General features: G+C 26.5%; 249 protein-coding genes, 3 tRNA genes, 1 other RNA gene, 3 pseudogenes, 1 riboswitch and 2 other annotated features (1 of these 259 cut by a window edge). Of the genes and pseudogenes, 44 read left to right on the forward strand and 212 right to left on the reverse strand.

Going from position 1 to position 230,686, the window contains the following annotated elements:
- The 17 genes and pseudogenes from D3Z33_RS02200 to gpr form a co-directional block, all read right to left on the reverse strand.
- Positions 1-384 (reverse strand): annotated as a pseudogene (locus D3Z33_RS02200) (6-phospho-beta-glucosidase); the annotation flags it as partial.
- Between the two features lie 129 nt (positions 385-513).
- Positions 514-960 (reverse strand): GatB/YqeY domain-containing protein, encoded by a 447-nt coding sequence (locus D3Z33_RS02205; protein ID WP_130806619.1) that lies wholly within the window; start codon positions 958-960, stop codon positions 514-516.
- 20 nt (positions 961-980) lie between these two features.
- On the reverse strand, positions 981-1,166 hold the full coding sequence (gene rpsU / locus D3Z33_RS02210) for a 30S ribosomal protein S21 (protein ID WP_130806618.1): 186 nt from the start codon (positions 1,164-1,166) through the stop codon (positions 981-983).
- Positions 1,167-1,296: 130 nt separating this feature from the next.
- Entirely contained in the window at positions 1,297-1,641 is a 345-nt protein-coding gene (locus D3Z33_RS02215) for a histidine triad nucleotide-binding protein (RefSeq protein WP_160196157.1), read from the reverse strand.
- Positions 1,642-1,666: 25 nt separating this feature from the next.
- Positions 1,667-2,965, reverse strand: a complete 1,299-nt coding sequence (gene mtaB / locus D3Z33_RS02220; RefSeq protein ID WP_160196158.1) for a tRNA (N(6)-L-threonylcarbamoyladenosine(37)-C(2))-methylthiotransferase MtaB — start codon at positions 2,963-2,965, stop codon at positions 1,667-1,669.
- Positions 2,966-3,718 (reverse strand): 16S rRNA (uracil(1498)-N(3))-methyltransferase, encoded by a 753-nt coding sequence (locus D3Z33_RS02225; RefSeq protein WP_160196159.1) that lies wholly within the window; start codon positions 3,716-3,718, stop codon positions 2,966-2,968.
- On the reverse strand, positions 3,711-4,661 hold the full coding sequence (gene prmA, locus D3Z33_RS02230; protein ID WP_160196160.1) for a 50S ribosomal protein L11 methyltransferase: 951 nt from the start codon (positions 4,659-4,661) through the stop codon (positions 3,711-3,713). Before prmA ends, D3Z33_RS02225 begins: the two co-directional genes overlap by 8 nt.
- 146 nt (positions 4,662-4,807) lie before the next feature.
- Positions 4,808-5,950, reverse strand: coding sequence for a molecular chaperone DnaJ (dnaJ, locus tag D3Z33_RS02235; protein WP_160196161.1), 1,143 nt, complete (start codon positions 5,948-5,950; stop codon positions 4,808-4,810).
- A 78-nt stretch (positions 5,951-6,028) separates the two neighbouring features.
- Positions 6,029-7,873: a molecular chaperone DnaK gene (gene dnaK / locus D3Z33_RS02240; protein WP_160196162.1), complete on the reverse strand. Its 1,845-nt coding sequence runs from the start codon at positions 7,871-7,873 to the stop codon at positions 6,029-6,031.
- A gap of 33 nt (positions 7,874-7,906) precedes the next feature.
- Complete coding sequence (grpE, locus tag D3Z33_RS02245) at positions 7,907-8,455, reverse strand: nucleotide exchange factor GrpE (RefSeq protein WP_160196163.1); 549 nt, start codon at positions 8,453-8,455, stop codon at positions 7,907-7,909.
- Between the two features lie 24 nt (positions 8,456-8,479).
- Positions 8,480-9,520 carry a heat-inducible transcriptional repressor HrcA gene (gene hrcA / locus D3Z33_RS02250; RefSeq protein WP_160196164.1) on the reverse strand — a complete coding sequence of 347 codons (1,041 nt, stop codon included), beginning with the start codon at positions 9,518-9,520 and terminating at the stop codon, positions 8,480-8,482.
- Between the two features lie 99 nt (positions 9,521-9,619).
- Positions 9,620-10,750, reverse strand: coding sequence for a radical SAM family heme chaperone HemW (hemW, locus tag D3Z33_RS02255; protein ID WP_160196165.1), 1,131 nt, complete (start codon positions 10,748-10,750; stop codon positions 9,620-9,622).
- Between the two features lie 68 nt (positions 10,751-10,818).
- Entirely contained in the window at positions 10,819-12,633 is a 1,815-nt protein-coding gene (gene lepA, locus D3Z33_RS02260) for a translation elongation factor 4 (protein ID WP_160196166.1), read from the reverse strand.
- A gap of 102 nt (positions 12,634-12,735) precedes the next feature.
- Complete coding sequence (locus D3Z33_RS02265; protein ID WP_160196167.1) at positions 12,736-13,014, reverse strand: hypothetical protein; 279 nt, start codon at positions 13,012-13,014, stop codon at positions 12,736-12,738.
- 49 nt (positions 13,015-13,063) lie between these two features.
- Positions 13,064-13,606 carry a signal peptidase I gene (gene lepB, locus D3Z33_RS02270; RefSeq protein WP_160196168.1) on the reverse strand — a complete coding sequence of 181 codons (543 nt, stop codon included), beginning with the start codon at positions 13,604-13,606 and terminating at the stop codon, positions 13,064-13,066.
- A 61-nt stretch (positions 13,607-13,667) separates the two neighbouring features.
- On the reverse strand, positions 13,668-14,834 hold the full coding sequence (spoIIP, locus tag D3Z33_RS02275; protein ID WP_160196169.1) for a stage II sporulation protein P: 1,167 nt from the start codon (positions 14,832-14,834) through the stop codon (positions 13,668-13,670).
- A 72-nt stretch (positions 14,835-14,906) separates the two neighbouring features.
- Positions 14,907-15,881 (reverse strand): GPR endopeptidase, encoded by a 975-nt coding sequence (gene gpr, locus D3Z33_RS02280; protein WP_160196170.1) that lies wholly within the window; start codon positions 15,879-15,881, stop codon positions 14,907-14,909.
- A 168-nt stretch (positions 15,882-16,049) separates the two neighbouring features.
- Between gpr and rpsT the strand changes: the two genes are divergently transcribed.
- Positions 16,050-16,313 carry a 30S ribosomal protein S20 gene (gene rpsT / locus D3Z33_RS02285; RefSeq protein WP_160196171.1) on the forward strand — a complete coding sequence of 88 codons (264 nt, stop codon included), beginning with the start codon at positions 16,050-16,052 and terminating at the stop codon, positions 16,311-16,313.
- Positions 16,314-16,351: 38 nt separating this feature from the next.
- Here the strand turns inward: rpsT and holA are convergent, their stop codons facing one another.
- From holA to D3Z33_RS02325, 8 genes are all read right to left on the reverse strand, one after another.
- Entirely contained in the window at positions 16,352-17,383 is a 1,032-nt protein-coding gene (gene holA, locus D3Z33_RS02290) for a DNA polymerase III subunit delta (protein ID WP_160196172.1), read from the reverse strand.
- Positions 17,373-19,781 carry a DNA internalization-related competence protein ComEC/Rec2 gene (locus tag D3Z33_RS02295; RefSeq protein ID WP_160196173.1) on the reverse strand — a complete coding sequence of 803 codons (2,409 nt, stop codon included), beginning with the start codon at positions 19,779-19,781 and terminating at the stop codon, positions 17,373-17,375. The genes holA and D3Z33_RS02295 overlap by 11 nt, the downstream gene beginning before the upstream one ends.
- 92 nt (positions 19,782-19,873) lie before the next feature.
- Positions 19,874-20,869 (reverse strand): ornithine carbamoyltransferase, encoded by a 996-nt coding sequence (gene argF / locus D3Z33_RS02300; RefSeq protein WP_160196174.1) that lies wholly within the window; start codon positions 20,867-20,869, stop codon positions 19,874-19,876.
- Between the two features lie 64 nt (positions 20,870-20,933).
- Positions 20,934-22,163: an arginine deiminase gene (gene arcA, locus D3Z33_RS02305; protein WP_160196175.1), complete on the reverse strand. Its 1,230-nt coding sequence runs from the start codon at positions 22,161-22,163 to the stop codon at positions 20,934-20,936.
- A gap of 377 nt (positions 22,164-22,540) precedes the next feature.
- Positions 22,541-23,809, reverse strand: a complete 1,269-nt coding sequence (locus tag D3Z33_RS02310) for a hypothetical protein (protein ID WP_160196176.1) — start codon at positions 23,807-23,809, stop codon at positions 22,541-22,543.
- Positions 23,799-24,947, reverse strand: coding sequence for a DUF58 domain-containing protein (locus D3Z33_RS02315; protein WP_160196177.1), 1,149 nt, complete (start codon positions 24,945-24,947; stop codon positions 23,799-23,801). Before D3Z33_RS02315 ends, D3Z33_RS02310 begins: the two co-directional genes overlap by 11 nt.
- Before the next feature lie 9 nt (positions 24,948-24,956).
- Positions 24,957-25,913: an AAA family ATPase gene (locus tag D3Z33_RS02320; RefSeq protein ID WP_160196178.1), complete on the reverse strand. Its 957-nt coding sequence runs from the start codon at positions 25,911-25,913 to the stop codon at positions 24,957-24,959.
- Between the two features lie 29 nt (positions 25,914-25,942).
- A complete protein-coding gene (locus tag D3Z33_RS02325) occupies positions 25,943-26,122 on the reverse strand; it encodes a DUF4177 domain-containing protein (protein ID WP_160196179.1) in 180 nt (59 codons plus the stop codon).
- A 180-nt stretch (positions 26,123-26,302) separates the two neighbouring features.
- Between D3Z33_RS02325 and D3Z33_RS02330 the strand changes: the two genes are divergently transcribed.
- The gene (locus tag D3Z33_RS02330) at positions 26,303-26,728 is read left to right on the forward strand and encodes a hypothetical protein (protein WP_160196180.1); all 426 of its coding nucleotides are present in this window, start codon (positions 26,303-26,305) and stop codon (positions 26,726-26,728) included.
- An 11-nt stretch (positions 26,729-26,739) separates the two neighbouring features.
- Here the strand turns inward: D3Z33_RS02330 and D3Z33_RS02335 are convergent, their stop codons facing one another.
- Together D3Z33_RS02335 and eam are read right to left on the reverse strand one after the other, a co-directional pair.
- A complete protein-coding gene (locus D3Z33_RS02335) occupies positions 26,740-27,321 on the reverse strand; it encodes a hypothetical protein (protein WP_160196181.1) in 582 nt (193 codons plus the stop codon).
- 54 nt (positions 27,322-27,375) lie between these two features.
- Positions 27,376-28,635 carry a glutamate 2,3-aminomutase gene (gene eam, locus D3Z33_RS02340; RefSeq protein WP_160196182.1) on the reverse strand — a complete coding sequence of 420 codons (1,260 nt, stop codon included), beginning with the start codon at positions 28,633-28,635 and terminating at the stop codon, positions 27,376-27,378.
- 252 nt (positions 28,636-28,887) lie between these two features.
- On the opposite strand from eam, the gene D3Z33_RS02345 reads away from it, so the two are divergent.
- Positions 28,888-29,862 (forward strand): hypothetical protein, encoded by a 975-nt coding sequence (locus tag D3Z33_RS02345; protein ID WP_160196183.1) that lies wholly within the window; start codon positions 28,888-28,890, stop codon positions 29,860-29,862.
- A gap of 35 nt (positions 29,863-29,897) precedes the next feature.
- On the forward strand, positions 29,898-31,103 hold the full coding sequence (locus tag D3Z33_RS02350; protein ID WP_160196184.1) for an alanyl-tRNA editing protein: 1,206 nt from the start codon (positions 29,898-29,900) through the stop codon (positions 31,101-31,103).
- Positions 31,104-31,113: 10 nt separating this feature from the next.
- Here D3Z33_RS02350 and D3Z33_RS02355 read toward each other — a convergent pair whose 3' ends face one another.
- Both D3Z33_RS02355 and D3Z33_RS02360 read right to left on the reverse strand, forming a co-directional pair.
- On the reverse strand, positions 31,114-32,358 hold the full coding sequence (locus D3Z33_RS02355; protein ID WP_160196185.1) for an aminopeptidase P family protein: 1,245 nt from the start codon (positions 32,356-32,358) through the stop codon (positions 31,114-31,116).
- A 10-nt stretch (positions 32,359-32,368) separates the two neighbouring features.
- Positions 32,369-32,797 carry a hypothetical protein gene (locus D3Z33_RS02360; protein WP_160196186.1) on the reverse strand — a complete coding sequence of 143 codons (429 nt, stop codon included), beginning with the start codon at positions 32,795-32,797 and terminating at the stop codon, positions 32,369-32,371.
- Between the two features lie 128 nt (positions 32,798-32,925).
- On the opposite strand from D3Z33_RS02360, the gene D3Z33_RS02365 reads away from it, so the two are divergent.
- A complete protein-coding gene (locus tag D3Z33_RS02365; RefSeq protein ID WP_160196187.1) occupies positions 32,926-33,426 on the forward strand; it encodes an SEC-C metal-binding domain-containing protein in 501 nt (166 codons plus the stop codon).
- Between the two features lie 33 nt (positions 33,427-33,459).
- Here D3Z33_RS02365 and D3Z33_RS02370 read toward each other — a convergent pair whose 3' ends face one another.
- The 4 genes from D3Z33_RS02370 to D3Z33_RS02385 form a co-directional block, all read right to left on the reverse strand.
- Complete coding sequence (locus tag D3Z33_RS02370) at positions 33,460-34,017, reverse strand: HD domain-containing protein (RefSeq protein WP_201750410.1); 558 nt, start codon at positions 34,015-34,017, stop codon at positions 33,460-33,462.
- 74 nt (positions 34,018-34,091) lie between these two features.
- Positions 34,092-35,363, reverse strand: coding sequence for an MFS transporter (locus D3Z33_RS02375; protein ID WP_160196189.1), 1,272 nt, complete (start codon positions 35,361-35,363; stop codon positions 34,092-34,094).
- A gap of 13 nt (positions 35,364-35,376) precedes the next feature.
- Positions 35,377-36,678 carry an ectonucleotide pyrophosphatase/phosphodiesterase gene (locus D3Z33_RS02380; protein WP_160196190.1) on the reverse strand — a complete coding sequence of 434 codons (1,302 nt, stop codon included), beginning with the start codon at positions 36,676-36,678 and terminating at the stop codon, positions 35,377-35,379.
- Positions 36,671-37,147, reverse strand: a complete 477-nt coding sequence (locus D3Z33_RS02385) for a methylated-DNA--[protein]-cysteine S-methyltransferase (protein ID WP_347561208.1) — start codon at positions 37,145-37,147, stop codon at positions 36,671-36,673. Before D3Z33_RS02385 ends, D3Z33_RS02380 begins: the two co-directional genes overlap by 8 nt.
- 137 nt (positions 37,148-37,284) lie before the next feature.
- Between D3Z33_RS02385 and D3Z33_RS02390 the strand changes: the two genes are divergently transcribed.
- Positions 37,285-37,839, forward strand: coding sequence for a biotin transporter BioY (locus D3Z33_RS02390; protein WP_160196191.1), 555 nt, complete (start codon positions 37,285-37,287; stop codon positions 37,837-37,839).
- Positions 37,840-37,874: 35 nt separating this feature from the next.
- Here the strand turns inward: D3Z33_RS02390 and D3Z33_RS02395 are convergent, their stop codons facing one another.
- From D3Z33_RS02395 to D3Z33_RS02405, 3 genes are read right to left on the reverse strand one after another with little or no spacing between them, the layout of a single operon-like run.
- Positions 37,875-38,948, reverse strand: a complete 1,074-nt coding sequence (locus tag D3Z33_RS02395; protein ID WP_160196192.1) for a PRK06851 family protein — start codon at positions 38,946-38,948, stop codon at positions 37,875-37,877.
- 4 nt (positions 38,949-38,952) lie between these two features.
- Positions 38,953-39,222, reverse strand: coding sequence for a GIY-YIG nuclease family protein (locus D3Z33_RS02400; protein WP_160196193.1), 270 nt, complete (start codon positions 39,220-39,222; stop codon positions 38,953-38,955).
- Positions 39,223-39,233: 11 nt separating this feature from the next.
- Complete coding sequence (locus tag D3Z33_RS02405) at positions 39,234-39,941, reverse strand: class I SAM-dependent methyltransferase (RefSeq protein WP_160196194.1); 708 nt, start codon at positions 39,939-39,941, stop codon at positions 39,234-39,236.
- 118 nt (positions 39,942-40,059) lie between these two features.
- On the opposite strand from D3Z33_RS02405, the gene D3Z33_RS02410 reads away from it, so the two are divergent.
- Positions 40,060-40,887: a thymidylate synthase gene (locus tag D3Z33_RS02410; RefSeq protein ID WP_160196195.1), complete on the forward strand. Its 828-nt coding sequence runs from the start codon at positions 40,060-40,062 to the stop codon at positions 40,885-40,887.
- Positions 40,888-40,897: 10 nt separating this feature from the next.
- Positions 40,898-41,407 carry a dihydrofolate reductase gene (locus D3Z33_RS02415; protein ID WP_160196196.1) on the forward strand — a complete coding sequence of 170 codons (510 nt, stop codon included), beginning with the start codon at positions 40,898-40,900 and terminating at the stop codon, positions 41,405-41,407.
- 17 nt (positions 41,408-41,424) lie between these two features.
- Here the strand turns inward: D3Z33_RS02415 and D3Z33_RS02420 are convergent, their stop codons facing one another.
- From D3Z33_RS02420 to D3Z33_RS02465, 10 genes are all read right to left on the reverse strand, one after another.
- A complete protein-coding gene (locus D3Z33_RS02420; RefSeq protein WP_201750413.1) occupies positions 41,425-41,697 on the reverse strand; it encodes a YkvA family protein in 273 nt (90 codons plus the stop codon).
- A gap of 93 nt (positions 41,698-41,790) precedes the next feature.
- On the reverse strand, positions 41,791-42,168 hold the full coding sequence (locus D3Z33_RS02425) for a universal stress protein UspA (protein WP_160196198.1): 378 nt from the start codon (positions 42,166-42,168) through the stop codon (positions 41,791-41,793).
- Positions 42,169-42,275: 107 nt separating this feature from the next.
- Positions 42,276-42,372, reverse strand: a tRNA-Sec gene (locus tag D3Z33_RS02430).
- Between the two features lie 75 nt (positions 42,373-42,447).
- The gene (locus tag D3Z33_RS02435; RefSeq protein ID WP_160196199.1) at positions 42,448-43,317 is read right to left on the reverse strand and encodes a GerMN domain-containing protein; all 870 of its coding nucleotides are present in this window, start codon (positions 43,315-43,317) and stop codon (positions 42,448-42,450) included.
- Positions 43,318-43,330: 13 nt separating this feature from the next.
- Positions 43,331-44,713, reverse strand: coding sequence for a sensor histidine kinase (locus tag D3Z33_RS02440; RefSeq protein WP_243153398.1), 1,383 nt, complete (start codon positions 44,711-44,713; stop codon positions 43,331-43,333).
- Between the two features lie 46 nt (positions 44,714-44,759).
- Positions 44,760-45,455: a response regulator transcription factor gene (locus D3Z33_RS02445; protein ID WP_160196200.1), complete on the reverse strand. Its 696-nt coding sequence runs from the start codon at positions 45,453-45,455 to the stop codon at positions 44,760-44,762.
- 63 nt (positions 45,456-45,518) lie between these two features.
- A complete protein-coding gene (gene selB / locus D3Z33_RS02450; protein ID WP_160196201.1) occupies positions 45,519-47,426 on the reverse strand; it encodes a selenocysteine-specific translation elongation factor in 1,908 nt (635 codons plus the stop codon).
- A 13-nt stretch (positions 47,427-47,439) separates the two neighbouring features.
- Positions 47,440-48,843, reverse strand: a complete 1,404-nt coding sequence (gene selA / locus D3Z33_RS02455) for an L-seryl-tRNA(Sec) selenium transferase (RefSeq protein WP_160196202.1) — start codon at positions 48,841-48,843, stop codon at positions 47,440-47,442.
- Positions 48,844-48,855: 12 nt separating this feature from the next.
- Positions 48,856-49,893 carry a selenide, water dikinase SelD gene (gene selD / locus D3Z33_RS02460; RefSeq protein ID WP_160196203.1) on the reverse strand — a complete coding sequence of 346 codons (1,038 nt, stop codon included), beginning with the start codon at positions 49,891-49,893 and terminating at the stop codon, positions 48,856-48,858.
- A gap of 15 nt (positions 49,894-49,908) precedes the next feature.
- Positions 49,909-50,544, reverse strand: coding sequence for a DUF655 domain-containing protein (locus tag D3Z33_RS02465; protein ID WP_160196204.1), 636 nt, complete (start codon positions 50,542-50,544; stop codon positions 49,909-49,911).
- 162 nt (positions 50,545-50,706) lie between these two features.
- Here D3Z33_RS02465 and D3Z33_RS02470 point away from each other — a divergent pair, with 162 nt between their 5' ends.
- A complete protein-coding gene (locus D3Z33_RS02470) occupies positions 50,707-52,002 on the forward strand; it encodes a D-alanyl-D-alanine carboxypeptidase family protein (RefSeq protein ID WP_160196205.1) in 1,296 nt (431 codons plus the stop codon).
- 29 nt (positions 52,003-52,031) lie between these two features.
- Here D3Z33_RS02470 and D3Z33_RS02475 read toward each other — a convergent pair whose 3' ends face one another.
- The 39 genes from D3Z33_RS02475 to polA all read right to left on the reverse strand — a co-directional run bounded on the left by D3Z33_RS02475 (position 52,032) and on the right by polA (position 88,540).
- Positions 52,032-52,691, reverse strand: coding sequence for a helix-turn-helix transcriptional regulator (locus D3Z33_RS02475; protein WP_160196206.1), 660 nt, complete (start codon positions 52,689-52,691; stop codon positions 52,032-52,034).
- A gap of 12 nt (positions 52,692-52,703) precedes the next feature.
- Complete coding sequence (leuS, locus tag D3Z33_RS02480; RefSeq protein WP_160196207.1) at positions 52,704-55,169, reverse strand: leucine--tRNA ligase; 2,466 nt, start codon at positions 55,167-55,169, stop codon at positions 52,704-52,706.
- A gap of 61 nt (positions 55,170-55,230) precedes the next feature.
- Positions 55,231-55,413 (reverse strand) — a binding site (T-box leader).
- A 25-nt stretch (positions 55,414-55,438) separates the two neighbouring features.
- Positions 55,439-55,795 carry a ribosome silencing factor gene (gene rsfS, locus D3Z33_RS02485; RefSeq protein WP_160196208.1) on the reverse strand — a complete coding sequence of 119 codons (357 nt, stop codon included), beginning with the start codon at positions 55,793-55,795 and terminating at the stop codon, positions 55,439-55,441.
- 11 nt (positions 55,796-55,806) lie between these two features.
- Complete coding sequence (gene yqeK, locus D3Z33_RS02490) at positions 55,807-56,382, reverse strand: bis(5'-nucleosyl)-tetraphosphatase (symmetrical) YqeK (protein WP_160196209.1); 576 nt, start codon at positions 56,380-56,382, stop codon at positions 55,807-55,809.
- Between the two features lie 11 nt (positions 56,383-56,393).
- A complete protein-coding gene (gene nadD / locus D3Z33_RS02495; RefSeq protein ID WP_243153399.1) occupies positions 56,394-57,002 on the reverse strand; it encodes a nicotinate-nucleotide adenylyltransferase in 609 nt (202 codons plus the stop codon).
- A gap of 75 nt (positions 57,003-57,077) precedes the next feature.
- Positions 57,078-57,263: a hypothetical protein gene (locus D3Z33_RS02500; protein WP_160196211.1), complete on the reverse strand. Its 186-nt coding sequence runs from the start codon at positions 57,261-57,263 to the stop codon at positions 57,078-57,080.
- A 66-nt stretch (positions 57,264-57,329) separates the two neighbouring features.
- Entirely contained in the window at positions 57,330-57,623 is a 294-nt protein-coding gene (gene yhbY, locus D3Z33_RS02505) for a ribosome assembly RNA-binding protein YhbY (RefSeq protein WP_160196212.1), read from the reverse strand.
- Between the two features lie 27 nt (positions 57,624-57,650).
- The gene (obgE, locus tag D3Z33_RS02510) at positions 57,651-58,931 is read right to left on the reverse strand and encodes a GTPase ObgE (protein WP_160196497.1); all 1,281 of its coding nucleotides are present in this window, start codon (positions 58,929-58,931) and stop codon (positions 57,651-57,653) included.
- 126 nt (positions 58,932-59,057) lie between these two features.
- Positions 59,058-59,336, reverse strand: a complete 279-nt coding sequence (rpmA, locus tag D3Z33_RS02515) for a 50S ribosomal protein L27 (protein ID WP_130806561.1) — start codon at positions 59,334-59,336, stop codon at positions 59,058-59,060.
- A gap of 2 nt (positions 59,337-59,338) precedes the next feature.
- The gene (locus D3Z33_RS02520) at positions 59,339-59,674 is read right to left on the reverse strand and encodes a ribosomal-processing cysteine protease Prp (protein WP_160196213.1); all 336 of its coding nucleotides are present in this window, start codon (positions 59,672-59,674) and stop codon (positions 59,339-59,341) included.
- A gap of 8 nt (positions 59,675-59,682) precedes the next feature.
- Entirely contained in the window at positions 59,683-59,994 is a 312-nt protein-coding gene (gene rplU, locus D3Z33_RS02525) for a 50S ribosomal protein L21 (RefSeq protein WP_160196214.1), read from the reverse strand.
- Between the two features lie 91 nt (positions 59,995-60,085).
- Positions 60,086-61,582 (reverse strand): Rne/Rng family ribonuclease, encoded by a 1,497-nt coding sequence (locus tag D3Z33_RS02530; RefSeq protein ID WP_160196215.1) that lies wholly within the window; start codon positions 61,580-61,582, stop codon positions 60,086-60,088.
- 4 nt (positions 61,583-61,586) lie between these two features.
- Positions 61,587-62,273 carry a TIGR03936 family radical SAM-associated protein gene (locus tag D3Z33_RS02535; RefSeq protein ID WP_160196216.1) on the reverse strand — a complete coding sequence of 229 codons (687 nt, stop codon included), beginning with the start codon at positions 62,271-62,273 and terminating at the stop codon, positions 61,587-61,589.
- Complete coding sequence (locus tag D3Z33_RS02540; protein ID WP_160196217.1) at positions 62,273-64,114, reverse strand: TIGR03960 family B12-binding radical SAM protein; 1,842 nt, start codon at positions 64,112-64,114, stop codon at positions 62,273-62,275. Before D3Z33_RS02540 ends, D3Z33_RS02535 begins: the two co-directional genes overlap by 1 nt.
- Positions 64,115-64,184: 70 nt before the next feature.
- Positions 64,185-65,066, reverse strand: coding sequence for a site-2 protease family protein (locus tag D3Z33_RS02545; RefSeq protein ID WP_160196218.1), 882 nt, complete (start codon positions 65,064-65,066; stop codon positions 64,185-64,187).
- Positions 65,067-65,080: 14 nt separating this feature from the next.
- Positions 65,081-65,755, reverse strand: a complete 675-nt coding sequence (locus tag D3Z33_RS02550) for a murein hydrolase activator EnvC family protein (RefSeq protein WP_160196219.1) — start codon at positions 65,753-65,755, stop codon at positions 65,081-65,083.
- A 103-nt stretch (positions 65,756-65,858) separates the two neighbouring features.
- On the reverse strand, positions 65,859-66,260 hold the full coding sequence (mgsA, locus tag D3Z33_RS02555) for a methylglyoxal synthase (protein ID WP_160196220.1): 402 nt from the start codon (positions 66,258-66,260) through the stop codon (positions 65,859-65,861).
- Positions 66,261-66,290: 30 nt separating this feature from the next.
- Positions 66,291-66,581 (reverse strand): cell division topological specificity factor MinE, encoded by a 291-nt coding sequence (minE, locus tag D3Z33_RS02560; RefSeq protein ID WP_130806552.1) that lies wholly within the window; start codon positions 66,579-66,581, stop codon positions 66,291-66,293.
- Between the two features lie 8 nt (positions 66,582-66,589).
- A complete protein-coding gene (minD, locus tag D3Z33_RS02565; RefSeq protein WP_160196221.1) occupies positions 66,590-67,387 on the reverse strand; it encodes a septum site-determining protein MinD in 798 nt (265 codons plus the stop codon).
- A 14-nt stretch (positions 67,388-67,401) separates the two neighbouring features.
- Positions 67,402-68,022 carry a septum site-determining protein MinC gene (locus tag D3Z33_RS02570; protein WP_160196222.1) on the reverse strand — a complete coding sequence of 207 codons (621 nt, stop codon included), beginning with the start codon at positions 68,020-68,022 and terminating at the stop codon, positions 67,402-67,404.
- Positions 68,023-68,127: 105 nt separating this feature from the next.
- On the reverse strand, positions 68,128-71,556 hold the full coding sequence (locus D3Z33_RS02575; RefSeq protein WP_160196223.1) for a penicillin-binding transpeptidase domain-containing protein: 3,429 nt from the start codon (positions 71,554-71,556) through the stop codon (positions 68,128-68,130).
- A 5-nt stretch (positions 71,557-71,561) separates the two neighbouring features.
- On the reverse strand, positions 71,562-72,065 hold the full coding sequence (gene mreD / locus D3Z33_RS02580; RefSeq protein ID WP_160196224.1) for a rod shape-determining protein MreD: 504 nt from the start codon (positions 72,063-72,065) through the stop codon (positions 71,562-71,564).
- A 16-nt stretch (positions 72,066-72,081) separates the two neighbouring features.
- Positions 72,082-72,930, reverse strand: a complete 849-nt coding sequence (gene mreC / locus D3Z33_RS02585) for a rod shape-determining protein MreC (RefSeq protein ID WP_160196225.1) — start codon at positions 72,928-72,930, stop codon at positions 72,082-72,084.
- A 12-nt stretch (positions 72,931-72,942) separates the two neighbouring features.
- Positions 72,943-73,995, reverse strand: a complete 1,053-nt coding sequence (locus tag D3Z33_RS02590) for a rod shape-determining protein (protein ID WP_279279053.1) — start codon at positions 73,993-73,995, stop codon at positions 72,943-72,945.
- A gap of 27 nt (positions 73,996-74,022) precedes the next feature.
- Entirely contained in the window at positions 74,023-74,718 is a 696-nt protein-coding gene (gene radC, locus D3Z33_RS02595; protein WP_160196226.1) for a RadC family protein, read from the reverse strand.
- An 11-nt stretch (positions 74,719-74,729) separates the two neighbouring features.
- Entirely contained in the window at positions 74,730-75,311 is a 582-nt protein-coding gene (locus D3Z33_RS02600) for a nucleoside triphosphate pyrophosphatase (RefSeq protein ID WP_160196227.1), read from the reverse strand.
- A 265-nt stretch (positions 75,312-75,576) separates the two neighbouring features.
- Positions 75,577-76,554, reverse strand: coding sequence for an RnfABCDGE type electron transport complex subunit B (rnfB, locus tag D3Z33_RS02605; protein ID WP_201750414.1), 978 nt, complete (start codon positions 76,552-76,554; stop codon positions 75,577-75,579).
- Positions 76,555-76,568: 14 nt separating this feature from the next.
- Positions 76,569-77,141, reverse strand: coding sequence for an electron transport complex subunit RsxA (rsxA, locus tag D3Z33_RS02610; RefSeq protein ID WP_160196228.1), 573 nt, complete (start codon positions 77,139-77,141; stop codon positions 76,569-76,571).
- Positions 77,142-77,774: an electron transport complex subunit RsxE gene (rsxE, locus tag D3Z33_RS02615; protein WP_160196229.1), complete on the reverse strand. Its 633-nt coding sequence runs from the start codon at positions 77,772-77,774 to the stop codon at positions 77,142-77,144.
- Between the two features lie 18 nt (positions 77,775-77,792).
- Positions 77,793-78,371: an RnfABCDGE type electron transport complex subunit G gene (locus D3Z33_RS02620; RefSeq protein ID WP_160196230.1), complete on the reverse strand. Its 579-nt coding sequence runs from the start codon at positions 78,369-78,371 to the stop codon at positions 77,793-77,795.
- Positions 78,364-79,305 carry an RnfABCDGE type electron transport complex subunit D gene (locus D3Z33_RS02625; RefSeq protein WP_160196231.1) on the reverse strand — a complete coding sequence of 314 codons (942 nt, stop codon included), beginning with the start codon at positions 79,303-79,305 and terminating at the stop codon, positions 78,364-78,366. Before D3Z33_RS02625 ends, D3Z33_RS02620 begins: the two co-directional genes overlap by 8 nt.
- Before the next feature lie 18 nt (positions 79,306-79,323).
- Positions 79,324-80,649 (reverse strand): electron transport complex subunit RsxC, encoded by a 1,326-nt coding sequence (gene rsxC, locus D3Z33_RS02630; protein ID WP_160196232.1) that lies wholly within the window; start codon positions 80,647-80,649, stop codon positions 79,324-79,326.
- 212 nt (positions 80,650-80,861) lie between these two features.
- Positions 80,862-81,647, reverse strand: a complete 786-nt coding sequence (locus D3Z33_RS02635; RefSeq protein ID WP_160196233.1) for an SPOR domain-containing protein — start codon at positions 81,645-81,647, stop codon at positions 80,862-80,864.
- Between the two features lie 13 nt (positions 81,648-81,660).
- Positions 81,661-82,728, reverse strand: coding sequence for a DNA polymerase IV (gene dinB / locus D3Z33_RS02640; RefSeq protein WP_160196234.1), 1,068 nt, complete (start codon positions 82,726-82,728; stop codon positions 81,661-81,663).
- Positions 82,729-82,794: 66 nt separating this feature from the next.
- Positions 82,795-82,881: transfer RNA gene (locus tag D3Z33_RS02645), tRNA-Leu, on the reverse strand.
- A 55-nt stretch (positions 82,882-82,936) separates the two neighbouring features.
- Positions 82,937-84,625 (reverse strand): ABC transporter substrate-binding protein, encoded by a 1,689-nt coding sequence (locus D3Z33_RS02650; RefSeq protein ID WP_160196235.1) that lies wholly within the window; start codon positions 84,623-84,625, stop codon positions 82,937-82,939.
- Positions 84,626-84,690: 65 nt separating this feature from the next.
- The gene (locus D3Z33_RS02655) at positions 84,691-85,239 is read right to left on the reverse strand and encodes a lytic transglycosylase domain-containing protein (protein WP_160196500.1); all 549 of its coding nucleotides are present in this window, start codon (positions 85,237-85,239) and stop codon (positions 84,691-84,693) included.
- A gap of 12 nt (positions 85,240-85,251) precedes the next feature.
- Positions 85,252-85,878 carry a dephospho-CoA kinase gene (gene coaE, locus D3Z33_RS02660; protein ID WP_160196236.1) on the reverse strand — a complete coding sequence of 209 codons (627 nt, stop codon included), beginning with the start codon at positions 85,876-85,878 and terminating at the stop codon, positions 85,252-85,254.
- Positions 85,865-88,540 carry a DNA polymerase I gene (polA, locus tag D3Z33_RS02665; protein ID WP_160196237.1) on the reverse strand — a complete coding sequence of 892 codons (2,676 nt, stop codon included), beginning with the start codon at positions 88,538-88,540 and terminating at the stop codon, positions 85,865-85,867. Before polA ends, coaE begins: the two co-directional genes overlap by 14 nt.
- 188 nt (positions 88,541-88,728) lie before the next feature.
- On the opposite strand from polA, the gene D3Z33_RS02670 reads away from it, so the two are divergent.
- Positions 88,729-88,815, forward strand: a tRNA-Leu gene (locus D3Z33_RS02670).
- Between the two features lie 140 nt (positions 88,816-88,955).
- Here D3Z33_RS02670 and D3Z33_RS02675 read toward each other — a convergent pair.
- From D3Z33_RS02675 to D3Z33_RS02700, 6 genes are all read right to left on the reverse strand, one after another.
- Complete coding sequence (locus D3Z33_RS02675; protein WP_160196238.1) at positions 88,956-89,852, reverse strand: hypothetical protein; 897 nt, start codon at positions 89,850-89,852, stop codon at positions 88,956-88,958.
- A 131-nt stretch (positions 89,853-89,983) separates the two neighbouring features.
- The gene (locus D3Z33_RS02680; RefSeq protein ID WP_160196239.1) at positions 89,984-90,538 is read right to left on the reverse strand and encodes a hypothetical protein; all 555 of its coding nucleotides are present in this window, start codon (positions 90,536-90,538) and stop codon (positions 89,984-89,986) included.
- Positions 90,528-91,742: an FtsK/SpoIIIE domain-containing protein gene (locus D3Z33_RS02685; RefSeq protein ID WP_160196240.1), complete on the reverse strand. Its 1,215-nt coding sequence runs from the start codon at positions 91,740-91,742 to the stop codon at positions 90,528-90,530. Before D3Z33_RS02685 ends, D3Z33_RS02680 begins: the two co-directional genes overlap by 11 nt.
- A gap of 176 nt (positions 91,743-91,918) precedes the next feature.
- Positions 91,919-92,119 carry a helix-turn-helix transcriptional regulator gene (locus tag D3Z33_RS02690; protein ID WP_160196241.1) on the reverse strand — a complete coding sequence of 67 codons (201 nt, stop codon included), beginning with the start codon at positions 92,117-92,119 and terminating at the stop codon, positions 91,919-91,921.
- A gap of 117 nt (positions 92,120-92,236) precedes the next feature.
- A complete protein-coding gene (locus D3Z33_RS02695) occupies positions 92,237-93,070 on the reverse strand; it encodes a hypothetical protein (protein WP_160196242.1) in 834 nt (277 codons plus the stop codon).
- Positions 93,071-93,302: 232 nt separating this feature from the next.
- Positions 93,303-93,470, reverse strand: coding sequence for a hypothetical protein (locus D3Z33_RS02700; protein WP_160196243.1), 168 nt, complete (start codon positions 93,468-93,470; stop codon positions 93,303-93,305).
- Positions 93,471-93,668: 198 nt separating this feature from the next.
- On the opposite strand from D3Z33_RS02700, the gene D3Z33_RS02705 reads away from it, so the two are divergent.
- Positions 93,669-93,836 (forward strand): Spo0E family sporulation regulatory protein-aspartic acid phosphatase, encoded by a 168-nt coding sequence (locus D3Z33_RS02705; RefSeq protein ID WP_130806530.1) that lies wholly within the window; start codon positions 93,669-93,671, stop codon positions 93,834-93,836.
- A gap of 46 nt (positions 93,837-93,882) precedes the next feature.
- On the opposite strand, the gene D3Z33_RS02710 is transcribed toward D3Z33_RS02705, so the two are convergent.
- From D3Z33_RS02710 to D3Z33_RS02930, 49 genes are all read right to left on the reverse strand, one after another.
- Entirely contained in the window at positions 93,883-94,788 is a 906-nt protein-coding gene (locus tag D3Z33_RS02710; protein WP_160196244.1) for a peptidoglycan recognition protein family protein, read from the reverse strand.
- Complete coding sequence (locus D3Z33_RS16870; RefSeq protein WP_279279054.1) at positions 94,778-94,903, reverse strand: hypothetical protein; 126 nt, start codon at positions 94,901-94,903, stop codon at positions 94,778-94,780. Before D3Z33_RS16870 ends, D3Z33_RS02710 begins: the two co-directional genes overlap by 11 nt.
- Positions 94,903-95,160: a phage holin family protein gene (locus D3Z33_RS02715; protein WP_160196245.1), complete on the reverse strand. Its 258-nt coding sequence runs from the start codon at positions 95,158-95,160 to the stop codon at positions 94,903-94,905. The genes D3Z33_RS16870 and D3Z33_RS02715 overlap by 1 nt, the downstream gene beginning before the upstream one ends.
- 91 nt (positions 95,161-95,251) lie before the next feature.
- Positions 95,252-95,476 carry a hypothetical protein gene (locus D3Z33_RS02720; RefSeq protein ID WP_130806527.1) on the reverse strand — a complete coding sequence of 75 codons (225 nt, stop codon included), beginning with the start codon at positions 95,474-95,476 and terminating at the stop codon, positions 95,252-95,254.
- A gap of 46 nt (positions 95,477-95,522) precedes the next feature.
- On the reverse strand, positions 95,523-95,651 hold the full coding sequence (locus tag D3Z33_RS16875; RefSeq protein ID WP_279279056.1) for a hypothetical protein: 129 nt from the start codon (positions 95,649-95,651) through the stop codon (positions 95,523-95,525).
- A 1-nt stretch (position 95,652) separates the two neighbouring features.
- Positions 95,653-95,787, reverse strand: a complete 135-nt coding sequence (locus D3Z33_RS16880) for a hypothetical protein (protein WP_279279057.1) — start codon at positions 95,785-95,787, stop codon at positions 95,653-95,655.
- Positions 95,780-96,070, reverse strand: coding sequence for a hypothetical protein (locus tag D3Z33_RS02725; protein ID WP_160196246.1), 291 nt, complete (start codon positions 96,068-96,070; stop codon positions 95,780-95,782). The genes D3Z33_RS16880 and D3Z33_RS02725 overlap by 8 nt, the downstream gene beginning before the upstream one ends.
- Positions 96,071-96,083: 13 nt before the next feature.
- Positions 96,084-98,351: a BppU family phage baseplate upper protein gene (locus tag D3Z33_RS02730; protein WP_160196247.1), complete on the reverse strand. Its 2,268-nt coding sequence runs from the start codon at positions 98,349-98,351 to the stop codon at positions 96,084-96,086.
- A 12-nt stretch (positions 98,352-98,363) separates the two neighbouring features.
- The gene (locus D3Z33_RS02735; RefSeq protein WP_160196248.1) at positions 98,364-98,594 is read right to left on the reverse strand and encodes a hypothetical protein; all 231 of its coding nucleotides are present in this window, start codon (positions 98,592-98,594) and stop codon (positions 98,364-98,366) included.
- Between the two features lie 9 nt (positions 98,595-98,603).
- Positions 98,604-100,664, reverse strand: coding sequence for a phage tail spike protein (locus D3Z33_RS02740; protein ID WP_160196249.1), 2,061 nt, complete (start codon positions 100,662-100,664; stop codon positions 98,604-98,606).
- Entirely contained in the window at positions 100,661-101,347 is a 687-nt protein-coding gene (locus D3Z33_RS02745; protein WP_160196250.1) for a distal tail protein Dit, read from the reverse strand. The genes D3Z33_RS02740 and D3Z33_RS02745 overlap by 4 nt, the downstream gene beginning before the upstream one ends.
- The gene (locus tag D3Z33_RS02750; RefSeq protein ID WP_160196251.1) at positions 101,347-104,679 is read right to left on the reverse strand and encodes a phage tail tape measure protein; all 3,333 of its coding nucleotides are present in this window, start codon (positions 104,677-104,679) and stop codon (positions 101,347-101,349) included. Before D3Z33_RS02750 ends, D3Z33_RS02745 begins: the two co-directional genes overlap by 1 nt.
- Positions 104,680-104,690: 11 nt before the next feature.
- The gene (locus tag D3Z33_RS02755) at positions 104,691-104,837 is read right to left on the reverse strand and encodes a hypothetical protein (protein ID WP_160196252.1); all 147 of its coding nucleotides are present in this window, start codon (positions 104,835-104,837) and stop codon (positions 104,691-104,693) included.
- Between the two features lie 92 nt (positions 104,838-104,929).
- A complete protein-coding gene (locus D3Z33_RS02760) occupies positions 104,930-105,307 on the reverse strand; it encodes a hypothetical protein (RefSeq protein ID WP_160196253.1) in 378 nt (125 codons plus the stop codon).
- 40 nt (positions 105,308-105,347) lie between these two features.
- Positions 105,348-106,067 (reverse strand): major tail protein, encoded by a 720-nt coding sequence (locus D3Z33_RS02765; RefSeq protein ID WP_160196254.1) that lies wholly within the window; start codon positions 106,065-106,067, stop codon positions 105,348-105,350.
- Entirely contained in the window at positions 106,064-106,411 is a 348-nt protein-coding gene (locus D3Z33_RS02770; protein ID WP_160196255.1) for a hypothetical protein, read from the reverse strand. The genes D3Z33_RS02765 and D3Z33_RS02770 overlap by 4 nt, the downstream gene beginning before the upstream one ends.
- Positions 106,412-106,759: an HK97 gp10 family phage protein gene (locus D3Z33_RS02775; protein WP_160196256.1), complete on the reverse strand. Its 348-nt coding sequence runs from the start codon at positions 106,757-106,759 to the stop codon at positions 106,412-106,414. It lies immediately after the preceding gene.
- A complete protein-coding gene (locus D3Z33_RS02780; RefSeq protein WP_160196257.1) occupies positions 106,760-107,077 on the reverse strand; it encodes a phage head closure protein in 318 nt (105 codons plus the stop codon).
- Positions 107,078-107,404, reverse strand: a complete 327-nt coding sequence (locus D3Z33_RS02785; RefSeq protein ID WP_160196258.1) for a head-tail connector protein — start codon at positions 107,402-107,404, stop codon at positions 107,078-107,080. It abuts the gene before it with no gap.
- A 39-nt stretch (positions 107,405-107,443) separates the two neighbouring features.
- Positions 107,444-108,538 carry a phage major capsid protein gene (locus D3Z33_RS02790; RefSeq protein ID WP_160196259.1) on the reverse strand — a complete coding sequence of 365 codons (1,095 nt, stop codon included), beginning with the start codon at positions 108,536-108,538 and terminating at the stop codon, positions 107,444-107,446.
- 39 nt (positions 108,539-108,577) lie between these two features.
- On the reverse strand, positions 108,578-109,285 hold the full coding sequence (locus D3Z33_RS02795) for a head maturation protease, ClpP-related (RefSeq protein WP_160196260.1): 708 nt from the start codon (positions 109,283-109,285) through the stop codon (positions 108,578-108,580).
- A gap of 2 nt (positions 109,286-109,287) precedes the next feature.
- Positions 109,288-110,529, reverse strand: coding sequence for a phage portal protein (locus tag D3Z33_RS02800; protein ID WP_243153400.1), 1,242 nt, complete (start codon positions 110,527-110,529; stop codon positions 109,288-109,290).
- Positions 110,530-112,200, reverse strand: coding sequence for a terminase TerL endonuclease subunit (locus D3Z33_RS02805; protein WP_160196261.1), 1,671 nt, complete (start codon positions 112,198-112,200; stop codon positions 110,530-110,532).
- A gap of 8 nt (positions 112,201-112,208) precedes the next feature.
- Positions 112,209-112,592 (reverse strand): phage terminase small subunit P27 family, encoded by a 384-nt coding sequence (locus D3Z33_RS02810; RefSeq protein ID WP_160196262.1) that lies wholly within the window; start codon positions 112,590-112,592, stop codon positions 112,209-112,211.
- A 95-nt stretch (positions 112,593-112,687) separates the two neighbouring features.
- On the reverse strand, positions 112,688-113,101 hold the full coding sequence (locus tag D3Z33_RS02815; protein ID WP_160196263.1) for an HNH endonuclease: 414 nt from the start codon (positions 113,099-113,101) through the stop codon (positions 112,688-112,690).
- Between the two features lie 40 nt (positions 113,102-113,141).
- Positions 113,142-113,639, reverse strand: coding sequence for a hypothetical protein (locus D3Z33_RS02820; RefSeq protein WP_160196264.1), 498 nt, complete (start codon positions 113,637-113,639; stop codon positions 113,142-113,144).
- A 189-nt stretch (positions 113,640-113,828) separates the two neighbouring features.
- Positions 113,829-114,236, reverse strand: coding sequence for a hypothetical protein (locus tag D3Z33_RS02825; protein ID WP_160196265.1), 408 nt, complete (start codon positions 114,234-114,236; stop codon positions 113,829-113,831).
- Between the two features lie 258 nt (positions 114,237-114,494).
- Positions 114,495-114,959, reverse strand: coding sequence for a hypothetical protein (locus D3Z33_RS02830; RefSeq protein ID WP_160196266.1), 465 nt, complete (start codon positions 114,957-114,959; stop codon positions 114,495-114,497).
- A gap of 15 nt (positions 114,960-114,974) precedes the next feature.
- Positions 114,975-115,187 (reverse strand): hypothetical protein, encoded by a 213-nt coding sequence (locus D3Z33_RS02835; RefSeq protein ID WP_160196267.1) that lies wholly within the window; start codon positions 115,185-115,187, stop codon positions 114,975-114,977.
- Positions 115,188-115,197: 10 nt separating this feature from the next.
- Entirely contained in the window at positions 115,198-115,593 is a 396-nt protein-coding gene (locus D3Z33_RS02840; RefSeq protein WP_160196268.1) for a hypothetical protein, read from the reverse strand.
- Positions 115,590-115,712 (reverse strand): hypothetical protein, encoded by a 123-nt coding sequence (locus D3Z33_RS16885; RefSeq protein ID WP_279279058.1) that lies wholly within the window; start codon positions 115,710-115,712, stop codon positions 115,590-115,592. Before D3Z33_RS16885 ends, D3Z33_RS02840 begins: the two co-directional genes overlap by 4 nt.
- Complete coding sequence (locus D3Z33_RS02845; RefSeq protein ID WP_160196269.1) at positions 115,709-115,915, reverse strand: hypothetical protein; 207 nt, start codon at positions 115,913-115,915, stop codon at positions 115,709-115,711. The genes D3Z33_RS16885 and D3Z33_RS02845 overlap by 4 nt, the downstream gene beginning before the upstream one ends.
- Complete coding sequence (locus tag D3Z33_RS02850; protein WP_201750415.1) at positions 115,896-116,123, reverse strand: hypothetical protein; 228 nt, start codon at positions 116,121-116,123, stop codon at positions 115,896-115,898. The genes D3Z33_RS02845 and D3Z33_RS02850 overlap by 20 nt, the downstream gene beginning before the upstream one ends.
- Positions 116,068-116,397, reverse strand: coding sequence for a VRR-NUC domain-containing protein (locus D3Z33_RS02855; RefSeq protein ID WP_201750416.1), 330 nt, complete (start codon positions 116,395-116,397; stop codon positions 116,068-116,070). Before D3Z33_RS02855 ends, D3Z33_RS02850 begins: the two co-directional genes overlap by 56 nt.
- 228 nt (positions 116,398-116,625) lie before the next feature.
- Positions 116,626-116,973 carry a DUF3797 domain-containing protein gene (locus D3Z33_RS02860; RefSeq protein ID WP_160196271.1) on the reverse strand — a complete coding sequence of 116 codons (348 nt, stop codon included), beginning with the start codon at positions 116,971-116,973 and terminating at the stop codon, positions 116,626-116,628.
- Positions 116,974-116,985: 12 nt separating this feature from the next.
- A complete protein-coding gene (locus tag D3Z33_RS02865; RefSeq protein WP_160196272.1) occupies positions 116,986-119,250 on the reverse strand; it encodes a phage/plasmid primase, P4 family in 2,265 nt (754 codons plus the stop codon).
- Between the two features lie 11 nt (positions 119,251-119,261).
- Positions 119,262-119,753 (reverse strand): DUF669 domain-containing protein, encoded by a 492-nt coding sequence (locus D3Z33_RS02870; RefSeq protein WP_160196273.1) that lies wholly within the window; start codon positions 119,751-119,753, stop codon positions 119,262-119,264.
- Positions 119,754-119,775: 22 nt separating this feature from the next.
- A complete protein-coding gene (locus tag D3Z33_RS02875) occupies positions 119,776-120,159 on the reverse strand; it encodes a hypothetical protein (protein ID WP_160196274.1) in 384 nt (127 codons plus the stop codon).
- 21 nt (positions 120,160-120,180) lie between these two features.
- Complete coding sequence (locus D3Z33_RS02880; protein ID WP_160196275.1) at positions 120,181-120,408, reverse strand: hypothetical protein; 228 nt, start codon at positions 120,406-120,408, stop codon at positions 120,181-120,183.
- Positions 120,409-120,425: 17 nt separating this feature from the next.
- On the reverse strand, positions 120,426-121,751 hold the full coding sequence (locus D3Z33_RS02885; protein ID WP_160196276.1) for a DEAD/DEAH box helicase family protein: 1,326 nt from the start codon (positions 121,749-121,751) through the stop codon (positions 120,426-120,428).
- Positions 121,714-122,418 carry an AAA family ATPase gene (locus D3Z33_RS02890; protein ID WP_160196277.1) on the reverse strand — a complete coding sequence of 235 codons (705 nt, stop codon included), beginning with the start codon at positions 122,416-122,418 and terminating at the stop codon, positions 121,714-121,716. The genes D3Z33_RS02885 and D3Z33_RS02890 overlap by 38 nt, the downstream gene beginning before the upstream one ends.
- Positions 122,419-122,420: 2 nt before the next feature.
- Positions 122,421-123,080: a host-nuclease inhibitor Gam family protein gene (locus tag D3Z33_RS02895; RefSeq protein WP_160196278.1), complete on the reverse strand. Its 660-nt coding sequence runs from the start codon at positions 123,078-123,080 to the stop codon at positions 122,421-122,423.
- 49 nt (positions 123,081-123,129) lie between these two features.
- On the reverse strand, positions 123,130-123,273 hold the full coding sequence (locus D3Z33_RS02900) for a hypothetical protein (protein ID WP_160196279.1): 144 nt from the start codon (positions 123,271-123,273) through the stop codon (positions 123,130-123,132).
- Positions 123,274-123,414 (reverse strand): hypothetical protein, encoded by a 141-nt coding sequence (locus D3Z33_RS02905; protein ID WP_160196280.1) that lies wholly within the window; start codon positions 123,412-123,414, stop codon positions 123,274-123,276.
- Positions 123,415-123,427: 13 nt separating this feature from the next.
- Complete coding sequence (locus tag D3Z33_RS02910; protein ID WP_160196281.1) at positions 123,428-123,616, reverse strand: hypothetical protein; 189 nt, start codon at positions 123,614-123,616, stop codon at positions 123,428-123,430.
- Positions 123,613-123,789 (reverse strand): hypothetical protein, encoded by a 177-nt coding sequence (locus D3Z33_RS02915; protein WP_160196282.1) that lies wholly within the window; start codon positions 123,787-123,789, stop codon positions 123,613-123,615. The genes D3Z33_RS02910 and D3Z33_RS02915 overlap by 4 nt, the downstream gene beginning before the upstream one ends.
- Positions 123,786-124,043 (reverse strand): helix-turn-helix domain-containing protein, encoded by a 258-nt coding sequence (locus tag D3Z33_RS02920; protein WP_160196283.1) that lies wholly within the window; start codon positions 124,041-124,043, stop codon positions 123,786-123,788. The genes D3Z33_RS02915 and D3Z33_RS02920 overlap by 4 nt, the downstream gene beginning before the upstream one ends.
- 15 nt (positions 124,044-124,058) lie before the next feature.
- The gene (locus D3Z33_RS02925) at positions 124,059-124,712 is read right to left on the reverse strand and encodes an antA/AntB antirepressor family protein (protein WP_160196284.1); all 654 of its coding nucleotides are present in this window, start codon (positions 124,710-124,712) and stop codon (positions 124,059-124,061) included.
- A complete protein-coding gene (locus D3Z33_RS02930; protein ID WP_160196285.1) occupies positions 124,713-124,982 on the reverse strand; it encodes a helix-turn-helix transcriptional regulator in 270 nt (89 codons plus the stop codon).
- Positions 124,983-125,143: 161 nt separating this feature from the next.
- On the opposite strand from D3Z33_RS02930, the gene D3Z33_RS02935 reads away from it, so the two are divergent.
- The 3 genes from D3Z33_RS02935 to D3Z33_RS02945 all read left to right on the forward strand — a co-directional run bounded on the left by D3Z33_RS02935 (position 125,144) and on the right by D3Z33_RS02945 (position 127,706).
- Positions 125,144-125,509 (forward strand): helix-turn-helix domain-containing protein, encoded by a 366-nt coding sequence (locus D3Z33_RS02935; protein ID WP_160196286.1) that lies wholly within the window; start codon positions 125,144-125,146, stop codon positions 125,507-125,509.
- A 109-nt stretch (positions 125,510-125,618) separates the two neighbouring features.
- Positions 125,619-126,461, forward strand: a complete 843-nt coding sequence (locus D3Z33_RS02940; RefSeq protein WP_160196287.1) for an ImmA/IrrE family metallo-endopeptidase — start codon at positions 125,619-125,621, stop codon at positions 126,459-126,461.
- A 60-nt stretch (positions 126,462-126,521) separates the two neighbouring features.
- Positions 126,522-127,706, forward strand: a complete 1,185-nt coding sequence (locus D3Z33_RS02945) for a tyrosine-type recombinase/integrase (RefSeq protein WP_160196288.1) — start codon at positions 126,522-126,524, stop codon at positions 127,704-127,706.
- Positions 127,707-127,914: 208 nt separating this feature from the next.
- Here the strand turns inward: D3Z33_RS02945 and D3Z33_RS02950 are convergent, their stop codons facing one another.
- Positions 127,915-129,330 carry a hypothetical protein gene (locus D3Z33_RS02950; protein WP_160196289.1) on the reverse strand — a complete coding sequence of 472 codons (1,416 nt, stop codon included), beginning with the start codon at positions 129,328-129,330 and terminating at the stop codon, positions 127,915-127,917.
- A 134-nt stretch (positions 129,331-129,464) separates the two neighbouring features.
- Between D3Z33_RS02950 and D3Z33_RS02955 the strand changes: the two genes are divergently transcribed.
- The gene (locus tag D3Z33_RS02955) at positions 129,465-130,376 is read left to right on the forward strand and encodes a selenium metabolism-associated LysR family transcriptional regulator (protein WP_160196290.1); all 912 of its coding nucleotides are present in this window, start codon (positions 129,465-129,467) and stop codon (positions 130,374-130,376) included.
- A gap of 20 nt (positions 130,377-130,396) precedes the next feature.
- Here the strand turns inward: D3Z33_RS02955 and D3Z33_RS02960 are convergent, their stop codons facing one another.
- The 10 genes from D3Z33_RS02960 to D3Z33_RS03005 form a co-directional block, all read right to left on the reverse strand.
- Entirely contained in the window at positions 130,397-131,824 is a 1,428-nt protein-coding gene (locus D3Z33_RS02960) for an aminopeptidase (RefSeq protein WP_160196291.1), read from the reverse strand.
- 74 nt (positions 131,825-131,898) lie between these two features.
- Complete coding sequence (locus D3Z33_RS02965) at positions 131,899-132,549, reverse strand: response regulator (protein ID WP_160196292.1); 651 nt, start codon at positions 132,547-132,549, stop codon at positions 131,899-131,901.
- On the reverse strand, positions 132,542-133,720 hold the full coding sequence (locus D3Z33_RS02970; RefSeq protein WP_160196293.1) for a histidine kinase: 1,179 nt from the start codon (positions 133,718-133,720) through the stop codon (positions 132,542-132,544). Before D3Z33_RS02970 ends, D3Z33_RS02965 begins: the two co-directional genes overlap by 8 nt.
- A 32-nt stretch (positions 133,721-133,752) precedes the next feature.
- The gene (locus D3Z33_RS02975; protein WP_201750417.1) at positions 133,753-134,214 is read right to left on the reverse strand and encodes a chemotaxis protein CheW; all 462 of its coding nucleotides are present in this window, start codon (positions 134,212-134,214) and stop codon (positions 133,753-133,755) included.
- A 69-nt stretch (positions 134,215-134,283) separates the two neighbouring features.
- Complete coding sequence (locus tag D3Z33_RS02980; protein WP_160196294.1) at positions 134,284-134,454, reverse strand: DUF896 domain-containing protein; 171 nt, start codon at positions 134,452-134,454, stop codon at positions 134,284-134,286.
- Positions 134,455-134,515: 61 nt separating this feature from the next.
- A complete protein-coding gene (locus D3Z33_RS02985; protein WP_160196295.1) occupies positions 134,516-135,514 on the reverse strand; it encodes a LacI family DNA-binding transcriptional regulator in 999 nt (332 codons plus the stop codon).
- Positions 135,515-135,536: 22 nt separating this feature from the next.
- Positions 135,537-140,852 carry a diguanylate cyclase gene (locus D3Z33_RS02990; RefSeq protein ID WP_160196296.1) on the reverse strand — a complete coding sequence of 1,772 codons (5,316 nt, stop codon included), beginning with the start codon at positions 140,850-140,852 and terminating at the stop codon, positions 135,537-135,539.
- A 44-nt stretch (positions 140,853-140,896) separates the two neighbouring features.
- Entirely contained in the window at positions 140,897-141,316 is a 420-nt protein-coding gene (locus D3Z33_RS02995; protein ID WP_160196297.1) for a MarR family winged helix-turn-helix transcriptional regulator, read from the reverse strand.
- 38 nt (positions 141,317-141,354) lie between these two features.
- The gene (locus tag D3Z33_RS03000; RefSeq protein ID WP_160196298.1) at positions 141,355-142,251 is read right to left on the reverse strand and encodes a diacylglycerol/lipid kinase family protein; all 897 of its coding nucleotides are present in this window, start codon (positions 142,249-142,251) and stop codon (positions 141,355-141,357) included.
- Positions 142,252-142,408: 157 nt separating this feature from the next.
- Positions 142,409-142,600, reverse strand: a complete 192-nt coding sequence (locus D3Z33_RS03005) for a hypothetical protein (RefSeq protein ID WP_160196299.1) — start codon at positions 142,598-142,600, stop codon at positions 142,409-142,411.
- 160 nt (positions 142,601-142,760) lie between these two features.
- On the opposite strand from D3Z33_RS03005, the gene D3Z33_RS03010 reads away from it, so the two are divergent.
- Together D3Z33_RS03010 and D3Z33_RS03015 are read left to right on the forward strand one after the other, a co-directional pair.
- A complete protein-coding gene (locus D3Z33_RS03010; protein WP_160196300.1) occupies positions 142,761-144,515 on the forward strand; it encodes an ABC transporter ATP-binding protein in 1,755 nt (584 codons plus the stop codon).
- 12 nt (positions 144,516-144,527) lie between these two features.
- The gene (locus D3Z33_RS03015) at positions 144,528-146,621 is read left to right on the forward strand and encodes an ABC transporter ATP-binding protein (protein WP_160196301.1); all 2,094 of its coding nucleotides are present in this window, start codon (positions 144,528-144,530) and stop codon (positions 146,619-146,621) included.
- Positions 146,622-146,633: 12 nt separating this feature from the next.
- On the opposite strand, the gene D3Z33_RS03020 is transcribed toward D3Z33_RS03015, so the two are convergent.
- The gene (locus tag D3Z33_RS03020; RefSeq protein WP_160196302.1) at positions 146,634-146,876 is read right to left on the reverse strand and encodes a hypothetical protein; all 243 of its coding nucleotides are present in this window, start codon (positions 146,874-146,876) and stop codon (positions 146,634-146,636) included.
- 111 nt (positions 146,877-146,987) lie between these two features.
- Between D3Z33_RS03020 and D3Z33_RS03025 the strand changes: the two genes are divergently transcribed.
- Positions 146,988-148,538, forward strand: a complete 1,551-nt coding sequence (locus tag D3Z33_RS03025) for a putative polysaccharide biosynthesis protein (protein ID WP_160196303.1) — start codon at positions 146,988-146,990, stop codon at positions 148,536-148,538.
- 20 nt (positions 148,539-148,558) lie between these two features.
- Here D3Z33_RS03025 and ssrS read toward each other — a convergent pair.
- Both ssrS and D3Z33_RS03035 read right to left on the reverse strand, forming a co-directional pair.
- Positions 148,559-148,736, reverse strand: a non-coding RNA gene (gene ssrS / locus D3Z33_RS03030) — 6S RNA.
- Positions 148,737-148,813: 77 nt separating this feature from the next.
- Entirely contained in the window at positions 148,814-149,116 is a 303-nt protein-coding gene (locus tag D3Z33_RS03035; RefSeq protein ID WP_130806463.1) for a hypothetical protein, read from the reverse strand.
- A gap of 153 nt (positions 149,117-149,269) precedes the next feature.
- On the opposite strand from D3Z33_RS03035, the gene D3Z33_RS03040 reads away from it, so the two are divergent.
- A complete protein-coding gene (locus D3Z33_RS03040; protein WP_160196304.1) occupies positions 149,270-149,977 on the forward strand; it encodes a hypothetical protein in 708 nt (235 codons plus the stop codon).
- Positions 149,978-150,225: 248 nt separating this feature from the next.
- Here D3Z33_RS03040 and D3Z33_RS03045 read toward each other — a convergent pair whose 3' ends face one another.
- Positions 150,226-151,119 (reverse strand): RluA family pseudouridine synthase, encoded by an 894-nt coding sequence (locus tag D3Z33_RS03045; RefSeq protein WP_160196305.1) that lies wholly within the window; start codon positions 151,117-151,119, stop codon positions 150,226-150,228.
- A gap of 88 nt (positions 151,120-151,207) precedes the next feature.
- On the opposite strand from D3Z33_RS03045, the gene D3Z33_RS03050 reads away from it, so the two are divergent.
- Positions 151,208-152,026 carry an NAD(+)/NADH kinase gene (locus D3Z33_RS03050; RefSeq protein ID WP_160196306.1) on the forward strand — a complete coding sequence of 273 codons (819 nt, stop codon included), beginning with the start codon at positions 151,208-151,210 and terminating at the stop codon, positions 152,024-152,026.
- A 38-nt stretch (positions 152,027-152,064) separates the two neighbouring features.
- Here D3Z33_RS03050 and pepF read toward each other — a convergent pair whose 3' ends face one another.
- From pepF to D3Z33_RS03085, 7 genes are all read right to left on the reverse strand, one after another.
- Positions 152,065-153,858 carry an oligoendopeptidase F gene (pepF, locus tag D3Z33_RS03055; RefSeq protein ID WP_160196307.1) on the reverse strand — a complete coding sequence of 598 codons (1,794 nt, stop codon included), beginning with the start codon at positions 153,856-153,858 and terminating at the stop codon, positions 152,065-152,067.
- Positions 153,859-153,870: 12 nt separating this feature from the next.
- Positions 153,871-154,593, reverse strand: a complete 723-nt coding sequence (locus tag D3Z33_RS03060; RefSeq protein WP_160196308.1) for a zinc dependent phospholipase C family protein — start codon at positions 154,591-154,593, stop codon at positions 153,871-153,873.
- A 93-nt stretch (positions 154,594-154,686) separates the two neighbouring features.
- Complete coding sequence (locus D3Z33_RS03065; protein ID WP_160196309.1) at positions 154,687-155,040, reverse strand: hypothetical protein; 354 nt, start codon at positions 155,038-155,040, stop codon at positions 154,687-154,689.
- Positions 155,041-155,062: 22 nt separating this feature from the next.
- Positions 155,063-155,506 carry a cell wall hydrolase gene (locus tag D3Z33_RS03070; RefSeq protein ID WP_160196310.1) on the reverse strand — a complete coding sequence of 148 codons (444 nt, stop codon included), beginning with the start codon at positions 155,504-155,506 and terminating at the stop codon, positions 155,063-155,065.
- Between the two features lie 109 nt (positions 155,507-155,615).
- Entirely contained in the window at positions 155,616-156,611 is a 996-nt protein-coding gene (gene trpS / locus D3Z33_RS03075) for a tryptophan--tRNA ligase (RefSeq protein ID WP_160196311.1), read from the reverse strand.
- Positions 156,612-156,656: 45 nt separating this feature from the next.
- Positions 156,657-156,861: a binding site (T-box leader), on the reverse strand.
- Between the two features lie 49 nt (positions 156,862-156,910).
- Positions 156,911-157,423, reverse strand: a complete 513-nt coding sequence (gene tpx, locus D3Z33_RS03080) for a thiol peroxidase (protein WP_160196312.1) — start codon at positions 157,421-157,423, stop codon at positions 156,911-156,913.
- A gap of 78 nt (positions 157,424-157,501) precedes the next feature.
- A complete protein-coding gene (locus D3Z33_RS03085) occupies positions 157,502-158,338 on the reverse strand; it encodes a DegV family protein (RefSeq protein ID WP_160196313.1) in 837 nt (278 codons plus the stop codon).
- 144 nt (positions 158,339-158,482) lie between these two features.
- On the opposite strand from D3Z33_RS03085, the gene D3Z33_RS03090 reads away from it, so the two are divergent.
- The gene (locus D3Z33_RS03090) at positions 158,483-159,331 is read left to right on the forward strand and encodes a DegV family protein (protein ID WP_160196314.1); all 849 of its coding nucleotides are present in this window, start codon (positions 158,483-158,485) and stop codon (positions 159,329-159,331) included.
- A 26-nt stretch (positions 159,332-159,357) separates the two neighbouring features.
- Here D3Z33_RS03090 and D3Z33_RS03095 read toward each other — a convergent pair whose 3' ends face one another.
- Together D3Z33_RS03095 and D3Z33_RS03100 are read right to left on the reverse strand one after the other, a co-directional pair.
- Positions 159,358-160,314: an NAD-dependent epimerase/dehydratase family protein gene (locus tag D3Z33_RS03095; RefSeq protein WP_160196315.1), complete on the reverse strand. Its 957-nt coding sequence runs from the start codon at positions 160,312-160,314 to the stop codon at positions 159,358-159,360.
- A 177-nt stretch (positions 160,315-160,491) separates the two neighbouring features.
- Positions 160,492-161,133: a hypothetical protein gene (locus D3Z33_RS03100; protein ID WP_160196316.1), complete on the reverse strand. Its 642-nt coding sequence runs from the start codon at positions 161,131-161,133 to the stop codon at positions 160,492-160,494.
- A 136-nt stretch (positions 161,134-161,269) separates the two neighbouring features.
- On the opposite strand from D3Z33_RS03100, the gene D3Z33_RS03105 reads away from it, so the two are divergent.
- Positions 161,270-161,578: a hypothetical protein gene (locus tag D3Z33_RS03105; protein ID WP_160196317.1), complete on the forward strand. Its 309-nt coding sequence runs from the start codon at positions 161,270-161,272 to the stop codon at positions 161,576-161,578.
- 21 nt (positions 161,579-161,599) lie between these two features.
- On the opposite strand, the gene D3Z33_RS03110 is transcribed toward D3Z33_RS03105, so the two are convergent.
- Positions 161,600-162,229, reverse strand: coding sequence for a DUF4397 domain-containing protein (locus tag D3Z33_RS03110; RefSeq protein WP_160196318.1), 630 nt, complete (start codon positions 162,227-162,229; stop codon positions 161,600-161,602).
- Between the two features lie 161 nt (positions 162,230-162,390).
- On the opposite strand from D3Z33_RS03110, the gene D3Z33_RS03115 reads away from it, so the two are divergent.
- Entirely contained in the window at positions 162,391-162,591 is a 201-nt protein-coding gene (locus tag D3Z33_RS03115) for a DUF378 domain-containing protein (protein WP_160196319.1), read from the forward strand.
- A gap of 27 nt (positions 162,592-162,618) precedes the next feature.
- On the opposite strand, the gene D3Z33_RS03120 is transcribed toward D3Z33_RS03115, so the two are convergent.
- From D3Z33_RS03120 to D3Z33_RS03150, 7 genes are all read right to left on the reverse strand, one after another.
- A complete protein-coding gene (locus D3Z33_RS03120) occupies positions 162,619-163,437 on the reverse strand; it encodes a carbon-nitrogen hydrolase family protein (protein ID WP_279279059.1) in 819 nt (272 codons plus the stop codon).
- Positions 163,438-163,441: 4 nt separating this feature from the next.
- Complete coding sequence (locus D3Z33_RS03125) at positions 163,442-163,900, reverse strand: hypothetical protein (protein WP_160196320.1); 459 nt, start codon at positions 163,898-163,900, stop codon at positions 163,442-163,444.
- Between the two features lie 72 nt (positions 163,901-163,972).
- A complete protein-coding gene (locus D3Z33_RS03130; RefSeq protein WP_160196321.1) occupies positions 163,973-164,518 on the reverse strand; it encodes a class IV adenylate cyclase in 546 nt (181 codons plus the stop codon).
- 10 nt (positions 164,519-164,528) lie between these two features.
- Positions 164,529-165,215 carry a metallophosphoesterase gene (locus tag D3Z33_RS03135; RefSeq protein WP_160196322.1) on the reverse strand — a complete coding sequence of 229 codons (687 nt, stop codon included), beginning with the start codon at positions 165,213-165,215 and terminating at the stop codon, positions 164,529-164,531.
- Positions 165,216-165,228: 13 nt separating this feature from the next.
- Complete coding sequence (locus D3Z33_RS03140; RefSeq protein ID WP_160196323.1) at positions 165,229-167,469, reverse strand: ATP-binding protein; 2,241 nt, start codon at positions 167,467-167,469, stop codon at positions 165,229-165,231.
- A complete protein-coding gene (locus D3Z33_RS03145) occupies positions 167,469-168,566 on the reverse strand; it encodes a metallophosphoesterase family protein (protein WP_160196324.1) in 1,098 nt (365 codons plus the stop codon). The genes D3Z33_RS03140 and D3Z33_RS03145 overlap by 1 nt, the downstream gene beginning before the upstream one ends.
- Positions 168,567-168,923: 357 nt before the next feature.
- On the reverse strand, positions 168,924-169,619 hold the full coding sequence (locus tag D3Z33_RS03150; protein WP_160196325.1) for a YjjG family noncanonical pyrimidine nucleotidase: 696 nt from the start codon (positions 169,617-169,619) through the stop codon (positions 168,924-168,926).
- 145 nt (positions 169,620-169,764) lie between these two features.
- On the opposite strand from D3Z33_RS03150, the gene D3Z33_RS03155 reads away from it, so the two are divergent.
- Complete coding sequence (locus tag D3Z33_RS03155; RefSeq protein ID WP_160196326.1) at positions 169,765-170,415, forward strand: hypothetical protein; 651 nt, start codon at positions 169,765-169,767, stop codon at positions 170,413-170,415.
- A gap of 48 nt (positions 170,416-170,463) precedes the next feature.
- Here the strand turns inward: D3Z33_RS03155 and hcp are convergent, their stop codons facing one another.
- The 6 genes from hcp to trhA form a co-directional block, all read right to left on the reverse strand.
- Positions 170,464-172,107: a hydroxylamine reductase gene (gene hcp / locus D3Z33_RS03160; RefSeq protein ID WP_160196327.1), complete on the reverse strand. Its 1,644-nt coding sequence runs from the start codon at positions 172,105-172,107 to the stop codon at positions 170,464-170,466.
- An 86-nt stretch (positions 172,108-172,193) separates the two neighbouring features.
- Positions 172,194-173,231, reverse strand: coding sequence for an HD-GYP domain-containing protein (locus D3Z33_RS03165; RefSeq protein ID WP_160196328.1), 1,038 nt, complete (start codon positions 173,229-173,231; stop codon positions 172,194-172,196).
- Positions 173,232-173,284: 53 nt separating this feature from the next.
- A complete protein-coding gene (locus tag D3Z33_RS03170; protein WP_160196329.1) occupies positions 173,285-173,881 on the reverse strand; it encodes a metal-dependent hydrolase in 597 nt (198 codons plus the stop codon).
- 94 nt (positions 173,882-173,975) lie between these two features.
- A complete protein-coding gene (locus D3Z33_RS03175) occupies positions 173,976-174,722 on the reverse strand; it encodes an APH(3') family aminoglycoside O-phosphotransferase (protein ID WP_160196330.1) in 747 nt (248 codons plus the stop codon).
- Between the two features lie 51 nt (positions 174,723-174,773).
- Positions 174,774-175,736, reverse strand: coding sequence for a tocopherol cyclase family protein (locus D3Z33_RS03180; protein ID WP_201750418.1), 963 nt, complete (start codon positions 175,734-175,736; stop codon positions 174,774-174,776).
- A 19-nt stretch (positions 175,737-175,755) separates the two neighbouring features.
- Positions 175,756-176,406, reverse strand: coding sequence for a PAQR family membrane homeostasis protein TrhA (gene trhA, locus D3Z33_RS03185; protein ID WP_160196331.1), 651 nt, complete (start codon positions 176,404-176,406; stop codon positions 175,756-175,758).
- A gap of 116 nt (positions 176,407-176,522) precedes the next feature.
- Here trhA and D3Z33_RS03190 point away from each other — a divergent pair, with 116 nt between their 5' ends.
- The gene (locus tag D3Z33_RS03190) at positions 176,523-177,350 is read left to right on the forward strand and encodes a hypothetical protein (protein WP_160196332.1); all 828 of its coding nucleotides are present in this window, start codon (positions 176,523-176,525) and stop codon (positions 177,348-177,350) included.
- Positions 177,351-177,369: 19 nt separating this feature from the next.
- On the opposite strand, the gene D3Z33_RS03195 is transcribed toward D3Z33_RS03190, so the two are convergent.
- Genes D3Z33_RS03195 through D3Z33_RS03225 form a run of 7 tightly spaced genes read right to left on the reverse strand, consistent with a single transcriptional unit; the run spans position 177,370 to position 181,504 of the window.
- Positions 177,370-177,747, reverse strand: coding sequence for a PH domain-containing protein (locus tag D3Z33_RS03195; protein WP_160196333.1), 378 nt, complete (start codon positions 177,745-177,747; stop codon positions 177,370-177,372).
- A gap of 47 nt (positions 177,748-177,794) precedes the next feature.
- A complete protein-coding gene (locus D3Z33_RS03200) occupies positions 177,795-178,049 on the reverse strand; it encodes a YkoF family thiamine/hydroxymethylpyrimidine-binding protein (protein ID WP_160196334.1) in 255 nt (84 codons plus the stop codon).
- Entirely contained in the window at positions 178,037-178,708 is a 672-nt protein-coding gene (locus D3Z33_RS03205; protein WP_160196335.1) for a class I SAM-dependent methyltransferase, read from the reverse strand. The genes D3Z33_RS03200 and D3Z33_RS03205 overlap by 13 nt, the downstream gene beginning before the upstream one ends.
- A 12-nt stretch (positions 178,709-178,720) precedes the next feature.
- A complete protein-coding gene (locus D3Z33_RS03210; protein WP_160196336.1) occupies positions 178,721-179,470 on the reverse strand; it encodes an ABC transporter ATP-binding protein in 750 nt (249 codons plus the stop codon).
- Positions 179,448-180,455: an ABC transporter substrate-binding protein gene (locus D3Z33_RS03215; protein WP_160196337.1), complete on the reverse strand. Its 1,008-nt coding sequence runs from the start codon at positions 180,453-180,455 to the stop codon at positions 179,448-179,450. The genes D3Z33_RS03210 and D3Z33_RS03215 overlap by 23 nt, the downstream gene beginning before the upstream one ends.
- Positions 180,456-180,471: 16 nt before the next feature.
- The gene (locus tag D3Z33_RS03220; protein WP_160196338.1) at positions 180,472-181,242 is read right to left on the reverse strand and encodes an ABC transporter permease; all 771 of its coding nucleotides are present in this window, start codon (positions 181,240-181,242) and stop codon (positions 180,472-180,474) included.
- On the reverse strand, positions 181,214-181,504 hold the full coding sequence (locus D3Z33_RS03225; protein ID WP_160196339.1) for a thiamine-binding protein: 291 nt from the start codon (positions 181,502-181,504) through the stop codon (positions 181,214-181,216). Before D3Z33_RS03225 ends, D3Z33_RS03220 begins: the two co-directional genes overlap by 29 nt.
- Before the next feature lie 66 nt (positions 181,505-181,570).
- Positions 181,571-181,673: riboswitch (TPP riboswitch) on the reverse strand.
- A gap of 105 nt (positions 181,674-181,778) precedes the next feature.
- Between D3Z33_RS03225 and grxC the strand changes: the two genes are divergently transcribed.
- Complete coding sequence (gene grxC / locus D3Z33_RS03230) at positions 181,779-182,039, forward strand: glutaredoxin 3 (protein ID WP_160196340.1); 261 nt, start codon at positions 181,779-181,781, stop codon at positions 182,037-182,039.
- Between the two features lie 17 nt (positions 182,040-182,056).
- Here the strand turns inward: grxC and murI are convergent, their stop codons facing one another.
- Positions 182,057-182,815: a glutamate racemase gene (murI, locus tag D3Z33_RS03235; protein ID WP_160196341.1), complete on the reverse strand. Its 759-nt coding sequence runs from the start codon at positions 182,813-182,815 to the stop codon at positions 182,057-182,059.
- A gap of 402 nt (positions 182,816-183,217) precedes the next feature.
- Between murI and D3Z33_RS03240 the strand changes: the two genes are divergently transcribed.
- The gene (locus D3Z33_RS03240) at positions 183,218-184,114 is read left to right on the forward strand and encodes a cobalamin-dependent protein (RefSeq protein ID WP_160196342.1); all 897 of its coding nucleotides are present in this window, start codon (positions 183,218-183,220) and stop codon (positions 184,112-184,114) included.
- Here the strand turns inward: D3Z33_RS03240 and D3Z33_RS03245 are convergent.
- A complete protein-coding gene (locus tag D3Z33_RS03245; RefSeq protein ID WP_160196343.1) occupies positions 184,111-184,455 on the reverse strand; it encodes a hypothetical protein in 345 nt (114 codons plus the stop codon). The two genes, D3Z33_RS03240 and D3Z33_RS03245, sit on opposite strands and share 4 nt — an antisense overlap.
- A gap of 154 nt (positions 184,456-184,609) precedes the next feature.
- Here D3Z33_RS03245 and D3Z33_RS03250 point away from each other — a divergent pair, with 154 nt between their 5' ends.
- The 7 genes from D3Z33_RS03250 (at position 184,610) to D3Z33_RS03280 (ending at position 192,669) form a co-directional block, all read left to right on the forward strand.
- On the forward strand, positions 184,610-185,053 hold the full coding sequence (locus D3Z33_RS03250; RefSeq protein WP_160196344.1) for an FHA domain-containing protein: 444 nt from the start codon (positions 184,610-184,612) through the stop codon (positions 185,051-185,053).
- Positions 185,054-185,078: 25 nt separating this feature from the next.
- Positions 185,079-186,308: an FtsW/RodA/SpoVE family cell cycle protein gene (locus D3Z33_RS03255; protein WP_160196345.1), complete on the forward strand. Its 1,230-nt coding sequence runs from the start codon at positions 185,079-185,081 to the stop codon at positions 186,306-186,308.
- Entirely contained in the window at positions 186,301-187,734 is a 1,434-nt protein-coding gene (locus tag D3Z33_RS03260) for a peptidoglycan D,D-transpeptidase FtsI family protein (RefSeq protein ID WP_160196346.1), read from the forward strand. Before D3Z33_RS03255 ends, D3Z33_RS03260 begins: the two co-directional genes overlap by 8 nt.
- Positions 187,735-187,816: 82 nt before the next feature.
- Entirely contained in the window at positions 187,817-188,647 is an 831-nt protein-coding gene (locus D3Z33_RS03265; RefSeq protein WP_160196347.1) for a BglG family transcription antiterminator, read from the forward strand.
- A gap of 139 nt (positions 188,648-188,786) precedes the next feature.
- Positions 188,787-189,470 (forward strand): glucose PTS transporter subunit IIA, encoded by a 684-nt coding sequence (locus D3Z33_RS03270; protein WP_160196348.1) that lies wholly within the window; start codon positions 188,787-188,789, stop codon positions 189,468-189,470.
- Positions 189,471-189,491: 21 nt separating this feature from the next.
- Positions 189,492-191,198, forward strand: a complete 1,707-nt coding sequence (gene ptsP, locus D3Z33_RS03275; RefSeq protein WP_160196349.1) for a phosphoenolpyruvate--protein phosphotransferase — start codon at positions 189,492-189,494, stop codon at positions 191,196-191,198.
- Between the two features lie 94 nt (positions 191,199-191,292).
- Entirely contained in the window at positions 191,293-192,669 is a 1,377-nt protein-coding gene (locus D3Z33_RS03280; RefSeq protein ID WP_160196350.1) for a UDP-N-acetylmuramoyl-tripeptide--D-alanyl-D-alanine ligase, read from the forward strand.
- A 21-nt stretch (positions 192,670-192,690) separates the two neighbouring features.
- On the opposite strand, the gene ddlA is transcribed toward D3Z33_RS03280, so the two are convergent.
- Entirely contained in the window at positions 192,691-193,779 is a 1,089-nt protein-coding gene (ddlA, locus tag D3Z33_RS03285; protein WP_160196351.1) for a D-alanine--D-alanine ligase, read from the reverse strand.
- A 154-nt stretch (positions 193,780-193,933) separates the two neighbouring features.
- On the reverse strand, positions 193,934-195,157 hold the full coding sequence (locus tag D3Z33_RS03290) for a DEAD/DEAH box helicase (protein WP_160196352.1): 1,224 nt from the start codon (positions 195,155-195,157) through the stop codon (positions 193,934-193,936).
- A gap of 193 nt (positions 195,158-195,350) precedes the next feature.
- Between D3Z33_RS03290 and D3Z33_RS03295 the strand changes: the two are divergent.
- Positions 195,351-195,950: pseudogene (locus tag D3Z33_RS03295) on the forward strand (ABC transporter ATP-binding protein); the annotation flags it as partial.
- A gap of 203 nt (positions 195,951-196,153) precedes the next feature.
- On the opposite strand, the gene D3Z33_RS03300 reads toward D3Z33_RS03295, so the two are convergent.
- On the reverse strand, positions 196,154-196,708 hold the full coding sequence (locus D3Z33_RS03300) for a hypothetical protein (protein WP_160196354.1): 555 nt from the start codon (positions 196,706-196,708) through the stop codon (positions 196,154-196,156).
- Between the two features lie 248 nt (positions 196,709-196,956).
- Positions 196,957-197,127 carry a hypothetical protein gene (locus tag D3Z33_RS03305; protein WP_160196355.1) on the reverse strand — a complete coding sequence of 57 codons (171 nt, stop codon included), beginning with the start codon at positions 197,125-197,127 and terminating at the stop codon, positions 196,957-196,959.
- Between the two features lie 135 nt (positions 197,128-197,262).
- Between D3Z33_RS03305 and D3Z33_RS17085 the strand changes: the two genes are divergently transcribed.
- Positions 197,263-198,873 (forward strand): recombinase family protein, encoded by a 1,611-nt coding sequence (locus tag D3Z33_RS17085; RefSeq protein ID WP_160196356.1) that lies wholly within the window; start codon positions 197,263-197,265, stop codon positions 198,871-198,873.
- Between the two features lie 71 nt (positions 198,874-198,944).
- Here the strand turns inward: D3Z33_RS17085 and D3Z33_RS03315 are convergent, their stop codons facing one another.
- Complete coding sequence (locus tag D3Z33_RS03315; RefSeq protein WP_160196357.1) at positions 198,945-199,886, reverse strand: hypothetical protein; 942 nt, start codon at positions 199,884-199,886, stop codon at positions 198,945-198,947.
- A gap of 194 nt (positions 199,887-200,080) precedes the next feature.
- On the opposite strand from D3Z33_RS03315, the gene D3Z33_RS03320 reads away from it, so the two are divergent.
- Positions 200,081-200,461 (forward strand): hypothetical protein, encoded by a 381-nt coding sequence (locus D3Z33_RS03320; protein ID WP_160196358.1) that lies wholly within the window; start codon positions 200,081-200,083, stop codon positions 200,459-200,461.
- Positions 200,462-200,607: 146 nt separating this feature from the next.
- Here D3Z33_RS03320 and D3Z33_RS03325 read toward each other — a convergent pair whose 3' ends face one another.
- The gene (locus D3Z33_RS03325) at positions 200,608-201,147 is read right to left on the reverse strand and encodes a dihydrofolate reductase family protein (RefSeq protein WP_160196359.1); all 540 of its coding nucleotides are present in this window, start codon (positions 201,145-201,147) and stop codon (positions 200,608-200,610) included.
- Between the two features lie 67 nt (positions 201,148-201,214).
- Positions 201,215-201,616, reverse strand: a complete 402-nt coding sequence (locus tag D3Z33_RS03330) for an AAA family ATPase (RefSeq protein ID WP_160196360.1) — start codon at positions 201,614-201,616, stop codon at positions 201,215-201,217.
- Positions 201,617-201,775: 159 nt separating this feature from the next.
- Here D3Z33_RS03330 and D3Z33_RS03335 point away from each other — a divergent pair.
- The 3 genes and pseudogenes from D3Z33_RS03335 to D3Z33_RS03345 form a co-directional block, all read left to right on the forward strand.
- Positions 201,776-201,970 (forward strand): annotated as a pseudogene (locus tag D3Z33_RS03335) (spermidine/putrescine ABC transporter ATP-binding protein); the annotation flags it as partial.
- Positions 201,960-202,769 carry an ABC transporter permease gene (locus tag D3Z33_RS03340; RefSeq protein ID WP_160196362.1) on the forward strand — a complete coding sequence of 270 codons (810 nt, stop codon included), beginning with the start codon at positions 201,960-201,962 and terminating at the stop codon, positions 202,767-202,769. The pseudogene D3Z33_RS03335 and the gene D3Z33_RS03340, both read left to right, overlap by 11 nt.
- Positions 202,770-202,991: 222 nt before the next feature.
- The gene (locus tag D3Z33_RS03345) at positions 202,992-203,423 is read left to right on the forward strand and encodes a DUF3997 domain-containing protein (RefSeq protein ID WP_160196363.1); all 432 of its coding nucleotides are present in this window, start codon (positions 202,992-202,994) and stop codon (positions 203,421-203,423) included.
- Between the two features lie 20 nt (positions 203,424-203,443).
- Here the strand turns inward: D3Z33_RS03345 and D3Z33_RS03350 are convergent, their stop codons facing one another.
- Entirely contained in the window at positions 203,444-204,436 is a 993-nt protein-coding gene (locus tag D3Z33_RS03350; RefSeq protein WP_160196364.1) for an NADH:flavin oxidoreductase, read from the reverse strand.
- Positions 204,437-204,607: 171 nt separating this feature from the next.
- On the opposite strand from D3Z33_RS03350, the gene D3Z33_RS03355 reads away from it, so the two are divergent.
- Genes D3Z33_RS03355 through D3Z33_RS03365 form a run of 3 tightly spaced genes read left to right on the forward strand, consistent with a single transcriptional unit; the run spans position 204,608 to position 207,879 of the window.
- A complete protein-coding gene (locus D3Z33_RS03355; protein ID WP_160196365.1) occupies positions 204,608-205,489 on the forward strand; it encodes a putative selenate ABC transporter substrate-binding protein in 882 nt (293 codons plus the stop codon).
- Between the two features lie 13 nt (positions 205,490-205,502).
- Positions 205,503-206,264 (forward strand): phosphonate ABC transporter ATP-binding protein, encoded by a 762-nt coding sequence (locus D3Z33_RS03360; RefSeq protein WP_160196366.1) that lies wholly within the window; start codon positions 205,503-205,505, stop codon positions 206,262-206,264.
- Positions 206,257-207,879 carry a PhnE/PtxC family ABC transporter permease gene (locus D3Z33_RS03365; RefSeq protein WP_160196367.1) on the forward strand — a complete coding sequence of 541 codons (1,623 nt, stop codon included), beginning with the start codon at positions 206,257-206,259 and terminating at the stop codon, positions 207,877-207,879. The genes D3Z33_RS03360 and D3Z33_RS03365 overlap by 8 nt, the downstream gene beginning before the upstream one ends.
- Before the next feature lie 202 nt (positions 207,880-208,081).
- Here D3Z33_RS03365 and dusA read toward each other — a convergent pair whose 3' ends face one another.
- The 17 genes from dusA to D3Z33_RS03450 all read right to left on the reverse strand — a co-directional run bounded on the left by dusA (position 208,082) and on the right by D3Z33_RS03450 (position 229,788).
- Positions 208,082-209,122: a tRNA dihydrouridine(20/20a) synthase DusA gene (gene dusA / locus D3Z33_RS03370; RefSeq protein ID WP_160196368.1), complete on the reverse strand. Its 1,041-nt coding sequence runs from the start codon at positions 209,120-209,122 to the stop codon at positions 208,082-208,084.
- A 121-nt stretch (positions 209,123-209,243) separates the two neighbouring features.
- Positions 209,244-211,220, reverse strand: coding sequence for an FtsX-like permease family protein (locus tag D3Z33_RS03375; RefSeq protein WP_160196369.1), 1,977 nt, complete (start codon positions 211,218-211,220; stop codon positions 209,244-209,246).
- Complete coding sequence (locus D3Z33_RS03380) at positions 211,213-211,980, reverse strand: ABC transporter ATP-binding protein (protein ID WP_160196370.1); 768 nt, start codon at positions 211,978-211,980, stop codon at positions 211,213-211,215. Before D3Z33_RS03380 ends, D3Z33_RS03375 begins: the two co-directional genes overlap by 8 nt.
- Positions 211,981-212,090: 110 nt before the next feature.
- Positions 212,091-213,089 carry a sensor histidine kinase gene (locus D3Z33_RS03385; protein WP_160196371.1) on the reverse strand — a complete coding sequence of 333 codons (999 nt, stop codon included), beginning with the start codon at positions 213,087-213,089 and terminating at the stop codon, positions 212,091-212,093.
- 3 nt (positions 213,090-213,092) lie between these two features.
- Complete coding sequence (locus tag D3Z33_RS03390; RefSeq protein ID WP_160196372.1) at positions 213,093-213,764, reverse strand: response regulator transcription factor; 672 nt, start codon at positions 213,762-213,764, stop codon at positions 213,093-213,095.
- Positions 213,765-213,883: 119 nt separating this feature from the next.
- Entirely contained in the window at positions 213,884-215,962 is a 2,079-nt protein-coding gene (locus D3Z33_RS03395) for a HAMP domain-containing sensor histidine kinase (protein WP_347561197.1), read from the reverse strand.
- Complete coding sequence (locus D3Z33_RS03400) at positions 215,934-216,620, reverse strand: response regulator transcription factor (RefSeq protein WP_160196373.1); 687 nt, start codon at positions 216,618-216,620, stop codon at positions 215,934-215,936. Before D3Z33_RS03400 ends, D3Z33_RS03395 begins: the two co-directional genes overlap by 29 nt.
- A gap of 181 nt (positions 216,621-216,801) precedes the next feature.
- Positions 216,802-217,812, reverse strand: coding sequence for a nucleoid-associated protein (locus tag D3Z33_RS03405; protein WP_160196374.1), 1,011 nt, complete (start codon positions 217,810-217,812; stop codon positions 216,802-216,804).
- Between the two features lie 105 nt (positions 217,813-217,917).
- Positions 217,918-218,946: an aldose epimerase family protein gene (locus D3Z33_RS03410; protein ID WP_160196375.1), complete on the reverse strand. Its 1,029-nt coding sequence runs from the start codon at positions 218,944-218,946 to the stop codon at positions 217,918-217,920.
- A gap of 62 nt (positions 218,947-219,008) precedes the next feature.
- Complete coding sequence (locus D3Z33_RS03415; protein ID WP_160196376.1) at positions 219,009-220,172, reverse strand: galactokinase; 1,164 nt, start codon at positions 220,170-220,172, stop codon at positions 219,009-219,011.
- A 76-nt stretch (positions 220,173-220,248) separates the two neighbouring features.
- A complete protein-coding gene (locus tag D3Z33_RS03420; protein WP_160196377.1) occupies positions 220,249-221,259 on the reverse strand; it encodes a LacI family DNA-binding transcriptional regulator in 1,011 nt (336 codons plus the stop codon).
- A gap of 127 nt (positions 221,260-221,386) precedes the next feature.
- Positions 221,387-222,661, reverse strand: a complete 1,275-nt coding sequence (locus tag D3Z33_RS03425; protein WP_160196378.1) for an ABC transporter substrate-binding protein — start codon at positions 222,659-222,661, stop codon at positions 221,387-221,389.
- 21 nt (positions 222,662-222,682) lie between these two features.
- Positions 222,683-223,531, reverse strand: a complete 849-nt coding sequence (locus tag D3Z33_RS03430) for a carbohydrate ABC transporter permease (RefSeq protein WP_160196379.1) — start codon at positions 223,529-223,531, stop codon at positions 222,683-222,685.
- Positions 223,528-224,409 carry a carbohydrate ABC transporter permease gene (locus tag D3Z33_RS03435; RefSeq protein ID WP_160196380.1) on the reverse strand — a complete coding sequence of 294 codons (882 nt, stop codon included), beginning with the start codon at positions 224,407-224,409 and terminating at the stop codon, positions 223,528-223,530. The genes D3Z33_RS03430 and D3Z33_RS03435 overlap by 4 nt, the downstream gene beginning before the upstream one ends.
- 234 nt (positions 224,410-224,643) lie before the next feature.
- Complete coding sequence (gene ebgA, locus D3Z33_RS03440) at positions 224,644-227,688, reverse strand: beta-galactosidase subunit alpha (protein WP_160196381.1); 3,045 nt, start codon at positions 227,686-227,688, stop codon at positions 224,644-224,646.
- Complete coding sequence (locus tag D3Z33_RS03445; RefSeq protein WP_160196382.1) at positions 227,681-228,682, reverse strand: LacI family DNA-binding transcriptional regulator; 1,002 nt, start codon at positions 228,680-228,682, stop codon at positions 227,681-227,683. Before D3Z33_RS03445 ends, ebgA begins: the two co-directional genes overlap by 8 nt.
- 194 nt (positions 228,683-228,876) lie before the next feature.
- Positions 228,877-229,788 carry a DMT family transporter gene (locus D3Z33_RS03450; protein ID WP_160196383.1) on the reverse strand — a complete coding sequence of 304 codons (912 nt, stop codon included), beginning with the start codon at positions 229,786-229,788 and terminating at the stop codon, positions 228,877-228,879.
- Between the two features lie 423 nt (positions 229,789-230,211).
- Here D3Z33_RS03450 and D3Z33_RS03455 point away from each other — a divergent pair, with 423 nt between their 5' ends.
- On the forward strand, positions 230,212-230,686 hold the 5' end (the start) of the coding sequence (locus tag D3Z33_RS03455; protein ID WP_160196384.1) for an NAD(P)H-dependent flavin oxidoreductase. Its footprint extends 608 nt past the window's final position; only the first 475 of its 1,083 coding nucleotides appear in the window; it begins with the start codon at positions 230,212-230,214; its stop codon lies off the right edge, out of view.

Below are 230,686 nucleotides of genomic sequence, written 5' to 3' on the forward strand. Positions count from 1 at the left end.
TACTGGTATTGTTCTTAGTGCCTTAAACATTCCTCCTGCACCATTTGTTTCTTGTCCTATTATTCCATGAGAAAGTGGTATTCTTTCATCTAATACTCTTGCATCTAATCCTCCAACTCTTATTTGAGTCATTATAAAGTCAGCATCTTTTATTGCACTTTTTCTGTCTAATGTTTGAAATATTTTTATAGGTAATTTTGCTTTTTCTATCATTCTTTTTGATAGATTATATATTATATCTAATTTTTCTTTTCCTTCTTCTATATCTACAAGGTGTAATTCTGTTATTTTTAGTTCATCATATCTTTTTATAAATCCTTCTATAAGCTCCGGAGTATAAGATGAACCTCCTCCTATTACTACTACTTTTAAATTTTTATTCATCATTTCATCTCCTTTAAAAATATTTTTTAGTACTCATAAATATATTATACACCAAACTTGTATATTTGTATATACAAGTTTATAAACCATAAAAAGATTCTACGATAGAAATATCGTAGAATCTTTTTATTATTTCTTCAAATATTTAATTGCTATTTTATTTACAAGGCTACCGTCTGCTCTTCCTTTTATTTGAGGCATTACTTTGCCCATTATTTTTCCCATATCTTTCATAGAATTCGCTTCAGTTTCTTCAATAGCTTGTTTTACTATTAATTCCAATTCTTCTTCAGATAATTGCGGTGGTAAATATCCCATTAGAATATTTATTTCTTGCTCTGTTTGAGAAACTAAATCATCACGGTTACCTTTTTTAAATTCATTAATAGAATCTTTTTTCTGTTTAACTTGTTTAGATATTATATCTAATATAGCTTCATCATTAAGTTCTATTCTTTCGTCTACTTCTTTTTGTTTAATAGCAGATCTAATAAGTGTAATGGTATTTTTTCTAAGTTTCTCCTTATTTCTCATAGAAGTCTTTAGATCATCCATTAATTTAACCTTAAGTGACATTAATTCACCTTCTTAAAATATTATCTTCTTTTTCTTTTATTTTTTCTTCTAGCTGCTTCTGCTTTTTTCTTGCGAGCTACACTTGGTTTTTCATAATGTTCTCTTTTTCTAGCTTCTGATAAAACTCCACTTCTAGAACATTGTCTCTTAAACCTTCTTAAAGCATTTTCTAATGACTCGCTATCTCCAACTTTGATTTCTGCCATTTTTCTCCCTCCCCTCATTTCTGCAATATTACATAAATCCCTTGCAGTAAGTGGATTTTGGCACGTTATAATTATAACTTAAATATAATATTTCTGCAACTATTTTTCACTTATTAATTATGATAAAATTTTAACCCGGAGGCCATTGTAAGCTTCTACCCCCTAAAATATGAAAATGTATATGTCCTACTGTTTGTCCTCCATCATTTCCACAATTATTCACAACTCTATATCCAGATTCTTTAATCCCTTTTTCTTCTGCCAATTTAGGTATTATACCAAAAATATGAGCTATCACTTCTAAATCTTCCTTTTTTACAGTATTAATTGAAGATATATGCTTTTTAGGTATTATTAGAATATGAGTAGGGGCTTGAGGTTCCAAATCATTAAATGCAATTACTTTTTCATCTTCATAAACAACATCAGATGGTATTTCTTTTTCTACTATTTTACAAAAAATACAATTACTCATTTTTTCACCTCCAAGTATATTATTTTTAAATAATTTCACCTAAAACTTTGTTACCATCTATTTCAATAAGTTTGGTATTAATTATTTCATTCTCTAATTTTTCATTTCCCTTTATAGCTACTCTTATATAATTATCAGTATATCCTTCCATATAACCTAACTTTTTAGAGGTTGTTTCTATTAATATTTCTCTTTTAGTATCTAAGAATTTTTTCATAAAATCTAAATGTTGTTTGTCTGTTAAATCTATTAACTTCTTGCTTCTATTATTTTTTATAGTCCCATGAACTTGATTTTTATGACTTGCTGCTGGTGTTCCTTCTCTTTTTGAATATTTAAATACATGGACACTTGCAAATCCTATTTTTTCTACAAAATTATATGTTTCTTGAAATTCTTCTTCACTTTCTCCTGGAAATCCTACTATTATATCTGTTGTAATTGCAGCATCAGGCATAAAACTTCTTATAATGTCTACTCTTTCTTTATATTCTTTTGTATTATATTTTCTATTCATTCTAAACAGTACAGTGTCAGATCCACTTTGAAGTGATAGATGAAAATGAGGACATACTTTTTTCAATTCTTTAAGCCTGCTCATAAAACTTTCTGTAATAAGCATTGGTTCTATTGAACTTAATCTTATTCTTTCTAACCCTTCTATTTTATGAACTGCCTCTATTACATCTATAAGTGAATTTCCTCCTAAATCTTTACCATATGAAGCTACATGAATTCCTGTAAGAACTAATTCTTTGAAACCTTTATCTACTAATGTCTTAGCTTCTTGTATTATATTGTCAAATTCCCTACTTCTAATAGGACCTCTAGCATATGGTATTATACAATATGAACAAAATTGATTACAACCTTCTTGAATTTTAATATATGCTCTTGTATTTTCTTGAATAGAATTCGATTCTAATTCTTCAAACTTGGTTATATTCATTACATTTTCCACTATGTTTATTTTAGTATTTTCTTTTTTTACTTTTTCACATAACTCTACTATTTTACTTTTTTCTTTTGTTCCAATTATTAAGTCTACTCCTTCAATATTTGAAACTTCTTCAGGAGAAATTTGAGCATAACATCCTACTACACAAATTATAGATTCTGGATTTTCTTTTTTAGCTCTTCTAATAAATTGTCTTGATTTTCTTTCCCCAAGATTTGTTACTGAACAAGTGTTTATTACATATATATCTGATATTTCATTATGATTTTTTATTTCATATCCATTATTTCTAAATGATTCAGCCATTGCATCAGTTTCATATTGATTAACTTTACAGCCTAATGTATAAAATGATACACTTTCCATTTAAATCACTCCTACATCTCCTAATTCATACATAATTATAGATATTAGTGCAATACCTGCTGTTTCTGTTCTAAGAATTCTAGGTCCTAAAGAAACTATATTTGCACCTATATTCTGTAACTTATCTATTTCTTCCTTAGAAAACCCACCTTCTGGCCCTATAATTATGCTGATATCTTTTTCTTTTGTTTTGCTTAAAATATCTTTTATTCCAATTTCATTTTCACTTTCATAAGGAACTATCAAGAAATCATTAGCTAATTTTATATTTTCAATAGCTTGATTTAAGTTGATAACTTGTGATACTTCAGGTATAATTCCTCTTTTAGATTGTTTTGATGCTTCAACTACTATTTTTTTAAATCTTTCCAGTTTTTTTTCTTCTTTTTTCTTATTATTTATTTTAACTACAGTTCTATCAGTTATAATAGGTACTATTTTTTTTACACCTAATTCTGTTACTTTCTGAATTATCATATCCATTTTAGAAGATTTAGGAAAACCTTGATATAGAGTAATATTAATATCACTTTCTCTTTTTATGTTCATTTTTTCTATAACAGTAGTTTTAATATATTCATTTGTAATATTATCAATCTTAACTATATATTCATTATCATTACCATTTGAAATTTCTATTTTATCATTTTCTTTAAGTCTTAAAACATTTTTTATATGTTTTATGTCATCTTTATCTTGTATTATTATAGAATTACCATCTATAATATCATTAGAAACAAAAAATCTATTCATTTATTTCACCTATTTTAGAAACAAGGCAAGCCCACTCACCTATTTTAATTTCATCTACTACTGTAAGTCCATTTTCTTCTAGTGACTTTTTTACATCTGGTATTTTATCAAGTATTATACCTGAAGATATGAAAACTCCATCATTTTCCAAGAATTTCTTTATATCTTTTGCTAATATACTTATTATATCTGCTATTATATTCGCAACTATGACATTAGCTTTTCCATCTATTATCTCTAATAAATCTCCATGCTTTACTTGCACAGTATTTGCAACACCATTCTTCACTACATTTTGCTTTGCTACTCTAACTGCATCTTCATCTAAATCAATTGCAATAGTATTAACAGCGCCAAGCTTCGCACTTGCTATAGCAAGTACTCCTGTACCTGCTCCTATATCAAATACAGTATCAAATTTATGTATATATTTTTCTAACTGTCTAATACACATCATGGTAGTCTCATGTGTTCCTGTGCCAAATGCCATACCAGGATCTAATTCTATTATTATATCTTCTTCTTGTTTTTCATATTCTTCCCAAGTAGGTTTTATAACTACTTTTTCGCCTATTCTCTTAGGCTTATAATATTTTCTCCATGTTTCTGACCAATCTTGCTCTTCAATTTCAGATGTGGTTACTTCTCCAAGTCCTTTATCCAATTGATAAGTTGGAATCATCTCTATATTATCTTTTATTAGTTCAATTTTATCTATTAAATCTTCACTTTCTTCAAAATATCCTTTTACTATAACACCTTCAAAATCACTTTCTAATAGTTTCGGGTCAATATAATCCCACTTTTCATCATTTGTTTCAAAATGAGTTATATCATTTGGATCCTCAATAACTAATCCACAAGCTCCTGCTTCATATAGAATATTAGTTACAGTCTCTACAGCTTCAGTAGTTGTTTTAACTTGGACTTCGATCCATTTCATATATTCACACATCCTTAAGTTTATTTAGCTTTGATAATTTATCTCACAAATAGTATATCAAAGATTGTATATTTCGTCATCTAACTTTATTATACCAATGTATAAAGGTAAATAATCATCTATATAGATGATTATTTACCTTTACTTTATCCAAAAATATCTTTAACTTTATCAAAAAATCCCTTTTTTTGTTCATGAACAGTTTCTCCTGTTTGTTCAGCAAATTTCCTTAATATATCTTTTTGACTTTCATTTAAATTTTTAGGAACTTCTATAACTACTTTTACATACTGGTCGCCTCTACCATAACCTCTAACACTCGGTATACCTTTGTTTTTAAGTCTAAATACAGTCCCTGTTTGTGTACCTTCATTTATTTTGTATTTTACTTTTCCATCTAATGTAGGTACTTCTACTTCATCACCTAGTGCTGCTTGAACAAATGTTATCGGAAGTTCAAGTACTACATCATTACCATCTCTATGGAATATTTCATGAGGTAATACATTTATATAAATATATAAATCTCCTCTAGGTCCACCTTTTTCTCCAGGTTCTCCTTCACCACGAAGAGGTATTACTGAGCCAGTATCAACACCCGCTGGAACATTTATTGTAATTCTCTTTGTTTTCTTCTCTGTTCCTGTTCCATTACACTTTGTACAAGGGTCTGTTATAATTTCACCTGTTCCATTACATGTTGGACAAGTTCTTACGTTTACAAATTGGCCGAATGGAGTATTTTGTGCTTGTTTAACTTCACCTGCTCCATTACATTGAGAACAAGTTTTTTTATCACTTGAAGACTTTGCTCCTGTCCCATTACATTTTGTGCAATTTTCTGTTCTTTTTATATCAATTTTCTTTTCTGTACCAAAAGCAGCTTCTTTAAATGTTATATCTAATGCAACTTTTATATCTGCACCTTTTCTAGGTCCATTTCTTCTTCTTCCATTAGAAAAACCTCCACCACCAAATATATCTCCAAATACATCTCCAAATATATCTCCAAAATCAAAACCTTGGCCGCTAAATCCGCCACCAAAGCCACCTGCTCCTTGACCATTTACACCTTGGTGACCAAACTGATCATATCTTTGTCTTTTTTCTGAATTGCTTAATACTTCATATGCTTCACTAGCTTCCTTAAATTTAACTTCTGATTCTTTATCATCTGGATTTAAATCAGGGTGATATTTTTTAGCTAGCTTTCTATATGCTCTTTTTATTTCTTTGTCATCTGCATTTTTATCTACACCTAATATTTCATAATAATCTCTTTTACTCAATTTTTCACCGCCTAAGCTACCAATTTCTTTAAAATACTAAAGCTAAATCAAACGATTTAGCTCTAGTATATAATTTAATTATTTATCTTCTTCATCATCTACTACTTCATAATCTGCATCAACTACATTATCGTCTTCTTGAGATTGTTGATTTGCTTGGCCTTCTTGATTTTGTTGTGCTTGACCAGCTGCTTGCTCATACATTTTTTGTGATATAGCATGGAATTCATTATTTAATTCTTCTGTTTTTGTCTTTATTTCTTCTGTATTATCACTTTCTAATGCTTTTTTAAGTTCATCTAATTTTGCTTCTACTTTAGATTTTTCATCAGCACTTACCTTATCTCCTAAATCTTTAAGAGTTTTTTCTGTTTGATAAACAGTAGATTCAGCAGTATTTCTTGCTTCTATTTCTTCTTTTTTCTTTTTATCTTCTTCTTCATGCATTTCTGCATCTTTAATTTTTTGTTCTATCTCTTCATCAGATAAATTAGTTGAAGCAGTTATAGTGATTTTTTGCTCTTTTCCTGTTCCTAAATCTTTTGCAGATACATTAACTATACCATTTGCATCTATATCAAATGTTACTTCTATTTGAGGTACTCCTCTTGGTGCTTGTGGTATTCCTGTAAGCTGGAATCTACCTAAAGTCACATTGTGAGTAGCCATTTCTCTTTCACCTTGTAATACGTGAATGTCTACAGCTGTTTGATTATCTGCTGCTGTTGAGAATGTTTGGCTTTTCTTTGTAGGTATTGTAGTATTTCTCTCTATAAGTTTTGTAAATACTCCACCTAATGTTTCAATACCAAGTGATAGAGGTGTAACATCTAATAATAATACATCTTTAACATCTCCACTTAATACTCCACCTTGTATCGCTGCTCCAAGTGCCACAACTTCATCAGGATTAACCCCTTTATGTGCATCTTTTCCAGTTAACTTTTTAACTTCTTCTTGAACTGCTGGTATTCTTGTAGAACCACCAACTAAAATAACTTTATCTAACTCTCCTGCACTAATTCCTGCATCTTTAAGAGCTTCTCTGATAGGTCCTAAAGTTTTTTCAACTAAATGAGAAGATAACTCTTCAAATTTTGATCTTGTAATATCTATATTTAAATGTTTTGGTCCTTCTTGTGTAGCTGTAATAAATGGTAAATTTATATTTGTTTTCATTGTTGATGATAATTCTTTTTTAGCTTTTTCTGCTCCTTCTTTTAGTCTTTGTAGAGCCATTTTATCGTTTCTTAAATCTATACCATTTTCTTTTTTGAATTCTTCTGCTAGATAATCAATTAATACTTTATCAAAATCATCTCCACCTAAATGGTTATCACCTTTAGTAGATATAACTTCAAATACTCCATCTCCAAGTTCGAGTATGGATACATCAAATGTTCCTCCTCCTAAGTCATATACCATTATAGTTTGATGTTCATCTTCTTTATCTAAACCATAAGCAAGTGATGCTGCTGTTGGTTCATTTATGATTCTCTTTACAGTAAGTCCTGCAATTTTCCCTGCATCTTTTGTTGCTTGTCTTTGGCTATCTGTAAAATATGCTGGTACAGTTATTACTGCTTCACTTACAGTTTCACCTAAATAACTCTCTGCATCTGATTTTAATTTTTGAAGAATCATAGCAGATATGTCTTGTGGTGTGAGGTTTTTATCATCAATATTTTCTGTATGATTTGAACCCATATGTGTTTTTATTGACATAATAGTTCTTTCTGGGTTAGTAACCGCTTGTCTTTTTGCAGTTTCACCTACTAACCTTTCACCTTCTTTTGTAAAAGCTACTACTGATGGAGTAGTTCTATTACCTTCAGAGTTTGGTATAACAGTAGATTCTCCACCTTCCATTACTGCAACACATGAGTTTGTTGTTCCTAAGTCAATTCCTATAATTTTACTCAAAATCATTACCTCCTAAATTATTCTTAAAATATTTTATTTTGCTACTTTAACCATACTAGGTCTGATTACTTTGTCTTTTAATTTATATCCTTTTTGAAATACATCTATAATAGTTTCTTCATCTACATCTTCACTTTCTTCTTGCATTACTGCATGATGTAAATTAGGATCAAATTTTTCGTCTTTAGCTTCAATTTCTTCTAAGCCATTCTTTTCTAGTATATCTAGAAGTTGTTTATATACCATTACAACTCCTTCATAAAAACCTTCTTTTTCTTCATCTTTATTTGCAGATGCAAATGCCCTTTCAAAGTTATCTATTACATCTAACAGTTCTAATACTAATTTTTCATTAGCAAATTGATAAATAGATTGTTTGTCTTTTTCAACTCTTCTCTTATAATTTGTAAAATCAGCTTGAAGTCTTAAAAAGCTATCATTTAGTTTGTTAAAATCTTCATTTTTAACTTCTACTTCTTCATTAGATTCTTCTTCACTAACTTGTTCCGAGTTTTCATTTTGTGTTTCTTGTTCTTTTTCCTCTAAATCTTCTTTTTCTAAATCTTTTTCTTCATTATTCAACTACTTCACCTCTTTATATAATAACTACTCAAAATACCATTTTAATATATTAGATAAATCTAAAGATAATCTTTGAACAACCGGAATAACTTTTGAATATTCCATTCTTGTAGGACCTATTACTCCAATCTTACCAATTATTCTACCATTTACTCGATAAGTTGCAGTAATTAAACTACAGTTCTTGATTTCATCATACATATTTTCTTCTCCGATATAAATCCCTAAGTTATTTATATCTTCTATATCTTTGTTTAAAAGCATATCTATAATATTTTCTTTATTTTGAATAAATGATATAAATGATTTTGCCTTTTCTATATCATTATATTCAGGAAAATTGAATATTTTAGTGATTCCATTAGAGTAAGATTCTATCTCATCAATATTACTAAAAGAGTTATTTATTGTAGATATAAGAGATTCCAATATATCTTTATATTCATACATATTATTTGTAATATCTTTTTCTAGAACTTTACCTATTCCACCAATCATCTTCCCTTTTAATTTTGCTGTAAGTAAATTTGATATTATATTTAGCTGATCATTAGATACAATATTATCTAGTCTTAATATAGTGTTTTTAACTATACCTGAATCAGTTACAATTACTAGTAATACTCTGAATTCATCTATTGGAACTAATTGTATATGTTTTATATTACTAAGTTTTAATTGTGGTGCTATAGCCAATGAGGTATAATTTGTTAGTTTTGATAATATAGAAGCACTATTTTCTATCAACTCTTCAACTCTACCTATTTCCTTCAGCATTTTTTTATCTAAATTATTCAATTTTTCTTTTGTTAAGTTTTGTTCCTCTGTTAGCTTATTTACATATAATCGATAAGCCTTATTTGATGGTATTCTTCCCGCTGAGGTGTGCGGTTGTAATAAAAACCCTAGTTCTTCTAGATCTGACATTTCATTTCTAATTGTAGCTGGACTAACACCCAGATCATATCTTTTAGATATTGTTCTAGATCCAATTGGCTCAGCGTTTGTTATATAATTATGGATGATAGCCTGTAATATCTTTAGTTTTCTTCCATCAATCTTCATAGTATCACCCTTCTCATCTAGTTATTAGCACTCTATTAAATAGAGTGCTAATATCTATATAAAAATTATCATTTTATAAGAAGTTTGTCAACCCCTTTTTTATATAAAAAGACTAAAAACTCTATTTGATAAATCTCGTCCTTTTTTTGTCAAATAAATTCTATCTTTTTTATTCTCTATAAGCCCATATCCAATACTTTCTTCTATAGCTTTTTTGAATTTTTTATCAAGTTCTATATTATATCTTTCTTTAAACTTTATTTTTGATATTCCTTCATTTAATCTTAACCCTAAAATTATATATTCACTCATCTCTGTTTCTAAATCAATATTTTCAGAATAATCTACAGGGAATTTATTTTTATAAATATTACTTTTATAATCAAGATAATTTTTAGTATTGCCCCATCTCTTTGAAAACATATTTGAATGTGAAGAAACTCCAAGTCCTAAATATGGCTTTAATTTCCAATAATACATGTTATGCTTGCATTCATATCCTTTTTTTGAAAAATTAGATATCTCATATTGATAAATATTATTTTTTTCTAATACTTTTATCCCTTCATGATACATTTTTCTTTCTATATCTTCATGTGAAATATTTAAATTACCTTCATTATATCTTTTATAAAAGGGAGTTCCTTCTTCTATACTTAAACTATAAAAAGATATATGAGGAATATTTAATTTTATCATTTGGTTTAAGGATTCTAGCACATCTTCTATATTTTGATCTGGTAAATTAAACATTATATCAGTATTTATATTAGTAAATCCAGTTTCTTTCAAAAGATTGTAAGTACTTAAAAAATCATTTTTATTATGAACCCTACCTATATCATTTAATATTCTGTCTTGAAATGATTGTACTCCAACACTAATTCTATTTATGCCCATTTTTTTATAATATAATAATTTATTTTTATTTAACGTTTTAGGATTTGCTTCTATTGTTATTTCTTCTAAATCTAATTTAAACTTATCATTTAACTTTTCTAAAATATCTCCAATAAATTTTTCATTTACTAGGGAAGGTGTACCTCCGCCAAAGAATAATGTTTTAAATTTATATTCTGTGACTATATCACTATACATATCTATTTCTTTTAATAATAAAGATATGTACTCTTCTACTTTTTTTTCATTATAACAAAAAGAAGTAAAGTCACAATAATCACATTTCTTTATGCAAAAAGGTATATGAATATATAATGCAGCATCTTTCAAAAAATCACCTCTCAATAATATATTAATCTATTTTATAAAATTAATAATGCACACAAATTGTGTGCATTTTATTTATCATCAAATTTAAGTACAGCAAGAAAAGCGTCTTGTGGAACTTCTACATTACCAACTTGCCTCATTCTTTTCTTTCCTTCTTTTTGCTTTTCTAATAACTTTTTCTTTCTACTTATATCTCCACCATAACATTTAGATAGAACATCTTTTCTAAGAGCTCTTATTGTTTCTCTTGCTATAACTTTATTTCCAATACTCGCTTGTATAGGAACTGCAAACATATGACGTGGTATAACATCTTTTAGCTTTTCAGCAATCATTCTCCCTCTTTCATATGCCTTATCTTTATGTGCAATTATTGAAAATGCATCTACTAATTCTTTGTTTATAAGTATATCAAGCTTAACTAACTCTGATTGTTCATATCCTTTTAGTTCATAATCTAATGATGCATATCCTTTAGTTTTTGATTTTAATGCATCAAAAAAATCATAAATTACTTCATTAAGTGGTATGTCATAATGCATTACTACTCTTGTTTCTTCCAAGTATTCCATATTCTTAAAAACTGCACGTCTACTTTGACACAATTCCATTACAGGACCTACAAAGTCAGTTGGAGACATAATTGAAGCTTCAACTATTGGTTCTTCCATATACTCAATCTCTTGAGTAGCTGGCATATTAGTTGGATTTTGTATTTCAATTAATTCGCCATCTGTTTTTTTGATTTTATAAATAACACTGGGTGCAGTAGTTACTATATTTAAATCGAATTCTCTTTCTAATCTTTCTTGTATTATTTCCAGATGAAGTAAACCTAAAAATCCACATCTAAATCCAAAACCCAATGCTACAGAAGTTTCTGCTTCAAATGTAAGTGAGGCATCATTTACTTGTAACTTTTCTAAAGCTTCACGAACATTGTTATAGTCTTCCCCTTCAGCTGGATAAATACCACAATATACCATTGGAGTAACCTTTTTGTATCCTGGTAAAGGCTCCTCTGCAGGCTTTTCAACGCTTGTTATAGTATCCCCTACTCTTGCATCTTTTACATTTTTGATACTTGCAGAAACATAGCCTACATCTCCTGCATTAAGTGAGTCTATTTCAACCATATTAGGAGAAAAAATTCCCACTTCTGTTACTTCAAATTTTTTATCAGTTGCCATCATTTTTATTTCCATACCTTTTTCTATGGAACCTTCCATAACTCTTACATCAGCAATAACACCCTTATATGAATCATAATATGAATCAAATATTAGTGCTTTTAATGGATTATCATTATCCCCACTAGGAGCAGGAATATCTTTAACGATAGCTTCTAAAACATCTTCTATATTTAATCCTTCTTTTGCAGAAATCATAGGTGCTTCCGAGCAATCAAGCCCTACAACATCTTCAACTTCTTTTTTTACTTCTTCTGGTCTTGCACTTGGTAAATCTATTTTATTTATTACAGGTAATATTTCAAGATCTTGTTCTATAGCTAAATATACATTGGCTAAAGTTTGAGCTTCTACTCCTTGTGCAGCATCTACTACAAGAATTGCCCCTTCACATGCAGCAAGACTTCTTGATACTTCATAATTGAAATCTACATGTCCTGGAGTATCTATCAAGTTTAATATGTACTCATTACCATCTTTAGCTTTATATACTAATCTAGTAGTTTGTAGCTTTATTGTTATACCTCTTTCTCTTTCCAAGTCCATATTATCTAAAAGTTGCTCTTGCATTTCCCTTTTTGTTACAAGCCCTGTACTTTGAATAAGTCTATCTGCAAGTGTTGACTTACCATGATCAATGTGGGCAATTATAGAAAAATTTCTAACTCTTGTTCTTCTTTCTCTTATATCCATGTTTTCCTCCTCTATAGGAAATGTTACTTATTTCATTATTATCTAACTTGTAGAATATCATATAATTAGATATAAGTAAATAAAAAGCGACAAAGTCGCTTTTTAAAATATATTTACTATATATTCTTTTATATTTCTCACTGCTTTATTGAAATTTATGTCATATTCATTCCCAAAAATTTCAATAACATGTGTTGATTTTTCATATTCATAATTAAAAACAGATATATCTGTTAAATCAAAATAGTTATATAAACTATCATTTACTATACTAATGGCAACAACTAATAATATTACCATCAAAGATATAATTAAAATTTTTAACCTTTTTCTTTTTTTATTTCTCTTTTCTTTTAAATATCTTTCAAGTCTACTTTCCATATTCTCATCACCATTAATGAGTATGGACAATTATTATAATTTTATACTTTTATTTTAAAGTTCCAAATCTATCGTTAAATGGGTAATATCTAAAAAAGGCTTTACCTGTTATTTCGTCAATATTTACTGTTCCAAAATATCTACTATCCTTACTAGCATTTTTAAGTCTATTATCTCCTAAGACAAATACTTCATCTTTCCCTACTTCTATTTTAAGTTCTTCATTTGTATAACTGTTAGGTGCAACATAATCTTCATGTAATTTCTCTCCATTTAAATATACATATCCATTTTTTATCTGAACAGTATCTCCTTCTACACCTATTACTCTTTTTATATAATCTTTATTCATTTCATCCGGTGCATGTAATACGACAATATCACCTCTTTTAGGTTCATCTACTATATATACAATTTTATTTGTAAATAATCTATCCTTTTCATGTAGAGTAGGATACATAGAATTACCTAATACATATGTTGTATTAAAAATAAATGTTTTTATTATAATTGCAATAACTACAGCAAGTAAAATACTTTTTATCCATTCAAAAGCTTCGTTTTTAAATTTATTACTTTTATCTTCTGACATATATACACCTCCTATTAAGATATTATTATTGTACCATTTTTTTTCCTAAAAAAGAAGGGTATTAATTTACCATACCCTTTAATGCTACATCCAATATTTCAGAAACATAATCTGCAGTTCTTTCTGTCTCTTCTAAAGTATTAACATTGCTTCCTACTTCCATAAGTAAACTATAGTCACTTAAATATTGATTAAACTTTCCATAAGGTTTTATAATAGGTTTTAAACATAAACCTGGATACATCATATCTGATACAGACTTTATATAATTTGCAAATTGTAAAACTTTATCTTTATTAGGAGTATCATTTCCAACTACAAATTTAAAAGTACCTACTTTTTTACCATCAATCTGTACAACACTTTCTTTTTTTATACGATCATAATATGAAGCTCCTGGAGATACTCCATCTCTATGAATATCTATTAATACTCTTAGGTTCTTTTCACCCTTTAATTCTTTTTCTATAGTAGAACGAGCTCTTGAATATGATGCATTATAACTTGGATAATCATGAGTAGTCTCAATATGTTTTACCGGATGACCTTTTTCTATTAATTTTTCTGTTATTATATCACCTATTTTTATCATATTATAATTTTTATCTCTTGATCTAAAACCACCATCATGATTTGGTAAATATGCTTCTGTAGCATGAGTATGATAAATCATAATATAAGGTTTATTCTTTGCAACACTTATACTTTTAGGTTTATCTATATTTTTAATTTTTTCTAAAGCCTTTTCTTTCGATATTCCAAGATTCCCCACTTCTATTACTTCTTCTTCACCTATAAATGATATATCTCCCAACGCTTCATAATCTGTATCTCCTTGTATTTGATGAAATGTTTCCTCATTTTCATCTAAATCTTTTTTCGAACCTCTACTTGAAAGTTGAGGTTCTTCTGCCATATTAATTATAGCAGGTAATTGTGTTTTTATTAGATTTTTATCAATGTTTAACTTCCCTATAAGTTTTGATTTTATATTTATTAAAAAAGACTCTTTATCATATTTATTTTTATATACATTCCCAAAAAAAGTATTTGAATTACTTATTAAGTCAGTAAAAACATTTAACTCCACAACTTCTACTGTTTTTTCTACTTTTTCTTCAGTTTCAAATTTATCTATAATCCTTATACCTGTGAATATGATTGACAAACATACTATAGCTGCAACAATATAAATTATGCTTCTATCTTTTACATAGTATACTTTCATTATTTTCCTCCTCTTATAGTTTATATAGAATCCACTATATAAACTATATTCAGAAGAATTGTTAAATATGATTTAATTTAAATATCTATTTACATCTTTTAAATCTATTCCTGGATGAACAGATATATTTATACCATTGGATATAATTTGACTTAAATCATTAATTAAATCATCAACTTCTTTTGGAGTAACCATTACATTATCCATATAAGGAGACAGTACTTCTTTTATTAAATTATATTTATCATTTTCCTCCAAATCTTCTAATAATGAATAAAATTGTTGCCCCTTTTCAGATTGTTGTTTCATTTCACCAATTATAAGTCCTATAGTATCATTTATAAGTGTTGCTGCATCGACAACAGTAGGAATTCCTATAGCTATTACTGGTACTCCTAAATATTCTTCACTTATTGGTTTTCTTCTATTTCCTACACCAGATCCTGGACTAATACCTGTATCTGATATTTGTATTGTAGAGCTAATATGCTTCATATTCCTTGAAGCTAGTGCATCTACAGCTATTATTAATTCTGGTTCCGTTTTCTCTACAATACCTTTTATAATTTCACTTGTTTCCATTCCTGTAAGTCCCATAACACCAGGGGATATAGATGAAACATTTGCCATTGTTTCATCACTTTCTTTTTTATATGCCTTAAAAAAATGTCTTGTTACTAATATTTTTTCAACTACCTTTGGTCCTAATGCATCAGGAGTAACATTCCTATTTCCCAAGCCTACAACTAAAGTTTTACCATGACTTTTTTTACTGATTATTGCTTTTAATTCTTTAGCTAATACTTTACTTATATTGTCTTTTAAATCTTGATCTGCTCTCTTTAAAGCAGAACATTCTATTGTAGTATAATTTCCAATTTTTTTATTTAATTTTTCTTCTCCTGTTTTATCTAATATTTTAATCCTTACTATTTTATAATCATCAGTTTCTTCTTTTTCAATTTCTACTCCTGAAATTTCTTGTTCTTTACCTTCATTATATATTTCCCTTGCTTCTACAGCTAAATCCGTACGTATTTGAAACATATCTATCACTCCATTTTTATGATTTTACTATTTGTATATATATTTCCTAACTAAACAAAAAATATTCTTTTATTTAAATTTTATCTATTCCCTTTTTTTGCTTGTAATAAAAGCTTATTTATGGTAAAATAGCTTTTGTTAATGTATTTTGAAGGGGGTGAAAACCTAATGGCAAATATTAAATCTGCTAAGAAAAGAATTAAAGTTATTGAAAATAAAACATTGGTTAATAAAAAAAGAAAATCTCAAATAAAGACGTATATCAAAAAATTTGAAAATGCTTTAGACAATAATAATATAGATGAAGCAAAAGAATTATTTAAGGTAATTGAAAAGAAACTTGATAGAGCTGCAATAAAAAATACTATGCATAAAAATAAAGCTAGTAGAAAAGTAAGTCAATTAGCTAGCAAGTTAAATTCTGCTAAGTAATAAAAAACTTCGGGGATAATAAAATCTACCCGAAGTTTTTATTGTTTATTCATGTTCATTATGAGTATTTCTATTCCAAGCTTTGCATCAATTTTCCCTTTTTTTATACTTTTATCAGTATTTATACATGTTTCTAAATTCCCTTTTAACGTGTCCAAAGAAAAGTTTTTACTTTGATTTAAAATTTTTTTAGCTACAAAATTAGGCACTTTCATCTTCTTAGATAATTCTATTATACTATATCCCTTTAACTGTAAAACTTTCGACATCAAAAGCAATCTAAATTGTCTTGTAATCATGTGAATAATAAGTTGAGGTGGCTCATTGTTTAATATCATGATATTAAAAATTGATATAGCTTTATTAAACCTCTTTTCTGCAATAGCATCTACAAGTTCAAAGATATTACTTTGTAAAGATTTTATTAGTACTTTTTCTATATCATTTTCTTTTATTCTCTCCTCTTCCCCTATATAATTAACAGTTTTTTCAATTTCATTCTTCATATCATATAAAGTAATTTCACTATCAGAACTTAAATATCCTGTAATATTAATAAATCTATCTATACTTTTTTTATCTATAGTTTTGTTTTTCTTTTTAAATTCTTTCTCTACCCACTTCTCTAACTCACTACCTCTAATTTTATTAAACTCTATTATTCCACCTTGCTTTTTTATTCTTTTTACTATTTTTTTTCTTTTATCTATAGATACCATCTTTATATTAAATATTAATATTGTAGAAGTAGATGGCTTATCTACGTAAGATAAAATATCCTTAGCTTCTTCTATTTTAGATTGATTTGAAAACCAAGGTGGATCATTTATTACAACCAATTTTTTTTCAGACATAAACGGAAGAGTTTCTGCTGCATTAATTGCATCAACTGAATTTATATCTTTTCCATCAATAGTTATGTAATTTAATGTTTCAAAATTAGGATCAATATACTTTTCTTTGATTTTTTCTATACAAAAATCAATTAAAAATACTTCTTGTCCCAAAAAAATATATATATTTTTCAAATCATTTTTTCTTATGTCATCTATTATTTCTTTATATCCCATCAATTTTCTCCTTTGTAGATTCTAATCTAATATATATAATATTCATATATATTATACAAATAAATATTATACTATAATAAAGATCTCTTAATTCTAATTGTAATTTCTTATTAAACCAACTCACATTATAACTTTCAAAATTATTTTCAACTAAAATATTTCCATGGAGATCAGTTCTTTTTATTTCTAAATTATTATTTCTTAGTCTGTTAATAACTTCGTCATTTGGATGACCATAATTATTTCTTCCTACACTTATTATAGCTAACTTAGCATTAATATCTTTTAAAGTATCTTCTGTGGTAGAAGTCTTACTTCCATGATGACCTATTTTTATAATATCATATTTATCACTATTATATTTTACAAATTTATCTTCTAACGCTTTTTCTGCATCTCCCATATACAAAATCTTTGTATTATCTAAAGTTAAATTTATTATATTAGTATTGTTATTTTCTTCAGAATCTACTATGCCACTATTATAAAACTTAAATTGTGCTATATCATATACATTCAATACATTTTTTGTAGTAACATTAATCATTTTAATATTCCTTAGTTTTGAAAGATATTTTATCTCATTATATAAATCATTTTTTATATTATATTCATTGTAATATATGTTTTTCACTTTAATAAAATCTGTTTTTAATATACTTATTAACCCTTCAACGTGATCTTCATGAAAATGACTTATAAATACTCCATCTATTTCTGTAATATTATTCTTTAAAAGATAAGGTATTAAGATTTTTTCCCCAATATTATAATCACTAAAAATATTACCACCAGAATCGATTAAAAAAGTCTTATCTTTTATTTTTATTAATGAGCTATCCCCTTGACCTACATCAATAAAATTAATACTCCATCTAAATTGAGAGAATAACATTACATTTAATAGTAGTAAAAAGATATATGTATAAAAAAACATCTTAATATATCTATATCTAAGTTTTTTTAAAGCTTTAACATTTATAATTAAATATATTATCATATAATAACAAATTATACTTGTTAGGGACCAAGAAGATGATTTTATAATAATATTTAAGAATTCCTCATGAAAATCTACTAAATAAGAAAAGTAATATAATATTTGATCAATTATTTTCATTAAAAAAACCGATATATTTGTAAATAAAATTGATAATATAATTAATAATAAAACACTTACCAATACAAAAGATAAAATAGGAATGAGTATCATATTAGATATTAAGGAAGTTATTGATATATAATTAAAATGATATATCAATATAGGAATTGTACCTACTTGAACTGAAATTAAAGCTGATATTGTACTTCCAAATCTTACAGAAGAAAATAATTCTCTATTTATTACAGGAGTCAAAATCACTATGGAAAGTGTGGCTATAAATGATAATTGAAAACCTACATCAAATATCCATAAAGGGTTATATATAAGTAATATGAACCCTACAAAACTAATAATATTTATATAGTCTGGCTTTTTATATAATATCCTAGATATAATTATAAAAAATAATATAATACTTGATCTAAGTATAGAAGCAGGAAAGCCTACAATATATCCATATATAAAAATAAATAATAATGTTATAAAGCTAGCAATCTTATAGTTTATCCCTAAGTTACTAAGTAAAAATAATATTACACCTGCTATTATCCCAATATGAAGTCCTGATATAGCGAGTATATGTGCAATTCCAAGTTCTCTATACTGTTCTTTATAATTTTCATCTAATGAAGATTCATCTCCTAAAATAATAGCTTTTATTATCCCAATATTTTTTTCCTCTAAACTATTATCCAAGAAATTATTTACATATTCTTTAGACTTTAATTTTATTTTAGTTAAAGTATTAAATTTTATTTGTCCTTTAATTATGTAATTATCAATTTCTACAATAGAATATATTTTTTGTGTATTTAAATATCTTTTATAATTAAATACTCCTCTATTAGTATTTACATCAGGACTTTTAAGATTTGCTTGTCCTCTTATAATTGTTCCATAATTTAATTTTTTACTGTTTTTTATTTTTATAATTGTATTTTCTTCAATCTCATAATCTTTACTATCATAATATATTCTTTTAATTTCACCATTATATGTACTTGAATATTCATTGTTTTTTATATTTTCTTTTATAACTATTTCAATGTCAATATTTTTATCTGTAAAGTCTTTAGTTTTATATGCATGCATATTATAATATAGGGAAACAAATGCTAATGATATAATAATTAATAAAATCATAATAATCTTTATATTTTTGTTTTTAAAAAATATAATTACGAAAAATCCTAAAAAAAATATTAAAGATACTAAAAAATCGATTTGAATATAATAAAAATATAATATAGCAATTATATATATTACTACAATACTCAAGAATGGTCTTTTCATACTTTTCTCCAGTTTTTATAATATTATATCATTTTTACTATAAAAAAGTAAAAAAAGAAAAGGATCAATATTGACCCTTTTCTAGTTATTTATTAGTCACCTAATGTTGCAACCATTACAGCTTTTATTGTATGCATTCTATTTTCTGCTTCAGCAAATACTACTGATTGCTTAGATTCAAACACTTCATCTGTTACTTCCATTGCTTCTAATCCAAACTTTTCATATATGTCTTTTCCAACTTTTGTTTTAGTGTCATGGAATGATGGTAAACAGTGCATGAATATAGCTTCACTATCAGCTTTATTCATCATTTCTTTGTTTACTTGGTATGGTTTTAATAAATTAATTCTTTCTTCCCATACTTCTTCTGGTTCACCCATTGATACCCAAACATCAGTATATATTACATCCACTCCAGCTACTCCATCATCTACTGAATCAGTAACAGTTATTTTTGCATCATTTTCTTTTGCAATTTCTTTAGCATTGTCTACTAATTCTTGCTCTGGGAATAAGCTTTTAGGTGATACTATTCTAAAGTCCATACCCATTTTAGCAGCGCCAATCATTAAAGAGTTTGCCATATTGTTTCTTCCATCTCCAACATATGCAAACTTAATTCCTTTAAGATGACCTTTGTGTTCTTTTATAGTTAACCAGTCTGCTAATATTTGTGTTGGATGGAACTCATCAGTTAATCCATTCCATACTGGTACTCCTGAAAATTCTGATAAAGTTTCAACTGCTTCTTGAGAGAAACCTCTGTATTCAATACCGTCATACATTCCACCAAGAACTCTTGCAGTATCTTTTACTGTTTCTTTTGTACCCATTTGGCTTCCTGTAGGTCCTAAATATGTTACACCTGCACCTTGATCCATTGCTCCAACTTCAAATGCACATCTAGTTCTAGTTGAAGATTTTTCAAATATTAATGCAACATTTTTTCCTTTCATTGTTTGTCTTTCTGTTCCTGTATATTTAGCTCTTTTTAAATCTCTTGATAAATCAAGTAAATAATTGATCTCCTTTGGTGAATAATCTAATAATTTTAAAAAACTTCTTCCTCTTAAATTAACTGGCATAATAATCCTCCTTAAGTTTTTTGTTTTTATTTATTTATAATTAACACTTTAAAGTTATTTAATACTAAGCTTTTTCTCTAATTAAAGGCATACTCATACATCTTGGACCTCCACGGCCTCTTACAAGCTCTGTACCTTCAACTTTGTGTAATTTAATTCCTTTTTCTTCTAATATTCTATTAGTTACATGGTTTCTAGCATATACAACAACTTCTCCTGGAGCAATTGTAAGTGTGTTTGATCCATCATTCCATTGTTCTCTTGCTGCATCTATTGGATCTCCACCTGCACATCTTATTAATTCTACATTATCTAATTCAAGATGCTTTGCAAGTAAATGCTCTAAAGTATCTCTTTCTCTTTCTATTTCTAAATCTCCATCTTTACCCTTAGTTATTGAAAATACAGTTAATGGACCTTCAATTCCTGGATGGATTGTAAACTTGTCATGATCAATCATTGTAAATACTGTATCTAAATGCATAAATGCTCTTGATTTAGGTATATCAAAGGCAAGTATTGTTTCAAATGACTCATTATTTTCAAATAACCTTTTAGCTAATTTTTCTACCGAAGCTGCATCTGTTCTTTGAGAAATACCAACTGCTAATACTTTCTCACTTAAAACAAGCTCATCTCCACCTTCAATAGATGTCTTTTCATCTCTATTTAACCAAATTGGTACTCCAGCATCTTTAAATCTTGGGTGATATTTAAAAATATATTCTGCAAATATTGTTTCTCTATTTCTAGTTTCAGTTCTCATTTGGTTTATAGTGATTCCTGTACCAATTGTTGCAAATGGATCTCTTGTAAAATAAAGATTTGTTAATGGATCTAATACTAATGGATAATCACTACTTGCCATATCTGCTAAAGATTCAGCTTTATAGTCTTTTAGTTCAGTTTTTCTGACTCCAGCCATTAAAGTATCTATTAATTCTTTATTATCTAAGTCACTAAAATGATCTTTTAATGCTTTTATAGTGCCTTCACCACTTACATGTGCCTCTTCTAAAAATTGTTCAATAAATTTTTGTCTTACTTCTTTATCTTCAATAGATTCAGCAGCTAACTCTTCTAAATATAACACTTCCACTCCATTATCTTTTAAAACTTGAGCAAAAGCATCATGTTCTTTTCTTGCAGCTTCTAAATCAGGAATATCATCAAATAAAAGTCTTTCCATAAAATCAGGAGTTATGTTTTCAAGTTCACGTCCTGGTCTATGAAGTAATACTGTTTTTAGCTTACCTATTTCTGATGTAACGTCAATAGCTTTTTCATTACTCATAATATAGCCTCCTATTTTAATTTTAATTTATCTTTATTTATTTTGTTCCACTATATTAATTTAATACCCTCTAATATAGTTTTAAACAAAAATAAGATTTTTATTAATGTTTTTATTAATAATTATTCATCTAATGAATATATTTAAATTATAATATCAAGTTTTTTTAATGTCAAATTATAAAAAATGATTATATATGTGAATTCCGTATAAATATACATAACTATTTAAACATTGTTATATGTATTAATAAAATAGCTAATATAAGACTGAAATCGATATCATTATTATTGTATCCAATTTTTATTATTAAAATAAATATACATTTAAATTTATAAAAATTTTTTAAAAAAAATAAAAAATAGGTTCAATTGAACCTATTTTTTATCCATAATACCTTTATATTCATATATTCTTTTCATATCTTCTTCATCAATATTCTTATTACCATATCTAACTTTTTCATATTCTTCTACAAATTTTTTTGCTTGCCTCTCATTTTCTTTATTTTGTAATATAAATTCCCTAGGAGTAAATTCTTTTTTATACTTATATCCTTTTTTAATCATTATTTCTGATATTTGTATGAAAATTAATCTTACTTTATGAAGGTTTTCATTTTTAAATTCATTAATTTTACTTCTCATAACTTTATTTTTGAAGTTGTTAACTATATTATGTCTATCAAATATAAATTCTTTTTCTTCTAATATAATATTTTCATCACCTTTTTCATTATTTTCTATATTTTTTGACATTCTATACAAGATATAAGCCAAAACAATTATTATACCAACTACCAAAACCCATCCTAAATAATTAAATGCTAATTCCATAGTTTCATTTTGGTTTTGTACTTCTAACAAATTTTCATTATTATTAGTAAGCTCTAATGTTGAATCATTAGTTTTTGATTTCGGATTAATTTTTGGTATTATTTTTGATAAAAAATTATATATTATTGAAACTATAAAAATGAGTGGTGCCAATAATACATCTATTATTTTGTTTGAATTTATTAATTTAATATTAGGAATTTCAAAAGAAATATTTATAATAATACCTAGAATCATTATTATAAATATATTTGAAATAACATTAAATATTTTCAAATTTTTGCTTTTATTGATATGATTTCCGCTTGAATAAGCACTATATAAATTTACTCTAATACTAAATATAAATGAAATAATTATAAAAATTAAAATATATGGAATTATGTCATTTACATACCACCTAGTATTTCCTATTAATATATCTAACGAAAATAATAATCCTATCATTAAAGTGAGTATGAATTTTTTAAAGATATCTTTGTTATAATATATTTCATCTTTTAATTTAACACCTTTTATCCAAACTAACAAATAAATAATAGTAAATAATATAAACAACATACTTGTTTTGGAGCTATAATATGAAAATATCATAGAAGTAATAATTCCAATTAAAACTATTACTTTTGATAAAAAAAGTTTGTAATCTTTCTTTATACTAATTAATTTAGATATTAAATAGCTTGTTATAAATAATAAAAATATAAACAATACGATTCTATTAAAATAAATGTTATCTGTTACCATACCTACTATTGTAATTATTAAAATCAAATATCTTAATCCTTCAAAAACAATTTTATAAATCATATTGCATCTCCTTTAGATTAAATATTTCCACATTTGAATCTAAAAATTTTCTATTTGAAATGTTCCTAAGAAATATGAGTTTTATATTATATCCTAAATATATATATTCATTAATAAGTTGTATAGTATTTTTATCTAAAAAAGGAGTTATCAATATAAAAGTAGTATTTTTTCCATAAGTATTTAATATTTCAAAAACTAAATCTTCTAATTTTACTTTCGACATCATAGACATTTTTGCTAATGTATCTAATATCTCTTCTCCAATGCCAAGATTTGCTTCTGGTGGTATTGAAATTATGTTTTCTGTTAATAAGTTATCAGTATGTAATATGGAATTTGTAGAAAAACCTACTGGGATATTTGACTCTATACAATTATTCATTACTGCTGCAGATATATCTATGCCTTTTTCTATTGAATCTTCATCAACATCTATCCAAGATTTTTCATTGCATTGTATATTAAGTATTATCTTTATGGAACTTTCTGATGTAAAGTCAAAATCTTTAACGTATAAGTCATTTGATTTTGCAGTAGCCTTCCAATCAATTATATTAAAACTATCATTTAAATTATATTCTCGAACTCCTTTTATAGCTAAAGGGTCTGATATTATAAATCTTCTAACAGAAATCTCTCCTTGTGGCTCATTTTCTTCTACAATTAAGTCATTAATATCTTTTATTTCAGGATAAACTATAATTTTTAAAGGTGAATTTATATTTATTATTCCTTTAGAAATTCCAATGAAATCTCCAATAGTAATCTTTAGATTATTAATATTATAATAACCCCTTTTATTTATATGAAATTTATTTCTTCTAGTAACTTTTTGATAAGGAAGTAAAGATGTTATTACTCTATAGATATTTGTATTTATACTTTTTTTATAGCTATAATTTTGATCAATATACTTTACTGGTTCCGGCAATTCAGCATAAATTTCTATCCAAGGTAAAGGTATAAATTTATGATTACTTATTATTGTAGTAATCATTATCTCTTCTTCTGGAAACACTATATTTTTATTTGTAAATCTAGTATATTTTATATTTTTTATAGATATATTTTCCCATACTCTACTAAATGTAATTAAAATAATTATAAACAATAAAATAGATATAAAAATATTCATATTTAACACCTAAGAACCTATTTTTTCTGAAGGTACTTTAGTATTTTTTACTATTTCTTCAATTATATTATCTGTATTAATATTAGAAAATCTAGATTTTCCTTGCACAATAATTCTATGTCTAAATACTTCCTTTATAATTTTTTTTATATCATCTGGAATTACAAAATCCCTTCCCTGTATTGCAGCTCTTGCCTGTGAACCTTTAAAAAGTGCTTGAGCTCCCCTTGGACTTATTCCAAGCTTTATATCATCATGAGTTCTAGTATTTCTAACTAATTCTAATATATAATTAATTAAATCATCATCTACTTTTACTTTTTCAAATAACTTTCTGGCTTTTAATATATCTTGTGAATCAACAACTGCTTTTATATTAGTAAAAGGACTTTTACTTTTAAATCTTTTAAGTATTTTTAACTCTTCCTCAAAATTAGGATAACCTATGGATAATTTCATGAAAAATCTATCTAATTGTGCCTCAGGTAATGGATAAGTACCTGAGTTTTCTACTGGATTTTGTGTTGCTATAACAAAAAAGGGTTGTCCTAACAAATGTGTTTCTCCATCAATTGTTAATTGATTTTCTTCCATAGCTTCAAGTAAACTAGATTGAGTTCTAGGTGTTGCCCTATTAATTTCATCAGCAAGAACTAAGTTATTCATAAGAGGACCTTTTTTAAACATAAATTCACTTGTCTTTTGATTAAAATAATTTATGCCAGTAATATCAGTGGGCAATAAATCAGGAGTAAATTGTATTCTTGAAAAATTACTATCTATTGACTTTGCGATAGTTCTTGCAAGTAATGTCTTACCAAGTCCTGGTACATCTTCTAATAATATATGTCCTCTACATAATATAGCTATAATAATATTCTCTATTATTTCATCTTTACCTACTATTACTTTTTGAACATTTTCTTTAATATTATCTGTCATATTTTTTATTCTCTCAATTTCCAATTTTCATTCCTCCAGTAAATTACCATTTTTCAGCTTCTAGCTCTTTTAAAAACTGCTGCTATATTTCTTCCGCTTGCTGAAGAAGTAAAACCTACCATCTCCCATCCTTCTTCTCCTAATTCATTTAGCTTATTTTCATGTTCCTTAGTAAGAACCATAGAAGTCATACCATGTAATCTAAGGTTTTCTACTTTATATTCAAACTTCAATATATTTCACCTCTTTTTTAATTATATAGAATATTAATTATTATTCTATCATAGTTTAAAACATATATATTATTTTTTAAATAATTAATATATAATTTTATATTTTATGGTTATAAATATTAATATAATATTCAATTATTTGTCCATAATATATAATTATAATTGTTAGGAGATGAAAATATGGAGAAAAATAGAGTTCAAATTGATTGGTTAAATAAATTATATGATGATATTTATTATAGTGATCTAGAAGATAGTGAACATTCACTGGATATTATAAGTAATTTAATTTCAGATAAAGAAATTAAATCAACAAATAAAGAAGATAAAAACCTTGTAGGTATTGTTGTAGAGGTCACTGAAGAACTAGTTGAATTTTTAGAAAGTGAAGATCTAAATCAAAGTGCTGAATTTATAAGTCAAAAAATCGAAGAAATACAAAATGGTGAATTTGATGAAGCATTTAGAGAAGAATATTTTCCTGATTTTTATGACTTAGAAAAAGATGAAGAAATACCTTATGAAGATTTAACGGTTGATATAGATATAAATGAAGATGAAGACATTCCTGAAGATGTTGATTTAGATGAATTAGACGAGTATTAAAAAAAATCCTATTAAATTAGGATTTCTTTTTTTTGAATTAATTCATTTATAAAATCAACTGCAGGTGAAGGTTTATAAAAATATTTCAATTCTCCATGTTCATTATATAATATTTGAATTATTCTATAAACATCTTGGACTGTTATTTTATCAAAATCATACTTCAATAATTTATTTATGATATAACTTGCTAGTTCATTATCAATAACGTATACATCATAATCACTTTTTTTAAATGCCTTTCTAAGCTCTGATATTGTAAGAATATCTTTTAAAGCCATTTTATATATATTGTTATATTGATTTTCTATATCTACAACCATTTTAGACCAATGCTTGAATCCTTCTGTATTTAACTTGGGCAGTACTTTGTTTTTATCTTCAAATATTTTTATTAAAAGAATCTTAAGGCAGTGGTTTATAGCAGATTTAGATATGAATAACTCATACCACTTTTCTTCACTTACATCCTTATTTAATCCACTTTTAGCCCTAATTTTTCTTATAATGCCTATATTTTCATATTTATATTTCATTATAAAAAAATCAATAAACTCTCTTAAATCTGATAGTAATGCTTCGTTATTGTTCAAAACACTAACCTCCTTTTATAAAGGATTATTGACAAATTATATATTATTATACTCCTAATAAACTTTCTTTATATCTATGGTAGGATGATTTTCATATTTTAAAACTTTACCTTCCCAAGTTCTAATCATTATATAATCTTTTCCCCTAGAAATTAAATATTCTGGTAATATTGGTGTCTTACCTTGACCTTTAGGGGCATTAATTATATAAGTAGGTATTGCCATTCCAGATGTATAACCTCTTAAATATTCCATTATTTCTATTCCATCATCTACAGAAGTATTGAAATGAGTAGTCCCTTTTACATGTTTAGCATGAAATATATAATATGGTTTAACCCTTATCTTAAGTAATTCATGATTTAACGATCTCATTATATATTTATCATTATTGATTCCATTTAATAATACTGCTTGATTTCCTAGTGGTATCCCTGCATTTGTTAATTTTTCACAAGCCTCCTTAGATTCTGTTGTTATTTCTTTAGGATGATTGAAATGAGAGTTTATATATATTGGATGATATTTTTTCAACATATCAACTAGACTATCAGTGATTCGTTGCGGCATAGTAACAAGTGTTCTTGATCCTATTCTTATATATTCAACATGAGGTATCTCTTTAAGACTTTTGAGTATCCATTCCAATCTATCATCTGATAAAGTAAGTGGATCTCCTCCAGTTATTAGAACATCTCTTATTTCAGGATTGTTTTTGATGTAATTAATAGATTCATTTATTAACTCAGTATTCGTATGATTGTCAACTTGACCTATGTTTCTTCTCCTTTGACAATGTCTACAGTACATGGCACATTCATTTGTAACATTTATTATTAATCTATCAGGGTATCTTCTTGTAATACTTCCAGCAGGATTTGTATATTCTTCTCCCATAGGATCATTATCTCCTACCTCATCTACTATCTCAATAATAGATGGTATAGATAACATTCTAATTGGGTCATATTTATCATTTTTATGCATTAAGCTTATATAATATGGAGAAATTGCCCATCTATATTTTTTTCCTACTTTTTCTATTGAACTCTTTTCCTCATTAGATAGGTCTATTAATTTATTTAATGTTTCTATATCAGAAACTCTATTTTTCAATTGCCATTTGTAGTCGTTCCAATCTTCTTCATTAGCTTTTAGAACTTTTAAAATATGCTTTTTATTTTTTTTATACTCATCTTCTAACTCAAGTCCTTTTGGTATAGAATCTCTAATTTTTAAGTAATCATCGATTGATTTACGTAAAACTTCAGCTCTTTCTAAAGATGCTTTTCTTTTCAATTTCTGCTCTTTCATAACATTCCTCCTATTGTGAATTTATATGATAATCTACAATTCTAGCAATTTATTTAATTAATATATAATTTTTTTGCTAGTTGTAAGAATAATTTGGATTTCTTTACTCATAAAAAAGTTTTAATTTTAATACTATTAGTAGTAAGAGAAATTAGATAAGTCATAAAAATGTGAATTTTGCAAAAGTTATTCTAAATTTAATTATAACCTTAAGTTTAGGTATTGTCAATTTTATTAAAGGAGATAATATGAATGAAAACTTCTAATTCTATGTTTTTTATTATATCATTTTTTATAATAATAGTTTTAATTTTATTTTTAAGTTACAAAGTTATGCCTAGCACAAATTCTAAATCTGATAATTTTATTTTAACTGAAGATATTATAGATGAATATTTTTCTGATGATATAAATAAAAAAGCAAACTCTATAGAAAAAATAAAACAAATAGTGCTTTCTGACTTAGGGTTTGAAAATTGGCTGGAATATAAAGAATATATGGAAATATTAGTATTTCCAACGGATCTTCAAAATAATCCAGATATTGATATTATAATTGGTTTAAACTTATCTAAAGATACTGGGTTAATAGCAATTTATAAAAAGGAAAATAGTAATTATGTTTTAAATAATTATATTAAAGATTTATCTTATATTGATTATATAAGCACATATGAAGTTAATGATAAATTTTTCTTAGCTGTAGAAGAAATAATTGATGAAAAACTTGGTGGGTATTTTTATGATGAAAGACTTGTGATATATTATAAAGAAGAAAGTTTTAATAAAGTTTTTGAAGATAGCAAAATATATGAATCATATTTTTATGAAGGATGGAAAAAAGAAGATATAAAAAATCCAAAATGGTTCAAATTAACGGAAAATAATATTATAGATATTATAGAAGATAAAGATAATATAAAAATTAAAAATAATAAAGAATTAAAACTATATGTTAGTGAAGAATCCTCCACTTCTATACCAAGTAATTTCGATGAATATAAATCAAAAAAATTTAATTTAGATTATTTTTGGGATAAAGATTTAAATTATTTTATTCAAAATAGAGGAATATTGGTTGACTCTGGAGAATTAATAGGTATTGTTTCTATTTCAAATCAAAATATAGATTATTACTTAGATAATGAAGAGGTAACCTATAAAATAATTGATCAAAAAGGAAATATACGATATGAAAGTTTAGATAAAATTAGGGTATTAAACTAATATAAAAACTGTGAAACTTTAAAGAGGTGTTAATGATGACGGAAAAAGTTTATTTAGAAAATCCTTATTTGATGAAATTAAATGCTAAAATATTAGAAAATAAATTTAAAAATAATAAATTTTATGTGAAATTAAATAGAACAATATTTTATCCTAATATGTCTGGAGGACAGTTAGGTGATAAAGGTAGTATTGATGGAATTGAAGTTTTAGATGTTTACGAAAAAAATGACGATATAATACATGTTTTAAGTGATTTACCTAAAAACGAAATCGTTGAATTACATATTAACTGGGATATAAGATTTAAAAATATGCAACAACATACAGGTCAGCATATAGTCTCTAATGCCTTCTCAAAACTACTTGACTTTGAAACAATAAGTTTTCATATGAATAAAGATTTTAATTACATAGATATTAAAGCTAATTTTCTAAATCAAAATGTGATAGATAAGATAGAATCTTATTCCAATAGAATAGTATTTTCTAATTTTGAAATTTATTGTTATATTATTGATGATAAAACTATCTCAAAAATACCATTGAGAGAAACTACAAAAAAAGAAACAGATATTAGAATAGTAGAAATTAATAAATTAGATTTTTGTGCCTGTGGTGGAACACATCATAGAAGAACTGGTGAAGTAGGTCTTATAAAACTAATAAATTGGTATAAGATTAAAGATAATTATAGAGTTGAATTTGTATGTGGTGTAAAAGCATTAGAAGATTATAATTTAAAAAATAATATAATTACTAAACTTAAAAATGACCTTAGTATAAGTACTAATGACACTTTAGAAGCAATAAATAAAATCAAATTAGAATTAGAAAATTTCAAAAAATCTAATACAATTTTAAAAACTAAATTAATTGACTATAAAACTATTTGGTTAAAAAACAATTCAATTAAATATAAAAATATAAAAATAATATCTGATGCTGTAGATGAATTTGATTTAAATGAAACGATAAAAATTATTAATCATATTACTCAATACAATAATTATGTAATAATAATAGGTATAAATGAAAATGATAAATCTCAGTTTGTTTTAGCAAAATCTTCTAACTTAAATATAAATATAAAAAATGTTTTTGATAAGTTACTTTATTCAATTAATGGTAATGGTGTTAGAAATAAAAATATATATCAAGGTGGATGTAAGGAATCTAATAAAGCACAATCAATAGTTACTAATGGGTTAAATTTAATAAAAGAAGAAGTAGATAGATAGGTACATGTACCTATCTATTTTTCATAAATTCTTCTATCTCATCTACAGTTTTTATTATGTCTTCAGATAAATTTATACATCCATCATCTGTAATTAGAACATCATCTTCTATTCTTATACCTATGTTTTCATCTTCAATATATAATCCAGGTTCAACTGTTATAACCATGCCTTTTTCTAATTTTTTGTCTCTATCTCCCACATCATGAGTATCTAACCCCATGTGATGTGAGACTCCATGAAAATAGTATTTTGTTATTTCATCATCATTTTTCAATATATTTAATTTTTTAGCTTTTTCTATTAATATACTTTTAGTATAGTCATTAAGCTCTTTTAAAGTAATTCCTGGTTTAACTTTTTCTATTGTTTTTACCTCCGCCTCTAATACAGATTCATAGACTTCTCTCTGTCTTTTAGAGAACTTTCCATTTACAGGAAAGGTTCTTGAAATATCTGAGCTATAATAGTCCCATTTTGCTCCTAAATCAAATAATATTAAGTCATTTTCCTTAAGTATTTGATTGTTTTCTTCATAATGTAATATTGTTGCATTTTCACCTGAAGCTGCTATAGTCTTAAATGCATAATCTTTAGCACCATTATATTTTATACTAAAATCAAAAAAAGCTTCCAATTGATATTCATATAATCCTGGCTTAGAATTCTTCATTAAATTTTCTATTCCCTCTTTAGTTATAGATATCGCTTTTTTAATATTTTTTATTTCTTCTTCACTTTTTATCATTCTAATTTCACTTATTTTATTATAAATATTTATAATATTTATATGTGGATATTTTTTATTTAAATCCCTTGCAAACAAATGAGATTTTTTAAAATCATCATTCCAACTAGATTTTTCTAAATCAAGATATACGTTCTCAATATTTTTAGTATTTAAAATAGTATTTAAATTAGATTTAAATTCTTCTAAATAAATTACCTTTTCTATACCACTTATATCTTTAACCTCATCTTTTCTAAGTTTTTTACCGACCCATTTTTCTAACTGTGGATCAGGTTTTTCTATATAAATTCTTTCAACTATTTTATCATTTGTTTTTAAAACTACTAATATGAAACTTTCTCTTTTAAGTCCTGTATTATAATAAAAATTCATATTAGGTAAAAATGTATAATCTTCATCTGCACTTTTATGTTGTGGATTGCCTGAAAATAATACTATTAAAGAATTATCTTTTAAATTTTCTGCTAATTTTTTTCTATTTTGTATGAAAAAATTTTTTTCCATAAAACCACTCCTAGTTTTTATTATTTATATTTTTATTAATATCTTTGTAACTTAAAATAAAATAAGAATATTCTATTGATAATATAGATGCATTAAATAATACTAAAAATAATGAATATATATCATTCTTAATGCTATTATTTATAGAAAACACATAGTTGAAAATTCCATTAACGAGTAATATTAAACTTATAATGAAAAATATAACTATAATCACCTTAAATCTAGCTTTTGAATTCAACTTAAAGCAATTTCTTACCATTCTAAGCATTATATAAGTAATCCAAATTGTATATATCATTATGTAGATGAAATAAATACTTTCAAATAATTTATTATTATCAAATTCATATATACTATATACAAAAAACACAAAACTAATTAAACGAATAAGTATTCCAATCGGTGATACTTTTTTTATTATATTCTTTTTTCTCATATGTACCTTACCTTTCTTTTTATATTATAACATAATAATTTTTCTATTAAAATTGTTATGTTATAATACATATCATCTATTTTTTATGTTATAATTATTCTTGCAATACAATTTAAAGGAGAATGTGTATGAGTTTATATAAAGAATGGACAAGTTTAGTAGAATCACATGCTACGCCAGAACAATATGAAGAATTTTGGAAATTGTATCTTCCACAAGAGCAAAAGATTTATGAAGCAATATTATCTAATAAAGAAAATATTGTAAAAGGCAATATTAAAGATTTAGCGTCAAAATTTGATGTAGAACCTGTTATACTTACAGGATTTATTGATGGTATAAATTCTAGTTTAAACACTGAGGTGGATTTAGATTCACTAGAAAAAAATAGTGATATAGAAATCAATATTAATTTTGAAAAATTATTTTATAATATGCATGATGCTAAAGCAAAATGGCTTTATAAATTACCTCAATGGGAAGATGTTTTATCTAAAGAAAAAAGAAAAGAGATTAAAAAAGAATATGATAAAACAGTTATAGTAGTAAAAGAAGAAAAAATTGGTAGAAATGACCCTTGCCCTTGCGGAAGTGGTAAAAAGTATAAAAAGTGTTGTTTAAATAAATAAATGGATAAATCATATGATTTATCCATTTATTTATTATAATAAACTTAATCCTTCTTTATTAAGTTCCTCTTCTCTATTTTTAAGACCTTCTATTACAATATTTAAATGTTCATTGAAATCCATTTCTAGATCTTGTGAACTCTCTTTTATCTGATCCCTATCTACTGCAGCAGCAAAAGATTTTGTTTTTAATTTCTTTTTTACAGACTTAGGTTTTAAACCTTCAAATTTAGTAGGTCTTACAAGTGCTGATGCTACCACGAAGCTAGATAATTCATCTATAGCATATAATGTTTTTGCCATAAGAGAATTTCTTTCTTCTTCTTTTGACCCATGTCCCTTTATAGCATGTATTATATCTTCACCTATTCCCTTATCCCTTAAAATTTCTATACCTTTATAAGGATGCTCTTCTGGACACATTTCAAAATCAATATCATGCAATAATCCCGATATAGACCATTTCTCTATATCTTCATCAAAATATTTAGCATAAGCTATCATACTTGATTCAACTGCAAGTGAATGTTTTATAAGACTATCTTCTTTAACATATTCCTTTAATAATTCAAAAGCTTCTTCCCTATTCAAAATATCACTCCTAAATAAATAATTATATTTCATCATATCATATAATTATTTGAATTTACAGATATTTTTTGAGATTAGTTTTTAACATTGGTTTTTGAAATTTCTTTTTCAACAGGTGTTTTTAAAAATATTAATAATCCTATTACAAATAATACTATTATACTAAATACACCATAATTTGTTTGTCCAGTAATATGTGTTACTCCACCTACAAGAAGTGGCCCCATTATTGCTGCAAATTTTCCAAATATATTATAGAAACCAAAAAACTCACTTGAATTTTCTTTTGGTACTAATTTTCCAAAATAAGATCTACTTAAACCCTGAATTCCTCCTTGAGATGTTCCTACAAGTATAGCAAGTATCCAAAAATCAAAAGCACTATCCAAAAAATATGCATAAATACAAATAAATATATATACTATTATACCAAACATAATCATTTTTCTAGCAGTAAATCTTTCTGCTAATTTTCCATAAATAATGGCAAAAGGAAATGCTACAAATTGGGTGACTAAAAGAACTATTAACAGAGTAGTCATACCTATACCTAAATCTGCTCCATAACTTGTAGCCATTTTAATTATAGTTGATACACCATCAATATAGAAAAAATAAGCAACTAAAAATATAAATACTTGTTTATGTTTTGTTATGTTTCTAAAGGTATTATATAATCTTATAAAGCTTTTTTTCATTACTTTATTTTCTCTTTTGATACCATAAACTTGCTTTACATTTTTTATCATAGGTAAAGAAAATACACCCCACCATAATGCAGTTATTATAAATGATATTTTAAATACAAGAGACATACTCATAGAGATAATCTCCATCTGAGAAAGTATAACTATTGTAAGAGAAATAATAAATGGTATTGTACTTCCTATATAGCCCAGTGCAAATCCGTATGTAGAAACCTTATCCATTTTGTCTTTAGTAGTAACATCTGTAAGAAAAGCATCATAAAAAATATTTGACCCTGCAAATCCTACAGAACTAATAAGATAAAATATTAATAATATAGGCCATAATCCAGTAGTAACAAAAGAAAGTCCTAAGGTTGCAAATATCCCAAGAGATACAAAGCTTACAAAAAATATCTTTTTGTATCCTCTATAATCTGCCATTGTACCCAGTATAGGTGCAATTATTGCAATTATAAAAGTAGCTAAGGAATTAATATATCCCCAGTATGCTGTTGACATTGATTGAGTTTTTCCTGCATCTGTTAAAATCATTTTAAAAAATAAAGGCAAAATTGTAGAAACTACAGTAAGTGTATAAGCAGAATTAGCCCAGTCATAAAGTATCCAACTTTTTTCTAGTTTATTCATTTTATTCATATTAATCCCCCTATTAATTAATTATTTCATCTAACGCCCTTCCATCTATATTTTCCATCTCAAACCCTAATAATTTGGAAAAAGTATTTGCATAATCTATCAAATTCATCTTTTCTAATATGACATTTTTCTTAATACCTTTTCCTTTTGCCATAAATACAGTTGTATAATTTTCTTTAAAAGGTGAATATCCATGTGTTGATAAAGTTATATGTGGAACTTGTCCTACATCGTTCTTATCTATATATTCAATTACATTTCTATCATGATTATCTAAAAAATAATATCCCTTTTTTGCTTCAAGCATAAAACTACAATTTTCATCTGCACCTAATTCTTTTGCCTGACTTGATGAAAATATATCTTCAATACAATTATATTTATCATTAAATTGATTTAATACATTTAATACTTTTTTCTTTACTGCAATATCATTATTATTTATATAAATATAAGCAGAACCATCACAATTTTTAAGTATTGCTTTCCAACTATTTATATTTCCAGTATTATTAACTTCAATAAGTCCATTATCTTTAAAAAGTTTATTAATATAAATAATTTTATCTTCATTTAAACTACTATGATCTCCTAATAGAATAATGGTACTTTCATCATACATATTTGATTTTTTAAGGGTATTTATTATTTTTCCTAATCTATCATCATGTCTTTTCAATGCATCTTTGGCTTCTTTAGAATAAAATCCAAAATTATGTCTTATAGTATCTAAATCAGTAAAATGAACCATTGTAATATCTGGTTTCTTATTTTCTAATGTATAATTTAAACAACTACTTGTAAAATTATCTAATTCAGGTTGAGATTTGCCTTTTCTTATATTTCCATATTTAAAATTCATTGATAATTGATAAATTGGACTACCATTTAGTAAAGAAACTGTTATTTGATTTTCCCATTTTCTATTTGCAAATATCTCAGGCATATTGTACTGTATTTTTGATTTAGCAGTTACAGGCCATAAAAGTGCAGCTACTTTCATTCCTTTTTGTATTGCTATGTCATAAAATGTTTCTGATTTAATAGATTTTCTATGCCAGTACCAATCAGGAGAAGTTGTATTTAATTGTAAAAAAGTATTATTTATTACTCCATGATTATTAGGATATTTTCCTGTAACTATACTAGTATGTGCAGGATAAGTAAGACTTGGGTAAACACTATATACATTTTTACAATATGATGAGTCCTTAATAAAATCCTTAAAATTCGGTAATTTATTTATATAATCAAAATCTAAAGTTGATAAGCCATCAAATGAAACAATTATTAAATGTTTAGTTTTTCTACTCATCCTTATTCTTCCTTTCATGATCTATTAGCCATTGCTTTCTCCATAACCCTGAACCATAACCAACTAATTTTCCATTACTACCTATAACTCTGTGACAAGGTATTATTATTGAAATATTATTTTTATTGTTAGCATTTCCTACAGCTCTGTATGCTTTTTTATTATTAATCTCTTTTGCTATATCTCCATAAGAACACACTTCACCATAATTAATAGTTCGTAATGCATTCCAAACTTTTTCTTGAAACTTGGTTCCTTGTGTTTTAATAGGAATAAAAAATTCTTTTCTATTTCCGTCAAAATACTCTTCTAATTGTCTTTTACACTTTAAATTTAATTCATTATGTTTTTCTTTAAATCTTATTTGTTTAACAAAATTCACAGATAAAATATATTTATTATCAGCTTCTATTTCTATAATTCCTATAGGTGAATCCAAATACAATATATAATTTAAATTTTCTTTGATTATAATCAACTCCTTAAATGAATCTTTGTTAACTAATCTAATGGAATTTAGTTGACAATGATTAAACTTTATTATATTATAACATTGTTAACATTAGTAGATCGTTATAGTTAACAATACATATTTGGAGGTAATATATGAAAACAAGAGATATAACATTAATTTCCTTATTCGTGGCATTAACAGCTGTTTGTGCACAAATATCAATACCATTACCATCAGGAGTTCCAATTACATTGCAAATTTTAGCTGTATTTTTATCAGGAGCAATTTTAGGAAGTAAATATGGCTTCTTATCACAAATAGTATATCTTTTATTAGGAACTGTAGGTATTCCCTTATTTTCTTTAGGTACAGGTGGATTACAAATATTGTTAGGTCTTACTGGAGGATATATTTGGAGTTTTCCTATTGCTAGTTTTATTATAGGATTAATTATAGAAAAAAGTAGTCATACTTCTAATCAACAAAAAATATTTCAATATGGTATTTCTTTCCTTATTGGTCTAGTTATAATATATCTTTTTGGTTCTGTCCAGTTTTACATATTATCAAATATGACTTATATAGACACTATAAAAGTGACAATATTACCATTTATAATACCAGATCTGATAAAAATAGCAATTTCTGTTCCACTGGTAATTAAAATAAAAAGTTCTCTATTAAAATCAAATTTGTTATATATATAATATCATATATACAAAATAAAAACCCATATGGGTTTTTATTTTGTATATTGTAAAATTCTATTTATTAATGTATTTTTAAATTCATCTACTTTTTCAAAATCAATATTTTGAACATAAAATTTTTCTAATTCATCATGTAAAGCTTTTGAATTTCTAATATTATCTATTGCTTTATCAATTAACATATCTACCATTTTTTTATCTTCCTCTATTGCTTCTATATATATATTATAAAGGTTTTGATTTCTATAATCGTTAAGATTTAATGTTTTATGCTTATCTTTGAATTTTTCATTTATAGTTATACCTACTTTTATATCTTTTATAAATATAGTTTCTATCTTTTGTGGAATTAAAGGAGTGTGTAAAATTTCTACATCTAATCCTCTTTCAATAGCAGACTTATAAATTCTTTTAAATAATGTAGTCTTTCCTGTACCTGGATCTCCACTTATGCTATAAATATTTATAGCATTTGATAATACTGATTCTGTATAATTAACAAAACCCTCTGGTGTATAAGAGCTTCCAAATAAATGTCTTTCATTCCCTCTTTTATCAGAATAAGTTTGACCCATAAATAATTCAGAAATAAATTGATTAGTTTCTAAATTTATCTTTCCAAAATCCATAAAACTAGAATTAAGATCAATAATATTTTCTAATATATTTTTAGCTGATCTTAAATATTTATATCCTCTTTTAAAACTATTACTCACTTTTTCATTTACAGATATTATTTCCTTTTTATTCTCTTCCATTTTTTTCGTGTCCCAAAAGTCGCCCATGTTTATTATTTCATCTACTGCTCCAGGATTTTTTGCTGCAATTGTATGGGGTGAAGTTGCATCAATCATTGCTACTTTTATTTTAGGTATAACTACAGCATCTATACTATTGTTATCTGAAGAGCAATGATGATATTCTAAATCATAGCCTCTATTGTAAAACTCTCTTCCTATATTCTTCATTAATGAAGATTTACCAGTTCCTGGACCTCCTTTTACTAAAAATATTCTATTTGCATCTTTCCCTATAATATAATCATAATATGAAAAAAATCCTTCCCCTGTATTTCCACCTGGAAAATAATCTTTTATTACTGGCATATTATTACCCCTCTCTTATTTGATTTTTAACTTTAAAATCTTTTATTAGTTTTTCTTTTTTATCTTTCTTAAACTGCTTTATTTCATATTCCCTTTTTGTTGCCTTTTTTTTAGTAGTGTATTTTTCATAATATTCTAATTTTACTGGTAATCTCCCTCTTGTATATTTTGCCCCTTTTCCACTATTATGCACCTTTAATCTGTTTTTTATATCTACTGTCCATCCAGTATATAAAGTATCATCACTACATCTTAATATATAAACATAATTCATAATAATTCATCCTATTCATTTTCTCTGTTCTTTAATAATAATAATATAAGTTCATAATTTATTTTTATTATATTATTTTCTTTAATATTATCTACTACTTTATAATAAATTTCCTTCTTCTTCTTTTCTTCTAATAAATAATAATAATTCTGCATATTTAAAAACTTAATATATTCTTCTTCTGTATATATCTTATGCCAATTATAGATTTTTGTTTCCACATCATAGAATTTATAATTATTTACTATATCATTTTTTACATGAGATATTTTATCTCTAGAATAATTAAAACTAGGATACGCTGTCCAGATTAAAGCTAATGTCCCATGTTTCTTTAAAATACTTTGTATTTTAGTCATACTTATATCTCTATTTAAATATTGAAAAGAATTTGCACATATTATAATATCATACTTTTCATTTGGAACTTGCCATTCTTCAAATGAAGATATATATATATTTATACTATCTTGAAATCTTTTATTCATATAAGATGCTAATTCATATTCCCTCTCTATACAGTTTATATTATTAAATTTTAAATCTAATAATCTTCTAGTAGCCTTCCCAGTTCCAGAACCTATCTCTAATATATTACTATTTAATTTTAAATTTGCATAACTCATCATGTCCCAAAAAATTTTAATGGGATAATCAGATATTAGTTTATCATATTCTTGAAATGCTCTATCTAGACTCTGACTTTTAACATTATACATATTTAACCCTCTTTTAAATATTATCTTATATATTATATTATATTTTACTCATTTATATTATATTTATTTTATACCCATACTTATGTTATAATTAATTCTAAAACACTGGAGGGTTATTATGATAAAATCAGAAAAAATATTTAGAGAAAATATAAAAGAAATACTTGAAAATGGTTATAGTACCGAGAATGAAAAAGTAAGACCTCACTATAAGGATGGTACTCCAAGCCATACATTATTCATACCTCAAACATATGAAAAATATGATATTTCCAAGGGAGAATTTCCTATAATATCACTTCGACCTATAGCATGGAAAAGTGGTATAAAAGAAATATTATGGATATATCAAGATCAAACTAATGAACTTTCTACATTAAAAGAAAAATATAATATTCATTGGTGGGATGATTGGAATGTTGGTGATGGAACAATCGGTATGAGATATGGTGCTACTGTTAAAAAATATGATCTTATGAATAAATTGCTTGATGGTTTAAAAAATGAACCTTATGGTAGACGTCATATTATGGACTTGTATCAATATAGTGATTTTGAAGAAAGTAAAGGATTACACCCTTGTGCTTTCATGACTCTTTGGACAGTTAGAGGTGAATTTTTAGATATGACATTAGTGCAAAGAAGTAACGACTACCTCGTAGCTGGACATATAAATAAAATTCAATATGTAGCACTATTAATGATGGTTGCAAAATCTACAGGTTATAAACCTGGTATATTTACTCATTTAGTTCAAAATCTTCACATTTATGATAGACATATTGAACAAGCAAAACAACTTTTAAAGAGAACTCCTAGTGATAAGCAACCTAAATTAATACTTGATACAGATAAAAATGATTTTTATGAATTTACAATAAATGATTTTAAAATGCAAAATTATGATCCAATTAAGCCTCAACTAAATTTTGAACTTGCAATATAAGGAGATAATTATGAATATAAATATGATTGTAGCAGTAGATAAAAATTTTGGAATAGGTTATAAAAATAAACTATTAACACATATACCTGAGGACCTTAAATATTTTAAAAATATAACTAAGGGACATGTTTTAATTATGGGATATGATACCTATATGTCATTACCTAAAAGGCCTCTTCCAGATAGAGTAACTATAGTATTAACTAGAAAAGATAAAAACTCTTATAATGAGTTAAACGATGTAATAGTATGCAATAGTATAGACAATATATTTAAAACGCTCACAAGACAAAATTTAAAGAATAAGAAAGTATTTATATGTGGTGGAGAATCTATCTATAATCAATTTATGGAATATGCAGATACTTTATATATAACTCATTTATTTAAAGAATTTAAAGCAGATACTTTCTTTCCTAATATTAAAAAAGAAAATTGGGAAATATCAGAAGTTAAAGCAGACTTTGAAAATATTCATAACAAAATACCACATATATTTACTATATATAATAAAAAATAGGCCATATGGCCTATTTTTTATTCTTTATCTTTTATATCATATTCTACATCTTCTACTACATTTTTATTCTTGAAATTAACTACATTTTTCTTTTTAGGTATATATTTTTCTAGATAATCTGATAATTTACTATATGTATATAAAAATATAACAATATCATCTATCCACCCTAAAAATAAAATAGGATCAGGTATAATATCAAATGGAAATACTAAATACATTGCTGCAAGAACAATTAATGCTTTTTTAGGTAAAGATACATCTCTGTCTTTAAAAAATTTGGGTATCATGCTTAATTTATAAATAAATCTACTCATTTTCCTCAGCCCTTTATTAAATTTATAATATATATACCCTTTCTAAAAAAACTGAATAAAAATTATTTAAATAACTGAAAAATCACATTTAGGTAATTTATTCTTCAAGTTTATTTCTATGCTATTTTCCTGATCTTTTCCAGATGGAGATTCTCCCATTACAATATTTGTTATTCTTTTATCCTTTGCAAAGTCAACTATTGCTTTAATTACATCCTTTGATCTAATTACAGTTAAGTCTGCTCCCACAGCTTTTGAAACTCTAAAAAGATATTCTAATGCTCTACTATCATTGTTTTCATAAAGAAAAGTATCATTTTCATTTACTACATGAATAACATATAACTCATCATTTTCTTTATCAACTTTATTATTTCCACCTTCTATAAGTCTTTCACAAGTTTTTTGTTGAGTAACACACACCATAACTTTTTTAGTTTTCATTTATTACTCCTTTCACTAAATATATAATCAATTTAGCTTTATGATATAACTATTATATCAACTTTTTTTAAAAAAACCAAATAAAAAAACGCCATAGGCGTTTAAATTGGCGGGAATATGTGAGAATCGAACTCACCCAGGACGCTCCTAACGCCCCGAACTGGTTTTGAAGACCAGAAGGCACACCAGCACCCATCTACTCCCTTATTATTTTCAATACTAATATAGTATAACATAAGTTTTTTACTTGTCAAGAATAAGTTTAAATATTAAATTACATTAATATATTTCATTTATTTTAAAAGTTTTTTCTAATTGAGTATCTGAATATTCCATACTAAATAATTTATTATACTTTACCTTTTTATCATCATTTGTAATAGCTTCAACCTCAACATCAACTAATAAAGCTTTTTTGTAATTATTTAATTTATATGATTTAATATTATATTTTTTTATATTTTTATCTATATATTGTATTTCATAATATACTCGACTTTTTTTATCTGTATTTTTAAATAATGAAGCTAATTTAGAACTTTCTCTATTATTTAACATATCATAATAATCTTTTATTGTATCAAATGGATTTATAAATTTGTCCTCTACTAATAATTCACTATATTGTAATGGTTTTTCTATATTCATTACATTTGATAAAAATTCCTTTTTTTCACCATCTATTAATAATTGTACACTTTTTATAGAATCTAGCTCTGTAATAGTGTTTACAATAGAATAAGTTAATAATACTTCTTCGCTAGGTGATAAGTTCTCTTTTATTATATCACTTGATAAATTTATATATGCAATTTGATTTTCAATATCAATAGAACGTATCTTAGTCTCTTTAGGAATTAAATTATTTATATTTTTTCCATTTAAACCACCTATTAATTCTTCTAATATTTCTAATTCTATATTTTTTGTTATATCTTTGATTTTTTTGTTTTTCATTACTAATTTTTCATTATACTTATCAGAGTAATAGAGTATAGCATCAAAATTATTTTCTAAAGGATGAGGAGATATTATTGGGGACTTACTATCTGAATTTGACATATCATCGTAAGTTTGGCATCCACTGATTATAATAGCTATAAATATAATAATTATTATTATATTTATATTTTTAAAATAAATTTTCACAATATCACCTTCCTTAATCTAAAGATACATTATTATCTAATGGTAACTTTATATAAAATTTTGTTCCTTTATTTATTTCACTTTTTACTTCTATATTACCTTGGTGTAATGTTATTATTTGATTTGCTATAGAAAGTCCTAATCCAGTGCCACCAGTATTTCTAGTTCTAGCCTTATCTACTCTATAGAACCTCTCAAAAATATGTTCTAAATCTTTTTCTGGTATACCTATTCCATTATCTTTTATTTCAATAATAGCATTTTTATTATCAGAATATAATATAACATCTACATTTCCATTTTCATGAGTATATTTAATTGCATTATGAATAATATTAATTATAGCTTGCTGTATCTTATTTTTATCAATATTTAATTGAATTTTTGCCTTTTCAATATAATTCAATTCGATATTTTTTTCTTCAGAAATAGGCTTTAATCTTGAAATGATTTTTTCTAATAAATGATTTATATAAGTTACTTTGTAGTTTAAGTTTAATTTTTCCTTATCTAAATCAACTAAAGATAATAAATCGTCAATTATATTATTCAATCTATCTATTTCTGAATCAATATCTGATAAAAACTCTTTATATACTTTCTCATCAACTGTATCTTGATGTAAAAGTGATTCTGATAATAATTTAATAGAACTAAGAGGTGTTCTAAGTTCATGTGAAACATTAGCTACAAAATCTTTCCTTTGAATATCAACTTGATCTAATTTTGTACTCATTATATTAAATGCATTAGCTAGTTGATTAAATTCATCATTTGAATGAATTTCAACTCTTTGATTTAAATTTCCTCGTGCCATATTTAATATTACATTAGTAAATTTTTGTATAGGTTTTGAGAAAATATTAGCCAATATGAAACTAATTATAGCTACAAATATAACACTTAAAAATGATATCCAATATAGTGCATTTTTAATACTATTAACTCTCACAAAGATATTATCTATTGAAGTAGATGTAAGTACTGCTCCCTCTATTTTGCCATTTATAATAAGTGGAACTGATGTATATAATAAATGTCCATATTCTTTAAAATTATAAGCATTAGAAATATTCTTACCTTTTAATGCTGAGTTAATTTCTTTATGTTCAAATTCTTGTCCTCTAAATTCTTCTTTTGAGTCAATAGTTACATTGCCATCCTCATCTACAACAATAATCCTTGAATTAATTTCCTTGCCATAATTTATAACTTCATTTTTAGTTATTTCATATATTATAGAGTTAGAATTAGAATTAGTATAATAATCAATATCATTTGCTATTATATTAGTTTTGGCAAGCATATCAATTTTCTTTTCTTCTAAATATATATTAGTAATTGTTCTAGTTATAAAAACATTTATTACTAATAACAATATTATTACTAATAACAAATAGGTGGAAACAAGTTTCCACCTTATGCTAATAAATTTTGTTTTTTTATTTTTTCTTACTCCTAAAATAATAACCCACTCCCCATTTTGTAAGGATATACTCAGCTTGTGAAGAATTTTTTTCTATTTTTTCTCTTAATCTTCTAATATGAACATCAACTGTTCTTAAATCACCAAAGTATTCATATCCCCAAATAATCTCAAGTAGCTCTTCCCTTGTAAAAATTTTACCCGGATTTGTAGCTAATAAGAGTAATAAGTCAAACTCTTTAGCAGTAAGATTGACTTCCTTATCTCCTATAGAAACTTTTCTTCCTAGAGTATTTATTGTAAATTCTTCTACTTGTATCACTTGATCATGAGACTTAGATTGTTTATTTGTAGATCTTCTCAATATAGCCTTTATTCTAGCCTTTAATTCTAAAATATTAAAAGGTTTAGTCAAATAGTCATCCGCACCATATTCTAATCCAAGGATTTTATTCATATCTTCCCCTTTAGCAGTAAGCATTATTATAGGTACAGATGAAGTCTCTCTAATTTTTTGACAAACTTCTAATCCATCTATCTCTGGTAACATAAGATCTAATATTATTAAATCAAATTCCTTGTTTAATGCCTTATTTAAAGCTTCCTTCCCATCAAATGCAGTATCAATATCATAATCATCTTGTTCAAGACTATATTTTAAACCTTTAACTAATAAGGTTTCATCATCAACAATTAGTATTTTATTAGCCATTTTTTCACCTCTACTTAATTTTTGAATAAAATATTAAATTTAATATTATTCTTTTAATTTATTTTAATATATTATTCTCTTATCTTCAATTCTTTTAGTAAATTTATTTCTATCAAAATCTTCTAATAGAGCCATAGCAAATTTTCTACTAGTATTTAAAAGATCTCTAAATTCACCTAAAGAAATAGAACTATTCTTATTTAAATAATCCCTTATAATATCTAAAGAGTTATCATATGCTTGTTTAGATATTATAATATCCTCATCTAATAATATTATCCCTTCTTGTTGAATACAAGAATCTATCACCTTTAATACTTCTTCTTCTTTATGTTGTAAAATTTTTATTAATTCATTTATTTTAGGAGGATTGAATTTATCTTTTAATATTAAATCATAAATATTATCTTTGATAGATTTTTCTTTTTCATTATATTTTATTTGAAAATTATTTAAAGATATATATAAATTATCTTGTTTAATAATATTATCATATATAAGTTTATCAATAAACAATTCTGATAATTTAGGTTTAATATTAGAAAAATACTTGCTTTTTATTTCCTCTTTTAAAATGCCTTTTTTTAGAGAGTTTTTTTCATGATACTTTTGTAAAAACTCAATAATTTCCATTTTTATATATTCAAAATAATCTATATGAATATAGTGCTCACCATCAGACATTGTAAATTTAATTATTTTTTGATTTTGAGTTAACTTATTTGTGTTATTTTTTATTTCTGATTCAGTTGTTACAAGTTCAATTGATAAATCCTTTGTTGAAGGGAAACTTCTACTTTTTTCTTTTATACTTTCTTCTAATATTTTTTCTTTATTGCCAGTTTCCCTTGCCTTTAACTCTTTTATTATATCACTTTTAAATCTCTTTTTCTTAGTAGGGTTATTATCCAGTACAATTCCACCACCAACAGTTGTCATAGGTGAATAAAATCTAACAATAAATCTATCGCCTATTTTTGAAGAAGTAATGTTTTCAAGTCTTAATTGAACATATCCACTTTCACCTGGAGTTAAATTTTCTTTATCTAGCAAAATTGCTCTACATAATATTTCTTCAGTTCCTAAATACAATCTAAGTCTTGTTCTATTTTCTATTATCCACGGAGAGTTTTCTAATAAATTTAATTTTACATCTATCATTCTTGTATTAACCATAGAATCCGGATAAGATATAATATTCCCCTTTTCAATTTCAGATTTTTTAACTCCTACTAAGTTAATTGCTACTCTTTGTCCAGCTAAAGCTATATCAGTATCTTCACCATGAACTTGTACTGATCTTATTCTAGCTTTTAATCCTTTAGGATAAATTTCTACCTCGTCACTTACTTTTAAACTCCCTTGAAGTAGAGTCCCTGTTATTATAGTTCCAAAACCAGTAAGTGTAAATACTCTATCAATAGGTAATCTTGGTATATTTTTAGAATCTCTGTTTTCTATTTCACTAGTCAAATAATCTATTTGCCTTGATAATTCATCTATTCCTTCTAATTTTGTAGAGGACACTTCTATTATTTTAGCATCTTTTAAAAATGTATTTTCTACACTTTCATATATATCCTCTTTTACAAGTTCAATCCATTCGTTGTCTACAGTATCTGTCTTAGTTAATGCTATTATTCCCTTTTTTATATTTAATAAATTAAGTATATTTAAATGCTCTATAGTCTGTGGCATCATTCCTTCATCTGCTGCTACTACTAAAATAACAACATCCATACCACTAACTCCAGCTAGCATATTTTTAATGAATTTTTCATGTCCTGGTACATCTATTATTCCAGCCCGTCTACCACTAGGTAAATCAAAGTATGTAAATCCTAATTCAATTGATATACCCCTATCTTTTTCTTGCTTTAAATTATCAGTGTCTCTGCCCGTAAGTGCTTTAATAAGAGTAGTTTTACCATGATCTATATGTCCTGCTGTTCCTATAATAACGTTTTTCATAACTAAACACCTCTTAATCATTTATAGAAGATATTATCCCTTCAAATATTATATCAAGCTCATCTTCTTTTATTGTTCTTAAATCTATATATAACTTATCATTTTTTATTCTTCCTATTATAGGTGGATTAAATAATCGAAGATTTTCTTCTAATTCACCAACCTTTATTGATTTAGAGTATAAGCTTATTACCTTAGTCTTTATTTTTTCCAAAGGTAATGCTCCTCCACCTACTTGAGAATAATCATCTTCTATTTTACATTCTACTTTTTCTATATGTTTTAATAAATTGTATAACTTATTTGCCTTTTCTTCTATTTTTCTTATATCCATAGTAAGCATATTTAATGTTTCTATACTTTTTATAGCTTTTTGTTCATCTAAGTACTCACGAAGAGTAAGCTCAAGTGCTGCTAAAGTCATCTTATCAACTCGTAAAGCTCTTGTAAGTTGATTTCTTTTCATCCTATTTATTAAGTCTTTTTTTCCTACAATTATTCCTGCCTGTGGACCTCCTAATAACTTATCTCCACTAAAGCTTACAACATCTACTCCACTCTTTATAGATTCTTGCACTGTAGGCTCATAACTTAATCCATATTTACTTAAGTCAACAAGGACACCACTACCTATATCCTCTACTACTGGAATATTATTTGAATGGCCTATCTTTACTAAACTTTCTAAATCTACTTCTTCAGTGAATCCCACAATTTTATAATTACTTGTATGAACTTTAAGCAAAATAGCAGTTTCTTCATTTATGTTATTTTCATAATCTAACTTATGAGTTTTATTAGTAGTACCTACATCAACTAAAGTAGCACCACTTTGTTCCATAACACTTGGAACTCTAAAAGAACCTCCTATTTCAACTAACTCTCCTCTAGAAACAATTACCTCTTTACCTTTAGCTAGTGTGTTTAATATTAACATTACTGCAGAAGCGTTATTATTAACTACCAAAGCAGATTCAGCACCTGTTATTCTACATATAATATCTTCTATATGACTATACCTAGAGCCTCTTTCTCCTTTTTCTAAATCATACTCTAAATTTGAATAATTAGATGCTATATCTACTACTTTTTCCATTATTGATTTAGAAATTAAAGATCTTCCAAGATTAGTATGAATAACTGTACCTGTTCCATTTATAACTCTTTTTAATTTAGGATTTATTTTATATTTAGCTTTTTTTATTATTATTTGAGATATGTCATTGATTCTATTATCTAATTCCTCTTTTAAAATTTTAGAATTTAAAATATCATTCCTTACTTCATCTAAAAATTCTCTTATGGATTCCAAAATTATATTTCTAGGAATGTATTCTAATGCAATTTGAATTTTTTCTTTTTCTAATATATCATCAACTTTAGGCAACATTCTAAATAAATTCTTTGTGTTCTCCATCTATTTCACCCTTTATTCTACAATTATATAATGCTCTTGTTTTTTAGAAACTCTTCCTATTATATCATACTCTGTATCTAGTTTCTTTAATTGTTCCATTAACATATTTATTTTTTCTTCAGAAACTGATATTAGTAATCCACCTGATGTTTGAGGATCAAACATCATATCCTTTAATGGTTCAGAAACATTTTCACTTATCTTTACACTATTTCCTATAAACGATTTATTTGTATAAGCACCTTCCGGTATTATCCCCATATTTGCTAATTCATAAGCTTCTTTTATATAAGGTATTCTTTCTGAAGAAAACTTTATAGTTTTATTACTCCCCTTAGCCATTTCTAATGCATGACCTAAAAGACCAAAACCAGTTATATCTGTACAACTATTTACTCCTACTTCAATCATAGCATCTTTTGCCTTCTTATTAAGTGTAGTCATTGTTTTTACAGCTTTATTATAGCCTTCACTACTTACCATATCAGCCTTTATAGCTGTATTTAATATTCCAAGTCCTAGTGGTTTAGTAATAACTAAATAATCATTTTCTTTCAAATTACTATTTGTTACAACATCTTCTGGATGTATAAACCCTGTTACAGTAAGTCCATATTTTGGTTCATCATCTTCTACTGTATGTCCTCCAACTATCAAAGCTCCTGCTTCTAAAACTTTATCATTTCCCCCTTTTAAAATTTCTGTCATAACTTCTGTAGATAAACAATTAGGGAATGCAATAATATTCATTGCTAACTTAGGATCCCCTCCCATAGCATAAACATCACTTAAAGAATTTGCTGCAGCTATTTGCCCAAATGTATAAGGATCATCTACAACTGGTGTGAAAAAATCAACTGTTTGAATCATTGCAGTATCTTCATTGATTTTATATACAGCTCCATCATCTGATGTATCTATTCCAACTATTAGATTAGGATCAATATTTTTAGGTATATGACACAAAACTTGTGCCAAGGTCTCAGGACCTATTTTAGCTGCTCAACCAGATGCAGCAGTCATTTGAGTAAGTCTTAATTCATCTTTCATATATATACTTCCTTTCTATATAGTTAATTTGTCTTTTATATTCTGAAATGTCTTTTGTCCAATACCATCAACATTCATGATATCTTCTATACTTTTAAATTTACTGTTTTTTCTATATTCAACAATATTATTCGCTTTAACTTTTCCTATTCCAGGTAATGATTCTAAAAGTGTAATATCTGCTGTATTTATATTTATCTTTTCAATATTTTCTTCAGTTGAATCTAAACCATTTGCATTGGTACTATTATTTGTATCTTGAGTTAATTGTTCTTCTCCTATTTTATAAATATGAATTTTTTCTTCATCATTTATTTTTTTAGCTAAATTTATTCTATCCATATCAGCTTCATCAGTAAGCCCTCCAGCAGCTAAAACTGCATCATTTATTCTACTATTAGATTTCAAAGTAAATATCCCTGATTTATTTACTGCTCCACTAATATGTATTACTATTTCTTCTATTCCTTCTTCATCTTTCTCATAATCTCCATTTTTCACTTCTCTACCTTCGACAATATCTTCATCTTCTATTTCTTCATAAGTAATTTCATTTTTATCTTTGAATATTAAATTAAATCCTATTATACCTATTACAAATACAACTAATATAAGTATAACTATTTGCTCCTTTCTTGTAAAGCTTATCATAATTATCTCCTCCCCAGATAGAATATAATAATTATTATTCTATATAAAGATACATTTTCCTCTAAAATATTCTATTAAATTTAAATATATATAAAATTCATTTAAATTTTTGATGATTTTCTGTTATACTATAGTATATCTAGATATAAGAAGGTGATATTTTTGAAAAAAATTATAATGATTATAATTATGCTTTCAGTATTTAATTATAATTCAATTGTTTATGGAGAAAATAGCAATCTTGCTCAAGAAGATATAAATGGAGAAGCTGCTATTTTAATTGATGGTAAAACTGGAGATATATTATTTGAAAAAAATATACATAAAAAAATGTATCCTGCTAGTACTACAAAAATGTTAACTGGAATACTTGCTATTGAACAGGGAAATATGGATAAATTGGTAACAGTAGATGATAATACTCCTTATGAAATTTATGGTACACATATAGCTCTAGAACCCGAAGAACAGTTAAGATTTAAGGAATTATTAAATGCTACATTAATAGAATCCGCTAATGACGCTGCTGTAGTAATTGCAAAAGATATGGCTGGTGATGTTGAAAGTTTTGCAAAAATGATGAATAAAAAGGCTAAAGAAATAGGTGCTCTTAATTCTAACTTTGTAAATCCAAGTGGTCTACATGATGATAATCATTTTTCAACTGCTTATGATTTAGCTATGATTGCAAAATATGGAATGCAAAATGATCAATTTAGAAATATAGTAAAAAATTATAAATATACCATAGAACCAACTAATATTAAAACTGAAAAAAGAATTATGCATTCTGAGAATAAACTATTATATAGTACTAAAAAAATAAATGTCGATGGAAAAAATACTGAAATAAAATATGATGGTGCTATAGGAGTAAAAACTGGTTATACTGAACAAGCTGGTAATTCTGTTGTATCTGCAGTAGAAAAAGATGGAAGGCTTTTGATATCTGTAGTTCTAAAGTCAGCTGGAAATAATTTATGGATTGACACTCATAAACTTTTAAATTATGGTCTTAATAATTTTGATAAAAAGTTACTTGGATTTAAAAATGAATTTATAAAAAATATCAAAATTGAAAATGGAAATAAAAAATACGTTACTGGAGTCATTGGAGAAAATGTTACTACTCCTATAAAGAATAATATTGAAGGTGAAATTTCTAAAAAAGTAAATATAAATGACAATATAAAAGCACCTATTGAAAAGGGACAAGTATTAGGAAACGTTGAATATATTCTAAATGGCGAGACAATTAAAACAGCAAATATTATATCTGCTGAAAGTATTAATTTAGTAGGTTCTTATCCTAATGTAGCTGACATTTCATTATTTAACAGTATAAATATATGGTGGATAATAGGTACTATTTTATTGTTATTATTTTGGAGAATAAATATATTAAGGAGACGTGCTAAGAAAAGAAGACGCTATAAAAGTAAAAATTATAATATATAACAAAAATAAAGTACGAGAACTCTCGTACTTTATTTTTGTCTTCTTATTTCATCTAAATAATTATAAATTGTATATATAGAAACACATAACTTATCAGCTAAATATTCTACTGATCCCTTTATTAAAAAAATTCCTTTCTTCTCTAATTCATTTACTATTTCTATTTTTTCATCTCTTGATAAATAAGATACAGGTTTTGATTTGTTTTCTAATACTTCTTTAACTAAACTATATAAAATATCATTTACATTTTTAAAATAGTTCTCTGAAATTTCTTGGATGTTTCCTTCTCTTTCATCTATTGTTTGTGTTAATTCAGATATAACTTTTTTTGCTACAATAAATTCAGATATGTCTACATTTATACATAAACATCCTACTACATTATTTGATTCATCTTTAATAAATAAAGTGGAGGATTTTAATGTCCTTCCATCATTAGTAATAGTTTTGTATTTTATCAAATTTTTTTCGAATTCCTGATTCTTTATTGCTTTAAGTCCTTTTTCTGTCATTGGACTACCAATTTCTCTACCAGTTACATGACCATTTGATATTGCTATTACTGAGTGAGTAGGATTATTTAAATCATGTAAAACTACTTCACAATTACTTCCAAGAGTTTTAGATATCCCTTCTACTAATGGAACCATATTAAATAATAGAGGATGTATATTTGTATTAGTCATTTGTTCACCTCATCAATTTGCAACAATATTTACTAATTTTTTAGGTATAACTATAACCTTTCTTAATTCTTTTCCTGATATCATATTTTTAACTTTCTCAATCTCTAACGATTTCTTCTCTAATTCTTCTTTTGAAATGTCAGCGCTCACCATTATTTTACCTCTTACTTTTCCATTTACTTGTATCACTATTTCAACTTCATCTTTAATTAAAGCTTTCTCATCATATTTTGGCCAATTAACACTGTGGACACTTTTGTCATTACCTATCATACTCCATAATTCTTCTGCTATATAAGGCGAGAATGGAGCAAGTAAAACAACAATATTTTCAATTGCCTTAGACAATAATTTATTCTTGTTTTCATTATCTTTGCTTTCTCTAAATTTATTAGTATCATTAACAAGTTCCATTATAGCACTAATAGCTGTATTAAAGTTAAATCTTTGGTCTATATCTTCTGTTACTTTTTTAATTGTATTATTTAATGAATAATTAAATTCTTTCTCTATTTTATTTAATTTATCAAAGTCAAAAGATTTATTATTCATACATATATCTTTTGTATCATCTACTAATCTATACACTCTGTTTAAAAATCTAAAGCATCCTTCTACCCCTTGATCATTCCACTCTAAGTCTCTTTCTGGTGGAGCTGCAAAAAGCACAAATAATCTTGCTGTATCTGCACCATAATTACTTACAATTTCTTCAGGACTTACTACATTTCCTTTGGATTTAGACATTTTAGCTCCATCTTTTAATACCATTCCTTGAGTAAGTAAGTTTTTAAATGGTTCATCTACAGGAGAAATATCCATATCATATAAAACTTTTGTAAAGAATCTTGCATACAATAGATGTAAAATTGCGTGCTCTACTCCACCTATATACTGGTCAACTTTCATCCAATATTTTGCATTAGCTTTATCAAATGCTTTTTCACTATTATTAGAATCAGTATATCTTAAGAAATACCAAGAAGAATCTACAAATGTATCCATTGTATCAGTTTCCCTTTTTGCTTTTTTACCACATTTAGGACAAGATGTATGAACAAATTCTTTACTTGTAAGTAATGGAGATTCTCCTTTTCCGCTAAACTCAACATCTGTAGGTAATACCACAGGTAAACTTTCTTTAGGTACAGGTACTATACCACAATCTTCACAATAAATCATTGGAATAGGTGTACCCCAATATCTTTGTCTGGATATTAACCAATCTCTAAGTCTATAATTTATTGTTTTGGTACCTATCTTTTCTTTTTCTATATAATTAGTTATTTCTCTACTAGCTTTTTCATTGTCTAAGCCATTAAATTTATCAGAATTTACCATTACGCCCTTATCAGTATAAACTACTTTTAGCTCTTCTGCTTCTTTACCCTTCTCCGCTATTACTCTTGTTATATCTAAATTATATTTTTTTGCAAACTCAAAATCTCTTTCATCATGAGCTGGTACTGCCATTATTGCCCCTGTACCATAATCTATTAATACATAATTAGCTATATATATAGGGATTTCTTTATTTGTTAAAGGATTTATAGCATATCTTCCTGTAAATACTCCTTCTTTCTCTGTATCAAGTGATGTTCTATCTATATCAGACATATGCTCTAATTTCTTTTTAAATTCATTTACTTTTCCTTCATATTCTGTACCTATTACTATTTTATTCACCAATGGATGCTCTGGGGCTAAAACCATATAAGTAACACCATATATTGTATCAGGTCTAGTTGTAAATACATTTAACTCATCTTCAAAATCTTTTATTTTGAAATTAATTTCTGCACCTTCACTTTTACCAATCCAATTTTTTTGCATAGATTTTACTTTTTCAGGCCATCCATCTAACTTTTCTATATCTTCTAATAACCTCTCAGCATAATCTGTAATTTTAAAATACCATTGATCAAGTTCTTTTTTTCCAACTTCACTATCACATCTCTCACACTGTCCATTTACAACTTGTTCATTTGCCAATACTGTTTCACAAGATGGACACCAATTAACAGCATAATTCTTCTTATATGCTAAGCCTTTATTATACATTTCTATAAAAAATTCTTGAGTCCACTTATAATAATCAGGAGAACATGTAGCTATTTCTCTATTCCAATCATAGCTAAGGCCTATTTCTTTTAATTGCTCTCTCATATCGTCAATATTTTCTAATGTCCATTTATTTGGATGTATTCCATGTTTAATTGCAGCATTTTCTGCAGGAAGTCCAAATGAATCCCATCCCATAGGATGTAAGACATTATATCCTTGCATTCTTCTAAATCTTGCTACTACATCACCTATTGAATAATTCCTCACATGCCCCATGTGAATACGACCTGAAGGATAAGGAAACATTTCTAATTGATAATATTTTTGTTTATCATTTCTAAATGACTCAAAAGAATTTTCATCTTCCCATTTATTTTTCCACTTTTTTTCAATCTTACTAAAATTATAAGACATATTCTTCACTCCTTATAGGTTTTTATTTGAAATATAAAAACTTCTCATCCTTATCTATATAGATAGGGACGAGAAGTTACTCGCGGTACCACCCTAATTGGCTATAAAGCCCACTTAGAAGTCTTCTAATGGAGACCAGTCTAAAAACTAAAGCAAGTTCAGTAAATCAAAAATATCAACTTTCACCAAATGTTGACTCTCTATAATTTTTTTATTACTTACTACTCTTTATAATTCTATCTTAAATTATATGTTATAAATATTATATATTAACTAACATAATTGTCAATATTAATTTTCTTTCCATCTGCCCACAGTCTTTCAAGATTATAAAATTCTCTATCTTCTTTATGGAATATATGAATTATTATATCTCCATAATCTAATAATATCCATCTTCCTGATCTATATCCTTCTTTTGAACGTAAATCATATTTATTTTCACTTAATTTATCTTCTATTGAATCTGCTATTGCAACTACTTGTCTTTCATTTTTACCACTTAAAATCACAAAATAATCTGCTACACTTGTAAGTTCAGTAACTTCTAATACATCAATATCATGGGCTAATTTATCATCTGCAGCATTTATAACTAATGATAACTTATCATTATTTTTTTTCAAATCCTAACCTCCTATATAATCTTATTTCTTTTAAAAATTAAGCTATTTCTAGTTTCAATAGTATTAGGATGTATAAGCCATCCTTTATTAATTATATATTTGAGTGTATTATCCATAGCAAGAATAATGCTCAAATCAATATCTTTAAATGAAGTATCTCTTATTTTCTCAAGTCCTGGAAAGTTTCTACCTGGTTCAATGTAATCTGCTATAAAAATTATTTTTTCTAAAATACTCATATTTTTTCTACCTGTTGTATGATATTTAATTGCATTTAATATATCCTCATCTAATATATTATATTTAACTTCGGCTAATTTTGCTCCTAAAAAAGGATGAATCAAATGAGGGTTATTTTTCATTACAGTATCTAAAATTATACCAAATTCTTGGGCTTTTTTCAATAAAGTATCTTTGCCTTTATATTTAGCTGAATCATGTAAAAGAGCTGCAATATAAGCTTTTTCTGTATCTACTTTGTAATGCTTTGCAAGTTCTATAGCAGTTTCTGCTACTCTAATAGTATGTTTATATCTTTCTTTATCTATATCCTTTTTTAATATATTTTTCATTTCTTCTATTTTCATAATTTCCTCCATTATTTATAAAGATTCTTATTATATATGTAATTTATAACAGGATCTGGTGTCATGTACTTTATAGTTTCATTTTTGAATATTCTTTTTCTTATTTGTGTAGATGAAATATCTATAGGAGCAATTGTTAGATAACTAATTTTTTTATTATATTTTTCTTCAAGTTTTTTTATTTCATCCATTACATTATCTACATTATAACCTGGTCTCGTAGCTGCAATAAAAGTGCATATATTAAGAAGTCTATCAGTATCTCTCCAATTTTCTATATCAAGTATTGAGTCAGCACCTGTTATAAAAAAAAGCTCTGAATCATTGTATTTTTTAGAAAGTAGTTCTAAAGTATCCACAGTATAGCTTGTTCCATCTCTATTAGTTTCTATATCTGAAACTATAAAATTATTATTATTAGATGTAGCAAGTATTGTCATTATATATCTATCTAAAGAATTTGCTAATTTTCTTTCATCTTTATGAGGTGGGCTTCCAGTAGGAATAAATATCACCTTATCTAAATTAAATTTTTTTCTACTTTGTTCTGCAATCATTAAGTGACCAATATGTATAGGGTTAAATGTTCCTCCCATTACTCCTATTTTCTTTATCTTCATAATAATATCACTCCAATCTATATACATTATATATTAGATTTAAAAAGAATAAAAATTAATCCTCCAATTGGAGGATTAGTTTTTATCTACAAAACTTTTTAAAACATTTATTTCACTTGTATTAGTAGAATTTATATCTTCTATTTGTTCTTTTTCAAAGTTTTTAAAATACATTTTAAATTTACCATCTTCATCATCTTCATATCTTATACATTTATACCCTTTTTCATATAGCCTTTTTAATTTTTCAATATTATCCAATTTGGCCACAACTCCTTTTAAAGAGATATTTTTATTATTCTTAACTGGAGTCATTTTAAATATACATTATTTAGGTAGTTTAATTTTTTTATTTTCTTCTGATTCTCTATAGAGTACTATTTTATTTCCTATACTTTGAACAAATTCAGAATTAGTTTTTTCTGCTAATTCATTAGCTAATTCTTTTGGATCTGAAAAGCTATTATTTAAAACATTTATTTTAATTAATTCTCTAGCTTCAAGTGCTTCATCAACTTGATCTATTAAATTATCAGATATACCATTCTTACCTATTTGAAGTATAGAGTCCATATTATGAGCCCTTTTCTTTAAAAAACTTCTTTGTTTTCCTGTTATCATTTTTTCACCTCTTTATTTTAATCTATTTTATTCAAAGAATTCAAATTCATATCCACATATATTTACAGAATCCTCTTCATTTATTCCAAGTTCTCTTAATCTATCAATTATTCCTAAATCTCTTAATCTTTTTTGGAAGTATCTAGTAGAGTCTAAATCATCTAAATTAGTTGAATCCATAAGTTTTTCAACAACTGACCCTTCCACAAAATATTCATCATCTTCTTTTCTAACTACTATATCTTTTTTATCATCGTCTAAGCCATATAATTTAATATCTTCTTCAACTTCTATTATAGGCTCCAAATCACCAATTTCCTTAAGTAATTTACTGATTGTATATATAAGTTGTTTAACACCATCTTTTGTAGCTGCAGATATTTTATATACATCATATCCTAATTTTTCTATTTCTTCTTTAAACTCAGGAAAATTATCTTTAGTAGAATTTAAATCACTTTTATTTGCTACTACAATTTGTGGTCTATTTGATAATTTTTCATTATATAATTTTAACTCTTTATTTATTTTATGAAAATCTTCAATAGGATCTCTACCTTCCTGGCCAGAAATATCTATCATATGAACTAAAAGTTTAGTTCTTTCAATATGCCTTAAAAATTCATGTCCAAGACCAGTTCCTTCATGTGCACCTTCTATAAGCCCTGGAATGTCAGCTATTACAAAGTTGTTAGCATCGTTTAATTTTACTACTCCTAAATTTGGATTTATAGTAGTAAAATGATAATTAGCTATTTTAGGTTTTGCTGCTGATACAATAGAAAGAAATGTAGACTTTCCTACATTAGGAAATCCTATAAGCCCAACATCAGCAAGTAATTTTAACTCTAATAATATCCATCTTTCTTCTCCCTTTGTCCCACCTTCAGCAAACCTTGGAGCTTGTCGTGTTGAATTAGCAAATTTAGCATTACCTTTACCACCTCTACCACCTTTTGCTACTACAAATGTATGATTTTCTTCTGTCAAATCAGCAATAACTCTTCCTGTTTCTTCATCTTTTACAATTGTTCCAGGTGGTACATTTATTATTAAGTCTTCTCCTTTTTTACCATATTGTCTTTTAGACTTTCCATTTTCACCAGATTCAGCTTTAAAATGCTTTTTAAATTTTAAATCCATTAATGTTCTAAGTCCCTCATCCACATTCAATATGATATTTCCACCATGTCCTCCATCTCCTCCAGCAGGACCACCAGATGGTTCATACTTTTCCCTTCTCCATGCAACGGCTCCATGACCACCATTTCCGCCTTTTACAAATATTTTAGCTTTGTCTATAAACATCTTCATCATCCTCATTTATAATTACTTTTTATACCCTTATGTAATTTTTACCTCAAATAACTATAAATTATTCACTATAAAAAAATAAAGATCTACCTAATAGGTAGATCTTATTTTGACAATAGCTTATTGTGGGTAAACACTAACTTGCTTTTTGTCTTTTCCTTTTCTTTCGAATTTAACTACTCCATTTACTATAGCAAACAAAGTATCGTCTCCACCCTTTTTAACGTTTAATCCTGGATGAATTTTAGTACCTCTTTGTCTAACTAATATATTTCCTGATTGTACATTTTGTCCATCAGCTCTCTTTACACCAAGTCTTTTAGACTCACTGTCACGACCATTTTTTGAACTACCTACCCCTTTTTTATGAGCAAATAATTGTAAATTCATAACTAACATCATTACACCTCCCTGTATTTTAGGGTTATATAACCTGAATAGGATTCCATTATACTTTCTATGCCGACTAATACTGTTTTTAAAACTATTTGTGCGTTTTTAAAATCATCGTCATTAATTTTTTTAGGTAACTCCACTTGAATATAACCATCTTTTATAACACAAGTTAGATTTTCTAATTTTAAATTTCTTTGTAAAGATATTACCCCGGTTTGTGCAAGTACTGAAACAGCTGCACAAACTATATCTTTACCATATTCATCATAACCTGTATGTCCATCTATAATATATCCAAGTATATTACTTTTTTTATCTTGAAAAAATTCAACTTTTGTCATAAATACCACTAAGCATTAATTTTTTCAATTTTAACTTTTGTATAAGGTTGACGATGCCCTTGCTTTCTTCTATAATCTTTCTTTGCTTTAAATTTATATACTATTATTTTCTTTGACTTTCCATGCTCTACTATTGAAGCATCAACAGTCATATCTTCTATAAATGGCTTGCCTACTTTCACATCACCATCATTAGATACAAGTAATACTTTATCAAATTTGATACTATCTCCTTCATTTCCAGCAATCTTCTCAACAAATAAAGTATCACCTTCTTGAACTCTATATTGTTTTCCTCCAGTTTCTACTACTGCATACATTAAACATACACCTCCTCAAACCAGTCTCGCCAAATGTAGGTACTTTCGTTTAAAACCTAATTTGTGCGGCTACTTACAGAATAGTATTTTATCAAATTTCTAAATATTTGTCAATAAAATTTTCTAGTTTTCCTATCTTTTTATTTTTTAATTCATCAATTTTCAAATCATTATTTTCTTGAAAAAATATTTTTATATTATTTTCTTCTTGAATAGATTTTATTTTTTGGCTATAATTTTTAATTATTTCTTTATATTTATAAGTACTTAATTCAAATAATATAGCATTTGCTGAAGTATTATTTTTTATCCTATTTATTTCTTTTTCAATCTTTGCAATTAAAAAACCATTAGATTTTATTTTTCCTGTCCCATTACAACAAGGACAAGATTCTAAAATTTGAGTTGAGAGTTTATTTCTACTTTTTTTTCTAGTCATCTCTACTAATCCTAATCCAGTCATACCAATTACTGTAGTCTTTGTTCTATCTTTTTTTAACTCACTTTTAAATGAATCTAATAACTCTTGCTCATCTGTAGAATTAAACATATCAATAAAATCAATTATTATTATTCCACCTATATTTCTAAGTTTTAATTGTTTTGCAATTTCTTTTGCAGCTTCCATATTGGTCTTAAATACTGTATCTTTTAAATCTATGCTCCCTACAAATTTTCCAGTATTTACGTCTATAGAAGTAAGAGCTTCAGTTTCATCAATTACTAAATATCCTCCACTTTCAAGCCATACTTTTCTTTCAAGAGCAGATTCTATTTGTGAGTTAATCTCTAATTCATTAAATAAATCATCTTTACTATCTATATAATAAATTCTATTTTTTAATTTAGGACTCATAAATTCAATCATTTTTATAGATTCTTCATACTTATCTCTATCATTTATAAATACTTGGTCAATTTTCTTAGTAAATATATCTCTAATAGTACGCTTAGGTAAATCTAAATCTTTATATATTATTCTTGGACATGTCCCAGTATTTTTTTCCTTCATTATCATATGAAATATATCTAATAAGTAATCTATATCTGATTTTAAATCTTCATAAGACTTATCTTTTGAAGCAGTTCTAAGTATTAAACCCATATCTTCTGGTTGTACTTTAGATGCTAATTCTTTTAACCTTTCCCTTTCATTCTCACTATTTATCTTTCTTGAAACGCCAATATAAGTATTATAAGGCATCAATACTAAATACCTTCCAGGTAAAGTTATATGAGTAGTTACTCGTGCACCTTTTGAACCATAGGGCTCTTTTATAACCTGAACTATTAATTCTTGTCCTTGTTTTAACACTTCTTTTATTGATAGGTTTTTATAGTCTACACCATTTCTATACTGTATTTTTGATGTAGCATCTTTTATATAAAGAAAAGCATTTTTCTTAAGTCCTATATCGACAAAAGCTGCCTGCATACCAGGCAAAACATTTACCACTCTTCCTTTATACACATTTCCTTGTATTTTGTTTTTATCTTTTTTTTCATGAAATATCTCCGTAAGTTCATCTTCTTCTAAAACTGCTACCCTATCTTCATATGTTCCAACATCAATTATTATTTTGTTCATTAAATCACTCCCATTTTGGGTCCTCAGTAAATAAATCTAATCTGTGAATATTAAAATCTACATCATCTACCTGTAAACCTTCTTTAATCAAAGCCTTTATTAAAAGTTCAGGTTTCAAATTCCCTGTACTACCGGTTTTTAGTAGTGTTTTTAAAATTATTCTATCACTCTCATATAAAATAATATCTAATTCATATATATTTTTTCTAATATCTACTTCCCTTTCTATTGTTCTACCTTTCTTTTTTTTACTCTTAGTAATATATATTTCTTTTTTTCTTTTAAAGTTATTTATTGTTTCATATATACTTTTTTTAGATGAATTTTCTAATGGAATTAATTCAATTATATAACTAGAAGATTTAATTATAGACATCAAAGATTTTTTATCATCAGTATAATGAGCTTCTAAAATCTCAACACCTTCTGGAAGAACATCATTCATATCCTTTGTAAATTTCTCTGGAGCTATTTCTTCTTGTAATTCTATATCCATATATTCACCATCACTTGTAAGGCCTAATGCAAGGGCTGTAGCAAAAGAAAATTTAGGTTGAGGGTTAAACCCTTTAGAATATTCTACAGGTATATTTGCTCTCCTAAAGGCTCTCTGAAATAACCTCATAAGATCTAAATGTGATATATATCTTATAAGAGAATATTTTTTAAATTTAACTCGTAATTTTAACATTAACATAATCCCCCTTTGAAATCCTTTTGTATACCACAGCCACTACAACTAACTTTACAATTAGGGGTTATTTCTCCAGCTTTTGAGCGTTCATTTTCTCTTATTAAAAATGATTTTGTAACACCAATATCTATAAAATCCCAAGGTAACACTTCTCCATAGCCTCTTTCTCTATTAGCATAAAATTCTGGGGCTACACCTGTTTCAGCAAAAGCATTTATCCATTCATCATATTTAAATTGATCTCTCCATCCATCAAACTTAGCACCATTTTTAAATGCATGAATAAGAACCTTTGAAACTCTTCTATCTCCTCTTGCAAAAACTGCTTCAAGAAAACTTGTTTCAGCATCATGAGTATTGAATTTAATTTTTTTATCTTTTATAATCTTTTTAAGATACTCTTGCTTTTCCTTAAATTCATCTAAACTATTTTGAGGATGCCATTGAAATGGAGTAAATGCCTTAGGTACAAAACAAGATGCAGATGTTGTAATTTTAAGATTACCTTTCATACTATCTTTAGGTTGATTAAAAAACTCTTCTCTAACTTTATAAGCCAAATTCTTTATTCCCTCTAAATCTTCCTTTGTTTCAGTAGGCAACCCTATCATAAAATACAATTTAACAGTTGACCAACCCATTTTGAATGCATCTTTACATGAGTTTATTAAATCTTCTTCAGTTATTCCCTTGTTTATTACATCTCTTAATCTTTGACTCCCTGCTTCTGGAGCAAATGTAAGACCAGTTTTTCTAACCTTTTGAATTTCTTCTATTAAATCTAAAGAAAATGAATCTAACCTAAGGGATGGAAGGGAAAGTCCTATTCTATCTTCCTTAAATTCATCCATTAATCTAATAACTAAGTTTTCCAGATCAGAATAATCACTAGTACTAAGTGAAGATAATGAAATTTCTTCATGCCCTGTTGATTTAATTAATTTTTTTGCAAGTTCTAATAAATTCTCTACACTTCTCTCTCTTACAGGTCTATAAATCATACCTGCTTGACAAAACCTACATCCTCTAGTACATCCTCTAAAAATCTCTAAAATAACCCTATCATGTACAGTTTCAATAAAAGGTACTATCATCTTGTCTAAATAATATGTTTCATCTAGATTTTTTTGTATTACTTTTTTTATCTTACTCGGATAATTCTTCTTTTTAGGTATCATTTTTTCTATAGTATTATCTTCTTTATATTTAACCTCATAAAAAGATGGAACATATATCCCTTCTATATTGACTATTGATTCTAAAAATTCTTTTCTAGTCATTGCCTTTTGTTTCATTTGTTTATATTTTTTCATAATTTTTAATATAGTTTCCTCTGCTTCACCTATTACAAAAAAATCAACAATATCAGCTAAGGGCTCAGGGTTATAAGCACAAGGTCCTCCTGCTATTATAAAAGGATCTTTTTCATCTCTATTAGAAGATTCTAAAGCTATATTTGACAAATCTAACATATTTAATATGTTTGTATAACTCATTTCATACTGTAAAGTAAATCCAATAAAATCAAAATCTTTTAAAGGAGTTTTAGTTTCTAGTGAAAAAAGTGGAATATTTATTTTTCTCATTTGTTCTTCCATATCTATCCACGGAGCAAACACTCTCTCACAGTAAATTCCTTTTTCATTATTTAAAAGATTGTATAAAATATGTAACCCTAAGTGGCTCATGCCAACATCATAAATATCTGGAAATGCAAATGCAAATCTAGTCTCTATATCTTCTTCTTTTTTAATATAAATATTTTGTTCATTACCTATATACCGAGCAGGTTTTTCTACTTTAAGTAATATTTTATCTAATGTTTTTTGTTCAATCATTTTAATCATCCTTAAGTTAAATTTTTTCCATATAATATCAACAAATATTATTTCATTTTACTATATTTTATCATTTTTTAATAGATATTAGTAGTGTTTCTATTTTTTCATTTATACCATTTCTAATTAGACCTTCAAAAAAACATTCTTCACTTATATTACCTGAAAATTTCCCTTTTTCATCTATAATAAATATAATATTATATTTATGTGGTAATATTATATCGAAAATAGATTTTAATTGCGTTCCTTCTAATACAATTAAAAAATGTGTTTTCATCATTGCTTTATTTTTTAGTTGTATTTTTTTTCTTATTAGACTTCTAGTTAAAATAAAGGCTGCCATTTCATTTTCAGCTGTGGCAGCCTTTGCTAAATAGATAATAACAAAAGATAACATAATTATTTCAAATATATCCCTAGTATATAATAATCCTATGATAAATAATATCATTAAACTTATCTTTCCAATTATTCGAACTATTTTATGAGCAAACTTGAATCCTCCATGCATATATAATAGTGCTCTTAAAACTCTCCCTCCATCTAGAGGTAATATAGGTAGTATATTTACAATAAACAACATAAAATTTATTTCTACAAAAAGATCTAACAAATTTATATGAGTAAAATTAATAAATAAAATATAAGAAATTATAAATAATATCATATTAACAATTGGTCCAGCTAAACTAATAATTATTTCTTTTATAGGATCGATTCCTAAAGGATATTCAAATTTTATTATAGCACCTAATGGAAATATATTTAACTCTTTAACCTTTACTTTGTTTATCAATGAAAAAATTAAATGTGCAATTTCATGTATTGTTAATATTAGAAACAATATACTAAACTCAATAATATATTCATTTAAATACATTAATAAAGTTATGGGTATTAAAGTCAGATTGACCTTTATGTCTATATTTTTAATTGAAAATAATTTCATATCTGACCTTCCAATCAAATAAGTAGTATATCTTCATTTGTAAACTCTAAGTTTTCTAATGGATCTATAGGCTCATCATTTTCATATATTTCAATTCTAAAATCTAAATTTTCATTATTTCTTTTTATAGTTCCTAATTCTTCTCCTTTTTTCACCTTATCATTAATTTGTTTATTTATAATATCTAATCCATAATATTTTGCTTTATATTCTTCATGCTCTATTACGATAAATTTACCATATACACTATCTTTTCCTACCTCTATTATCATACCATCTGCTATAGATTTTACTTTTTCATTATTGGCTACAATATCTATTCCTTTATTAAACACTTGAATATTATCTGACTTTTCATAAATTCCATAGTCTCTATATATACTTCCCGATACTGGAAAAATATATTTAGAACTCTCTTTTTTTAATAAATTATTAAAAACCTCTTTAGTACTTATTTTATCTATTACTAATAGCGTATCTGATTTTATATTTCTATCATTTTCTAAATAGTATTTAACAACTTTTATAGCACTATTACCTGAGTTTACATTGAATAATTTTATAATAATTATTGCAATTACAATTAATATACAAAAAAAAGTCTGAACAAATAGTTTTCTATAACTATCTTTATGCTTTTTAGTCTTTGTATTATATTTTCTTTTTTTATTAAATATTTTATTATTCATGTTTAACCCCTACCTTATAAAGTTTTATCACTACTATAATTATTTAACTTATAGCTGATTTATTACAAAAAGGAAAAAACAAAAAAACAATCTGATCAATTGATCAGATTGTTTTTTTGTTTTTTCTCCAAGAAAGGTCTCCTCGTTGCATGCCTTTTATTAATAATTCAGCGCTTCCCATATTAGTAGCTAATGGTATTCTATGAACATCACATAACCTAAGAAGTGCCAATACATCTGGCTCGTGAGGTTGAGCAGTTAATGGATCTCTAAAAAATATAACTATATCCATATTATTTACAGCTATCATAGCTCCAATTTGTTGATCCCCACCTAAAGGCCCTGAGTTAAATCTTTTAATATCCAATGTAGTATTCTCACTTATCTTAAGCCCAGTAGTACCAGTGGCAAATAAATTATGTTTTTTTAAAACTTTTTCATATGCTATAGCAAAACTAACTATATCATCTTTCTTTTTATCATGTGCAATAAGTGCAATATTCATAATCTCTACCTCTTATCTTGTGATTTGATATTATTTTATATCCTTATCTTTCATTTTTAAAACTGGTATATTAGCAACTAGAGCAGGTATTGGACTATTGTCAGATTCTCTTCTAGTTCTAGTAAACTGTATATCAAGACCTTCTTCATCAATTACCATATAATCTGATATAACATTGATAATATCTCCTTTTACCATTTCTAAGAACTTTGGTGATACATTTGTCCTATCATGAATAAGTACTAATTTTAGTCTCTCCTTAGCAACACTTTTACTTTTATTATTTGTCTTACCGAAAAGTTTAAATAAATCCAATTTTATCCCCCTTTCTATTTTTTACCAAAAAATATCTTCTTTAATTTAGTAAACATACTTTCATCTACATCTAAGTTAAGCAATGGAACTTCTTCACCTTGAATTCTCTTTGATATATTTCTATAAGCTTTTCCTGCAAGAGAATTATCATCAGTTACTGCAGGTTCTCCTTTATTTGTAGATATAACTATAGATTCATCATCTGGAACAACACCTAGGAGATCAATTGCCAATATATCTATCATATCATCTATATTCATCATATCTCCTCTTTTAACCATATCATTTCTAATTCTATTTATAATAAGTTTTGGCTCATGAAGACCTTTAGCCTCTAATAAACCAATTATTCTATCTGCATCTCTTACTGCTGATATCTCAGGTGTAGTGACTACAATAGCTCTATCAGCTCCTGATATAGCATTTTGAAATCCTTGTTCAATACCTGCTGGACAATCTATTATTATATAATCAAATATTTTTTTTAGTTCTTCTGTTAAATCCTGCATTTGCGCAGGTGATATAGCTGTTTTATCTTTTGTTTGGGCTGCAGGTAAAAGAAACAAACCATCGTATCTTTTATCCTTTATAAGTCCTTGCTTTAACCTACAAACACCTTCCACTATATCTACTATATCATAAACAATTCTATTTTCTAAGCCCATAACTACATCTAAATTTCTTAACCCTATATCTGCATCAACTACCACTACTTTTTTTCCTTGCATAGCAAGTCCTGTACCTATATTAGCAGAGGTAGTAGTTTTACCTACTCCGCCTTTTCCTGATGTCACAACAATAACTTCACTCATCTATTTGCCTCCATTCAATTATTTTTTTGTAAGTACGGTTCAATAACAACTTTATCATCTTGTATCTTTGCAATTTCTGGCCATTTAGGATTTAATAAATCTTTATCAGGACTCCTTGAAATTGTATCTGCTATTCTTAGTTGAGTTGGTTTCATTTTAAAAGCTGCCACAATTGAGTCTATATTACCATCACTTCCAGCATGAGCTATGCCTCTTAGTGAACCCATCACAATAATATTACCTTTTGCAACTACTACTGAACCTGGATTTGTATCTCCTAAAATAACAATATTTCCATCAAATTCTTCTCTCTGACCTGATCTTAAAGTATGTCTTATAAATTTAGTTTTTCCAGTATCAATTCCCTTAAATGGTTGTTCAATACTTTTTTCATTTTCAGCTGGAATCATATCTACTTTGATATCAAATTCTTCAATTATATTGGTTAAAACAGCAATTTCTATATCTGTAAGATTTCCACCTTTTATATCTATAACTTTAACACCTTTAAAAAAGTCTTTGGTATCTTCAAGTCTTTTAATCAGCTCTTGCTTTATAACTCTAAATTCTAATTCATTTATTTGTATATAGATACCATTTTTATTGCCTTTAAAACTAATTATATCTTGGCTCATATCTTTACCTCCAAAAATTCGGCACTACTTATTAACTATTCTACCTTTAATCAAAAATTCCTGCAAAAATATTTAAAAAAAATAAAATAGTAATATATTACTATTTTATTTTTCTTCTTTTTTATCTTTATTTACTTCCAAATAATGTCCTATTATATCTCTTGTAATTGGAGCAGAATTACCACCACTACCTCCTTGAAAAATTACTGTTGCTACAGCAATTTCTGGATCATCATAAGGAGCAAATCCAACAAACCATGCATAATTATCATAATCATTTTTTGTTACAGGATTTTTACCTGCCTGAGCTGTACCAGTTTTACCTGCTACTTTTACAGGAAAATTATTAAATATACGTTTTACTGAACCACGCTCTACAACTTGAAGCATACCTTTTTTAATTTCTTCAAGATAGTTATAATCTTTTAATTCTATTCTTTCTCTTTTTTGTTTTTTCTCATAACCTATATCTTTTCCATCATAACTTGTTATATCATCAATAATAGTAAGTTCATTCTTATAACCACCATTTGCTATAGTTGAAACCATATTAGCAATTTGTATAGGAGTATAAGCATTCTGACCTTGACCAATAGAAGTATAAAGGGCATCATCTAATTTAAATCTTGCTTCCCTAAAATAAGTATACACTAAATAGTCTTTAAGAGATGACATTTCTTCTTCAACTACATCTAATCTTTCTAATTCATCTATAACTTCTTTAGCAGACATATTTTCTCTATTTGCCCATTCAGAAAATATATCCATAAATTCATCAATATCTTTATCTTTAAGTTTTTTTCCTTCTACTAAACTTTCTTTTTTAGATTCAAGTAAAGATTTAAGTCTTAAATTAGCTCCTACTAATTTATCTTCTTCATTTGGAACTCTACCAGATTTTTCCTCAGGAATTTCAATACCTGTCTTTTCATTTAAACCAAATTGTTTTGACATATTTCTCATATCTTCTACTGTAACTTGTACACCAAATTTTCTATTAGTTCTTAAATTTTTGCCTGCAGCTAATGTATAAAAATAATAGTTACAAGATTTTTCTATAGCTTCATACATATTAGTTGGTCCATGTGTACCTCTATAATCATTCCAAATCCAACATGCAGGTTTTGTGCCACCACCTAGATCTACATATCCTAATGAATTTACCTTCTCATATGGATTAAGCCCTTTTTCAAGTCCTGCAAGTGCTGGTAACATTTTAAAACTAGAACCTGGTGGTATAGTACTCCTAAGAGCCATATTAAATAGAGGCCTTGGAGCTAATGGATCTTTTTCATTTTCAGGCCTAAGGTTTTCATAATCACTTAATGTAATTCCTGTAGAAAAAAGATTTGGATCATATGACGGATAGTTTGCTATTGCTAAAACTTCGCCTGTTTTTACATTTAATGCAACAGTAGCTCCAGATTTTGCATTTCTATATGGTTTATTAAATTTATAATTACCATATTCACTTTCATATGTGCCACCAGTTTGAAGTTTTTCTATAGTCTCTTTTAATGACTCTTCAGCTTTTTTTTGTAAATCATAATCAATAGTAAGCTTAACATTATTTCCTGGAACTGGAGCTTCTTCACCATTAGTTTTATGAGTATTTCCAAACGCATCTACTTCTATCAGTTTATGGCCATCTTTGCCATTTAAGTAATCTTCAAATTCTTTTTCAATACCTGTTTTACCTATAATATCATTTCTAGAATAATCGCCTTTATTAATATATTGATCTATTTCATCAGCTTGAGATATTTTTCCAAGATAACCTAATGTGTGAGCAGCTGTTTCACCCATAGGATAATATCTCAATGGTTCTAGAGAAGTTTTAATTCCTGGAAAATACATATTTCTTTCTTTAATCATTGCTACAGTCTCGTCTTTTATATTATAAGCTATAGTTATAGGTTCATAGGCTCTATATCCTTGTTTAGTCAATAAGTCATTTAATAAAAGTATAAATCTTTTTTCATAAATATTTAATTCATTTGTTATATTTTTATCTTTATCTATATTTGATTTTTCTACTAGTTTTTCAAATACATCTTCTGCATCTTTATATTTTTTTATATTTTTACTCTCAATCCATTTTTCTTTATCAATTAATGAGGTATATTCCCACTTAGATATAGATATCTTTGGATTAATATATTGTAAAAGAAAACTCTGAGTATTAACCTTAATATCATCTAAAATTACAAATTCATCAAATAATTTTTCTTCTTTTATGAATATCTCTATAGCTGCATCTGCAGATATATCTTTTTGTAAATTATTTTTATTTATAAATTTATTTTTCTCTTTGTCATTTGTAAATTCAAATATATTTCCATCATCAGGAGCATATATAAATGGAATTTCTACATTTTTATTATTTAAATAACTCAATAATTCTAGTCCTAAAGTCGTACTTTCACCTTCTTTTTCATAACCAAAGATCATCATATCTTTAAAATTTCTGTACTTTAAAAGTGTTATAAAATCTTGTTTAGCTGAAGTTTCAAAACTTATTGAAGGATAGATATTAGGATATTTATTTTTAAGTTGATTTATTGTGTTTTCCTTTTGCGCTTCAGTCCCCTTAGGTTTTATTTCTCCAAATAACTCTAACTCAGCTTCTTCAGTCAATCCATCATCTATTAAAGATAACATTTCTGTTTCTATATGAGTCATTAGATTTTTTTTAATATCTCTATAATCATTATCAAAAGAAAATTTATAATCAACTAATTTGTAGTTGTTTACTTTTCCTTTTTTATCTAAGAGTTCATAAGAGAATTTTCTAACTATAGGATGACTGATAAGAGATTTAACCCTTTCATTGTCACGTAACAATAGTTGAATTATATCTGATTTAGGATTTTTTGTTTTACTAAGATTCAATTCTTCTTTCCAAGATTCTATATCTTCTCCCTCTTTATATTTATAATCTACTTTTCCATCTTTATAATCTATTTTTATTGGTAGTTTCAAAACTTCTTTAGCTTCATTTAATGCAGATAAAGCACGATTAGCTACGGAAAATCTATATTCATTAAAATCAGTTATATGTTCATAAGTCATATCTAATAAATCATCAACTAATCCATTTTGTATTAATAGTTCTGCTATATCATCTGTAATATTTGTATCTGCTTCAAAGAAATCTTTTTCATTTTTATAATCTATAGAACTCAAGGTTATAGGGAACTCATCTATGTAATTTTCCCCTTGCTTTTCCAATAAAGACATTATTTTTATACTTGATACATTTTTATCATTTTCTATAAACTCATCTTTCATTATTTGAACAGTAAACCCTGTTCTATTTTCAGCAAGTACTTTTCCATTTACATCTAAAATGTTACCTCGTGGTGCAGGAGTTGGAATTTTTTTAACCTTGGTATTATCTGCTTTTTCTCTGTATTCATCACCATGTATAATTGTTATTTCTGCTAATTTAAATGCCATAATGGAAAAAATTACAGTTATTATTATTATAAGTAAAGAATATCTATTTTTAAGTTTATCAATCAATTTTTCCATTTATATCAATCCCTTCTACCAAAATGCAAGCTAGGAGATACAAATAATTTCTTTATAAAATTATATATAAATATTGAAAGTATAGAATTATATATAGACTCTAAAAGAGCAATGTTTTTTATCATGCCTATAAATGTAATATCTACATCTGAGAAATAATACATAAAGAAAAACATAATATTTGATATCATAGTAAACATAAAGGTGTATATAAAAGGTATAATAAAATTTTCCTTTGAAACATTAGAATTAGTTGCTCCAATTAAATATCCAATTAAAAAATATATAAGAGCATGAATACCTATAGCATTTCCAAATAATAAATCTTGAGCTAAACCTACTAATAATCCAGACACTCCTCCTACTTTCTTATTAGTAAATAATGATACTAAAATAATAAGAATCAAATTAGTATTAGGTATTACTTCAAATATACTTACATATTGATATAATGTGGATTGTAATATAAAACTTAATATAAATAGAACAATTAAACTAAAAGTCCTCAATTTTTAAACCCCTTTTTTATTTACTATCTTGTTTGTTAATTACAAATAAATCATTTATTTTTTTAAAATTAACTGCTGGCTTAACTTGTATTTCTTTTTTTAGTTCCTCTTCCTTTACTTTGACTTCTGTTATTTCGCCTATAAAAATTCCTGGAACAAAAACTTCTCCCATACCTGAAGAAATAACCTTGTCTCCTTTTCTTACATCAGCTTCTATATCAAATAAAAAGCCTTGCATCATATTATCAACTGTACCATTTACCACACCAAAATCCTGTGTTCTTATAACTTTATAACTAACACTGCTTCCACTATCAGTAATAGGCAAAACTTTAGACCAATTATCTCCCACTTCTATTACTATACCTGCTAATCCCTCTTTTACTATACCATCTTGGGTTTCTATAGCTTGTATTACAGCAGCATCTTTTTTTATACCATCATTTGATCCTTTATTTATTATAAATTTATTGAACCAATTTTCAGGATCTCTTGATATAATTCTAGCCTCTATCATTGAATAATCTGATTGTTCTTTTAATTTAATCTCGTTTTCTAAAAATTCTTTTCTTGCGATTACATCTTCCATATCACGATTCTTTTCTTCTAATACTTTTATTTTCTTCTTAAGTTGGTCATTTTTTTCCTTTGTATTAATATAATCTCCTAAAGAAGAAAACCTATCTGTAACAGTTTCACCTATTTTGTAAAAAAAACCTTGAACTGGAGTGATAATCTTCCCTACTTTGTTTTCTATTATACTTATCTTTTCTCTATCTTTAGCAGTTATCCCAATAGTTATAAGCAGAATGATAGTAACAATAGCTACTATCATTCTGCCTCCATACTTTTTAAATACAGACATTTATATCACCACTTATCTTCTTTTTGAACTAGTAGAAACTCTTTTTAACATATCAATATCTTCTACTGATTTTCCTGTTCCAAGCACTACACAATCTAACGGATCTTCTGCAATATTTACTGGCATACCAGTTTCTCTTTTTACAAGTCTATCTAATCCATCCAATAATGCTCCCCCTCCAGTAAGCATTATTCCTTTATCCATAATATCAGCTGCAAGTTCTGGTGGTGTTTTTTCTAATGTGAATTTTATAGCTTCAATTATATTAGATACGGGCTCCTTAAGGGCTTCTTCAATTTCATTAGCTGTTATTTCTACTACTTTTGGAAGTCCTGAAACTAAATCTCTACCTCTTATTTTCATTTTAGATTCACTTGATAAACTTCCTTTTCCACTATCTCTGAGTAGTGCAGAACCCACCTCTATCTTAATATTTTCAGCTGTTCTTTCACCAATCATTAAATTATATTGTTTTTTTATAAACTGAACAATAGAGTCGTCTAATTCGTCTCCACCAACTCTAATAGATTTACTTGTTACGATTCCACCTAGAGAAATAATTGCAACTTCAGTAGTTCCTCCACCAACATCAACAACCATACTTCCTGTTGGTTCTTGTACTGGCAAATTAGCACCTATTGCAGCTGCCATCGGTTCTTCTATAAGAAATGCTTCTCTTGCTCCAGCTTGTTCAGCTGCTTCTTCTACTGCTTTTCTTTCAACTTCAGTAACACCAGAAGGTACACATACAACTACCCTTGGTTGTGAAAGAGAACTTTTCTTACCATTTGCTTTTTTTAGAAAATACTCTATCATACTTTTTGTGACATTAAAATCTGCAATTACACCATCCTTCATAGGTCTAATGGCTACTATATTTCCAGGTGTTCTACCTATCATTCTTTTAGCCTCTGCACCTACAGCTAATACCTCATTTGATTTCGTTTGTATTGCAACAACAGATGGTTCTCTTACCACAATACCTTTACCTTTTATAAAAACAAGAGTATTGGCAGTACCTAAGTCAATACCCATATCCTTTGAAAACATTCCTAAAAATCCCATCTTCTTCTTTTGCTCCTCTCTTACCTTCTATATTATATCTTCTTCTTTTAAACTCACGTATTTTTTATTGCCAACTATAATATGGTCAAGTACACGTATTCCTAAAATTTCTCCAGCTTCAATTAACCTCATTGTAATATTAATATCCTCTTTACTTGGTGTTGGATCACCACTTGGATGATTGTGTACAAGAATTACGGAAGCACTACTCCTTTTAATTGCTCTATTAAACACTTCTCTCGGGTGAACTATAGAAGCATTTAGACTTCCTACTGAAATATCTTCATAACATATTATATTATTTTTAGTATCTAACATTATTGTTCTAAAAAATTCTTTTTTATATTCTTTCATATTTTCCATCATAAATTCACATACATCACTTGGGCACGTGATTTTTGTAGGTCTTTTTACTTCTTTTGAACATATTCTTTTACCTAGTTCTACTGCTGCTAATATCTGTGCTGATTTACATTTCCCAATTCCTTCAAGTTGAATCAATTCTTGAATTGTAGAATTTTTTAAAAAATCAAGCCCATCTTTATCTAAATCCAAAACATTTCTAGCGAGTTCTATTGCTGATTGTTTTCTATTTCCAGTTCTAATTATTATAGCTAATAATTCAGTATTTGATAATTCACTTGGTCCTTTTTCAAATAGTTTTTCTCTTGGTCTTTCATCTAGTGGTAACTGTTTAATAGTGTAATTTATTCTATTTCCCATATATCCCCCAATTAAATTAGACTAATTTCAAAGTATTCTTTTAAAAGTTTATCAAGTTTTACTATAGGAAGTCCTACTACATTTGTATATGACCCCTCAATATTCTCTACAAAAATTTCACCTTTCCCCTGTATCGCATAACTGCCAGCTTTATCTTCATATTCTTTTTCTAATAGATAATTATCTATCATATCTTCACTCAAATTTCTGAATTTAACTTTAGTTTTAGAATAATCAACTTTTTTTTCGTTAGTGCCAGATTTAACTATAGCAATGCCTGTATAAACATAATGATTTTTACCACTTAAATTTAACAACATTTTTTTTGCATCTTGTTTGTCTTTAGGTTTCCCAAGCATTTTATTGTCACAACAAATAATTGTATCTGCTGCAATTATTATACTACCTTTCTCAGTATTCTCAGCAACATTTATTGCCTTTTGAAAAGCTAAGCTCATTGCTATAGTCTCAGGAGATACATTATCATAAATATTCTCTTTTATATTACTTTCTTGTATTTTAAAATTTATATTATATTTCTCTAAGAACTCTTTTCTTCTAGCAGAAGATGAAGCTAGTATAACATATTTCAAAATTAACACCTACATTCTATTTACTATATAAATACTAAATAAAGAGATACTCGTTGTTCTGTTAATGAACCTAATATTCCTCACACCTCTTTTTCATTGTCTATAAATATTTTCTGTAACCTTTAATTTTAATACTTATGAACAATAAAAAAACATATTTATACATATAAAGTTTACCATTTAGAGACTATATTTACAAGTAGCAATTTATGTATTTTACTTAATTATTTAAAAAATAAAATGCAGCCTAGGCTGCATTTTATTTTCACTTCATTATTATAGCATCTTTTGGACACTTTTGTTCACATACTCCACACCCAACACATTTATCTGGATCAACCTCATGTACCTTTTTAAGTTCTCCATTTATAGCGTCAACTGGACAATTTTTAGCACATATAGTACAACCTATACATTTATCCTCTACTACTTCAGCAGTTTTTCTCTTAGAAAAGTCTGCCCATATTGCTTTTGTAGGACATTTTTCTGCACATATCATACAATTTTTACATTTATCATAATTTATTTTAGCTAATTTATTTTCAAACTCCATAGCATCAAAAGGGCAAGCTTTTACACATATTTGACAACCTATACACCCTGTAGAGCATTTTACTTTAACATCCTTACCAAATTCATTACTATTACAATCTACTACTACATTTTGATTGTAAGGTGCCCACTCAATTACATTCTTAGGACAAGCATCTACACAATTACCACAAGCAGTACATTTATCTGGGTCTATATGAGCAATGCCATCTTTCATTGTAATCGCATCAAAAGGACATACATCATAGCAAGTTCCATACCCTAAACAACCATAGGAACAAGATTTATTTCCTCCCTGTACAAGTGCCGCCGCTTTACAATCTTTTATTCCATTATATTCAAATTTATCTCTGGCATTACATTCAGTGCCATTACAAATAACATGTGCAACCTTTCTTTCAGATGCTTCTGCAGATGCTCCCATTATCTCTCCTAATCTTTCTGCAGCTTCAGATCCTCCTACAGGACATCCATTTACAGGAGCCTCTTCTATTGAAACTGCATTTGCAAATGCATCACAACCTGGATAACCACATGCACCACAATTTGCACCTGGTAAAGCTGCTCTTATTTTTTCTACTTTAGGATCTACTTCTACAGCAAATATTCGTGATGCTATAGCTAGACCACTTCCAAAAATTAAACCTAAGCCACCTAAACTAGCTACCGGTAAAATTATACTATCTATCATATGTCACTCACCTCCTATACTAATCCAGCAAAGCCTAAAAATGCAATAGACATTAAACCAGCTGTTATAAGTGCAATTGGAAAACCTTCTAATGATTCAGGAACATCAGCTAAAGCTAATCTTTCTCTTATACCCGCGAATAAAATTATTGCAAGTCCAAATCCTATAGCTGCAAAAACTCCATGAACAATAGTTTCTAATAAATTAAAGCCTTCTTGTATATTTAATAAAGTTAATCCAAGTACTGCACAGTTTGTTGTAATTAGTGGAAGATATACTCCCAAGGCTTCATATAATGTAGGACTTGCCTTTTTTATGAACATCTCAACAAATTGTACCAAGGATGCAATTATTAATATAAATGCTATGGTCTGCAAATATTGCAGATTAAAACGATCTAATATTGTTACTTGTATAAAATAAGTCATAATTGATGCTAATGTCATAACAAACGCTACAGCCATAGTCATCCCTGTAGCCGTTTCAACCTTTTTAGAAACTCCTAAAAATGGACATATACCAAGGAATCTAGATAATATAAAGTTGTTTACTAACATAGCACTGACTGCTATTGTCACTAATTCCATTTATATCGCCTCCTTAAGATCTTCATTTTCATTTTTCTTAATCTTATTTCGCTTTTGAATATAATTTAACAAACCTATCAATAAGCCTAGTGCTAAAAATGCTCCAGGAGGTAATATCATAATTATAGCAGGCTTAAATGCTTCTCCAAATAAAGAAATACCAAATATACTTCCTGCGCCAAGTATTTCTCTTACTATACCAAGTATTGTTAAAGCTAAAGTAAATCCAAGTCCCATTCCAAGTCCATCTACAATTGAACTTGCAGGTTTATTTTTAGATGCAAAAGATTCTGCTCTACCAAGTATTAAACAGTTAACAACTATAAGTGGTATAAATAATCCAAGTGACTTATATAAACTCATAGCATAACCATGCATAAACATACCAATAAGGGTAACAAATGTTGCAATTATTACAATATATGCAGGTATTCTTATTTTATCTGGTATAACTTTTCTAAACATTGAAATTACAAGATTTGCAGCAAACAAAACTGTCATAGTAGCAAGTCCCATAGCCATACCATCTATTGCTGATGTAGTAACAGCAAGAGTCGGGCACATTCCCAACAATTGTACAAAAACTGGATTCTCATTTACAATTCCATTTTTAAATATTTTAAATAATTTCATTACTTCACCTCCAAAATTCTACTTTAAATTATTATTATAAAGATTTCTCGCACTGTTTACCCCTTTAACTACAGCATCTGAAGTGATTGTAGCTCCTGTAAGTGCTTGTACTTCATCTTCATTTTGCGGCTCAGATTTTACTACAATTATATCTTTTTCAATAGGCATTTCTTTAAACTGATTTTGAAATTCTTCTCCAGTGGCATTTGCTCCAAGTCCTGGTGTTTCTTGATGACTTACTACATTCATCCCAGTTATAATCCCATCATTAGAAATACCTGTTATAACTTCCACATCTCCACCATATCCTGAAGAAGAAGTCTTTATAGCATATCCTAACAATTCATCTTTATTGTTCATACCTCTATATACTTCTAAAATATCTGAATTATCCTTTACGATTTTATTAATTTCAGTAGATTCTTCTTTCACAAATTTTTCTGCTCCAGGTAAAACTGCTTTTCTTGCCTCTTCACTAACTAAGTTTTCAGCATCTTCTATTTTTTCTTCTGTTACACTATTAGTTAAACCCAAAACAACTGCGGATATTGATGTTATTAATAATAAAATAAGACCTAGTTTAATTATCTCACGCAACTTTCTTCACCTCCCCAAAGACTTTTGGTGATGTATACTTATCAATTAAAGGTGATGCTACATTCATAAGAAGTATTGAATATGAAACTCCTTCAGGATATCCACCATATATTCTAATTATTGCTGTTAAAATACCACAACCTACTCCAAAGATTATTTGACCTTTTGAAGTAACTGGTGATGACGAATAATCTGTAGCCATATAGAATGCCCCTAGCATTAATCCACCAGATAGAGTATGATAAGTCATATTTGTAAATCCTCCATCAAGTAAAAGTGTCATTATCATTACTGTACCTATATAACTAACAGGTATTTTCCAAGTTATAACCCCTCTATATAATAAATATAGTCCACCAATTATCAGTAGAAGTGCTGATGTTTCACCAAGAGATCCTCCAATATTCCCCATCAAAACATTTGTTATTGATGGAAGTGTTCCTTCTGCTTCTCCTTTTAATATTGCAAGAGGTGTAGCTGTACTTACAGCATCAGCTCCTGGAGTAACCCAATTAGTCATTAATACTGGCCATGATGCAAGAAGCATTGCACGTGCAGCAAGAGCAGGATTTATAAAATTATTTCCAAGCCCCCCAAATGCTTGCTTTACAATTGCTATTGCAAAGGCTGAACCTATAACTGGTATCCACCATGGTGCTGAAGCAGGAATATTGAATGCCAATAGTAATCCTGTTACAACAGCACTAAAATCATTTATTGTAATCGGTTTATTCATAAATTTTTGTAATGCCCATTCTGTTAAAACTGCTGTTAAAATTGAAATTCCTATAAGTTTTATAGCATTAAATCTAAAGTAGTATATACTTGCAAGTGTTGCAGGTAATAATGCTATCAATACATCGATCATTATTTTTGAGATGGTCTCTTTACTTCTTATATGAGGTGAAGAAGAACCATACAACATATTTTCCATAGTAACCCTCCTATTAAATTAACTTTTTTTCCTATTAGATAAGATTTCTCTTTTAGCTACTCTTATTGATTGAAGTAATGGTCTCTTTGAAGGACATACAAATGAACATGAGCCACATTCAATACAGCTTAGAGCATTATAACTACCCGCTTCTTCATACATTCTTTTAAGAGATAATTTACTTATAAATAATGGTTGTAAATTTACAGGACATATATCCACACATTTAGCACATCTTATACAAGGATCTGGGTCTGGAATTTTTGCTTCTTCTTTATCTAAAACTAATATACCTGATGTCCCTTTTATTGTAGGTACCTCAATTGAATGTTGAGCAATTCCCATCATAGGACCTCCCATAATAATTTTACCAGGGTTGTCCTTAAATCCTCCACACTCATCTATTATGTCTTTAAATGGAGTACCAATTTTTATAATTAAATTTCTTGGATTATTTATGCCACTACCTGTAATAGTTGCAACTCTTTCTACTAAAGGCATCCCTGTTTCAAATGCATTACCAATAGCATGAGCTGTACCAACATTATTTACAACTACTCCAACATCCATTGGAAGCCCACCATTTGGTACCTCTCTTTTAGTGATAGAATTAATTAATCTTTTTTCATCTCCTTGAGGATATTTAGTTTTAACAGGAACAACTTGAATATTTTTTTCATTTTTTGATGCTTCCATCATTACTTTTATAGCATCCGGTTTATTATCTTCTATTCCTATAAATCCTTTTGTAACCTCTACTGCTTTCATTATAGCTTTTAATCCTTTAATAATCATTTCAGGTTGCTCTACCATTAATCTATGGTCAGCAGTTAAATAAGGTTCACATTCTGCTCCATTTAAAATTACTGTATCAACCTTCTTTTCAGGGGGTGGTGATAACTTTACATGAGTAGGAAAACCAGCCCCACCAAGTCCTGTAATACCTGCTTCTTTTATTACTTCCACTATTTCTTCTTTTGTTAAATCGTCAATTTTTCCTTTAGATACAACGCTTTCATGTATCTCATTTTTACCATCTGATTCTATTATAATTGTTGTAGCATTCCCTGTAGGTGTATCTAGTTTTTGAATTTTTTTCACCTTTCCTGATACACTAGAGTGAATTGGTGCTGATACAAAAGCCTTAGCTTCACCAACTTTTTGCCCTATTTTAACAGAATCTCCTACTTTAACTATCGCTTCACAAGGTGCCCCTATATGTTGTTGCATAGGTATATAAACCATATCAGGAGTCTTTGCTCTTTCTATAGTTAAATTTTCAGTAGACTTTTTAAAGTGTGGAGGATGAATACCACCTTTAAAAGTTTGAGATTGTAAATTCATTCATTTCACCTCTTTTAATATTTTATTATAATAAATCTTGTATACAATATGCTTTAAACCACAAAAAAATAATGCCTTATTTGTTAGCTAAAGCTAATATATTATTAAAAATAAATGTATACAATATAAATAGATAAATATATTATAACATCATTTATACTAATTTAACAATAAGACATCTATTAATTATAATTTATATTTTATCAATTTCTTTATTTTGTTCTAATTATATTTATATAACCCACTAAAGTTTTGGTGTAATCTGAATAGTTTTCCAAAATATTCTTATCATTAATTTCAGAAGCAATTTTTTTTCTAGATTCTAATGTTTTCTTGAAATTCTTCATAATCTGAGTTTCTACCTTTATAGATTCATAGATTTCATTTAAATCATCATTATTCTTTTGAATTCTAGTCTTAATATCTTTTGACTTTTTTGATATTAATGTTTCTTTCCAAATTGAAGTTTCAGATATATATATATCATTGCATTTATTAATTAATTGTAATATTTTTTCATTATCTTCTTTTTTTAGATCATCACCAAAAGTAGTTTTTATATTTATAGTATTTTCATGTAAAAAGCTTTCTTCAATATTTTGGTCTAAATGTTTTTTATATTCTTCTGCATGTTCTTTGCTTAAAAATGTTCCTGAAAAAACTTTATAATTATCTAATTTTACTACATATGCAGGAAGCCCTTTATTATTTACTGATTCTTTAAGAGCTTTTGCATTATTTAGATCATTAAACCCTCCAATTTGTATATTAAAAATATTTAAAGTGTTTGTATTATTTTCAACCTCTTTAGTATTATCTTCAATAATTACTTGTTCGGTATCTTGATTAATAAAAAACCCTGGATATATTATATATTTAACTAAAAAAGATCCTAACGTAATAGCTATAATAGGTGAAACAATACCAAAAAGAAATATATATATAAGCTTGTCCTTAACAGTTCTTTTATTTCTATACCTTCTCTTATATCTTCCCATAATTTCCTCCTAATTAGAAATAATCATCTAAATCAAATCTGATTTGTACCGGCTCATTTGGATATATAAAATTAGATACTCCTACCCCTAATAACCTTATCTTTTTATTTATATTAAATTTATTTTTTAATATGAAATTCGCTGTAGCTTTAAGTACTTTCAAGCTATCTGTTGCATTTTCTAGTGTCAATGATCTAGTTTCTATAGAAAAATCATTATATTTTAATTTTATGGTTATAGTTCTATATTTATAACCTCTTTTTATAATTCTATTATAAATATCATTAGAATATTCATTTATTTTTTCATGGATATATTCCATATTATCAATATCATACGAGAAAGTATTTTCTTCACTTATAGATTGGGGCAATGAATTACCTTCTACTTTTCTATTATCTACACCTTTTGAAAACATCATTAATTCGCTACCTTTTTTACCTAATCTCTCAACTAATACATTTTCATCATAATTTTGTATATCATAAATTGTATATATACCCAAACTATTAAGTATTTTTTCTGTTTTCTTACCTACTCCCCATAATTTCCGTATAGGCATAGGACTTAATATCTTTACAGCATCTTCTTTTTTTATAATTGTTATTCCATTAGGTTTATTCATATCTGATGCTAACTTTGCTAAAAACTTATTATAAGATATTCCTACTGAACATGTTAAATTCAACTGAACTTTTATATCTTTTTTGATGTTTCTAGCAATCTTTAAGACTTCAGATAAACTTTTGTCTTTTATTTCTATATAAGCTTCATCTAATGATAATGGTTCAATATTATTTGAATATTTTTTAAATATATTTCTTATATGATTTGATTCTCTTTTATATTTATTTTTATTTGTCTCTACAAAAATTAAATCTTTACAAAGGTACTGAGCATGCTTTGAGCTCATTGCAGATTTTACACCATACTTACGTGCTTCATAACTAGCTGCACACACTACACCTCTTCCATCAGGACTACCTCCAACTGCTACAGGTTTTCCTCTTATTTTTTTGTTATCACGTTGTTCTATGGAAGCATAAAATGCATCCATATCAATATGTAATATATTAATCATATAATTTCTCCCGTATAATTATATATTATAAAAGGACAGAGATTAATCTCTGTCCTTTTATAAATTTGGTGCCGAGGGCGGGACTTGAACCCGCACGGTCATTTGACCACTACCCCCTCAAGATAGCGTGTCTGCCAATTCCACCACCACGGCTAGTATTTAGACTGCTTTTATATTTTAACTCTAAATACTATAGTTGTCAAGTATATTAATCTTGTTTCTCTCCACCTGTATTTTCTTCTGTTTTATTTTCTTGTAACTCTTTTGGTATAAACCATTTTTGAATATTATTATACATGCCATATTCTAATGGATCTATATCACCTTTAATTCTTTCATCCATTATTAAAGCATTATTCGTAAAAAACAACCCTACATATGGTAAATCTTCTAATAATATTTTTTGCATTTCAAAATATTTTTCTTTTTTTATTTTTCTATCTTTAGCACTAAAGGCTTCAACTAAAAGCTTATCCATATCTTTATTTTTATATGAAATGAAATTAGTACCATCTTTTATTTTCTCAGAATGAAAAGCAAATGCCAAATTCGGACTTTCAGATAACTCTAAGCCTAATAATGAAATATCAAAATCTCCTTTTTCTATTTCACTCATCATTTTTTCTATATCTTCTTGATATATCTTTTCTATTTCCATTCCAATTTCTTCTAAATATTCTACTATCATATCTGCAGTTTCTTTTCTATATTTATCATTAGAGTTTGTAATTAATTTAAATTTAAGTTTTTTATCTCCTGTTTTTTTGAATCCAGCATCTTTTAATATTTTTTTTGCTTTTTTAACATTATATTCATAATTATTATTTTCTTCATTTATTAAATAAGAATTATTTAATAGAGGAAGTCTTGCTTTAGTAGAATTACCATTATAAACTTTTTCAATTATCTCTTCTCTATCAATGGCATATGCTATTGATTTTCTTATCGCTTTACCTTCTTTTCCTTTAAATATATCATTTTTAAAATTAAACCCTAAAAGATCAAAATCATTACTTGGATATTCATGAATTTTTACATCATTATTGTTTTTAAAATCATCAAAACTCTTAAAAGTAGTTTTTAGTACATCAATTTTTTTATCTTCAAAAGCTTTTTTAAATTCATCTTCTTTTAATATTATACCTTTTATATTTTTAATATATGGCTTTTCTTCATTCCACCAACTTTCATTATGTTCTAGAACTATGCTTTCTCCCTTATTATATTCAGAAATTTTATAAGGGCCAGTCCCTATAGCCATAAAATCTTCTGCACTTTCTAAAAATTTATCATAGGAAAAATTTTCTTCTTCGTCAGAAAGTTGATGCGACGGAAATATAGGAAAGCTTAATGTTTCAATCGAATTACTAAAACTTCTATCAAAATCAATTTCTATATTTTTTTCATCAATAACATTAACATTATATATATGTTCTATATCTTCAGGTTTAATTAATTTATCATATTTAGATAATATATCTCTATATTCTTTATTTTTAAATGCATGTCTTAACATATCTAAAGTAAACTTAACATCTTCACTAGTAAAACTTTCTCCATCATGCCATTTTACGTCACTTCTTAATTCTATATTTATAGTACGCCCTTCATTTTTTATAGAATAATTCTTTGCTAATAAATTTTCTATATCATGCTCATTATTGAATCTAAATAGCCCTTCATAAATTAAATCATAAAAACTATATAGACTTTCGTTTTCACTTAATAACGGATTCATATTTTCTACATTTGAAATTGGAATTCTAATTTCTCCACCACTTGCTTTTTCATATTGTTTTTCATCTTCACCGTTATTTCCTCCAGTACTTGTACATGCAGTTAAGATAAAACTTATCAACATTATAATTGACAATATTTTAATCTTTTGTTTTTTCAATTATATTCCTCCTCAAATTTATAGATATAAATATTTATACTATCTATGATTAAACTTTAAACTAATTAAAAATTATATAAAAATTTATATATTTTACTTTGAATTTTTACTTTTTCTACATATTCTTCTGTTTCCTTAAATGGTATAGAATCTAGCTTTTTTCCATCTTCACTATACCTTTTATCCTTAAGCCACTTATTAACATTTCCACTACCTCCGTTGTATGCGGCTAAAGCTAAATCTAGACTTTCAAATTGTTCTATTAAATTTCTAATATAACACGTACCCAACTTTATATTTGTTCCAGGTTCATAAAGCATGTATTCTTCAAACTCATTTATATTATTTATATCAGCAATCCATTTAGCTGTTTCTGGTAATATTTGCATAAGTCCAATTGCATTTTTATTAGAAACTGCCTCATTATCAAAATTACTTTCAACATTTATTATTGCTGCTACCAAATTAGGTTCTAATTCATTTGTTTGGGAATATATCCCTATATAATCTTTGTATTTTAAGGGATATATAGCCCGCCCTATGTTTTTAACATTGAATAATGTTAGTACAATCAATATCAAAAATAGATATAAGATTATTTTTTTCTTTTTCAGCTATATCACCACCTACATGAAGTCATTTTTACTTAAAGCTACCTTAAGTTGTCTTTTGGTGTGTTCAATATCTCTAGAATTATCTATTACTATATCACAATATTTAATTTTTTCATCAATATCTATTTGAGCATTTATTCTACTCATAGCTTCTTTAAATGTATATCTATCTCTATTCATTAAACGCTTTATTTGTTCATCTTTATTTAAGTATATAAGCCAAATTTCATCAAATATTATCTTTTCTTTTTCTAACCTTTTTCTTACTTCTATTAAAAGTGGTATATCTATAAATATCACTTTTTGATTTTCTTTAATATATTTGTAAATATTGTTTCTAATAGATTCATATACTCTAGGATGTACTATCTCATTAAGTTTATTTCTTAAATCTTTTTTATTAAAAATAATACCACCTAATTTTTCACGGTTTATTTCATCATTTGAATTTAACACATCTTTGCCAAAAAAATCTACTATGTCTTTATATGCTGGTTTGTTTTTTTTAACTACTTCTCTTGATATTTCATCTGCATCTATTACTTTATATCCATATTTTATTAGTATATTTTTTACAGTAGTTTTCCCTGTAGCGATACCACCTGTTAAACCTATTATTTTAATTTTATTTTGTCCCATACCAACTATTCCCTACATTCATATCCACAGTTAATGGTACATTTAATTTTATTGCATTCTCCATTAACTCTTTAAGTAAAGATTTAACTTCCTCTATTTCATCTATATGTGTTTCTATTATTAACTCATCATGAATTTGAAGAATCAGTTTTGATTTTAAATCTCTATTTTTTAGTTCTCTATATACATTTATCATAGCTATTTTAATGATATCTGCTGCTGTACCCTGTATAGGGGTATTCATAGCTGTCCTTTCACCAAATGATCTTACATTATAATTTCTGGATTTTATTTCTGGAATAAATCTCCTTCTATTTAACAATGTTTTTACATATCCATCTTTTTTGGCAATATTCACTATATCCTCCATGTAATTTTTAACTAAACTATAATTTTTTAGATAATTATCAATATATTTTTTTGATTCTTTTCTACTTATATTTAAATCACGAGAAAGTCCATAGTCACTTATTCCATAAACTATACCAAAATTCACCGCTTTAGCTCTACTCCTCATTAGTGATGTTACATCTTTTCTTTCCACCTCAAAAACTTCAGAAGCAGTTTTTGCATGAATATCATCTTTATTTTCAAATGCCTCTATTAATTTAGGATCTCCAGATATATGAGCTAAAACTCGAAGTTCTATTTGTGAATAATCTGCATCTACTAATTTATGCTCTTTATCTTTTGAAACAAAAACTTTTCTTATTTTTCTTCCTTCTTCAGTTTTTATAGGAATATTTTGAAGGTTAGGATTTGTACTACTTATCCTACCTGTTGTAGTTATTGTTTGATTGAAACTAGAATGAACCTTATTTGTATCTTTATTAATTAAAGGTATAAGCCCATCTATATAAGTTGATTTAAGTTTCACAATTTGTCTATACTGTAATATTTTTTCTATCACATCATGTTTCCCCAACAATTTATCTAAAACTTCAGCATTAGTTGAATAACCTGTTTTAGTCTTTTTTATAACAGGAAGTTCAAGCTTTTCAAATAAAATAACTCCTAATTGTTTTGGAGAATTTATATTAAACTCTTCTCCACTCAAATCATATATTTCTTCAGTTAAATTATTTATTTGATTCTCAAATTCTAATCCTAATTCTTTTAATTTTTCTATATCAATCTTAAAACCTTGATATTGCATATCTGCTAAAACTTTTATAAGTGGCATCTCTATGTTTTCAAGAAGGTCTTTCATATCGTATTCTTCTATCTTTTCTAACAATACTTTTTTCAATTTATTAATTATATTTAATTTAGTAGCTATAAAATCAGCTATAGTGTCAATTGATATTTCATCAAAAGATTTTTTATTTCTACCCTTACCTAATAAATCTTCCTCATTCTGCATAGATATATTAAAATATTCATCTGCTAATGTTTTTAGTGAATATTCTTTTTGTGAAGCTTGTAATAAATACCCTGCTACTAAGGAATCAAAAAATACATTATATATATCTATTCCATATCTAAATAGAATTAAAATATCTTCTTTGATATCATGACCTATTTTAGCAATTTTATCATTTTGAAATACTGAAGATAAAATATTTAATTTTTCTTTAGTATCTTTTTCATCACCAAATGAAATATAATATGATTTGTCATCATTATATTTAAATCCAACACCTAAAATTTTATCTTTTAAATTATTTTCACCATTTACTATAAATTTAAATATAAAATTACCTTTATCTATACCATTAACTATCTTATATAATTCATCTTTAGAGTCTAATATTTCTACTTCTGTATCTATCTTTTCTTTAGAATCTTGTATAATTTCTTTATCAAATTTATCAATAAAACTTTTAAATTCAAACTGAGTATATAATTCTAATAACTCAGATTGATTAGGTTCTTCCTTTTTTATATCTTCTAAATCTATATCTAATGGAACATTTGTTACAATTTTTGCTAGCATCTTACTCATAAAAGCTTGATTTCTATTTTCAATTAATCTTTCTTTTAATTTTTTTCCAGATATTTCATCTATGTTTTCATATATATTTTCTATAGAATTATATTTTTTAAGTAATTTTATACCAGTCTTTTCACCTACTCCTGGAACCCCAGGTATATTATCCGATTTATCTCCCATAAGTCCTTTTAAATCTACAAATTCATCCGGTGTTAAGCTATATCTATCAAACATAGCTTGTTCATCATATTCTTCTAAATTAGTCATTCCCTTTTTAGTTATTAATACTTTTATATTCTTATCTACTAATTGTAAATAGTCTTTATCACCTGTAACTACAATTACATCCATATTCTTAGTACTGCAATGTTTTGAAAATGTCCCAACTATATCATCAGCTTCATAACCTGCAAATTCTATCCAATGAATATTCATCCTATCCAATATATCTTTTAACATAGGAAACTGCATTTTTAAATCATCTGGTGTTTTCTTTCTCCCAGCTTTATATTCTTTATATTCTTCATGTCTAAAAGTTGGACCCTTTTTATCAAATGCTACTGAAACATATTCTGGTTTATAATCATCTAAAATTTTATATAGCATTGTCATAAAACCATACACACCATTAGTAAATAATCCTTCTTTATTTTTAAGTGGTGGAAGTGCATGATAAGCTCTATGTAACAAACTATTCCCATCTATTAAAACTACTTTTCTGTTTTTCACTTTTACAACTCCTTAAAAAATATTATAACTAAAGTATATATTAAAAATGAATTATAGTAAACAAATTATACATTATTCTAGTCTGCTTATTACCCTGTAATATATGTATCTATTCTACACTTTAAAGATTAATTTTAAACTTGACTTTTAATTCATATTTATGTTATTATATATTTTGTATTAAATAAGCCGAAGTGGTGGAACTGGCAGACGCGCCGGATTCAAAATCCGGTGGTAGCAATACCGTGTGGGTTCGAGTCCCACCTTCGGCACCATAGAAAAAGCTATTCCCTAGAATTACATGTTCTAGTGAGTAGCTTTTTTGTTTTGTGTGCAGTAGGTGTGCAGTAATTAAAAAGGGCCAATTAAGGTTCTTGAATAATTAGATTTCATATATTTGTTTATATAGTATTAGCTATTCGATTCTTTTATATAGAAGTTTATGTTCGTTTTTTTCTAAATTTTTCAAAAAGGCATCAGCCGGTAAATCAAATATTTCACCTAATGTATCATCATGTAACTTTCCCTCTATTTTAAATAAGATTAATATTAAATCGTTTAATATGTGTAAAGTAGTATTATTAAAAAAATCTATTAATTCATCACGTTTAGCTTCTAAATTATCTTGATCCTTATTAATTATTCTATTTATATCTGATACCACTTTACATGTAGTTTTGTAATTTTTTGTAAAATCACTGTATAAATCATATAGTTTTAAGTAAAAGTCACTATAACTTATTAAAATAGGTTTTCTAGACTCGTGTATATTTATTAATATATCTAATTTTTCAAATAATACGTCATAATATTTTTCTATATTGTTTAATTTCTTAATTAAATTTTCATTAAATATTTCACCCTTTCTATCATGTATAAGTTTTTCAAGTTTTTCATTTTCTGCTATATCTAAGTCTTTTAATAATTTTATTAATATTTCTTCTTTATTTTTCAAATTTAATTTATTTATGAAACAAAAATTTTGATAATAGTTTTGTATATCTTTCTTTAATAGTGTAGTTTCTTTAAATATTAAATCCATTGTTTCAATTTCTAAATGTTTCTTTATTTTATTCTTTTCACTTTCTTTTATAATTTTCATTTCTTCTTTGTGATTCGCTTTTATTAATTCCAATTGTTCTTTATGATGCTTCTCTTTAGCCTTTAATTCGATTTTAGATGCATCGCTAGATTTATTCCATCCCATAAATGCTATACCTATTGTTAACATAGGTGTTATTATTAAGTAAATTATATTTAAAGTATCAATTATATTATCTGCATTATTAAAAATGATTTCTAAAGAATCCATTACTATACCCCCTTTTATATAATATTTCTCTTTAATATTTCAAAATCCTTCATTTTTTTAAAGTCAAAGATTATTTCTCTGAATTCATATCTTTCGCTATATTTATACATACGTTTAACTACATTACAACGTTATTTGTCGAATAATGTCAATATATTTTCAGAATCTTCTTTTATTTTTATAACTTCAAATTCTTTTATATTCTTTATACTTTTATTTGTTATAAATATCAGCTTTGGAAACACAGGGAAATACTTTTTATATTTTTCAGTTAAACATAGTTTTCTGTATTTATGTATATCTACAGGTGTGTTAGATATTTGCACTTCAATAAAAGCTATATATTTTTTATTTTTATACTTATAGATCATTAAACCATCTGGCCTTATATCTTCTATTTCAAATTCTTTTTTAAATACTTCTATATCTATTAGTTTATTTACTTCTTTATAAAATTCTACTAATAATAAATTATGCCTTATCTGTTTAGGTTTCTTAATGTAGTAGTAGTATTGATTAGTAAAATGCTCTCTATCTCTTTTAAGTACCTTATCTGCATATAATCTTTTTAATCTATTCTGTGCTACTCTTAAAGAAGGATAAAATAAATCTGCTATTATATTTGTTGTAGCTACATTAAATTTCTCTATAAACTCTATTACTTTTTTATCTCTATCAGTTATCATATAAATCACCTAGATTAAAATCATTAGGTAATTCTCCATTACTTTTTTCTTCTAGTTTTTCTACTTTCTTTTTTATGTATGTATGTTTAATTAAATCTCTAGCTTTTGATACGGATAAATTCATTGATTGAAATTCTATATCTTTATATATTCCATGACCTCTACCTTTTAATTTTTCTAATCCTGATCTATCTATTATTATACGACTATTAATTTCATTCATAGTCTTAAGTCCTATCACGCATGGTACATTTGCTTTTATTCTACCATTTAGTACTTTAGCATCAGGCCTTTGAGTTGCAATAATAAGATGAATTCCTGACGCTCTACTTTTTGAAGCTAATGATTCTAAAATCTTTATACTATCCTTTTCATTCTGCAAGTCTGCAAATTCATCTATAATTAATACTTTGTATTTCATTTTAGATTTAGATATTTTATTATATTCTTCTATATCTACACAATCATTTTCAAAAAACTTGTCATATCTTTCATCAACCTCTATAAGTAATTTATTTAATATTTTTTCAGATTCTTCTATAGTTCTACTAAAAGATTTTACATATTTGCTTTTCCTAAAAACATTAAATTCAGCACCGTTTTTTAAATCGATTAGATGTAATTCCGTATTTTTATTAAGTATAAGGTTTGTTATTATCCCTCTAAGTAATGTAGATTTCCCTGAACCAGTTTCTCCTGCTATTAAAATGTGAGGAGCTTTTTTGATATTGATTTTTTCTAAACCGGACATACTGTGTCCTATTGCTATTTCTAAATTATTATTTTTATAAAATTGATAAGGATGTAATTCTAAATCCTTCTCATATACATCAATATAGATACATTTATTTATATATTTTATGTTTACTTTGTTATTTAAAAATTCTTCTATAGATAATTGTTTTCTTTTGAAATCATCACTATTTATCCCATGTGGTAAATCAAAAATTAATCTATATCCAAAATTAGTATTTTGCTTTTCTTTTAGCTTAGGCAATCTTTCATCTTTATTAATTATTCCTATATTTTTCATTAGTTTATCAAATTTAGAATTGTGTTTTTCTAAAAAATGATACAAACAAGACAATCCACCTAAGCCACAAAATCCAATTCCACCAGTTGTTGCTCCGAACGTAATCATTAATATTCCACCGACAACCGAGCTTAGTCCTACTTCAAATAAACTACTATCTTTGTTACCCATTTACATATACCTCCTATACGATTGATTTGTACAAGTTCTATATAAGTAATATAGCTATATTTACATACGTTTCGTACGAATACCTTAACGAATACCTTAACGTATAGTTTATTATATGCCTAAATGGTTTATTTATTGCCTGTCCTATAAAAATAAATAAAAAAATAATACCTGGTTTATTCCAGGTACATAAAATCTTTTACATCTATATTTAATTTATCTGAAATTTTCAAAGCTATTTCTAATGAAGGTTGCCTTTCATTTCTCTCATATCTGTTATATTGATATTGACTTAGTTCTAAAAACTCTGCAAAATCTTTTTGAAACTTGTATCCTTTCTGAAGCCTTATTTCCCCTAATCTATTTTTTACCCCCATATTACCCCTCCACTTTTGTATCGTTATAAAAATTCCGTTATAATCTCTTTTGTATGTAATACATAATTTTTCTAATTTCAAACTCTCTTAACTTAACACTTACTATCTATAAAACTACTAAACAATTTCTCTGATCCCAATAATATTTTTCCAAGGTACTATGTATGAAGGTTTCATATATGCAAAATCTTCTATTCTTTGATTGTATGAGATGTAATTCTGTAGTCTATACAAAGATTTAGATAATAACCATCTTCTATGTTCAATCATTTTAGAGACGTCCTCATTATAATCCTCCTTTGTATTATAAAATGTAAACCACTCAAAATTCTCAAATTTTTCTTCAAACTCTAAAACATAAGCTTTAGCCCTTTTTGCCCACTCGTTTTCTAAATTTAACTTACATATACTCGATACATTAAGCAAGAACTCAGGACGTAAATGAACATTCCCACCATATTCCTTATCACCTTCCATTGTTAGGAAAGCTGATAATTGATTATCGTAGTATAGCTTATGTCCAATAGAATTTAACCTGCCTTCTAAAGACCTTCTATCTAAAAAGCTTTTATTTGAATTTGTATTGTAACTAACATCATATGATTTATTTCCTACTTTCATAATTCTTTTATCTATATCAAATTCAATTCCATGATTCTGTAAAAAAATGTTTAGTGGTGTTGGATAAGAAAGAACTGAAGTTAAATCCATTATTCCATATTTCTTAATGGTTTCTAATCCATCTAAGCAAGTTGTAACATGGGAAGCGACATATGTTATATTGTCAATCTCTAAATCGTCCAAAGATATATTATATCGTTCACAAAAATCATCTATATCAATATCTTCACTATTATCAATAATGTAGCTTATTATACTTATTTCATCAACACCTACCCAATCGTGTAGAAATTTTTTAGTTCCTTCTACATTTCTTAAATCAAATCTCATAATACACCTCTCTCTTGAAATTTTTAGATTTATTGTAGGACAATAAACTAGTCCCACTTTTCATTGCTACTTTTTTGATTTCATTATTTTTCTATAATGTTATATATTAATTTCTATTTCTTCCTTAATTTTTCCTCTTTATTTTCAAATTAATTTTATAATTTTATTTTTTTCATAAAAAATAAGGCTAGAGATTTCTCCCTAGCCTTAAAATAATTGCTCATTATATCATTTATGTATTATGTATTTTGTCTTTTTCAATAAACCTTAAAAAACCTTTCTTTCTCTTTGTAATTTCTATATAAGTTTCTTTATCTATCTTGTTTTCTTCTAATAATTTATCTGCCAGTTTAATAAACATTTTTGTTATTTCTTCAAGGTCATTTTTATTATATCTCACATTCAATTCCCCCTTTTTTATATATATTCTACATAAAATCGTTAATTCCTCTACATAAAAATAAAAATCTCGGAATATTAATTCATTTTGTCAAATATGATAATTTTATACATTATATTTCTTATTGTTAACTAAGTAATTTTATAATATAATAGGAAAAGTAAGGCAAATATAAAAAAATTATGAGAGTGTGGTTTTATGGGGAAAGTAGAAGATGTTGAAGAGAAAATGACATCATTAAAAAAACAAATGCACAAACTACTACATAAGAATGATTTTATAATTACAACAGAAATAATAGATATAAGTCAAGAACTAGATGAAGTTATATATCTATATCATAAAATAAAAAATAAAATCAATTGACATAAAAAAAGACCAGGACAAATAGTCCTGGTCAATTTAATTTACTTTATTTCTTTATTATTTCTATCTTATCTGCCTTATTAAGATTTTGCTTAACTTGATTGATGATATTTTTTTCTTCTGCAAATGATCCAACTTTTTTACCATTTATATATACTCTATTTATATCTTTTTTAGGTTCAGGTTTTTGAAATATATCTTTAAGTTTATTAGCTGCTTCTACTCCTACAGAACCATCAATCTTTAACTTATACTTTTTTTGAAATTGCCTAACTGCTTTGATGGTATCACTGCCATAAACACCATCTACTCCATATCTTCCAACATTAAAACCTAATTCTTTTAAATATTTTTGAATTATTTTCACACTACCTGCTCTATCTCCTTTATTAAAATAACCTCTTTTAGGTAAAGTAATTTGACCTATAGTTATTTGTTCACTTTTATATCCTAATCTTTTGTTTACTTCTCTAGCTATATAAGGAAATTTACTTTGTAAATATGGTCCAGGACAATTTGTGTTTTGAAACATATTATGTCTAGTTAAATTTCCTCTTGAATCTCCAGTATAAACTAATTTTTTAATTCCATTTCTTTTACATATATCTACACATAAATTAATAGTACCTTCTAGAGCTTTGTCTGATACTGACCAATTGCCACCTATTCTATCATTAGCTACTTCAATGGTAATTGCTTGATGATCATTTGAAGGACTTCCAGAAGTCCACGCTCTATTTTTCTCTTCTACATACATACCTATTCTACCGTTCTTGTCTACTCCATAATTAGAACTTGCTTTACGTGATTTTCTTGCGAATATAGCACCTAGAGTTTGTAAAGATAAGATTCCTGCTTCATGATGTATAGTTATCTTTTTAATTTTTTTCTTTCTAGGATTTGAACTATTTGGTGATATTTTTGTATATTCAACTAAAGGACTATTGCTCATCATATTCACCCTTTCCATCATTAAGTTCTTCTAACATTTCATCTGATATATCTTCATCTGAATCTAGTATTATTCCTAATTCTTTTTCTAGCTCTTTTCTTTTTTCTTTATTCATTATTTTCTGCCTCCTTTAGTTTGCTTTATAACTTGATTTGTAAATACAGCTGCAGCAGCAACTAAAATTGCTTGTACTATATTATCAGGAGAATATGCTCCTAATACTGCAGGTGTTATACCTATAGATAATAATGTAATAGCTATAGGTATATATTTGTCATTTAATAGATTAGTGTTTTTCAACACATAACCTAAAAAATATAAAACTGGTACCATAATTAATGCTTCTTCAATTACAAATTCTAAAAAATCCATTTTACATTCCTCCTATAAATTTAATTGTGATAATATAAAAGCTAAGATTAATGGTCCTAACATTCCTGTTAAGAACCACAACTTAGCTTTATCAATGCTTTTCTTTTTTCTCTAAATCATTAATTCTATGGTTTGCAACTTTCATTTGTTCCTCTAATATATATGTTCTTTCTATAACTGTGTTATGTTTATCAACCTTGCTTTCAAGTTGTGAGATCCTATAATTTGTTAATTTACTTGATGCTAATATTCCTCCTCCAGTACCTATAGTAGTTCCTAAAAAAGCAATAATTGCCACAACAATTTCATTTGGCATAATCGACCTCCTTAAAATTCGCATTAAAAAAACACCTAGAAAGGTGTTATATCTGTGGTGTTGCTATAATCATATCTTTTTCTTCTGTTGTTATTCTTCTTTTTTGAACTTGAATATTTAAATGAGTTTCATCTAATTTTTTCATAATCCACATATTTAATAAAAAGCTATACATCTTATATACCTCCCTCCATAATTAATTGCATCAAAGCTTCTTCCATTGCTGATATTCTTTCTTTATCACTTGGTTCTTTAGGTTTGTTTTGCTCTTCCTCTATTTCTTCTTGTGTTTTCCATTCTATTTTAGCCATTGTTAGAACCTCCTTCATATATATGCTTTTCCTCTTTACTGTAAATTCTAAGCACTTCAACTATTAATACTCCATTTACCCTTTCAGCAGATAATATAGGATTTAAAGGTAATATTTCAGCTATGATACTTTCTGCTCTACCATCTGCTAATCCTGTGAAGTCAAAAATTTCTGTAGTTTCTGCATTTCCTTTTATGTGTGTCACTTTTAATATGTCTTCTGTTTCTTGCTTATATATAAGCTCATAATCGTCAGTCCTGTATGGACTTTCTATTATATTCATAATTTAACCTCCTTTAATATGACCAGCGACCTATAGCAAAAAAATAAGCTTCTGATATTCTATTAAAATCATTTGTAGCCCATATACGCATATCGGATTCAATAGTATCAACGTAGTTTGTTTTAACCGAAGAAAATACCCTAGCTGCTGTATCTTTATAGACAAAACAACTACTTAAAACAGATGGCTTTTCGATAAAGCTAGCGGGGTAAATCCAAGGTACGTCCGTCCAATAACCGTCTATGACCTCTGTTCTAGGTGTGGAAGTCACGGAAACGTCGTTCTTAAGGTGCCAGCAAAACTGTATCCCGTTGTTATAACGTATATATTGACCGTTTGCGTTTTTTCCTGCTTCCTTAACCTTAAGTATGGACTGCCATGGTAGCCATGTTGCGCCCCCGTCTTGCGATACCCTGCTCCATTCCCTGTCTATTGTATCGACAAAGTTTTGCATTATATGACTGTCTGTCCTTTGTTTTACTGTTAAAATACCATAAGTATAAGGTGAATTTAAAGTTGCAGCATTTGCATAATAAAGACCAGAATTAATCTCATTGTTACAATCTTCGGTTAACTCACCCTTACCAGCTTCTGATGTTAGTTTATAAGTTTGTATAGAATTCTTGTCAAAGTTACCACCGTGCCATATTTCGTGGTAGTTGTTCCCATCTGAATATGTCAAATCAGAACCTTGTATAAGTGTCCTACCTAAAGGACTTGCTAAAATTGCATCATAAGTTTGTCCTGTAGTAAGTAATGACATTAATGCACCGCTTAATTTTTTTCCTAATATACCCTTTAAATTTTGAAATTCTAAATTTCCACTAATATCACTTGTACCTGATTTATTTACAGCTCCTATATTCTCCGGAGTTATCGGATCGCTACCACCAATTGCATGTCTAGAGTTATGAGCCGTAGGGTTAAAACTTGTAGGCTTTCCGGTTATGTTAGCCCAACTTAGTACTAAATCCAGACTTTCACCTTCTGCAGTTTTTACAAAGCTCGTATCTGTGTAAACATATTCACCCCAGCCACTTAATACAGTTGAATCAGCACTTGCATCTAATACATGGACTTTCATACCTTCGTATTTGTTAGGAATCTGATTTCTTTCTGCAATTGTATTTACTACCTTCAAAGGTGTAGATGTTGGAATATGTGCAAGTGGTACTAACCCGTTAGAGTCTAAAGGTGCTACTCCGTCAATTGCTCCTTTTTCTGCTGTTTTTACATAGTTATTTGGATTAAAATCTTGTCTGTCTATTTCACTTTGTATCCTAATTTCCTCGTTGGCTACTCTTTCAGCTTCACTTAATTCTCGTTGAGACTCATTTTCTTTTCTTGCTATTTCATTTTGGTGTCTAATTTGTTCATCTTGTCGTCTTCTACTCTCATATGTTTTTCTTTGAGCTTCTTCTTCTTGTCTAACAGCTTCAGATTGCTTTCTAGCATTTTCATTAGATACTCTATCATCCTCATTTTGCTTCCTAGTGTTCTCATCAGTAACTCTCTGATTTTCATTAGTAATCCTTGAGTCTTCATTAGATATCCTATCATTTTCATTTTGACTTCTAGTGTTCTCACTAACTTTTCTTTGAGATTCATGCTCCTCTCGTACATACTCATTATTTTCTCTAATGGTTTCATTTTGTTTCCTTGTATCTTCATTAGATTTTCTTTGAGTTTCATTCTGTTTTCTAGTTATTTCATTATCCTTTCGTGTGTTTTCACTTTGTTGTCTTGTATTCTCATTAGTAATTCTTTCAGACTCATTTTGTTCCCTTTGTTGTTCTGCTAATACCCTAGCTTCTTCATTAGATATTCTTTCCATTTCATGTGCTTCAATTTCACTTAATCTATTTAGCACTTGTATTATTTGGTTAAATTCATTAGAAGACTCAATTGCATTATCATCTCTAATTGTTTCAATAACTGAAATATTAAAAATAGCTGTAGATAATATAACGCCTTCTGCTTCATCAAATATAGTTAATTCACACTTTACCTCTCCTTCTACAGCTAGAGTTTGTGTTGTTAAATTAAATTCTACTAATCCATTTTCATCATCTAAGATATTTACTGTATTAAATATCTTAGTTCCATCTGGTTTCTTTGCGTAAAATGAAATAGTATTTCCAGTTAATTTTAAAGGTATTCCATCATCACAAATGGTAGCTTGAACAGTTCTACTATTTGTATCATTCTGCTTTGCTTCAACTTTCTTTGTCATATAGTTGCTTAGATTTTTTACATCTACTGTTATTTTATAAGGCTTCACTATATCACCCCTTTATAAGTATTTATTTAAGCTGCTTTTATTTTTTAGTACTACTTTACTATCTTTAATTTCAAACTGGTGTAAATTTTGAACTATATATTCATCATAATCTACTATAATAAAGTCAAATATTTCTTCATAATCTCTTTTTTCTTCACCGAACCAATCCATAGATTGCTCTCCAGAACACAATTCCTTAATGCTTCCAGTTCTTTTATTATAAAATATTGTTAACTTCTTCATCTCTACCTCCTAATATATAGCTATTAACATACCTTGCACTGAGTCAATTACTTTATTATAACTACCATCTAGCTTAACATTAGTTTTGTAAGCTATGATAGGGACTCTTGCATTTTTATAATCTATAGAGTAATCTGGATGTTGTGTAGCTACTATCCTTTGAATGGAATATTTAACTTGATCTACTACTGGTGGTTGCATACTATCAGCTATTGCAAGATATACTGAGAATCTCTTACCTTTAAAAGCATCAGGTAACTGTATCCACCTAGCAGAGCCTGCAGTCCCTTGAATAAAGGTAATTATATCTATTAAATAGTGATAAGTTTTACCACTGCTCCCTACAAACCTTTCTAATCCATCATATCCAATTTTGGTATATGAACCGTCTCTATGTGCATAAGTTGAATAATCTTTCTTATGCATTGCAATATTATCACCACCACCTATAGTAAAGCTATTACCATCAAATTTATAATGTGTTCCTGTTAAAGGAAATTTACCTGTATCAAACTTTTGCTGTATCTCAGAATTAATATCATCAGCATAGCTTTTAGAACTTGCTTCTGAATCTGAGATATTATCCTCTATTGTCTTTCCATTGCTTAATATCATTGTAAATTCATTATCTTGAAATATAATTTTATCCTTAAAGTTAAACTCTCCCGACTCTACATTCCACCAGGATGAATTGTCAGAACTTGATATTATACCAGCCTTAATGAGCCCAGCATTTAAAGTTCCAGTAGTAATAAAGTCTGCCACTATCTTTCCGTCTATTGTCATTGCAAGTCCATAAGGTCCATTAATACCAGTACTAGAATAACCTAACCCATTTAAATTCCATCTCCACACATGAGTAGCAGTAGCTGGGTCCTCTGTATCCATTATAAGTAATTCTCCATTACGTTTTACTACATAGCCACCTAGAGCACTTGTGAGTAATTGTGTAGCTTCATCAATAGCTTTTTGAAGGTCAGTTTTATTATTTTTTATAGTATTAGATATGTCTTTAAAAGTATTTTCTATTTTACTAAATGAATTGTTTAGATTTTCTTTAAAGCTACCTAATTCCACTTCTGCATTTTTACCTGTCAAATGATTTTTCTTTATTCTTATTATCTTAGCTTTATAATCAATGCCTAAATCTAAATGTTGACATGTTACAATATCACCTACTTCAACTCTTACTAAATCTTTATATTTTTTATATTCTACTGTATTTTCAAGTAGTACCATATCAACCTTAATATTAGTTTTAGGTATATCACATTCTGTATTTTCATAGTATTTTAAAGCTGCAGCTCTTAAATTATTTATAGCCATACTTTCTGTAATACCTTCATCTTCATTAATTTTTATATCTGGAAATTCAACTTCTTCGATATAAGGTTCTCTATAATTATTTATGTATTGACTGTCTACATAAATTTCAGGTAATTCTAATCCATCATAACCTTTTGGCCTCATACGTGTAATTAAATCATCATAGTTTTCTTCTACATCAATATCTTGCATATTCTTTCTATATTTAATAGTAATTCCTACATCTCTACCACGTTGATTTAATATAGATATTTTAAATTTATCTAGCTTTAATTCACCTTTCCATCTAGTTATAATAGAATCATCACTTATAAAACAATTCACAGGATTTCTATTAATAAAGTATTGAGTATTTAGTCTATCTATATCGCTATAAGCAGTAAAGTTATGAGGATAATTAGTATTATATAATACATTTTGCATAGCAAATAAACAATTTTTATTATTAGGTCTTATATCTCTTACTTCGTTGTGAATGAGGTCCCAGAATATATGTCTTGTATAAACAGTTATTCCACTCAGATTTTTTCTTATATTGTATATTCTAAATGGTTGACCATCAGAAAATATTATTCTTTCCTGATATACTTCTCTCCACTTTTCTTCTTTATCATAAAGGATATCAAACTCTGCAAAAAACTTAGAATTTAATACTTCTTCTCCTTCTGCTCTTATTACACTCTTTAATATTCCAAGGCCATTACTTTTAAAATCTATTGCATCTTTTTCAAATAACTTAATCATAGCATCACCCAATTAGGTTTAATTTCAATTTTATTTACATTTCCAGTCCAGGATATATTATTTTCTCCTACATCCAAGATAGGAAATTCACCTTGCATATCATCATTTAGATTACTTGTCATATCATTATAAGCTTCTTCTATTTCACTATTTAAAGTAATGTCACTAAGTATATCAGTTAATATTATTTTTCTATTATTTATAGTTAATTCTATACTTCCAGTTCCATACACTTTAAAGATAGGAGCACTTTTATAATTACCTGGATTATATATTGTAGTAGCTTCAGTTATTTGTAAATCATTAGAATTAAGTAAATAACCTTCTGGTTGACAATAGAAATGTATATCAAAGGTCTTCTTGTTTCTAATAAGCCTGTTAAAATCTATCTGATTTATTATTCTTGCTTTGAAATATCTATTTTTATCATTAGAAAACAGTACCTCACCTTCACCAGATAACCATTCTTGCATTTGTGGTATTATGTTGTAATTCATAGCAGTACAACGGGTTACTTTTAATATAGGTTCATATGATTCATCATCTATTGTTAAATATCCATTTCTACCTGGCACTTGAACAGTTTCAACCCTTCTAACTGGAAATGTAATAGGAGGTAAATTGTTTACTATAATATCAAATTCTTTTGAACTTTTATTTTTAAATATAAAATATGGTTTCATTATTTTACCCCCATTCCAAAATCATAATTAGTCTTATTTCTTTGAATTTCTTCACTTATAATTGGTGCTATACCTTCTCCTATAGCTCTATTATTCATTACCATAGTAAATGGTTTAGATATGCTAGAAAGTGTATCATTTAACCCATTTATCATTTGTTTAGATACTTCAATAGCAGTTTTCTTCGCAATATCACTTGCCATTTGTTCACTGCTTGCATTAGTTCTTATTTTTGTTCCGGCAGGTAGGTCCATCATTTCATATCCCTTTTCATTCACAGTTGCAAGTCCTGGTAGTGCATTTGTTGTACCTAGAGCATATCCTCTATTAGATCCATAACCCCCACTATAGCTACCTGGTTTATGTCCAGATAAATATTTAGTTTTATGGAAGGTAGTAACAGTTGTGGATTTAGATTTTGGATTCCAACTACCCCACCATCTTTTTATTTTATCCCAATTACTTAATACTTTACCGGTATTGTGGTCTACATTGTTTGTAAGACCTCCATAAGCACGCTCTAACTTAGATATACCTTCATCTTTTGTTTTTTGTGCACTATCTCTAACACCTTCATACTGTTTATTAGCTTCTTCTATTATTTTATCTGCTTTATCGGCGAATTTTCCACCTTCGAGTTTTCTAAGTTCTTCAGCTCGTCTTACTATATCATCTCTTTGTTGTCCTGCTTTTTCAACTGTTTCTTTTCTTTGTTTCTCCATTTGACCTATCGTATCTCCTACCATTTCAGCAGTTACTCTAGTATTACTATTTTTAAGTCTGTTCATTATAACTCCTTGTTCAACTTCATTCTGAGTCATTGTTTGAACTGCTTGGTTTTTCATTTCATTTATTATTTCATTTATTCTTACTTGTTGTTCAGAAGTAATTGTACCCCCATTATCCCGAATTTCTCCATAAATCCTTAAAAGTTCTTCTTTTAATTCTTCTGTTTTTATAACTCTTTCTTTGTGCCCGACTTCTACAGATTTTAATATCTCAGCTTGTTCTTCAGTTGTAAGAACAGTAGTATTTATAAACATTTCTTGATAATCTTCTATAACATCATTTTTTTGTTTGTCTGATGCAGTAATTATACTAGTAACCATTTCTTGAGTTAACCTATCTAATGCTCCTGTACCTTGTGCAGATGTATCATAGAGACCTGTATACATATCATGTGTAATCTGTTGTAACTGATCTGACTTCTCTAAATATGATGATATTTGTTTTTGTGTTTCTTCTGATATTTTAATTGTTGTTGCCTCAACACTTCCTTGAATTGCTCCATTACTATCTCTAACTACATCTTTACTATATACAACTGCATCAGAAAATAAATCAACTTCCGGAATCACTTCTTCATTTAATCCTTTGTATAAACCATATCCAGCAAGACCTATTGCACCTATTGCAGCAGCATATGGAGCAGCAGTTGTTATTATTCCTCCAAGTCCAGTAGACAACGCTCCAAGACCTGTAGCTCCTCCTGCAGTTCCAGCAGCAGTACCAAGACCAGATGTTGCAGCAGTAAGTCCGGCTTTACCAGCTAGCATTCCAGCTACCTTACTCCCCCCTTTAAAGAGATACCCTAATCCTTTTGTAAGTCCTCCTGTTACACTTAATACTGGTCCCATTGCAGCTGATAGCATTGCCATTTTAATTATATTTTTCTGTGTAGCAGGGTCTAGTTCATTGAATTTATCTACCATACCTTGAACTATCTCTAAAGAATCTTTTACAACTGGGAGTAAATCTTGTCCTATACCTCTAGCAAGTTCCATTATTTGATTTTTAGTTATCTTTGCTTGACTCTCTGTAGTTTTATATTTTTGATTTGCTTCATTTGTTAAAGCTGTGTTTTCTTCCCAAGCTTTTGAACCTCTATTTATAGCATCTTTAAATATATCAGATGCTTCTGATGCTCTTAAAAGCGAATCCCTTACTCTTATTTCACTTAGATCTAAATCAGACAATACTTTAGCTTTATTATCTAATTTTCCTAAACCTTCTATAAATGCTATTATTGCTCCTGCTGCATCCTCTTCAAATCCTTTTTTAAATTCCTTTGTAGTCATGCCTGCAATGTTAGCAAACCCTCTCAATTTGTTGCTATTAGTTTGAATCGCCATTTGCATTTCTAGCATTATCTTAGAAAAAGAAGAACCTCCAGCTTGTGCTTCTATACCCACAGATGATAAACCCGTAGCAAGTGCCAATATTTCTGATTCTGTCAAGTCAATTTGTTTACCAGCACCAGCGAGTCTTAAAGACATTTCTAATATATCAGCTTCAGTTGTAGAAAAATTATTTCCTAAATCTACAATAGTTGAGCCTAATCTATCATAATCTTTTTCACTCATTTGCACTATATTTGCAAATTTAGCTAATTTTTGAGCACCTTCTTCTCCTACAATGTTTGTAGAATTAGCAAGGTCTATCATAACCTTTGAAAATTTAGATATATTTTCTGTTTGTATTCCTAGTTGACCTGCAGCAGCTGCAACTTCACTTATTTCATGAGTAGTAGAAGGGATTTCTTTTGACATATCTATTATTTCTTTTTTAAGTTTTCCCATTTGTTCAGTTGTTCCATCAACTGTTTTTTCAACTGCTGTAAAACTAGATTCAAATTTGACTGCTTCATTTACTGCTAATGCTCCCATTGCCATTATAGGTAGTGTTACATACCTATTTAAATTACTACCGGCTCTTTGCATTCCATCACCGGCTTTTATCATAGTATTTCCTGTTTTCCTTAAAGTTTCAGATGCTTGATTCCAGCGACTCTGATGTAAAAGCAATTCTTGATTAGTTCTCTTTAATTCACCTTGTACTTTAGCAAGCTTACCCTCTGTTTTGTTCATTTCTGTATTATAATAATTTACTCTATCTACATTCTTTCTTACTACTCTTTCTTGTTCTTTATATTCTGCATTAACACTGTCAAGTTTACTTCTTAAGTCTTGAGCTTGGGAGCTTTCTTTTCCATATACCTTTACTGCTTCTTTATATTCATTATTAAGTTTTTCTTTTGTAACTCTCATTGCATCAAGTTTATTTTTATTGTCTTGAGCTTTTTTACTAGCTTTATCCATACTTGTAGCATATAAAGAAATTTTATCTTTTAAGGTAGTAACTTGTTTTTCAAGTCCTGATTGTTTAAATGTAAGATCTTTTGTATTAGATCCGAAAGCTTTCATTCTTTCGCCGGCTGTTTTTATTTCACTTTGAGTGAGTTTATATTGTTGATTTATTGATTTTAATTTTCTATTATGATCTGAATCACCTATTGTAAATATTGTACTGACACGTCTTAATACATCACTCATTTAACCACCTCCTAGCTTTTTAAGTCTGAAAAGCTTTCTATTTCTTCAAATGCACTTTCTTTTGAATCTTCACCATACAATTTATTTAAGATTTCAGATGCAACTTGTCTTAATCTATTAGTTTCACATTTATCTTTTAGATCTATTAGAATTTTCATTTGTCTTAAAGTCATCCTAAAAAATCTATCTTCTTCTATCCCCAGCTCAAAAACTGCAAAATAATAATAATAATCTAAATTAAAATCTCTTTTTAATCCTTCTTTTCCTTTACTTTGTCTAGAGTTTTTTTTAGTAGCTCATCAAATTCTTCTTCCTTAAACTCTGAATCAGACATTAATTCTTTATTTATTAGATCATTTGTAATACCTGCAAGCATTGTTACATTTTGATGGTTAATTTCAAAAGAATTAATTATTTGCTCTTCTGTTAATTCTACATCTGCCATACATCTAACTATTTTAGGTAATACAGATAAATCATTATTACTTGTTAAAGCATAAATTAGAATAAAAGCGTTACCGTATTCTTTGTGCATCTTAATTAATGCCTTAAAATCTAACCTAAATGTTACTTCTTCTTCTATACCTTCTATTTTAGCTTTATACTGTTTTACTTCATTTACTAACATATTATCCCTCCAATAATAAAAGAGAGGCTATTTGCCCCTCTTATTGTGCTCCTAATATTGTAGTTATTAATTCTTCATAAGTTTTTGTTTCCGGTGTATCTATTTCTAACTGTGTAGCTATAGACTGTAATTCTACAAGTGATTTTTCTCTTAATTGTGCATCTGTATATAAAGCAAGACCTACTGTAGGTAATGTAATAGTGTTTCCTTCTCCCCAAATACCATCATGAACAGATTGGTCGAATCCAGGGGAATTACTTCTCACTACATGGTCCATATCTCCACGTTCGTTGTGAATAAATTGTCCTACTAGTGTTTTAGTTTGATATTCTACTCCACCTTCACGTGTTTTTGCTTTATCCTCTAATTTAGAAAATTTACCTTTAAATAAAGTCACGTATTCCATCACTCCATTTGTAAGTTTTTTCTCATACATTAGAGCAACATATGGAGCTTCATCTCCTCTGTTTCCTATTACTCCACCATCTGTTGTACGTTTTTTCCCTAGCAGAAACATTTCATCTTCTGCTGTCATATCTGTTCTATCAAGTGATACCTCTGTTACTCCTGGTTCACTGTCTGTGTCCCAAACTGTACCTTCTGCATAGATTTGACCACTTTCTGATGTAGGCGTTACTGTTATTTCTCTGAGTCCTTCTAAATATCTAGTAGGCTCATAAGTTGCATCTGTCTCCGTATCTGCTAAAAGTCTTGCTGCATATAATTTACCTATATTTTTAATTACATATTTTTTGCTCATATCTCCATCTCCTTTTCACATCTTAGAATGTATCTGTAGAGTTTATATTCATCTTCATACATAGCCCCACCATTTAAATTCATATATCCTTTTTCTCTTAGTACCTTTTTTAACGTGTTTTTTATATTTAAATAATTTCCTTTGGAATAAATATCAATTTGTATCTTATTATTTTCAAATATCTCATTTCCTTCATCATAAAAAGAAGCTCTTTCATCATATACAGCATATTGTATATATGGAGCTTGAGTAGTGTCGGAAACAGTATGATTAAATATTCTATTCCCAACTAAATCAGTAATCCTAGTATCAAATAGGTCTTGTCTTAATGTAGTTTCTATCATCTACCCTACTCCTTTCATTATTTCTGCTATCATTCTATCCATATTTGTATCTATTGCATTAGTAAAGAAGCCTATATGCTTTCTGTTTGTAGGAGATCCTAATTCATTGTAAATATCCCAAGTCGAAGAGGAATAAACTCTATATCCTATATTTCCATCTACTCTAGTAGCTTTTACTTTCCAACTCTTTGACAACTTACCTGTACGCCTAAAAGATGCATCTGATGCAACCTCTTTTCCTATTTCTGCTGCTGATTTTAAAGCTTTTCTTTTCTTGTAATCTGAAATATCCATATCATCAAGCTCAGTAAATATTTCATCAAACCCATCAACTATAATGTTACTCATCTAAATCACCAGCTTAGCCTTTATTATTAAGATCTTATTTTCATATTTAACATTATCAGGAGGTTCTACAATTTCGTATCTATCTTCATCAAATAAAATATACATATCAGGAGTTATTCCTGGAATATATCTTATTTTAAAACTTGTAATTTTTTCACTCATAACTTGTTTAGCTGCATATTTTTCTTGGCCAAATAAATCATTTATTTCTGCATAGGCTTTTTTTATAGTTGGATAATCTTCTAAAGGGAATCCTGCATCATCAAATTCAGCCTCTTTTTTTTCTTGTATTTCAATTAATCTTTTCATCTTAGCCATTTAAAACACCTCTGGTTTCATTAGTTGCATTTGTTGTATTGTAGAAGTGATTGAATGTCTTACTTTTTCAGATACATGCTCTACATTAGAGGTAAGGTCCCTATTTTCAAACCAGTTATTCACTAATACAAGAGCTATCAATTTAGATTTAGTAGTAAGTTCTGGAGTAGCTTTATACCAATCTCCGACTCCTTCTTTTAAGTAGCTTTCTGCGTTATCTATAAGAAGTTCTATAATATTATTTGTTAAAATATCATCTTCTGTACCATTATCGTATTCTCTTATCCATGATCTAGCCTCTGCTACTGTTAATATTTTTTCATTCATATTTATTTCCTCCTAAAAGGAGAGAGGGCTTAGCCTCTCTTATGCTCCTGTTGGGAATGTAATATCTACTCGTACAACAGCTTTAGAATCCATAGCCTTTACATCAAATCTTTCAACAACTCTCATCATAGTTGCATATTTAGTAAATCCAGCCGCTTTAGATATTGCCATTTCATATGCTTCTCTATCAAAAAATGCTACGGCTTCTTCTATATCACCTACATAGAAAGAGCAATCTTTTGTTGCCGGTGTTTCCATTTCTTGATTAGATAATACTACTACCAATTTACCTTTAAATGTTTTGGCTCCTGCTATCTCTAAAGAATCTTTTAATAAAGGTCTATCGTTGTTATCCACTAATTGGTCTAAATAATCATACCCATCCTGGTTAGTTATGATTATTGCAGATTTAGCTATAGCTGGATCTAATTTTTTGTTAAATGTTGTTACTATAGCTTTATAATCTTCTCCTGGTACTTTAGTAGCTGTGTTAAGAATAGTCAATATTTCTGCATTTTCTGTTCTTACTGCTTTTTTACCAAATCTTCTCTTTACAAATCTTGTTAAATTAGCTTTTTCATCTTGAAGTAAAGTATTAGAAATTGGAATTATATCTCCATAATCTCCTAATTCCCAAGATAATTGACCAAACTTAATAGTAGATTGATTAATTTCAGTCATTTCTGCAAAGTTAGTAAGTTTATCATTTGCTTCTACTTCAAGTGGCATTTTACCTGATAAAGTCCCTACTGGTATTACATTACAGTATTGCTTTAATGGAATTAACTGTCTTTTATACTCTTCTATCTCTGTTTTTTGTTCTTCTGGTACTAAGTATCCTCCATCTTCTCCTACTCTTTCTACAAGAGCATTTTCTGCCTCTGTAAGAGGTTTGTTTAATACTGCTTTATTAAATGCTACTACATTATCTACTTCTACAGTTTGCGTAGGAGTTCCAACAAAATTTTCAACTTCTTCTTCTTCAAGAGCTTCTTGCACTGCTATAGATTTCTTTAATGCCTCAACATCCTTTAATTTTGCATGAGCATCATCAATCTTCCCTTCTGCTTGTAATGCTCCTATTTCATTTTTTAAACCTTCTAACTTTTTATACATTTCTTGTGATTTTTTCATAATTTACAATACCTCCTATTTTTTCGTATAAAAAAGGACCTATCTTAGTTTTAAGATTAGATCCAATTCCTTTAATTTATTTGTTACTTCTAAATTTTTGCTATTATCTTCTATCTCTGTTTTTTGTTCTTTTGATTTTTGTTCTGCCAAGACTTCCTTTAACTTATCTATAACTTGTTGAGGTATCATAGCAGAATTATCAAAACTTGCCACTGCATCAAATTCTTTTTCAAACATAATTTCATCAATAAACTTATTTTCTTTTGCCATTTCTGGTGTCATCCAAGTTTCATTATCCATTAAACTTAATAATTCTTCTTCTTTAATTCCCGTTTTAATTTTATAAGCATTTGCTATTGTTTTATTGACATTCTTAAGGAATTTTGAAGTATTATCCATCTGTCTATAATCGCCAGTCACACTTACTGATGAATTGTGTATCATCATTTGACCTGTAGGACTCATCATAACTTTGTTCCCAGCCATTGCAATTACAGATGCAGCACTTGCAGCAATACCTACTATTTTTACTGTTACATTTCCTTTATAGCTTTTTAGAGCAGTATAAATTTCACTACCAGCAAATACACTTCCACCACCTGAGTTAATTTCAACTTCAACATCTTCGCCATCTAAATCATCTAAAATTTTATTTACATCTTGAGGTGATGTAGCTTCAATTCCTAACCATTTATAAATCCAACTATTACTAGAAGGTACTATAGGACCCTTTACATTTATCTTCACTATTAATCACCCCCTTTCTTTTTATTGTACTGATTTCCTACTTGTTTGAGTGGTATATAATTACCATTTACTATAGGTTTATCTCCACCTTCTACTTTAGGTAAATCTATATATGATCTAGCTTCATTAATAAGATATATGCCATTATTTACTCCAGCTGCAAGTGATTCCATCTGTGTTTTCACATCTGCTCTTAAAATAGAATTAACATTGAATTTAAAATAATAACCTTTCTTTTGCTCATCATCACTAAGTAATTTATAACTGATTTCTTCTTCATATTGTTTTAATATAAAAAGTAATGTATCTACATAGAAGCTTAAGTTCTGCATTTCACTATTTGAATAACTAGATTTTTCATAATCATTTATATGATTAGGTTTTATTCCAAAAGCTGCAGCAATTTGTAAACTAGAATACTTTTTAAGTTCAAAGAATTGACTATCTGTAAGCTTAATATCTAAAGGAGTCAATTTCATACCTAAAGGTACTGGAATAATCTTACCTGCATTTTCAGAGCCACTAGAAAATTCCTCAAATCCTTTAACTAATTTTTTCTTAGCTTCCTTATTCAAATCTCCTGTATACTCAAGTGCTGCTTTAGCAGTTAGTCCTGATTTATATAGATGATTCATGAAACTTTGACTAGATTTATTACCTTCAACTGTGGAAGCAAGTATTTGTTGAACTGATAAGCCTGTTATTCCATCTCTACTAGTACCAGTTTTAAAGTGTAATATTTCTTTATGATTAAACTTATACTTTTTATTTGTTTCTGGATCTTCATATAGATAGTACATAGCATTACTTTTACCAAATATACCTGCATTATCTATTAATATTTGTACTGAATTAGGAGGTAATATCCATAAATCTTGAAGATTTCCTTTATGCCACCTAGTCCATACGTAAGCATTACCATATTGATTTTTATTAAATTCAACTGTGGCCCAAAAAGTTGAAGGAGTCATATATGGATTAGGTCTAATTTTTAACCTCTGAGCTACTTGATTAGACTTAGCTCTCTTTACTCCTTCATCAGTATCTTGATAGAATTTAAGTGATAATTTACCAAGACTTTCAGAAAGCATTTTAATACAAGTAAAGTAAGTAACTTCACTTAAATTTTCACCTAGTACTGTTCCACCTTTAAACATTTCAATAATTTCATCCATAGTAATTCTAGATTCTTGTGTTTCATTTGTAGTACTAAATAAATTCTTTATTCCATCTACTAATTTCAATTAGTCACCTCCCCATCCCATCATTTCTAGAAATTCTTCTGTAGCTTCATCATGATTAAACGCACTTTGATTATTAAAAATAGCCCTGGCCAAAGCCATGAGCATAGCAATTATTCCATCTATTTTATTTTTACTCTTGGATTTATCATATTTTACATTGCCAGCCGGGTCCTCTGTTGCTACTACATTACCAGCCATCCAGGTAAGTAAATCATTATCTGCTATTATTAATCTTTTATCTAATAGCATTATCTCAAAATCACGAATTGTTGGACTCATTGATTTATAACCCTGACCGAATGGGAATATTGTAAAATGATCTTCTAATCTACTTGAAATATCTCCACTTCCCCATCTGTCAAAAGCAATTTCTTCTGTTTTAAAAGAATATTTTGAGTTCATATCTGCTATATAGTTAAATAATTCTTCATTATTAACATACGTACCATTTAAGGCCATTAGATCATCTTTATCTACATATAGATCATATCTTACTTTGTCTCTTTCAGAACGTTCTTCTAAGGTGTCTTTAGGAGTAAACATATGAGGGTATACAATGTATTTATTCTTTTCTTCATCATAAAACACCTGGACATAAGCTATAATATCTTGAACAAATGCCATATCTAAACCTACCCAACAAGATTTTCCTTTTAAATCTTCTAAATTGACTTCTTGTAAGCATTCTCTCCAAAGTTTGAGATTAATTGCGTTTTCACCATCTAGTGCTACGTGCTGATTTAGATATAATCTTCTTGCCTTAGCCTCAAAACTTTTTATCCTACTTGCTTTTTTCATAAAATCTTCTATATCAACAAATTTTCTAAATATAGATAAAGCAGGGTTAGCTTTATACCACTGTTTCACATCCATTAATTCACAATCTTTTTCTGCTTCATATATTGCAGAATAAAAGGCCTCATCTTTAAATTTACCTTTTTCTATATCTTTAGCATAGTTATACATTTCCATCTCTAAATTATGTGGATCTGCACCAGAACTTGCTGTTGTAGTCATAAACATTAAAGGGTCATCCCACAAACCCATACCAGTACGAAGTTTTGTATAAGCATTACTGTTTTTATACTCATGAATTTCATCCAGGATAACTACATATGAAGCGTAAGAGTCAAGATTCGCACCATCATTTGCAAGCACTCTTAAATGACTGTTAGTAGATTTTCTATACATAATTCTCATACTTTCAGTTATCTTTACATTTTTCTTTAAGGTTTTATTGCCTTTAATCATCAAATTCATAGTATTAAATAGGTTTGTAGCTTGTTTTATGTCATTAGCTACTATAATGTATTCAGCTCCATATGTAGGATCTGTAAAATACAAATATACTGCTATCCAAGATACCAATGATCCTTTACCATTTTTACGAGAAATATCTAATAATGCTTCTCTGTGTTTTCTAAAACCTGTGTTTTTATCCTTTACACATAATATCTCAGATGTATGAATGAATTGAAATTTTAAAGGTTTTATTTTTTGTCCTTTTACGCCTTTATCCAGTTGTAATTTAGTGATAAATTTATAGAACTTTCTTGCTTCTTCTTCATCATAATAAAAATTATCATAATCCCATTTAATTTTAAGTTCTTCTATTAAATCATCTAAGTTATATTCTGTCTGTTCTTTTACATGTTTTTCTTTTAAATCCACACCACCACCTACTTAACTATCATATCTTCCATCTCCTCATCATCTGTATCATTTACTATTAATTCTTTTAACTTTGCCCTTTCACGTGGAGTTAGAGCAAATTCTTTTATAAATGATAGCATTGATTTCATAGCATTATTTGCAATACTTATTTCTGGTATTTGTTGTCTATATCCAGTTTCAGTTTCAAAGCATAATTCTTTATGTTTTTTTATTGCTTTTTCTGCCTGCATCCATCTTTGATAATTAATACAAAGAGCTGAAAGGGCTATATCATCACCAGGTTTCCATTTACCTTCTTCTACTAGCATATTAGTGATCTGCATATATTTTTGTTTTCCTTTTTTAAGTAAAATAGTTGGTGGTTTAGGTATTTCAATTTCATTTTCCATAACATAGCCTCCTTTCATAACCCCCCCTATTGAAAATATGACATTTTTTTGTGCGTGAAGGGGGACGCGCTTTTTAAAATAGAGGTTGATACTTTTTAGTACCCCCCTCTAGTATGTTTTATTAAACTTCTAAGTAAATTTTGCATTTTAACTTTATTCTTAGTCTTATAAACTTTATGAATTTTTTGATGGCAAGACTCACAAAGACAAATTAAATTATTTAAATCAAAGGCTTTTGAAAGATCATCTTTAAGTTCTATGATGTGATGAACAAGTTGTGAATACTTAATAGTTTTATTATGATAGCATGATATACATAATCCCATATCCCTATTCTCTGCTTTGCTCTTTGCTATCTCCCATTCCTTAGAATTATATATCTTCTGTGTCTCCATATCTCTTTCATATCTGTTATAATCTTTATTAATCCTTGAAGTACATTCCTTGCAATAGTTTAGTTCTCTGTCTATTATCTTGCTACATCTAGGACATATCTTAACTAATGGCATATGTTTCACTCCATAATAAAAACACTCTATCTCTAGAGTGCTATTTCGTTACTGGTATCCTATATTCTATTTCACTATCATACATTTCACTTCTAAGTATGACTTGAATCTCTTCACTTTCATTTTCTAATCCATAATAAGCTTGAACTGTAACTTCTGTTCCTACTCCTGAATCTTGTGGCTGTTGTTTTGGAAACATATCTGAACTTTCTGCTACTTTATTTTGCTGGTCTACTACTTGTAAATCTTGACCATGAATATATAATAATGCATCTTCTTGTGCTATATTCTTATATGTATATTCCACCTCTACTATTTGAGTTGTATTCTCTGAAAAATCTTCCTTATATTCAAAATCATCAGCCACTTTAGCCTCTTCAATTTTTATTGAATACATCTCATTTCCATTATTATTTGTTATTATAGCTTCTTCTCCAGATTCAAATATATCTTTATCATTAGAAGTTTCTTCACTACAACCTGCTATAGAAATAATTACAAATAGAAATAGAAATAATATTAATATTTTCTTACCCAAAACAAATCCCTCCTCTTTTAATATTATTATATTATATAGAGGAAAAATTTACTAATGTTATATTATTTCAAAATTACATTTAATAATTGCTTTCTCATATTATCACCTAAAATAAAAAAGACACCCTGTTGGATGTCTATCGTTATTAGTATTTAATTATTTTGTTTCATCTTCTTAAATATCAATATTTTAATTTGAATTTGAATGATATTTTTTCTTTATATCTATATAGTTTTCTAAATAGACATCAAGTGGTGATTTTTCTAGCATTTGATTAATTAGTATACTTTTATCGTTCCATCCACCAGTAGTCTTTAGATGATTTTTCATCCAAATATAGTTATCTTCAAATGATTTATCTTCAAAAGTATACCAATCTCTCCCTAGATACATAGAAGTAATAAGAGATCTAATTACTTCTATATCTAAATTAATTAAATGATCTTCAAGATTCTTATTTTTGCTATAATATTCCTCACTTAACTCTGTGTTTTCAAGACTTGAAAATATTATATCATTAGAATCTCTTTCTTCTACCCTTCTTCTATCTCTAGCTAATTCTATAACATCACTCAAAACATTGTACTCATTATCCATACATATATACCCCCTTTATATTTATAATATTCTACAAAGAAGGTAATAATCCTTTAAGTATTTTCTATAAATACCCATACTGCTGCAATAATTGTTATAACTATTCCAGATACAAAACCTATAATAAACCCAATCATTATTATCATCTCCCGACAAATAAAATACCCCGGTCAAAATAGACCAGGGCCAAACTAAAAGGGGGAATTTTATATATGTCTATATTAATATAGTAACATATATTTAACCCTAATTCGTGCTCTATTCGTGCTCTAAAAGTGCTGTGTACCCAAATAAAGAAATAGATATTTTTTGTAAAGCTTGAGTTCTAATTTCTTTACACCATCTTTCATTATATTGTGCTTCATAAGCTATATTAAACCACTGATATCCTTTTATGTATCTTAATTCTATTACTTTCTTTTCTATATCAGTTAGTCCTTCTAAAGCTCTATCTATTTTATTAACTTCATGTTGAGTTGTTTTAATTTTATATTTAAGTTGTTTTTCTTTTTTTATATTTCTTATTGCCTGTTCTTCTAATTGCCTGGTTATTTTATTAGTTTCAGAAGTTTTTTCTCCTTCATAATTTATACAATTTACTCCATCTTCATTTTTCAAACATTCAAGTTGTTCTTTCATATTTAATATATTTATTTTAAATTGTGTGTAGTTATAGAGAGCTTTTTCAGCTCTCTTATAATATTGTTTTTTTATTTGCTTCATTTATTAACTCCTTCCCTATAACACTTTTGATACTAGTGATGATATTGTGAGTGGTAGCCAAAAAATCATACCAAAACCTATTGTTATTAACAGTGCAATTATATCGATTAGTCCTTCAACCTTATCAAGGTCTATGACTGTTATTGTTATAAAAACTCCTGTAGATACATATAGATATTCAATACATTTTAATAATGATTTTAATTCTTTATAAAAATCTTCTTTCATGTTTACCTCCCTAAATAATGTTATATACTTGCTTTACATTCCAACCTCTACATAATAATTTATTATTGTGTTTTTCTATATCTTCTTCAGTTGCTCGGCAATAATCAAGTATTCCAATGCAAACTTGTATTACATCCATAGCTTCAGCTATTACATTTTCTCTGTTACAATACCCCATAATGTCTTGTATCATCATTTCATGTTTTAGCTCTGATGCTTCTTCTTCAAATTTATAAAAATGTTCTTTTAATGTATCGTTTTTATCTAATACAAGTATTTTATTTTTAAACTCTAAAGGGTTTTTAATTGAATTTAATTCTTTTTCTAAACGCTCATTTCTTGTTTTTAACATTTCATTTTCATTTTGTAATTCTCTTGCTATAGTTTGTCCTACTCTTTCAATCATTTTCTATCACCATATTTCTTTTGAAGCTCTTCAGCTTTTTTCATTACTTCTTCTTTGCTATATCCTTTATCAAGTAATTCTTCTACTATTTCTTTTAAAATTAAACTTATTGAATTCATTTTCTATTCCTCCTCCTCCTCATTCTCCAGATTGCTCCATTAACTTCTTTTAAATATCTATCGTAGGTCTTGTCCTCTTTTTTACTATCTAAAAATTCCCTATATTCAATATATTTATTACATGTTGTATGACAAGTTGAATATCTATCTTTACAATTCCACTTACAAGGATTTAACATGATATCAAACTTCCTTAAATCCATAAATGACTTCATTAGAAGAAACTTTATTATCATATTTTTTTATTTCATTTAATAAATGGCTGCAATCATTTATAACATTAATAACATTAGGATAGTGTTTTTGTTGTTCTTCTGGACTTGCAGTCTCACACCATTTTTCCATTTTATTAAATCTAGCTAAAGCTTTGTTGTATTTCTTCTTTAATAATTTTAATTGCTTCTGATCCACTTCTAGCCACCCCCACTATAGCTCCATTTTCTTTCATTTTTCTGAGGAAATTATCTTGATATTTACTTGTTCTACCTTTTTCATTTTTAACTTCTATAAAAAATGCTTTACCATCTCTTTTTCTTACTCCAAACAAATCTGAAAATCCTTTTGGTACTCCAGTCGATACCATTCTTCCAGTATCACTCATAAAAGTACCAACATTTATTCTAAATACTATTGCAATATCTCTAAGAGCCAATCTAATTTCATTTTGAATATCTTTTTCTCTCAAGTTACTCAACCTCCTTAATTATTACGTTTTATTAATAAAATACACTCTATATATACCAATTATTTCAAATTATTTTATATATCTATAATATACAATGTTCTATAATACTGTATTTAACTAAGTTAGGGATAGTAAGGGATAGTTGGAGGGTTTTTCTATAAAGTCCTATAGGAAAATTTTATATAGAAAAGTTATAGAAAAACGGGGTAAACCTTCCCTAACCCTCCCTTATTTACCCCATAGATAATCTAAATGATCTACTAACTCGGTTAATTCTATTTCATCTAAACTATTTATTTGCTTATCTGATAACTCTTGATTATAAAAATCTTTTTGTGAATTCTTTATAAAATCTCTTAATGTTTCATCTTCATTAACTTTTTTATCAAGTTGACTTATATTTGTTCTTTCTATAATTTCGTTACCTTCTTCATCTACAGTTACTTTAAAACCACACTTACAATATCTTATATAAGTTTTATCTATTATTATTCCACCTTCTCCATTTCTGATATTAGGATTATGGCATTCAGGACAAATAGCATACTTCATCAAATTTACATTTTTTAAAAACATTTTCAACACTCCTTATTTATTAAATAGACTTCCTCCTAAACCGTACTCTTGATATTCTTCTACAATTCTTATTCCTTCGTAATGATTACTTCCTCTTGTCTTTTTTTTATTAAACCTTAATGATAGTTCTTTTCCGAATTTTGTGTTACTCATTTTATATTCATTATTTTCATCAGCCCAATTTGTATAGGCTTTATATAATACACTTGATTTAACTTCCCCTGGGCCTTTTTCTGTACAATCCTCTAGAAAAGCAGTAATAACATCCATTTCTGATTTATAATCTTTCACTGCATCAGCAACTGCACTTGGCATTTCTAGTCCCTCTCTCTGCCATTTCATACAACCTTCAACTGCCCAATTTAATATGCCTGTAAGTTCTTTTTTAAGTTTATATTTTAAATTTTTATCTACTTTTTCATCTGGAATTTGAACAGTGAAGGGAATAAGATGCATCCTTCTCCAAATACCTAAATCTCTACCACGTATTATAGGTTTATGATTTGTAGACATCCATAACTTAAATTCAGGCTCGAATTCAAATTCTTTGCCATATAAATGTCTAGCTGTAACCGTATCCCCTCCAGTAAGCTGTTTTAACAAACCTTCATTTATTCTTGCCCCTTCATTAGGTTCTACAGTTGTTACAAATCTAGATCCTTTAAGTCTTGCTATATCACTATTAGCAGTTCCTTGCTGATTTTTTACCATAATAGTTTCGGGTTGTATATTAGTAGCATAATCCCCCATAATAGCTGTAATGATATCTAAGAAAGTTGATTTACCATTCCTTCCATTTCCATAACAAAAGAAAACACATTGTTCCTTAGTAGATCCACTCATAGAATATCCTACTGCTTTTTGAATATAATCAATAAGTTCTTTATCATTATCAAATATCTGTTCAAGAAATTCTTCCCACATTGGAGCATCTATTGTATCTGTATATTCTACATAAGATATTTTAGAAAGATGCTGATCATGTCTATGATTAGATAAACTTGCATCTCTTAAACTTACTACTCCATTCATAACATTAAATATATCTTTCTTTTTATCAAATTCTCTAGGTAAAATAGACAATCTGTGTTCAGATTCTTTTATCATATTATTTTTACCTCTGTTATTTCTTGTATATTTAAGATGTTTTAAAAATTGTTTCTCTTCTTCCTCTGTATTACAATAAGCTAAATCTTTTTTCATATCTTTTAGTATTTTTTCTGTTAGACCTTTAATATAACCTGAATTATCAAATGTCCATTTTCGACCATTATAGTAATACCACCCTCTATCAATATAACTATATCTCGCCATATCATGGAATCTATCTATAAATCTGTCTGCATTTCCTGTATCGTCATAGGAGTATCTTTTTATTTTTTTATCTAGGATCATAATTCCATAATCTTCAATTCCACTACCTGGTGTAAAAACTTCTCTACAATCTACAATAGCCTTATCTAACATATAATTTCCATAAGTAGATTGATTCCTTTTACTATCCCATTTTGGTCTATATAATCCACTTTTTCTAAAAATAGAATCCATTTTAAATTTATTTCTACCAGTCCAGAATGCTAACATGTTACAAAAAGCTAAATCTGCTTCAGATTGGCTTGGATATAAACCTTCCCATAAACCTTTATATAAAGTATCAAAAGCCTGTCCTTGTTTAGATTTCAAAGCTATATCTATTATCTTTTGTTCATCTAAATCTAAAGGGGCTGGCTGTATATTGTTATTATTTTCTTTAATTCCTCCAATATATTTAGCGTGTAGATATTTTATTTCCTCGGTACAATTAGAAATATCTAAATATTCAGCTGCTATATTTCCAGTCATAATAAAAAACCTACCATTTTGATACATTTCAACATTAGCTTTCCTTCTTCCACCAGCAGGTAACTCACCTTTACAAATAATATGTATTCCATTTCCACTAACAGAATACTCCGAATAACTTCCTAAACTGTGTATAAATTCAGAAATTATATTATCTGTTTCACCTGATTTATATTGATTTATAGCATTTCCTACGTCATCAATATCAACCCCAAAATAGGGAGGAGAGAAGAAAAAGCCTAATCCCTCTCCATATTTACCAATAGCAGCTAAAGCAGTCTTATAATCACACCATGTAGATGGATTATTACTTTGTGCATATCCACCTGTTTTAGCATTAATAGGTAGTTTTTTAGTTTTGCCTGGTCTGTCATTATCTTTTACTATTTTATAAACACACCAATTTTTTATTTGCTTTAACTCATTTGGTATCATTTAATCAACTCCTAAAATGGTATATCTTCATCATCTACAGGTTGGAAACCTTCCATCCCTTGCATATTTCCTACCTTATTTTTAAACTCATGATTACATCCATTGAATTTACTTTGGTCCCAATTTTTAACCCTTGCATTTGTATTGTCATTATATTCTTCATGTTTTACAGTTACTCTTGCAGTTCTACCTTTAAATTCATTTAATAATTCTTCAAGACTATTAAACTTTTTACCATTTGGAACTTGTAAAGCTTTTGCAACTGAATTCAACATACCTTTATGATATTCTCCAGTTTGTTTTGATTGCCAAATACTTGCGAATATATATTTATTTTGAAATTTTTGTTCTATGTCATTCCTAACTATTAGGTGTAAATTAATAAATTGAGTTCCTGTTTTAGCTGCATCCTCATATGCTTGTCCTACAACAACTTCATAAACTCCTTCATCTATTAATCCACCTTCAAAAACATCATCATGATCTACTTCAAAAAATGCCATTTTTACATACCTCCATTATTTTTTATTTGTCAAATATATTCATTTGTGGTTCTCTTATTGGTACTGCTATGAATTTTCCATCTTGGAATAATATTTCTTTTGGTTCTGTATATAAACCATCTTTTTTAAATTGTTTCTTTAAGTTAGTGGTAACTTTATGCTCAAAATATGGTTTTCTGTAATCATAAGTTTCATCAACTAAATCTCCGAATTCGTTTTTTCTTGGATAAACTTTAAACTCTTTAGGAAATGATAAAGATAATTTTAAAGTTATTTCACCAGTTTCAAATTCTTCTTCATATACCTTTTCAACCACTCTTAATATTTCTTTATTTAAATCCTGTAACATACTTTTAAAAACTGGACTATCAATATCAATTTCTAATATTCTTTTAGATAAATCCATTTAACATCACTCTCCTTTTATTTAATACTCACTCTGTAAAGCTTTCATTATTACATAAGGATCTTTATCGTCTAATGCATCCCACATTTTATCTGATACTTCATTTTCAGTAAGAGATTCAAAATCCCTTTCACTAATGACTCTAGCTCCTGATGTTGTGCTCTCCCATTCTTCTATAAATTCTTTTTTACCATTTTTATAAATTGTTTTATAGCCCTTTTCAGTAATTTCAATAGTTACTTTTTTCATATTTTTTTCACCTTCCTTTACTTTACAAATCCTAATAACTTACCTTGAAAATATGCCCATCCTGGTTTATATCCTTTATGTTTAGCTAACTTATATAATTCTCCCATGTTCTTGCAATCTTCAGGTTTTCTATAATCAGTTGTAAATCCTGCTATAGAATCTATTTCAACTAATTCACTTTCAACCTGTTCAACTTCTTTTTCTTCCTGACCAAACTCAAATCCACATTCTGGACATACTTTAATATTTCTCTCAACAGTGTAGAAGCATTCCTGACATTGTTTAACTGGATTTTCTTCTTTGATAGTATTGTTAGATCCTTTCTTAGGTTCTAGACTCCATTCTCTCTCCATATCCGGAGTTCCAAACCTTCCTACATTACCTACATGGTCTATTATTATAGCTGTCTTACCTTCCTTATATCTCATAGCCCTCATAGACTGTTGAATGTATAATGCTAACGACTGTGTAGGTCTTAGAAGTATAGCAGTATTACAATCAGGTACATCAAAACCTTCAGAAATTAAATCTACATTACATAAAACTTTTATTTCTCCTCGCCTAAATTTTTCTATTACTGCATCTCTTTCAGATTTAGGAGTTTTAGCATCAATATGTTTAGCTACTATATTATTTTCATTGAATTCTTTTTCCATCCTCTTGCTTTGCTTAATTCCTGAACAATAACAAATAGCTTGCTTGCCATCAGAAAGCTTTTTATAATGCTTAATCACATCCCCCCAAATAGCTTTATTTTCAAACATATCTTCAATATCTTTAGATACATATTCTCCTCTTCTAACTTTTAATTTAGAAGTATCTATAATTTCAGGAGCATAATATTTAAAAGGTGCTAAATTACCCCATTCAATTAATTCACTAACTGTAGGGCCAATAACTAATTTGTCATTTATTTCGCCTAAACCTCCACCATTTAGTCTTATAGGAGTAGCAGTAAAACCTACTAGTTTAGCATTAGGAAAATATTTATATATTTTTTTATAACTATTTGCTAATGAATGGTGATTTTCATCTGTAATAATTAAGCTTGGAGGAATAGTTTTTTCTAATCTTCTCACTATTGTTTGAACCATGCCTATTTCTACATAATCTAAATCTACTCCCCACCACTCAAATGTTTCTCTTATTTGGTCCTTTAATTCTTTTCTATGGACTAAGAACAGGACTCTATTTTTCTTAGCAGTAGCTTTTTTTGAAATTTCTGCAATCATAACTGACTTACCAGAACCACAAGGACTTACAATGCAAGGACTTTTATATCCTTTTAAATAAGCTTGTCTTACTTTATTTATTAGATTTTTTTGATACTTCCTTAGTTCCACTTACAATCAACTCCTCTTGTAAACAACCCCCTCTACTATCTAATTGATTTTTAGCATAAGTTGAATTTGTAGCAGATAATATAAAACCTCTTTTATCTTCTTTATTAATAGTTAACTTACCTACAACATCACATAATCCCAAAACATTGTTTAATATTTTTCCATTAATTTGTGGAAATGATCTATTAAACTGTTGACCATTAGCATCTTGAAAAGAATCTGTAGTTTCCCAAGCAGTCCAAATAATATTAGAATTTAAGTTTTTCATATATCTAAGAGAGTTAACTAACTTAAACTGTAAATATTGGTAATCTCCCATATTTGGAACACCTTTATTTTTCCCTTGTCTCCCTAAATCAGATAGAATACATCTTTCTAGTTCTGACACATTGTCAACTGCTATATTGTCATATACACCTTGATAATTTTCGTATAAATCTATTACAGTCTCTTCCCAATGTTTCCAAGTGTTAATATTATCTATTTCTGCTATATCTATATTTTTAGCACCTCTTAAAACTTTCGTGGTTCTATCTACATCCAACACTAATGTTTTACCATGTAAAAATTTTAAAGCAGTAGTTTTTCCCATTCCTGGAGGCCCATATATTAAATATGTTCCTTTAGCTTTTTTAATTTCTGTAGCTTTTTTAATTTCTAAACTCATTTTTATTCAGCCACCTTTATATTAATTTTTTCTGGTCTTTCTTCTACTTTTATACCTTCTATGACTTTACCTTTATAAAGAATTACCTCTTCATAAAACTCAATTTTTCTTTCTATATCAGTATCTATAATTAAACCATTTGATTTATCTATAAATATTCCAGTAGAATCACCTAAAAAATCAATATTTTCATTTATTTCTCCATTTTCTATAAATACATTGTTTAGTACTTGTACTTCTTTTTTAAGATTTACTTTATCTAATTCTTCTTTTACTCTAATAAATTCTTTCACATTATTTTCTTTTAAACTTTCTATTGCTTTCTCATCATTGTAAATCCATTTAGGCTGTTGTTTTCTGCTTGAAACTTTTCCATATGGAGTTGATATTTTAAACTTAGGATCTATCTTCTTTTGTTCTACATAGTATTTCATTAATAATCCTTCAAAAAAATTATTACTATCTTCTAATGATTTCAATTCACTATTTCCCCAATCCTTAATTCTTGTTATTTCTTCATTCATTAATGCTTTAACTTCTCGTTCTTTAATTTTTATAGCTTGCATTTTTCTTAAAGCCCAATTAGCACTATTTATGTTTTCCATCTCAAAATCTTCTTTTTGTTCTATTTCTTCTAATTCAATTTTTCTTAATTCATTCATTTTTAATTCCTCCTATGATATAATTTAAATATAGTAATTTTTATTGAGCCTATTTTGCTGGGGAGCTGGTAGGCTCTTTTTCAACGCTTATATCTGAACCATCACTAACAATTGTAGCTATATAATTCTTTTCATAAAATTCTTGAGCAGTTTCTAAATTAATTATTCTGCCAATACCTTTAAATACTTTCATCTATATCACCCCCTTAAAAAACATTGTCCACATAACAAATGCTGCAGGTAAATAAAATATAAAACTATCATCATCTTTAAACATTAGATTTAATGTAGATATAGTAAGTAAAATTAAAGAAAAAACAAAAAATACTTTCAAGCTTGTACACCTCCTAATCTAGCTTCACTAAAACTCTTACATTCCCATTAAAAGCATTTCTTCTTTTTAGCCTATTTTGATATGCTTGTGTTTTGTAATAAGCCATTGTATTTTTTTGAACTCCCATCTCATTAGCTATTTCTTCTATAGTACCTATAGCTAATAAATTTTCTCCTTTATAAAGAGCATATTCCTTCTTCATATCTCCAACCCTCTCCTTTTGTATTCATCTTCTATGGTCATACATTTGAAGATATAATTTGGATTCTTTGTATCTAAAACAGCTTGTCCAAATTCTTTTTGTAATTCTTCGTTATTTAGATGTTTTAAATAGGACAAGTAATCTATATCATTATTTACTGATTTTGTTTTCATATAAGCTCACTCCCTATATTATTTTCTAACCACTCATCTAGTTTTGATATAATAGTGAGCCTTGAAACTCCAAGAATAATAACCGGGAAATCTTTAGAATGAGTTAATCTTCTAGCTTTATCCTTACTTATTCCTAAGACCTTAGCTAATTCTGAAATATTAAGTGTTTTTCTTTTAATCTCTTTTTTATGATTTTCAATCATTTTAGATATATCTTTAGTTTCTGGTGGTGTCACAGTTATATTTGTTTTCATTTGTATCTCCTCCCTTTAATTTTCAAAAAAGCTTATTTGTTTTTTAGTTCTAAACTGTTTTACACTCCTTATACTTTCATCAATAATTCTCATGTTTTCTATCAATTTTTTATAAGGTATATCTTGCCATGCTTCACCATCTAATATCATCAATACTCTTTGTTTAACTAAATCTACTTCTCCATCTTCTCTGTCTATTCCTAATCCACTTTTTATATAGTTATTAAGATTAATTTTGTTTGCATGAGTAGGTCTATAATTTTCTTCATATTTTGAAAGGCTTTCATCTATTTGATTTGCCACAGTTTCTTTTAATACATTTACTACATTATTAGTAAGTGCAGTTTCTGACACGTGATAAATCTCTTTTAAAGCTTTTTCACACCTAATGAAGTAGTTTCTATACATATGAGATTTTTCAGTTCTTGACATCATAGCGATATGTTTAGCAAATTCTAAATTAATTACAAAATCCATTGTTTCATTACCTTCGACATTATGTCGAACCCCTACCCAGTCAAGGTTCTTTTTAAAAAATTCATTATTTATAATGTTGCTCTTATACCATCTTGCCCATTGAGTCTTGTCCAAACCTAGTCCTAAATACAATTCTTTTGCAGATACTGCTTGATTTCCATTTTCATTCGTTATATTTATTAACTCTTTCATTTATTTTTTCATCTCCTTTTTCTTTTCTTCATAAAAATCTTTTTGATTACTTTTGTAATCATGTTTTATAAAAAAAATATCGTCAAAATCTATCTTAAGAGCCTGACATATATCTTTGGCTACTTTACCACTTGGATTTCTTTCTCCATTAATAATTTGATTAATGTAACCTGCTGATATACTTATTTTTCTTCCTAAAGAACGTTGTGAAAAACCTGATTTTAATAATATTTCTTTTATTTGGCTAGAATCTCTCAAAAAAATTTTCATATTTTCACCTCCTTATGGATATAATATTATAATGATTACTTTTGTAATCTTACTATTGTAATCATTATACATTGTATATTTTACTTTTGCAAGCACTTTTATTAATTTTATTTATTTTTGTAAGCAAAAATGTATTATAATTATATAAGGAGGTGATATAAATGGATCAAAAAGAATTCGGACAATATCTTAAGTCATTAAGAAAAGATAAAAAACTTACAATAAGACAAGTTGAGCTTTATGCTAATGTAAGTAATTCATATTTATCAATGATAGAAAATGGTAAGAGAGATATCCCTTCTCCTGAAATATTACAAAAGTTATCTAAAGTATATGATATAGATTATAATACTTTAATGAAAAAAGCTGGATATGTTGATTCTGATACTTCTAAATATGAGGATGACTTAGAACAAGAATTTCCAGAAGGTGTTCAAGTTTTAAGACGAGCAAGTAAAGAACTATCTCCTAAAGCTAAGAAAAAAATGCTTAAAATGATGGAATTATTTTTAGAAGAAGATGAATAAATAGAGAATTTTTTAAAAAAAAGGGGGGATTACTATAGAAGTATTAAATAGTTCTTTTTTACTAAAAAAACCTCGATTTTCATGGGCTCAAAACAATGCTAGAATCTTCATGAAAAATTTAGATAATAAATTGAAAAAACCTCCTATTAATCCTTTAAGCATTATTGAAACTATGGATAACTGCAAATATAAACTGGATGATTTGTGTGGTGAAGAAGGTTATACTTTATATAGAGCCGATAAAAATTTTTATCTAATTTGTATTAATGATACTTTATATAAGCCTAGAATGTCATTTACTACTGCTCATGAAATAGGTCATGTGGTACTTGGTCATTTTAGAGACTATAAGAATAAAGAATTAAGTGAAGAAGAAGAACAAATATTAGATAAAGAAGCTGATGTATTTGCTGGCGAAATACTTATGCCCGAAAATCAAATACATAGCTGCAATCTTAATAATATACATGAATTAAAAGATTATTTTAAAGTGTCTAAAGAAGCTATGGAAGTCAGATTAAAATTTTTGAATTATGATTCTATATTAGATAATACTAAATTAAATAAGTCACAATTAAAAATGAAGAGCAAATTAATATTGCTTAATGAAATAAAAAATACTGTAAAAAAATTTCATAACAAAACTAAGGAGGAGAAAACTATGGCTGATCAGATAATAGAACAATATAAAGGGTATCCTGTTGATAAGGATAAACAATTATATAATTGCCCTAAGTGTGAATTTTATGATATATCTAAGGATGATAATTACTGCCCTATATGTGGGACTTATTTATATAATAAATGTGAGAATCAAGATTGTTCAAAAATACAAGAGGGATATGCTCGTTTTTGTACTAGCTGTGGTTCTTCCACTTATTTATATAAAAATGGATTTCTAAACAAATATAAAAATGATAGTTATATTGATGATGAAGATCTTCCTTTTTAATTTTACATATGATGCAAACTATCATATGAAATATATTTAGAAATCTGGGAGTGATAAAAATTGCCAAAGACAAGAACAAAAGCTAATGGAGAAGGTACTATATATACTCAAACAAGGAATAATAAAAAATATTATAGAGGCCAAATTGCTATAGGATATGATGAAAAAGGAAATTTAATAAGAAAATCCTTCTCTGGATATGACAAAAAAGATGTTCTCAAAAGAATGAATGAATATCAATACAAAATGAATACAGGATTAATATCAGAAGATGATAAAATAACTCTTCAGGAATGGTTTTATACCTGGTTATTTGAATTTAGAAAAATAGATTTAAAACCTTCAAGCTTTGAAAGGTATGAAGGAATATATAGAAACTATATAGAAAATTCTCCTATAGCAAAAAAGAAACTTGCTGATATTAGACCAGCTCATATACAAAAATATATGAATACTCTTTTGGAAACTAAACCTATATCTACAGTTCATACAGTAAGCAAATTTTTAAGTACTTGTTTAAATGAAGCAGTAAAGCAAAACTATATACAAAAGAATCACTGTAAGAGTATTAAGTTACCAAAAAGAGTTAAAGAAGAATCATTTACTGTTTTTACACTTGACGAACAAAAACAATTCATAGAATCTATTAAAAACCATAAATATCAAATGGCATTTTTATTAAATTTAGGTACTGGATTAAGATTAGGTGAGTTATTAGCACTCAAATGGGATGATATAGATTTTGATAACAATACAGTAAATATAAATAAAGCTTTAAAAAGAGTAACCTTTGTAGATAAAGAAGGAAAAAGAAATAATAAGATAATAGAACAAACTCCTAAAACAGAATCAAGTAATAGAACTGTACCTATACCAGATAATATAATAAATAAACTTAAAAAATACAAAGTAAAACAACTAGAAACAAAATTAAAAAACAAGGAATTTTATGAAGAGAAAAATTATATTTTCTGTGATAAATATGGTCATCCTTTAGATCCTAAGAATATACCTAGAAACTTTAAATCTATACTTAAAAAAGCAGGCATTAGAGAGATTAAATATCATTCACTAAGGCATACATATGCCACAAGACTTTTTGAGGCTGACGTGCCAATTAAAACTGTTCAGTCTTTACTTGGTCATAGTGATATAACTACTACTATGAATATCTATACTCATGTAACTAAAGAGAAAAAATCTGAAGCTGCAGATAAAATAAATAATTTATTTAGTGTGCAGTAGTGTGCAACGAGTGTGCAGTAGGATAAATTTTTTTGACTTATTTTTTATAAAAATCAAAATATCAACCAATATATATGTTGATATTACTACATTTCATAAAATTTCATTTAAAATGAGAATCTTAGAAAACGAGTCCCACCTTCGGCACCATAGAAAAAACCTCTAAACTATTGAATTTACAAATTTCTTAGTTTAGAGGTTTTTTATTTTATATGATAAACATTGCTACTATAGTTGTAGCCACAAGTCCTATTATAACAGGTATCAAATTTCTTCTAGCAAGTTCAAATGGATTTACTCCACATATAGCTGCTGCAGGTATTACTGCCCATGGTACAATTGTACCTCCACCTACCCAAATTGCAGCTACTTGACCAAGAGCTGTTAACGTAGCAGCTCCACTACCTATAGCTGTAGAAAATAACCTTGCAATTGGTCCAACTAAAGAAATCCCTGAAAAACCTGAACCATCAAGACCTGTAATACTACCAACACCAGTTAAAGTAATAGCACCAACCATATCATTTAAAGGTACTGCATGAGCTAAGGCAACACCTAAATCATTTACTATTCCTTGTGACATTTTAGGTAATACTTCTCCAAATACAGTCACAAAACCCATATCTCCCATATAGAAAAATGCAGCTATAGGTATTACAGGACCAAAAATTTTAAATCCAAATTGGAATCCTTTAATTAAAAATTGTGTTATCTCTTCTAGACCTTTATTTTTATAAGTACACATAGAAATAAGAGTAAGTATAAATATTGCAGTTCCTCCAACTAAAGCTGTTGCATCTCCTCCTTGTAAATTAGCTTTTATCATAATAAATACATCCAAAGCAAATAATATAGGTATTATTATAGAAAATATCTTTTTTGACCTACTAGATAGCATTGTCTTTACAATATCTCCTTCTGTGCCTTTTTCATTAGAATAAAGAGATATATTTATATTGTTTTCTTCTACTCTTATCTTGTTACTTTTCATATCTCTTTTAAGTATTATAAATGCTACTATAGTCGTAACCAGTCCCATAGTAATTACAAGAGGTATACTGGCATTTATTACATCTCCTACAGGTAACCCTGCTGCTTCAGATGTTAATTTAGGAGCACCTTGTATTATAAAGTCACTTGACAAGGCTATACCATGACCAAATAAATTCATTGCTACAGCTACACCTATTGCAGGAAGACCTACTTTTACTGCTACTGGAAGTAATACAGCTCCCATTAAAGCTACAGCAGGTGAAGGCCAGAAAAACCAAGATATTATCATCATAAGTATACCGATTATCCAATATGCTAAAGTAGGAGTTTTTATAAATTTAGTAAATGGTGATACCATAACTTCATTTATTCCTGTAGCTTCTAAAACCTTACTCATTCCATAAATTATAGATATTATAAGTATAGTACCTAATAATTCCGTTATAGCATATATGAGACTATTAAATACTCCTGAAATTGCAAGTGGTAAAGATTTAGTGGCAACTATACCAAGTATAAATATTCCTATAATACATACTAAAGTCGTATCTCTCTTTCTCACCATTATTCCTATTATTAAAAATATGAATATAAGGTATATCCAGTGAAGTGAGTTTAATGTTATAGACATAAAAATTCCTCCTATAAAAATTTATTTGTTAATAGTTTATGCCTATATATAAACTTTGTGAGCATTTAGAATTGACAAATAAACAAGCCTAGCATACTATTAATATATATTCATAAATAGAGAGTGGTGATTTTTTGGACTTTAGACAACTAGAGACTTTTGTTCAAGTAATTGATTCTAAGAGTTTTTCTAAGGCAGCAACTAATTTATATTTAACACAACCTACTGTAACAAGTCATATTCAAAATCTAGAAAAAGAAGTAGGAACAGCTTTACTAAATAGGTCAAACAAAAATATAACTTATACTAAAGCTGGAAGTATCCTTTATGATTATGCAAAAGAGATTATTAATTTAAAAGATACTGTTCATTTTAAGCTTGGAGAATATAAAGGTAAAATTGAAGGTAATCTATTAGTAGAATCAAGTACTATCCCTAAATTATATATATTGCCTTACCTTTTAAAAGATTTTATTGAAATATACCCCAATGTTACAATTGATATGAAGCGTAATAATTCAAAAGATGTAATCAAAGATATTTTAAACAACAATATGAATTTTGGAATTGTAGGAGCAAAATTAGATAATAAAAATTTAGAATATATTGAACTAATAGAAGATGAATTAGTTTTAATTTCATCAAAATGTTTAAATTCAAAAAAAGATCAAAAATTAAACTTAGATGATATCAAAGGTGAAAAATTGATTATGAGAAAAGTAGGTTCTGGTTCACGTCTATTATTAGAAACTGCTTTAAAACAAGTAAATCAGAATATAAATAAATTTAATGTTGTTGCAACAAGCGAAAGTAATGAAGCAATAAAAAAACTTGTGGAGCTTAATGTAGGTGTAAGTTTTATTTCTAAACTAGCTATAAAAGAAGAAATTAAAAGGGGTATATTAAAATCTTATACAATTAACAATCTAAATTTAAACAGAAAATTTTATTTTGTATATCATAAAAAACGAAATTTATCTCCTCTTGCAAACACTTTTAAGAACTTCGTATTAGATTGGATTAAAAAAACAAAAAATGCGGACTAATTAAATAGTCCGCATTTTTATTACGCTTTATAAAAAGCATAATATCCTTTATATGTCATATATACATCTGCCTTACTTACTACTTCATAAGGAGCATGCATACTTAGTACTGGAACACCGCAATCTACTACCTCCATACCATATTTTGATAACATATATGCTATGGTGCCTCCACCACCTTGATCTACTTTTCCTAATTCACCCATTTGCCACACAATATTATTTTCATTAAATATTCTTCTTATATCAGAAATGTATTCTGCATTAGCATCATTACTTCCACCTTTGCCACGAGCACCAGTATACTTTACAAGAGTTATACCTTTGCCAATAAAAGGTGCATTTCTTTTATCTAATACTTCTGGATAATTGGGATCAAATCCTGCTGATACATCAGCAGATAATACTCTAGAATTAAGTAATGTTCTTTTTAATAATAATTCATTATAGTTATCTTTTACTAAAGATACTACTTCTGCTGTTATATTTTCAAAAAATAAAGAATTCATACCAGTATTTCCTACACTACCTATCTCTTCCTTATCTGCAAATAATGCAACTGCAGTTTTAGTAGGATTATCTATATCTAAAATAGCACGAAGAGATGTATATGCACAAACTCTATCATCATGAGCATAAGCGGCTATAAGGCTTCTGTCTAAACCTAAATCTCTAGCCTTACCAGCAGGAACAGCTTGAAATTCTGCTGTTGTAAAGTCTTGTTCTGTAATATCATATTTTTCATTTAATGTACTTAAAATATTTAATTTGATTTTTTCAGTTAAATCTTTTTCACTATATGGAATACTTCCTATAACTATATTAAGGCCTTCACCAGTTATACCTTCACTTAACTTTTTAGCCATTTGATCTTTAGCTAAATGTGGTAATAAATCTGTTATCATGAATATTGGATCATTCTCATCTTCACCTATAGAAATATTTACTTTTTCTCCATTATTTTTTACTATAACACCATGAAGAGCAAGAGGTAATGATACCCATTGATATTTTTTTATCCCTCCATAATAATGAGTTTTAAGTAATGCTAGTTCTGAATCTTCGTATAATGGAAATTGTTTTAAGTCTATTCTTGGTGCATCCACATGAGAACCGATAATATTCATACCTTCTGTAATATCTTCAGTTCCTATAATATACATAACTACTGATTTACCTTTATTGTTAGCATAAATTTTTTGACCAGGTTTTAATTTTGAGCCATTTTTTATAAGATTATCTAAATTTTCATATCCATTTTCTTCAGCTATTCTTATAATTTCATCTGTTGCCAATCTTTCTGTCTTAGATACATTTAAAAATTCTTTATAATCATCTCCAAATTCAAATATCTGTTGATTTTCATTTTGGTCAATTTTTTCCCATACATTTTCCCACTTATGAGTTAAAGTTTTCTGTAGCTTTTTTCCCTTTGTTTCTTCTGACATTAAAACCCCTCCATTTTTAAATTATATTTTAATACATATACCCAACTGAATTAAATATACCCAATTCAAAATATTTATATTTTTTTTATGTTATTTTTAAATGCAAAAATAGCAGCTTGAATTCTATCAGTTACATCAATTTTTTTAAATATATTAGAAACATGATTTTTAACTGTTTTTTCACTTATACATAATCTTTCGCCTATTTCTTTGTTATTTAACCCTTCTGCAATAAGTGTTATCACATCATATTCTCTTTTAGTTAGTGAATCTCTTTTTAACTTTTGTTGATATTCATTTTCATCTTTATATCCCTTAACAAGTAATGTTGTTAAGCTTTGTTGGATATAAGTTTTACCATTATTTACATCCCTTATTGCATCCATCAATGTATCTGAATCAGCATCTTTCAATACATATCCATCTGCCCCAATTTTTATAGTTTGTTCCAAGTACTCTCTATCATCATGTATAGTTAAAATTATTATTTTAGATTTTATACCAGATTCCTTTAAACGTCTTAATGCTTCTATCCCATTTATTTTTGGCATATTAATATCTAATAATATCACATCAGGACATTTTTCTATACCTTTGTTTATTGCTTCCCTACCGTTAGACGCTTCAGAAATAACTACAAATTCATTATCTAACTCTAATATTTTCTTTAATCCTTGCCTCATTAATGAATGGTCATCTGCTATCATTAGTGAAATCTTACTCATAAGACTCCCCCTCTCTATTCATTGGTATTGTAAGTGTTATTTTAGTTCCTTTGTCTTTTTCTGATTTTATATCTAAAATAGCATCTAATAATATTGCTCTTTCTTTTATTCCCATAATTCCATAACCACAATTTATATCATTACTTGTAGTATCAACCTTATCTAAATCAAAACCTTTACCGTTATCTTTTATTACTAAATTAAAACTCTTTGTATTAGATTCTATCAAAATTAGAACTTGAGTAGCTTCAGAGTGTTTTTTAACATTATTTAAAGCTTCTTGAACTATTCTAAAAATTGTAAGATTTCTATATACATCCAATTCTTCCTCCATTGCTAATACCTTTATATTTACTTCAATTTGTGTTTCTTCATAAAAAAATTCAGAATATCTCTTTATTGTTGGTATTAGTCCCAAATCATCCAAACTCATAGGTCTTAAATCATAGATAATTTTTCTTACATCTTTTAAACTTGTTCTTACAATAGATTTTAAATCTCTTAATTCTTCTACAGCTTTTTCATTATCAATATTTATCATTTTTTCAGTTATTTCTGTTTTCAAAATTAAATTTGCAAGCATTTGAGCTGGGCCATCATGGACATCCCTTGCAACTCTCTGTCTTTCTTCCTCTTGAGCTTTTATTATTTTAATCCCCAATAATTGTTTTTTATTTAAATTATCAACTGTTTTTGACACTTTATTAGCATTTTCATTTAAATATTTTAAGGCAACACCTATTTGAGCTGTTACCTTTTCAGCTCTTTTTAAATTATTATAATTTGTTTTTAATTTCATTTCTAAACTATTTCTCTGGTGAATTAAATCCTTTTCTTCTTTTCTTGTTATCATAAGTTTGATTCTATAATTATTTGCAATTTCATATGAATTTTTTATATCTTTTTCACTATAAGTTATAAAATTTTTACTTACCTCAGCAAGTTTATTTCTACTCTTCATTTCTTCTATCTCTATTTTATTAATTTCTTTTATTTTATCTTTTATTTTTTCCTTTAATTCCTTTATCTCATTGTTAAGTTTTTGACATTCATCTCTTATAGTTTCAGATATTTCAAAAATTTCTCTCTTTCCAGCTTCTATTGAATCTATTGTTCTGTCAAGTACTTGACTTATTTTTTTACCTGTTAGTATATCATCCAGTACAATCACCCCAAATAAAGCTAAATTAATTAGCTCATGCTTTAGTCAACCTCAAGACTTTCTATTTTTTGTTTCTCACTATCAGTTAATACTTTTTCTAAATCAATTATTAAAATTAATCTATCTTCAACTTTTCCTACACCTGTTATATATTCTGAATCTATTCTAGTTACCATTTCAGGTGTATTTTCAATATGTTCTTCATCTATCCTTATTGTTTGTGATGCTTCATCTACCACAAATCCTACTTGTTTATCATTTATATTTATAATTATTACACGTGTATTATTACTTATTATTAAATCATTTAAATTAAACCTTTTTTTCAAATTAACTATTGGAATAACTTCCCCCCTATAGTTAATTATGCCTTCTATAAATTCTGGAGAATTTGGTATTTTTACAGGTTCTTTATATATACCAATTTCTTTTACATTTATTATATTTATTCCATATTCCTCTCCATCTAATTTAAATACTACAAACTGTTTTTCTGCCACCATTTACTCCCCCTTTTAAATTTTATAGCATATAATATCTAAATATGTAAAATAAAGAGACTAAGAGTATTCTTAGTCTACTATTTCTATAGAATCTAACTGATTTTTAAAGTTTTTTCTAAAAGATTTCAAATATTCTTCTCTTAGTTTTTTCTGTTCCTTTTTTTCATCATCAGAAAGATTACCTATCTTTGATTTTTTTGCTAATTCATTTATTCTTGAAATTTTTTCTTTTGATAACATTGTGTTACACTCCTTTAAACTCATATCTATAGTTTAAAGTATATTTGAATTTTTTTCAAGTCTATAGTTTTCTTGAACTATCTCTTTTTTGTATTTGATATGGCAATTTAATATGTTTTTCTTCACTAGGTTCCTTAGATAATTCTTTAATTATTTTTCTTATAGCAACTGCACCTATATCATAAAAAGGCTCTTTCACAGTTGTAAGTTTTGGTCTTATTAAAGAAGCTATTTGTATGTCACCAAATCCTACAATTGATATATCTTCAGGAGTTTTAATATTATTATCATAACAATAATTTAATGCTCCTATAGCTATTTTATCACTACTACAAAGAAGTGCTGTAACTCCATTTTCAGTCAATGAATTATTTAATGCGCTATATCCTTCTCGTATATTTAGTCCTTTTGTTTTAAATATATGTGAAGAATCTAACTCCATTTCATTCATTGCCCTTTTATAGCCATTTATTTTTTCATATTGTGTTGAATTTTCATCTTCTAAATACCCTACATATCCAATTTTTTCATGTCCTAAACTTATAAGATATTTTGTCATTTCATAAGCAGCAAAATGATAATCAATACTTACAGTTGGATACTTCTCAGACTTAGAGTATCTACTTAAATATACAAATGGTATATCATATTCACTAACTTTTTTATCAACTTCGTCATCAAGTGTAGAAGATATTAATATCATTCCCTCTACTTGTTTTCTGTTTAGCAGTTGAATATATTTAAGCTCAGCTTCTTTATCTCCATAGCTGCTACAAAGTAAAATATCATAATTATACATTTTTCCTATTTCTTCAATTCCTCTTACCATATCTGCAACGTATGAATCTGCTAAATCTGTAACTATAACTCCTATCAAATAAGATTTCTTAGTAACTAATGTTCTTGCTATTTCATTAGGCTTATAACCAATCTCTTCTATTACCTCTAATACCTTTCGTTTAACTTCTGGACTTACAGGTTTTGAATCATTTATGACTCTTGAAACCGTTGATATTGATACTCCTGATAATTTTGCTACATCTTTAATTGTTACTGCCAAAATCTTCACCTCCAAAATTTATTTAAATAATAGCTGAAATTATATTTGATATTATATTTACATAGTTGTATGTGTTGTAATCAAATTCTTTTTCTTTTATTGGAACTGATAATTTAATTAAAGCCTTAATATCACCATTTAAAATTGCAGGTGTTATTACAATAGACTTCCAATTAGGGCTTAATGTTATGTTATCAATATCATCAGTTTGCTCCCAATCTATTAAATATTCTCCAGCCTTATTTTCTATAACTCTATTAATTATATCTTCATTTATTTTACTATTATCTATCCATTTATCTATAAATCTCTCACGTGTATATGTTCTACTTATTTGTTTTTGGTCATTCAATAATATTAGTGAACCTTTTTTTGATTCAGTTATTTCTATCAATCTACCAAGCAATAAAAAGTATTTATTTTGCTTTGAAATATTTTTTTTAATTAATTCTATTATTTCAACTATTGCTAATACCATTCTATGATCATGTACAATGTTCCCTGTGATTATTCCTGCTAGTTTGTCTAATGTTTGAGAAAAATCTTCTAGAGACTTATCCCATTTAACAGACATATTTCTATTTCTATTTTTAGCATTATACAATGCTTTATCTGCATTTTCAATTATCTCTTCTCGAAACTGCCCATCTTCAGGATATTGTGATATCCCTATACTCACAGTTATATCTCCTGACTTATTTAACAATTTACTACTTGCAATACTCTTTCTTAATTTCTCAGCTACTAAATAAGCATTCTCTTTATTTGTTGAAGGAAGTATTATAATAAATTCTTCTCCACCATATCTAGCTATAATATCAGTATTTCTTAATTGTTTTCTAAGAATATTACCTATTTTTTCTAATATCATATCTCCAGTTGGATGTCCATAAGTATCATTGACTTGTTTAAATTTATCAATATCAAGCATTAAAACAGAAAATATTAAATTTTCTTTTCTACATTTATTGTATAATTCACTATAAATATTCTCCATATACTTTCTAGTATATACATTAGTCAATTTATCTATAGAAGATAGTACTTTAAAATTATAATTATCAATATTTAAGGATATTAAATTAATTAATTTTTTAATTTTAATATAATTAACTTCATTAAATTTATTAAATAATTTATCCGTGTCTAAATAAATATAACCTTTAATCTTTTTTAAATCATTATTTTTATTTCTCCTATCATTTGTAATAAAAGTTGATGAATTTATTTTACTATAAATAGGTAAAAATAATATAGCTGTAATATTCTGCGACAAATTATTCTCTCTATTTTCCCAAGGTTCTTTAGAATATTGTATATATCCATTTGAATTAGAATGTAATAGTCGATCTATAATATTTTTAACCTTATCTAGATCTTCAATTCCTCTATTCATTATAGTATTAAATTCATCTTTCTTTTCATCATATAAGGATACCATTGCTCTACTAGCCAATACCTCTCTCATTGCATATCTAACTATTAAATTGATATTTTTAAGATAATCAGAACCTAGATTACTTAATAAATCATCAATATCTATTATGTCCATAATACAAGAATCAGCATATTGATTTGATACTAATGTTAGAAAATTTTCATCTGAAAATAATTCTTGATATTTATCAATATCAAAATAAGAATTAAATGTCAATTTATTTTCATTTTTAAAGTCATTATTCATTAGATTTTTTATTATATATAATTTTTTAATAACCTCATTTACATGAAAACTTTTAGCAATATTAATCTTTATTTTTTGTTCTTTAAACTTTGATGAAATTTTATAAAAAGATTCTATAAAGATTAAATAGTAATTAGCTGAATCATAATGTATTCCATTTTCAAAATATTTTTTAGCAATTATTTTACTTGTGATTAATTTCAAAAGTGATATATTGAGATCTTCAAATTTTATATATGTTGATTTTAATTCTTCTAAATTATTTTCTATAGAATTTTCAATTAAATTTTTCATGTTTTTAATTAAATCATTACAATCTTTACATGAGTTTTCACTATCAATATCAAATAATATTTCTGCTAAATTATAATCATCTTTTAAAACTGCCACTAGACCAAATAATAATATAAAGAAACGATCATTCCATTTAATATTTATAGAGTTATACATATCAATTAAATTATTAAATTCTATTTTATCATAGCTTTTATTATTAATATACTTAATAATAAACTTAATAGCAGTAGCTTTAAAATAATTAATATCATTATAATTTGGATGCATAGCTATTATATCATTTGCTATATTTTCAGCTTTTTTATAATCTGCTAATATAAAGTAATATAATAAACTTAATTCTAAATAATCATCTATTTCTTCAATAAAAATTAAATTTTTATTATGAAAGACCTTTAACTCCTCTATATAAGGTTTTACTTTCATTAATTCTCCTGTTTCTAAATAAATTCTTGCAAATTTTATATAAGAAGAAGCTATTAAAGTTTTTTCATCTATATCAAATGCAATATCCATCATGGATTGTATATAATTTTTTGCTAAATCATATTTGTTTTTCCTAATATATATTTCAGAAATATTTATATAAAAATGAGACATATCATATCCAGAATTAAATTTCTTAGAAATCTGTAGTCCTTTTTCAAAATAACTCATTGCTTTATTCATATCTTCATAATTTTCACTATAAATCAATCCTAAGTTATTTATAGGTTTGGTTATTTGTAAGACCTTTTTTGATTTTTCATAATAAAATATGCTCTTTTTATAATATAACTTTGACTCTTCTAACTCTCCTAATATAAAACTTATAATTCCCAATTGATTAAATAATTCAGCAGTATTATGATGACTATTATTTTCTAATGAAATTTTTAAATATTTTAAACTAGTTGCTAGTATATCTTTATTTACACCAATGGAAAAATTAATCTTATTTATCAAAATTATTGATTTTAGTAATCCTTCTATATAATTAATCTTATATGCTACTTCTTTTGAATTTTTTATTATATTAATTGCTTTATCATATTCTGATAACCTATAATATATATCGCTTAATAAGTTTTTTATATCTACAACAACTTTAAATTTGTTTAAATCATATGATATTTCAAGAGCTTTTTCATAATAAGCTATAGCCTTATTTTTTTTGCCTTGTTTATCATATAATTTAGCCAAATTAATATATATTTCGATGTTATATTCACAAGGCTCAATATTTTTTAAAATATCTTTAGCAATTTTCCATATCTCCATGGATTGACTATTTATATTTAACTGTTGCATAGACTTTGCAAAATTTATACTATAATATATAGACTTTTTATATTGTTTAGACATTTTCAAATGATATATTAGTTCTTCTATATTATTCCTATCCTCTTTTTCATATATTTCTTCTAATATATCTGATGCTTTTTCATGTAAAGCTATTCTATCTTCTTCAGATAAGTTGTAATAAATATAATTTTTTATTTGGGTATTATATATATCATAAGTATATCCCCAATCCTCCAATTTTTCTTCTAATAATTTTATAGATACTAACTTTTCAATATTTTCATCTATTCCTTCACTTTTAACTTCATAATGCATTTTATTAATTATATTTTTAGAAATAGAAGTATTAAATATGGCTATTTTTTCTATAGTCTTATATAGTTTTTCTGGAAGTAAAGTTAATTGATTTTCTATTGCTTCAGTTATATTAGTAGGTATATATAATTTAGAATATTTGCTTGCCTTATAATCCCAAACACCATCTTGATTTATAAAAAGCTCCTTTCTAACAAATAGACTTTTTATAATTTCTTCTATATATCTAGGATTGCCATCAGTTTCTTTATACAAAAAAGTAGCAAAGCTCATAGGTTTTCTATTCATACCTAAAATGTTTTTTATAGATAGTGATGTCTCTTCTAAATTAAATTTGAGCAATTTAAAATTCACTATCTTTTTATTAAATTGCCACTTTTCTATTTGTTTCACCTTAGTTTCATCCCTAGTTAAAATATTAGAATTATAGGAAATTACTATTATAACAGATTTATTTTCAATATTATTAATCATGTAATTTATAATATTAAATGTATCATCATCTGCATAATGAAGATCATCGAAAATTATGTATTTAGGTTCATCTGATATATCAAATATATAATTAGATATTCTATCATATAAGCGTAATCTTTCCTTTTCCTCACTCAAATATTCAGAGGGTAAAATATTATATCTATCTTTTAGTTTAGGTATTATTTTAACTAATTCCGAGCCATATTTATCTAATGATTTATCTTCATGTTCTCTAATTATAGAATTTAATATACTTTTCATAGAATTTAAATTATTTTTATTATCTTTTAACATTTTTACTTTATAAACTTCTCTACTTTTTAGCTTAAGCCTATATTCAATTTCTGATAATAAACTTGTTCTCCCTAAACCTTCTTCACCATCTATTAATATAACTTTTTTCGAATTATTATTTTGTATTTTTTTATCATTTTCCATGATAAGATTGATTTCATCATCTCGAGCTATCAATGGTGTTTTAAAATTTAAGACCTCTCTTGTATCTTTTAATTTATTTTCATAGTCTACTATATCAAGCATATTTAAATCTTTTAAAATACTTTTAAAATCTTTATATACTACTTTAATATTATGACTTAAAAGTCTATTTTTAATTATATTTAATCTATTAAATATATTATCTTCATCAATATTATTATAATTTTCATTACTTAACATATACTCTAAGACTCTCCCTAAAGAATAAATGTATTCATAATTAGATGAGAAATTAGAGCTTTTAATCATTTCAGGTGTTCTTGAAAACTCAAAATAGGAATTATATTTATTAGTAACTATTTCAAAAGTAACAGATGCTATATCTTTAATCTTTAGACAAGTAATATCTTTATCACTAATTAATATATTGTTAGGGTGAATATATTCTTTACTTATACCTCTAAAAAACAAATAGTCTGATATAATACATAGTTTTGAAAATATGATTAAGATATCTTTAGAACTAAATTTTTTGCTATAATTTACTATAGGTGTACCTTCAAAAAATTCTGTAGTATAAAAATACTTATTTTTTTTAACTTTTTTATTATCTATGGAATTAATTATAGAAAAAGTATAATTTCTTAATATTAAACTATTATTTATAGTACAAAAATATATAAAGTTTTTTGTGAAATGATCTTTTATTCTAGAAATATTGTTTATTATATTAAGAAATATAGTTCTATTTGAATCAATTAAATCTATAGCTTTATATGTGACTTCCTTATTATCTTCTTTATAAAGATCTAGAATTTTATATCTATTATTTATAATCTCCACATATATCCCCCTTTGAAATATACCTATATTGCCACTAATCAATATTATTTCATGACATTATATAATTTCATTAAATTTCTAGCCAATATCTCTTTTTCTTCAACACTAAAATCTTCTAATATTTTTGAAAGATAATCCTTTCTTCTATTTAATACATCTTCTACAACTTTATTTCCTTTATTCTTTACTTTAATTCTAACTATCCTTCTATCATTTTCATCCTTAAACCTGGAAACTAAATCATTCCTTTCCATTCTATCTACAAGATCAGTTATAGTACTACATGCAAGTGACATTTCATTACTTAACTCTCCTATAGTTAAATTTCCTTTTGATGCTATCCTTTGTAATGCTATAAATTGAGGAGCTGTTATAAAATGATCTTTTAAAATCTCTCTTCCTTTTTTTCTAATTATATAATCTATTTGTCTTAAGCTATTCTCTATATCAGTAACTGTATCCATTACTTCACTCTCCTTTAGAAGAATTTTTAGAACACCATTTACTCTTTTACAAATATAGGTAAAATATTACGTTTTACCCTTACATTTATAGGTAACTCTCCTGCATACTCTCCATCTATATCTACATGTATTTCTTTTAAGGATAAGTTTTCAATAGTAATATCTTTAGTTTTAAAATATTCTACTTTAGGATGATTTACATGTTCTCCAGTGTATATTTTCAAAAATATTGAAACTATATCTTGAAAATCTGCTTTCTTTATTATCACACAGTCAAGTAATCCATCTTGTACTTCAGCAGTTGGAGATAGCTTTTTAAACCCTCCAACTGATTTTCCATTTGATATAATAAATAAGAGAATATCTTCTTCGCTAGTATATTCTTCGCTAGTAATTTTAACTTTTATTGTTTCAAACTTTTGTCTTGGAATTTCTTTCATACCTTCAAGATAATAAGCCATTCTACCTAAAACAGTTTTAATTTCTGAGGGAACTGTATGTGCTACATTTGTAAGAAGACCACCTGTTGCAACATTTATAAAATAACTATCATTACAAATCCCCATATCTACATATTCAATATTCCACGCTTCAATCATCTTTATAAAATCGGTCGTAGCTTTTGGTATTTCCATATATGTTGCAAAATCATTAACAGTACCTCCTGCAAGTATTGCAAGGGGTAACTTCTTATCACTACGAGCTATACCAGATGCAACTTCATTTATAGTACCATCTCCACCACATGCAATAATTGCATCCCAATCTTCTTTACAAGTTTTAATCGCTTCATTTTGAGCGTCATCTTTCTTTTTTGTAGCATATTTTCCAACAATATATCCACGATCTAATAGATTGATTATTATTTCATCTATTCTCCTTTGAACTATTTGCCTTCCAGAAGATGGATTATATATTACCTTGATTTTTTTCATTTAATTTATTTCCTCCTGCAACTGATATTCTTATTTCTATAAATATATATGATATTATACTTTTTAACTAAAATAGTCAACCTTATTATACCATTAATAAAGATATTAAAAAAGCGGACATATATATATCCGCTTTTTCTAAAAAATTTATATAATTTTATTTTTCATCCATTTTTTCTAATATTGCTTGTAACCTTTTAGCTTGTACTCCACTTTCTTCTGCAAACATTTTTAAGGTTTCTCCTATTTCTGTATCTCTAATATTTTTAGAAAAGGATTCATAGTCTCTTACCATTTCTTGTGCATCTAATAACTTCTTTTTTATAATATCTTTTTCACTCATTTTCATAATTCTCACCTCCTAGATATATATTTACCTATGTATATTATTATTATGTATAGAGTGTTTTTATAAAAAGTATATTAATAAATTTATTAATATACTTTTTATTTATAATGTAAAGGGTATAATACTTAGTAATGCGAAATTATAAAAACGGAGGTAAATTATGAAGCATTTTAAGACTTTAAAAAATTTTCTTTTAGAACATAAAAAAAGATATATCTTAGGAATAATATGGTTAGTTATAGTAGATATTTTACAGTTAATATTTCCACAAATATTAAAAAAGATAACTGATTTATTGCAATCAAATCAACTTTCTTTAGATGAATTATTAAATTATGCAATGTTAATAATGTTATTAGGACTAGGTACAGGTCTTGGTCGATATTTTTGGAGAATTTATATTCAAACTACTGCAAGAAAAGCTGAATATTATCTAAGAAATAGATTATTTTCACATTTACAATCTCTTTCTACAAATTATTTTAATACACATAAAACAGGAGATTTAATGGCTCATGCTACAAACGATATAAATGCAGTAAGAACTGCCCTAGGACCTGGAGTAGTTATGATTATTGACTCTGTATTTATAACTATTACTACATTAATAATGATGATTAAAACTACTAATCTATTATTAGTAATACTTGCCTTATTTCCATTACCTTTCTTAGCATTTAGTGTTCAAAAAATGGGTAAAGTCATACATAAACGTTTTAGAAATGTGCAAGAAACATTTTCTGATCTTTCTGATAGAGCACAAGAAAATTTTGCTGGTGTAAGAGTAGTAAAGTCTTTTGTCCAAGAAGAAGAAGAAATAAAAAAATTTTCTAAAGTTAATAAAAATAACTTTGATAAAAATATGAAGTTAATAAAAGTATCTGGTTTACTAAGGCCACTTATCCAATTTATATCAGGAATTAGTTTTTTAATTGTTATATGGTATGGTGGAATTTTAGTAATAGAAGGTCAAATATCATTAGGAGACTTTGTAGCATTTAATAGTTATCTATCATTATTAGTATGGCCAATGATGGCTATAGGATGGGTTATTAATATTCTTCAACGTGGTTCTGCTTCTATGGAACGTATAAATAATATTTTATTTGAAAAACCTGATATTACAGATTCAGATAATACATTAGATACCATTAATAATATTGATGGTCATATTACTTTTCAGAATGTATGGTTTAAATACCCTAATTCTAATGGCTATGCCCTTAAAAATATAAATATTGATATTAAAGAAGGAACTACATTAGGTGTTGTTGGTAGAACTGGAAGTGGCAAAACTACATTAGTTAACCTTATTTTAAGACTTTATGATATAGATAAAGGAAATATTTTTATTGATAATATTCCTATAAGGAATTTTTTAATAAAAAATTTAAGAGAAAATATTGGTTATGTTTCTCAAGATAATTTTTTATTTTCAACAACAGTAAAACAAAATATATCTTTTGCATTTGAAAAAGATATTGATGATAACAAAATATATAATGCTGCCAAAAAGGCTGAAGTTTATGATAATATAATTGACTTTCCAAATGGTTTTAATACCTCATTAGGAGAAAGAGGTGTAACAATGTCAGGAGGACAAAGACAAAGAACCGCCATTGCAAGAGCCATTATTAAAGACCCTAGCATTTTAATATTAGATGATAGTTTATCTTCTGTTGATACTCAAACTGAAGAACGCATACTTAAAAACCTTAAAGATGTTATGGAAGATAAAACTAATATTATTATTGCCCATAGAATATCTACAGTTAAAAATGCTGATCATATCATAGTCTTAGATGAAGGTGAAATAGTAGAAAGAGGTACTCATGAAGAATTAGTTAATAATAATAAAATTTATAATGATATATATGTAAAACAAATGTTAGAAGAAAAAATTGAGAATATATAAGGTGGGGATATTATGGAAAATATACATGAAGAAGAACAATTAAATAAAGCTTATGATTCTAAATTAATGAAAAGACTCTTGTCTTATGCCAAGCCTTATTGGAAACTGCTAACTATTTCAATAATTCTCTTGATATTTGTTACATTAACAGATTTAGCTCGTCCTTATATAATTAAAATTGCTATTGACAATCATATCTCTGCTATAAATGAACCTATGTATGTATACGATTTAAATGAATCACCTGTTGATGGTATTGAATTTGATGGAAAAGAGTATGTAAGAAAATCAAGACTTGAAGATATTGATAATTCATTTAATAACATACAATTATCTACATTAATAAAATATAAAAATAAATATTATTTAGTAAATGGCAATATAACAGATGATTTTAATGATATAAGTATTACTAACAATGATATAAATACAAATATTATAATTAATAACAATACATATTCTGCAACTAGATTAACAGATGAAGAATATAGTCAATTTAGAGAAGAAGATGTTTCTAATTTAAATAAGCTAGCTTTGATATATTTATCAATTATTTTTATAGGTTTTGTTTTTAACTATACGCAAACTTATATATTAAATTATGCTGGCAAAAAAATAATTTATAATATTAGAGAAGAAGTATTTACTCATATACAGAAAATGTCACTCACTTTTTTTGATAATAATCCTGTAGGACGATTAGTTACAAGAGTTGCTAATGACACAGAGAAATTAAATGAAATGTATACAGAAGTATTAATAAGCTTTTTTAAAGATGTTTTTATGCTTATTGGTATAATAATAATAATGCTTCAAATGAATTTAAAATTAGCACTTATGAGTTTTACCGTTATTCCGTTTATAGTTATAGCATCTATAATATTTAGAATACAAATTAGAAAGGTATATAGACTTATAAGAGTAAAGCTTGCCAAAATAAACTCAACATTAAATGAAAATATAACAGGAATGCAAACTGTTCATATTTTTGCAAAAGAAAATAAAAAATTTAGAGAATTTGACAATATAAATAAAAGCTATTTTAATACTACAAAAAAAGAAGTTAAAATATTTGCTTTGTTTAGACCTTCCATAGAAATTATACGATCACTCGGTATAGCACTTATAATATACTATGGAGGTGGACGTACTATTTCTGGTGCTATAGAATTTGGAGTATTGTATGCCTTTATAAATTATCTACAGCGATTTTTCCAACCAATTATGGAGCTTACGCAAAAATTCAATATATTGCAATCTGCTATGGCATCTTCTGAAAGGATATTTCAAATTCTAGATAAAACTGAAGATATAAAAAATATTAAAAATGCTAAAAATCTAAAAAAATTTAATGGTAAAATTGAATTTAAAAATGTATGGTTTGCCTATGATAATAAAAATTGGGTTTTAAAAAATGTTAGTTTTACAATTAATCCTGGAGAATCCATTGCATTTGTAGGAGCTACAGGTGCAGGTAAATCTTCCATTATAAATTTAATTAATCGTTTTTATGATATTCAAAAAGGTAAAATATTAATAGATGGAATTGATATAAAAACTATCGATAAATACTCATTAAGAAAAAGAATAGGTATTGTTCTTCAAGATGTATTTTTATTTACAGGAGATATAAAAGAAAATATAAGACTAAATAAAGAAAACATATCGCTAAATGATATTAAGTATGCTGCAAAACATGTTAATGCTGATAATTTCATTGAAAAACTACCTAAAAAATATGATGAACCAGTCATGGAAAGAGGTTCTACCCTTTCATCTGGGCAAAGACAATTACTTGCATTTGCAAGAGCACTTGTTTATGATCCAGACATACTGGTATTAGATGAAGCTACTTCAAATATAGATACAGAAACTGAGGTTTTAATCCAAGATGCTTTATTAAAATTAATAAAAGGAAGAACTTCTATTGCAGTAGCTCATAGACTATCTACAATACAACATTCTGACAAAATAATTGTACTTCATAAAGGTGAAGTTAAAGAAATAGGTACACATCAAGAATTACTAGACAAAGAAGGCATTTACTATGATCTATATAGATTACAATATAAGGAAAACTTTGATATAGAAAATAGCAAACTATAAATAAGGGTGGAGTTAAATCTCCACCCTTTGTATACTTATCCTCTTATCATGATTACATTCTTTACATTTAAATAAATGGGTACATTCATTTTTGCTTACTCCATCAACTAATTGTGTTATATCATTGGATAAATAAGGACTATAATTATCTAGATAATCTACTATTGGTCCCTGATCAATCATATCTCCTCCACATCTCTTACAATTTTTAATTATTTCTTGTATTCCATTACATAAAGGACATACTTCTTTCAAATATTATCACCTCTTTAATGTTTATAATATCGAATTTATCATTTTATTATACATTTTATATAAATGATTTGAATATTTATTAAATATATAATTTTTCTAAGAGGTGATATATTGAATAAAATCAAATTCATATATGGTGCTATAATTTTAGCTTTAGTAAATTTTTTAGTTAGAGCTATGGGATTTGGATATAAGATTATTTTATCAAAAATAATAGGAGCAAAAGGAATAGGTCTTTTCCAATTAATAAATCCTATTCTAATGCTATTTTTAACCATAACTACTGCTGGATTACCTATAGCTGTTACTAAACTTGTTGCTAAGCAAGAGGCCAAAAATAATAGTTTAGCAAGTAAACAAATATTGAAAGTTTCGATCTATATTACAATTTTATTTTCACTGATTTTAAGTTTAATATTATTTTTACTATCCCCATTTATAAGTTCTAATATATTAAAAAATAAAAATACATTATATTTCTTATACTTTTTAATTCCAGCAATCTTACTAATTTCTTTATCTTCTGTAACTAGAGGATATTTCTATGGATTAAAGAAAATGGCTATCTCAGGATCATCACAAATCATTGAACAAATAACAAGAATAATATTTGTTTTACTCTATTTATATTTTTCTTACCCTATAGATTCTACCTGGGGAGCTTTTATAGCACTTTTAGGAATTAGTATAGGAGAATTTTTTGGACTACTATGGCTATTTTTAAATTATAATATTATAAATTTTAAATCTAAAAAAAATATTGTAAATAAGAAATTATCATCCAAAGAAATAATAACTTCATTATTTTTTATTGCTATGCCAATAACAATATCACAATTTTTTCACGTTTTATTACAGATATCAAATACAATATTAATACCTAGAAGATTGATATTAGCAGGTTATACAATGGAACAATCATTAGAAATATTTGGAAGAGTAGCAGGTATGGCCATGCCTTTTGTATTTTTACCATTCATTTTTACTGGAGCTTTAGTAATGAATATAATACCAAATATATCAGAGCAAATTAGTAAAAATAATTTATCTGATGTTGAAAAAAGTTCAAGTTTATGTTTAAGAGTGACATTCATTTTAACAATTCCTATAACTTTAATATATATTTTTTATTCTATACCAATAACTGATTTTGTTTATAATGATGTTTTAGTTGGAAAATATTTATATGTCCTATCATATAGCACTATATTCTTATCACTTCATCACACGGCCTCTGGTATATTACATGGATTAGGAAAACAAATACAAGCAAGTATAAATCATTTTATAGGTATGAGTATACAACTACTTGCAACTTTCTTTTTAGTCTCAAACCCTAACTATGGAATATATGGATTTCTTATTGGTTTCTTAGTATGTTCTATTGTGATGTTTAGTCTTGATTTTATAACTCTTAAAAAATATATTAAAATAAAATGGGATATTACAAATTTCATATTAAAACCTGTTATTTCAGGAGGTATAATGCTACAGTCTATTAAATTAGGTTATTATTTTATAAATCATTTTCAATTAAATCAATTTTATATAATAATTAATTATTTAATATCAATATTTATATATTTCATTCTTTTGATTATAACTAATGCATTACCTATTAATATAATATTAAAATTATTATCTAAAAAAAGACATAAATAAACCCTTAAGCTGTGCTTAAGGGTTTACCCGACATGCCGTCATGCTCATTAATTCATACCCGCTACTCTCGCAGGTGGGTGCTCTGCTAATAAGTTCTGATGTCCTTTAAAAGGCATACCATACATTATCAGACTCCAAACTCCCATATTATATATGTCGGTTGAATTAAAGAGAATCTAACGAACATATCAGGAAATTATCTTTAAATACATTATACTACAAAATTCATAATAAATAAACTGTTAATTTATACTACTAACTTTAATACTCCATAATTATTCTGATTCATTGTTTAATACTTCTAATAATTTATCAAGTTTTTTATTTTGGCTTTCATTTAACATAGGTCTTAATCTTTCTAGTTTTTTTATTTTTTTCATAAATTCCTCTTTATTATTTTCTTGAGATAATTTTTTATTTAAATTTATTATCTCAAAATATAATTCATCTTCAGACTTATCAGAATATTTACTAGCTAAATCCTTTAACTTCTCCATATCTTTATCTTTAGGATTAACAGTTGATTTTAACTTATCAACTAATTCTGATATATCTTTCTTTCCTTTTTTATCATCCATTTTAATTCCTCCTTTATAATATCTATTTAAAAGATATGTATTATAAAGTTTCATTATTACAAACAAAATAAAGATATTAATTTTATCACAAATTATATGTTAATCTCATATAATATTATACAGAATTTTAATCTATAGCAAGGAGGTAAAAATGTGAATGATCTCTCTACAACTTTCAAAGAAAAATATGAAAACATACTAGAAAATCCAATAATATTAATTTTTCTTATCCCAATTATTAAAAAATTTTTATCACAAGAAAATCGTAATATTTTAAATTTAAACTTTGATCATTTATCAAAGAATAATTTCTCTAAAATATTTGAAAAAATTGATATTTTAGTTAAAGTAGCTCCTTATCTTCCTAAAGATTTTATAAATATCATAAATAAATATCTTCCTATTTATGATAGAATTAGCAAAGCATTTATTGTTATGGAGTTTTTCCAAAGAACAAGTACTGTGTCCCCTGTTGTTGTTGCTAATGACTTAAATTCAAAAGAAAAAACAAACAGAGTTACTTACATATTAAAAGAAGAATTACCCCAAACAGAGTACCAGAAAATAAGTCCTTTTATTTCCATGGCAACTAATTTAGACATGTATAAAGGAATTCTTAAAATATTAACTAATATAAATACATCTAATAATAATTCTGATTCTAATAATATTGATAACTTAATTGATGTTATAGGGCCTATACTAGCTAACAATAACCAGAAAACCGAAACTTCAGAAGGTAAATCTCCAGATATTAATAAACTACTAGGTTTGTTAGATTTATTTAATAATGATGATGAAAGTAATAGTGAAAATCAAAAGGAAGAAGATAATAAAAGTAAAGATAAAAATATAGGTTAATTTCAAATATCACAATTATCTAATTTTTACATATTATATAGTGTAACAAATATTACTGTTCGGAGGGATTTTAATGTCAAATAAAATTTTAGGCGGATTTTTTGATGGGGAAAATGATTCTACTTTATTATTTTTCTTTTTATTATTAGTTGTTCTATTTACTAATTGCTATGGTGGATATAAATACTAATACATTGATTTTAAGTCAATAATTAAAGTGAAATGATTAGTTGTTTTAAAACAACTAATCATTTCACTTTTTCTATTAATGCTTTTATATCGTAAGGTAAATCTGATTTTAATTCTATTTCTTTTTTATCTCTAACCCTATTGAATTTTAAATAATATGAATGTAAAGCTTGTCTAGATATGAAATCACTTTCTTCACCATATAAACTATCCCCTATAATAGGATGACCTAAGTATGATAAATGTACTCTTATTTGATGAGTTCTTCCTGTAAGAATCTTGAGGCTTAAAATAGTAATATCTTTAAACCTTTCCACAACTTCAAACTCTGTTATAGATTCTTTTCCACTCTTATCTACTACTTGTTTAATACCTTCTCTAGATTTCATAATCGGAAGATTAATTATTCCCTTATTTTCTTTTACTACGCCTTTAACAACTGCAATATATTTTTTTATTATATTATTTCTAAATTGTTCTGCCATTTGTCCGTGGGCATAAGAATTTTTTGCAACAATCAATATTCCTGAAGTATCCATATCTAACCTATTTACTAGTCTTACCTTTTTATCTATATTATTCTTTTTAAAATAATAAACTATACCATTTGTAATAGTATCTTGTGGATGATTTTTAGTTGGATGAACTAAGATATTAGGCTCTTTATTTATAGCTATAACATCAACATCTTCATATATTATATTTAAATCCATTTCCTGTGGTTTATACACATTTTGTTCTTTTTCAAACTTTATAGTAATGATATCATTACTATAAACATAAAATTCATTACTTAAAGGTTTATTATTTATAAATATATTTTTTTGTCTAATAAGTTTTTTAAATAATCTTGATGATAGATTCATTTTATTGTTTAAAAAAACTTTTAATTTTATTTCTTTTTCTTCAACTTTTAAATTTATAATATTATGGCTTTCTTTGGGTATAATCATATTATCATTCCTTTTAGTTTTTTTATATAATTTATTGTATAATGTAATTAAAAGCTTTATTTCTGTATTATTTAAGGAGGTTTTTTAAATGAATAATTCTACATATAAAAATAAAAAGATAAATGTAATATATAATAAAGATGAAGAGTCGTCAAATACAGCTGCATTATTAAAACAAAAATTAAATATTAGAGGATATACAGTCACTAAAAATTATGATACAGAAGCAATACTAAATATATGTGTTGGTGGTGATGGTTCATTCTTAACAGCAGTACATCATTATGGATTCCCTGATATTCCATTTGTAGGGATAAATACTGGACATTTAGGTTTTTTTCAAGAAATATCCCCTACAAATTTAGAAGAATTTTTAGATAAATTAGACTCTAATGACTATATAGTTGATTCTTTATATTTAGTTGAAGCATTAGTATGTACAAGAACAAGTTGCATTGATCTTATAGGAATTAATGAAATTGTCGTAAAGGGAATAGAATCTAAAGTTATACATCTAAATATTTCAATAGATAATACATATCTTGAAAGATTTAGTGGTGACGGGGTAATTATATCTACTCCTATGGGAAGTTCTGCTTACAATTTTTCTTCTGGTGGAAGTATAGTATATACTACTTTAGATGTACTGCAATTAACACCACTAGCCCCTATAAATTCAAAAGTATATCGTTCTCTTACTACTAGTGCAATAGTTCCAAGTGATATGGAAATAAAAATAGCTCCAGAATATAGAGATGAAAATTCAATACTTATAACAGTCGATGGAAATCAACATAAATATGAAAATATAACTGAAATTAGTTTTAAACTTTCTAAAATGACTATAAACCTACTCAATATGGGTAAAAAAGATTTTTGGAGTAATGTCAGAGATAAATTCTTATAAAATCTTATATAAATAAACTCCCTTTTAAGGGAGTTTATTTATATAAGTCTTTCCATTTTATCTACTAATTCACCAAAAAGTTTTAATGCATCATCTACAGGTTTCTTTGTAGTCATGTCTACCCCAGCCTTTTTCAATACTTCTATAGGATAGTCTGAACTTCCACTTTTTAAAAATTCTAAGTATTTTTCTACTGCTCCCTCTTCATTATTAAGTATCTTCTGAGACAAATAAACTGCTGCTGAAAAACCTGTTGCATATTGATATACATAAAAATTATAGTAAAAGTGTGGAATTCTTGCCCATTCCATTGCTATTTCTTCATCAATAACTATTTCTTCTCCATAATACTTTCTATTTAAATTCTTATATATATTACTAAAAGCTTCTGCTGTTAATGATTCTCCCTTTTCTGTTTTTTCATGTATTATCTTTTCAAATTCCGCAAACATTGTTTGTCTGTATATAGTACCTCTAAATTGTTCTAAAAAATGATTTAAAAAATATAATTTCTTTCTTGGATCAACTTCATTTTCTAACATATAATTTATAAGAAGAGCTTCATTTACAGTAGAAGCTACTTCAGCTACAAATATACTATATCCTGAATATATATAAGGTTGATTATTCTTTGAAAAATAACTATGCATTGAATGGCCCATTTCATGTGCAATAGTAAACATATTATCCAATGTATTTTGATAATTTAATAATATAAATGGCTTTGAATCATATGTTCCCCATGAATATGCTACACTTCGTTTTCCTTTATTTTCATATACATCTATCCATCCAGAATCAAACCCTTTTTTAGCTATTTCTAAATACTCTCTTTTTAAAGGACTTAATCCTTTTAATACAATTTCTTTAGCTTCTTCATATTCTATATCCATATCTATTTCTTTTACTATTGGAGTATATAAATCATAAAAATGAATATCTCCTAAGTCAAGAGCTCTTTTTCTTATTTCTATATATTTATGCATCTTATCTAAATTATCATTTACCGATTCTAATAAATTATCATATACTTTTACAGAAATATTATCTTCATCCAATGCTGCATTTAGTGATGAATTATATCTCCTAACTTTAGAGTAAAATATATTTTTCTTTATATTAGTGTTTAAAATACTTGCAAATGTATTTTTATAATTCCCATAAGTCTCATATAATGCTTTAAATGCATCTTCTCTTACTCTTCTATCTTTATTCTCCATTAGAGGTATAAATCTGCCATGAGTAATCTGTATTTCTTCGCCATTTTCATCCTTTATAACAGGAAATTCTAAATCTGCATTATTAAGCATAGAAAAAGTATTTTCAGGACCATTTGCAATATCTCCTACTCCTGCTATTATAGCCTCTTCTTTTTCACTTAATATATGTTCTTTTTGTCTGAAAATTTCATCTAAGTAATGAGAATATTCATTTAAGCCAGGATTTTTCTTCTTAAATAGCAAAATATCTTCTTTATTTAATTCTAAAATCTCAGGTACTATAAAAGAAGAAACTTCACCTATATTTACCATTAAAGTTGTTGCTCTGTCAGTAAATTCTTGATATTTGGCATTATTGGTATCTTCATCTTGTTTCATTTTAGCAAATGTGTATACATTACTTACTGTTCTAGAAATTTCATCTTTTAATCTTAATAACCCCAATAAATTATCTGGATTTTTAATTACATTTCCTTTAAATAATTTTAATTCTCCTATTAATGATTTAACTTTTTTAAAATCTTTTTCCCAATCTTCATCATTTTTATACATAGATTCAATATCCCATTTAAAATTAGAATCTATTTCATCTCTTAATTTTACCTTACTCATTTACACACATCCTTAATTTATATTGTTTTTATTATCATAATACTTTACATCTTTTAAAAATTTTATCATACATCCTGCAGTAGTTCTCTGTGCAAGTGGAAGTGAACATTTTGTTATTTTATAATATCTTTCTCTTGAATTTTCCAAATCCTTATACTTTTTATATTGTTTTAATGCGGTTTTAGCATTAAAAACTATATAACTATTTAATTTTTTAAATTCTATTGGGCTTTTACTTGTTCTAAACTCCTTTACTATATCATATGTTGTCTTTACAAAATTTTCATATTGTCTATGATTATCTAAAAGGCGTATATTTACATGTTGAGGTATTGTCATATCTTGTATTATATGAAGTGATGCTCCTAAATAAAACATAGACCTACTTTTATAACCTTTTTTCCAATATGAAATTGCTTTTTTATAATAATTATTTGTCAAATTCTTTGCATTAGAATGGCCAAACATCCCCCTACGTTTAGTCGGACTATAAAAATGACTTGTACTTTTGAAATCTTGATCAGCCCAAACTGCTCCTCTATTTACTTCTTCTAAATAATGATTATATACTTCAAATTCTTCTATATAATTATTATCAGCTAAGAGCTTCATTGACTGATAGTTAATAAATCTATGAACTTTGCATTCTGTAGTTATTATTTTCTTTTTAAATGGATTTAAAGCCCATAAGACAGATTTAAAAGCCATTCCATAATATTTTTCAAATCTATTCATATTATATCATTCCTTTATGAATATTTATTCTATAATATATATATTACCCAAAAAAGCATAAAAAAAAAGGTGACAAGTCACCTTTTTTTTGTTTTATCTTAATACTTTTACAAATTTAATTGAATATAAATCTCCAATTATATAATCATCAGTTTCTGCTTCTTGTAAAACTACATAATCTACTCCCACATCTAGTAACCTACCTTCTTTATCTAAAAAGGTATTTGTTCCTATTAAGAAATCTATTCTTACATATTCTCCTATTAAATTCATTAAATACCCTTGTAAGTATTCTTGATCTTTAAATACTGGAAGTGGCTCTCTGTCTTCCATATCTGGCTTTGGAATATTAGGGTTTACTGGCCTATTAGGATAGTTATAATTAGGCATATTTGGATTATTTGGCATAGGGTTATAATTAGGCACGTTATAATTCTTTGGATACATTTATGAAAACCTCCTTGATATTTTAAGTTTCTTTATAAAGTTCAGTTGGATCAAAAAAACAATGTTTTCTTATTCTGGTATTTATCACCCCACTTCTATTCCGTGGAAAATAAGTAGGACATTCAGGGACAAAAGGATTCATATACCATAAAGAGTTTACAATATTCCATTGCTTATTACCTGACAAGGCCCAATCTGCTATTTCATAATGAATCTGTTCCGGAGGACTAGCCCAAATTGTTTGAGGGTTTCTTCTTCCTCCTATAACATTTCTTACACAATCAAATTGTCCTTCTTGAAATATTACATTTCTTAAATTCCCCATATTCACTCTTTGGTATTCTCCATAGGGAATATGAACTCTATTCATAACTACAGTAGCAACTGCCTTCATTCCAGTGTCTCCCTCTCCCCCTGCCTCACATTTGATAATTCTAGCTAATAATTCTCTTGCTGACATTGGCATGGAAATCCCTCCTATCTAGCTACTATTAGTATATTTATAATCTTTGATTTTTGATACACTTAATTAAAAAGACTTGTTAATAACTTTTGTTATCAACAAGTCTTTTATTTTATCTAGGAATAAATCCAGTTTTTTTATAAACTTTTCTAAGAGTTTTACGAGCAACTCTACTAGCTTTTTCACTTCCTTCTTTATATACCTTTTCTAAATAAGCTTTATCGTTCATATATTCTAAATATTTTTCTCTTATGGGTTTTAAAGTATCAATTATAATTTCTGAAATATCCTCTTTAAATTCTCCATATCCTTTTCCAATATATTTATTTTCAATATCTGAAATCTTTTCTCCAGTTAATTTAGAGTAAATTGTAAGAAGATTTTTAATTCCAAGTTGTTCATCTGAGTATCTAACTTGATTTATTGAATCAGTTATACTTCTCTTTACCTTTCTTCTAATAGTATCTGGGTCATCTTTTAATAATATATATCCATTTTCATTTTCAGCTGATTTTGACATCTTTTGAGAAGGATTTTGCAAATCCATTATCCTAGCTCCAACAGTAGATATAAGTGGATCTGGTACTTTAAATGTTTCGCTATATCTATTGTTAAACCTAGAAGCTAAATCACGTGCAAGTTCTAAGTGTTGCTTTTGATCTTCCCCTACTGGAACTGAATCCGTACTGTATAATAAAATATCTGATGCCATTAGCACAGGATAAGTTAATAATCCAGCATTTAAGTTCTTTTCATTTTTCTTGATTTTATCTTTAAACTGAGTCATTCGATTTAATTCACCTAAATAAGTCATTGAAGATAAAACCCAGGATAGTTGAGTATGTTCTGGAACATGTGATTGAATAAATATTGTAGATTTTGAAGGATCTATTCCACAAGCCATATATAATGACATAACTTCTAATGTTCTTCTCCTTAAGTCTTTAGCTATTTGTGGTACTGTTATAGAATGTAAATCTACAACACAATAATAACAATCATATTTTTCTTGCAAATCTACCCAATTTCTTATAGCTCCTAAGTAATTACCTAATGTTAATTCACCTGAAGGCTGTACTCCACTAAATATAACTTTTTTTTCACTCATATTCATTCTTCCTTTCACAAAATAATAAAACCCATTGTCTCTATATATAGAGACGATGGGTTAAGTCGCGGTACCACTCTAATTGACATTTAGTCATCTTTTATCCTATAACGGGGAAAGCCGTCAAATTCTACTATTTTTCAAATTTGAACTCCTAAGTCCATTCAGCAAATACTTAACACTGATCTTCCACCATCACCAGTTCGCTATAGAAAGATTTTTGCTTACTACTCTTAATCAACGCTTTTCATTTATTTAATTTCATATTATATATTATAATGTTAAATTTGTAAATAAAACTATATCAATTTTTTAATTTCTTCTAATGCTTTATCATAATTAGGATGATTAGTTACTTCATCTAGATATTCTACATATTCTATTTTATTGTCTTTATTTATAACTAAAACGCCTCTTGATAGCAATCTAAATTCTTCTATAGTAAACCCATACTTATCACCAAAGTCTAAATCTTTATGATCTGATACTACTTTTATATTTTCTATACCTTCTGCCCCACAGAACCTCTTTTGAGCAAAGGGTAAATCTACAGATATTGTTACAATAAACACATCATCAGACAATTTTGTTGATTCTTCATTGAATCTTTGTGTTTGTAATGAACATACACCAGTGTCTATTGAAGGTACTACAGATATAACTTTTATCTTTCCCTCTGTTTCATTATAGAAATCAAATTCAGATAAATCTTGTTTTAAGGCTTTAAAATTTTCAGCTTTATCACCTATTTTTACTTGAGTCCCTTTTAATGTAACTGGTTTTCCACCAAATGTTATATTTTTATTTGTCATTGAAATCCCTCCAAAACTTTATTAATAATTCATCTATAACATATATTACCCAAATAAAAATTATTTAAAATTAAATCCTTAAAAAGCTATTATTATTCCACCTTCATTTGCATATACTGTACTAATTCCTCTAGCTTCAACTATAATTATATCTTTAAATTTATATTTTTTCAGAATATCCTCTTTTAATTTCTTGGCTCTCTCATATGCATTAACATGTGAAATTCCTAATATCTTTTCACTAAATTTAGTGTGCTCTCCTTCTTCTTCTATTACATCTACAAGCTTAGATAGTGCTTTATTTGTACCTCTTGCTTTCTTTACTAACCTTATATTACCATCATCTGTAGAACCCATTATAGGCTTTATAGAAAGAGCAGATGCAATACGTCCTTTTAGTTTGCTCATTCTTCCAGCCTTTATTAAATTATCTAATGATTCCAAAACAAAAAAAGTTTTCATTTCTTTTATATATTGATTTGTCTTTATAACAATATCATTTTCAGAAAAATTTTTATTAATTAACTCATCTATCTTAATACAAGTTAGAGTTTCCCCAACTGAAGCACTTAATGAATCAAATACATGAATAAATTTATCATTTGCTTCTTCTAATATCATATTTTTTGCCATCATTGCACTGTTATAAGTACTACTTAATGCTGAAGATAAAGTTACAACAAAACTTTTATCATCTTGTTTATATTTCTCAGCAAAATTCATAGGAGATGGACTAGCTGTTTTAGGATAATCATTACTATCTTTCATTTTATTTATAAGTTCATCTTTATCTAAACTCTCATCATCTATAAATTCCTCATCATCTATTCTTATAGTTAAAGGAACTAAATCTATATCTATATTATTCTCTAGTTCATCATTTAAATCACAACAACTATCTGCTATTATCTTCATACTTGTTTCTCCTTTACATTTTTAATTTAATATTATAATATCATATTATCAATATATTGAATAGAATTATAAATATTTATCATATTATTATATGTATTTAGATAAATCTATTATATATATTTATAGTTTTGAAAGGGGAAAATAATGAATAATATTAAACTTTTTTCTGATAGTACATGTGATTTACCCAAAAAATTATTAGACAAATTAAATATCTCTATAATACCATTATATGTTGTGTTTAGAGATAAAACATTTAAGGATGGAAATGATATAAATGTTGAAGGATTATATGAAAAAGTCGATGAGTTAGATATTTTACCTAAGACTTCAGCGCCCTCTCCTATTGATTTTTATAATGCTTTTAAACCTTATATAGATAAGGGAGATTCTATTATATATATCGGCCTTTCTTCAAAATTATCATCTACAATTTTGAATGCTAAAATAATTGAAGATGAATTTCAAGATTCTGATATAACAATTATAGACTCTAAAAATTTATCCGCTGGAATAGGATTATTATTACTTAAAGCATATGAGCTTATAGAGTCAGGTATGGACAAAGAAAATATAGTAGAAGAAATTAAAAGTCTTGTTTCAAAAGTAAAAACATCATTTATTGTAGATGATTTTGATTTTTTACATAAAGGGGGTAGATGTAGTAGTATACAATCTTTAATGGGAGGACTTCTTAAAATTAAACCTATATTAAAAGTTAATGATGGTAATATAATACTGGGTCAAAAACCTAGAGGTAAAAAAAGAAAAGCAATTGATTTAACTTTGCAAAATATTTATAAAAATAAAGATTCTATTGATTTAAATAGAATAATAGTTGGTGAGTCAATGGCTATAGAAGACTCATTATATATTAAGGAACAATTAGAAAAAAATATGAACTTTAAAGAAATATTATTAATAGAAGCAGGATGTGTTATATCTAGCCATTGTGGCAAAAACACTACTGGAATATATTATATAGAAAAATAAAATAGCGGCTTATATAAGCCGCTATTTTATTTTTCTATATTTAATTTCTCTCTTAATTTTTCTAGCATATCTTTGGTCATGGATTCTAAATCATATTTAGGATTCCATCCCCATTCTTCTTTTGCAGCACTATCATCTAAAGAATTTGGCCATGAATTTGCAATTTTTTGCAAGTCACCATCTACATCGTAATCCATTGTAAATTCAGGAATATGTTTTTTAATTTCATTAAAAATCATTTCAGGATTAAAACTCATAGCTGTTACATTAAATGCATTTCTATGTTTTAGTTTGGTACCGTCTGCTTCTAGTAAATCAATTATAGCATTTATTGCATCTGGCATATACATCATATCCATATAAGTATCTTCATCTAGAGGACAAGTGAATTTTCCTTTTTGTAACGCATCATAATATATATGAACTGCATAATCAGTAGTTCCTCCACCTGGAAGTGCAGCATAAGATATTAAACCTGGAAATCTAACTCCTCTTGTATCAACTCCAAATTTTTCATAATAATAATCACATAAAAGTTCTCCAGATACTTTTGTAACCCCATACATTGTATTAGGTCTTTGTATCGTGTCTTGAGGAGTATCATCTTTTGGTGTGTTTGGACCAAAAGCTGCTATAGAACTAGGTGTAAATACACCACAATTATTTTCACGAGCAACTTCTAATATATTAAACAATCCATTCATATTAACTTCCCATGCCATAGTTGGTTTCTTTTCTCCAACTGCAGATAATATAGCTGCTAAATTTATTATCCAATCAACATCATATTTTTTTACTACTTCATTTAACCTATCATAATCAGTTATATCTACAACTTCAAAAGGACCAGATTCTACTACCATAGTGTCTCGTTTGCTACGTCCACTAGCTATTACATTTTCATTTCCATAACGTTTTCTCAATTCCATAGTTAACTCAGAACCTATTTGTCCTAAAGCTCCTGTAATCAAAAACTTTTTCACTTACAACACCTCCAAATAATTTTTATATTTACAAATAAAGAATAACCTAAAAAAGGATAAAAATCAAGTTACACTTATTATTATTTTGATTAAAGTATCATTTCTATCTGTACTACATATGATTTATAGTGGTAACAACTATAAAGTGATATAACTTAACTTTAAAGTTAAGTTATATCACTTTATTAGATCTTTTCTTTGTCTATATCTATCTATTATTAAATTTTCTTCGTCTTTTAAATTTAGGTTTTTAATTTTATTTAGCTCTTCATCTAATTTTTTTTCTATAATTTTTCTAGCTAACTCTTTATCTTTCTTTTTTATAAATTCCGGTTCATTTAGTGCTAAATATTTTATTGCATCTCTTATTTCACTATTTATAAATCCATTTATTGATTTATATTTTTTAACTTTAGGTTCTATTTCTTTCTTATAAATATTTCTAATTATATCTCTATGATAATATTTAAGTAACTTTACAGATCCTTCAGTTAAGGCATATATGGAAATTGAATCATCACATCGTCTATTTTGAAATTTATTTTTTAACTTTTGTGGTATTTTTTCCTTATTGTTGGTTCTCTCTATTACATATTTTTTACCTCTATAATTATATATTTCAATAATTACCATTGGGTTTATATTTCTTTTAATTTTAGGATCTAAATTAAATTCTTTATCATTGAATATAATACCATCATAATCTTTACAATGATAGTAAATAACTCCGTTTGTTATTATATGCTTTTCTAGTAGCTCTCCCCACATCTGTACTGCCAAATCATTACTTATAGTTTCTAAATTAAAGTTTTTCTTCATATCCTTGTCCAACTCCTCTTAATAAAAGAATAGAACATGTATTCGTAATTGTCAAGAATTTATTTTAATATTTAATATAATATATTGATTATTTTAATTTTTTATTGTAAAGTAAGTTTTATAAGGTGGTGAATATATGAATACAATAAATCAATTTGTAAAATATGTTAAATTAGATGAAGAAAAAAGAATTCTTTTAGCTGTTCAAAATAGCTATCAAACTTTTTTACATGAAGAAGAGAGTAAAAAAATGATATTAGAAGGTTTAAAATCTATTTTAAATGATGATTTTAAAAAATTAGAAATAGGTAAAAATGTTTGTAGAATAACAGTTCAAGAAGGAAAAGAAGAAGAATGTAAAGAGAAAATATATGAAGAACTTGTAAAAAGTCTAGAAATGGCAATGGCTTTTATGTCACAAATGCAAAATAAGGATAATCAGTAATTGATTATCCTTATTTTATATTTAATATGATGCTTTATCTAAAGCTATAATAGCTTGTAATGGCTTATTACCTTTTACAGTTCCTACAGCATATACAGTATAATATTGACTTGGATTTAAAACTACATTTGGAACTGTTAAAACTACATCATCTGTTCCAGCTATTCTGACTTGTAATGTATATCTACCAGGATCAACTAATATTTTTTTACTAACTTCTCTAAAACCAATATTTTCAAATAATTTTTTTCCATCTGATAGAGTTACATCTACTTTAGGTGCATCCGGTACTAAATGAACAAATTTTACTTGTGACATATTAGGAGGAATAGTATAAGAAGTATCATTTATAACTAATGGTTGTATATCATTTAAAAAACCAGTGGCTGCAATAGTATAATCAGAATTAGGCATTATATTTATAACTGTATCTATAACTGGATTTGACCTAGTTCCTGTAGCAAAAACTTGAACATTATATCTACCATTCATTAATGGCAAATATTCAGTGAAATTTTCATAAGTTAAATTTTGTGCAATTAATGTGTTATTTAAATATACATCAACACCTGGAGCATCTGGAGATGCATGTAATATCCTTGCATAAGAAGTATTATATCCATATCCATAATTTTTTGTATTATAATACATATTTATCACCTTTTATTAATTTTTTTATTCTCTATTTTATAATATTCAAATTAACTTATTTAGTTACATTCCCGAAAAATAAAATTCAACTAAATGTATAATATTTGAAAAGCTAGTAATACTATTCATATACAAATTTAGTTTATTAGGAGGTTTTAAATATGGATAGATTGGCTTTAATTTTAGTTATTGTTGGAGCACTTAATTGGGGACTGATTGCATTATTTCAATTTGATTTAGTTGCCTCATTATTTGGTGGTCAATCAGCTTTTTTAAGTAGAGTAGTATATGGATTAGTAGGACTTGCAGGTTTATACTGTATCTCACTTTTATTTAGAGAAAGAAATGGAACTGAAAAATAAGAAATAGGATCAAGTATCTACTTGATCCTATTTTTCAAATATGTTATATAAATCTTTTCTTCTATGTTTCAATAGAGGTAGTTCTATTCTAATATTTTTAATTTTATTTAAATCTATTTGCCCAACAATAATTCCTTCTTCAAATTCTAAAGTATCTACTATATCACCCCAAGGGTCTACAATTAATGAATGTCCATAAGAATCATATGAAAGTTCATCATTTAATGCACCACTACATCCAATAGTATAAACTTGATTATCAAGAGCTCTTACTTTGAATAAATCTTTCCAATGTGCCGGCCCTGTAGTCATATTAAATGCAGCTGGAGTAATTATTATCTTAGCCCCTTTATCTACCATTATCCTTGATAATTCTGGAAAGCGAATATCATAACAAATTTGAAGTCCTATCTTACAATATTCAGTATCAAATACAGTAAATTTATCACCTCTACTTAATACATCTGATTCTTTAAATTTAGCTCCATTTTTAATGTCAATATCAAATAAGTGTATTTTTCTATGTTTTGCTATAATTTGTCCCTTTCTATCAAATACATAACTAGTATTATATATCTTTCCATTAGCATTTTCAGGAATAGAACCTGCCACTATGTACTTTTTTAATTGAATGGCAAGACTAGAAATAATTTTTAATGTTCTACTATTTTTCTCTTCTTCACTATATTCTTTAAAATATCTTATATCATAGGGACAATTAAACATCTCTGGCAAAACTATTATATCAGCACCTAATTCTGATGCTTTTTTTATCATACTTTGTGCTTTAACTAAGTTAATACCTTTATTTTCTTCTACTCTCATTTGACACAAACCAATTTTCAAAGTATCACTCCTTAGATGTAGTTAATAGATTTATAACTTTTTCTATTTTTATAATTTTATTGTTCATATCTTCCTTAAGAATAGGTTTAAAGCAATTCATAAAAGATATAGCTGATTCTAATTTGTCACTATTTTGATCTCTAAATGAATTATTATGAGCTTTTATATTATCTTTAGTTTTATAAATATTCTTTTTAGTATTTACTAATTTTGAAACTAGTTCTTTGCTTTTTCCTCCACTATATTCACCAATTTCTATTAATATCATTTCTATTCTATCAATACTAGGTAAATCTACTTTGGCCTCTATTAAGCCATCGTATTTATTTAATCTAACTCTATTTATTTTATCTAAAATGTCAAATACATCTTCTACTTTTGATAAAGTTAACTGTTGGTTTTCTGGAAAATATCTTTTAATGTTTCTTATCATTTTTACTTCATTTCTATAATTTTTGTTCAAAATACACACCTCTATCCTTATATGAATTTCATATAATTATGATATGCATTTTGTAAAATAAAAGTGAGAAACTTACTCTAACCCTGCATCACGTCGTAATTCTGTAATTGACTTAGTAGTTATTTGACTTTTATCTAATTCTAATAATTCTATTGCTCTATCTAAATCCTTCTTGTTTTTTATTTCTATTTCCATATAAGTTTCTGGATAAGTATCTTTATCCCAAGTATCAATTTCAAATAAAATACCTTTAAACTCATATGAAATCCTTTCTTTATACCCAATATAACTTGTTACAAGGCCTAACATTTCAAATATCTTAAACATATTTTCACTATTATCTATTCTTACTTCTATTTCTTTATTCTCCCTATATTCTTTATCAGATAATATTGTTTTTAAGGTTACCTTTTCTACACAATTATTATTAATGTTTTGTTTTGTTGTTCTTATTCTTAGGTAGCCATTATAGTCATTTTCTACTCTCTTATCTTTAGTATCTAGTATTATATTTTTTTGTTTTTCATCCTTTATTTTTTTTGCACCTATTTTTTCTAATTTATTTATTATTTTTTCTTTGTCTATCCCTAAAACTTTTACTTCAAGCTCCTTAGTCAAAAAATCACCTCTAATCTACTATTTTTATAGGAATAAAGTTTATATAGTCACTTGCTATACATCTAAATTCTATTCCATCAATTATTCCTTCTTTTACAAATTTATGTCCTTCTCCATGAAGATGACCATAAACACATATATTTACATTATATTTTCTCATAATTTCTACAAATTCATTAGTTTTACCAGATACATTAAACGGCGGATAATGAATCATAACTATCTTTACTGGCATATCTTTAATACTTTCTAATGATAATATAAGTCTATTAATTTCTCTATCAAATATTTTTTTATCTTTATCTTGAAACTCATCACTATCTTTAGCAATCCAACCTCTTGTTCCAGCAACCCCTATGTTATTATATTTATACCCATCATTGAATAAAAAATGAATATTATCAAGTTCTAATTTATTTAATTTTGACTTAGTTTCCCACCAATAATCATGATTTCCTTTAGAAATTATTTTATAACCTGGAAGTTTAACAATCTTTTTTAAGTCAATTTCTGCTTCTTTTAATTTTAGCCCCCAGCTTATATCTCCAGCTAAAAGTACTATATCATTATCTTTTATTTTTTTATTCCAATTATAAAATATTTTTCTTTCATGATTTTCCCACTTAGAACTAAAAACATCCATTGGCTTATCACCAATAGGGTCCAAGTGTAAATCTGCAATTGCATATATAGCCATTTTTTCACCTCTGTTAAATTTCAATATAATTAAAATTATATCCTTTATTTTTTAATATATTTTGCTCTCGTGTTTGACAAGTAAACAGTATAACTTGTCTTTGTTTTGATTGTTCATAAATAAAATCTAATATAGAATCAAGCCTTATATCATCATATTGTATAAAGCAATCATCTAATATTAATGGTATTTTTTTATCTTTTTTTATTATATCTATAATGCCAAATCTAAGAGAAAAATATATCTGATCTATAGTTCCATAACTTAAATTCTCTATATCAATCAAAACATCATCTTTAGAAACAATTTTGGTCTCTAAGTTTTCTGTTATCTTTATATCTTTATATTTACCTTTTGTAATTGTAGATATAATATCAGATACTTCTTTGTTAAGTTTAGGAGCAAACTCTCTATGAATACTTTTAGATATCTTTTCAATTGTTTCTTTAGCAATTTCTATAGATTTAATTTCATTTTCACATTTTAATATTTGTTGTTTTTTTGTATAGATTTGTTCTTCAATTTCTTGAATTGGACGAAATAAGGAATGCATAGTTTTTATTTTTTCTTCTAGATTAGAAATTTCTTTATCTCTTTCTATAATAACATTATTCAATTCAGATAATTTTTCCAGTAAAGAATTATCTTCTAAATAAAATTTACTTATATCAATATCAGAACACTTTTTTACTTCTTCTTCTAATTCTTCAAAAGTTTTATTAGATAATATACCACTTAATATCTCTCTTTTGTAATTTATTTCGTGTATTATATTTTCAAATTTTCTCTTCTTGTCTATGCCTTTCTTTAATTCTTCAGGAGTTTCAAATTTGTTTTTATCTAATATAAATTTAATACCCATCTTTTCATTATTTAATTTTGCCTTAAGTCTTTCTAGTTCAACATTTTTTTCTACTAGCTGATTTTGTAAAAATCTTTCATCTTCTCTTAATTCTTCTCTTTTTAAATCTTTTTCTCTATTATATATATTAATTAAATTATTATTATCATTAATAACACTTTGTTTGTTCTTAATTTTAATATTAAGATAAAAATTTATTATTATAAATATAAATGACATAATAAAAAATTTATTATCTAATAAAAATCCTAGAGTTAAAGAAACAATCAAACAAACTAAAAATATTATAAAAAATGTTTTAGTAAGCATAAGAGATTTTTTAAAATTCTTGTTTTCTTTTAGTTTTTCTGTATTAGTATTTAAATTACTATTTAATTCATATTCTTTAATTTGATCATTTATAGAATTTAACTTTTCTTTTATATCTAAGATATTTTTATTTATTCTTTCTATATTTTCTTTTATTGTATCTATAGTATTTTCATATTTTATTATTTCGCCATAATCTTCTATTTTAATATCTTTATATTTTTTAATCTTATAAGAGTTTTTATGAAGAATATCTATTTCTTCTAATAATTTATTTGCTTTTTCATATTTTACATTTAATTCTTTACAATTATGTTTATAAATATCATCTTCTAACTTTTCTTTTTTCTTATATAATTCATCTAATATATTCTTTTTTTCTTTTAATTCTAGTTGAAATTCTTTAGTATCAGAAAATAATTTATAGGCCTTTTCTTTTTCTATATCTAAATCATTAACCTCTCTAATTAAATTCCCATAAGGAGAAGTCCTAAGCCTATTTTTAGTCCCTATATCATTTAATCTTTTTTCTAATCTTTCTATTACTTTTTTTATTGATATTTCGTTATCTAAACTGCCTCCTAGATTTATTAAGTTATCTTTTACTTCTTTAGAAAATCTATCTTCAGTCTTACTTTTAAGCTGTGAAATACTTATAGTATTTTTATATATAATTTTATTTATCCCAAAATGAAGACTACTAGGTTCTATTGTTCTGGAAATAGGATTATATTCAAACATTCCACTTATATTTTCGCCTGTTCTTTCATCAAAGATTTTTACATCATCATTACCTTTTATAAAATTACGTTCTACTCTAAATAAATCATTATTATAATAGTATTTTAATATTCCTTGATATTTACTATCATTCCACGGAAAATACTTTTCATAATCCTTAGTATATCTTTTTGTTTTTGTATATGACTTAACAAATCCAAAAAGCATTGATTCAATAAATTTATGTATAGTACTCTTCCCAGCTTCATTTTCACCATAAATTATATTTAAACCTGGTTTCAATATAATTTTTTTATTGTTAAACTTCCCAAAAGAAAGAATATTTAATTCACTTATATTCATTATATACCCTTCTCTCTTAATAATTCTTCTAACCCTATAGTTAAAGCATTGGTTATAGTTTCATCTTCTAAACCTTTATCTTTCATTTCCATTATATATCTGCCAATGATATTTTCTTCATTATTTTTTAATAAACCTTCTAAATCATAATTTTCTTTTGTATTATCTGTTATTTTTATAAAATAAAATTTATCTTTTAATTTATATTCTAATTCTTTTATTTTAGGCTTTATGTCTTTGTCTATAAAACCATTTAAAATTATCCTAAAGAAATCCTTTTGTAATCTTTCATTATTATCTACATTAATTACATTATCTAATATATCATTATAAGTCATATCTTCATTTATATTTAATCTTTTTATATGATATCTTCTATTAGCTAATGATATAAACTTTGTTTCTAAGCCATTTTTATCTATTATCCCTTCAATAATACCATGATCACCTGTTTCACCAAAGTCTAAAGGTTCTGGACTTCCACAATAACAAATATTATTAGATATATATTGATGCTTATGTATATGTCCTAGGCCTATATAATCAAATTCTAAATCCTTTAAATGATTTTTATCTATTGGCATATATTTTGATTTTTTATCTATTATATCTCCATGAAGTAATAATATATTATTTCTATCTTTATTTAATTTAATATCTTTAAATCTTTGTGCTGATTTTTCTTTTTCATACCAACTGAGGCCCCAAACATCAGTATTATATTTTTCAAATGATAATTTACTCAAATTCTTCTCTTTGATTATATATACATTTTTATTCCAATCAATTAAGTTATATAAAGATTTTTCATTCAAATAATCATGGTTTCCAGTTATCATAATTATATTTGTATTTTTTATATCCTTAAAACTATCATTTATAATTTTCAAATCAGCTATAGTACATAATTCATCTTCAAACAAATCTCCTGCTATAAGTAAAAAATCTATTTTTTCACTTTTACATCTTTTAACTATATTTAAAAAAGTATCTATTATTTCAATTCTTTTATTTTTACTTGTATCTTGATCTAATTTACTTGTCGTAAATTTCATGCCAATATGTACATCTCCTGTATGAATAAAACTAATACTCATTTTTCCACCTTCCTTTAGAACATATATTCGATATTTTTTATAAGAATCCTTTATTTAAATTTAATTTTATTTATAATTGAAATACTACCATTATTATAACAGTATGATAATAATAATCTCGACAAAGTTCATGAATTAATAATAAATTAAATTTTAATGCTATATTTGTGATGCTTTTGCTATTCTTCACTTTCATATATATTACCTTTATGTGACTTAAAATATGGTATATGGGCTGGCAATTCTATTAGAGGAGTAGCTCCTGTAGCAACTTTTTAGGTATTGTATTTAATAATTCTAAATCTGGAGAGAGAAAATCAGTTTAATGTTAACAAAAATAATAAGCTAAAAAGCTTATTATTTTTGTTTGTATATTATTTTTTTTATTTCTGAAAAATCATGAGCTTCATATTTGGGTTTTATTTCTGTATTATTTTTATTATTATTTGGATTATACCAAAGAGTATCAATGCCGAAATTTAAACCGCCTTTAATATCTGATTTTAAGCTATCTCCAATTATTATTAAATCTTCTTTTTCAGTGTGGTTTATTCTATCTAAAGTCAATTTAAATATTTCTGAATCGGGTTTTTTAAATCCTACCTCTTCAGATATTATTATATCTTCAAAATAATTGGCTATTTCTGAATTTCTTATTCTCACATTTTGAACTTTTGATAAGCCATTTGTGATTATTACTAATCTAAAATCACTATGTATTTCTTCTATTAATTCCTTTGCTCCTTTTAAAAGAAATGAACTTTCTTTTAAAAAATCCATATATTTAAAACTAAATTCACTAGGATCAATTTTTATCTTAGTTTCTTTAAAAAACCTTCTAAATCTTTCCGATTTAAGATCTTGTGCTGATATTTTACCATCTTCAAATTCATTCCATACGGCTTTATTATGTGTTTTATACATAGATAAATGTTCTTTTTCACTATATTCATAATTAAAATAACTAATTGAATTTTCAAGCGCATATTTTTCTGCTTTTTCAAAGTCAAAAAGTGTCATATCTGCATCAAATATTATTATATTATATTTCAATATTAACTCTCCTCTCATTCGTTTTTTAATTGTATCACATTATATATGTTTATTTAAGTGTTATATATTATGAATGTGATACAAATCACTTATTTATTGCTTTTTTATGGATATAATTATACTAGATATAAAAGGAGGTATTTTTATGAGTAAATTTTTAGGTCCAATCCATTATTGGTTATTTAATAAAATAAAATTACATGAGGAATTAGAAAAAAACATTGTAGAAAGTTTAGAAGACAAATATGGTCTAGAAATAGAGCAAACACATTTATATTTTATTGACTATCATGGAAGTTTAATAGAAGATAAACCACTAGAAGAACTTATAGACACAAGTAATATCCATGGATGGTTGCAAGAAAAAATTGATATTGCTGAAACAAGGTTTGCAGATTTCATTACTACTGTATTAGACAAATTCCCTAGTGAATCTATTGTAATTATTGAAAAAGAATATGAAAAGCAAGGAATAGAATGCGGGATAGATTCCAAAGGAAAATACCCAGTAAATAATGCTATGGAAATTTACAAATCACTAAATAATTATATATTAGATGGTATGCCTTGTGATAATACCAATAATATAATAAATTCAACTGAAAAAGAAATAGAGTGGAAGATTACAAATTGCCTTCATAAAAAATATTGGGAAAAAGTTGATGGTAATACTGAAGTATTTTACAATTTAAGATCCCTTTGGAATAGTAAGTTTGTAGAAAATGCTAATACTTCATTTGAATATCAATACATTAATAATGAGGGTAAATTAAATCATAAAATTTATCAAAAATAACATAAAAAATAAAGAGTGAAATTTCACTCTTTATTTTTTATATTTATATTATGCAGTTTGTCCTTCACTCATGAACATTTCAATATCACTTTCAACTTCTCCATTTGGAGCTATACCAAATTTTTCAACTAATACATTAGCTACATTTGGTGAAAGGAATGCTGGTAATGTTGGTCCTAAATGAATATCTTTTACTCCTAAAGCAAGTAATGCTAATAATACTATTACTGCTTTTTGCTCATACCATGCAATATTATATGATATTGGTAATTCATTTATATCTTCTAATTCAAATACTTCTTTAAGCTTCATTGCTATAACAGCTAATGAATATGAATCATTACATTGTCCTGCATCAAGTACTCTAGGAATTCCTCCTATATCACCAAGTGGTAATTTATTATATCTGTATTTTGCACATCCAGCTGTAAGAATAACTGTATCCTTTGGAAGTTTATCTGCAAATTCTGTATAATAATCTCTTGATTTCATTCTTCCGTCACAACCTGCCATTACAAAGAATCTTTTAATAGCACCTGATTTAACAGCATCTACTACTTTATCAGCAAGTTCCATAACTTGATTATGTGCAAACCCACCTACTATTGATCCAGTCTCAATCTCTGTTGGAGGATCTAACTTTTTAGCCATTTCTATTATTTCTGAAAAGTCTTTTTTACCATTTTCATCTGATTCTATATGAGTACATCCTGGATATCCTGAAGCTCCTGTTGTAAATATTCTATTTCTTATTTCTTCTTTTCTAGGTGGCACTATACAGTTTGTTGTAAATAATATAGGACCATTAAAGCTTTCAAATTCAGTTAATTGTTTCCACCATGAGTTTCCATAATTGCCTACAAAATGATCATACTTCTTAAATGCTGGGTAATAATTTGCTGGTAACATTTCACTGTGTGTATAAATATCTACACCAGAATCTTTTGTTTGCTCAAGTAATTGTTCAAAATCTTTTAGATCATGTCCTGATACTAATATAGCAGGATTATTTCTTGTTCCAATATTCACCTCTGTTATTTCAGGGTTTCCATAAGTTGAAGTATTAGCTTCATCAAGTAATGCCATTGCTTTCACTCCAAAATTCCCTGTTTCCATTGTTAAAGCTACTAATTCATCAGCTGATAAACTATCATCTAATGTAGCTTGAAGTGCCTTATACATAAATTCACATATTTCATCATCTGATTTCCCTAAATTAACAGCATGATCAGTATATGCTGCCATACCTTTTAAGCCATAAGTAATTAATTCTCTTAAAGATCTTACATCTTCATTTTCTGTATTAAGAACCCCTACATTTTCACCTTTTTTAACCATATCCTCTTTTCCATTAACTTTAAAAGTAGCTGAATCATGCAACTCACTTACTCCTACTTTTTTTCTTAACTCATCTCTTATTTCAATCATTTTATCTATTTCTTTAACTATTGAATCTTCATCAAAATTAGCATTAGTTATTGTTATAAATAAACCATTTAGCATCTTATTATTAACATCACCTAATTCACTTGCAGATAAATCTCCTTTTACTACTATTTCAGATATCCCTTTTAACGTATATATTAAAAGGTCTTGTAAATTTGCTACTGTGCTGGTTTTACCACAAACCCCTCTTACAGTACATCCTACATTTTTTGCTGCCTCTTGACATTGATAACAAAACATTGACATCATAAAACCTCCCTGTTTTCTCTTTATCTATATAATAATACATACAATAAACTCTATCTGTGATTCATATCACAATAAAGGTTATTTTAATCTATGATGTCTATAATTTCATATTCTTTATCTTTAAGAAGATCTACAAAATTACCATTTATATTTACTACAGGTCGTGTGGGAATTGCTTTGTTTGTATATATTATTTCTCCAATTGACCCATCATTTAATCTTACAATATTTCCTATATAAAACTTAGAAATATTGTTTAAAAAAGTAGTGGTAATCTCTCCATCTAATATACCAAAGCTATTATATAGCATTTCTTCTGCAGCAATAAAAGGAGATTTTCTTTTCCTATATACTTTATCAGTTGTCATAGCATGAAATACATCTGCAATTGCTATAATTTTACCAAATTCATGTATCTGATTAGATTTAAGACCTAATGGATAACCACTACCATCTTCTCTTTCATGATGCTCAAGTGCTCCATATAATATATCTGAATTTATATTATTAATCTCCTTTAGTATCTTATAACTATTTATTGTATGATTAATTATTACAATAAATTCTTCTTCACTTAAAGGCCCTGGCTTATTCATTATTTTTTCTGGAACTTTTAACATACCTATATCATGAAAAAGACCTGTTATTAATAGATCTTTTAATCTATTACTTGAATATCCAAGTAATTTACCAATTGTCGTTGCTAATAAACTGACATGAGCAGAGTGATTAATTAAATAACTACCGCTATCGTCTAACTGCCTTAATCTTGAAAGTATATTATTATTAGTTGATATAGATTTTATCATTTCATCTACTTCATGATCTATATCACTATTTAAAACTTTATTTCCTATTTTTATTTGATTAAATAGTAGCTCTAATTTAGATTTCAAATTATTATAATTCTCAAAGAATCTATCTCTTTTAATTTTATTATCTAGATGTTTATTTTCTATTAATACATTTATTCTATTTATATTTAATTTTTTAAATCTATTTATATGTGCTTTTGATAATATTGCCCCTGCTGATAAAGCTATAGTATTTTTTTCAGGTATATATACATCTTTATTTAATATCATTCCAGGTACAACTTCAGTAATTTTTATAATCGCCAATATAATCCCCTCTTTTAAATAATATAATTCTATAAATAAATCCATTTTCCTCCTTAAAAAATAATAAAATTAAAATATTTTAAAATACTGTAAAAAGAATATATTAATAAAATAAATGATACAATATTCTCTATAGTTCCACCGGTTTTAATTGATAAAGGAAATGAAAAATTTTCACTAAAAGGATAAAGTAATTCTATTCCTCCCTTAGTAAAAAGGTCTGCTATAAGATGAAATAAATATCCAATATAAAAACCTAAGTATAATTCTTTATACCCAAATTCTAGGGTTAAATCTTTTCCTAATTTAATAAAAAGAAATATTCCCAATAAACTATGTGTAAAACCCCTATGTTTAGATACTCCAATTAAAATAGTTATAGTTCCAGACAATAAGAACAAAGAATTATTATTTAAACTATAAATATATAATAAACCTAGTCCTATCAAAGTATAAAATAAAATTTTATATGATTTGTTTTTGTGTTGAAGTAATTTCTGATTAATTTTGCTCTTTGGATGATCAATATCAGGCATTAATGAACCTATTGATGTTCCAAGTATAACTAAAGAAATACTTTCTATTTCTCTATATAAGGCAATTGTAACCCCAGCTGCTAGTCCTACTATTAAATGTGTCTTGCCTTTCATTTCAAACCTCCATATTCAAAGATAAAGAACGTTAGTTCTATTATACCATATAATAAAAGACTTGTTAGTAAGAAAAACAAGTCTTTTATTATATCTAATTTATTAATTTATCTATATGAGAATAATATTCTAATCTTTCATAATCTACATTTACAAGTCCATATTCTTCTAAAAATAATTTTAACATATCATAATTTCTATAATTTAATACTATACTTTTAATTATGACCGAAAGGTCCACATACCTATCACCTATTCCAGACCTTCCTAAATCAATAAAACCAGATATATCATTGTTGTTTATAATTATATTTGGAAAACAATAATCCCCATGGGTAAATACTAAATCTTCCTTTTTAGGTTTAGATTGCAACAGAAATCTATAAATTTTTGGAATTCTATTTTCATTATACATATTTTTAATTAATTTTAATTTATCTTCTATAGTTTCATTAAAACTACAATCAGATATATCTATATTATGTATTGTTCTTAATCCATTAGCCACTTTTTTCACTAAAAAATATGGTTTTTTTAATATCTCTTGAGTTAATGCATCTTTACCAGGTATCTGAGTTAAAAGTAAATATTCATATCCATCTACCTTTTCATAATAGTGTACTTCTGGAACTGATAACTTTCCTTTTAACCAATTAAGCTTTACGCTCTCTGATTTAAGATAAGAAAATTTGTTATCCAAAGCAATTTTCAAAAAATAGTCTTGTTCATCATTCTTATCTTTCAATAGGAAGACTTGAGAACCAGAGCATCCTTTGTTATTTCTTATAAATATCTTATCTTTAATAATTTTTCTTAATTTTATTGGCATATCATATTTCAAGATTCACACCCCATTTTAACTCTTTACTTTATGATATGATTAAAAATAAATTTATATTAGTCTTCCTTTTACTTCAAATCCTGAATTTTTTCCTGTATCCTTAAAAATAACATTATTATTTTTATCTTTTAATTCTACATCTATATAAGATGTTAGGCTTTCTTCAACTGTTCCATTCATATTACCGTTTTTAGGTGATATAAGCCTAGTAGTATTATTTTTAATTATATTTACATTTAAAATGTATTCAGATTCACTTACTGAAATTTCTATATTTCTATCATAATATTTTAATTTATCAATCTTTGCACCTGTGTAAGTAGTAAATCTATATAATTTTTTATCATATAGTAATCCAATCAAAAACCCATTAAATTCTCTGCTTAAAAAAGGAATATTTGCAACAGATATGAATATAGAATTGTTTTCTTGTGAAAAGTGATTAGATTGAGCCCATATCCAAGATTTAGGAAATGAAGTACCCCAATCTTTTTCTATATATCCCTTACCTTTATAAAAATCAATATTTCTTGAATCTATAGTCAGATTACCTATAATATCATGATTCATACTAACTACTCCATGATAACATTCCATAAAAGGTAAAAATCTATACCATCCCATTGCACCTGGAGAAAAAAAATTAACTGGCCATTCAAACAGATTATTAAACTCTAATGTCCCTTTTAACTTTAACCCTTTATGATCTATATCTAATATAATTTTTTCTTTGCTAAAAACATTATTTCCTATTTTGACATAAAATTTATCCTCTTCATAAATAAAGTCATCATAGGAATACTTTATATAATAAGCTTTATTACTATTTCCATCATTTATTTGAATGAAACTATGTCTTTTATCTTTAGATTCAATTGAAATTCCAGGTATTAGTGCAAGGCTATTTTCTCCATTTTTATCTACTATTTTAAAATACCAGCCTTCAAAATATTCTTTTCCTTTATATCTTCCTTGAAAATTTTCTGGTTTCCATATGTTTTTTATACTTTTCATTTATATCCCTCATTTGTTTTTATGCATTTAAACTTGGTAATAAAAATAATATAGTGAAAAAATGACATACACTTCCCCCTAGAACGAATAAATGCCATATAGCATGATTAAACTTTATTTTTTTATTTGCAAAAAATATTGTTCCAATAGTATATGATAATCCACCTGCAATCAAAAATATTATACTTTTTAAGCTTATTGTATCAATAAGAGGTCTAATTGCTATAACAACTAACCATCCCATTCCCAAATATAATAGTAAAGATAGTATCATAAATCTCTTTACAAAAAATATTTTAAATATTATTCCTACAATAGCTATACCCCAAACTATACCAAACAAAGTCCATCCTAGTTTTCCTCTTAGTGGAATAAGAGTAAGTGGTGTATATGTACCTGCTATAAGTAAATATATAGATGCATGATCAAATATTTGAAAAATATTTTTTACACTTCCTGCTGGAAAACTATGATAAAGAGTTGATGATAAGTATAATATTACAAGTGTAGAACCATATATAGCAAAGCTTACTACATGCCATACCTCACCATATATTGAAGCTAATACTACTAGAAGAGTAAGTGCTGCTATTGAAAATCCTAGTCCTATTCCATGTAGTATAGCATTAGTTATTTCTTCACTTTTTGAATATAATGATTTTGTATCCATTTTCATTCTCCTTTATAATCTTATATCATCATTATATAGTATTGACTATATAATTGTAAAAATATCTTATATTAATTAAAAATATTGGGTATAAATTATTGAATTGGAGGTGTCTTATGAAATATTTAAAATGGTTTTTATTTATATTACTTATACTAATTATTTTTATAATAATACTTGCTTTTTCAAATGAAGAAATAATATCTAGTGATAAGTTAGATAGAGAATTCTTAATAGATAGAGTTGTATTTCAATCAAATTTAGATATTTATGATAAAAACACTGTTAATTTTAATGAAAAAGAAGTGAATGGATTATTAGCTAAAAGATTAGTAGAAAAGCTAAATTCAAGTATATCTAATGATCCAGAAATACAAAATATATACTTGCATTTAAAAAACGAAAAAATAGTTGCAAAAACTTCCTTTAAAAGCTTACCTGTTGTCATTACTATGGATTTAAGTATAAATTTACAGAATGATAAAATTAACTTTAAAGCTTCAAATTTTAAAATAGGTAAATTACCACTACCCAAATTTTTATTTAATAGCTTAGGACTTAAAGATATAAATAATTCTTTATATATAAATACAAATGATTTAACAGAAATAGACATTTTAAATATTAATTTAAATAAGGAAAATATAGAAATTAGTTATAAAACCAATAATGATGAAATTATTGAAAAATATATACCAAGTGACCAAAAAAAGTTTATAAAAGAAATGGAAAGTATATTGGAAGAAAATGAAGTTTCTAAAAAATTAGCTAATAATATTATACGAGTGGCACTATTATATGGTAATAATAAGGAAATTCCTCAAAATTTAATAAATGACCTAAAAAATAATTTTATAGACTTAGATAATAAAATAAAAGCAAATTTAGTTTTTATAACTTTACAATATAATATTGATTATTTTATAGAAATATTATTAAAGTAAGAGCAAATTTGCTCTTACTTTAATTTAATACATATCCTGCAAGTATTTTTTGTACTTTGTTAATGTTATTATTTTTACCAAACTGTTTTGAAATGGGAGCACTTGTACCTGAAATCCATATCTTAAGTTGTGAATCCATATCAAAATGACCTGCTGTTTCTACACTAAAATGTGTAATACTTTTATATGGTATAGAATGATATTCTGTTTTCTTGCCACTTACTCCTTGCTTATCTATTAATATAAGTCTTTTATTTGTAAACACAAATAAATCTCTAAAAATATTAAATGCCCTCTCGACATGCTCTCCATTTGCAAATATGTCTATTAATTCTTCTTCAATCTTTTCTATATTAGCTTCTGAAGCATTGCCTAATAGGTTATCAAATATGCCCATAAATACAACTCCTTTTATAGTTTATATTAATATGATATATTTAATAATTAATTTTTACAACCACAAATATTTGAAATCTTTATATCCATAGTGAAATCACAAATATCATCTAATTCATTATATATGGAATTTATTAAATTTAATATTTCTTTTTTACTTCCTCTTATAGTAGTGGATAAGATACCAATACTATATTCTAAATCTGTCACCTTTATAATATCTAATACTTTTTCAATATGATTTAAATAACCACTGCTACCAATAGGAGTAAAAGAAATCTCACATGCAGCTATTTTTTCCATAGGGCACATATGAAACCTCCTTCTTTAATCTTAGATAATTCTTCTTCTTTTTCCATACTGATATTATTTTTTTCAGTACATGGAGGTATAAATAAACATTCTTTAGTTTCTACTAGATTATCAGATTGAATACCAATAAAGTCTTCTATTGTTTTAAATTCAGCATGTTTGAATACAGAATTTTTCTGAAAATCTTCTGAAAGATATAACTTACCCCAACTACTGTCTTTATTTATAGTCCCAACAAGTATTTGTCCATTTGGTTTAACTACTCTAAATACTTCATCTATAGCTTTTTTGGTATCTTTAATGAATTCAAATGCTGCCATAGAAAATACTGCATCGAAACTTTCATTATCAAATTCTAAATTATATATATCCATATTTAAAAAATCAATATCTAAGTTCTTTTCCTTAGCTTTTTTTCTAGCTACATTTAACATTTCATCAGATATATCTACTCCTATTACTTCACAACCTAATTCCTTTAATCTAATACTAAAGTTTCCTGTTCCACATCCAATATCTAAAACTTTCATTCCCTTAAATGGTTTAAACAAATCAAATGCACATTTAGTTTCAACCTTATCTACAAAATTTCCCATTTTGGTATCATACCATTTATCATAATTGTTAGCTTCTAAATCAAATACTGCCATCAAAACACTCCTCTACAATATATCAAGTATATGCTTTTTAATATCATTAAATTTATTTGTTGTAACTATATCCCTACTTCTTGGTCTTGGTAAATCTATTACTATTTCTTCTTTTACCTTTGCTGGTCTTTCAGATAATATATATATTCTATCTGATAAAAATATCGCTTCTTCTACATCATGCGTAATAAAAAATATTGAAGCCTTTAATTCTTTTAATACATCTAATAACCATATTTGCATTTTAGACTTAGTTATAGCATCAAGCCCTCCAAATGGTTCATCAAGTAGTATTATATCTTCTGAAAACATATATGTTCTCAGAAGTGAAGCACGTTGTCTCATTCCTCCGGATAATTGATGAGGATATTTATATTCAAAACCTTCTAATCCAAATATATTAAAATATTCTTTTACTATTTCCCTAGCTTGTCTTTTACCTATACCTTTTAAGACTAAAGGAAGTGATACATTATCAATTATCTTTTTCCAAGGCATAAGTAAATCTTTTTGATACATATAGCTTACTCTACCAGTTTTTGATGTATAGTCTTCGCCTTCTATATAAATATTTCCCTCATCAGGTTTTATAAGTCCTGAAATCATATTAAATACTGTACTTTTACCACTACCACTTGGTCCTAATATGGTTACAAATTCTTGTTCTTTTAAGTTTATAGTAATATCATCTACAATTAATAAATCTTCAAATGACTTAGAAATATGTTTTAATTCTATCTTATTTTTCTGGTAAGAACTCATTTGTATACGCCTCTTGTACATTAAGTTCATTTTCTATTAGTTCTCTCTCATACATCCAATTAGCATAGTTTGTCCAAATTTCAGATTTCATTTCTCCCCATCTATCTATGTCTTTTTTATATTCACCTGCCAAATATTTCTGGCTTTCTATTGCTATATTTTCATCTATTTCTGGATTGTCTTTTAACAGTTCCGTTGCTGCATCTTTTGGATTTTCTATAGCATACTCATATCCTTTACTTGTAGCTTCTAAAAATTTTTCTGCAAGTTCTGGTTTGTCTTTTAATAATTTTTCATTTGCAATTATAACTGGAGTATAAAAGTTTAGGTTTTCATCAAAATCTTGAAGTTTAATAAAATTTAAGTCTATTTCTTTTTCTTCTGATGCTACTCCATCCCAACCATAATAGATCCAAGTAAAGTCTACATGATCTTGTACAGCAGTGAAGAAATCTAAACTGCCTATATTAACCATTTCTACTTTTGAAAAATCTGCATTATCTTTTTCCATGAGTCCTTTTATCATAGCTTCTTCCATAGGAGCTCCAAATCCACCGTATTTTTTACCTTCAAAATCCTTCGGTGATGTTACACCATCTTCTTTAAGAGAAGCAAATCCAGAAGTGTTATTTTGTATTATAGCTGAAATAGCTTTTACAGGAAGTGGATTTTCTGATGTTCTAGCATAAGTAACTTCTTCTTGATAGCTAATCCCAAAATCACCTTGTTCATTTGCTATTAAATTTGCAGTACCACCTTCAGATGGTTGAATGATTTCAACATCTAATCCTTTTTCTTCATAATAGCCTTTATTTTTTGCTACATATAACCCTGTATGATTTGTATTTGGTACCCAATCTAAAACTACAGTTACTTTTTCTAACTCTTTATTTTCTTTTGACTCTTTATTTTCTTTATTTCCACAACCTACTAAGATTAATGATACTAATAAAAATACTATAAATATAGAAAATATTTTTTTCATTTATATCACTCCATTTTTAATTTTTATTTGTTCCTTTTGCCCAAGGCATTAAATAATTCTGTAATAAATTAATAATTTTAAATAATATCATGCTAAGGATAACTATTATAATGATTACTGCAAAAAATTTATCTAATGCAAATGAATGCTTAACTCTCAACATATATACACCAAGACCATCTTTTCCTCCAAGCCATTCTCCTATAACTGCCCCCATAATACTATATGTTGCAGCAATTCTAAGTCCTGAAAAAAAACTTACCAAAGAAGCTGGGAACTTTACCTGTTTAAATATTTGAAATTTACTCGCTCCCATAGACTTAAGTAAATTAATTAAATCTTTATCTACTGATTCAAGCCCATGAATTAAGCTAACTAATACTGGAAAAAAACAAACAAGTATTACTACCATTATTTTAGGTAACTTTCCAAATCCAAACCATGCTGCAAAAAGTGGTGCCAAAGCTATTATTGGTACAGTTTGAGAAATTATAACTATAGGATAAATTGCTTTTTTTATAAATTTTACATTATCCATTACAATTGCTAACACTATGCCTAATATTATAGCTATAAGAAATCCAATAGCTGATTCTTGAAGGGTAGTAGAAATATGTGGCCATATTTCTGAGTTTATCTCTGAAAATACTTTTATTATATCTATAGGAGAAGGTAATATGTATCTTTCTACAATACCAACTCTCACTACTACCTCCCATATAAATAACAAGAAAAAAAAGAAAATACTTGGTATTATTTTATTTTCTATATTTGCCCACCTTTTCATTCATTGTCACACCTTCTGGTTTATAATCTATTTTAACTACTGATAATATTCTAGAAGCCCCTTCTCTTACACAGATATCTTGAGCTTTTTTTACTATATTAATAAGCTCATCAAATTCTCCCTCCATTGTAGTACCCATAGGTCCTACTTCATATTTAACTCCACAACTATCAATGTATTTTATAACTTCGTCCACTACATCATATAGTCTTTTCTCTTCAACACGTGGTAATACTTGAAGTTCCACATTTACAATTGGCACAAAAATCATCTCCTTATATTTAAATTAAATAAACCCCTTCATATGCATGAAGGGGCCAATAACCATAAACTAAAAAATTATTCTCCCTTCGCTGGCATTATCCAGTGCAGGTTCATGGGTCGAAATTCATATTTCCTCTCAGCTAATTTTAGCTCCCCAGATTTTTATTATTTTCGTGTTAATTGTAATACATTAAATTTTAAATGTCAATTATATTAATTAATGATATAATTGTAAAGCAGGTTAATCACATAAAATTTTAGGAGGTTTTTTGATGAGTAATAATGTTACTATATATACTTTTTCTACTTGTCCTTATTGTATAAGAGCAAAAAGATTAATGAATAATAAAGGTGTTAAATATGAAGAAATTGAAATAAGTAATAATAAAGAAAAATTAGAAGAATTAAAACAAAAAACTAATAGTACTACAGTACCTCAAATTTTTATAAATGATAAATTTATAGGGGGATGCGATGATATTGTAGAACTTCACAAAAAAGGAGAATTTGACAAGGTTTTTGGAATAAAATAAATAGCGACTTTTAGTCGCTATTTACTTTGTAATAAATTTAAATATTTTACTAATATTTCATTGTCTTCTTTACCAGAAATATAAAATGTTATTTTATCTTTTTTCTTATCTTCAAATCTGTCTTTTATATTCAATAAATTTTTCAAATGATTTATCGTTCCATAATTACCATCTATTATATCAATAGTATTTGGAAGAACTTTTTTAAAAAATTCTTTGTAATAAGGAAAATGTGTACATCCTAATACTACTGTACCATATTCATCTAAATTAAATTTTTCAAATTCTTTTCTTAAATAAGAGATTATTACATCTTCTTCAAAAATAAAATTTTCTGCATATTCTACTAACTTAGGTAATGGTAAAGAGTCTACTATGTCTCTAGAATTTAGTCTTGTAACTAAATCATTAAATTTCTTTTCCTTTAAGGTTAAAGAAGTTGCTGTAACTATAACTTTCTTATCTTCTGAATTTTCTACTGCAGGTTTTACTGCAGGTTCCATTCCTATTATAGGAAAATTATATTTATCTCTCAAATCCTTCACTGCAATACTTGTAGCTGTATTACATGCTATTATAAGAGCATCTATATTTTTAGTACTTAAAAACTCTACTACATCAAATATATATTTTTTAACTTCTTCTTTAGGTTTTGTACCATAAGGAACATTTAACTTGTCTGCATAATATATATATTCTTGCCCTGACAACTGTGTTAAAGCTTCTTTTAATACAGTTATTCCTCCTACTCCTGAATCAAATATACCAATTTTCATAATTTTTTTCCTCCATAAAACTTTATATATTAATATTATAGAGTATACCCCTTATTTAGACAAATATAATTTTAAAATAAAAAATATCAACACTATTATAGTATTGATGCTCTTTGCATATTACTCATTTTATTTTTATTATTTTCTTCAAATTTATTATGAGGTCTAAAATAAAACATTTAAGATATATTATATCCTAAATTATATTCAGCGCCATTATACACATTTATATTTTTCTCTTTCCCAATCAATGCTCCTTGTATTATTTGGTACAAGGACTAGAGTATATATAGAAGGGTCTTCTAACAGTATCTGGCTATTACCTATTTCATAACCATTATTTTCATATAATTGAATAAATATTACATAGTGTGTTATTATATATAAGAGGAGCTGAATATTATGAATATTTTTGGTAAAAGACTTAAAAAATTAAGAAAAGATTATTCATTAACTCAAAAAATATTAGCGTCAAAATTAGGAATAGGTCAAACTACCATAGCAAACTATGAGAATGGTTCTAGGTTCCCTAATCAACAAATTTTAAAAAACTTTGCGGATTTTTTTAATGTTTCAATAGATTACTTAGTAGGAAGAACAGAAAACACAAACACTTTAAGTTCAACTTCTACTAATATAAATAAAGATAATATAAATTTTTATAAGCTTTCAAATCTCTATTTCATGAATTTAAAACAAGAAAATATTTTTAAAGCTACTAATTTATTATTAGAACTAGTTAGTAAAAATATAAAACTTGAAGATATCTATCATCAAATAATTGAACCTTCATTAGTTAAAGTAGGTGATATGTGGGAAAAAAATGAACTAACTGTAGGTGAAGAACACTTTTTTACTGAAGCAACTAAAAGGATAATGTCAAGTATTTATTCACAATATCCAATTATTGAAATTAAAAACTTAAATGCTTTATTTTTTTGTGCACATGGTGAAAGACATTCTATAGGAATTAGAATGGTATCTGATATTTTAGAACAAAATGGATGGAAAGTATATTTTTTAGGTACAGATTTGCCTATTGATAGTATCTTAAGTATGATTAAAAATAAAAAAATTGATTTAATAGCTATATCAACTACAATGGACTATAATATAAATAGTATTAAATCAATGATTAAAAATATAAAACTAAATTGTGAAAATAAAGATATTAAATTTTTAGTAGGTGGTAAACCTTTTAACCTTGATAAAACCCTAGTGAACTTTGTCGGAGCAGATGGATACGCTAAAAATTGTAAACAAGTAGTAAAAGTGGCTAACTCTCTTATTAAAAATTAAGCTAATAATAATGCCCCAAAAAATCCACAAATCATATATAGTGGTAAAAATGGTAATACAAATATACTCCAATTTACTACTGCAAAAAGTACTAGCCATATATCAATTACATTGAATAATGATATCCATAGCTTATTTAAAAATACTTTAGAAAGCATTCCTGACAAAATACTAGCTATTGGTAATATTGCAAAAATAGCTGCATAATTTATAATTAATTCTCTACCCTCTTCACCATTAAAAAAACTAAAATCTAATATTTTATATGTTATAAAAGAAAAAATAATGCCAATAATAGTAGGACCTATTATTTTTAAACCTATAATAAAATTTTTATTCATTAAAATCTCAACTCCTTATAATATTATTATACAATAAAATTTCTTTTCTGTAATCTATTCTTAATATGATTTAAATACAATTCTCCTTTAAGTTTACTCCTTTTTCTTATAATATGATAAAATGTAATAGAAATAAATTAAAGAAGGTGATTTTATGTTTGATATCGTTTGGTCAGGTATTTCATCAGTATTTAGATATATCTATATTCTTTTAATCTATCTTTTTATGTTTTGGATTATAAGACTTATATATTTAGATATCAAAGGTATAAAAAATAAAGAAATTAGAGGCGATACATATTTAAAGCTTATCAATAGGAAAGACTCTCTACCATTTAAAGTAGATGAGTTTTATTCTTTAGTATCAAATGTAACTATAGGTAGATCAAATGGAAATAAAATAACAATAAAAGATCCATATATTTCTAAAGAACATGCTCAAATAATAAAAGATAAAGATGCTTATTTTCTAGAAGACCTAAATAGTGCAAATGGTACTTATGTCAATAATATAAAAATAAATAATGCTATAAAACTTTCTAGTGGTGATACAATTACAATAGGAAGAATAAATTTCTTATTTGTAATTGAAGAATAAGTTTATTTTTAGTGAGGTGTAATTTATGTTTAATCGTTCAATTAGTTTTAAGACACCACATAATTTGTTATTGATTTTAAATCTATGTAGCTTATCTTTAGTTATGATTTATAATAAAAGTTTTGATAAGTTATCAGTAGGTGTAATATTTGGACTTACTATTACAATTTACTTATCTAATATAATGCTACATAAAATTTCTTCAGGTGACAATTATATATTATTGATAGTTAGTATGATGATGAGTCTAGGTATAATAATGATTTACAGAATAGATCCAGAGCTCGGTTTCAAACAAGTTATATGGTATATGTTAGGTATAGTTACTTTCTATGTTACGTATTTTATAGTGAAAAAACTACCATATTTAAGTAGATGGATGTATTTATATATTGGTTTATCTCTTGTTCTATTTTTATCTACTTTAATATTTGGTAGCACAATAAATGGATCAACCAATTGGATCAAAATAAAAGGGTATAGCTTTCAACCTGCAGAAATAATCAAAATACTATTTGTATTCTTTCTTGCAGCTTATTTTGTAAATAGGGATAAATTCGAAAATAAATATATTTTATCAGGTATAGTTTATGCTAATATTGGATTCCTATTTATTCAAAGAGACTTAGGTTCCGCAATGCTCTTTTATCTTGTATTCTTAGTAATTTTTTATGTTTATGAGAATGATAGGAAATTTATTTTATTAAATATGGGTGGAGCTTTATTTATGGCTCTTATAGGATATTTTTTATTTAGTCATGTTCAAGTGCGAGTTTCAACTTGGATAGATCCATGGAGTGATATATCCGGTAAAGGCTACCAAATAACTCAATCTTTATTTGCAATAGCAGAAGGTGGATTTTTAGGAACAGGTCTTGGTAAAGGTTACCCTAACTTTATACCTGCAGTTCAAACTGATTTCATATTTTCAGCTATTATTGAAGAGATGGGTATCTTAACAGGTATAGCTGTTATAATGCTATTTTTAATATTAATATATAGAGGTGTAAAGATTTCACTAGAACAAAAAGATAGCTTTTTCAGAATTATAGCTCTTGGTATCACATGTATGTTTGGATTTCAAGCATTTATAATTTTAGGAGGAGTTACAAAATTAATTCCTCTTACTGGTATAACTCTTCCATTTCTAAGTTATGGGGGAAGCTCACTTATTATGAGTTTTGCGTCCCTTGGAATTTTACAAGTGGCCTCAGAATATATTCATCCAATTGAGGAGGAAGATTCAAATGAATAAAGAACAAAAAAGAATAATTAGAGTACTACTTTTATTAAGTACACTTTTTATATCTTTAATTATATACTTAACATACTTCACAATTTTTAAAGCCGATGATATTAAAACAAGTAGCTATAATAAAAGACCCAATGAAAAGGCATATGTCTTACGCGGTTCCATATATGATAGAAATCAAAAAGTACTAGCCTATAGTACAAAAGATGATAATAAGGATCAAACACGACATTATGAATATGGAAATTTATATAGTCATATTATTGGATATGATAATAATAGATATGGTAATACTGGTGTTGAAAGAACATTTTCTTCTAGTCTTACACAAAGCAATATAATAGATGATGTAAAAAATGTATTTTTCCAAATATTAGATAAAACTGGTATGAATAAAGATAAAGTACCAATTGATAGAGAAACTAAAGGAAATTCACTTGTTTTATCAATAGACCATGAATTGCAAGAATATACAAAGCAAAAATTAGGAAATAAAAAAGGATCTATAGTAGCCATGAATCCTAAAAATGGTGATATATTATCCATGGTAAATTTTCCTGATTTCAACCCTAACTCTATAGAAGAACTTCTTGAAAATAAAGAAAGTCAAAAAGATGGACAATTTATGAACCGAGCTACTCAAGGTTTATTTCCTCCAGGGTCAATTTTTAAAGTTATCACATCAACTTCAGCATTAGAAAATGATGTAAATACCAATTTTTATTGTGAAGGTCAAATAAAGATTGGTGGAAAACCAATAGGTGATTATAATAATACTGCCCATGGAAATGTAGATTTAAAAGAATCACTTACTGAATCATGTAATGTGGCATTTGCTCAAATAGGCGTAGAATTAAGTCAAGATACATTACTAAAAAAATCAGAGGATTTTATGTTTAATAAAAAAATTCCATTTGATATATCTACTAAAAAATCAAGTTTTCCAACAAAAGATATAGACAAAGCAGCTATTGCTTCTACTTCTATTGGTCAAGGAGAGTTATTAGTTACTCCTTTAAATATGGCACTTATGGCATCCTCCATAGCAAATGATGGTAAAATGATGAAGCCAAGATTAGTAAATAAAGTAATTGATTCAGATAACAATGTAGTTAAAGAATTTGAGTCTGAAACTTTATCCACTGTTACTACTCCTGATATTGCAAATAATGTAAAAGACATGATGGTTTCAGTCGTAGATAATGGAACTGGAAAAAGAGCTAAAATTAACGGAATTAAAATAGCTGGAAAAACTGGAACTGCTGAAGCTGGCAAAAATAAAAAGGACCATTCATGGTTTGTTGCATTTGCACCAGCTGATGATCCTCAAATTGCTGTAGTTGTATTTCTTGAAAATGATGGTGGAACAGGAGGAACTACTGCTGCTCCAATTGCTAGAGATATAATTAAAAGAGCTTTAGGTTACTAAATGAATTCTATTTGACTTTTAACAACTTTTTTATTAAAATAAAATTTAATGTATGGTGTTAACATTTTCCGGAGGATAATAAATGGAAAAATATAAAATATTAAAGATATTAAGTAATAATGTTGTATTAGTTGAAAAGTCTAAGCAAAATTATATCTTAGTTGGTAAAGGTATTGGTTTTTCAAGAAAAAAAGGCGATATATTTAAAGATACTAAAAATATTGAAAATACTTTTATATCACTTGAAGGAATAAATCACAGTGAATATGATAACCTAATTTCTACTGTTGATCCTAAAATAATAGAATTAACACAAGATATTATAAATATAATTTCCAAGGAAATAAATGAAAATTTAAACCCTAATTTTCATTTAGCTTTAATCGATCATATAAATTTTACAATTAAACGTTTAAAAGAAGGTATAGATATAGTAAATCCATTTTTATCAGAAACCAAACTTCTATATCCTAAAGAATATTATTTAGCTCAAAAATCTGTAGAAATACTTATAGATAATTTAAATATAGATATTCCAGAAGCTGAAATAGGATTTATAGCTTTTCATATATATGGAGCAACCAATAATAAAACTAAAAATGAGGCTTTTAAAAACTCTAAAATTATAAATAAAATTATAAGTTATGTACAGATAAAAATGAATATAAATTTAGATAAAGATTCCTTTAATTATGTTAGATTTGTAAATCACCTTCGTGGTGTATTAGGTAGAATAAAAACTCATAAGTCAATTGAAAATATTTTCTTAAATCAATTGAAAAAAGATATTCCTTATGAATTTAAAATTGCTTATGATGTAGCCAAACTAATTGAAACTGACTCTAAATTAAAGGTTTCAGAAGATGAAATAGGATTTATGGCATTACATTTATATAAGTTAAAATTAAGTTAATAAATAATTAGTGTGTTACTGATTAGATCAGGCATGAGCTAAACAAATATAATATTATCTAATATTATATTAATTAGTTCATGCCTTTTTAATATAACAAAGTTATATAAGGAGGTGAATTTTTATAATTAATGATCTTTTGATTGCATTAGGAAGTCATAAAAATATTAAAGATGTTGATGCATGTATTACTAGATTGAGATTAAAACTTCATGACTCATCATTAATTGATAAAAAAAAGCTTGAATCATTAGGTGCATCTGGAGTAATAAATATAGATGAACAAAACATTCATGTGATTTTTGGTATAAAATCTGAAGACTTAAAAGAAAATATAAAAAATATAATATCTACTTCACCACAAACAAAAGAATTAATCTTAAAATCTCCCCTTGCAGGAGATATAGTAAATATTGAAGATGTTCCAGATCAAGTATTTGCACAAAAATTCTTAGGTGATGGCGTTGCAATCAATCCTAGCTCAAATATTGTAACTTCACCAATAGAAGGAACTATTACACAATTATTTCCTACAAAACATGCTATATGTATAAAAGCAGAAAGCGGTGTAGAAGTTTTAATTCATATTGGAATTGATACAGTGAAATTAAAAGGTAAAGGTTTTACTTCTTTTGTTAAAAAAGGTGATAAAATTAAAACAGGTAATGAAATTATGGAATTGGATTTAGATTTCATAAAAAAGCATGCTAAATCAATTATAACTCCAATTCTAATTACAAATATTAATAGTATAAATGGGTTTAATATAATGACTAAGGGTAAAATTAATAATAAAGAAAATTTATTAAAAATTTATTTATAAAATTTATGAAGGAGTGTTTTTATGTATACAGGTACAAGTGCTTCCCCAGGAATAGCTTTAGGAAAAGCTCTTATTTATGAGCAAGAAGAATTAATTATAGAAAAAAAAGAAATAAACTCAGTTAAAGAAGAAACTAATCGTTTTGATGAAGCCTTACAAATATCAAAAAAAGAATTAAAAGAAGTAAAACAAAAAGCATTAGAAGAATTAGGTGAAGATAAAGCAGCAATATTTGAAGCACATCTTATGGTATTAGATGATCCCGAACTAATAAATAGTACTAAATCAAAAATTGAATCGGAAAATTTAAATGCAGAGTTTGCATTTAAAACAATAATAGATCAGTTTATACAAATGTTTGAATCAATGGATAATGAATATATGAGAGAAAGAGCTGCAGATATAAAAGATGTGTCTGGTAGAGTTCTAAGACATATTTTAGGTAAAACTGTAGTAGATTTAGCTAATCTTGAAGAAGAAGTTATAGTCGTTGCTTCTGACTTAACTCCATCAGATACTGCTACTATGAATAAGGAAAAAGTATTGGGTTTTTTAACTGACATAGGAGGTAGAACTTCCCACTCTGCTATAATGGCAAGAAGTCTTGAAATACCTGCAGTAGTAGGTTTAAAGGATATTACTAAAAAAGTAAATAATGACGATTATGTTGTTTTTAACGGAGATACAGGTGAAATAATTGTAAATCCAGATATAGAAACAAAAGAAAAATATAAAAAATTAAAAAATGATTATGAAAATATGAAACGTGAGTTACAACAATTAATTGGAGAAGAAAGCATAAGTGATGATGGTAGAAAAGTTGAAATAGCTGGAAACATAGGTACACCTAATGACATTGAAGGTTTAGAGAATAATGATGCTGAAGGAGTTGGATTATATAGAACAGAATTTCTATATATGAATAGAGATAAGCTTCCTACTGAAGAAGAGCAATTTGAATCATATAAAAAAGTTTTAGAATCTATGAATCCAAAGCCAGTAGTTATAAGAACTCTTGATGTAGGTGGAGATAAAAATTTACCTTATTTAGAACTTGAAAAAGAAATGAATCCATTTTTAGGATATCGTGCTATTAGATTATGTCTTGATAAAAAAGAAATATTTATTACTCAATTAAGAGCACTTTTAAGAGCAAGTAAATATGGTAAACTACGAATAATGTTCCCTATGATTTCCTCTCTAGAAGAATTATTAGAGGCAAAAGAAGTTTTAGAGAATGTAAAAAAAGATTTAGATAGTGAAAATATAGAATATAGTAATGATATAGAAATAGGTATAATGATAGAGATACCAGCTGCTGCTGTAATGAGTGATATATTAGCTAAACATGTAGATTTCTTTAGTATAGGAACAAATGATTTAATTCAATATACAACAGCAGTAGACAGAATGAATGAAAAAATACATCACTTATATAGTTTCTTTAGTCCTGCAGTATTAAAACTTATAAAAATGACAATTGATAATGGTCATAAAGAAGGAATTTGGGTAGGAATGTGTGGAGAAATGGCTGGAGATCAAAAATTAATTCCAATACTTCTTGGTATGGGATTAGATGAATTTAGTATGAGTCCAATATCTATATTACCTGCAAGAAGATTAATTAGATCATTAAAATATGAAGATGCAAAAAGAATTGCTGATAAAGTTGTAACTATGGGTAAAGCAGAAGATATAGAAAACTATATGTCAGAAGTCCTTGATTAATTCAAGGGCTTTTTCTTTTTATAATACTTTTAATATTATAAAATATAGTTTAAAATAGTATATAGTTATAAACTATAGTATTTAGGAGGAAATTATGATAAATAAAACTTTAATAGAAATTAAAAATATGATAAACGCTTATGAATTAAAAGAAAAATTTAACGATATTATTATAAATGGTGTATCTAAAGACACTAGAACAATAACAAAGGGGCAATTATATATTCCAATAATTGGTGAAAATTTTGATGGTCATGATTTTATATATAAGGCAATAGAAAATGGAGCTGTAGCAACATTTTGGAATAAGAATCATCCTATCCCTGATATTGACTTTCCTTTTATAGTTGTAGATGATACATTAAAAGCTATTCAAAAATTATCTAAAGAATATAGAGATAGTTTAGATTTAAAAGTTATTGGTATAACTGGCTCAAATGGGAAAACTTCTACAAAGGATATATTATCAAGCATATTAAAAACTAAATATAAAACGTATAAAACTAAAGGCAATTTAAACAATGAATTAGGTGTACCACTAACTCTTTTATCTTTAAGTGAAGATACAGAAATAGCAGTAATAGAAATGGGTATGAGTTCTCTTGGTGAAATAGAACTTCTCACAAATATTGCATCACCAGATGTTGCAATAATAACAAATATAGGTACTGCTCACCTTCAAGATTTAAAAACAAAAGAAAATATCATAAAAGCAAAACTTGAAATAGTAAAAGGTTTAAATAATAATGGATTATTTATATATCATGGAGACGATGAAGACTTAAAAAAAGCAGTAAATAAATTAAATATTAATCAAAAGAAATTAACTTTTGGAAAAAATAAATTGAATGACTATATCATAGAAGAAATTTCTACAGATAAAGATGGAATTAATTTTAAAATAAAAAATAATATATCAGAAGAATTTTCATTACCAATGATTGGAAGTCATCAAATGTTTAATACAACAGCTGCTATAGCTGTAGCTAAGTATTTTGATTTATCATTTAATGATATCCAAAAAGGCCTAAATAACCTTGAACTTACTTCTATGAGAAATGAACTTATTCATGGGAAATGTTTTGATATTTTAAATGACTCATATAACTCTAATTTAGATAGTTCAAAGGCTGCTATTAAAACACTTTATTCTTTAAACAACTATAATCAAAAAATACTTGTATTTGGTGATATGCTAGAATTAGGGGATAAAGAAATAGATATGCATAGAGAAATTGGAGAACTTATAGACTTTAATAAAATAGATTATTTATTTACATTTGGTAATTTAGCTAATTATACTGCAGAAGCTGCCAAAAGAAAAACAAATAAAAAAATAATTTTCTCATTTGATGATAAAAACAAATTAACTTCTAAGCTTGAAGAAGTTTTAGAAGAAGGTTCAATCATAGTATTAAAAGGATCTAGAGGAATGAAATTAGAAGAAATAGCAAAAAACTTACTAAGTTAATATTAACTTAGTAAGTTTTTATTATAAAGAAGTTTTTAGTTCTTTTTCTTGATTATGTCTTTCTATAGCAAGTTGTATAAGTTTATCTATAAGTTCTTTATATTTTATGCCACTTACTTCCCATAATTTAGGATACATACTTATTCTAGTAAAACCAGGTATAGTATTAATTTCATTAACAATTATCTCACCATCATCTTTTAAAAATACATCTACACGTGCCATTCCTTTACAACATAATACTTTATAAGTTTTAAGTGAACATGATTTAATTTTCTCTATTTCTACCTCTGTTAACTTAGCAGGAATTTCTAGTACTGCTCCACTTTCATCTATATATTTAGACTCATATGAATAAAAGTCACTACTAGGAAGTATCTCTCCTGGTAAAGAGGAAATAGGATAATCATTTCCTAAAACTGAACATTCAATTTCTCTTCCTTTAATACTTTCTTCAACTATAACTTTATTATCAAATTCAAAAGCAAGTTCCATTGCTTTATAAAATTCTTGTTCATTATTAACTTTACTGATACCAACTGATGATCCTAAATTTGCTGGCTTTATAAATACTGGCATTCCTAATTTTTGCTTTACATCATTATAATTATACTTTTCACTCTTATTATATGATATAAAATCAGCTATAGATATATTACTATCTCTTAATAGTCTTTTCATAACATCTTTATCCATTCCAACTGAAGAACCTAATATATCTGCACCTACAAAAGGTATATTTGAAAGTTTAAGTAGACCTTGTATAGTTCCATCTTCACCAAACGGACCATGTAATATAGGAAATACTACATCTATATCATCTAATCTATTATATCCATTTAAATTTACTAATTGATTTTTATCTTCTCCAGGAATTATAGCTAATAAATTCTCTGATTTATTCAAGCTTATTGATGACGGATCATCCATATTGGATAAAAATTCATCATTTTCAATTAGATACCACTTTCCTTCTTTATCAACGCCTATAAGAATTACTTCATATTTTTCCTTATCTATAGCTTCAATTATATTTTTAGCAGATTGAAGTGAAACTTCATGCTCTGCTGACTTTCCACCAAATATTATTCCCACTTTAATTTTATTCAAAATAACTCTCCTCCATTAAAAATTAAATATTTTTTCAATAAATATTATAAAACCTAATAAAATTAATATTTCCATATTCCTACCTCAATTATATAATATTATCATAAATATGAGAATATTATATTCTATATATATGTCCAATTTTCCTTCTTAATTATCTTCTTTTATTAGATTTCTTATTTTTTCTATATTTACCCTTTGATTTGTTTTTTTTATAATTTTTATTCTTTTCTTTTTTATAACTTCTTTTTTGCTTTTTATTTTCTTTATCATTTTTCTTTTTTTCTATTGTTGTTTTTATAGTTTTTTCAATATTATTTAATGCAATTCTATCTTTTGGTGATACAAAAGTTACTGCTATTCCTTCCTCTCCTGCCCTTGCTGTACGTCCTATACGATGAATATAACTTTCAGGATCTTGTGGTATATCATAATTAAAAACATGGGTTATATTATTAATATCTATTCCACGTGCTGCAACATCTGTAGCTACAAGAAATTGTAATTTTGCATTTCTAAAATTTTTCATTACTCTCTCTCTTTTAGCTTGAGATAAATCACCATGAATTTCATCAGAGTTATATCCTTTAGATTGTAAATTTTCATTTAAAGATTTTGCTCGTCTCTTAGTTCTACAAAATATAATAGCTAAAAACGGATTATATTTTTCTATTGACTCAAGAAGTGAATCTAATTTACCTCTATCTGTTGTTTCAACAACTATTTGTTCTATTTTATCTATTGTTATATTTTTGCTTTCTATTTCTATCTGAACAGGATTTTTAGAATATCTTTTAGATAATGATCTAATACCATTAGGTATTGTAGCAGAAAATAGCATAGTATTTCTATCTTTAGGTGTTTTAGATATTATATCTTCAATATCATGTAAAAACCCCATATGTAGCATTTGATCTGCTTCATCTAATACAAGATACTTGAGTTTTCCTAAGTTTATAGTTCCTCTTCTTAAGTGATCCAATAATCTACCTGGAGTACCTATAACGATATCAATATTTCCTTTTAATTTTTTTATTTGAGAATTTACATCTTTACCTCCATATGCTGCAAGAATCTTTGCTTCATTTACTTCTGATAACTTTTTAGCTTCTCTAGTAATTTGTAATGCAAGCTCTCTAGTTGGAGCAACTATTAAAGCTTTTATTTCTGGTTTAGTAGTATCAATATTTTGCATAATTGGGAGCATAAAAGCTAATGTCTTACCTGTACCAGTTTGTGCTTGAACTACCACATCTTTTCCATTTAATATCTGAGGAATAGTTCTAGATTGTACTGGTGTAGGTTTAATTATTCTATTTCTTTCTAACACTTTTACTAACTCAGTATTAATTCCTAACTTTAAAAACTTATTATCCATTTTTTATCTTCTCCTAATAGTATTGTATGTTTATTTTATTATTTGATTGTTCTATTTATTTCATTCAATATTTTAATCATACTATCTAATATATCACTAATTTCCAATAATAAATAGTTATTTTTTAAAATCACACAAATAAATTTCAAGGAATAATATAATGTATCTAGTCAAATCGTAAGGAGGAAAAATAATGAGAAATGATAAAGTGTTAGAAATAAAAAACTTAAACATGACTTATCATTCTTTAGATGGAGAAACTAAAGCTTTAGATAATATATCACTTGATATATATAGAGGTGAAATAGTAGTATTAGTAGGTCCAAGTGGTTGTGGTAAATCAACTTTACTTTCAATAATTGCAGGACTATTAACTCCTTCTAGTGGAAATATTATAGTAAATAAATCAAATGATTCTATTAATGATACAGGATATATGTTTCAAAAAGATAATCTATTTGAATGGAGAACTATTAGAGACAATACTCTTATAGGTTTAGAAATACAAAATAAACTTACAGAAAAGAGAAAAGAATTTGTAGAGAATCTATTAGATACTTATGGATTAAGTGATTTTAAAGATAGTTATCCTAGTCAATTATCTGGTGGTATGCGACAAAGAGCAGCTCTCATTCGAACACTTGCTACAAAACCAGATTTTTTACTATTAGATGAGCCTTTTTCTGCCTTAGATTATCAGACAAGACTTGTAATCTCAGATGAAATAGGTCAGATACTAAAAAAAGAAGGGAAAACTGCTCTGATGGTTACACATGACATAGCAGAAGCTATGTTCACATAAAGATAGAAAAAATTTCTTATAATGTTCTAAATCTTCTAGTAAATAATAATTTCTCTATTATTGAGGTTTTATACTCATTGTTCGTTAATAGTGTAATTCTATAACAAATAATATAATATATAAATATTGCTTCCTATTTATACACATATATACTTCTTAGTTACATACCTTTTTAAAAATACACTTTACATTTATCACATGTATTCAATTACAAATATAAATATAAAACCTGATATTATTAAAAAAACTCCTGAAGATGGAAATACAGTTAAATCTATATCTTTAATCCTACTCATTAATTCTATTTTAAATTCTTTATAGAAAGATAAATCTCTTATAGATTGCAAGTTAATATCTACTGTATTTAATGATTCTGAATATGATATGTCTTTGTCATATTCTTTTAAAAAAATCTTGTCTTTTTTCTCTTCATACAATATACCATTTTCATCTAATATGTCCATCAATGTATCTACTACCATCTGATCATTAGTATTAGTTATAACATATATTCCTCTACCTATCATGATGACTATCCATAATGCAGGTAATACTACAAAATATATGATAAAGAAAATAAAATTAAATTCAATATCCATTTTCCTAATTTGCAACATAGGAAAAATCAACATAAATATATTTATATATTCTTTATTCACAATAAATTTTTTTCTAGTAATTAATATAATTCCACATAATATAAGTAAAATTCCTAAGAAAATAATAAATGTATTAAAAGTATATAACACTATCCCTCTCCCTTATTTATATTCTTTTTTTAAATCCTTAAATCTTCCAATAGTTCCATTTAATTTATTCCAAGCATAATTCCCAAACCTAACTTCTGACACTTTTTTATAATACAACACTACTTCCATGCTTTTTCAGCATAATATTCATATTTAAGCTATTATTTGGTACTTTATTTAATTTTATATAAAAATAAAATAAATAACAAGTAAAACTATATTTTTTTGGTAATATATTCTATTAATATCTAGTTGTTTATTATTAACTGATCTAATAAATCACTATACACTTTCATCCTATGATTAGATGGCAAGGAATTTATTTTATCGATTATAAGTTCAACTAGAGCTTCTGTAAAAATACCTTTATACTTTTCCTCATCTTCAATATCTAATATCACTTCTATATTATTATTCATTATGCTCTCCCCTTTTTAAAAACATATTTAAAAATCAGGTTGTACTATTCTATAGATTCTTACTAATATACTATTATCTCATTTAACTAATGCATAAAATATATTATTATATCTTATTTAATTAATTTTAAAGGGGTGAAAGTCATTTCTACTATTGCTATTTATGCTCGTAAATCAAAATTTACTAGTAAAGGTGAATCCAATGAAAATCAAATAAAATTATGTAAAGAGTATGCTTATAGTTATTTTCAAGTAGATGAAATAATTGTCTATGAAGATGAAGGTTATTCAGGTAGGAATACAGAACGCCCTAAATTTAAAGAAATGCTTAATTCTACAAATATAAATAAATTTGATGTTCTTATATGCTATCGTTTAGATCGTATAAGTAGAAATATTGCTGATTTTACTTCATTAATAGAGATTCTCCAAAATAAAAATATTGACTTTGTATCTATAAAAGAACAATTTGATACTTCTACTCCTATGGGTAGAGCTATGATGTATATATCATCAGTTTTTTCTCAACTGGAAAGAGAAACAATAGCTGAAAGAATTAAAGATAATATGTATGCACTAGCTAGAACTGGGAGATGGTTAGGTGGTAAAACTCCTACTGGATATACTAGTAAACAAATTTCTTATACTGATAAAGATGGTATAAACCGAAAAATGTATGCTTTAACTTCAGTTGAAAAAGAACTAAATTTAGTAAAAATGATATATAATAAATATCTCGAACTAGGATCACTAACAAAACTAGAGACTTGGACATTAGAAAAAAATATAAAAACTAAATCTAATAGATACTTTGATAAAGGTATATTAAAAATAATACTTAGCAATCCTGTATATGCTATGGCAGATAAAAAAATTTACAAATACTTTCAAAGTTATAATTCTGATATTGCTAATAATATTGATGATTTTAAAGGTACTCATGGGTTAATGGTATTCAATAAACACAAAGAAGAAAAAGGAACTGTTTATAGAAAGAAAAAAAATAATTGGATTATTGCAATTGGTAACCATAAAGGTATTATACCTTCTAATACTTGGATTAAAGTTCAACATCAGCTTGATATGAATAGCAAAAAGGCACCTCGATCTGGTACTAGTGAAATAGGTTTATTATCTCCTCTTCTCATCTGTAAAAATTGTGGCTCTAAGATGAGAATTATTACCTCTAGGAAAAATAATAAACTTTATTATTATTATAAATGCATTCTAAAAGAAAAATCTAAAGGCTATAAATGTAATATTAAAAATTTAAATGGTAAATTAGCTGATAAATATGTTCTTAATAAAATTACAGAGTTAGATTATATAGATATTGATATATATAAATATCTATATAATATGAAAGCAAGAATTATAGATCCATATTCAAAAACCAAATTGCAGAAAGAAAAGTTGTTATTAGAATTAGAAAAACATAAAAAATCTGTAAATAACCTTACTCTTCATCTTGCAAATAATACAGATTCTAAAGCTTCAAAGTATATAATTGAGCGAATTGAAATGTTTGATAAGATGATTAAAAATATAGAATCAGAAATAAAAAATATAGAGAAAGAATATGAAAACATAACTAAAGAAAATGATATTATATATAAACTATTATTATTAATAAAATCTTTTCCTGATAATGTAGATAAGTTAGAATTTAAAGAAAAGAAAAAATTATTACATAAAGTTATTTATAATATAGTATGGGATGGTGAAAAGATACATATTAAAATATAAATAGTATTTAAAATATATAATTAAAGATGATATTCATTATGAATATCATCTTTAATTTAGTATCAAAATTATTACTTCCAAATATAATATCCTTCTCCTTTTTCAACAATTTCATTATTATTTATATTAATAATATGTTGAATTTGGATCTTTATAACTTTTCCTTTATTTCCTTTAGGAATTGATAGAATATAACTAGGTCTATAATATCTTTCTTTTTCAATTTCTCCTAAAAAATCTGGAACTTCAGTTATTGATAAAATTTCTAAAGATTCATTATCTGCAAAAACTCTAATACTTTCTTCATTTAATTTAGGCCAAATATTTTTATCCTTTAAAAGATCTAATTCATTACCTAAGTTATCTTTTATTCCCTTTTTAGCTCTATTTAAAGACATAGGAGTAAAGTGTATATAGTCACTTACTTGCCCACCCCACATATTCACTCCATATACTTCCATTTGATCTATTTGTATTTCTAAATTACAATCTTCCTCTATATTAATATTATAAATCCAAGCTTCCAATGTTTCTTTAGAATAATTTTTTTCAAATATTCCAATTTGTTTTACCTTTTCAGATAAATATATTTCATAATTTCCTTTTTCATCTCCAATAGTTACAATATCTTCTTTAGTAACACTAATAACAGGATTTTTAACTGGTTGTCCATTAAAATACTTTACATTTCCATACAATTTATTTAGATTAATATCTATATTGTATTCTCTATCATCTATATCAACTATTATCTCATTTGGATTATTTAATGGTCTTTGTAATGTTATCTTCAACTCAAAATAATTATCTATAATATCAATTTTCTCATTAAATATTATTTGGTCTTTAAATATTAATTTTAACCTTTTACTTCCATTCTCAAATCCTATTCCCTCAATATAAATATAAGGTTCATTTTTCATATCCCATACCTGTTTCTTAGCTATATTTTCAAGTTTAGTATAACAACTTGGATTATTATTTAAAAATAAATTTATATTTGATTTAATCATACACACCTCTCTTTTCATAGATTCACAAAATTAAAATAATACTTCTAAATTAATTATTCCTCAATTAAACTAAAAATCCTCTATTTTTATCCCATTAATACTATAAGATTGTTTTGTCCTAAAAGTTATAAACCATATTCATATAAATTTTATATGGTATAATATAAAAAATGAGAAAATAAGGAGATTTATGGATGAATACAAAAAAATATATAATAACTTTACTTTTGTTAATTATATTCCTAAATGGATGTAATCTAGCTAATAATAATTTGATATCTAAAATATCAAATGAAAATATTAAAGCTGTTTTATTTGAAAGAGAAGGTGGAGCAACTACCTCAAAAAGTTATCAAATATCACTATTAAAAGAAAATGAAGAACTTAAAAATCATATGAAAGGAAATATTTTTAGTGCATCTAACATATGGAATTTAGATATTAAATGGCAAAATAGTAATTTATTAATAATAAGCTTTTCCACTAATGGTGATTCTGATATATACCAAAAAGTAGAAGAATTTAAGATAGATAATAAAGTGATAAAAATAAATTATAAAGAAAAGCAGAATTAATTCTGCTTTTCTTTATAATTTATTTAATTGAGTTATATCTGTTAATAGCCAATAATATATTAGAAATTTATCTGTTAATTCAGCTAAAAAAACTTTTTTGAAATTGTAACTTTTTATGAATTTGTAATACTGAATATATTAAAATATTATCTTCTAACATAAGTAAGTTCAACCATACCATCAACCGTTCTTGTCCCAATAAGTTTAAGTTTAATTTCTGGATTTTCTCCTATGAAAAGTGGAATCCCATCACCTAAAATTGTCGGTATTATTGTTATAATGTACTTATCTATTATGTCCTTTTTTATAAATTGATCAATTAGCTTTCCGCCACCAACAAGCCAAATATCTTTCCCCTGTTCCTTTTTTAGTTTTTTAATAAATCCAGTAACATCATCTACTACGAACTCTACTCTATTACTATTATCAGATTCATCTTTCCTTGTAGTTGCTACATAACACTTTTTACCTTCATAGACCCAAGTGCCAGGTGATAATTCATTAATAACTTGTTCATATGTAGTTCTGCCCATTACAACTGTATCTATTGAATTATAAAAATTATCGAATCCTAAATCAATATTTTCATTTCCACTACTGCCCATCAGCCAATCAACTTTACCATTATTCCTTGCAATATATCCATCTAAACTTGATGCAATATAAAGAATTATATTTCTATCCATTTTGTTTATCCTCCTCTTTTTACTTTCGATAAATGTATAATAACATATTATATAATATATATTATACTTATAAAGAAAATTTATCTTTTATCATCTGAGCTACTTGTTCAGGACATATACTAGTATTATTTATCCTCATATAGTTTTCTTGATTAATTTCACCTTCATAAGAATTAAGACGGTATTTTTGTTCTAATGCTTTAAAACGATTTTCTGATTGTTCATCAAAAGCCCACATATAAGTAAATATCATTCCATATAAATCACTTTTAGAAACCTCTTCAAATATCTCTTTTCTAAATAAATTAACTAACCTTTTTCCTTGAGAGGTATTAAAATTAAAAAAGTTAGATACCAAATCTATAGTCATATGATTATGAAAAAGCTTAAGCCCTGTTATTTTTGATAATTCTTGACCAACTGTCATCTTTCCAACAGCATGAGGTCCAAATATTACGACAAATTTCATGCTATTTCTCCTCCTAAATTATAGTATTAGTCATTAAAATATTTTATTTATTATTTAATTTTACCTTGAATTAATATATTCTCTAAACATCTACAAAACCCCTTCTTTTTTTCATTTTATTCATTTAATTATAAATATTAATTTTTATACCTTTATGTAGACATAGCAGAAGCTATATCCATGGCAGATAGAGTTGTAGTTCTTACAAATAGACCTGCTAAAATTAAAGATGTCATAGATATTAATCTCACTTGTCCAAATTGTGATAGAAGTCCTATGAAATCTAGAGAAGCTCCTGAATTTAAAGACTATTTCAATAAAATATGGAAGGAGCTAGATATTCATGTTAAATAACAAAGAACAATCTAATGAGCATAAAAAATATATAAATACTATTAAAAAGAAAAAAAGAAATATTAGAATCACTCAAATTTTAATAATTATACTTTTTTTTGGTGTATGGGAACTCCTTGCCAGGTTTGAGTTTATTGATTCATTTTTAACTAGTTATCCTTCAGCTATGTGGAATCTATTTTTAAATTATGTTAAAGATGGATCATTATTTCATCATATTGGAATATCTTTAATGGAAAATATAGTAGGATTTTTAGGTGGTACTATATTAGGTATTCTTATTGCTATATTATTATGGTGGTCAGATTTCATATCAAAAGTATTAGATCCATATCTAGTTGTTTTAAATAGTCTACCAAAAACTGCTCTTGCTCCAATTATAATATTATGGGTTGGTGCAGGATATTCAGGTATAATAGTTACTGCCATATCAATTTCAATTGTAGTTACTATAATGAATGTTTACAGTGGTTTTGTAGAAGTAGATTCTGAAAAGATAAAAATGCTTAAAACATTTGGAGCAACAAAGTTTCAGATTTTAAGAAAACTTATAATTCCATCAAGTGTACCATCTATGATAAATTCTCTTAAAATAAATATTGGACTTTCATGGGTAGGTGTTATAGTTGGCGAGTTTCTTGTATCTAAAGCTGGTATTGGATATTTAATAGTCTATGGTGGGCAAATATTTAAATTAGATTTAGTTATGATGAGTGTAATGATTCTTGCAATATTAGCAGCTGTAATGTATCAAGGAGTAGCTCTTATTGAGAAGAAATATATGAAATGGAGACAATAAAAATTGTCTCCATTTCAATTTAAATTCTGAGATACTTTGTAAATACAAGCCTACATTAAAAACTAATGTTTTACATATATTTTATAAATCCTTCTTTATATTAAAATTAAATATCAAATTTTCTTTTAAATATACCCTATGACATTTTAAATTTGACATAATATTTAAAAATAATTTAAAAACTTATATTTAGTGATATAATTAGTTGGAGGAGGTTTTAGAATGAAAACTAAAAAAAATTTATTTATAATTTTAATCATAGCAATGTTTAGTATTTCAGGTTGTGCTCAAACTGATACTCCTAAAGAGTTAAAGTACTCATATGATTTAGTAGACAATTTCTTCTTATATAAGTCAAATGATGATATTGTTGGAATAGCTATTAAGTCAAATGATTCAAATGAAAATGAAGAAAAGAAAAAAATAATACTTGAAAATATTTCAAAAGTTTCTTGGAATGAAAACTTCATATTAGCAGAACAAATTGAAAGAATACAATTAGGAAAGGAAGAAAAAAAGATCTATTGGATTATCAATTCTAATACTCAACAAATATATGGCCCTAATGAATATGAAGAATTTAATAATCAAAGAAAAGAACTAAACATAGATGAGAATTTAGAACTTAAAAGTCCAGATAGTTATAAAAAATAAGATTGTGTAAAAACACAATCTTATTTTAAACTTTGTATTCCATTTTTTGCCCAATTAGAATCTTTTAATATAGCTCTACCTACTCCTATTAAATCAGCTTTATCTTCTTTTAATAACTTATCTGCTGCTTTAATATCAGTTATACCACCTGTCAATATAACTGGAACATTTACAACTTTCTTTATTTCTTCAGTAAGTGGCGAAAAATAACCTTGTACCTCTTTGTTCTCCACACCATATCCATTAAATCCTCCTGATATATCCAAAATATCTATACCTGCTTTTTCAAACTCTTTTGAAGCAATTAAACTTTCATCTAGAGTTACTCCACCTTCCCTATAATCTGAAGCACCTAATCTAAGTAAAAGTAGAAAGTCTTCTCCTACTGCTTTCTTAACTTCATCAATAATTTCTAGATGAATTTTAATCCTTGATTTTAAATCACCACCATATTCATCTTGTCTTTTATTGGTAATTGGTGACAGAAATTGACTTAACAAATATCCATGAGCTGAATGGATTTCTACACCATCAAAACCAGCCTTTTTAACTCTTAATGCAGCATCTTTAAAACCTTTTATTATTTCTTTTATTTCATTTTTAGTAAGTTCATTAGGAACTAATTCACTTCTAGGATGAGCTATAGCTGAAGGTCCCACTGCATTCATACCTGTTACACTCTTTTTAGATGCACTACCTGCATGATTAATTTGCATAATTGCTTTCGAACCATTTTTATGAATAATATTTGATAAATTTCTAAGACCATCTATTACCATATCATCAGAAATTGAAAGCTGATTATCACTTGCTTTACCTTGTTGAGAAATGTAACTATGTTCAATTATTATTAATGATATATAACCTCCTTTTGATTTTTCATCATAGTAATCAATTATTTCTTTACTTATCTTCCCATCGTCTTCTGACTTACCTGTAGCCATAGGTGGCATAACTAAACGATTTTTAAGTTTTATATTTTTTATATTTAGTGGTTCCAATAAACTTGACATATAATCACTCCTTATATATATTATATACTTTTTTGATAATTATAAAAAAGTATATAATATTATAAAATTTATCTATATAGAAATATATTCTATAGATAATATAAATTAGACAATTCCAATAGGTTTACTGTAGAATAATATATGTTAATTATATTTTATAAGGAGGTTATTATGAAAAAAATTATTATAATACTATTATTTTTATTGACTACAATTTCTATTACTGCTTGTGGGGATAGTGATGCAAGTAATAAAAGTAATGATGATAAAGTTTTTAAAATTGGAGCTATACCAGATCAAAACACCTCAAAACTAAACAGACGTTTTGAAGATTTAGCTAAGTACATTTCTGATGAAACTGGTCTCAATGTAGAATATGTTCCTACAGTAGATTATTCTGCATTAGTAACTGCATTTGAAAGAGGAGAGATTCAATTAGGTTGGTTTGGAGGTCTAACAGGTGTACAAGCTAGAAGTTCTGTAAAAGGAGCTGAAGCTATAGCTCAAAGACCAAGAGATGAAGAATTTCACTCTGTATTTATTGCACAAAAAGGTTTAAGATTAAAAGAATTATCTGATATAAAAGGATATAGTTTTACTTTTGGAAGTGAGAGCTCAACATCAGGTCATTTAATGCCTAGACACTTTTTAATCGAAGAAGGAATAGATCCAAATCAAGATTTTGATGGAGAAGCAAATTATTCTGGTTCCCATGATAAAACTTGGAAACTTGTTGAGTCAGGTGCATTTTATACAGGTGCATTAAATGAAGCTGTATGGGAAGCAGCTGTAGAAGAAAATAAAGTAGATTTAGATAAAGTAGAAGTATTTTATACCACTCCAGCTTATTATGATTATAATTGGACAATAAATAATGTAGATGAGAATTTTGGTAAAGGAACAAAAGAAAAAGTTAAAAATGCTCTCCTTTCTATTGATGAAGAACAGAAAGAAATAATGGAATTATTTGAATCAGAAAAATTTATTGAAACTAAAAATGAAAATTATAAAGCTATAAAAGAAGTGGCTGAAAAATTAGGAATAATTAAATAAGGTTGAATTAGTTATGACATCAAAAGAAATTATAAAGTTTAAAAATATCACAAAAAAATTTAAAGGGAATATTGCTTTATCTTCCCTTTCTTTTAATATAAATAAAGGCGAATTAGTTGCATTAATTGGTCCTAGTGGTTCAGGAAAAACTACACTTTTAAATCTATTAAGTAAAATACAAACTGCAAATACTGGTGATATATTCATAGAAAATACTAATATCAAAGATTACAAATCAAATAAATTATATGCAAAAAAAGTAGGCATGATAAGACAACAATTTGATTTAATTGATGAACTTACTGTTATAAATAATGTATTAGCAGGAAGATTAAACGAGTGGAATATATTAAAATCACTGTTATCTTTAATAATCCCTCAGGAAAAAAAGTTAGCAGTTAATGCTCTAAAAAGAGTAGGTATAGAAGAAAAATTATTTGCTAAAACAAGTACTTTATCAGGAGGACAACAACAAAGGGTTGCACTTGCAAGATTATTAGTTCAAAATCCTAATATAATCCTTGCAGATGAACCAGTATCTTCTCTTGATCCAACAAGGGCTGAAGATGTACTATCATTACTTATATCCCTTGCTAAAGAAAATAATAAAACTTTAATAACAAGTATACATTCTATAAAATATGCAAAAAAATATTTTGATAGAGTTATTGGATTAAGAAATGGAGAATTATTTTTTGATTTACCTGTAAATGAATTAAATGAAGGTCTATTAACAGAACTATATTCATTGAAGAAGGTAAATAACAATGAATGATATAAAAAAAGATTTAAACTTATATAGAAAATCATTTATTAACTTATCATTGTTTATAATTTTTTTCTTAAGTTTATTTTCAATAGAATGGAGTAAAGAACTTATTCATTCAGGAGGAAAAGTAACTCTTATACAATTAATAAAATCTTTATTTTCTCCTGACTTATCTATTGAAATACTAAAGCTTAGCATAATTTCCACATGGAGAACACTGGTATATGCTGTTGGTGGAATAACATTTGCTATAATAATAGGATTTATATTTGGTGTATTAGCATCAGGTATTCTTTTTAAAGAGTCTAAATATAAATCATTTTATATGAATGTATTTAGAAGAATATTAGGTTTCTTTAGATCTATTCATGAACTTATTTGGGCATGGTTATTTGTAGCTGCATTTGGGCTTAATCCTTTTTCTGCTATATTTGCTATTACTATTTCTTATGGAGGAACTTTAGGTCGCATATTTGCTGACATGCTTAAAGATGTTTCTAAAAATCCTATTAAACATTTAGAAGTCAGTGGTGCATCAAAAATTCAAACTCTATTTTATGGTTATTTACCAATAGTAAAATTAGATATGATAAGTTATACAATGTATAGATTTGAATGTGCTGTTCGATCTTCTGCTATTATGAGCTTTATAGGTCTTGGAGGTCTTGGTTATCAAATTCAATTATCTTTATCAGATTTAGAGTATAACGAAATGTGGACATTTGTATTCTTTCTAGTATTATTAGTAACAGTAGTAGATATTTGGAGTAACAACATTAGAAAAAGTATTATTTCAGGAGAACCTAAATTTTTAAAATTTTCATATATTATTATGACTATATTATTTTTTAGTTCATGGATTTTTATATTTAAAGTAGAAAACGCAAATTTATTTTCTTTTTTCTCCTATGAAAATTATACTTATGCAAAAAAATTTGTAGCAGATTTATTAGGTATAAATAAAAATAAAGCATATTTAGATATTTCATATATCAAACATGTATTAATGTTAACTTTTGAGACTTTAAAAATGAGTATCTTGGCTATAGGATTTGCAACTCTTGCAGTATTCATTACAGTTATTCCTGCTGCTAATAATGTTGCTAATGGATCTATAGGAATTGGTGGTAAATGGTATAATAAAATTTTGTTTGGAATAATTAGAGTAACATATATAATTTCTAGATCCATCCCTGAGCTAATATGGGCAATGATTCTTATTTTTATATTTAAACCTGGCATACTTCCTGGGGCTATCGCATTAGCTCTTCACAACTTTGGTATACTTGGTAAGCTCTGTGCAGAAATAATTGAAGATTTAAAGTTAAAGCCTTTAAAAAATCTTTCTACAACTGGTGCAAATAGTATAGAGCAGTTATTCTATGGAATTATACCATCTGTAACAAAGAAATTTATGACTTATATAATATATAGATGGGAAGTAATTTTACGCACCACAATAGTAGTAGGTTTTGTTGGAGCTGGGGGTTTAGGTCAAGAGTTTAAACTCAATATGAGTTTCTTTCATTACACAGAAATAACTCTATTATTAATATGCTATATATGTTTGGTATGGTTTGCTGATATAGTTTCAGATAGAATAAGAAAATTTATAGACTAAAATAAAGAATACTTAGAAATAATCTTGTAACAAAAACTAATTTCTAAGTATTCTTTATTATGTGATTTATTTAAATTTCTTATTATTATCTTTAAAAATATTTATTAATATTTTTACTATAAAGTGATTGTTTTAGGTGTATCAAGGGTGATTTTCTGTCTCTACTTTATATTGTTTATATGACTTTTATAATAATGAGAAACTAAAACATAGGTCTAGCATCTAATATTTCTTTTGGTAATGTTTCTAAAGATTCTTTTAATATGTCTACTACATCTTTATCCCAAGGTGAGGTTATTAGTTGTCTCCACATTTTGCTCCCTTTAACACCATGAAAAAGTCCCATTGTATGTTTTAATACATTGTGAGGTTTTGTATTAGTGTTTAGATTTGATAAATATTGAATAAGTTCTTCAATAACTTCTCTTCTTGAAATATTATTTATCTTCCCACCTTCAAAAAATTTATCAACTTTTGCTAACATAAATGGCGTATCATATGCTGCTCTTCCAATCATCACTCCATCAACATGATTAAGATGATTTTCTATTTCTTTTATTGTTTTAATTCCACCATTTATTTCTATGTTCAAATGAGGATAATCTCTTTTTAATTTATATACATCCTCATACCTAATAGGTGGTACTTCTCTATTTTCTTTAGGACTTAGACCAGCTAATATGGCAATTCTAGCATGAACTATAAATCTATCTACTTTTGATTGCCCTACTGTATCTACAAAATTCTTTAAATCTTCATATTTATCTAATAATGTCCTTTCAAAACTATCAGGTAATATTCCCTTACCATCTATACCTATTCTATGTTTTACTGTTATAGGTTTATCTGTATTTCTTCTAGTTTCTTTTACTATATCTCTCACTAATTCAGGATATGCCATAAGAGACGCCCCCATATCATTTCCTGATACTCTGTCTGAAGGACAACCTACATTAAGATTAATTTCATCATAATCCCAACCCTCAGCTATTTTAACTGCCTTACCTATATTCTTTGCATCACATCCTGCAATTTGTAGTGCTAAAGGTCTTTCAACAATATCAAAATCTAATAACATATTTCTATCTCCATGTATTATAGCTTGTGCAGTTATCATTTCCGTGTATAATAAAGCTCTTTTCGTTAAAAGTCTAGCAAAATATCTAAAATGTCTATCTGTTCTATCTACCATAGGAGCAATACTTACTTTTGGTGATTTTATTTCTGATATATATTTTTTCATTTATTATTCTCCTTTAACCTTTGTATTTATATTTATGCTACCCCATTATATATAATTTTCATCATAAAATTAATTAAAAAATATGGGTATAAGTTATACCCATATTTTTTAATATTAAGCTTTATTCATTAACAATTTTATAATATACTTTTGAAGTCCATAAATAAACTATTCCATAAATAATAGTAAATATTAATATTGTTAGTCCTGTAAATAACATAAATAACTTTTCATTTGTAAGATTAAATAAACCAAGTATTTCTATAACTGCTGGAAATGCTACAATAAGATGAACTATTGCAACTAAAATTGGTAAGAAAAATATTTTTACTACTTGATTTTTAATTGTATACTTAATTTCATCTTTACTCATCCCAACCTTTTGCATTATTATAAATCTATCATGATCATCATATCCTTCAGTGATTTGCTTATAATAAATTATTAATGCAGTTGCAACTAAAAATACTATTCCTAAAAACAAACCAATAAAAAAGAAACTTCCATATATAGATAAAAAGTCATCTCTACTTGTGTATATATCCTCTATTGCTATATCTTTTGAAATATCTGAATGTAATTTATTTTTAAATTCAGGAACAAATTTAATTTTATTATCTCTTTTTCCTTCTAAATTTAAATTATAGTTATAATAAATAGGAACTTCTGCTTTTTCTTTTTGTGAAATTAATTTTGATAATTCTTCTAATTTTTTATTATCTTTAACTATTATATTCATTTTATCGAATAAATTCATACTACTTAAAAAATCAATATCATTTATTTGATTAATAATTTTAAACTCATTACCATATAAGTTTAATTTATTATATTTAAATTCACCTGTATTAGTACTAATTAATATTTCATTTTCAGCTAATTTTATGTCTTTGTCTTTATATTTATTATAATCTTTCAGTGTTAATATCTCAATTTCATATAAATCTTTTAAAGACATTTTTTCTGATTTTTTCCTAGGAAATATATTATTATTTTTTAAAGTAGCAGCGGTACTTAAAACATTATATTTTACTATTTTTTCTATATTTAAGTCATTATCTTTAGCTGTATTTAATGCAATTTTTTCTATCTTATCATTATTTATTTCATTATCTTTATAGCCAGTTAAAATGTCATAAGGATAACGCGTACGTAAACTATCTTCAATTCCTACATATAAAGAAATGGTAGAAGATAATGTTAATAATACTGCTATACTTAGTATGCTTATATTTGCAAGTCCCATTGCATTTTGTTTCATTCTATAGATCATATTAGAAACAGAAATAAAATGCTTTTTGTTGTAATAATATTTTTTATTTTTCTTTAATAATTTAAGAAAAATAATACTACCTGACGTAAATAATAAATACGTTGCAATCATTACAAGAATTATTGCCATAAAAAAATTATTTATAGATGCAATAGGATTATCTATACTTAATGATATATAATAACCAGTTAATAATAATATAACTCCAATTATACCTATTATCCATCTGGATTTAGGTTCGCTCTCTCCTTTTTTACTTTCTCTAATTAAATCAATAGGATTTGTGGTATAAACTTTTATCAAGTTATATAATATAATTAGAACAAAAATACCAATATATAAAATAAATGTAATAATAATTGATTTTAAAGGAAGGCTAAATTTAATTGCAGTACTTAAATTTAGTATATTAAGCAAAAATGCAAACATTAATCTTCCAAATAGTATCCCTAATAATATACCTAATAATAGTGATACTATCCCTGAATATATAGCTTCTAATGATATTACTTTACCAATATGCTTTCTTTCCATCCCTAATACACTATATAATCCTAATTCATTTTTTCTTCTTTTAATAAGAAAACTATTTGTGTAAAATATAAATATTAAAGAAAAAATACCTATAGTTATTACACCAAAATTTAAAATTGTTTTCATACTCTCATAACCTAAAAACTCACCACTACTCATTTGTATAGTTATAGCATGAAGAATATAAAAAAGAGAAATTATTATTGTTGAAGATAATATATAAGGGAAATAAGTGTTTTTATTCTTCTTTATATTATTTATTGCTAATTTAGAATAAAATATTTTATTCATTTCTACTACCTCCAGTTGCAATAAGGGTTAATGTATTAGAAATTTTCTCATACATCTGTGCATTTGTCAGTTCTCCTTTATAAATTTGATGAAAAATTTCTCCATCTTTTATAAATAATACTCTTTTTGCATGACTAGCTGACTTAGTACTATGAGTTACCATAAGGATTGTTTGTCCTTTATCATTTATATCTGAAAATATATCTAATAATTGACCTGTTGACTTAGAATCCAGAGCTCCTGTAGGTTCATCTGCTAAAACAATATCTGGATCTGTAATAAGTGCTCTTGCAACTGCTGTTCTTTGCTTCTCTCCTCCTGAAACTTCATAAGGAAATTTATCTAGTAAATGACTTATACCTAGATTTTTAGCAATAGGAATTAATCTATCATTCATATTTTTATAATTCTTCCCTGACAAAACTAAGGGTAAAAATATATTATCTTTTAGTGAAAATGTATCTAATAGATTAAAATCTTGAAATACAAATCCTAAATGTTCTCGTCTAAATGTTGCAAGATTTTTTTCTTTCATAGATGAGATATTATCTCCTTTTAATAAAACTTGTCCACTAGTTGGTTTATCTAAAGAAGCTAAGATATTTAATAATGTAGTTTTGCCTGAGCCAGATTCTCCCATTATAGCAACATATTCACCTTCTTCTACTGAAAAAGAAATATTTGATAATGCTTCAACTTTATTTCCTCCAAATCTAGTAGTATAAATCTTTTTTAAATTTTTAACTGTTAAAATTTCCATATTTATTCCTCCATATATTTTATTCTATATTAAGTATAATAAAATGAGAAATGTTTTGCCTTAGATTCAGCTTACATTTCTCATTTTAACCTTACATTAATGTAAGGTTATTATTCTATTTCTAATTCTATAGAGGATAAATCTATTTTTACTGTTGTTCCTATACCTATTTCAGAAATAATTGATATTTTATGATTAAGCTTATCTAATATATTTTTTGATAAATACAATCCTAATCCAGTAGATTTTTTATTCATTCTACCATTATATCCTGTAAAACCTCTTTCAAATATTCTTGCTATATCTTCTTTACTTATTCCAATTCCTGTATCTTTTATAGTTAAAACTTTTTTATTATCGATTTCAATATATATTTCACCTTTATAAGTATATTTCAAAGCATTTGAAAGAATTTGTTTTATAACAAATAACAACCATTTTTCATCTGTTATCACCTTAATATCATTTTCTTTAAGGTTTAATTTTATGTTTTTATAAATAAATATTTTAGAATAAGATTTAATCGATTTTTTTACAATACTTAAAAGTGAATATTCTTCTAGTTTTAAATCCGATGATATATTTTCTAATCTTAAATATTGAAGTGCCATATCTACATATTCTTCTATTTCAAAAAGTTGCTTTGCTATGTCTTCATTTATATAACTATTTTTCGACTGTAATATTAAATGAGCTGCAGAAATAGGTGTTTTAATCTGATGGGTCCATAATGTAAAATATTCTATTAAATCTGTATGCTTTTTATCTCTTTCTGAAATTAAATCTATTTTATTTTTATAGAGAGTTTTGATTATACCTTGGTAATCTTTTTCTATTAAGTTCTGAGGGTCTGGTAATCCATCTATATTATGAGAAATATTATATTTTATATTTTGTAGCTTTTTATCTCTTTGATAGTACTTATATATACCTACTACAGTAAATATTATAGAAAAAAAAGCACATAAAAGAGTAGCATACATAATTGTTTCTAAGGGCAGAGAATAAAGGTAAAAAACTATAGAAAAAATAAAGATAAATATAATATATATTCCTATGTAATTTATTCTTTCTTTAAAGTATTGAAATATAACATTTTTAACATTCATTATTTAATCCACCACATATCCTAATCCTTTTTTAGTTTTTATAAAATTATATATTCCTATTGTTTCTAATTTTTTTCTTAGCCTAGTTATATTAACTGTTAGAGTATTATCATCAATAAAACTATCACTTTCCCATAATCGATTCATAATTTTACTTCTAGATACTACTTCTCCTTTATTTTCCATAAGAATTTGCATAATTTTAAAATCATTTTTAGTAAGTTCAATATTTTGATCTTTGTAAGTGACAATTGTATTATTTAAATTAAGAAAAACACCATTATGTTCTAAATAATCAACTTGGCCTTTAAATGTATATGTTCTTCTCATTAGTGCATTAATTTTAGCTATTAAAACACTTAAATCAAAAGGCTTTATAATAAAATCATCTGCCCCTATATCCATTGCCATTACTATATTCATATTATCACTTGTAGAAGATATAAATATAATTGGAACTTTAGATAATTTTCTTATTTCACTACACCAATGATATCCATTGTAAAAAGGTAATGAAATATCAAGTAATACTAACTGAGGTTCAAAGCTCATAAATTCTTCTATTACATTGTTAAAGTCTTCAATATATCTTGTTTTATAATTCCATTTTTCTAGATGTTTAGATATTAATTTAGAAATTGTCATATCATCTTCTACAATCATTATTTTGTACAAAATTATCACCCTTTAATTTATCCCTTATGATAATAGTATATAATAAGTATTATTTAATTTCTATATTTATATAAATCAAAAAAGATATGAATTATTACATTCATATCTTTTTTGATTTATTAAGCTCTATTTAGTTTTAATATTACTTTAAATAAATCACCATCTATTTGTATTTTAAATTCTCCACCTTGTAACTCAATTAAACTTTTTGCTATTGATAGTCCTAATCCACTTCCTGGACTGTTTCTAGATTCATCTCCCCTTTTAAACCTTTCCATTAATTCATCTGGAGATATATTAAGCTCATATGCTGAAATGTTTTTTATTGTTAGATATATATTTTCATCATTTTCTATTATATCTATATATACCCTAGAATTTTTAACAGCATATTTAAACACATTAGAAAATAAATTCTCTATAGATCTCCATAAAAGTTTTCCATCAGCCATTACATACATTTTTTCTGATTTATAATTCATTTTAAATTCTAAATTTGATTCTTTTACCTTATAATCTAATTCTCCAATACCTTGAGTTATAAGTGATACTAAATTAATTTTTTCTAAATTTACTGGTATATTACCACTATTAGCTTTTGATGCTTCAAATAAATCATCTGTTAATACTTTTAATTTTTGAGATTTTTCATCTAAGACATCTATATATTCACTTGTTTGTTCGTCATGTTCTTCTCTTTTTAATAAATCTACATAAGTTATGATAGAGGTTAAAGGAGTTCTTATATCATGTGAAACATTACTTATAAGCTCTGATTTTAATCTTTCACTTTTAACTTCATTTTCTACTGCCTGATTTAAACCATCAGCAATACTATTTATATCATTTGCTAATCTAGAAAATTCACCTTTACTTTCTATATTTATTTCATGGTTTAATTCTCCATCTTTAATTCGCTTTACTCCTTCTTTTATAGAGTTAAATTCTTTTATTTTTCTAAGAACTAAATATGCTGCTACTCCAATAGTTATTGGGAACATGAAGAAAGTTGCTACTACTAATAGTGGATACCCTATTACAATCAATATAATTTTCACAGCTATATTTCCATTATTATATACTTCTTTAAAGAAAGAAAATATCTTATGGAAAATAATATAAGTTACTGAATGTTTTATTATTGTTTTATTTTTTATGTGTTTTACTAAAGATAGTAATAATAGCAATCCTAAAGTTGATATTATTACTGTACCTGGTATAAATAATTTAATTGATACATTATTATGTGGAGCAGCCCAAAATATGGTCCATAATGCTATTAATGAAAACTCTATAACTATATTAATATCTGTATATATCTTATCTACTCCTGAAAGATGAATATCATCATCTTCTGGTTTTCTGCCTATAGAATATATCAAATATATAAAAGATATTAAGAAAATCAAACTTAAACTTAAAACCTGATAAGATTTATCTTCAATTATATTTTTGTTTGATCTCCATTCATCTATTTCTGTCCTCAAATAATTATCAGTAAATCCTAAATATATTTTATCATTTGTTAGATCTATATTATTGCTATAGGTATTTAACCTCCAAAAAATATCACCATTTGATATTTCTTCAGGAGTTACTTCAACATTGTTGTTTTCAATTAATATATATGAGGGATATTCTTCAAAGTCCTTTATTGATGTATTATTACTATTTTTAAAAGTATTAGTTCCATCTGAAGCAAAATAATTTATCCCAGAATAATCATCTAATACATTCTGTATTAAGTTATATCTTCTTAAATCATTTTCTATCATATTTTTTTTAATATTTTCTATTTGTGCTTTATACTCTTCTCTAAATATTTCTCTATTTTCATTATCTGATAAATTAGGATTATATTTTTTAGATTCATCAACAAATTGATAATATAAGTTTTCAGTATTATCTTCTAATTCATTTTCATTTATAGAATTACCTGCATTTATATATTCTTTATTTTTATATTCCTCTAATAATACGGATAAATTACCTGTTATTCTCTCTACATCATTATAAAAATCATCACTTTCATAATAATTATCTTGAAATAACATATCAGGATTAATATCTCCATTTGATTTTACTATAGTATCAAATACTATGTATAATGCCGCAGTAAATGTTGTAATTGCAAGTACAAAAGCTATTATTTTCAAACTATATGAGTAACTAAATTTTTTCAATTTTGTATCCAACACCCCACACCACCTTTAAATATTTTGGTTCTTTAGGACTTATTTCTATTTTCTCTCTTATTTTTCTTATATGAACTGCAACTGTATTCTCAGGATTATATGCAGTTTCATTCCATACTTTCTCATAAATCTTATCTATGGAAAACACATTACCTTTATTTTCCATTAGAAGTTTCAATATTTTATATTGTACAGGTGTAAGCCTTACTTCTTCTCCATCTACTGTAACTCTTTTTTTATCATCTTCTATCATAAGACCACCTGTTTCAAATACATTTTCCTTTTGTTCTATACTTCCAAGTTTTGTATATCTTCTAAGTTGAGATTTTACTCTTGCTATTAGCTCTAATGGATTAAATGGTTTTGTTATATAATCATCCGCCCCCATATTTAAACCCATTATTTTATCAGTATCTTCTGATTTAGCTGATAACATTATTACTGGTATATTCTTAAATTCTCTTATTTTCATTGTAGCTATTAGTCCATCCATTTCAGGCATCATTATATCCATTATTACAAGATGAATTTCATTTTCCTCTATAATCTCAAGTGCTTGTTTACCGTTATATCCTTTAAATATTTTATGTCCTTCATTTTTAAGATATATTCCTATAGCTTCTACTATTTCTTTCTCATCATCACATATTAATATATTCATAATGACTCACCCCACGTGTTAATTTTAGACATATTATATCACAACCTTTATATTTAATTTAACTTAATAATACCAAATATATCTTAAGAAAATCTGAATTAAAATCTTAAGATTTTCTTAAGATTTTAATATTCATAAAAAAGATTCCTTGATCAGATCAAAGAATCTTTTTTTATTAATATTATTTGTTTTTTACATTTCCTATTTGCTTAAGTACTATTGAAATAGTACCATCAGTGTTATTTACAAATTCTATTCTTTCTTTATCATCAAAAAACTCTATAGGTACTTTAATTTCTATTCCTGTATCTGTAACTATTTTTTGCTTTCTAAAATTTTGTCTCTTTATTTTTTCACTTACTTCAAAATTAGTTTCATCTAATCCTTCTTTTTCAATTATACTCATATATTCCTTTTTCATATCTAAATCACTTTTAAATACATCTTTTGCAACACTTTCTATATCAATTCTATCATTTTCTTCTAATGACTTAGCTACTGCCTTTTTTGCTTGTCCTACTTTTACAAAATCACCTTCATAATTATTTTCTAAAAAGTTTTTAGTAGTTTTATTTAATATTTTCACTTTTTCTTTCTCTGACCTTTTACTATTACATTTAAGAAATAATCTTGATAAATAGTATATTTTTTCTCCATTTATTTCATATTCTTTCTCTATTAATTTTATATCTAAAGTTGTTAAATCAATTAAAATACATTCATCTATTTTTTGATTTTCATTAGGTAAAGAAGTTCTTTGTTTTACTATAGAATTTACTACTTTTTCTTCAATTTGGTCTACATTATGAATATACGAATTTCTATAATTCATTTTAAATATAGAAAAGTATCTTCTATCTTCATATGTAAATATACTGAATATAACATCTGCTGGTGGAATATCTACATTTATCTTTATAATATCAAATAAAATCTCTGATAATCGTTTTGTATCATCTACAAATGTATTTAAATTGTGATTTACTATTATATCTTTAATAATATTTTCTCCATCATTAAACCTAGCAGGTCTAAGAGATCCATCTGTAAATACTCTTAAAATATGCTTTTCTAAAAATTCTTCTATATCATCATCTAAAGGGTGCTCTACTTCTGATAATACTGGTATTTCTAAATTATTATCTAATATATGCACTATCATTTTATTTATTTCTAAATCTTTTATGTCCAAATCTTACACTCCTTAAAATATTTAATTGTATAAAATATATTTTATTTTATATTCATATTTATGTCAAAGAAAAATGAACCTTTTTAAGGTTCATTAATTACAACTCTAAATAATAGAAAATTTATATTCTGTTATTTCATAATAATTCTCATTTGGTTTTAAAATTGATGAATTCATATTATTATGATTTATACCATCTGGCTCATACTGAGTCTCAAAACAAATACCATAATGTTTTTTACCAATTTTATTATATTTTAAATTTTCATCATTAGGGAAATTATAACTATATATTACTACACATGGATATGAAGTAGATATTTCCATTTTTCTTTTGCTATTATAATCTATCATAGTTATAGAATTTCCACTTTTATTTAATAACCAAGGATGATCCAACCCATTTGCAAGCTTAATTTGGGAGTAATTATATTCTAAGCTTTCTCCAATATTCTTTTCTTTTCTGAAGTCCATAGGAGTATCAGTTACATCTATAAATCTACCAGTAGGTACCATTTTATCATTTAATTCTAAAAATTTATTAGAATTTATATAAAGTAATTGATTTGTTATATCTCTTTTATAATTACCTGATAAATTAAAATATGAGTGATTTGTTAAATTACATAATGTTTTTTTATCTGTATTTGCATGATATTCAATAATCATCTTATTATCCATTAGAGTATATTTTATATATACATCTAAATTACCCGGGTAATTTTCTTCCATGTTTTTACTATAATAATTAAAACTTACAGAAATTTCATCTTCATTTTCTATTATTTTATAATCCCATATCTTTTTGTTAAATCCTTCTTTACCACCATGACCACTATTTTGGCCATAATTTTTATATAAAGTATACTCTTTATCATCAATTTTAAATTTTCCATTTGCTATTCTTCCAGATGTTCTACCAATAGTAGCACCAAAATAGGCTGGATTTTCTATATAACTATCTATATTTTTATGAGTTAATACTATATTTTCTTTTTTTCCATCTTTGTCATCTACTAAAAGTTCAACTAATATTGCACCATAATTAAGTAATTTAGCTTTTATATTATTATTTTCTATGATTATAAGACTCAGTTCCTTATTAGATAATTTAATTTGTTCCACAGAATACATTTATTACACCTCTTTTAAATATTTTTAAAGAGGCAGTAAAAATACCTACCTCTTTAGTATATCTATATTATTTTTGCTCCATCTCCTATTTCTGCTATATAGAAGTCTGGATCATATCCTATTTTTTCTTTATATTCCTTTTTAACATTTTCTTTAAATCTTTCTATTGTTTCATTATATACTAGATTTACAGTACATCCTCCAAATCCTGCTCCAGTCATTCTAGCACCAATAGCACCATTTTTCCATGCTGATTCAACAAGTATATCTAGCTCTTTTCCAGTTACTTCATAATCATCTCTAAGTGAAATATGAGATTCATTCATAAGCTTTCCAAATTTTTTCATATCACCATTTTCTAATACTTTAGCTGCTTTAATAGTTCTTCTATTTTCATAAACTGCATGTTTTGCTCTTTTTCTATTAATCTCATTTTTTATTAAATATTTATTTTCTTCAAATTCTTCTTCTGTTAAATCACCAAGGGAATTTATATTTAGTTTATTTTGTAACTCTTTTAGTGCTTTTTCACATTGAATACGTCTTTCATTATATTTAGAATCTGCAAGTCCTCTTCTCTTATTTGTATTCGCAATAACTATAGAAATATTATCTAACTTTATTGGAGCATATTCATATTCTAATGTATTTGTATCTAGAATAATTGCATGATTTTTTTTACCCATAGCTATAATGAATTGATCCATTATCCCACAATTAACACCAATATATTCATTTTCAGTTAATTGGGAATATTTAGCCATTTGTATTCTATTAATATCTAGTTTAAATAAATCTTTTAGTAATAAAGAGGTAACTATAGATATAGATGCACTAGAAGAAAGACCTGCACCATTTGGTATATTACCATAATATAATATTTCAAATCCTTTATCTATATTTAAGTTTTTATCTTTAAATATTTTAGTAATACCCTTAGGATAATTTGCCCAATTATCTTCTTCCTTATATGAAAGTTGATTTAAATTTGTTTCAACTATTCCAATTTCAGAAAAATTTACTGAATATAGTAATACTTTTTCATCCTCTCTTCTTCTTGCTATTGCATATGTTCCAAAACTTAAAGCACAAGGAAATACATATCCTCCATTATAATCAGTATGCTCTCCTATTAAGTTTACTCTACCTGGAGCAAAATAACTATTAATATTATCAATACTTCCAAATTTTTCAGAAAAAATTTTTTTTAGTTTTTCTAAGTTCACTTAAAACACCTCTTTTATTTATATATAATTTACAGAAAACCTTTTCTATACATTTTAAAAAAATAATCTAATTTAGCTAGCTTATTTTTTTAGTACTTTGACGTATTATTAATTGTGGAGTTAATATTTTTCTTTGAATATCCACATTCTCATTTTCAATATTTTTTAATAGCATCTTAGCTGCATTTACTCCTAAATCATACATATTTTGATCTACTGTTGTTAACTTTGGCTCTACTAATCGTGATGTTATAATATTATCAAACCCTATAATCGACATATCTTCCGGCACATCTAAACCTATTTTTTTACACGCATTTATTACACCAAGGGCCATTAGATCATTACAACAAAAAAATGCTGAAGGTCGATTTTCAGTTAATAAAAATCTTTGAATAATTTCCATAGTATGATCTACTGTAGAATCTTTATTTCCTTCACCTATATTAATTATTTTTTTATATACACTATCATTTAAAACATTTTTATATACTATTTCCTTCAAATCATAAGAATAACTTTTTTGACCTCTAATAAATGCTATTTTTTTATGTCCTGATTTTATGAGATATCTCATAGCTTCAATAGCACCTGATTCTTCATCGTTAATAACAAAATTACAATTTACATCTTTATTATAACCATTTATAAATACTAAAGGAATCTCTTTTGATATTTTTTCATAAAGTCCACTTTTCATGTTTTTTGTCTGAGGGTCAATAACAATAATTCCGTCGACCTGTCTATCTTGTAAAGAATTTATATATCCTATTTCTTCATCCTCTTTATTATCTGTGTTACATAAATATATAAAATAACCTTGTTCTCTAAGAATTGCTTCAATAGCTTTTACTACTGTGGGAAAAAATAAATTTGTAATACTCGGAACAATTACTCCTATAGTATTAGATTTTTTATGAATCAAACCTCTTGCCAATATATTGGGTCTAAAATTTAACTTCTTAATAGCAGATTCTACTTTTATCCTTGTTTCCTTTTTTACTGGATAATTATTGTTCATAACTCTAGATACTGTTGTAGTAGATACTCCAGCTTTTTTTGCAACATCTTGAATAGTTGACTTCATCATTTACCTCCAGATTATTTATATATAAATTATAACATTATTCATATGATTTTGTTTAATTAAAATTTATTAATTTAACATAGGGGTTCTAATTTTCATTAAAACCCCTATACTATTTAACTATATTTTATTTGAAATCTTTCTTAAATTTCTCTTGTAAATCATCTAAAGTCTTTTCAACGCTTGCATCTTTTAATAGCATTTTAGCTTGTGCATCTCTAATTTGGTCAATTGCCTCATCAAAATTCTCGCTATAATTAACTTTAGGTATATCTTCACTTATATCTGCAAAGAACCTCCATACTTTTTGTCCTCCAAAATATTCTAGCTCTTTATCAAAGGTAGGTTCATTATAAGTTGCTTTATATGATGGATATAATCCGTATTTATCAAATGCATTAACTTGATTATCTATATCAGTCATTGCAAATTTAACAAATTCTATAGCTGCTTGTTTATTTGGTGCATCTTCTGGTACTAACACATTGGAACCTCCATTTACAGCTATATAATCTAACCCTTCTTCAATAACAGGTAATTTCATTACTCTCCAATCACCTGCACTATCTTTAACTTCATCTTGTAAAGTTCCTGCCCACCATACTGCAGATGGAACTGTTGCAATCTTTCCTTCTTTAGTAGCAGAAACCATACCATCCCAATCTTGATTATCAAAAGTTACTCCTGAATCATATAATTTTTTTAATGTGTTTGCTGCTTTCATTCCTTTTTCACTATTTACAGTTGGATTTCCTTTTTCATCGAAAAAATAACTTCCTGTCTGCTCATAGAGCATTCCAAAAAAAGTAGGATTTTTAGAAGCTGCAAGTGGCATCATCTTAATACCCAACTCTTTCATTTTTTCTCCTTCTTTTATAAAATCATCCCATGTTTTAATATCATCTGGATTTATACCAGCTTCTTCAAATAAATCTGCTCTATAATAGAGTCCAGTTGGAGCTCCATCCCATGGAAATGCTACTACTTTATCATTATAAGTAACTTCTGAAATCTTAACATCTAAAAAGTCTTCTGTGTTTACATGTTCAGTCAAATCAGCAAATCCATTAGGGAATTTTGCTGCATAAGTTGCAACCCTTTCACCTTCCATAGTTATTACATCAGGTAAACCAGTTTTGCTAGCAAGTCTTGTTAAAAGTCTGTCGTACACTTGTCCCACACCTAAATCTTCAACTTTAACAGTTACATCTGGATGTTGTTTTTCAAATTCTTTTGCTGCATCTTCTAAAGACTTAGCAGCTACATCCCAGCTCCATACTACTACATCCCCTGATAACTTACCATCACTATTATTAGAAGTATTTTCTTCTTTATCATTTCCACATGCTGCCAAAGAAATTGTTAATGTTAGTATCAACACTAATGATAATATTTTTTTCATTTTACTTCTCTCCTTTTTTTATTATTCTTTAACTGCTCCACCCATTAAACCTGATATAAATTGTCTCTGGAATAATAAGAATATTATAAGTACTGGAATAGTAGATATAGCTGCTCCTAACATCATCATTCCATAGTCCTTATACATTAGCCCATCTAAAGACGCCAATGCTACAGGTAATGTATACATGTCCTTTGTACTTAATATTATTAAAGGCCACATAAAACTACCCCATTGTGTCATAAAACTATATATACCTAAAGCTCCTAGAGCAGGTTTCATATTTGGTAATACAATTTTGAAAAATATTGAAAATTCCCCATATCCATCAATTCTAGCAGATTCAATTAGAGATGTAGGAAAAGATGTCATGTTCTGTCTCATCAAAAATATACCAAAAGCATTTGCTAAAGAAGGTATTATTACTGATTGATATTGATTTGCCCAACCAAAAGTAGTCATCATAGTAAATTGAGGTATATATAAAACTTGAAGTGGAATCATCATAGTTCCCATTATCAATGCAAATATTAAGTTTCTTCCTTTGAATTTAAACTTAGCTAGTCCATATCCTGCCATAGAATTAATTAATATTGTAAAAAAAGTATATGTTACAGATATAAATACAGAGTTAAGTATAACCCTACCAATATTCATTTCTTCTTTTAAATTATTTAAATTATTAATAAAGTTATCTCCAAACATAAGTTTGGGAGGTATACTAAGTATCTCCCCTGTAGTTAGTGTTGATGATACAAACATCAAATAAAATGGAAACAAAGAAATTAAAACCACTATTATTATAAATACATAAGATATTACTTTAGTAAGAGTACTTACTTCGCTTGGTTTTCTTTTTTTATTTATCATTCTTCATCACCTCCAACCTTAAACTGTATATAAGATAATATTGCTATAATTATTACTAGAACATAACTTATGGCAGCTGCATATCCAAATTTAATATATCTAAAACCATTGTTATATAAGTACTGTGCAACTGTCATAGTAGCACCATCTGGTCCTCCATCTGTTAATATATATGGTTCATCAAATAATTGTAATGTACCGATTGTAGATGTAATAGCTGCAAATAATATAATAGGTTTCATTAAAGGTAAAGTAACATGAAAAAATTTTTGAATTTTATTTGCTCCATCTATATCACTTGCTTCATATATATCTGGAGATATTCTTTGTAATCCTGCTAACATTATTATCATGTTATATCCTGTCCATCTCCAAGTTATAGATATCATTATAGCTATTTTTGAACTTATTGGACCATTAAGCCAATTTACTCCATCTAATCCAACTACATTAAGTAAATAATTTATTAATCCATATTCATTATTTAATAAAAGTTTAAAAACTAGTGAATATGCAACTAAACTAGTTACAGCAGGTAAAAATATTGATACTCTAAACATAGGTTTGAATTTAATATATGCTTGATCTAATAAATAAGCTAATAATAAAGATAAAAATACCATTACTGGAACTTGAAAAATAAGATATATCAATGTATTCAATAAACTTTGAATAAAAACATCATCTTTCATAAGATTTATATAATTACTAAATCCAATAAAATTATACTCTCCCCCCTGAAATTCATAAAAACTAAGCCAAAAAGATTTGCCTATTGGATATAGCATAAAAATTGAGAATACAAGTATAACTGGTATTAGAAAATAATATGGTGCTGTTTTTGTATTAAGTCGTAATTTCTTTAATAAATTAACCATAAGCCCCTCCTAATATTTGCTTAAAATCCTAAGATAGAAATCGATTTCTAGAAAACGTTTTCTATAACTTTTATAATATTATACTATTAAAATTATTTGAAAGCAATAGAAGATTCAAATAATTTTGTTTATCTATAGTTTAAACTTCTCTCCATAATATTTAAGTAGAAAATGAAAAATATTAAGACTTTCAAACAAAAACTTTCATTCTTTTTGAAAGTCTTAATAAGATTGTTACTTTATTTTTTCCCCACTTAAAACAAGAGGTAATAATACTTCTTTCCAATATGGCTTAATTTTAATTTCAAAATTAAAATTGTGTGGTTTCAAACTATGTTCTTTTAGTGGCACTGGACCACAACTATTACTTCCAATTCCATGTTGCATATAATCAATATTTAATGTTACAAAATCTCTTTTTATTAATTCATTTTCATGTTTAGCATTTTCAATATCTTCTTTAGTATAATTATGAACACTAAAACCAAATTTTTCATTAGTAGATATGAATAATCCTATTCCCCTATCATCATTAATAGAAAGCCATTTTACATCTGTTCTATTTCCATTCTCTTGAGGATAAACATAATTAGTTAGCATATTAGATACACTGCTATCATATATACCAATCATACTAGCTTCTTTGCTATCTATATATGATTCTCCTGGTCCTCTTCCATACCATTCTATATTTTGTAAATCATTTTTTAATCTCATTTCTAAACCTATTCGTGGAAAAGTTTCTGGAAGTTTTCCTTTAGGTTTACCATTTATACTTAATACTATATCCCCACTACCATAGATAATATATTCATACTCATTTTCTATAGCCCAATCGCCATTAGGTGGTGAAACATAAGATTTCACATTTATTTGAACATACTTATCATTTACATTGGTTTTGATACTATCTATTCTTGTAAGAACATTATTTATACTTTTCTTCTTCCATTCCTTTACTTGATACATATCATTATCTATAGGAGCTCTCCAAATATTAAAATTAAATCCTTCATCAATCATTTGGATTCCTTCATATAAATATTTAGAAACTTTACCTTCTATCTTATCAAATATTATTTCAAAATTTATTCCTTTTATAATTATATCTATATTTGATTCATATACATCTATATTATTCATAGTAGATACACTAGTATACCATTCTTTTTTTGATACAAAAGGTAATTTAAAACTTTCCCAGGTTATAATATGTCCTTTTTTAGACCATTTATTATCCTTATTAGTTATTACCTCTACATTGAGAAATAAATCAGTATATAAACTATATTTTTTATCTACATCAATTGGAATATCTATAACAACTTCTTCGCCTGGTTTTATCTCACCCAATGTTAATATACCACTATCAAAGACTTGTTTATCTCCTGTAATATTAAAGCTTAGGTTAAAAGAATCTAAGTCTATAAAATCATACAAATTTTTAATCTTTATTTTGCCCTTGGATAAATCTTCTTTTACTATTTTAATAGGTTCTATTACTTTTTTAAGTTCTAATAATCCAGGGGTTGGACTTCTATCCGGTTTTAATAAACCATCACAGCAAAAATTAGAGTTATTCGGGTAATCACCAAAATCCCCACCATATACAAAATATTCTTTCCCATTTTCATCAATTTTTCTTAATCCATGGTCAGCCCATTCCCAAACAAATCCACCTTGAAGTCTAGGATATTTATAGAATATATCCCAGTATTCTTTAAGTCCACCAGGACCATTTCCCATTGCATGAGCATATTCACAAAGTATATGAGGCTTATCCATATCTTTCATTTCACCAAATTCTATCATCTTTTCATGATTAGAATACATTGTACTCATTACATCAACTACTTTACCTTCTCTATCTTCTTCATAATGAACTAGTCTTGTATTATCTCTATTTTTAATCCAATTTGACATAGATACAAAATTACATCCAAAACTTGATTCATTCCCCATTGACCACATAATAATAGATGGATGATTTTTATCTCTTTCAACCATCCTAATTGCCCTATCTACATATGCATCTTCCCATTTAGGATCGTTGGTGATTTTGTCGTATTCACCTATTATTTCAAACCCATGACATTCTAAATCTGCCTCATCCATAACATATAGTCCATAAATATCACACAAATCATAAAATCTTGGATCATTAGGGTAGTGTGCAGTTCTTACAGCATTTATATTATGTTTTTTCATAAGCAAAATATCTTCTATCATATGATCAAATGGTACTACTCTACCTAAATCAGTATGAGCTTCATGTCTATTAACTCCTCTTAACATTATAGGAATTCCATTAACTAAAAAATTGCCATTTTTAAGTTCAACTTTTCTAAATCCAACTCTAGAAGGAATAATTTCAATGATTTCTCCATTATTATCTCTTAAGTATATTAATAAATCATATAAATTTGGAGTTTCTGCAGTCCATTTTTTAGGATTTTTAATAGTAATATTTTTATTATGAGATTTTACTACTTCTTGCCCATTTTTATCTAATAATATATATTCAACTTTATACTCATCTAAATTTTCTTTTGTGGTATTATTTATGTCAATTTCAATTTCTAAATTAGCATCTTTATATTCATTATCTAAATATGCTTTAATAAAAAAGTCTCTTATATGAACTGGTGATTTAGCTATTAATGATACATCTCTAAATATACCTGACAACCACCACATATCTTGATCTTCAATATATGTGCCATCACTCCACTGATACACTCTTATAGATATAGTATTCTCTTTTCCTTTAATAATAAATTTTGTAATATCAAATTCAGATGCCATTCTGCTTCCTTGACTATAGCCTACTTCTTGACCATTTACCCAAATATGAAAAGCACTATCTACTCCTTCAAATCGTAAAATTATATTAGAATTATTCCAACTTTCTGGAACAAAAAATTTTCTTTTATAACATCCTGTAGGATTTTTTGATGGTACATTAGGTGGATCTATAGGAAATGGATAAATTAAATCTGTATAATGAGGTATGCCATACCCTTCCATTTGCCAATTACTTGGAACCCTTATATCATCCCAATCATCTACATTATAACTATCATCATAAAATTCTGCAGGTGACTCTTCTACTGTATTCGAATAATAAAACTTCCACATACCATTTAACAACATAAATTTATTTGATTTTCCGCGTTCATATGTTAATGCATCCTCTTTGTTATCATATGAAAAAAAGTATGATCTACTATCTAATCTATTTCTTTGTAGAATATCTAAATCTTTCCAATCTTTATTCATAATTTCCTCCTTTATATACACTTTCTCTTTCTATTAATTTAGTAGGAATAGTAAGTTTTAATGGGATTTTTCTTTTACTTTCTATTCTTTCTTTAATCATATTAACAGCAACTTCACCCATAAATTCAGTATTCAATCTTATAGTACTGAGTGGTGGAACTAAATATTGTGCAGCTGGTATATCATTGAAACTAATTATACTTATATCTTTTGGAATATTTATATTCATTTCATTAGCTGCTTTATATGCACCTATAGACATAGAATCATTTGCTATTATTATTGCAGTTGGTTTTTTTTCTTTATTCATTATCTCTTTCATCAACATATATCCACTTTTAGGATTATATTCTCCTATTTGAATAAACTCTCCATGATAAATATCTTTTTCTTTACTTATTTTTTCAAATGCCTCTTGTCTTAAATCATAGTATTTTGTCCCATAAATGTCGATATCTACTCCACCTATAAATCCTATGTTTTTATGTCCTAGATTAATTAAATATTCTACAGCATCTTTTGTAGACTTCCAAAGATCAATTATTACACAATCAAAAACTTGATCATCAGGATTAGAATCTACGAATATAGCTGGTTTATTAAAACTTCTAATTTTATCTATATCTTCTTCAATAAAAAATCCTAAACAAATTATACCGTCTAAATCTTTTATATCTATCTTCTTATCATTTTTTCTTATTCTATATACATTTATATTTTCATTCTTTAATTTTTTTTCAATAGCAACTCTTATAGATAAATAATAAGTATCTTGAAGTTCTTCTTCAAGAGAATATGAATAATATAAACCTAAAGTTAAATTGTTATTTTTTTTGACTTTTTTCCTAACTTTATAAGAGAGTGATTCTGCAGCTTCAAATATTTTTTTTCTTGTCTCATCAGGTACATTTAAAGTTTCATCATAATTTAATACTCTTGATACTGTAGAAGCAGAAACCCCTGCCTTTTTAGCAATATCATTTAATGTTGCCATATAAATCAGCCTTTCATATATATCATTTATTATTAATCTAAATAGTATGAATCCTTATGTAAATTATTTGATTAATAATATTATAATACTATTTTTACTAAATGTAAACGTTTTTCATAATATATTTAGTAAAAATAGGTTAAATAATTAATTTAAAGCTTTAAAAATCAAAAAAGATCCTATTAGGGTCTTTTTTATTGTAAATTTTGTCTTTCTATTTTATTTGATTTTTTTCTTAAAAAGTTCCATTTAGTTTCTGCTGTTATTATACCCATAAAAATAATCCCACTACCTATTACCATTTTAATAGTAAATAATTCTCCCAATAATAGAATGGAAAATAGAGTTCCAAATACAGCTTCTAAACTAAGTATTATTGCAGTATGTGTAGAAGTTGTATATTTCTGTGCAATATTTTGTATTAAAAACGCAACTAATGTACTCATACCACCAAGATAAATAACAGTAAACCAGCCTTGTCCCGATACTTGTAAGTTTATAGGCTCAAGGGGTACTGCCAGAATAATAGAAAATATTGCTGCAAAAATAAATTGTAATATTGTAAGAACTATGGGATCATGTTTTTTTGAAAAATGTCCTATAGATATGATATGTCCTGCAAATAATAATGCACATAAAAGAGTAAGTAAATCTCCACTATTTAGAGCTACTCCACCTTCAAGTGTAAGAAAGCCTATGCCTAGAAGTGTTATAAATGTAGCTAATATTTCAAGGTTATGTGGCTTTCTTTTACTTATGAACCAAAATAAAAAAGGTACCATAACTACATTTGTAGCAGTTAAAAATGCTTGTTTACTTGCAGTAGTGAATTGAAGACCTACTGTTTGAGCTGCAAATGCACTAAACAAAAAACTTCCTATTATAGCTCCAGCTATAATATCAGATTTATTAACTGTCTTAAGTTTTTTGAAAAATACAATACTCATTAAGATAGATGCTATTATAAATCGCATAGCATTCATGAAAAGCGGAGTCATATCCTCTAGTCCATTTTTTGTTACAACAAAACCACTTCCCCAAATAATCGCAACTAATACTAGTGCCATATCTGCATATAAACTTTTTTTCTTATCTAATTTAATCATAATATCAACCCCCTAACATAATCTATTATAATATCATATTTACTAAAAGTAAACTATTTTTATGAAATATTTACTAAATATATTATCGTTTCCAGTAAACTAAAATTCACTAAAAAAGAGACTATGCTTTGCATAGTCTCTGATTAAAAATTAGCATCTTCCGCCATACCCATAAGGCATGAAAAGCACTACTAATAATAAAAAGAAGAATAGTAATTCACTACCTTCATTAAATAATCCGCCTAATACTCCACCTTTAGCTTCGCCCATTTACGATTCCTCCTCTCAATACATTATATGTAAACTAATTATATCTGTTACAAATACATTAATTCGTAATTTATACTTTATTTTTAGTCTAAAACATTATATAATAATACTTAGTATTAGTATCTGGTACTAAATATTTCTTGGAGGTGTACAATGAATTTACCTAAACTTAAAATAGGAAATTTAATTGCTAAGGTTCCCATAGTACAAGGTGGTATGGGTGTAGGTGTATCCTTATCTAATCTTGCTGGAACTGTAGCAAAAAATGGTGGCATTGGAGTAATTTCAGGAGTAGAAATAGGGTTTAATGAGCCTGATTACTTTTCAAATAAAAAAGGATCTAATATAAGAGCTTTAAAGAAACATATAAAAAAAGCAAAAGAAATATCTCAAGATGGGATAATAGGAGTTAACTTAATGACTGTACTTAATAACTTTGAAGAATTAGTTAAAGAATCTATAAAATCAAAAATTGATATTATTTTTTCTGGTGCAGGATTACCTTTAAATCTTCCTAAATTCACTAAAGACAGTAATACTAAAATTGCTCCTATAGTTTCTTCTGGAAAGGCTGCGAAAATAATTTGTAAAAATTGGGATAGAAAATATAATGTTATTCCAGATGCTA

This window comes from Senegalia massiliensis (genome assembly GCF_009911265.1).
Taxonomy (GTDB): Bacteria; Bacillota; Clostridia; order Tissierellales; family SIT17; genus Anaeromonas; species Anaeromonas massiliensis_A.

Bases quoted from the DNA above. Each gene is read 5' to 3' on its own strand.
- selB (WP_160196201.1), bottom strand. From the start codon at position 47,426: ATGAAAAACGTTATTATAGGAACAGCAGGACATATAGATCATGGTAAA.
- D3Z33_RS03140 (WP_160196323.1), bottom strand. From the start codon at position 167,469: ATGAATATAAGTGAATTAAATATTCTTTCTTTTGGGAAGTTTAACAAT.
- D3Z33_RS02410 (WP_160196195.1), top strand. From the start codon at position 40,060: ATGATAAAATCAGAAAAAATATTTAGAGAAAATATAAAAGAAATACTT.
- D3Z33_RS16870 (WP_279279054.1), bottom strand. From the start codon at position 94,903: ATGAATAAAGAAAAAAGAAAAGAGCTAGAAAAAGAATTAGGAATAATA.
- yhbY (WP_160196212.1), bottom strand. From the start codon at position 57,623: ATGATAACAGGAAAACAAAGAAGTTTTTTAAAGAAAAGGGCTCATAAT.
- D3Z33_RS03195 (WP_160196333.1), bottom strand. From the start codon at position 177,747: ATGGGCATATTTGATAACCTATTAGGCAATGCTTCAGAAGCTAATATA.
- lepB (WP_160196168.1), bottom strand. From the start codon at position 13,606: ATGTCAGAAGATAAAAGTAATAAATTTAAAAACGAAGCTTTTGAATGG.
- D3Z33_RS03350 (WP_160196364.1), bottom strand. From the start codon at position 204,436: ATGTCAAGTTTATTGGAACCACTAAATATAAAAAATATAAAACTTAAA.
- D3Z33_RS02870 (WP_160196273.1), bottom strand. From the start codon at position 119,753: ATGGCATTTTTTGAAGTAGATCATGATGATGTTTTTGAAGGTGGATTA.
- D3Z33_RS03210 (WP_160196336.1), bottom strand. From the start codon at position 179,470: ATGAGTTCTTACCAGAAAAATAAGATAGAATTAAAACATATTTCTAAG.
- D3Z33_RS03290 (WP_160196352.1), bottom strand. From the start codon at position 195,157: ATGGATAATAAGTTTTTAAAGTTAGGAATTAATACTGAGTTAGTAAAA.
- D3Z33_RS02520 (WP_160196213.1), bottom strand. From the start codon at position 59,674: ATGACAAAAGTTGAATTTTTTCAAGATAAAAAAAGTAATATACTTGGA.
- nadD (WP_243153399.1), bottom strand. From the start codon at position 57,002: ATGAAGATAAAGAAAATAGGAGTAATGGGAGGAACATTTAACCCTATA.
- spoIIP (WP_160196169.1), bottom strand. From the start codon at position 14,834: ATGAAAGTATACTATGTAAAAGATAGAAGCATAATTTATATTGTTGCA.
- D3Z33_RS02225 (WP_160196159.1), bottom strand. From the start codon at position 3,718: ATGAATAGATTTTTTGTTTCTAATGATATTATAGATGGTAATTCTATA.
- arcA (WP_160196175.1), bottom strand. From the start codon at position 22,163: ATGAGTAATGAAAAAGCTATTGACGTTACATCAGAAATAGGTAAGCTA.
- D3Z33_RS02995 (WP_160196297.1), bottom strand. From the start codon at position 141,316: ATGGATACAGTTACTGATATAGAGAATAGCTTAAGACAAATAGATTAT.
- D3Z33_RS03215 (WP_160196337.1), bottom strand. From the start codon at position 180,455: ATGAAAAAAATATTTTCTATATTTATAGTATTTTTATTAGTATCATTA.
- D3Z33_RS02760 (WP_160196253.1), bottom strand. From the start codon at position 105,307: ATGTTAGTAAATGAAGTAAAACAGTATAAAGCTAAAATAGAAGGTATA.
- D3Z33_RS03330 (WP_160196360.1), bottom strand. From the start codon at position 201,616: ATGAAATTTGTCGTAATATTTGGACCTCATGCTGTTGGAAAGATGACA.
- D3Z33_RS03005 (WP_160196299.1), bottom strand. From the start codon at position 142,600: ATGAAAATGAGTGAAAAAGATATTATAAAAAAGAAGTTATTAGATGCA.
- D3Z33_RS02755 (WP_160196252.1), bottom strand. From the start codon at position 104,837: ATGAAAATTCTAATAGATCTAAAAGATAAATGTGAAACTAATAGATTA.
- D3Z33_RS03240 (WP_160196342.1), top strand. From the start codon at position 183,218: ATGAATATTTTTGGTAAAAGACTTAAAAAATTAAGAAAAGATTATTCA.
- D3Z33_RS02775 (WP_160196256.1), bottom strand. From the start codon at position 106,759: ATGAGTAACATTATAGTTGATGGGTTTGATGAAATATTTACTGAGCTT.
- D3Z33_RS03205 (WP_160196335.1), bottom strand. From the start codon at position 178,708: ATGGCAGTATTTGATTTAGAAGCTAACAATTATGATAAATGGTATGAT.
- D3Z33_RS02765 (WP_160196254.1), bottom strand. From the start codon at position 106,067: ATGAGCAAAAAATATGTAATTAAAAATATAGGTAAATTATATGCAGCA.
- rplU (WP_160196214.1), bottom strand. From the start codon at position 59,994: ATGTATGCAGTAGTAGAAACTGGAGGAAAACAATATAGAGTTCAAGAA.
- D3Z33_RS03340 (WP_160196362.1), top strand. From the start codon at position 201,960: ATGTTAAATAACAAAGAACAATCTAATGAGCATAAAAAATATATAAAT.
- murI (WP_160196341.1), bottom strand. From the start codon at position 182,815: ATGAAAATTGGTATATTTGATTCAGGAGTAGGAGGAATAACTGTATTA.
- yqeK (WP_160196209.1), bottom strand. From the start codon at position 56,382: ATGAAAATAGAAGAAATGAAAAATATATTAAAAAAGGATATAGATAAA.
- D3Z33_RS02575 (WP_160196223.1), bottom strand. From the start codon at position 71,556: ATGGAAAAATTGATTGATAAACTTAAAAATAGATATTCTTTACTTATA.
- mreC (WP_160196225.1), bottom strand. From the start codon at position 72,930: ATGTCTGTATTTAAAAAGTATGGAGGCAGAATGATAGTAGCTATTGTT.
- D3Z33_RS02545 (WP_160196218.1), bottom strand. From the start codon at position 65,066: ATGAAATTATTTTCAATTAAAAATATAGACATAAAGGTCAATCTGACT.
- trhA (WP_160196331.1), bottom strand. From the start codon at position 176,406: ATGGATACAAAATCATTATATTCAAAAAGTGAAGAAATAACTAATGCT.
- D3Z33_RS02365 (WP_160196187.1), top strand. From the start codon at position 32,926: ATGAGTTTATATAAAGAATGGACAAGTTTAGTAGAATCACATGCTACG.
- D3Z33_RS03045 (WP_160196305.1), bottom strand. From the start codon at position 151,119: ATGATTATACCCAAAGAAAGCCATAATATTATAAATTTAAAAGTTGAA.
- D3Z33_RS02475 (WP_160196206.1), bottom strand. From the start codon at position 52,691: ATGACTAATACAAATATACATCCTCTATTATTTAATATGGTTCCATTA.
- D3Z33_RS03320 (WP_160196358.1), top strand. From the start codon at position 200,081: ATGAATACAAAAAAATATATAATAACTTTACTTTTGTTAATTATATTC.
- D3Z33_RS02675 (WP_160196238.1), bottom strand. From the start codon at position 89,852: ATGGATTCTTTAGAAATCATTTTTAATAATGCAGATAATATAATTGAT.
- D3Z33_RS02550 (WP_160196219.1), bottom strand. From the start codon at position 65,755: ATGAATAATAAAATATTTAATAAAAAAAGAAAATATAATACAAAGACT.
- coaE (WP_160196236.1), bottom strand. From the start codon at position 85,878: ATGGGACAAAATAAAATTAAAATAATAGGTTTAACAGGTGGTATCGCT.
- D3Z33_RS02915 (WP_160196282.1), bottom strand. From the start codon at position 123,789: ATGAAAACAAAATCAGTAAATAATGATATAGATTACTTGTCCTATTTA.
- D3Z33_RS02420 (WP_201750413.1), bottom strand. From the start codon at position 41,697: ATGATACCCAAATTTTTTAAAGACAGAGATGTATCTTTACCTAAAAAA.
- D3Z33_RS02770 (WP_160196255.1), bottom strand. From the start codon at position 106,411: ATGATAGAAACTACATTAAGACAAGACCTATTTGATACTAGGATTACT.
- D3Z33_RS02590 (WP_279279053.1), bottom strand. From the start codon at position 73,995: ATGGGATTTTTAGGAATGTTTTCAAAGGATATGGGTATTGACTTAGGT.
- pepF (WP_160196307.1), bottom strand. From the start codon at position 153,858: ATGAGTAAGGTAAAATTAAGAGATGAAATAGATTCTAATTTTAAATGG.
- D3Z33_RS02380 (WP_160196190.1), bottom strand. From the start codon at position 36,678: ATGAGTAGAAAAACTAAACATTTAATAATTGTTTCATTTGATGGCTTA.
- D3Z33_RS03400 (WP_160196373.1), bottom strand. From the start codon at position 216,620: ATGAATATATTAATATGTGATGATGAGAAAGAAATAGTAGAAGCTATA.
- D3Z33_RS02930 (WP_160196285.1), bottom strand. From the start codon at position 124,982: ATGAAAATTTTTTTGAGAGATTCTAGCCAAATAAAAGAAATATTATTA.
- D3Z33_RS02265 (WP_160196167.1), bottom strand. From the start codon at position 13,014: ATGGAAAGTAGACTTGAAAGATATTTAAAAGAAAAGAGAAATAAAAAA.
- D3Z33_RS03035 (WP_130806463.1), bottom strand. From the start codon at position 149,116: ATGGATGATAAAAAAGGAAAGAAAGATATATCAGAATTAGTTGATAAG.
- D3Z33_RS02825 (WP_160196265.1), bottom strand. From the start codon at position 114,236: ATGGATAATGAGTACAATGTTTTGAGTGATGTTATAGAATTAGCTAGA.
- D3Z33_RS02895 (WP_160196278.1), bottom strand. From the start codon at position 123,080: ATGAATGAATTAAGAAAAATTGAATTAGAAGAAATAGAACAAAAAGAA.
- D3Z33_RS03250 (WP_160196344.1), top strand. From the start codon at position 184,610: ATGTTTGATATCGTTTGGTCAGGTATTTCATCAGTATTTAGATATATC.
- rpsT (WP_160196171.1), top strand. From the start codon at position 16,050: ATGGCAAATATTAAATCTGCTAAGAAAAGAATTAAAGTTATTGAAAAT.
- D3Z33_RS03145 (WP_160196324.1), bottom strand. From the start codon at position 168,566: ATGAGTATTAGTTTTATTCATACAGGAGATGTACATATTGGCATGAAA.
- D3Z33_RS03325 (WP_160196359.1), bottom strand. From the start codon at position 201,147: ATGGATAGAAATATAATTCTTTATATTGCATCAAGTTTAGATGGATAT.
- D3Z33_RS03135 (WP_160196322.1), bottom strand. From the start codon at position 165,215: ATGGCTATATATGCAATTGCAGATTTACACTTGGACCCTATTGGTGAT.
- D3Z33_RS02350 (WP_160196184.1), top strand. From the start codon at position 29,898: ATGACGGAAAAAGTTTATTTAGAAAATCCTTATTTGATGAAATTAAAT.
- D3Z33_RS02840 (WP_160196268.1), bottom strand. From the start codon at position 115,593: ATGATTGAAAGAGTAGGACAAACTATAGCAAGAGAATTACAAAATGAA.
- D3Z33_RS03265 (WP_160196347.1), top strand. From the start codon at position 187,817: ATGGAAAAATATAAAATATTAAAGATATTAAGTAATAATGTTGTATTA.
- D3Z33_RS03010 (WP_160196300.1), top strand. From the start codon at position 142,761: ATGAAGCATTTTAAGACTTTAAAAAATTTTCTTTTAGAACATAAAAAA.
- D3Z33_RS02625 (WP_160196231.1), bottom strand. From the start codon at position 79,305: ATGGAAAATATGTTGTATGGTTCTTCTTCACCTCATATAAGAAGTAAA.
- rsxE (WP_160196229.1), bottom strand. From the start codon at position 77,774: ATGAAATTATTTAAAATATTTAAAAATGGAATTGTAAATGAGAATCCA.
- dinB (WP_160196234.1), bottom strand. From the start codon at position 82,728: ATGATTAATATATTACATATTGATATGGATGCATTTTATGCTTCCATA.
- D3Z33_RS02920 (WP_160196283.1), bottom strand. From the start codon at position 124,043: ATGAAAACAAATATAACTGTGACACCACCAGAAACTAAAGATATATCT.
- D3Z33_RS03450 (WP_160196383.1), bottom strand. From the start codon at position 229,788: ATGATTAAATTAGATAAGAAAAAAAGTTTATATGCAGATATGGCACTA.
- D3Z33_RS02725 (WP_160196246.1), bottom strand. From the start codon at position 96,070: ATGAATATAATAGAAAGTCCATACAGGACTGACGATTATGAGCTTATA.
- D3Z33_RS02745 (WP_160196250.1), bottom strand. From the start codon at position 101,347: ATGAAACCATATTTTATATTTAAAAATAAAAGTTCAAAAGAATTTGAT.
- D3Z33_RS03425 (WP_160196378.1), bottom strand. From the start codon at position 222,661: ATGAAAAAAATATTATCATTAGTGTTGATACTAACATTAACAATTTCT.
- D3Z33_RS02415 (WP_160196196.1), top strand. From the start codon at position 40,898: ATGAATATAAATATGATTGTAGCAGTAGATAAAAATTTTGGAATAGGT.
- D3Z33_RS02530 (WP_160196215.1), bottom strand. From the start codon at position 61,582: ATGAACAAAATAATAATTGATGTTGGAACATATGAAGATAGGGTAGCA.
- ebgA (WP_160196381.1), bottom strand. From the start codon at position 227,688: ATGAATAAAGATTGGAAAGATTTAGATATTCTACAAAGAAATAGATTA.
- trpS (WP_160196311.1), bottom strand. From the start codon at position 156,611: ATGAGTGAAAAAAAAGTTATATTTAGTGGAGTACAGCCTTCAGGTGAA.
- leuS (WP_160196207.1), bottom strand. From the start codon at position 55,169: ATGTCTTATAATTTTAGTAAGATTGAAAAAAAGTGGAAAAATAAATGG.
- D3Z33_RS02815 (WP_160196263.1), bottom strand. From the start codon at position 113,101: ATGCCATTAGTTAAGATATGTCCTAGATGTAGCAAGATAATAGACAGA.
- mtaB (WP_160196158.1), bottom strand. From the start codon at position 2,965: ATGGAAAGTGTATCATTTTATACATTAGGCTGTAAAGTTAATCAATAT.
- D3Z33_RS03260 (WP_160196346.1), top strand. From the start codon at position 186,301: ATGAATAAAGAACAAAAAAGAATAATTAGAGTACTACTTTTATTAAGT.
- ptsP (WP_160196349.1), top strand. From the start codon at position 189,492: ATGTATACAGGTACAAGTGCTTCCCCAGGAATAGCTTTAGGAAAAGCT.
- D3Z33_RS03200 (WP_160196334.1), bottom strand. From the start codon at position 178,049: ATGGAAAAAATAGCTGCATGTGAGATTTCTTTTACTCCTATTGGTAGC.
- D3Z33_RS03435 (WP_160196380.1), bottom strand. From the start codon at position 224,409: ATGGTTAATTTATTAAAGAAATTACGACTTAATACAAAAACAGCACCA.
- D3Z33_RS03420 (WP_160196377.1), bottom strand. From the start codon at position 221,259: ATGAAGTCAACTATTCAAGATGTTGCAAAAAAAGCTGGAGTATCTACT.
- D3Z33_RS03385 (WP_160196371.1), bottom strand. From the start codon at position 213,089: ATGAATGTTAAAAATGTTATATTTCAATACTTTAAAGAAAGAATAAAT.
- D3Z33_RS02845 (WP_160196269.1), bottom strand. From the start codon at position 115,915: ATGGATTTAAGGAAGTTTGATATCATGTTAAATCCTTGTAAGTGGAAT.
- D3Z33_RS16880 (WP_279279057.1), bottom strand. From the start codon at position 95,787: ATGGCTAAAATAGAATGGAAAACACAAGAAGAAATAGAGGAAGAGCAA.
- D3Z33_RS02810 (WP_160196262.1), bottom strand. From the start codon at position 112,592: ATGGAAAATGAAATTGAAATACCTAAACCACCAACTATTTTACTTAAA.
- minD (WP_160196221.1), bottom strand. From the start codon at position 67,387: ATGAGTGAAGTTATTGTTGTGACATCAGGAAAAGGCGGAGTAGGTAAA.
- D3Z33_RS02405 (WP_160196194.1), bottom strand. From the start codon at position 39,941: ATGTATAATGTTAAAAGTCAGAGTCTAGATAGAGCATTTCAAGAATAT.
- D3Z33_RS02875 (WP_160196274.1), bottom strand. From the start codon at position 120,159: ATGGATTTATCTAAAAGAATATTAGAAATTGATATTGATAGTCCAGTT.
- D3Z33_RS02315 (WP_160196177.1), bottom strand. From the start codon at position 24,947: ATGAATATTTTTATATCTATTTTATTGTTTATAATTATTTTAATTACA.
- D3Z33_RS03050 (WP_160196306.1), top strand. From the start codon at position 151,208: ATGAATAATTCTACATATAAAAATAAAAAGATAAATGTAATATATAAT.
- D3Z33_RS02880 (WP_160196275.1), bottom strand. From the start codon at position 120,408: ATGAAAAAAGTAACTATTGAAATTACTGAAAAGGGCTATAAAACAATT.
- argF (WP_160196174.1), bottom strand. From the start codon at position 20,869: ATGCCAGTTAATTTAAGAGGAAGAAGTTTTTTAAAATTATTAGATTAT.
- D3Z33_RS02310 (WP_160196176.1), bottom strand. From the start codon at position 23,809: ATGATTTATAAAATTGTTTTTGAAGGATTAAGATATTTGATTTTAATA.
- D3Z33_RS02910 (WP_160196281.1), bottom strand. From the start codon at position 123,616: ATGAAGAAGGAATATGCTCTTTATAAAGGAGAAAATTTATTAGCTATA.
- rpsU (WP_130806618.1), bottom strand. From the start codon at position 1,166: ATGGCAGAAATCAAAGTTGGAGATAGCGAGTCATTAGAAAATGCTTTA.
- D3Z33_RS02975 (WP_201750417.1), bottom strand. From the start codon at position 134,214: ATGGTGGCAGAAAAACAGTTTGTAGTATTTAAATTAGATGGAGAGGAA.
- D3Z33_RS02400 (WP_160196193.1), bottom strand. From the start codon at position 39,222: ATGAATTATGTTTATATATTAAGATGTAGTGATGATACTTTATATACT.
- D3Z33_RS02890 (WP_160196277.1), bottom strand. From the start codon at position 122,418: ATGAGTTTAGAAATTAAAAAAGCTACAGAAATTAAAAAAGCTAAAGGA.
- D3Z33_RS16875 (WP_279279056.1), bottom strand. From the start codon at position 95,651: ATGTATAGCTTTTTATTAAATATGTGGATTATGAAAAAATTAGATGAA.
- D3Z33_RS03245 (WP_160196343.1), bottom strand. From the start codon at position 184,455: ATGAATAAAAATTTTATTATAGGTTTAAAAATAATAGGTCCTACTATT.
- D3Z33_RS03305 (WP_160196355.1), bottom strand. From the start codon at position 197,127: ATGAATAATAATATAGAAGTGATATTAGATATTGAAGATGAGGAAAAG.
- obgE (WP_160196497.1), bottom strand. From the start codon at position 58,931: ATGTTTATAGACAAAGCTAAAATATTTGTAAAAGGCGGAAATGGTGGT.
- D3Z33_RS02680 (WP_160196239.1), bottom strand. From the start codon at position 90,538: ATGATAACTGATAGAGATAAAAAAGTAATAGAGTTTATAGAGAAATTT.
- D3Z33_RS02445 (WP_160196200.1), bottom strand. From the start codon at position 45,455: ATGGCTAATAAAATACTAATTGTTGATGATGAAACCTTATTAGTTAAA.
- D3Z33_RS02690 (WP_160196241.1), bottom strand. From the start codon at position 92,119: ATGGGGGTAAAAAATAGATTAGGGGAAATAAGGCTTCAGAAAGGATAC.
- D3Z33_RS02940 (WP_160196287.1), top strand. From the start codon at position 125,619: ATGAAAAATTTAGATAATAAATTGAAAAAACCTCCTATTAATCCTTTA.
- D3Z33_RS02735 (WP_160196248.1), bottom strand. From the start codon at position 98,594: ATGAAGAAGTTAACAATATTTTATAATAAAAGAACTGGAAGCATTAAG.
- D3Z33_RS03105 (WP_160196317.1), top strand. From the start codon at position 161,270: ATGAATACAATAAATCAATTTGTAAAATATGTTAAATTAGATGAAGAA.
- D3Z33_RS03360 (WP_160196366.1), top strand. From the start codon at position 205,503: ATGACATCAAAAGAAATTATAAAGTTTAAAAATATCACAAAAAAATTT.
- D3Z33_RS02540 (WP_160196217.1), bottom strand. From the start codon at position 64,114: ATGATTGAACAAAAAACATTAGATAAAATATTACTTAAAGTAGAAAAA.
- D3Z33_RS03445 (WP_160196382.1), bottom strand. From the start codon at position 228,682: ATGGCAACATTAAATGATATTGCTAAAAAGGCAGGGGTTTCTGCTTCT.
- rsxA (WP_160196228.1), bottom strand. From the start codon at position 77,141: ATGGAATTAGTGACAATAGCAGTCAGTGCTATGTTAGTAAACAACTTT.
- D3Z33_RS02720 (WP_130806527.1), bottom strand. From the start codon at position 95,476: ATGCCAAATGAAATTGTTGTGGCAATTATTGCTTTTTTAGGAACTACT.
- D3Z33_RS03085 (WP_160196313.1), bottom strand. From the start codon at position 158,338: ATGAAGATAATAGCAGATAGTTGTTGTGATTTAAATGATGAACTAGAG.
- D3Z33_RS02860 (WP_160196271.1), bottom strand. From the start codon at position 116,973: ATGTTTTTAAAAAATGTAAATTTGATGAAGTATGCTATTTGTCCTGAA.
- hcp (WP_160196327.1), bottom strand. From the start codon at position 172,107: ATGTCAATGTTTTGTTATCAATGTCAAGAGGCAGCAAAAAATGTAGGA.
- dusA (WP_160196368.1), bottom strand. From the start codon at position 209,122: ATGAAAAAATATATATCAGAAATAAAATCACCAAAAGTAAGTATTGCT.
- rnfB (WP_201750414.1), bottom strand. From the start codon at position 76,554: ATGATAGATAGTATAATTTTACCGGTAGCTAGTTTAGGTGGCTTAGGT.
- D3Z33_RS02390 (WP_160196191.1), top strand. From the start codon at position 37,285: ATGAAAACAAGAGATATAACATTAATTTCCTTATTCGTGGCATTAACA.
- D3Z33_RS02330 (WP_160196180.1), top strand. From the start codon at position 26,303: ATGGAGAAAAATAGAGTTCAAATTGATTGGTTAAATAAATTATATGAT.
- D3Z33_RS02685 (WP_160196240.1), bottom strand. From the start codon at position 91,742: ATGGGTAACAAAGATAGTAGTTTATTTGAAGTAGGACTAAGCTCGGTT.
- D3Z33_RS02395 (WP_160196192.1), bottom strand. From the start codon at position 38,948: ATGCCAGTAATAAAAGATTATTTTCCAGGTGGAAATACAGGGGAAGGA.
- D3Z33_RS02710 (WP_160196244.1), bottom strand. From the start codon at position 94,788: ATGAGCAATAGTCCTTTAGTTGAATATACAAAAATATCACCAAATAGT.
- D3Z33_RS02425 (WP_160196198.1), bottom strand. From the start codon at position 42,168: ATGAAAACTAAAAAAGTTATGGTGTGTGTTACTCAACAAAAAACTTGT.
- D3Z33_RS02635 (WP_160196233.1), bottom strand. From the start codon at position 81,647: ATGGGAAGATATAAGAGAAGGTATAGAAATAAAAGAACTGTTAAGGAC.
- D3Z33_RS02715 (WP_160196245.1), bottom strand. From the start codon at position 95,160: ATGGATTTTTTAGAATTTGTAATTGAAGAAGCATTAATTATGGTACCA.
- D3Z33_RS03100 (WP_160196316.1), bottom strand. From the start codon at position 161,133: ATGAAGAAAAACTTTAATTTAGAAACTATAAGTAATGATTTGGCAGTA.
- lepA (WP_160196166.1), bottom strand. From the start codon at position 12,633: ATGGATATAAGAGAAAGAAGAACAAGAGTTAGAAATTTTTCTATAATT.
- D3Z33_RS02705 (WP_130806530.1), top strand. From the start codon at position 93,669: ATGGGGAAAGTAGAAGATGTTGAAGAGAAAATGACATCATTAAAAAAA.
- mgsA (WP_160196220.1), bottom strand. From the start codon at position 66,260: ATGAATATTGCACTTATTGCACATGATAAAAAGAAAGATGATATAGTT.
- D3Z33_RS03090 (WP_160196314.1), top strand. From the start codon at position 158,483: ATGAATAATATTAAACTTTTTTCTGATAGTACATGTGATTTACCCAAA.
- D3Z33_RS03255 (WP_160196345.1), top strand. From the start codon at position 185,079: ATGTTTAATCGTTCAATTAGTTTTAAGACACCACATAATTTGTTATTG.
- D3Z33_RS02835 (WP_160196267.1), bottom strand. From the start codon at position 115,187: ATGAAAGAAGATTTTTATAAAGAATTAAAATCATTATTAAAATGTATT.
- D3Z33_RS03115 (WP_160196319.1), top strand. From the start codon at position 162,391: ATGGATAGATTGGCTTTAATTTTAGTTATTGTTGGAGCACTTAATTGG.
- gpr (WP_160196170.1), bottom strand. From the start codon at position 15,881: ATGTTTCAAATACGTACGGATTTAGCTGTAGAAGCAAGGGAAATATAT.
- D3Z33_RS02780 (WP_160196257.1), bottom strand. From the start codon at position 107,077: ATGGCTAAGATGAAAAGATTAATTGAAATACAAGAAAAAAAAGAGGCT.
- D3Z33_RS03315 (WP_160196357.1), bottom strand. From the start codon at position 199,886: ATGATTAAATCAAATATAAATTTATTTTTAAATAATAATCCAAGTTGT.
- D3Z33_RS03065 (WP_160196309.1), bottom strand. From the start codon at position 155,040: ATGTATCCAAAGAATTATAACGTGCCTAATTATAACCCTATGCCAAAT.
- D3Z33_RS02925 (WP_160196284.1), bottom strand. From the start codon at position 124,712: ATGAAAGAGTTAATAAATATAACGAATGAAAATGGAAATCAAGCAGTA.
- D3Z33_RS02965 (WP_160196292.1), bottom strand. From the start codon at position 132,549: ATGAGTAAGATTTCACTAATGATAGCAGATGACCATTCATTAATGAGG.
- D3Z33_RS03110 (WP_160196318.1), bottom strand. From the start codon at position 162,229: ATGTATTATAATACAAAAAATTATGGATATGGATATAATACTTCTTAT.
- D3Z33_RS02960 (WP_160196291.1), bottom strand. From the start codon at position 131,824: ATGTCAGAAGAAACAAAGGGAAAAAAGCTACAGAAAACTTTAACTCAT.
- D3Z33_RS03410 (WP_160196375.1), bottom strand. From the start codon at position 218,946: ATGTATTCTGTGGAACAAATTAAATTATCTAATAAGGAACTGAGTCTT.
- D3Z33_RS02345 (WP_160196183.1), top strand. From the start codon at position 28,888: ATGAAAACTTCTAATTCTATGTTTTTTATTATATCATTTTTTATAATA.
- D3Z33_RS02980 (WP_160196294.1), bottom strand. From the start codon at position 134,454: ATGTTATCAAAAGAAAAAATTTCAAGAATAAATGAATTAGCAAAAAAA.
- D3Z33_RS03280 (WP_160196350.1), top strand. From the start codon at position 191,293: ATGATAAATAAAACTTTAATAGAAATTAAAAATATGATAAACGCTTAT.
- rpmA (WP_130806561.1), bottom strand. From the start codon at position 59,336: ATGTTAGTTATGAATTTACAATTATTTGCTCATAAAAAAGGGGTAGGT.
- D3Z33_RS02830 (WP_160196266.1), bottom strand. From the start codon at position 114,959: ATGAAGCAAATAAAAAAACAATATTATAAGAGAGCTGAAAAAGCTCTC.
- D3Z33_RS03355 (WP_160196365.1), top strand. From the start codon at position 204,608: ATGAAAAAAATTATTATAATACTATTATTTTTATTGACTACAATTTCT.
- D3Z33_RS03070 (WP_160196310.1), bottom strand. From the start codon at position 155,506: ATGCCAATGTCAGCAAGAGAATTATTAGCTAGAATTATCAAATGTGAG.
- D3Z33_RS03190 (WP_160196332.1), top strand. From the start codon at position 176,523: ATGAAATATTTAAAATGGTTTTTATTTATATTACTTATACTAATTATT.
- D3Z33_RS02750 (WP_160196251.1), bottom strand. From the start codon at position 104,679: ATGAGTGATGTATTAAGACGTGTCAGTACAATATTTACAATAGGTGAT.
- D3Z33_RS02465 (WP_160196204.1), bottom strand. From the start codon at position 50,544: ATGATAAGCTTTACAAGAAAGGAGCAAATAGTTATACTTATATTAGTT.
- D3Z33_RS03345 (WP_160196363.1), top strand. From the start codon at position 202,992: ATGAAAACTAAAAAAAATTTATTTATAATTTTAATCATAGCAATGTTT.
- D3Z33_RS03000 (WP_160196298.1), bottom strand. From the start codon at position 142,251: ATGAAAAAAATCAAGGTAATATATAATCCATCTTCTGGAAGGCAAATA.
- D3Z33_RS03155 (WP_160196326.1), top strand. From the start codon at position 169,765: ATGAGTAAATTTTTAGGTCCAATCCATTATTGGTTATTTAATAAAATA.
- D3Z33_RS02360 (WP_160196186.1), bottom strand. From the start codon at position 32,797: ATGAGAAAAAAGAATATAATAAAAAAAGTATCACCGATTGGAATACTT.
- D3Z33_RS03365 (WP_160196367.1), top strand. From the start codon at position 206,257: ATGAATGATATAAAAAAAGATTTAAACTTATATAGAAAATCATTTATT.
- holA (WP_160196172.1), bottom strand. From the start codon at position 17,383: ATGGGATATAAAGAAATAATAGATGACATAAGAAAAAATGATTTGAAA.
- D3Z33_RS02355 (WP_160196185.1), bottom strand. From the start codon at position 32,358: ATGGAAAAAAATTTTTTCATACAAAATAGAAAAAAATTAGCAGAAAAT.
- D3Z33_RS03060 (WP_160196308.1), bottom strand. From the start codon at position 154,593: ATGAATAGATTTGAAAAATATTATGGAATGGCTTTTAAATCTGTCTTA.
- D3Z33_RS16885 (WP_279279058.1), bottom strand. From the start codon at position 115,712: ATGAATTCAATAAGTTTAATTTTAAAAGAAATAGTAGAAGAATTACTT.
- D3Z33_RS02695 (WP_160196242.1), bottom strand. From the start codon at position 93,070: ATGAGATTTGATTTAAGAAATGTAGAAGGAACTAAAAAATTTCTACAC.
- selA (WP_160196202.1), bottom strand. From the start codon at position 48,843: ATGGAGAACACAAAGAATTTATTTAGAATGTTGCCTAAAGTTGATGAT.
- hrcA (WP_160196164.1), bottom strand. From the start codon at position 9,520: ATGAAGATTGATGGAAGAAAACTAAAGATATTACAGGCTATCATCCAT.
- prmA (WP_160196160.1), bottom strand. From the start codon at position 4,661: ATGAAATGGATCGAAGTCCAAGTTAAAACAACTACTGAAGCTGTAGAG.
- D3Z33_RS03430 (WP_160196379.1), bottom strand. From the start codon at position 223,531: ATGATAAATAAAAAAAGAAAACCAAGCGAAGTAAGTACTCTTACTAAA.
- D3Z33_RS02570 (WP_160196222.1), bottom strand. From the start codon at position 68,022: ATGAGCCAAGATATAATTAGTTTTAAAGGCAATAAAAATGGTATCTAT.
- D3Z33_RS02375 (WP_160196189.1), bottom strand. From the start codon at position 35,363: ATGAATAAAATGAATAAACTAGAAAAAAGTTGGATACTTTATGACTGG.
- D3Z33_RS02295 (WP_160196173.1), bottom strand. From the start codon at position 19,781: ATGAAAAGACCATTCTTGAGTATTGTAGTAATATATATAATTGCTATA.
- D3Z33_RS03220 (WP_160196338.1), bottom strand. From the start codon at position 181,242: ATGAAAAGGTGGGCAAATATAGAAAATAAAATAATACCAAGTATTTTC.
- D3Z33_RS03170 (WP_160196329.1), bottom strand. From the start codon at position 173,881: ATGAAAGGCAAGACACATTTAATAGTAGGACTAGCAGCTGGGGTTACA.
- D3Z33_RS03380 (WP_160196370.1), bottom strand. From the start codon at position 211,980: ATGGAAATTTTAACAGTTAAAAATTTAAAAAAGATTTATACTACTAGA.
- tpx (WP_160196312.1), bottom strand. From the start codon at position 157,423: ATGACAAATAAAAATATAACATTTGGTGGAAAACCAGTTACATTAAAA.
- D3Z33_RS02535 (WP_160196216.1), bottom strand. From the start codon at position 62,273: ATGTTAAAATTACGAGTTAAATTTAAAAAATATTCTCTTATAAGATAT.
- grxC (WP_160196340.1), top strand. From the start codon at position 181,779: ATGAGTAATAATGTTACTATATATACTTTTTCTACTTGTCCTTATTGT.
- D3Z33_RS02740 (WP_160196249.1), bottom strand. From the start codon at position 100,664: ATGATTAAGTTATTTGAAAAAGATGCAATAGATTTTAAAAGTAATGGC.
- eam (WP_160196182.1), bottom strand. From the start codon at position 28,635: ATGAAAGAGCAGAAATTGAAAAGAAAAGCATCTTTAGAAAGAGCTGAA.
- D3Z33_RS02900 (WP_160196279.1), bottom strand. From the start codon at position 123,273: ATGAAAGTATTTAAAGGTATTGGCAGAATAATTAATTTAGAAACTGCT.
- D3Z33_RS02790 (WP_160196259.1), bottom strand. From the start codon at position 108,538: ATGAAAAAATCACAAGAAATGTATAAAAAGTTAGAAGGTTTAAAAAAT.
- D3Z33_RS02950 (WP_160196289.1), bottom strand. From the start codon at position 129,330: ATGTCTATAACATTAAACTCACTTCACTGGATATACCTTATATTCATA.
- D3Z33_RS02935 (WP_160196286.1), top strand. From the start codon at position 125,144: ATGGATCAAAAAGAATTCGGACAATATCTTAAGTCATTAAGAAAAGAT.
- D3Z33_RS03375 (WP_160196369.1), bottom strand. From the start codon at position 211,220: ATGAATAAAATATTTTATTCTAAATTAGCAATAAATAATATAAAGAAG.
- D3Z33_RS03180 (WP_201750418.1), bottom strand. From the start codon at position 175,736: ATGAAAAGTATAAAAAACATATGGAAACCAGAAAATTTTCAAGGAAGA.
- D3Z33_RS02215 (WP_160196157.1), bottom strand. From the start codon at position 1,641: ATGAGTAATTGTATTTTTTGTAAAATAGTAGAAAAAGAAATACCATCT.
- D3Z33_RS02205 (WP_130806619.1), bottom strand. From the start codon at position 960: ATGTCACTTAAGGTTAAATTAATGGATGATCTAAAGACTTCTATGAGA.
- radC (WP_160196226.1), bottom strand. From the start codon at position 74,718: ATGGGAAATAGAATAAATTACACTATTAAACAGTTACCACTAGATGAA.
- D3Z33_RS03015 (WP_160196301.1), top strand. From the start codon at position 144,528: ATGGAAAATATACATGAAGAAGAACAATTAAATAAAGCTTATGATTCT.
- rsxC (WP_160196232.1), bottom strand. From the start codon at position 80,649: ATGAATTTACAATCTCAAACTTTTAAAGGTGGTATTCATCCTCCACAC.
- D3Z33_RS02785 (WP_160196258.1), bottom strand. From the start codon at position 107,404: ATGAATGAAAAAATATTAACAGTAGCAGAGGCTAGATCATGGATAAGA.
- D3Z33_RS02865 (WP_160196272.1), bottom strand. From the start codon at position 119,250: ATGATACCAAATGAGTTAAAGCAAATAAAAAATTGGTGTGTTTATAAA.